General features: G+C 64.8%; 216 protein-coding genes, 6 tRNA genes and 1 pseudogene (2 of these 223 only partly in view). 97 read left to right on the top strand and 126 right to left on the bottom strand.

From position 1 onward, the window contains the following. The 7 genes in view from HSR6_RS09960 to HSR6_RS09930 are tightly spaced (at most 60 nt apart) and all read right to left on the bottom strand, a layout consistent with a single transcriptional unit that may run on beyond the window. Nucleotides 1-80: the 5' portion of a 30S ribosomal protein S27ae gene (locus HSR6_RS09960; RefSeq protein ID WP_070365731.1), read on the bottom strand. 52 nt of this gene lie to the left of the window's left edge; the window shows 80 of its 132 coding nt (coding positions 1-80); the start codon lies at nucleotides 78-80; its stop codon lies beyond the left edge, outside the window. After that, nucleotides 80-391, bottom strand: a complete 312-nt coding sequence (locus tag HSR6_RS09955; protein ID WP_070365730.1) for a 30S ribosomal protein S24e — start codon at nucleotides 389-391, stop codon at nucleotides 80-82. The genes HSR6_RS09960 and HSR6_RS09955 overlap by 1 nt, the downstream gene beginning before the upstream one ends. Nucleotides 392-451: 60 nt before the next feature. After that, on the bottom strand, nucleotides 452-985 hold the full coding sequence (locus HSR6_RS09950; RefSeq protein WP_071933510.1) for a GTP-dependent dephospho-CoA kinase family protein: 534 nt from the start codon (nucleotides 983-985) through the stop codon (nucleotides 452-454). 2 nt (nucleotides 986-987) lie between these two features. Then, on the bottom strand, nucleotides 988-1,185 hold the full coding sequence (gene spt4, locus HSR6_RS09945) for a transcription elongation factor subunit Spt4 (RefSeq protein ID WP_070365729.1): 198 nt from the start codon (nucleotides 1,183-1,185) through the stop codon (nucleotides 988-990). Then, nucleotides 1,186-1,758, bottom strand: a complete 573-nt coding sequence (locus HSR6_RS09940; protein WP_070365728.1) for a DNA-directed RNA polymerase — start codon at nucleotides 1,756-1,758, stop codon at nucleotides 1,186-1,188. Further along, complete coding sequence (locus HSR6_RS09935; RefSeq protein WP_070365727.1) at nucleotides 1,759-2,136, bottom strand: PIN domain-containing protein; 378 nt, start codon at nucleotides 2,134-2,136, stop codon at nucleotides 1,759-1,761. Continuing rightward, nucleotides 2,133-3,371, bottom strand: coding sequence for a translation initiation factor IF-2 subunit gamma (locus HSR6_RS09930; RefSeq protein ID WP_070365726.1), 1,239 nt, complete (start codon nucleotides 3,369-3,371; stop codon nucleotides 2,133-2,135). Before HSR6_RS09930 ends, HSR6_RS09935 begins: the two co-directional genes overlap by 4 nt. A 124-nt stretch (nucleotides 3,372-3,495) precedes the next feature. Here HSR6_RS09930 and HSR6_RS09925 point away from each other — a divergent pair, with 124 nt between their 5' ends. Together HSR6_RS09925 and HSR6_RS09920 are read left to right on the top strand one after the other, a co-directional pair. Next, nucleotides 3,496-3,714 carry a YgaP family membrane protein gene (locus tag HSR6_RS09925; protein ID WP_071933509.1) on the top strand — a complete coding sequence of 73 codons (219 nt, stop codon included), beginning with the start codon at nucleotides 3,496-3,498 and terminating at the stop codon, nucleotides 3,712-3,714. 42 nt (nucleotides 3,715-3,756) lie between these two features. Next, nucleotides 3,757-4,743 carry a DUF5787 family protein gene (locus tag HSR6_RS09920; protein WP_070365724.1) on the top strand — a complete coding sequence of 329 codons (987 nt, stop codon included), beginning with the start codon at nucleotides 3,757-3,759 and terminating at the stop codon, nucleotides 4,741-4,743. Between the two features lie 59 nt (nucleotides 4,744-4,802). Here the strand turns inward: HSR6_RS09920 and HSR6_RS09915 are convergent, their stop codons facing one another. The 3 genes from HSR6_RS09915 to HSR6_RS09905 form a co-directional block, all read right to left on the bottom strand. Next, nucleotides 4,803-5,621, bottom strand: coding sequence for an MBL fold metallo-hydrolase (locus tag HSR6_RS09915; protein WP_071933508.1), 819 nt, complete (start codon nucleotides 5,619-5,621; stop codon nucleotides 4,803-4,805). After that, entirely contained in the window at nucleotides 5,622-6,935 is a 1,314-nt protein-coding gene (locus tag HSR6_RS09910) for an ATP-binding protein (protein ID WP_070365722.1), read from the bottom strand. Between the two features lie 89 nt (nucleotides 6,936-7,024). Further along, nucleotides 7,025-8,671: a flippase activity-associated protein Agl23 gene (locus HSR6_RS09905; RefSeq protein ID WP_071933507.1), complete on the bottom strand. Its 1,647-nt coding sequence runs from the start codon at nucleotides 8,669-8,671 to the stop codon at nucleotides 7,025-7,027. A 212-nt stretch (nucleotides 8,672-8,883) separates the two neighbouring features. Here HSR6_RS09905 and HSR6_RS09900 point away from each other — a divergent pair, with 212 nt between their 5' ends. Beyond that, nucleotides 8,884-9,105, top strand: coding sequence for a hypothetical protein (locus HSR6_RS09900; RefSeq protein ID WP_070365720.1), 222 nt, complete (start codon nucleotides 8,884-8,886; stop codon nucleotides 9,103-9,105). 105 nt (nucleotides 9,106-9,210) lie between these two features. Next, nucleotides 9,211-9,843 (top strand): hypothetical protein, encoded by a 633-nt coding sequence (locus HSR6_RS09895; protein ID WP_071933506.1) that lies wholly within the window; start codon nucleotides 9,211-9,213, stop codon nucleotides 9,841-9,843. Here the strand turns inward: HSR6_RS09895 and HSR6_RS09890 are convergent. After that, complete coding sequence (locus HSR6_RS09890; protein WP_233488540.1) at nucleotides 9,840-11,477, bottom strand: sensor histidine kinase; 1,638 nt, start codon at nucleotides 11,475-11,477, stop codon at nucleotides 9,840-9,842. The genes HSR6_RS09895 and HSR6_RS09890 overlap by 4 nt on opposite strands. A gap of 158 nt (nucleotides 11,478-11,635) precedes the next feature. On the opposite strand from HSR6_RS09890, the gene serS reads away from it, so the two are divergent. Next, complete coding sequence (gene serS / locus HSR6_RS09885) at nucleotides 11,636-13,018, top strand: serine--tRNA ligase (RefSeq protein WP_071933505.1); 1,383 nt, start codon at nucleotides 11,636-11,638, stop codon at nucleotides 13,016-13,018. On the opposite strand, the gene HSR6_RS09880 is transcribed toward serS, so the two are convergent. Together HSR6_RS09880 and HSR6_RS09875 are read right to left on the bottom strand one after the other, a co-directional pair. Then, a complete protein-coding gene (locus tag HSR6_RS09880) occupies nucleotides 13,015-14,001 on the bottom strand; it encodes a bile acid:sodium symporter family protein (protein WP_070365717.1) in 987 nt (328 codons plus the stop codon). The genes serS and HSR6_RS09880 overlap by 4 nt on opposite strands. A 55-nt stretch (nucleotides 14,002-14,056) precedes the next feature. Further along, nucleotides 14,057-14,398 carry a nuclear transport factor 2 family protein gene (locus tag HSR6_RS09875; protein WP_070365716.1) on the bottom strand — a complete coding sequence of 114 codons (342 nt, stop codon included), beginning with the start codon at nucleotides 14,396-14,398 and terminating at the stop codon, nucleotides 14,057-14,059. Nucleotides 14,399-14,472: 74 nt separating this feature from the next. On the opposite strand from HSR6_RS09875, the gene HSR6_RS09870 reads away from it, so the two are divergent. Further along, nucleotides 14,473-14,967, top strand: a complete 495-nt coding sequence (locus HSR6_RS09870) for a DUF367 family protein (RefSeq protein ID WP_070365715.1) — start codon at nucleotides 14,473-14,475, stop codon at nucleotides 14,965-14,967. Between the two features lie 39 nt (nucleotides 14,968-15,006). Beyond that, on the top strand, nucleotides 15,007-15,156 hold the full coding sequence (locus HSR6_RS09865) for a 50S ribosomal protein L40e (protein WP_070365714.1): 150 nt from the start codon (nucleotides 15,007-15,009) through the stop codon (nucleotides 15,154-15,156). Between the two features lie 68 nt (nucleotides 15,157-15,224). Here the strand turns inward: HSR6_RS09865 and HSR6_RS09860 are convergent, their stop codons facing one another. Further along, nucleotides 15,225-15,833: an MBL fold metallo-hydrolase gene (locus tag HSR6_RS09860; protein ID WP_071933504.1), complete on the bottom strand. Its 609-nt coding sequence runs from the start codon at nucleotides 15,831-15,833 to the stop codon at nucleotides 15,225-15,227. A gap of 84 nt (nucleotides 15,834-15,917) precedes the next feature. Here HSR6_RS09860 and HSR6_RS09855 point away from each other — a divergent pair, with 84 nt between their 5' ends. The 4 genes from HSR6_RS09855 to hisH are packed head-to-tail and all read left to right on the top strand — an operon-like array spanning nucleotide 15,918 to nucleotide 17,962. After that, nucleotides 15,918-16,094 carry a DUF5786 family protein gene (locus HSR6_RS09855; protein ID WP_070365712.1) on the top strand — a complete coding sequence of 59 codons (177 nt, stop codon included), beginning with the start codon at nucleotides 15,918-15,920 and terminating at the stop codon, nucleotides 16,092-16,094. Next, nucleotides 16,091-16,675 carry an endonuclease dU gene (locus tag HSR6_RS09850; RefSeq protein WP_071933503.1) on the top strand — a complete coding sequence of 195 codons (585 nt, stop codon included), beginning with the start codon at nucleotides 16,091-16,093 and terminating at the stop codon, nucleotides 16,673-16,675. The genes HSR6_RS09855 and HSR6_RS09850 overlap by 4 nt, the downstream gene beginning before the upstream one ends. A gap of 25 nt (nucleotides 16,676-16,700) precedes the next feature. After that, complete coding sequence (locus tag HSR6_RS09845; RefSeq protein ID WP_071933502.1) at nucleotides 16,701-17,264, top strand: uracil-DNA glycosylase; 564 nt, start codon at nucleotides 16,701-16,703, stop codon at nucleotides 17,262-17,264. A 38-nt stretch (nucleotides 17,265-17,302) separates the two neighbouring features. Beyond that, a complete protein-coding gene (gene hisH / locus HSR6_RS09840; protein WP_070365709.1) occupies nucleotides 17,303-17,962 on the top strand; it encodes an imidazole glycerol phosphate synthase subunit HisH in 660 nt (219 codons plus the stop codon). Here hisH and HSR6_RS09835 read toward each other — a convergent pair. After that, nucleotides 17,959-18,315, bottom strand: coding sequence for a hypothetical protein (locus HSR6_RS09835; protein ID WP_071933501.1), 357 nt, complete (start codon nucleotides 18,313-18,315; stop codon nucleotides 17,959-17,961). The two genes, hisH and HSR6_RS09835, sit on opposite strands and share 4 nt — an antisense overlap. A gap of 70 nt (nucleotides 18,316-18,385) precedes the next feature. On the opposite strand from HSR6_RS09835, the gene HSR6_RS09830 reads away from it, so the two are divergent. The 3 genes from HSR6_RS09830 to HSR6_RS09820 are packed head-to-tail and all read left to right on the top strand — an operon-like array spanning nucleotide 18,386 to nucleotide 21,291. Then, nucleotides 18,386-19,501, top strand: a complete 1,116-nt coding sequence (locus tag HSR6_RS09830; protein WP_071933500.1) for a tRNA (guanine(26)-N(2))-dimethyltransferase — start codon at nucleotides 18,386-18,388, stop codon at nucleotides 19,499-19,501. A gap of 39 nt (nucleotides 19,502-19,540) precedes the next feature. Then, the gene (locus HSR6_RS09825) at nucleotides 19,541-20,719 is read left to right on the top strand and encodes a YihY/virulence factor BrkB family protein (RefSeq protein ID WP_071933499.1); all 1,179 of its coding nucleotides are present in this window, start codon (nucleotides 19,541-19,543) and stop codon (nucleotides 20,717-20,719) included. Further along, nucleotides 20,716-21,291 carry a phosphatase PAP2 family protein gene (locus HSR6_RS09820; RefSeq protein WP_071933498.1) on the top strand — a complete coding sequence of 192 codons (576 nt, stop codon included), beginning with the start codon at nucleotides 20,716-20,718 and terminating at the stop codon, nucleotides 21,289-21,291. Before HSR6_RS09825 ends, HSR6_RS09820 begins: the two co-directional genes overlap by 4 nt. Here the strand turns inward: HSR6_RS09820 and HSR6_RS09815 are convergent. Together HSR6_RS09815 and glnA are read right to left on the bottom strand one after the other, a co-directional pair. Then, nucleotides 21,288-21,716 (bottom strand): DUF5788 family protein, encoded by a 429-nt coding sequence (locus HSR6_RS09815; RefSeq protein WP_070365704.1) that lies wholly within the window; start codon nucleotides 21,714-21,716, stop codon nucleotides 21,288-21,290. The two genes, HSR6_RS09820 and HSR6_RS09815, sit on opposite strands and share 4 nt — an antisense overlap. 42 nt (nucleotides 21,717-21,758) lie before the next feature. Next, complete coding sequence (glnA, locus tag HSR6_RS09810; protein ID WP_071933656.1) at nucleotides 21,759-23,132, bottom strand: type I glutamate--ammonia ligase; 1,374 nt, start codon at nucleotides 23,130-23,132, stop codon at nucleotides 21,759-21,761. Between the two features lie 125 nt (nucleotides 23,133-23,257). Here glnA and lrp point away from each other — a divergent pair, with 125 nt between their 5' ends. The 3 genes from lrp (at nucleotide 23,258) to HSR6_RS09795 (ending at nucleotide 24,560) form a co-directional block, all read left to right on the top strand. Then, nucleotides 23,258-23,716, top strand: a complete 459-nt coding sequence (gene lrp / locus HSR6_RS09805; RefSeq protein ID WP_070365703.1) for an HTH-type transcriptional regulator Lrp — start codon at nucleotides 23,258-23,260, stop codon at nucleotides 23,714-23,716. Between the two features lie 279 nt (nucleotides 23,717-23,995). Beyond that, nucleotides 23,996-24,289: a ribbon-helix-helix domain-containing protein gene (locus HSR6_RS09800; protein ID WP_070365504.1), complete on the top strand. Its 294-nt coding sequence runs from the start codon at nucleotides 23,996-23,998 to the stop codon at nucleotides 24,287-24,289. Beyond that, nucleotides 24,276-24,560 carry a type II toxin-antitoxin system RelE family toxin gene (locus tag HSR6_RS09795; RefSeq protein ID WP_070365503.1) on the top strand — a complete coding sequence of 95 codons (285 nt, stop codon included), beginning with the start codon at nucleotides 24,276-24,278 and terminating at the stop codon, nucleotides 24,558-24,560. Before HSR6_RS09800 ends, HSR6_RS09795 begins: the two co-directional genes overlap by 14 nt. Before the next feature lie 352 nt (nucleotides 24,561-24,912). Here HSR6_RS09795 and thsB read toward each other — a convergent pair whose 3' ends face one another. The 6 genes from thsB to citZ form a co-directional block, all read right to left on the bottom strand. After that, nucleotides 24,913-26,589: a thermosome subunit beta gene (thsB, locus tag HSR6_RS09790; RefSeq protein ID WP_071933497.1), complete on the bottom strand. Its 1,677-nt coding sequence runs from the start codon at nucleotides 26,587-26,589 to the stop codon at nucleotides 24,913-24,915. Between the two features lie 155 nt (nucleotides 26,590-26,744). Beyond that, nucleotides 26,745-26,825: transfer RNA gene (locus tag HSR6_RS09785), tRNA-Ser, on the bottom strand. Between the two features lie 27 nt (nucleotides 26,826-26,852). Beyond that, entirely contained in the window at nucleotides 26,853-27,062 is a 210-nt protein-coding gene (locus HSR6_RS09780) for a hypothetical protein (RefSeq protein ID WP_070365701.1), read from the bottom strand. A gap of 9 nt (nucleotides 27,063-27,071) precedes the next feature. After that, on the bottom strand, nucleotides 27,072-27,449 hold the full coding sequence (locus HSR6_RS09775; protein ID WP_071933496.1) for a Rid family detoxifying hydrolase: 378 nt from the start codon (nucleotides 27,447-27,449) through the stop codon (nucleotides 27,072-27,074). A 52-nt stretch (nucleotides 27,450-27,501) separates the two neighbouring features. Then, on the bottom strand, nucleotides 27,502-28,713 hold the full coding sequence (gene ilvA, locus HSR6_RS09770) for a threonine ammonia-lyase (RefSeq protein WP_070365699.1): 1,212 nt from the start codon (nucleotides 28,711-28,713) through the stop codon (nucleotides 27,502-27,504). A 247-nt stretch (nucleotides 28,714-28,960) separates the two neighbouring features. Next, a complete protein-coding gene (citZ, locus tag HSR6_RS09765; RefSeq protein ID WP_071933495.1) occupies nucleotides 28,961-30,112 on the bottom strand; it encodes a citrate synthase in 1,152 nt (383 codons plus the stop codon). A 189-nt stretch (nucleotides 30,113-30,301) separates the two neighbouring features. On the opposite strand from citZ, the gene HSR6_RS09760 reads away from it, so the two are divergent. The 3 genes from HSR6_RS09760 to HSR6_RS09750 are packed head-to-tail and all read left to right on the top strand — an operon-like array spanning nucleotide 30,302 to nucleotide 33,575. Continuing rightward, complete coding sequence (locus tag HSR6_RS09760) at nucleotides 30,302-31,498, top strand: potassium channel family protein (protein ID WP_071933494.1); 1,197 nt, start codon at nucleotides 30,302-30,304, stop codon at nucleotides 31,496-31,498. Between the two features lie 44 nt (nucleotides 31,499-31,542). Further along, nucleotides 31,543-32,496, top strand: a complete 954-nt coding sequence (locus HSR6_RS09755; protein WP_071933493.1) for a succinylglutamate desuccinylase/aspartoacylase family protein — start codon at nucleotides 31,543-31,545, stop codon at nucleotides 32,494-32,496. Then, nucleotides 32,496-33,575, top strand: a complete 1,080-nt coding sequence (locus HSR6_RS09750; RefSeq protein WP_071933492.1) for a pyridoxal-phosphate dependent enzyme — start codon at nucleotides 32,496-32,498, stop codon at nucleotides 33,573-33,575. Before HSR6_RS09755 ends, HSR6_RS09750 begins: the two co-directional genes overlap by 1 nt. On the opposite strand, the gene HSR6_RS09745 is transcribed toward HSR6_RS09750, so the two are convergent. Both HSR6_RS09745 and HSR6_RS09740 read right to left on the bottom strand, forming a co-directional pair. Further along, on the bottom strand, nucleotides 33,576-33,761 hold the full coding sequence (locus tag HSR6_RS09745; RefSeq protein WP_070365694.1) for a DUF7511 domain-containing protein: 186 nt from the start codon (nucleotides 33,759-33,761) through the stop codon (nucleotides 33,576-33,578). Nucleotides 33,762-33,924: 163 nt separating this feature from the next. After that, complete coding sequence (locus HSR6_RS09740; RefSeq protein ID WP_071933491.1) at nucleotides 33,925-35,184, bottom strand: tRNA(Ile)(2)-agmatinylcytidine synthase; 1,260 nt, start codon at nucleotides 35,182-35,184, stop codon at nucleotides 33,925-33,927. Between the two features lie 134 nt (nucleotides 35,185-35,318). Here HSR6_RS09740 and HSR6_RS09735 point away from each other — a divergent pair, with 134 nt between their 5' ends. After that, the gene (locus HSR6_RS09735) at nucleotides 35,319-36,281 is read left to right on the top strand and encodes a transcriptional regulator (RefSeq protein WP_070365692.1); all 963 of its coding nucleotides are present in this window, start codon (nucleotides 35,319-35,321) and stop codon (nucleotides 36,279-36,281) included. A gap of 212 nt (nucleotides 36,282-36,493) precedes the next feature. Here HSR6_RS09735 and msrB read toward each other — a convergent pair whose 3' ends face one another. Together msrB and HSR6_RS09725 are read right to left on the bottom strand one after the other, a co-directional pair. Next, nucleotides 36,494-36,922 (bottom strand): peptide-methionine (R)-S-oxide reductase MsrB, encoded by a 429-nt coding sequence (gene msrB / locus HSR6_RS09730; protein ID WP_071933490.1) that lies wholly within the window; start codon nucleotides 36,920-36,922, stop codon nucleotides 36,494-36,496. A gap of 92 nt (nucleotides 36,923-37,014) precedes the next feature. Continuing rightward, nucleotides 37,015-37,353 (bottom strand): DUF5802 family protein, encoded by a 339-nt coding sequence (locus HSR6_RS09725; protein WP_071933489.1) that lies wholly within the window; start codon nucleotides 37,351-37,353, stop codon nucleotides 37,015-37,017. An 88-nt stretch (nucleotides 37,354-37,441) separates the two neighbouring features. Here HSR6_RS09725 and HSR6_RS09720 point away from each other — a divergent pair, with 88 nt between their 5' ends. Genes HSR6_RS09720 through HSR6_RS09710 form a run of 3 tightly spaced genes read left to right on the top strand, consistent with a single transcriptional unit; the run spans nucleotide 37,442 to nucleotide 40,286 of the window. Then, nucleotides 37,442-38,104, top strand: a complete 663-nt coding sequence (locus HSR6_RS09720) for an ArsR family transcriptional regulator (RefSeq protein WP_070365689.1) — start codon at nucleotides 37,442-37,444, stop codon at nucleotides 38,102-38,104. A 35-nt stretch (nucleotides 38,105-38,139) separates the two neighbouring features. Then, complete coding sequence (gatD, locus tag HSR6_RS09715) at nucleotides 38,140-39,381, top strand: Glu-tRNA(Gln) amidotransferase subunit GatD (RefSeq protein ID WP_070365688.1); 1,242 nt, start codon at nucleotides 38,140-38,142, stop codon at nucleotides 39,379-39,381. Further along, entirely contained in the window at nucleotides 39,378-40,286 is a 909-nt protein-coding gene (locus tag HSR6_RS09710; protein ID WP_071933488.1) for a GNAT family N-acetyltransferase, read from the top strand. The genes gatD and HSR6_RS09710 overlap by 4 nt, the downstream gene beginning before the upstream one ends. On the opposite strand, the gene HSR6_RS09705 is transcribed toward HSR6_RS09710, so the two are convergent. The 5 genes from HSR6_RS09705 to HSR6_RS09685 are packed head-to-tail and all read right to left on the bottom strand — an operon-like array spanning nucleotide 40,273 to nucleotide 44,134. Next, entirely contained in the window at nucleotides 40,273-40,548 is a 276-nt protein-coding gene (locus tag HSR6_RS09705; RefSeq protein WP_071933487.1) for a ubiquitin-like small modifier protein 1, read from the bottom strand. The genes HSR6_RS09710 and HSR6_RS09705 overlap by 14 nt on opposite strands. Nucleotides 40,549-40,581: 33 nt before the next feature. Continuing rightward, entirely contained in the window at nucleotides 40,582-41,310 is a 729-nt protein-coding gene (locus HSR6_RS09700; RefSeq protein ID WP_070365686.1) for a nucleoside phosphorylase, read from the bottom strand. A gap of 43 nt (nucleotides 41,311-41,353) precedes the next feature. After that, complete coding sequence (locus HSR6_RS09695) at nucleotides 41,354-42,280, bottom strand: carbohydrate kinase family protein (RefSeq protein ID WP_071933486.1); 927 nt, start codon at nucleotides 42,278-42,280, stop codon at nucleotides 41,354-41,356. A 25-nt stretch (nucleotides 42,281-42,305) separates the two neighbouring features. Beyond that, the gene (locus tag HSR6_RS09690; protein ID WP_070365684.1) at nucleotides 42,306-43,124 is read right to left on the bottom strand and encodes a DUF63 family protein; all 819 of its coding nucleotides are present in this window, start codon (nucleotides 43,122-43,124) and stop codon (nucleotides 42,306-42,308) included. Between the two features lie 53 nt (nucleotides 43,125-43,177). After that, a complete protein-coding gene (locus HSR6_RS09685; protein WP_071933485.1) occupies nucleotides 43,178-44,134 on the bottom strand; it encodes a ribose 1,5-bisphosphate isomerase in 957 nt (318 codons plus the stop codon). 72 nt (nucleotides 44,135-44,206) lie between these two features. Here HSR6_RS09685 and HSR6_RS09680 point away from each other — a divergent pair, with 72 nt between their 5' ends. The 3 genes from HSR6_RS09680 to HSR6_RS09670 are packed head-to-tail and all read left to right on the top strand — an operon-like array spanning nucleotide 44,207 to nucleotide 46,777. Continuing rightward, nucleotides 44,207-44,800 carry a hypothetical protein gene (locus tag HSR6_RS09680; RefSeq protein ID WP_071933484.1) on the top strand — a complete coding sequence of 198 codons (594 nt, stop codon included), beginning with the start codon at nucleotides 44,207-44,209 and terminating at the stop codon, nucleotides 44,798-44,800. A gap of 34 nt (nucleotides 44,801-44,834) precedes the next feature. After that, nucleotides 44,835-45,473, top strand: a complete 639-nt coding sequence (gene deoC, locus HSR6_RS09675) for a deoxyribose-phosphate aldolase (protein ID WP_071933483.1) — start codon at nucleotides 44,835-44,837, stop codon at nucleotides 45,471-45,473. A 56-nt stretch (nucleotides 45,474-45,529) separates the two neighbouring features. Then, the gene (locus HSR6_RS09670; RefSeq protein WP_070365680.1) at nucleotides 45,530-46,777 is read left to right on the top strand and encodes a tRNA (N(6)-L-threonylcarbamoyladenosine(37)-C(2))-methylthiotransferase; all 1,248 of its coding nucleotides are present in this window, start codon (nucleotides 45,530-45,532) and stop codon (nucleotides 46,775-46,777) included. A gap of 137 nt (nucleotides 46,778-46,914) precedes the next feature. Here HSR6_RS09670 and HSR6_RS09665 read toward each other — a convergent pair whose 3' ends face one another. The 5 genes from HSR6_RS09665 to HSR6_RS09645 all read right to left on the bottom strand — a co-directional run bounded on the left by HSR6_RS09665 (nucleotide 46,915) and on the right by HSR6_RS09645 (nucleotide 50,076). Then, nucleotides 46,915-47,175, bottom strand: a complete 261-nt coding sequence (locus HSR6_RS09665; protein WP_071933482.1) for a hypothetical protein — start codon at nucleotides 47,173-47,175, stop codon at nucleotides 46,915-46,917. Nucleotides 47,176-47,213: 38 nt separating this feature from the next. Beyond that, complete coding sequence (locus HSR6_RS09660) at nucleotides 47,214-47,642, bottom strand: hypothetical protein (RefSeq protein WP_071933481.1); 429 nt, start codon at nucleotides 47,640-47,642, stop codon at nucleotides 47,214-47,216. 73 nt (nucleotides 47,643-47,715) lie between these two features. Continuing rightward, nucleotides 47,716-48,255 (bottom strand): HIT family protein, encoded by a 540-nt coding sequence (locus tag HSR6_RS09655; RefSeq protein WP_070365677.1) that lies wholly within the window; start codon nucleotides 48,253-48,255, stop codon nucleotides 47,716-47,718. 36 nt (nucleotides 48,256-48,291) lie between these two features. Beyond that, nucleotides 48,292-49,185, bottom strand: a complete 894-nt coding sequence (map, locus tag HSR6_RS09650; protein ID WP_071933480.1) for a type II methionyl aminopeptidase — start codon at nucleotides 49,183-49,185, stop codon at nucleotides 48,292-48,294. 39 nt (nucleotides 49,186-49,224) lie between these two features. Then, nucleotides 49,225-50,076, bottom strand: a complete 852-nt coding sequence (locus tag HSR6_RS09645) for an isoaspartyl peptidase/L-asparaginase (RefSeq protein ID WP_070365675.1) — start codon at nucleotides 50,074-50,076, stop codon at nucleotides 49,225-49,227. Between the two features lie 85 nt (nucleotides 50,077-50,161). Here HSR6_RS09645 and icd point away from each other — a divergent pair, with 85 nt between their 5' ends. Then, nucleotides 50,162-51,418: an isocitrate dehydrogenase (NADP(+)) gene (icd, locus tag HSR6_RS09640; protein ID WP_070365674.1), complete on the top strand. Its 1,257-nt coding sequence runs from the start codon at nucleotides 50,162-50,164 to the stop codon at nucleotides 51,416-51,418. On the opposite strand, the gene HSR6_RS09635 is transcribed toward icd, so the two are convergent. The 7 genes from HSR6_RS09635 to cobN all read right to left on the bottom strand — a co-directional run bounded on the left by HSR6_RS09635 (nucleotide 51,419) and on the right by cobN (nucleotide 59,678). Next, the gene (locus HSR6_RS09635) at nucleotides 51,419-51,754 is read right to left on the bottom strand and encodes a cupin domain-containing protein (protein ID WP_071933479.1); all 336 of its coding nucleotides are present in this window, start codon (nucleotides 51,752-51,754) and stop codon (nucleotides 51,419-51,421) included. Nucleotides 51,755-51,778: 24 nt separating this feature from the next. Further along, nucleotides 51,779-52,549 (bottom strand): ABC transporter ATP-binding protein, encoded by a 771-nt coding sequence (locus HSR6_RS09630; protein WP_071933478.1) that lies wholly within the window; start codon nucleotides 52,547-52,549, stop codon nucleotides 51,779-51,781. Beyond that, complete coding sequence (locus tag HSR6_RS09625; RefSeq protein WP_070365671.1) at nucleotides 52,546-53,358, bottom strand: ABC transporter permease; 813 nt, start codon at nucleotides 53,356-53,358, stop codon at nucleotides 52,546-52,548. The genes HSR6_RS09630 and HSR6_RS09625 overlap by 4 nt, the downstream gene beginning before the upstream one ends. Nucleotide 53,359: 1 nt before the next feature. Continuing rightward, complete coding sequence (locus HSR6_RS09620) at nucleotides 53,360-54,457, bottom strand: ABC transporter substrate-binding protein (RefSeq protein WP_083258930.1); 1,098 nt, start codon at nucleotides 54,455-54,457, stop codon at nucleotides 53,360-53,362. Nucleotides 54,458-54,532: 75 nt separating this feature from the next. Continuing rightward, on the bottom strand, nucleotides 54,533-55,291 hold the full coding sequence (locus tag HSR6_RS09615) for a cobalt-precorrin-7 (C(5))-methyltransferase (protein ID WP_070365670.1): 759 nt from the start codon (nucleotides 55,289-55,291) through the stop codon (nucleotides 54,533-54,535). Beyond that, a complete protein-coding gene (locus HSR6_RS09610; RefSeq protein WP_071933477.1) occupies nucleotides 55,288-55,953 on the bottom strand; it encodes a precorrin-8X methylmutase in 666 nt (221 codons plus the stop codon). Before HSR6_RS09610 ends, HSR6_RS09615 begins: the two co-directional genes overlap by 4 nt. Further along, complete coding sequence (gene cobN / locus HSR6_RS09605; protein ID WP_071933476.1) at nucleotides 55,950-59,678, bottom strand: cobaltochelatase subunit CobN; 3,729 nt, start codon at nucleotides 59,676-59,678, stop codon at nucleotides 55,950-55,952. The genes HSR6_RS09610 and cobN overlap by 4 nt, the downstream gene beginning before the upstream one ends. Before the next feature lie 32 nt (nucleotides 59,679-59,710). Between cobN and HSR6_RS09600 the strand changes: the two genes are divergently transcribed. After that, nucleotides 59,711-61,918: a VWA domain-containing protein gene (locus HSR6_RS09600; RefSeq protein ID WP_070365667.1), complete on the top strand. Its 2,208-nt coding sequence runs from the start codon at nucleotides 59,711-59,713 to the stop codon at nucleotides 61,916-61,918. 10 nt (nucleotides 61,919-61,928) lie between these two features. On the opposite strand, the gene HSR6_RS09595 is transcribed toward HSR6_RS09600, so the two are convergent. The 11 genes from HSR6_RS09595 to HSR6_RS09545 form a co-directional block, all read right to left on the bottom strand. Beyond that, complete coding sequence (locus HSR6_RS09595) at nucleotides 61,929-63,140, bottom strand: sirohydrochlorin chelatase (RefSeq protein ID WP_071933475.1); 1,212 nt, start codon at nucleotides 63,138-63,140, stop codon at nucleotides 61,929-61,931. Between the two features lie 11 nt (nucleotides 63,141-63,151). Next, nucleotides 63,152-63,985, bottom strand: coding sequence for a precorrin-3B C(17)-methyltransferase (gene cobJ, locus HSR6_RS09590; RefSeq protein WP_071933474.1), 834 nt, complete (start codon nucleotides 63,983-63,985; stop codon nucleotides 63,152-63,154). Further along, complete coding sequence (locus HSR6_RS09585; RefSeq protein WP_095532147.1) at nucleotides 63,982-64,815, bottom strand: precorrin-3B C(17)-methyltransferase; 834 nt, start codon at nucleotides 64,813-64,815, stop codon at nucleotides 63,982-63,984. Before HSR6_RS09585 ends, cobJ begins: the two co-directional genes overlap by 4 nt. Further along, the gene (gene cbiG / locus HSR6_RS09580; RefSeq protein ID WP_071933473.1) at nucleotides 64,812-65,729 is read right to left on the bottom strand and encodes a cobalt-precorrin 5A hydrolase; all 918 of its coding nucleotides are present in this window, start codon (nucleotides 65,727-65,729) and stop codon (nucleotides 64,812-64,814) included. Before cbiG ends, HSR6_RS09585 begins: the two co-directional genes overlap by 4 nt. Further along, the gene (locus HSR6_RS09575; protein WP_071933472.1) at nucleotides 65,726-66,511 is read right to left on the bottom strand and encodes a cobalt-precorrin-4/precorrin-4 C(11)-methyltransferase; all 786 of its coding nucleotides are present in this window, start codon (nucleotides 66,509-66,511) and stop codon (nucleotides 65,726-65,728) included. The genes cbiG and HSR6_RS09575 overlap by 4 nt, the downstream gene beginning before the upstream one ends. Then, nucleotides 66,508-67,149 (bottom strand): cobalt-factor II C(20)-methyltransferase, encoded by a 642-nt coding sequence (locus HSR6_RS09570; RefSeq protein ID WP_070365662.1) that lies wholly within the window; start codon nucleotides 67,147-67,149, stop codon nucleotides 66,508-66,510. Before HSR6_RS09570 ends, HSR6_RS09575 begins: the two co-directional genes overlap by 4 nt. After that, nucleotides 67,146-67,697, bottom strand: coding sequence for a precorrin-6Y C5,15-methyltransferase (decarboxylating) subunit CbiT (gene cbiT, locus HSR6_RS09565; RefSeq protein ID WP_071933471.1), 552 nt, complete (start codon nucleotides 67,695-67,697; stop codon nucleotides 67,146-67,148). The genes HSR6_RS09570 and cbiT overlap by 4 nt, the downstream gene beginning before the upstream one ends. 64 nt (nucleotides 67,698-67,761) lie before the next feature. Continuing rightward, nucleotides 67,762-68,466, bottom strand: a complete 705-nt coding sequence (locus HSR6_RS09560; RefSeq protein WP_071933470.1) for an energy-coupling factor ABC transporter ATP-binding protein — start codon at nucleotides 68,464-68,466, stop codon at nucleotides 67,762-67,764. Next, nucleotides 68,463-69,188, bottom strand: coding sequence for an energy-coupling factor transporter transmembrane component T family protein (locus HSR6_RS09555; RefSeq protein ID WP_071933469.1), 726 nt, complete (start codon nucleotides 69,186-69,188; stop codon nucleotides 68,463-68,465). The genes HSR6_RS09560 and HSR6_RS09555 overlap by 4 nt, the downstream gene beginning before the upstream one ends. Before the next feature lies 1 nt (nucleotide 69,189). Beyond that, nucleotides 69,190-69,453, bottom strand: a complete 264-nt coding sequence (locus HSR6_RS09550) for an energy-coupling factor ABC transporter substrate-binding protein (RefSeq protein ID WP_070365658.1) — start codon at nucleotides 69,451-69,453, stop codon at nucleotides 69,190-69,192. Then, nucleotides 69,450-70,112, bottom strand: a complete 663-nt coding sequence (locus HSR6_RS09545; protein ID WP_071933468.1) for an energy-coupling factor ABC transporter permease — start codon at nucleotides 70,110-70,112, stop codon at nucleotides 69,450-69,452. Before HSR6_RS09545 ends, HSR6_RS09550 begins: the two co-directional genes overlap by 4 nt. A 96-nt stretch (nucleotides 70,113-70,208) precedes the next feature. On the opposite strand from HSR6_RS09545, the gene cobA reads away from it, so the two are divergent. Genes cobA through HSR6_RS09520 form a run of 5 tightly spaced genes read left to right on the top strand, consistent with a single transcriptional unit; the run spans nucleotide 70,209 to nucleotide 75,084 of the window. After that, the gene (cobA, locus tag HSR6_RS09540) at nucleotides 70,209-71,225 is read left to right on the top strand and encodes a uroporphyrinogen-III C-methyltransferase (protein WP_233488539.1); all 1,017 of its coding nucleotides are present in this window, start codon (nucleotides 70,209-70,211) and stop codon (nucleotides 71,223-71,225) included. Next, a complete protein-coding gene (locus tag HSR6_RS09535; RefSeq protein WP_071933467.1) occupies nucleotides 71,222-71,827 on the top strand; it encodes a precorrin-2 dehydrogenase/sirohydrochlorin ferrochelatase family protein in 606 nt (201 codons plus the stop codon). Before cobA ends, HSR6_RS09535 begins: the two co-directional genes overlap by 4 nt. Further along, the gene (locus tag HSR6_RS09530; RefSeq protein WP_071933466.1) at nucleotides 71,824-73,131 is read left to right on the top strand and encodes a cobyrinic acid a,c-diamide synthase; all 1,308 of its coding nucleotides are present in this window, start codon (nucleotides 71,824-71,826) and stop codon (nucleotides 73,129-73,131) included. Before HSR6_RS09535 ends, HSR6_RS09530 begins: the two co-directional genes overlap by 4 nt. A gap of 25 nt (nucleotides 73,132-73,156) precedes the next feature. Next, nucleotides 73,157-73,672: a DUF5817 domain-containing protein gene (locus HSR6_RS09525; RefSeq protein ID WP_070365654.1), complete on the top strand. Its 516-nt coding sequence runs from the start codon at nucleotides 73,157-73,159 to the stop codon at nucleotides 73,670-73,672. Nucleotides 73,673-73,716: 44 nt separating this feature from the next. Continuing rightward, the gene (locus tag HSR6_RS09520; RefSeq protein ID WP_071933465.1) at nucleotides 73,717-75,084 is read left to right on the top strand and encodes an amidohydrolase family protein; all 1,368 of its coding nucleotides are present in this window, start codon (nucleotides 73,717-73,719) and stop codon (nucleotides 75,082-75,084) included. Here the strand turns inward: HSR6_RS09520 and gpmI are convergent. After that, on the bottom strand, nucleotides 75,081-76,592 hold the full coding sequence (gpmI, locus tag HSR6_RS09515) for a 2,3-bisphosphoglycerate-independent phosphoglycerate mutase (protein ID WP_070365652.1): 1,512 nt from the start codon (nucleotides 76,590-76,592) through the stop codon (nucleotides 75,081-75,083). The two genes, HSR6_RS09520 and gpmI, sit on opposite strands and share 4 nt — an antisense overlap. 222 nt (nucleotides 76,593-76,814) lie before the next feature. Here gpmI and HSR6_RS09510 point away from each other — a divergent pair, with 222 nt between their 5' ends. The 5 genes and pseudogenes from HSR6_RS09510 to HSR6_RS09490 form a co-directional block, all read left to right on the top strand. Then, nucleotides 76,815-77,117, top strand: coding sequence for an AbrB/MazE/SpoVT family DNA-binding domain-containing protein (locus HSR6_RS09510; protein WP_070365651.1), 303 nt, complete (start codon nucleotides 76,815-76,817; stop codon nucleotides 77,115-77,117). Then, entirely contained in the window at nucleotides 77,110-77,754 is a 645-nt protein-coding gene (locus HSR6_RS09505; protein ID WP_070365650.1) for a hypothetical protein, read from the top strand. Before HSR6_RS09510 ends, HSR6_RS09505 begins: the two co-directional genes overlap by 8 nt. Before the next feature lie 292 nt (nucleotides 77,755-78,046). Then, nucleotides 78,047-79,084: a hypothetical protein gene (locus HSR6_RS11030; protein WP_071933464.1), complete on the top strand. Its 1,038-nt coding sequence runs from the start codon at nucleotides 78,047-78,049 to the stop codon at nucleotides 79,082-79,084. A gap of 183 nt (nucleotides 79,085-79,267) precedes the next feature. After that, nucleotides 79,268-79,546: a ribbon-helix-helix domain-containing protein gene (locus HSR6_RS09495; protein ID WP_070365648.1), complete on the top strand. Its 279-nt coding sequence runs from the start codon at nucleotides 79,268-79,270 to the stop codon at nucleotides 79,544-79,546. After that, nucleotides 79,539-79,799 (top strand): annotated as a pseudogene (locus HSR6_RS09490) (type II toxin-antitoxin system RelE family toxin); the annotation flags it as partial. The gene HSR6_RS09495 and the pseudogene HSR6_RS09490, both read left to right, overlap by 8 nt. A 320-nt stretch (nucleotides 79,800-80,119) precedes the next feature. Here HSR6_RS09490 and HSR6_RS09485 read toward each other — a convergent pair. The 4 genes from HSR6_RS09485 to HSR6_RS09470 form a co-directional block, all read right to left on the bottom strand. After that, nucleotides 80,120-80,193, bottom strand: a tRNA-Ile gene (locus tag HSR6_RS09485). A gap of 64 nt (nucleotides 80,194-80,257) precedes the next feature. After that, nucleotides 80,258-80,803 carry an FxsA family protein gene (locus tag HSR6_RS09480; protein WP_071933463.1) on the bottom strand — a complete coding sequence of 182 codons (546 nt, stop codon included), beginning with the start codon at nucleotides 80,801-80,803 and terminating at the stop codon, nucleotides 80,258-80,260. A gap of 47 nt (nucleotides 80,804-80,850) precedes the next feature. After that, nucleotides 80,851-81,783, bottom strand: a complete 933-nt coding sequence (gene mptA / locus HSR6_RS09475) for a GTP cyclohydrolase MptA (protein ID WP_070365645.1) — start codon at nucleotides 81,781-81,783, stop codon at nucleotides 80,851-80,853. Nucleotides 81,784-81,832: 49 nt separating this feature from the next. Next, a complete protein-coding gene (locus tag HSR6_RS09470; RefSeq protein WP_071933462.1) occupies nucleotides 81,833-82,654 on the bottom strand; it encodes an NAD(+)/NADH kinase in 822 nt (273 codons plus the stop codon). Between the two features lie 83 nt (nucleotides 82,655-82,737). Between HSR6_RS09470 and HSR6_RS09465 the strand changes: the two genes are divergently transcribed. Further along, nucleotides 82,738-83,835, top strand: coding sequence for a KaiC domain-containing protein (locus HSR6_RS09465; RefSeq protein WP_071933461.1), 1,098 nt, complete (start codon nucleotides 82,738-82,740; stop codon nucleotides 83,833-83,835). A gap of 49 nt (nucleotides 83,836-83,884) precedes the next feature. On the opposite strand, the gene HSR6_RS09460 is transcribed toward HSR6_RS09465, so the two are convergent. Then, nucleotides 83,885-84,877, bottom strand: coding sequence for a radical SAM protein (locus HSR6_RS09460; protein WP_070365642.1), 993 nt, complete (start codon nucleotides 84,875-84,877; stop codon nucleotides 83,885-83,887). A gap of 91 nt (nucleotides 84,878-84,968) precedes the next feature. Between HSR6_RS09460 and HSR6_RS09455 the strand changes: the two genes are divergently transcribed. Then, a complete protein-coding gene (locus HSR6_RS09455; RefSeq protein ID WP_071933460.1) occupies nucleotides 84,969-86,054 on the top strand; it encodes a DUF373 family protein in 1,086 nt (361 codons plus the stop codon). On the opposite strand, the gene HSR6_RS09450 is transcribed toward HSR6_RS09455, so the two are convergent. Genes HSR6_RS09450 through HSR6_RS09435 form a run of 4 tightly spaced genes read right to left on the bottom strand, consistent with a single transcriptional unit; the run spans nucleotide 86,051 to nucleotide 89,802 of the window. Further along, a complete protein-coding gene (locus tag HSR6_RS09450; RefSeq protein WP_070365640.1) occupies nucleotides 86,051-86,929 on the bottom strand; it encodes a polyprenyl synthetase family protein in 879 nt (292 codons plus the stop codon). The two genes, HSR6_RS09455 and HSR6_RS09450, sit on opposite strands and share 4 nt — an antisense overlap. 53 nt (nucleotides 86,930-86,982) lie before the next feature. Next, on the bottom strand, nucleotides 86,983-87,939 hold the full coding sequence (locus tag HSR6_RS09445; protein ID WP_070365639.1) for an electron transfer flavoprotein subunit alpha/FixB family protein: 957 nt from the start codon (nucleotides 87,937-87,939) through the stop codon (nucleotides 86,983-86,985). Then, nucleotides 87,936-88,730: an electron transfer flavoprotein subunit beta/FixA family protein gene (locus HSR6_RS09440; protein ID WP_071933459.1), complete on the bottom strand. Its 795-nt coding sequence runs from the start codon at nucleotides 88,728-88,730 to the stop codon at nucleotides 87,936-87,938. Before HSR6_RS09440 ends, HSR6_RS09445 begins: the two co-directional genes overlap by 4 nt. A 46-nt stretch (nucleotides 88,731-88,776) precedes the next feature. Next, a complete protein-coding gene (locus HSR6_RS09435; RefSeq protein WP_071933458.1) occupies nucleotides 88,777-89,802 on the bottom strand; it encodes a DUF7345 domain-containing protein in 1,026 nt (341 codons plus the stop codon). Nucleotides 89,803-89,924: 122 nt separating this feature from the next. Here HSR6_RS09435 and HSR6_RS09430 point away from each other — a divergent pair, with 122 nt between their 5' ends. Further along, the gene (locus tag HSR6_RS09430; RefSeq protein ID WP_070365636.1) at nucleotides 89,925-91,091 is read left to right on the top strand and encodes a DUF7094 domain-containing protein; all 1,167 of its coding nucleotides are present in this window, start codon (nucleotides 89,925-89,927) and stop codon (nucleotides 91,089-91,091) included. 37 nt (nucleotides 91,092-91,128) lie between these two features. Then, on the top strand, nucleotides 91,129-91,647 hold the full coding sequence (locus HSR6_RS09425; protein ID WP_071933457.1) for a type IV pilin: 519 nt from the start codon (nucleotides 91,129-91,131) through the stop codon (nucleotides 91,645-91,647). On the opposite strand, the gene HSR6_RS09420 is transcribed toward HSR6_RS09425, so the two are convergent. Further along, on the bottom strand, nucleotides 91,603-92,226 hold the full coding sequence (locus HSR6_RS09420) for a methyltransferase domain-containing protein (protein ID WP_070365634.1): 624 nt from the start codon (nucleotides 92,224-92,226) through the stop codon (nucleotides 91,603-91,605). The genes HSR6_RS09425 and HSR6_RS09420 overlap by 45 nt on opposite strands. Before the next feature lie 126 nt (nucleotides 92,227-92,352). On the opposite strand from HSR6_RS09420, the gene ahaH reads away from it, so the two are divergent. From ahaH to HSR6_RS09360, 12 genes are all read left to right on the top strand, one after another. After that, entirely contained in the window at nucleotides 92,353-92,685 is a 333-nt protein-coding gene (gene ahaH / locus HSR6_RS09415; protein WP_070365633.1) for an ATP synthase archaeal subunit H, read from the top strand. After that, entirely contained in the window at nucleotides 92,672-94,864 is a 2,193-nt protein-coding gene (locus HSR6_RS09410) for a V-type ATP synthase subunit I (protein WP_071933456.1), read from the top strand. The genes ahaH and HSR6_RS09410 overlap by 14 nt, the downstream gene beginning before the upstream one ends. 7 nt (nucleotides 94,865-94,871) lie before the next feature. After that, nucleotides 94,872-95,114 (top strand): F0F1 ATP synthase subunit C, encoded by a 243-nt coding sequence (locus HSR6_RS09405; RefSeq protein ID WP_070365631.1) that lies wholly within the window; start codon nucleotides 94,872-94,874, stop codon nucleotides 95,112-95,114. A 9-nt stretch (nucleotides 95,115-95,123) separates the two neighbouring features. Then, complete coding sequence (locus HSR6_RS09400; RefSeq protein WP_070365630.1) at nucleotides 95,124-95,699, top strand: V-type ATP synthase subunit E; 576 nt, start codon at nucleotides 95,124-95,126, stop codon at nucleotides 95,697-95,699. Then, nucleotides 95,696-96,742, top strand: a complete 1,047-nt coding sequence (gene ahaC / locus HSR6_RS09395) for an ATP synthase A1 subunit C (RefSeq protein ID WP_070365629.1) — start codon at nucleotides 95,696-95,698, stop codon at nucleotides 96,740-96,742. Before HSR6_RS09400 ends, ahaC begins: the two co-directional genes overlap by 4 nt. Then, nucleotides 96,739-97,074, top strand: coding sequence for a V-type ATP synthase subunit F (locus HSR6_RS09390; protein ID WP_070365628.1), 336 nt, complete (start codon nucleotides 96,739-96,741; stop codon nucleotides 97,072-97,074). Before ahaC ends, HSR6_RS09390 begins: the two co-directional genes overlap by 4 nt. Then, complete coding sequence (locus HSR6_RS09385) at nucleotides 97,071-98,816, top strand: ATP synthase subunit A (RefSeq protein WP_070365627.1); 1,746 nt, start codon at nucleotides 97,071-97,073, stop codon at nucleotides 98,814-98,816. The genes HSR6_RS09390 and HSR6_RS09385 overlap by 4 nt, the downstream gene beginning before the upstream one ends. Next, nucleotides 98,816-100,216 carry a V-type ATP synthase subunit B gene (locus tag HSR6_RS09380; RefSeq protein WP_071933455.1) on the top strand — a complete coding sequence of 467 codons (1,401 nt, stop codon included), beginning with the start codon at nucleotides 98,816-98,818 and terminating at the stop codon, nucleotides 100,214-100,216. Before HSR6_RS09385 ends, HSR6_RS09380 begins: the two co-directional genes overlap by 1 nt. Before the next feature lie 45 nt (nucleotides 100,217-100,261). Next, nucleotides 100,262-101,317, top strand: a complete 1,056-nt coding sequence (locus tag HSR6_RS09375; RefSeq protein WP_071933454.1) for a uroporphyrinogen decarboxylase/cobalamine-independent methonine synthase family protein — start codon at nucleotides 100,262-100,264, stop codon at nucleotides 101,315-101,317. A 23-nt stretch (nucleotides 101,318-101,340) separates the two neighbouring features. Beyond that, on the top strand, nucleotides 101,341-102,009 hold the full coding sequence (locus HSR6_RS09370) for a V-type ATP synthase subunit D (RefSeq protein ID WP_070365624.1): 669 nt from the start codon (nucleotides 101,341-101,343) through the stop codon (nucleotides 102,007-102,009). 37 nt (nucleotides 102,010-102,046) lie between these two features. Next, nucleotides 102,047-102,436: a DUF6276 family protein gene (locus HSR6_RS09365; protein WP_070365623.1), complete on the top strand. Its 390-nt coding sequence runs from the start codon at nucleotides 102,047-102,049 to the stop codon at nucleotides 102,434-102,436. Between the two features lie 80 nt (nucleotides 102,437-102,516). Next, nucleotides 102,517-105,204 (top strand): PAS domain S-box protein, encoded by a 2,688-nt coding sequence (locus HSR6_RS09360; RefSeq protein ID WP_071933453.1) that lies wholly within the window; start codon nucleotides 102,517-102,519, stop codon nucleotides 105,202-105,204. 12 nt (nucleotides 105,205-105,216) lie between these two features. On the opposite strand, the gene prf1 is transcribed toward HSR6_RS09360, so the two are convergent. Beyond that, on the bottom strand, nucleotides 105,217-106,470 hold the full coding sequence (gene prf1 / locus HSR6_RS09355) for a peptide chain release factor aRF-1 (RefSeq protein ID WP_070365621.1): 1,254 nt from the start codon (nucleotides 106,468-106,470) through the stop codon (nucleotides 105,217-105,219). Between the two features lie 118 nt (nucleotides 106,471-106,588). Between prf1 and HSR6_RS09350 the strand changes: the two genes are divergently transcribed. Further along, entirely contained in the window at nucleotides 106,589-107,749 is a 1,161-nt protein-coding gene (locus HSR6_RS09350) for a DHH family phosphoesterase (protein ID WP_071933452.1), read from the top strand. 99 nt (nucleotides 107,750-107,848) lie between these two features. Next, nucleotides 107,849-108,790 (top strand): MinD/ParA family ATP-binding protein, encoded by a 942-nt coding sequence (locus HSR6_RS09345; protein ID WP_070365619.1) that lies wholly within the window; start codon nucleotides 107,849-107,851, stop codon nucleotides 108,788-108,790. Here HSR6_RS09345 and argS read toward each other — a convergent pair whose 3' ends face one another. Beyond that, complete coding sequence (argS, locus tag HSR6_RS09340; RefSeq protein WP_070365618.1) at nucleotides 108,791-110,545, bottom strand: arginine--tRNA ligase; 1,755 nt, start codon at nucleotides 110,543-110,545, stop codon at nucleotides 108,791-108,793. Nucleotides 110,546-110,634: 89 nt separating this feature from the next. Here argS and twy1 point away from each other — a divergent pair, with 89 nt between their 5' ends. The 3 genes from twy1 (at nucleotide 110,635) to ribB (ending at nucleotide 112,984) form a co-directional block, all read left to right on the top strand. Next, the gene (gene twy1 / locus HSR6_RS09335) at nucleotides 110,635-111,555 is read left to right on the top strand and encodes a 4-demethylwyosine synthase TYW1 (protein ID WP_071933451.1); all 921 of its coding nucleotides are present in this window, start codon (nucleotides 110,635-110,637) and stop codon (nucleotides 111,553-111,555) included. Between the two features lie 66 nt (nucleotides 111,556-111,621). Further along, nucleotides 111,622-112,329: a DUF120 domain-containing protein gene (locus tag HSR6_RS09330; RefSeq protein ID WP_070365616.1), complete on the top strand. Its 708-nt coding sequence runs from the start codon at nucleotides 111,622-111,624 to the stop codon at nucleotides 112,327-112,329. Continuing rightward, nucleotides 112,313-112,984 (top strand): 3,4-dihydroxy-2-butanone-4-phosphate synthase, encoded by a 672-nt coding sequence (ribB, locus tag HSR6_RS09325; protein ID WP_070365615.1) that lies wholly within the window; start codon nucleotides 112,313-112,315, stop codon nucleotides 112,982-112,984. The genes HSR6_RS09330 and ribB overlap by 17 nt, the downstream gene beginning before the upstream one ends. On the opposite strand, the gene HSR6_RS09320 is transcribed toward ribB, so the two are convergent. Continuing rightward, nucleotides 112,985-114,031, bottom strand: a complete 1,047-nt coding sequence (locus HSR6_RS09320; protein ID WP_070365614.1) for a zinc-dependent alcohol dehydrogenase family protein — start codon at nucleotides 114,029-114,031, stop codon at nucleotides 112,985-112,987. A 133-nt stretch (nucleotides 114,032-114,164) separates the two neighbouring features. Here HSR6_RS09320 and HSR6_RS09315 point away from each other — a divergent pair, with 133 nt between their 5' ends. Then, nucleotides 114,165-114,737 (top strand): cyclodeaminase/cyclohydrolase family protein, encoded by a 573-nt coding sequence (locus HSR6_RS09315; RefSeq protein WP_071933450.1) that lies wholly within the window; start codon nucleotides 114,165-114,167, stop codon nucleotides 114,735-114,737. Between the two features lie 206 nt (nucleotides 114,738-114,943). Next, nucleotides 114,944-116,638, top strand: coding sequence for a hydroxylamine reductase (gene hcp, locus HSR6_RS09310; RefSeq protein WP_071933449.1), 1,695 nt, complete (start codon nucleotides 114,944-114,946; stop codon nucleotides 116,636-116,638). Here hcp and HSR6_RS09305 read toward each other — a convergent pair. After that, complete coding sequence (locus HSR6_RS09305; protein ID WP_071933448.1) at nucleotides 116,635-117,282, bottom strand: helix-turn-helix domain-containing protein; 648 nt, start codon at nucleotides 117,280-117,282, stop codon at nucleotides 116,635-116,637. The two genes, hcp and HSR6_RS09305, sit on opposite strands and share 4 nt — an antisense overlap. Nucleotides 117,283-117,393: 111 nt before the next feature. Between HSR6_RS09305 and HSR6_RS09300 the strand changes: the two genes are divergently transcribed. Continuing rightward, the gene (locus HSR6_RS09300; protein WP_071933447.1) at nucleotides 117,394-117,804 is read left to right on the top strand and encodes an SRPBCC family protein; all 411 of its coding nucleotides are present in this window, start codon (nucleotides 117,394-117,396) and stop codon (nucleotides 117,802-117,804) included. A gap of 9 nt (nucleotides 117,805-117,813) precedes the next feature. Here HSR6_RS09300 and HSR6_RS09295 read toward each other — a convergent pair whose 3' ends face one another. The 5 genes from HSR6_RS09295 to HSR6_RS09275 form a co-directional block, all read right to left on the bottom strand. Continuing rightward, nucleotides 117,814-118,605 carry a hypothetical protein gene (locus HSR6_RS09295; protein ID WP_148661825.1) on the bottom strand — a complete coding sequence of 264 codons (792 nt, stop codon included), beginning with the start codon at nucleotides 118,603-118,605 and terminating at the stop codon, nucleotides 117,814-117,816. Between the two features lie 178 nt (nucleotides 118,606-118,783). Next, nucleotides 118,784-119,281 carry a DoxX family protein gene (locus tag HSR6_RS09290; RefSeq protein WP_071933445.1) on the bottom strand — a complete coding sequence of 166 codons (498 nt, stop codon included), beginning with the start codon at nucleotides 119,279-119,281 and terminating at the stop codon, nucleotides 118,784-118,786. Between the two features lie 407 nt (nucleotides 119,282-119,688). Further along, nucleotides 119,689-119,763, bottom strand: a tRNA-Ile gene (locus HSR6_RS09285). 54 nt (nucleotides 119,764-119,817) lie between these two features. Beyond that, complete coding sequence (locus tag HSR6_RS09280; RefSeq protein WP_071933444.1) at nucleotides 119,818-120,279, bottom strand: group I intron-associated PD-(D/E)XK endonuclease; 462 nt, start codon at nucleotides 120,277-120,279, stop codon at nucleotides 119,818-119,820. A gap of 86 nt (nucleotides 120,280-120,365) precedes the next feature. After that, nucleotides 120,366-120,438 (bottom strand) — tRNA-Asn (locus HSR6_RS09275). A gap of 184 nt (nucleotides 120,439-120,622) precedes the next feature. On the opposite strand from HSR6_RS09275, the gene HSR6_RS09270 reads away from it, so the two are divergent. Both HSR6_RS09270 and cca read left to right on the top strand, forming a co-directional pair. After that, complete coding sequence (locus HSR6_RS09270; RefSeq protein ID WP_070365607.1) at nucleotides 120,623-121,420, top strand: ZIP family metal transporter; 798 nt, start codon at nucleotides 120,623-120,625, stop codon at nucleotides 121,418-121,420. Nucleotides 121,421-121,462: 42 nt separating this feature from the next. Continuing rightward, entirely contained in the window at nucleotides 121,463-122,818 is a 1,356-nt protein-coding gene (gene cca / locus HSR6_RS09265) for a CCA tRNA nucleotidyltransferase (RefSeq protein WP_071933443.1), read from the top strand. 1 nt (nucleotide 122,819) lies between these two features. Here the strand turns inward: cca and HSR6_RS11330 are convergent, their stop codons facing one another. Genes HSR6_RS11330 through HSR6_RS09245 form a run of 4 tightly spaced genes read right to left on the bottom strand, consistent with a single transcriptional unit; the run spans nucleotide 122,820 to nucleotide 125,785 of the window. Next, nucleotides 122,820-123,251, bottom strand: coding sequence for a histone family protein (locus tag HSR6_RS11330; protein WP_070365605.1), 432 nt, complete (start codon nucleotides 123,249-123,251; stop codon nucleotides 122,820-122,822). Nucleotides 123,252-123,289: 38 nt separating this feature from the next. Continuing rightward, nucleotides 123,290-124,702, bottom strand: a complete 1,413-nt coding sequence (locus HSR6_RS09255; RefSeq protein WP_070365604.1) for a single-stranded DNA binding protein — start codon at nucleotides 124,700-124,702, stop codon at nucleotides 123,290-123,292. 48 nt (nucleotides 124,703-124,750) lie between these two features. Beyond that, nucleotides 124,751-125,152, bottom strand: coding sequence for a DUF2391 family protein (locus HSR6_RS09250; protein WP_071933442.1), 402 nt, complete (start codon nucleotides 125,150-125,152; stop codon nucleotides 124,751-124,753). A 39-nt stretch (nucleotides 125,153-125,191) separates the two neighbouring features. Beyond that, nucleotides 125,192-125,785, bottom strand: a complete 594-nt coding sequence (locus HSR6_RS09245) for a DNA-3-methyladenine glycosylase family protein (protein WP_071933441.1) — start codon at nucleotides 125,783-125,785, stop codon at nucleotides 125,192-125,194. 110 nt (nucleotides 125,786-125,895) lie between these two features. Between HSR6_RS09245 and HSR6_RS09240 the strand changes: the two genes are divergently transcribed. Both HSR6_RS09240 and HSR6_RS09235 read left to right on the top strand, forming a co-directional pair. Continuing rightward, nucleotides 125,896-125,968: transfer RNA gene (locus HSR6_RS09240), tRNA-Arg, on the top strand. A 315-nt stretch (nucleotides 125,969-126,283) separates the two neighbouring features. Beyond that, entirely contained in the window at nucleotides 126,284-128,200 is a 1,917-nt protein-coding gene (locus HSR6_RS09235; protein WP_071933440.1) for a pentapeptide repeat-containing protein, read from the top strand. A 166-nt stretch (nucleotides 128,201-128,366) separates the two neighbouring features. Here HSR6_RS09235 and HSR6_RS09230 read toward each other — a convergent pair whose 3' ends face one another. From HSR6_RS09230 to HSR6_RS09215, 4 genes are read right to left on the bottom strand one after another with little or no spacing between them, the layout of a single operon-like run. Further along, nucleotides 128,367-129,110: an energy-coupling factor transporter transmembrane component T gene (locus tag HSR6_RS09230; protein WP_071933439.1), complete on the bottom strand. Its 744-nt coding sequence runs from the start codon at nucleotides 129,108-129,110 to the stop codon at nucleotides 128,367-128,369. Further along, nucleotides 129,107-129,868, bottom strand: a complete 762-nt coding sequence (locus HSR6_RS09225) for an energy-coupling factor ABC transporter ATP-binding protein (RefSeq protein WP_158514143.1) — start codon at nucleotides 129,866-129,868, stop codon at nucleotides 129,107-129,109. Before HSR6_RS09225 ends, HSR6_RS09230 begins: the two co-directional genes overlap by 4 nt. A 4-nt stretch (nucleotides 129,869-129,872) precedes the next feature. Continuing rightward, nucleotides 129,873-130,616: an energy-coupling factor ABC transporter ATP-binding protein gene (locus tag HSR6_RS09220; RefSeq protein ID WP_071933437.1), complete on the bottom strand. Its 744-nt coding sequence runs from the start codon at nucleotides 130,614-130,616 to the stop codon at nucleotides 129,873-129,875. Beyond that, nucleotides 130,613-131,116: an ECF transporter S component gene (locus tag HSR6_RS09215; protein ID WP_071933436.1), complete on the bottom strand. Its 504-nt coding sequence runs from the start codon at nucleotides 131,114-131,116 to the stop codon at nucleotides 130,613-130,615. Before HSR6_RS09215 ends, HSR6_RS09220 begins: the two co-directional genes overlap by 4 nt. Nucleotides 131,117-131,242: 126 nt before the next feature. Between HSR6_RS09215 and HSR6_RS09210 the strand changes: the two genes are divergently transcribed. Then, the gene (locus HSR6_RS09210) at nucleotides 131,243-132,625 is read left to right on the top strand and encodes a heme-binding protein (RefSeq protein WP_071933435.1); all 1,383 of its coding nucleotides are present in this window, start codon (nucleotides 131,243-131,245) and stop codon (nucleotides 132,623-132,625) included. A 1-nt stretch (nucleotide 132,626) separates the two neighbouring features. On the opposite strand, the gene azf is transcribed toward HSR6_RS09210, so the two are convergent. Then, complete coding sequence (gene azf / locus HSR6_RS09205; protein ID WP_070365597.1) at nucleotides 132,627-133,391, bottom strand: NAD-dependent glucose-6-phosphate dehydrogenase Azf; 765 nt, start codon at nucleotides 133,389-133,391, stop codon at nucleotides 132,627-132,629. 84 nt (nucleotides 133,392-133,475) lie between these two features. Between azf and HSR6_RS09200 the strand changes: the two genes are divergently transcribed. Further along, nucleotides 133,476-133,811 (top strand): dihydroneopterin aldolase family protein, encoded by a 336-nt coding sequence (locus tag HSR6_RS09200; RefSeq protein ID WP_071933434.1) that lies wholly within the window; start codon nucleotides 133,476-133,478, stop codon nucleotides 133,809-133,811. Here the strand turns inward: HSR6_RS09200 and HSR6_RS09195 are convergent, their stop codons facing one another. Genes HSR6_RS09195 through HSR6_RS09170 form a run of 6 tightly spaced genes read right to left on the bottom strand, consistent with a single transcriptional unit; the run spans nucleotide 133,812 to nucleotide 139,428 of the window. Then, a complete protein-coding gene (locus tag HSR6_RS09195; protein WP_071933433.1) occupies nucleotides 133,812-134,567 on the bottom strand; it encodes a hypothetical protein in 756 nt (251 codons plus the stop codon). A gap of 7 nt (nucleotides 134,568-134,574) precedes the next feature. Continuing rightward, entirely contained in the window at nucleotides 134,575-135,309 is a 735-nt protein-coding gene (locus HSR6_RS09190; protein ID WP_071933432.1) for a creatininase family protein, read from the bottom strand. A 42-nt stretch (nucleotides 135,310-135,351) separates the two neighbouring features. Beyond that, a complete protein-coding gene (locus tag HSR6_RS09185; protein WP_071933431.1) occupies nucleotides 135,352-137,277 on the bottom strand; it encodes an ABC transporter ATP-binding protein in 1,926 nt (641 codons plus the stop codon). Nucleotides 137,278-137,328: 51 nt separating this feature from the next. Then, the gene (locus HSR6_RS09180) at nucleotides 137,329-137,802 is read right to left on the bottom strand and encodes a DUF192 domain-containing protein (protein ID WP_070365592.1); all 474 of its coding nucleotides are present in this window, start codon (nucleotides 137,800-137,802) and stop codon (nucleotides 137,329-137,331) included. A 40-nt stretch (nucleotides 137,803-137,842) separates the two neighbouring features. Beyond that, complete coding sequence (locus HSR6_RS09175; RefSeq protein WP_070365591.1) at nucleotides 137,843-138,541, bottom strand: DUF7530 family protein; 699 nt, start codon at nucleotides 138,539-138,541, stop codon at nucleotides 137,843-137,845. Then, nucleotides 138,538-139,428, bottom strand: coding sequence for an NAD(P)H-binding protein (locus tag HSR6_RS09170; protein ID WP_070365590.1), 891 nt, complete (start codon nucleotides 139,426-139,428; stop codon nucleotides 138,538-138,540). Before HSR6_RS09170 ends, HSR6_RS09175 begins: the two co-directional genes overlap by 4 nt. Before the next feature lie 99 nt (nucleotides 139,429-139,527). On the opposite strand from HSR6_RS09170, the gene HSR6_RS09165 reads away from it, so the two are divergent. Beyond that, nucleotides 139,528-140,487 (top strand): GHMP family kinase ATP-binding protein, encoded by a 960-nt coding sequence (locus HSR6_RS09165; protein ID WP_071933430.1) that lies wholly within the window; start codon nucleotides 139,528-139,530, stop codon nucleotides 140,485-140,487. Here the strand turns inward: HSR6_RS09165 and HSR6_RS09160 are convergent. From HSR6_RS09160 to HSR6_RS09130, 7 genes are all read right to left on the bottom strand, one after another. Beyond that, nucleotides 140,484-142,022 (bottom strand): cobyric acid synthase, encoded by a 1,539-nt coding sequence (locus HSR6_RS09160; RefSeq protein ID WP_071933429.1) that lies wholly within the window; start codon nucleotides 142,020-142,022, stop codon nucleotides 140,484-140,486. The two genes, HSR6_RS09165 and HSR6_RS09160, sit on opposite strands and share 4 nt — an antisense overlap. Then, complete coding sequence (locus HSR6_RS09155) at nucleotides 142,019-142,720, bottom strand: adenosylcobinamide amidohydrolase (RefSeq protein ID WP_071933428.1); 702 nt, start codon at nucleotides 142,718-142,720, stop codon at nucleotides 142,019-142,021. The genes HSR6_RS09160 and HSR6_RS09155 overlap by 4 nt, the downstream gene beginning before the upstream one ends. Beyond that, entirely contained in the window at nucleotides 142,713-143,720 is a 1,008-nt protein-coding gene (locus HSR6_RS09150; RefSeq protein WP_071933427.1) for a threonine-phosphate decarboxylase, read from the bottom strand. The genes HSR6_RS09155 and HSR6_RS09150 overlap by 8 nt, the downstream gene beginning before the upstream one ends. Further along, nucleotides 143,707-144,267, bottom strand: coding sequence for an NTP transferase domain-containing protein (locus tag HSR6_RS09145; RefSeq protein ID WP_070365585.1), 561 nt, complete (start codon nucleotides 144,265-144,267; stop codon nucleotides 143,707-143,709). Before HSR6_RS09145 ends, HSR6_RS09150 begins: the two co-directional genes overlap by 14 nt. Further along, nucleotides 144,267-145,004, bottom strand: coding sequence for an adenosylcobinamide-GDP ribazoletransferase (gene cobS, locus HSR6_RS09140; RefSeq protein ID WP_071933426.1), 738 nt, complete (start codon nucleotides 145,002-145,004; stop codon nucleotides 144,267-144,269). Before cobS ends, HSR6_RS09145 begins: the two co-directional genes overlap by 1 nt. Continuing rightward, nucleotides 144,995-145,891 (bottom strand): adenosylcobinamide-phosphate synthase CbiB, encoded by an 897-nt coding sequence (gene cbiB, locus HSR6_RS09135; protein WP_071933425.1) that lies wholly within the window; start codon nucleotides 145,889-145,891, stop codon nucleotides 144,995-144,997. The genes cobS and cbiB overlap by 10 nt, the downstream gene beginning before the upstream one ends. Nucleotides 145,892-145,954: 63 nt before the next feature. After that, complete coding sequence (locus tag HSR6_RS09130; protein ID WP_071933424.1) at nucleotides 145,955-147,004, bottom strand: PGF-CTERM-anchored ABC transporter substrate-binding protein; 1,050 nt, start codon at nucleotides 147,002-147,004, stop codon at nucleotides 145,955-145,957. Between the two features lie 144 nt (nucleotides 147,005-147,148). On the opposite strand from HSR6_RS09130, the gene HSR6_RS09125 reads away from it, so the two are divergent. Both HSR6_RS09125 and HSR6_RS09120 read left to right on the top strand, forming a co-directional pair. Continuing rightward, nucleotides 147,149-147,442: a hypothetical protein gene (locus HSR6_RS09125; RefSeq protein WP_070365581.1), complete on the top strand. Its 294-nt coding sequence runs from the start codon at nucleotides 147,149-147,151 to the stop codon at nucleotides 147,440-147,442. Nucleotides 147,443-147,672: 230 nt separating this feature from the next. After that, nucleotides 147,673-147,966, top strand: a complete 294-nt coding sequence (locus HSR6_RS09120) for a hypothetical protein (protein ID WP_070365580.1) — start codon at nucleotides 147,673-147,675, stop codon at nucleotides 147,964-147,966. A 27-nt stretch (nucleotides 147,967-147,993) separates the two neighbouring features. Here HSR6_RS09120 and HSR6_RS09115 read toward each other — a convergent pair whose 3' ends face one another. Then, nucleotides 147,994-148,743 (bottom strand): competence/damage-inducible protein A, encoded by a 750-nt coding sequence (locus HSR6_RS09115; RefSeq protein WP_070365579.1) that lies wholly within the window; start codon nucleotides 148,741-148,743, stop codon nucleotides 147,994-147,996. An 84-nt stretch (nucleotides 148,744-148,827) separates the two neighbouring features. Between HSR6_RS09115 and folP the strand changes: the two genes are divergently transcribed. Further along, nucleotides 148,828-151,239, top strand: coding sequence for a dihydropteroate synthase (gene folP, locus HSR6_RS09110; protein WP_071933423.1), 2,412 nt, complete (start codon nucleotides 148,828-148,830; stop codon nucleotides 151,237-151,239). A gap of 45 nt (nucleotides 151,240-151,284) precedes the next feature. On the opposite strand, the gene HSR6_RS09105 is transcribed toward folP, so the two are convergent. The 3 genes from HSR6_RS09105 to HSR6_RS09095 form a co-directional block, all read right to left on the bottom strand. Then, a complete protein-coding gene (locus HSR6_RS09105; RefSeq protein ID WP_070365961.1) occupies nucleotides 151,285-152,925 on the bottom strand; it encodes a BCCT family transporter in 1,641 nt (546 codons plus the stop codon). Nucleotides 152,926-153,111: 186 nt separating this feature from the next. Then, a complete protein-coding gene (locus HSR6_RS09100) occupies nucleotides 153,112-153,786 on the bottom strand; it encodes a cobalamin B12-binding domain-containing protein (protein ID WP_070365577.1) in 675 nt (224 codons plus the stop codon). A 205-nt stretch (nucleotides 153,787-153,991) separates the two neighbouring features. Then, a complete protein-coding gene (locus HSR6_RS09095) occupies nucleotides 153,992-155,761 on the bottom strand; it encodes an aldehyde ferredoxin oxidoreductase family protein (protein ID WP_071933422.1) in 1,770 nt (589 codons plus the stop codon). A gap of 405 nt (nucleotides 155,762-156,166) precedes the next feature. Between HSR6_RS09095 and HSR6_RS09090 the strand changes: the two genes are divergently transcribed. From HSR6_RS09090 to HSR6_RS09080, 3 genes are all read left to right on the top strand, one after another. Next, complete coding sequence (locus HSR6_RS09090; RefSeq protein ID WP_071933421.1) at nucleotides 156,167-158,707, top strand: GcvT family protein; 2,541 nt, start codon at nucleotides 156,167-156,169, stop codon at nucleotides 158,705-158,707. A 70-nt stretch (nucleotides 158,708-158,777) separates the two neighbouring features. Further along, a complete protein-coding gene (locus tag HSR6_RS09085) occupies nucleotides 158,778-159,533 on the top strand; it encodes an electron transfer flavoprotein subunit beta/FixA family protein (protein WP_070365574.1) in 756 nt (251 codons plus the stop codon). Then, nucleotides 159,534-160,499 carry an electron transfer flavoprotein subunit alpha/FixB family protein gene (locus HSR6_RS09080; protein WP_071933420.1) on the top strand — a complete coding sequence of 322 codons (966 nt, stop codon included), beginning with the start codon at nucleotides 159,534-159,536 and terminating at the stop codon, nucleotides 160,497-160,499. It abuts the gene before it with no gap. 89 nt (nucleotides 160,500-160,588) lie between these two features. Here the strand turns inward: HSR6_RS09080 and HSR6_RS09075 are convergent, their stop codons facing one another. Then, nucleotides 160,589-161,464 carry a tetrahydrofolate dehydrogenase/cyclohydrolase catalytic domain-containing protein gene (locus tag HSR6_RS09075; RefSeq protein ID WP_070365572.1) on the bottom strand — a complete coding sequence of 292 codons (876 nt, stop codon included), beginning with the start codon at nucleotides 161,462-161,464 and terminating at the stop codon, nucleotides 160,589-160,591. Between the two features lie 138 nt (nucleotides 161,465-161,602). Here HSR6_RS09075 and HSR6_RS09070 point away from each other — a divergent pair, with 138 nt between their 5' ends. Both HSR6_RS09070 and HSR6_RS09065 read left to right on the top strand, forming a co-directional pair. Next, the gene (locus tag HSR6_RS09070; protein WP_070365571.1) at nucleotides 161,603-162,433 is read left to right on the top strand and encodes a methylenetetrahydrofolate reductase; all 831 of its coding nucleotides are present in this window, start codon (nucleotides 161,603-161,605) and stop codon (nucleotides 162,431-162,433) included. A gap of 105 nt (nucleotides 162,434-162,538) precedes the next feature. Next, nucleotides 162,539-163,447 carry a hypothetical protein gene (locus tag HSR6_RS09065; RefSeq protein WP_070365570.1) on the top strand — a complete coding sequence of 303 codons (909 nt, stop codon included), beginning with the start codon at nucleotides 162,539-162,541 and terminating at the stop codon, nucleotides 163,445-163,447. A 38-nt stretch (nucleotides 163,448-163,485) separates the two neighbouring features. Here the strand turns inward: HSR6_RS09065 and HSR6_RS09060 are convergent, their stop codons facing one another. Then, entirely contained in the window at nucleotides 163,486-165,438 is a 1,953-nt protein-coding gene (locus HSR6_RS09060) for an ASKHA domain-containing protein (protein WP_071933419.1), read from the bottom strand. Between the two features lie 137 nt (nucleotides 165,439-165,575). Between HSR6_RS09060 and HSR6_RS09055 the strand changes: the two genes are divergently transcribed. Together HSR6_RS09055 and yqeC are read left to right on the top strand one after the other, a co-directional pair. Next, nucleotides 165,576-166,529, top strand: coding sequence for a succinylglutamate desuccinylase/aspartoacylase family protein (locus tag HSR6_RS09055; protein WP_070365568.1), 954 nt, complete (start codon nucleotides 165,576-165,578; stop codon nucleotides 166,527-166,529). A gap of 56 nt (nucleotides 166,530-166,585) precedes the next feature. Further along, nucleotides 166,586-167,314: a selenium cofactor biosynthesis protein YqeC gene (gene yqeC / locus HSR6_RS09050; RefSeq protein WP_071933418.1), complete on the top strand. Its 729-nt coding sequence runs from the start codon at nucleotides 166,586-166,588 to the stop codon at nucleotides 167,312-167,314. On the opposite strand, the gene HSR6_RS09045 is transcribed toward yqeC, so the two are convergent. From HSR6_RS09045 to fdhF (HSR6_RS09020), 6 genes are all read right to left on the bottom strand, one after another. After that, complete coding sequence (locus HSR6_RS09045) at nucleotides 167,315-167,644, bottom strand: hypothetical protein (RefSeq protein ID WP_071933417.1); 330 nt, start codon at nucleotides 167,642-167,644, stop codon at nucleotides 167,315-167,317. Nucleotides 167,645-167,685: 41 nt separating this feature from the next. Further along, on the bottom strand, nucleotides 167,686-169,758 hold the full coding sequence (gene fdhF / locus HSR6_RS09040; protein ID WP_198400411.1) for a formate dehydrogenase subunit alpha: 2,073 nt from the start codon (nucleotides 169,756-169,758) through the stop codon (nucleotides 167,686-167,688). 156 nt (nucleotides 169,759-169,914) lie between these two features. Then, nucleotides 169,915-171,618 (bottom strand): formate--tetrahydrofolate ligase, encoded by a 1,704-nt coding sequence (locus tag HSR6_RS09035; RefSeq protein ID WP_071933416.1) that lies wholly within the window; start codon nucleotides 171,616-171,618, stop codon nucleotides 169,915-169,917. Between the two features lie 357 nt (nucleotides 171,619-171,975). Then, on the bottom strand, nucleotides 171,976-173,439 hold the full coding sequence (locus tag HSR6_RS09030; protein WP_083258917.1) for a trimethylamine methyltransferase family protein: 1,464 nt from the start codon (nucleotides 173,437-173,439) through the stop codon (nucleotides 171,976-171,978). Between the two features lie 80 nt (nucleotides 173,440-173,519). After that, nucleotides 173,520-173,921, bottom strand: a complete 402-nt coding sequence (locus HSR6_RS09025) for a cupin domain-containing protein (RefSeq protein ID WP_071933415.1) — start codon at nucleotides 173,919-173,921, stop codon at nucleotides 173,520-173,522. Nucleotides 173,922-173,970: 49 nt separating this feature from the next. Further along, entirely contained in the window at nucleotides 173,971-176,016 is a 2,046-nt protein-coding gene (fdhF, locus tag HSR6_RS09020) for a formate dehydrogenase subunit alpha (RefSeq protein ID WP_071933414.1), read from the bottom strand. A gap of 107 nt (nucleotides 176,017-176,123) precedes the next feature. Between fdhF (HSR6_RS09020) and HSR6_RS09015 the strand changes: the two genes are divergently transcribed. Next, nucleotides 176,124-176,196: transfer RNA gene (locus HSR6_RS09015), tRNA-Val, on the top strand. Nucleotides 176,197-176,748: 552 nt separating this feature from the next. Here the strand turns inward: HSR6_RS09015 and HSR6_RS09010 are convergent. Further along, nucleotides 176,749-180,150: a helicase-related protein gene (locus HSR6_RS09010; protein ID WP_071933413.1), complete on the bottom strand. Its 3,402-nt coding sequence runs from the start codon at nucleotides 180,148-180,150 to the stop codon at nucleotides 176,749-176,751. Beyond that, nucleotides 180,143-184,273 carry an Eco57I restriction-modification methylase domain-containing protein gene (locus HSR6_RS09005; RefSeq protein WP_071933412.1) on the bottom strand — a complete coding sequence of 1,377 codons (4,131 nt, stop codon included), beginning with the start codon at nucleotides 184,271-184,273 and terminating at the stop codon, nucleotides 180,143-180,145. Before HSR6_RS09005 ends, HSR6_RS09010 begins: the two co-directional genes overlap by 8 nt. A 125-nt stretch (nucleotides 184,274-184,398) precedes the next feature. Here HSR6_RS09005 and HSR6_RS09000 point away from each other — a divergent pair, with 125 nt between their 5' ends. The 5 genes from HSR6_RS09000 to HSR6_RS08980 all read left to right on the top strand — a co-directional run bounded on the left by HSR6_RS09000 (nucleotide 184,399) and on the right by HSR6_RS08980 (nucleotide 195,067). After that, the gene (locus HSR6_RS09000) at nucleotides 184,399-184,749 is read left to right on the top strand and encodes a hypothetical protein (protein ID WP_071933411.1); all 351 of its coding nucleotides are present in this window, start codon (nucleotides 184,399-184,401) and stop codon (nucleotides 184,747-184,749) included. Between the two features lie 199 nt (nucleotides 184,750-184,948). Beyond that, complete coding sequence (locus HSR6_RS08995) at nucleotides 184,949-187,843, top strand: MrcB family domain-containing protein (RefSeq protein ID WP_071933410.1); 2,895 nt, start codon at nucleotides 184,949-184,951, stop codon at nucleotides 187,841-187,843. 8 nt (nucleotides 187,844-187,851) lie between these two features. Further along, nucleotides 187,852-189,216 carry a hypothetical protein gene (locus tag HSR6_RS08990; RefSeq protein ID WP_071933409.1) on the top strand — a complete coding sequence of 455 codons (1,365 nt, stop codon included), beginning with the start codon at nucleotides 187,852-187,854 and terminating at the stop codon, nucleotides 189,214-189,216. 401 nt (nucleotides 189,217-189,617) lie between these two features. Continuing rightward, complete coding sequence (locus HSR6_RS08985) at nucleotides 189,618-192,200, top strand: PD-(D/E)XK nuclease family protein (protein WP_071933408.1); 2,583 nt, start codon at nucleotides 189,618-189,620, stop codon at nucleotides 192,198-192,200. Then, nucleotides 192,197-195,067 (top strand): UvrD-helicase domain-containing protein, encoded by a 2,871-nt coding sequence (locus tag HSR6_RS08980; RefSeq protein WP_071933407.1) that lies wholly within the window; start codon nucleotides 192,197-192,199, stop codon nucleotides 195,065-195,067. Before HSR6_RS08985 ends, HSR6_RS08980 begins: the two co-directional genes overlap by 4 nt. Before the next feature lie 33 nt (nucleotides 195,068-195,100). On the opposite strand, the gene HSR6_RS08975 is transcribed toward HSR6_RS08980, so the two are convergent. Beyond that, on the bottom strand, nucleotides 195,101-196,279 hold the full coding sequence (locus tag HSR6_RS08975; protein WP_394327139.1) for a TIGR04053 family radical SAM/SPASM domain-containing protein: 1,179 nt from the start codon (nucleotides 196,277-196,279) through the stop codon (nucleotides 195,101-195,103). 74 nt (nucleotides 196,280-196,353) lie between these two features. Beyond that, nucleotides 196,354-196,992, bottom strand: a complete 639-nt coding sequence (locus tag HSR6_RS08970) for a dienelactone hydrolase family protein (protein ID WP_071933405.1) — start codon at nucleotides 196,990-196,992, stop codon at nucleotides 196,354-196,356. Nucleotides 196,993-197,095: 103 nt separating this feature from the next. Here HSR6_RS08970 and HSR6_RS08965 point away from each other — a divergent pair, with 103 nt between their 5' ends. Further along, entirely contained in the window at nucleotides 197,096-197,728 is a 633-nt protein-coding gene (locus tag HSR6_RS08965) for a phosphoribosyltransferase (RefSeq protein WP_071933404.1), read from the top strand. On the opposite strand, the gene HSR6_RS08960 is transcribed toward HSR6_RS08965, so the two are convergent. Next, nucleotides 197,729-199,018: an ATP-grasp domain-containing protein gene (locus HSR6_RS08960; RefSeq protein ID WP_148661824.1), complete on the bottom strand. Its 1,290-nt coding sequence runs from the start codon at nucleotides 199,016-199,018 to the stop codon at nucleotides 197,729-197,731. Between the two features lie 136 nt (nucleotides 199,019-199,154). Here HSR6_RS08960 and HSR6_RS08955 point away from each other — a divergent pair, with 136 nt between their 5' ends. After that, nucleotides 199,155-200,576: an amidohydrolase gene (locus HSR6_RS08955; RefSeq protein ID WP_070365549.1), complete on the top strand. Its 1,422-nt coding sequence runs from the start codon at nucleotides 199,155-199,157 to the stop codon at nucleotides 200,574-200,576. 6 nt (nucleotides 200,577-200,582) lie between these two features. Here HSR6_RS08955 and HSR6_RS08950 read toward each other — a convergent pair whose 3' ends face one another. The 5 genes from HSR6_RS08950 to HSR6_RS08930 all read right to left on the bottom strand — a co-directional run bounded on the left by HSR6_RS08950 (nucleotide 200,583) and on the right by HSR6_RS08930 (nucleotide 205,682). Next, nucleotides 200,583-200,765 (bottom strand): hypothetical protein, encoded by a 183-nt coding sequence (locus HSR6_RS08950; RefSeq protein WP_070365548.1) that lies wholly within the window; start codon nucleotides 200,763-200,765, stop codon nucleotides 200,583-200,585. Nucleotides 200,766-201,310: 545 nt separating this feature from the next. Further along, the gene (rdfA, locus tag HSR6_RS08945; protein ID WP_071933402.1) at nucleotides 201,311-201,919 is read right to left on the bottom strand and encodes a rod-determining factor RdfA; all 609 of its coding nucleotides are present in this window, start codon (nucleotides 201,917-201,919) and stop codon (nucleotides 201,311-201,313) included. A gap of 3 nt (nucleotides 201,920-201,922) precedes the next feature. Continuing rightward, the gene (locus HSR6_RS08940) at nucleotides 201,923-203,842 is read right to left on the bottom strand and encodes an archaea-specific SMC-related protein (protein ID WP_071933652.1); all 1,920 of its coding nucleotides are present in this window, start codon (nucleotides 203,840-203,842) and stop codon (nucleotides 201,923-201,925) included. A gap of 92 nt (nucleotides 203,843-203,934) precedes the next feature. Beyond that, entirely contained in the window at nucleotides 203,935-204,732 is a 798-nt protein-coding gene (locus HSR6_RS08935; protein ID WP_071933401.1) for an IclR family transcriptional regulator, read from the bottom strand. Nucleotides 204,733-204,860: 128 nt separating this feature from the next. Continuing rightward, on the bottom strand, nucleotides 204,861-205,682 hold the full coding sequence (locus HSR6_RS08930; RefSeq protein ID WP_071933400.1) for a DUF1638 domain-containing protein: 822 nt from the start codon (nucleotides 205,680-205,682) through the stop codon (nucleotides 204,861-204,863). Nucleotides 205,683-205,817: 135 nt separating this feature from the next. Between HSR6_RS08930 and HSR6_RS08925 the strand changes: the two genes are divergently transcribed. After that, a complete protein-coding gene (locus HSR6_RS08925) occupies nucleotides 205,818-207,125 on the top strand; it encodes an MFS transporter (RefSeq protein WP_083426129.1) in 1,308 nt (435 codons plus the stop codon). A 199-nt stretch (nucleotides 207,126-207,324) separates the two neighbouring features. Then, nucleotides 207,325-208,602 carry a uroporphyrinogen decarboxylase family protein gene (locus HSR6_RS08920; protein ID WP_070365542.1) on the top strand — a complete coding sequence of 426 codons (1,278 nt, stop codon included), beginning with the start codon at nucleotides 207,325-207,327 and terminating at the stop codon, nucleotides 208,600-208,602. A 102-nt stretch (nucleotides 208,603-208,704) separates the two neighbouring features. Here HSR6_RS08920 and HSR6_RS08915 read toward each other — a convergent pair whose 3' ends face one another. Next, entirely contained in the window at nucleotides 208,705-209,361 is a 657-nt protein-coding gene (locus HSR6_RS08915) for a cobalamin B12-binding domain-containing protein (RefSeq protein WP_071933398.1), read from the bottom strand. A gap of 189 nt (nucleotides 209,362-209,550) precedes the next feature. Between HSR6_RS08915 and HSR6_RS08910 the strand changes: the two genes are divergently transcribed. Beyond that, entirely contained in the window at nucleotides 209,551-210,399 is an 849-nt protein-coding gene (locus HSR6_RS08910) for a dihydropteroate synthase (RefSeq protein WP_070365957.1), read from the top strand. A gap of 28 nt (nucleotides 210,400-210,427) precedes the next feature. Here the strand turns inward: HSR6_RS08910 and HSR6_RS08905 are convergent, their stop codons facing one another. After that, a complete protein-coding gene (locus HSR6_RS08905; protein WP_070365540.1) occupies nucleotides 210,428-211,624 on the bottom strand; it encodes an MFS transporter in 1,197 nt (398 codons plus the stop codon). A 155-nt stretch (nucleotides 211,625-211,779) separates the two neighbouring features. On the opposite strand from HSR6_RS08905, the gene HSR6_RS08900 reads away from it, so the two are divergent. Beyond that, nucleotides 211,780-212,013 (top strand): hypothetical protein, encoded by a 234-nt coding sequence (locus tag HSR6_RS08900; protein WP_070365539.1) that lies wholly within the window; start codon nucleotides 211,780-211,782, stop codon nucleotides 212,011-212,013. A 3-nt stretch (nucleotides 212,014-212,016) separates the two neighbouring features. Next, complete coding sequence (locus HSR6_RS08895) at nucleotides 212,017-213,516, top strand: sodium:solute symporter family protein (protein WP_071933397.1); 1,500 nt, start codon at nucleotides 212,017-212,019, stop codon at nucleotides 213,514-213,516. 12 nt (nucleotides 213,517-213,528) lie between these two features. Here HSR6_RS08895 and HSR6_RS08890 read toward each other — a convergent pair whose 3' ends face one another. The 5 genes from HSR6_RS08890 to HSR6_RS08870 all read right to left on the bottom strand — a co-directional run bounded on the left by HSR6_RS08890 (nucleotide 213,529) and on the right by HSR6_RS08870 (nucleotide 219,739). After that, the gene (locus HSR6_RS08890) at nucleotides 213,529-214,197 is read right to left on the bottom strand and encodes a hypothetical protein (protein WP_071933396.1); all 669 of its coding nucleotides are present in this window, start codon (nucleotides 214,195-214,197) and stop codon (nucleotides 213,529-213,531) included. A gap of 52 nt (nucleotides 214,198-214,249) precedes the next feature. Beyond that, nucleotides 214,250-215,551, bottom strand: a complete 1,302-nt coding sequence (locus tag HSR6_RS08885; RefSeq protein WP_071933395.1) for a uroporphyrinogen decarboxylase family protein — start codon at nucleotides 215,549-215,551, stop codon at nucleotides 214,250-214,252. Beyond that, nucleotides 215,548-216,216: a cobalamin B12-binding domain-containing protein gene (locus HSR6_RS08880; RefSeq protein ID WP_071933394.1), complete on the bottom strand. Its 669-nt coding sequence runs from the start codon at nucleotides 216,214-216,216 to the stop codon at nucleotides 215,548-215,550. Before HSR6_RS08880 ends, HSR6_RS08885 begins: the two co-directional genes overlap by 4 nt. Nucleotides 216,217-216,396: 180 nt before the next feature. Next, entirely contained in the window at nucleotides 216,397-217,680 is a 1,284-nt protein-coding gene (locus HSR6_RS08875; protein ID WP_148661823.1) for a uroporphyrinogen decarboxylase family protein, read from the bottom strand. Between the two features lie 136 nt (nucleotides 217,681-217,816). After that, a complete protein-coding gene (locus HSR6_RS08870; RefSeq protein WP_071933393.1) occupies nucleotides 217,817-219,739 on the bottom strand; it encodes an ASKHA domain-containing protein in 1,923 nt (640 codons plus the stop codon). Nucleotides 219,740-219,855: 116 nt separating this feature from the next. On the opposite strand from HSR6_RS08870, the gene tsaA reads away from it, so the two are divergent. The 4 genes from tsaA to HSR6_RS08850 all read left to right on the top strand — a co-directional run. Then, a complete protein-coding gene (gene tsaA, locus HSR6_RS08865; RefSeq protein WP_071933392.1) occupies nucleotides 219,856-220,293 on the top strand; it encodes a tRNA (N6-threonylcarbamoyladenosine(37)-N6)-methyltransferase TrmO in 438 nt (145 codons plus the stop codon). Nucleotides 220,294-220,386: 93 nt separating this feature from the next. Then, nucleotides 220,387-220,761 carry an iron-sulfur cluster assembly protein gene (locus tag HSR6_RS08860; protein WP_070365534.1) on the top strand — a complete coding sequence of 125 codons (375 nt, stop codon included), beginning with the start codon at nucleotides 220,387-220,389 and terminating at the stop codon, nucleotides 220,759-220,761. A gap of 54 nt (nucleotides 220,762-220,815) precedes the next feature. Next, on the top strand, nucleotides 220,816-221,415 hold the full coding sequence (locus HSR6_RS08855; protein ID WP_070365533.1) for a DUF7124 domain-containing protein: 600 nt from the start codon (nucleotides 220,816-220,818) through the stop codon (nucleotides 221,413-221,415). Nucleotides 221,416-221,716: 301 nt separating this feature from the next. Continuing rightward, nucleotides 221,717-222,559, top strand: partial view of an IclR family transcriptional regulator gene (locus tag HSR6_RS08850; protein ID WP_070365532.1) — the 5' portion only. Its footprint extends 21 nt past the window's final position; only the first 843 of its 864 coding nucleotides appear in the window; it begins with the start codon at nucleotides 221,717-221,719; the stop codon falls past the right edge of the window.

The raw sequence follows: 222,559 nt of genomic DNA, 5'->3' as shown, positions 1-222,559 counted from the left end.
TCGGCGAGGAACGCGTCCTCACAGCGAGGGCAGCGTTCCTTCGCGAGTTCGCCGTCCTCGTAGAAATCGCCGCGAGCCATCACTCGCTCACCTCGGCTTCCTCGGCGTCCTCGACGCCGATCTTGTTGCGTTCGAGCATGTGCTCGGCCTCGATCTCGGCGGCGTCCTCGGGGCTGTCATAGACCTTCGCGTAGCCGACGGTCGTTCGCATCCCGAACTTCGTGTCGAGTTTGTGGACGACGACCTGGTCGGAGTCCTGATCGAGTGTCGCAGCGAGGCTGTCGCGCACGGAGAGGCGGGAGGGCGATGCGTCGTCGTGAGTGACCTCGAAGGTCACGTCGGTCCGGTGGAGGAGCGAGTTTTTCTCCTCGTCGAGTATCTCGATGTCCATGGTCAGTTACCACCATCTCAGCCCGAAATCTGTAAAAGGATTTCGAAGAGCGGGCCGATCTCACCGGATCGACGCCCAGAACTCCGCCTCGTGGTCCAAAAGGTCGAGTCGGTCACGGCAACGTGCCCGGGTGGGGCCGTCCACGGCAGCGGCGATCATCCCCTCGCCCGGCTGGCCATAGACGACGGTCGCCCCCGTCGGAGCGAGGAGTACGGCCGGTAACACGGCCAGATCCTCCTCGCCCTCGACGACGACCCGGGTGGGTTCGCTCGTATCGAGCCCCGCCTCGATCGCGTCGACCAGCTCGGCCGTAATCGTCCCCGCAGGGTTCTCGACCGGTCGCTCGATCGCTGCTGCGGGTCGGTCCGTCTGGACCCATTCCGGGATCGGCCCCCGTTCCGTCCGGCCGTCGACGACCGAGAGAGTGGGCTGACAGCCGGCGGCCCCCAGATGTGCGGTCACCACGTCACCGATCGCGACGATCGGCTCACCGGCGGCTTCGAGCAGCGATTCCGTGTCAGTAAAGAGCGGGCCCAGCGGCTCCGTGAAGTGATGACGCTTTGCGGCCGGCAACCGGGCCACGACGGTCGGCACGGTTAGCGGACTTTCAGCGCGTATTCGCCCGGTTCGGTCACTTCCATCTTCTCGGCGATCTCGCTTTGCTCGGGGTGGGTGATGACCACGTAGCCCGCCCAGTCCTCGGTGAGGCTGGAAGAGCCACAGTGGGGGCAGGCGTTCTGGTCGGCCGAGACGATGTGGTGACACTCCCGGCACGCAAGCCGTTTCGAGGCCATCTACTCGCCCTCCGCGGCGGCCTCTTCTTGTTGTCGGGCCTCGCGGAGCCAGCCGTGCTTGCCGAGGCCGGGCTGTTTCGCGGTGAGGCCGATCTTGGACTCCCGCGGGTTGCGCTCGTCGATCGATTTGGTGACGATACGGCCCCGAACGGCGTCTCCGACCCCCAGGGTGTTGTTCGACTCCCGGGAGGCCAGCATCTGGCCCTCCTCGTCGAAGGCCAGGTATTCATCGGAGATCTGAGAGACGTGGAGCAGCCCGTCGACCGGGCCGATCCCCACGAAGGCACCGAAGGAGACGACCTCGACGACCTCGCCGTCGACGACCTCCTGCATCTCCGGATCGAAGGTCAGAGCGTCGAACTCCGCCTTGTAGTAGACACCTGGTCGGTTCGGGATGACCGCACCCTCGCCGATGTCGTGGACAGTCGTGACCGTGACGATCGACCCCACCTCCTCGTCCATCCGCCCCTCCAGTTTGTCCTGGAGCAGCCGCTTGATGAGATCCGGGGTGACGTCGTCGAGCGCCTCCGGGGGCACTTCGACCGTATCTGTGAGTCTGACTCGCTTGTACATCTATGGTTGAGTACGCGTTAGTTGATTCCGGCCCCTTAAATGGATTACCGGAACGCCCGCCTCGAGCAGACGGTTCCGGAGCGGGGCGTCGTTCGTGACGACCGAGTCGATTTGGCCGGTGGTTCCAAGCGCGACCAGGGCGTCATCGGCATACGATTCTGTCGACTGGACCGACTCGCACCGATCGGCCAGATCGAGTCCGACCTGGGCGGCCCGACCGGCGGTGCCGCCCGACTCGGCCAGGGACTCCAGTTCGGCGATTACGGCCGCGGGCACGACGGGGGTGTACTCCCCGAGCAGCCGGTCGAGTTCCTCGAAGACGCGAAGATCGACCTCGATCGGCATCATCAGTGCGTTCGTGTCCATGGCGACTCTCATCCACGCAGCGTGCCGATACCGATGAGCCGCCAGCGGGTTCCGACCCGGCGGTTGATCGCGATCGTCGCCCCTTCGGGGGCACAGACCGGGCGCTTGAGGTTCACTTCGGCCTCGCCGCCGCGAGCGCTCGTGACGGCCCCGACGGTGGTGGCCGTGCCGATGGTCAGCATGAGCGGTTCGCCCGTGTTGATCGGCTCGACGCTCTCGTCCTCCTCGGCCCCGACGAGCCGGTCGAGCAGGTCGATGTCCATCTCGAACTGCTCCCAGACCGGCGGGAGCGAGCCCGGTTCGCCGGCGACCTGGCCGGCGAGCGCGTCGCCTTTCGTCAGGCTCGGGTCCAGGCCGGTGCCGACCCCGAGCAGGCCACCCGGCGCGGCCGACTCGACCATCTCGCCGCCGGCCTGGATCGAGCGGACGGTGGAGGTCACGGGCCGCCACTCGGTCTGCCCGCCCTCCTCGACTTCGCGACCGGGCCGAATCTCCAGCTCCGTGTCCTGTTCCAGGATCCCCTGGACCAGGCTGCCGCCGATGACCCCGCCGCTGAGGTCGCCCCACTCGGTGCCGGGGCGGTTGATGTCGAAACTCCGGGCGACGTACATCCGGGCGTCGGCCTCGGGGTCCCGCTCGGGCGTGGGGATCTCGGACTGGAGGGCCTCGATGATCAGGTCGATGTTGATCTCCTGTTCGGCGCTGATCGGGACGATCGGGGCTCCTTCGGCGACCGTGCCCGCGACGAAGTCCGTGATCTGCTCGTAGTTCTCACGAGCGGTCTCGGCGTCGACCAGATCGACCTTGTTCTGGGCGATGACGATGTTCTCGATGCCGATGCTGTCCAGGGCCATCAGGTGCTCCTCGGTCTGTGGCTGTGGGACCGGTTCGGTCGCGGAGACGACCAGCACCGCCCCGTCCATGAGCGCGGCCCCCGAGAGCATCGTCGCCATCAGGGTCTCGTGGCCAGGGGCGTCCACGAAGGAGACGGTCCGGAGGACCTCGGTCTCGACGTCGTGTTCCGGGCAGGTCTCCTCGACCGTGTAGGCCTCGGGGCCCGTACACTCCGGACAGCGGCGCAGGGTCGTGTCTGCATATCCCAGCCGAATCGAGATGCCCCGCTTGAGCTCCTCGGAGTGCTGGTCGGTCCACTCGCCGGAGAGGGCCCGGACCAGGGTGGTCTTCCCGTGGTCTACGTGCCCGACGAGTCCGATGTTCACCTCCGGTTGTCGGTTGTCGGTTTCCATGGTCACGAAGTAATCTTGTCCGATTTTCGCAACGAACGACTGATAAACCTACTGTTTCGAGCGGATCACGGCCCCACTCTCCGTTCTCCCAAGCGGTAAGTCATCACGGTTCCTTGGGTGGCCTATGGAACCGAACGTCGGCGAAACGGACCGGACGCTTCGCCTCGCTGCTGGGATGCTGCTCGGGATACTGGGCGCCATCGGCGCCCTCGGCCAGGCGACATTTTCCCCACTGATCGGGGTGTTGCTCTTCATCGTGGGGCTGGTGCTGCTCGGAACGGGATTCACTCGCACCTGTCTGTTGTACCGCCCCCTGGGCATCGATACCCGCACGAAACGGTAGGCCGGACAGTAGCGTTTTGTCCGTGCACCCGGTAGCCCGGATGTGCGCGAGTACGATTTCGAACTCCGGCTCGCCGCGCTCCTCGAACGGGATGGCCTCCCGACGGGGCCCGAAGCAGGAATTCTCGCCCGGCAGCTCGGAACCAGTGTTACCGGAGCGGGCGAGCGCATTCTGGACCTGGTCGCGGTCAGCCCTGGGCCGGACTTCGACACCCGCCTCGATCTTGCAGCCGAGACCATTCCGCCGCTCGTCGTCGAGAGCGATCTGGGGGTTGGGACGGCCCGCTCGGTCACCCAGTCGATCGACGCGCCGCCAGCCGCGGCCCGCCGGGTCGCCGAACGGGCGGCCGAGGTCGGGTTTCTCGAACTCTCGCGGGAGCAGGGGCGACTGGTCGGCCGGCAGGCCGCCCGCTACCCGGACTGGTTCGACGAGCTCGTGGGGATCGAGAACAAGCCGGATCTGGGCACGCCGGGGGATCTGGCCTCCCAGCTCCGCCGGGACGTGAGCCTGCAGGTCCTCGATCGGGTGATCCTCGCGACGGCCTCCCACGTGACCCGCGCACACCGCCACCGGATACCCGATCCGGTGGGCATCTGGCGGGTCGACCCCGAAGAACCCGAAATCGAGGTCGTTCGGGAGGCCAAGTCCCTGGAACCGAATCGACCGAGCTTCGAGATTCGAGCGGAGCATCCTGGCCAGTTCGACGTGGCCTTCGCCGGAACCGCGCAGAAGGCCCGTCAGCGCCGCCGGATCGCCGAGCGAGCGTACGGCAAGGGCTGGCGGACCTACGAGTTGCCGGCCTGTGCGAACGCCCGGGCGACGTCGGTCGCGGGGACGGATGGACTGCCCGGCTGTGCCTGGGCCGACCGCCTGGTCGAGCCGGCCGCCGAGTGTGGGGTCGACTGCCCGGGGTACGAGGCGGGCGCCGCTCCCGAGGCGGATCGCACGGCTGAACGGGCCCGGCGCACGCCCTGGCGACCCGACCCGGCCGGCCCCGCCAGGCGGCAGAGCTTTCTGGACCGGTTCTGATCGGGGTCGGCGTGCTCGGCCCCCAACTGGTGCAGGCCTGGCTCCCGGCGGCGTAATCGCTAGAGGACGATCTGCTCGCCGTCCACGCCCAGTTTCGGCCCGAAGGCCTGCTCGGCGGGATAGCGATGGGAGAGATGCACGAGTCGAACCTGCTCGGCGTCGAGCCGCTCGGCCATGTCCAGGGCGCCTTCCCTGGTCATGTGTTTGGTGCCAAAGGAGCGATAGACGCCGTTTTCGTCGGGGTGACGGCCACCCAGCGGGTGTTTCTCGCACATCGCCGCCGGGACGATGGCCTCCGCGAGGAGCAGATCCGCCCCCGAGAGGACAGTCTGGGAGCGCTCCGGGATGGCGTAGCTCGTATCGCCCGTGAGCGAGAGCACCGCCTCCTCCCCCTCGACGCGGAGCCCATAGCTCAAAAGCGGCGGGTGGACGACCGGTACCAGCGTGATCTCGAAGCCGGCCGCCTCGAAGGGCTCGAAGGGGGTCTCGGGGAACACCTCGACCTGGTGCAGGTAGTTATAGCGCCGTCGCACCGTTTCCGCGACGGACTCGCCGGTCTCGGGGTCGGTCTCGTTGGCGGCATGGACCGGGAGCCGATCGAGCAGGCGGTAGACGTTCCCCAGGCCGTCGAGGTGATCGAAGTGAACGTGCGTGATGATCGCCGCGTCGGGGAGGGCCACGTCGGTGTCGAGAAACTGCTGGCGGAAATCGGGGCTGGCGTCGATCAGGAGGCGCTGGCCAGTCCGTTCGTTCTTCACGTGCACCGAGAACCGCGAGCGCCGCTGGCCGGTCTCCCGGGCCCGCTCACAAGTCGCACAGTCACACCGCGGGACCGGCGTGCCGGCGGTGTCCCCGGTCCCCAGGAGGGTGACCTGCATCTATGCCGTCGGCGGGTGGTCGTGTTCGTGCCCGCTCTCGACGTCCAGGGCCTCCTCGATGGTCTCCAGGTTGCGCATGTGGTCCCGCTCCTCGAACTCCTCGACGGCGTCGAGCAGGTCCTGTTGGGTCAGGGTCGTCCGATCCGAGACCAGCGCGGAGAGGACTGCCTCCCGAAGTACCAGCCGGAGGTCGCTGCCGGTGAGGCCCTCGGTTTCGGCGGCCAGTTCGTCCGGGTCGAAGCCCTCGATGTCGATGTCGGCGGTAACCAGTTCGAGGATTCCGCTGCGCATCGACTCGTCCGGGCGGGGGAAATGCAGGATCTCGTCGAAGCGCCGCCAGGCGGCGGCGTCGAGTTCGTCCGGGTGGTTGGTCGCGCCGATGAGCAACACGTCGTCCCGGATCAGGCTCACCTCGTCGATCGATTTCAACAGCGTGTTGACGGCCCGCTTGATGGCCGCGTGCTCGTCGCTCGTCCGGGTCTTCGCGACGAAGTCGAACTCGTCGATGAAGAGAATACAGGGCGAGAGCCGCTTTGCCACCTCGAAGACCTTCTCGACGTTCTTCGCGGTCTCCCCGAGGTACTGGCTGGTGATCATCGAGAGTTTGACCTCGACGAAGGGCAGATCGAGCTGGTGGGCCAGTCCCCGTGCGACGGAAGTCTTCCCGGTGCCGGGGGGCCCGACGAAGAGCAGTTTGCCGATCTCGCGCAGGCCGATCTCGGCGAGATAGTCCCGGTGCTCGATGGCCTTCGCGACCTTGCGGACCTCGGTCTCCTGGTCCTTGGTCAACACCAGATCCGCCAGGGTGATCTCGATCTCCGCCGGGGCCCGCACCTCCACGAGGTCGAGCATCTCCTCGTCGTCCTCGTCGAAGAAGGAGTCCAGTTGTGACTCGATGTACTGCGGATCGGCGTGCACTGGCCGGTTCGCCGCTCGCGAGGCCTCGTAATCCAGATCCAGGGCGTCCCGATCCTGGTACTCGTAGGCCAGGGTCGGGTTCGCCTGGAGGCGCTCGCGGTCGGCCCGGTCCAGGAACCATTCCTCTGCCATCCCCTCGTCGGTCACCGAGACGCTCCCGGAGAAGGTGTCCCGGTCCGTGAACATGAGCCCGGAGATCTCCGCCCAGGGGTCCTCGATGCCGGTGGCCGCCGCCAGGTCCTCCTCGTCGGGTTTCGGCGGTCGTCGCACACCGTCGCCGGACCAGAGGGCCGTCCGGATCGCGGGGGGCAGGTCGTTCTCGTCGAGTTTCGGGTTCCGGTCATAACAGATCCCGGTGAGCAACACCTCGACGACGTCTAGCTGCCGGTTTTCCATCTTACAGAACTACCCGGCCTCGACGGAAAAGAGCATCGACACTACAGAGAGCACAGGAGAGAGCCCACGACTTCAGTCGTGGGAGGGGGTCAAGAGCGGACGTAGAAGACGATCGGCCGATCGTGGAGGTACCCCTGATGGATGGTCTTCTCGTAGCCCTCGATTTCTCCCTGCAAGGTCCCGGTCTCCTCCTCCAGCGTGATGATCACCGGTGGGTCGTGTTCGGCGATTGCCGCGGGATCTTCCGTGCTCCCGACGCGGGCGTCGTACTGCTCCAGATACCAGGGGAGAGGCAACCGATCGAACCAGCCCGCGTACCCGCCGGTCTCGATGTCGAGGCTGGCTCCCTGTTCGGTCTCGTTGGGCGTGTAGAACTCCTCGCCGTAGAACATGACGTCGATTCCCTCGTTCTCGGCCGCGATCGTCTCGATCTCTTCGAGCGTGGGCTTCATGTCCCCGGCCGGCTGGGCGTACTGCACGACGGGGTTGCGGTCGTCGGCCGGGTAGACGGCGTTGATCGCCACGCCGCTGCCCGCAAGCACGGTGGCGGCTCCGAGCAACAGGACGACCGCAACGGCCGCCGTCTGTCGCTGATTCCGTCGAAGCGCCAGTTCGGCTCGATCCAACACGACCGAGAGCCCGACCGCGGCCGGGATCGTCAGGGGGATCAGGACGTGCACGGCCGTCCAGCCCGCTTTGATGTCCGACACGATGGGGTACCCGAGGAGACTCGCCAGTCCCCAGAAGAAGCCGACCGCGACCAGGTCTCTGGGATATCGATTCCCGTACCGATCCGCGAGAAAGCCGATCGCGGCAAACACCATCGTCGTGAGGCCCCCGACGGCCACGACTCCCAGCAGGTGGAGGAGGAAGGTGACATAGAAGTGTTCCTGCATGCCGGTACTGCCCCAGAGCTCGGCGAACTTCTCCCAGGTGCCAAGCGTGGCCGTCTCGAGCACGGCTGGCAACTGGCTGGGGGCCAAAAGCGCCTGATAGAACTCGGGTTTGGGCGCGTAGAACGCGACGACGATCACGAGGAGGGCGAACAGGCTCCCGGCGATCGAATACTTGGTCCGCCAGAGTGCCCGGAGGACTCGCTTGCTGATCCCCCGGAGTGTGTCCCACCAACCGCCGTCGTACCGGGAGCGAACGAGCCGGTGATCGAGGAGCAACACGAGCGTGCCGGCCCAGGTCACCGGGTAGAGCAGCGCGTTCTCCTTGGTCGTCAGGGCCAGCCCGAAGGCGATGGCCGCCCCGAAGAGATACCGGCTTCGATTGGTGTCGATCGCTCGGACCACGAAGGCGGCGGCGAGAAAGCCAAAGGCCCCGAGCAACACGTCGTTGCGCATGAACCGGGAGTAGTAGATTAAGATCGGGTTGAACGAGAGCAGCGCCCCCAGGAAGAGCACTTCGCGATCACGGAGTCGAGCCCGGAGGAGCCAGGCCGAGAGCGGGAGCAGGCCCCCGACCACGGCGACGACCAGGCGCATGGAGAAATCACTGGGGCCGAGCAGTTCGAAGACGGCGCCGTTGACGTGCGGCAGGAAGGGGCCGTGGATGATCGGCCGGTACTCCCAGGCGTCGACGGCCACGTAGTGGAGAATCCAGCTGGCCACCCGGGCCTCGTCCTGGTGGGCCACCCGGGCCCCGAGTCCGACCAGGCGGACAACGAGCCCGAGCACCGTGAGCCCGACGAGCACCACCCCTGGGGTCAGTCGGTCGAGGTGGCTGCGCATACCGGCCGGTTACCGCGACCGCTATAAAGGTTCCACGCCACGGGCCGGCCGTAGTCAGGGAGCCGACAGTCTGCCCCGTTCGAGGACCGGCGCGGTCGTTCTCCACGACCCGAGACCAGCCGCGAAATCGCCTGTCTCGGCCGAATTTTCGGCCCGACAGTTCGCCCCGGTCGCAACCTTCTTGGGGGTGGTCCCACTACTAAGAGACGCACATGAACGCAGAAGACCTGCAAGCGATGCTTGAGAAGAACGGCGAACTGATGGTCGCCGTCGCCGAGTTCGACGCGCCGCTGGAACTGCACCTCCACGACACCGAGATCGGCGAGGAGATGGTACGGCTGGAACTCACCGACGGCGTCGTCAAATTCGATATCGAGAGTGTGGCCGGCGCGTGGCAGCACACCCACTCGCTCGAAGACCTCGGGCTGGAGTAACGCCGCCCCGTCGGAACGTATTTTTTCCCGCGTGTCCCACCTCCGGTAGATGACGGTAGACACACCGCGTCGGTCCGGGACCGGGCGACGCCCCGCCCTCGAATCATGACCGAAACCGAATCCGCCTTCCGGACGGCAAAAGACGAACTCTCCTTGCTCCGGTGGGTCTGGGGGTGGCACCCAGTCGTCGGCCCGGCGATGATCGTCTTCCTGCTCGGCGGAATGGGCTATTACTTCGGGCTCGGGTCCTGGCTCACCCCCCTCGCGCTCGTCGTGGCCGTGCCGATCTGGTACCAGGGGATGCGGTACATCAACCGGAACTACGACACGGTCAAAGCGGGATATCTGTCCGACGTCGAACAATTCGGTCCGGCGGTCCTCGAAGCGGCCGGGATGGACGAGTCGGCGACGGTCTATCGCCTGGTTTCTGTCCCGGCTGACCGGCTCCCGTTCGTCGAGGCCCCGACCAAGGTCGAGGCGGCCATGGTGGGGGTGGGCGAGGACGCGGTCTGGATCTACGATCAGACGACCCTCGATCTGATGTTCCTGAAGGGGACGGTGGGAACCGAGCCGGTACTGGTGCGAACCCTCGACTACGGAACGATCGAATCGGTGGCCTACGAGGACGGCGAGTTCGTCATCGACGTGCCCGATACAGCCGAGGAAGAGACCGTGCAACTCCCGAGTTCCGACCCACCGACCGAGCTACTCGCGGATCTGCGGGCGCGGCTGGACTAGTTCACGCCGCTGAACTCGAAGCGGGCCCCACCGGCCTCGCTTGCTGTCACCTGGACCGACCAGCCGTGAGCGTCTGCAACCTCCGAGACGATCGCCAGTCCAAAGCCCGTCCCCGAGTCGGCGGTCGAGTAGCCGGACTCCAGGACCTTCGATCGCTCCTCGGGCGGGATGCCGGGCCCGTCGTCGCCGACGGCGAACCCCTCCTCGATCGGTTCGACGGTCACCGTCACGTCCGGCCCGGCGTGCTCGACGGCGTTGCGGAAGAGGTTCTCGAACAGGCTCGCCAGCCGATCCGGGTCGGCCTCGAAGGTGCGCTCGCCGGCGACCTCGAGCGTCGCCTCGCGGGTCTTGACCATCTCCCAGGCATCCCTGGCGGCCGTCGACAGCGAGACCGGCTCGGTCTCGTCGATGGGTTGGCCGTGACGGGCCAGATCGAGGAGGTCCTCGATCATGGTCTCCATGCGTTCCAGGGCCGAGAGGGCCGTCTCGACGTGTTCGGAGTCGGTCTCCTCGGCGGCGATTTCGAGTCGGCCCCGGGCGACGGTGAGCGGGTTCCGGAGGTCGTGTGAGACCGTGCTGGTGAACCGATCGAGCCGTTCGTTCTGGCGGGCCTGCTTCCGGCGGGCCCGCTCCTCCTGGGTCACGTCCGTGAACACCAGCAGGCGGCCAAGATGCGTCTGGGCGCCGGTAAAGGGTGTCGTCGCGACGCGGTAGTATTGGGGACCACTCGTGTCCGTGACTTCGACGAGTTGTTTCTCCTCGCTACTCGCGGCGAGATCCGGGAAGACCGACTCCAGGGGCTCCCCGATTGCTCCCCGAAGGCGGTCGGGGAATACCTGTTCGGCCGCCTGGTTGAACTGGTGGATCCGATCGTCGGTGTCCAGGGCGACCACCGGATCGTCGCGCTCGCCCGCGACCCGCACCGCCTGGAACTGATCCAGGAAGACGAAAAACAGGCCCGTGGCGAACACCGCCACGCCGATCGGCTCGTAGGTGACGTCGATCAGGGCCGGGCTGGTGAACCCTGCAATGTCGAGGACGATCGGCAGGCCGGTCAGGCCGACGAGCACCAGCAGTGGTGTGGTGTCGAAGCTGACCGCCTCGAACCGCTCGAAGAGCATGAAGTAGCCGATCGCCGAGAGGGCATAGGAGGCCCCCATGACTGTCCAGTGGAGCACGCCGTTCTGGATGGCGACGTGGGGAAACGGCGTCTGGACCACCTCGATGCCGTAGTAGAGCCCGTGGATCGGGTTGGTGACCTTCACGGCGACGACGAGGAGGAACACGGCCAGGGCGATCCGCCGTAACGTGGGATTTCGATGAACGCTCCGGCTGGTGTACGCCGAGGTGAAGTACAGCCAGGCCCCGACGGTGCTCAGGCCGATAACGAGTCCGATCGTGTGGAAGGCGACCGAGAGGGTGGGGCCCGGTGCCAGGAGGAAGCCGACGGTACTCGCTGCCCAGCTCCCGCTCCCGGCCAGGAGCCAGGCCAGTCCGCGCCGGGTGTCCGCGTCCTGCACGTCTCCGATCCGGGCCAGACTTCCGAACGTGAGTATCGCGGCGGCCGCGAAGGCGGCGACGTAGGCGAGCTTGACGGCCCCGAACCCGGCCGTCATGGCCGACGTCCCGGTCATCGTGGTCGCGGGCCCCCGATCGGCCCCGCCGATCGTGTCATAGTTCCGAATTTGTCACCCTCCGGCTTGAAGTATTGGTATCCCTGGCCCGTCGACGGACTCCATGGGTGGGTGGGCCACCCAATAGTGTTATCCGGTCCGCGGGAATAGCCACGCCCATGTTGAGCAGGCAGTTCGTCCGGGAGCATCCGGACGTGGTCCGGGAGGCGATCGAGAACAAGGGTGTGGAAGGTGTGGACCTGGACCACATCCTCGAAATCGACGCGGAGTGGCGGGAACTCAAGGCCCGCGGGGACGAGCTGCGCCACGAACGCAACGAGGTCAGCGACGCGGTCGCCGAGCACAAACAGGCCGGCGACGAGGCGGCCGCCGAGGAGGCGATCGAGCGCTCTACTGAACTGAAAGCGGAACTCGAGGAAGTCGAGGAACAGGCCGAGAAACTCGAAGCCGAACTCGAATCCCGCCTCCTCGAGGTGCCCATGATTCCCGACGATGACGTGCCTATCGGGGACGACGAGTCGGACAACATCGAGGCCCGTCGGGAGGGGTTTGACGACTTGCGGGACCTGCCAGGGGAGGTGATTCCCCACTACGACCTGGGCGAGGACCTGGACATCCTCGACTTCGAACGCGGCGCGAAGGTGTCTGGTGGTGGCTTTTACTTCCTCAAGGGGGACGGCGCTCGACTGGAACACGCACTCATCCAGTTCATGCGGGATATCCACCGCGAGCAGGGCTACCAGGAGGTCTTCCCGCCCATCCCGGTCAACTCCGCGTCCATGCGAGGGACCGGGCAGTTCCCGAAGTTCGTCGAGGACGCCTACCGCCTGGGTGGCTCCAACGAGGAGCCCTACGACGATGACGACCTCTGGTTGCTCCCGACGGCGGAGGTGCCGGTCACGAACATGTACGCCGATGACATCCTCCTCAAGGAGGATCTCCCGATCAAACATCAGGCCTACACGCCGAACTTCCGGCGCGAGGCCGGCGAACACGGCACCGAGACCCGTGGGATGGTCCGGGTCCACCAGTTCAACAAGGTCGAACTCGTGAACTTCGTCGAACCAGAACAGAGCGACGAGCGCCTCCACGGGCTCCTCAACGAGGCCGAGGAAGTCCTCGAACGTCTCGGGCTCCCCTACCGAGTGCTGGAGATGTGTACGGGCGATATGGGCTTCACCCAGGCCCGGAAGTACGACATCGAGGTCTGGGCCCCGGCCGATGACATGGCCGACGGCCCCGATCGTGGCGGTCGCTGGCTCGAAGTCTCCTCGGTGTCGAATTTCAAGGATTTCCAGGCCCGCCGGGCGGGGATCAGGTACCGGCCCGAGCGCCACGAGTCCGCGGAGTACGTCCACACGCTCAATGGGTCCGGCGTGGCCCTCCCACGGGTCGTCGTCGCGATCCTGGAGTACTACCAGAACGAGGACGGCACCGTCACCGTGCCGGAGGCCCTCCGACCCTACCTGGACGGCCAGGAAGTCATCGACGGCCACGATCCGGTCGGCGAGAGCGCGTTAGGCGCTGGCGACCGGGACTAGTCGGCGGTCGTCGGTGACGGCTCTTTTGTCGCCGCCTGATCGTCCTGCCAGGCGAAGAAACTCGCCAGGGCCGGCCCGCTGACGTTGTGCCAGACGCTGAAGAGCGCCGGAATCAACGCCGCTGCCGGGTCGAAGAGGCTGGTCGCGAGTGCCACCGCGAGCGCACTGTTCTGGAGTCCGACTTCGAAACTCGTCGCCCGGACTCGGTCGGTCGACATGCCGACGGCTTTGCCCACGCCGTAGCCGGCTCCCAGCCCGATCCCGTTGTGCAGGATGACGGCAGCCAGCACGAGGGCACCGGCGGTGAGGATGCTTTCGACGTTCGCGCCGACCACGCCGGCGACGATGGCGGCGATGGCCCCGACGCTGATCACGGGGAAGACGTCCATCCCGATCTCGGCCACCGCCGGGGCGGCCCGATCGAGAAGATAGCGCAGGGCGAACCCGAGCACGACCGGGATGATGACGATCTGGACGATGTTCGTGAACATCTCCATGAAGGTCACGTCGATGCCCTGGCCCAGAATCACCAGGGTCCAGGCCGGCATGACGATCGGCGCGGCCAGGGTCGTCACGGTCGTGATGGCAACCGAGAGCGCGACGTCGCCCCGGCCGAGGTAGGTCATCACGTTCGAGGCGGTTCCACCGGGGGCCGCGCCCACGAGGATGAGGCCGACGCCGATGGCCTCGGGCAGGTTGAAGGCGAGATAGAGCAGGTAGGCCGCAAGCGGCATCACCAGCCACTGGGTCACTGCACCGATGCCAACGTCGACGGGTCGCTCCACCAGCCGTTTGAAGTCCGCCGGGGTGAGTGTCAGGCCCATGCCGAGCATGATGAGCCCCAGCAGGGGGTTGACGTAGTTCAGGATCGGAACGAAGGTCGCCGGTTGCCACAGGCCCAGTGCCGCGGCAGCGACCACCCAGACGACGAAGTACTTGCTCGCGAATCTGGCGACTCGCGAGAGCTGGTCCGTGAAGCTCATAAAGAGTGGTATCGAACGGCGTGAAAGTACCCTTCGCTTGCCCGGAGAATTGCTGTCACCGGCTCGCGCTGTAGGTCACCAGGTGTGTGAGCCGGTCGGCGACCTGAAAGACATCGACGAACCGGAAGAAGGGTGTGCCGTCTCCGTGAAAGAGCCGTCCCTGGACGGCGACGCCACCCGGGCCGGTGTAAACCTGCTCGATCTCGTGTGTCGTCTCGGTCTCCGGACGTTTTTCGGCCATGAAGGTGAGAAACTCCTCGCGGCCCGCAAACGTCCGATCGCCCCGTTCGTGGGTGAACGAGGGTGCGAGCACCGCCTGCAGGGCGTCGTACTCCCCGGCGTCGATGGCCCGGTAGTACTCCCGAGCCAGCGCCGGTCCGTCCTGGGATTCGGTCATACGAACCCTGGGTGCGCCAGCCCAAAAAGCCGGCCGTTCGGGAGCCTTTTGACCGACCCCCGTCTATCCCGGGTGTGGACCTGCACGTTCGATACGAGGGCGACGACGACCCGCAGAAGTGCACGGCGAAGAAGCTCGAACGCTTCGATCTCGCCACGCTTCACTCGGTGAAACGGTCTGTTCCCTACGGACTCGTCCTCGACCCCTTCGCGGACAAGGCTCTCTCCCCGGCCGACCGCGAGTCGACGGATACGCTCGTGGCGATGGACAGTTCCTGGGAGTCGGCCTCGGCCGAGCAGTTCGAGATCGATGGCATCCACCGGGCACTGCCCTTCATGCTGGCCGGGAACCCGGTGAACTACGGGAACCCCTATCAGCTCACCACCGTCGAGGCTTTCGCCGGCGCACTCGTCATCCTCGGGGAGCGCGAGCAGGCCGAATTCTTGCTCTCGAAGTTCCGCTGGGGCCAGACCTTCCTGGACCTCAACGAGGAGCCCCTGGAGCGGTACGCCGAGTGTACGGACTCCGCGGGGGTCGTCGCGGTCCAGAACGAGTATCTGGATCGCTGAGTCGAACACCTTTTAGCCACCACCGGCGAATAGCCGGACATGACACAGCACCTCTCGATCGAGGACCGGCTTCTGGGCACCCAGGTCTGCATGCGGTGTAACGCCCGAAACCCCGAGCGTGCCGAGCGCTGTCGCAAGTGTGGCTACAAGAACTTGCGCCCGAAGGCCAAGGAACGCCGCGCGACCTAATCCGCCACCTCTCGTTTCCGAACGGGTGCCCCGACAGCGATCCGCAGGACTGACACCGCTGTCCGGAATCACTCGGGATACTTCGGCTCGCCCCGGGCGGCCCGCCCGCGAGCGCGCTCGATGACCGTTCGCACGTCACCGGCAAACGCCGGTCCGTGGCCCGGATAGAGCGATTTCACGGTGGCTGGCAACCGACCGAGCAGGCGGTCGATACTTTTCACGAGGGTCTCCCGGTCGGCCCCCGGGATGTCCGTGCGGCCGAAACTGCCGTCCTCGAAGGCCTCGTCGCTGTAGACGACGATGTCACCGGTGAAAACAGCCATGTCGCCGACGAACGCGAGGTGGTCCGGCGCGTGCCCGGGAGTCTCAACGACCTCGAAGGCCTCGCCACCGATCGAAACTTGGTCGCCATCCGCCAGCACGGTGGCCGCTTCCGGTCCGGAATCGGCCGCGTAGACGGTCGGGTCGAAGGCGGCTCGAACGGTCTCCAGGCGGTCGACGTGGTCGTCGTGTCGGTGGGTGAGAAACACCGAGTCGAGCGTGGCGACCTGTTCTTGGAGGGTATCGACCATCCCTGGCATCGCACCCACGTCCACGAGGCTGTTTCTCTCTCCCTGGATTAGATACGCGTTCGCGGTGAACACCGCGGCGTCGGCAGTCAAATTGCGAACGTCCATATCCGCCTGGAGGACGGCCCCGGTCAAGAACCTGGGTACTGTGGCGGGTCCTTTTTGTGTCGTGCGCGAATAACACAACATACGATGGGATTTGGTAGCTACGACGAATCGGAACAGGAACGACAGGAGCTCGATTCCGAGGACCTCGATGACGAGGATGGTGTATCGACCTCCGAAGCCACCCACGACGGCGAGGTCGACTTCGAGATCGGCGCGTCGAACGACGAGCTGTTGGACAAACTCGAAGACATCAAGGAGTGAAGCCCGGCGTTCGGGCCCTCGGGGTCGCCGAGTCCTACGAACGGGACCAGTCGGTCCTCGGCGGGGCCGTGGTCACCCCCTCGCGGACCGTCGACGGCTTTGCCTTCGAAACGTGTCGGGTCGGCGGACTGGACGCCACCGACGCGGTGATCGAACTGTACTCAACACTCGACCGCGAGGACGTCCAGTATCTCTTTCTCGCCGGCATCGCCCCGGCCTGGTACAACATTTTGGACCTGCGGGCGATCCATCGCGCGGTCGATCGACCCGTTCTCTCGGTCTCCTTCGAGGCGAGCCCCGGGCTCGAACCGGCCCTTCGGGCGGCCTTCGAGGGGTCCGAACTGACACGCCGGCTCGACCGCTACCGGGCCCAGCCGGAGCGAGTGGCGGTGACGGTGAACGAACAGACCCGCTATGTCAGGAGCGTCGGCCTCTCGGACGCCCCCGAGACCGTTATGACCGCGTTCACGCCCACTGGGGGCCGACCCGAACCGTTGCGGGTGGCTCGACTTGCGGCCCGGGGGGTGGACCGATTCCGCAGGGAAGAACAGCGTGGCGGGACCGACGAATCCGGGCGTTGATTGGGCCGTCGATCGAGGACTCCGTATGAGCGAACAGGGAACGATCGACGTCACCGATTGCAAACGGTGTGCGGACCTGGTCGAGTCCCGGTCCCAGATCGTCAACGGTGTCGGGCCGGGGGACGCGGACCTCCTCTTCGTTGGCGAGGCACCGGGCGAGCAGGAGGACATCGAAGGCGAGCCATTCGTCGGCCGCAGCGGCGAGATCCTCGATTCGGTCCTGGCAGAGTACGGGCTCGACCGGGAGACCGTCCGGATCACGAACGCCGTCAAGTGCCGCCCGCCGGAGAATCGGGACCCGACCGCGACCGAACTGGCGAACTGCCGGCCCCACCTGGAGCGGGAGGTAGCGGGCGTGGATCCAGCCGTGATCGTCACGCTCGGGAAAGTGCCGAGCGAACATCTCCTGGGTCGGTCGGTCGCCGTGACGAACGAGGCCGGCAGCGTCGAGTCGATCACGATCGACGGGACGGCCTACCGGGTCCTTATCGGGCTTCACCCCGCGGCGACCCTGTACGATCCCAGCACTCGGGAGACCTTCGAGGCGGTGATCGACGAGGCGACCGAACTCGTGGCGGGGTTGCGGTAATGGAAAGGGTCTAATCCGTGACCCCCGCACACACGGGTATGGATACATCCACGGGAGGCCAGGCCCCGGCGGCCGACATCGTGGTGCTCGATTACGGCCTGGGGAACCTGCGCAGCGTGACCCGCGGCCTGGAGCGAGCGGGTGCGACAGTTCGGATCGTCGATGACCCCGAGGCCATCCAGTCGGCTGATGGCGTCATCCTCCCCGGCGTCGGTGCCTTCGGCGACGGGATGGAGAACGCTGGCCCGTTCCGGGAGGCACTGCTAGAGGCAGCCGCGGCTGGACAGCCAATTTTGGGTATCTGTCTAGGGATGCAGATGTTGTTGACGACGAGCGAGGAGGCCGACCGGGCGGGACAGGGTGACGTGACGGGCCTGGATCTGGTCCCCGGCCGGAACGTGAAGTTCCGCGGCGACCTGAAGATCCCGCATATGGGCTGGAACGAACTCGACGTGAAACGATCCCACCCCGTAATCGAGGGCATCGACGGCGGGTACGCCTACTTCGTGCACTCCTACTACGGCGTTCCGGAGGATACGGATTCGATTCTCGTAACAAGCGAGTACGGCGTGGAGTTCCCGGCGGTCATCGCGAACGAGGCCGGAAACGTCATCGGGACCCAGTTCCACCCGGAGAAAAGCGGCGAGATCGGATTGCGACTCTTGAAGAACTTCGTGGCCTTCGCGGCCGACGCCTAGACGAACTCCCGGACGTCGGCGTACCACATGTCGTGGTGATCGACGGCGTCGATGCGTTCGGCGATCGCCACCGCGATGGCGTGCCAGCAGAGGGCCGCAGGATCCTCCTCGTCCAGATTGTACGTGGCGTCCTCGCAGGTACACCCGTCGTCCTCGACGATGTACTCGTCGCCGTGGCCCACCACGACCGTGAAGTCTCGGTAGGCCTTCACCCGGGACTCCGTGACCGCCTCGATGGCCCGCTTGCCGCGGTCCCCGTGGGCGTCGAGGATCGCGCTCGTGATCTCGGGGGTGAGCTCGCCGGTCTCGGCGAGGGCTGCCCGCCAGTCGGCTGGCGAATCCACACCGGTCATTCGACCCCGGGAGTGAAAGGCTGTCCGTTTGCCCCGGGCGGCTTTTCACGGTGTCGCCCGGAATCGGGGTATGAACCGAACCGAGGGCCAGGTCACCGTCGCGGTCCCCGAGCAACCCGACGCGGGCCGGTCCGACGCCGTCTTCTTCAACACCGACCAGGAGCTGAACCGGGACATCACGATTGCGGCCCTCACCGCCTACCGTGAGCGGGAGCCCCGCGTGGGCACCTACCTCGACGCGACGGCTGCCAGCGGAATCCGCGGGGTCCGGGCGGCGGCCGCCGGGTGGGACGTCTCGCTTGCGGACGTGGATCCCGACGCCGTCGATCTGGCTCGCGAGAACCTGGCCACAAACGACCTGGACGGGACTGTCTACCACCGCGACGCGAACGCGTTGCTCCACGACCAGGGAACACTCTTCGACGTGGTGGACCTGGACCCGTTTGGCTCGCCAATCCCGTTTGCTGATGCGGCCTTCGCGAACGCTCGCAACCTGGTCGCGGTAACTGCGACCGATACCGCGCCGCTCTGTGGCGCGCACTTCGAGAGCGGGGTGCGTCGCTACAGTGCGGTTCCACGGAACACCGAGTATCACGCCGAGATGGGGCTTCGCATCCTCCTTGGCGCGCTTGCCCGCACCGCCGCTCGCTACGACGTCGGTGTCACCCCGATCCTGAGCCACGTCTCGGACCACTACGTCCGGACCTACCTCGAACTGTCCCATCGGGCGACGGATGCGAACGCGGCGATCGACGAACTCGGATTCGTGCATCACTGCCGGAACTGCAACGCTCGTGAGACCGAATCGGGACTCATCTCGCACCCGCCCGAGACGTGTCCGCACTGTGGGAGCGACGCGGTCGTGACTGCGGGGCCGCTCTGGCTCGGGCCGACCCACGAGGATGACTTTGTTGGGGCCACTATCGCCGCCCTCGATGAGTCGATGGGGACGGCGACACGGGCCGAGCGCTTGCTCGACCGCCTGCAGAGCGAACTCGCCACCCCGACTCACTACGACCAGCACGGACTCTACCGCCGCTGGAACGAACCGGCGATCGGGATGGACGAGTTCCTGGAGACGCTGCGGGCGGCCGGCCACGCCGCCTCCCGGACTCACTACGGCGGGACGACGTTCAAGACCGACGCGACACTCGCCGAGATCGAGGCCGCCTTCGGGATGGCCTGATCGGTTGGGTATTTGAGACTGGCTCGCGAACGGTTGGCCATGCATCGATCCGTGCTCTGGACCGTCCCGATCGCGGTCGTTCGGGAGGTGCAGCGGAGTCAGGCGACCTTTCTCGCGGCGGCCATCGCCTATTACGGGTTCGTCTCGATCATTCCGCTGGCACTGCTGGGGCTCGCGATCGCCCAGACGCTCGGCGGACCCAGCCTCGAAACGGCCCTTCACGGGGCCGACCAGTTCCTCTCGCCGGCCGCCGTGGATGTGATCGAGGGCTCGCTCACGGACAGCCGTGGGAGCGGCGGGGCCAGTATCGCCAGCCTGTTGGTCCTGGCGTGGTCGGCCAGCAAGATTTTCCGGGGGCTCGACATCGCGTTCTCCCAGGTCGAGGGGGTATCCATCGAAAAATCGCTCCTGGCTCGACTCCTCGACGCGGTGATCGTCTTCTTCGCGATTCCCCTCGCGCTCGCCGCCTCGGCATTGCTGGGGGTCCTCATCCCCTACTTCGAGTGGCTCCCGTTTATCGGCGTGTTGAGTCAGCTCAGTCTCCCCGGCGTGCTGGTGGTCGCCTTCTTCCCGATGTTCTACCGGTTCCCCGACGTCGATCTCTCCCCTCGCCAGGCACTTCCGGGGACCGTCCTCGCAGCCGTCGGCTGGGCGGTGCTGGCGACTGGGTTCTCAGTGTATGCCACGTACGCCGGGAACTTCCAGCTCTACGGGGTTCTGGGGGCTGGACTCCTGCTTGTCTCCTGGCTGTATCTCGGCGGGATTATTATCATGGTGGGGGCAGTAGTGAACATCGTGTTGGTCGGAGGAACCCCCGGCGACCGGGACGGAGCGACAGCAGCAACGGACAGCGAGCGGACCGAACCGGCCCCGGATATCGGCGAACTCGCCCGGGAGGTCGAGGGGCTCCGGGCGGATCTCGACGAGAAGACGATGAGCCGGTCGGCGATCGAATCGGAGCTGAAAGCCTACGTCCGCAAGCGTCAGCGAGCGGGCAAGGCCACGGGTTGGGGGCCGTACCTCGTTCTGCTCTACGGGACGGCGATGACCTTGGGGGCCTTCTACTGGCTCCAGGGTGGCTGGGCCATCCTCGCGATGATCGTCGTGTGGCTCTCCACGCTGGGACTCTACGTGCAACTGGTGCTGTTCGGAATGGGTATCCAGGCCGCAAGCGTTCCCGGACGATTGCTCGAAGTCCTTCGGAACGTCCGCTCATGAGAAACCTCGGCGTAACCGAGGCGCTGGTCGCCCAGGTTCCGGAGCCGGTCGTCCCGCTGCTGGTAGTGCTCACCGCCTTCGGCGGTCCGAAACTGCTGGCTGCCGCCTCGATCGGTGGCTCGGTGGGCGGGGTCTGGAGCGGTCGGATCGCCCCGGACACGGCCCGGCGATTTCTGGTGGCCGTAGCGCTCGCTCTCTCGGCATCGATCCTGCTGAAATACGGCTTTGGGCTGGGGCGACCGCCTGATACGCTGATGCTCATTCCCGAGGACGGCTACGGGTTCCCGAGTGGGCACACGACGGCGACGGCTGGGGTCGCGACCGCACTGGTGGGCGTGGCCCGGTGGGAAGGCTATGGCCCCTACCTATTGGCCGCCCTCGCCGTTGGCATCATCGCCGCGACCCGGCTGCTGCTCGGGGTACACTATCTGCTGGACGTACTCGCGGGGATTGCGGTGGGGGTGATCGTCGCAACGGCTGGACTTCGGGCCGCACAGTTGCGCCCGCGGCGGACCCTCCTTGGAACTGCCGGCGTCGTCGCGGTCTCGCTTGCGATCTGGGCGCTCTTCTAGTCGGTGAGTTGATCGACGAAGTCGACCCAGCGGCGGGTTCCGTCCACGTACTCCTCGTGGCTCCTGGCCGCTAGATCTGTCTCGGCGAGGTTCCCCAGGGCGGTGATCGCCCGGTCCAGCCCGAGGATGTCCTGGACGAGGTTCGTCGCCTCCTGTTCGGTGAGCGATTCGGTCTCCAGGCGCTCTCGACGTGCCTCTCGCTCTTTCGTGAGGGTCTTTCGGACCGTCCGAACCGATTCGCGGCGCTCGGGCGGGATCGAGCCCTGTGATTTAGTCTCCAGAACGAAGTCCCGCAGGTCGAAGGGGTCGCCGTCGATATTGATCGTCTCGGGTATGCGCTGGCCGATGGTGGCCGTCTGCCGGGAGATCCGTCCCAAGAGCTCCTGGCGACGGTCGTCGTTTATCTCCTCCGCTGAGTCACCCATTAGGGACCCGTACGGCCCCGAGTCAGGCTAGTGTTTCGGTCCTCAGAACTTCTCGAGGTACCGGTCCAGTTCCCACTCGGAGACTGCGAGGTTGTACTCCTGGAACTCCTGGCGCTTTGCCTCGATGAACTTCTCGGTGACGTGTTCGCCCAGGGCCTCCTGGACGACCTCGTCTTCCTCCAGCGCGTCGACGGCCTGCCCGAGGTTCTCGGGGAGGGTCTCGATGCCGTACTCCTCGCGTTTCTCCTCGTCGAACTTGTAGATGTTCTCCCGGACCGGGTCCGGGGCCTCGATTTCCTTTTCCATCCCGTCGAGGCCGGCGTGGAGCATCACGGCAATGGCCAGGTAGGGGTTCGCGGCGGGGTCCGGCGACCGAAGTTCGATGCGGGAGGCCGCGGGGTGACGGGCCGCGGGGATGCGGACCAGCGCGGTGCGGTTGACACCACTCCAGGCGATGTAGACCGGGGCCTCGTAGCCCGGCACCAGGCGCTTGTACGAGTTCACGGTCGGGTTGGCGATGGCCGTGATCGCCGGGGCGTGTTCGAGGATGCCTCCGAGGAAGTGCTTTGCCCGCTCGGAGAGGCCGAACTCGTCGTCGCCGTCGTGGAAGATGTTCTCGCCGTCCTCGGTGAAAAGCGAGAGGTGGGTGTGCATGCCGCTGCCGTTGACCTTCGCGATGGGCTTTGGCATGAACGTCGCGTGGTAGTCGTGGAGTTCGGCGGTGGCCCGCACGACCGACCTGAAGGTCGCGATGTTGTCCGCGGTCGTCAGGGCATCATCGTACTTGAAGTCGATCTCGTGTTGCCCGGCGGCGACTTCGTGGTGGCTCGCTTCGGTCTCGAAGCCCATCTCCTCCAGGTTGAAGATGATCTCCCGGCGCAGATCGGAGGCCAGGTCCTTCGGTCCCAGATCGAAGTACCCGCCCGCGTCGTGGGTCGTCGTGGTCGCGCGGCCGTTCTCGTCCTTCTCGAAGACGAAGAACTCGGGCTCTGGGCCGACGTTGAGCGTATAGCCCATGTCCTCGGCGCGGGCGATAGCGCGCTTGAGGACCGTCCGCGGGTCGCCGACGAAGGGCTCGCCGGTCGTGGCGTCGATGACGTCACAGATCAGGCGGGCCGCCTCGCCGCTCTTCTCGTCCCGCCAGGGGATGACCGCGAAGGTATCTGGGTCCGGCTCCAGGCGCATGTCCGACTCCTGGATGCGGACAAAGCCCTCGATCGAGGAGCCGTCGAAGTAGATCCCCTCGGTCAGGGCCTTCTCGGCCTGGCTTGCGGGGATCGAGACGTGTTTGACTGTGCCCAGAATGTCGGTGAACTGCAGCCGCAGGAACTGAATGTTCTCCTGTTCGATCCGGTCCAGTACCGCCTGTTCGGCTTCGGTGAGCCCGCCGTCGGGGTGAGATGCGCCGGTTGTCATTTGTTTCGACATCCAAGTCCAATACGTGAGGTTTTATAGCCCTAACGGTTGACTCAATTGCGGATTTCGGGAGGATTATTGGACAAACGTAAACTCATAAGGCGCTTCAGTTCCAATCAGGGTTCATGACCTACGAAAACCTCGACGCGGAACTGATCAACGAACTGCTCGCGGACGGTCGGGCCAGCCTGCGGAGCGTCGGCGAGTCCCTGGGTGTCTCGGTGACGACGGTCTCGAATCATCTGCAGAGTCTGGAGGCGGCGGGGACGATCAAGGGGTTCGTCCCGGTGGTCGATTATGACACGCTCGGGTACGACGTGACCGCAATTCTGCAGTTGAAAGTCGAGGGCGAGGCGATTCCGGAGATCACCGACCGGCTGAAGGCCGTCGACCGGATGATCACCGTCTATGAGGTGACCGGCGAGTTCGACATCATCGCGGTCGGCAAGTTCGAGGACACCGACTCGATGGACGAGATCATCAAGGAACTGCTCGTCGAGCCGGCGATCAAGGAGAGCAACACGAGCGTGGTGCTTGCCGCACCGGTCGAGTGTGACCAGTTCGAACTTCCCGTGGAGGAGTAGCAGGCTGGCGGTACGCTGCGATCGGCTTTGCTTGGATTGACTCGCGGATCGACGGGCCGGCACAGTTGTTCAGCGCGATTATTTCGCTCGCATTCACAGGAAACGTTCCGGCCCTTCTACTTTTGGCAAAAATCTGGCATTGGATACGGTCTTTTGCTGAATATAGACGTTGTGTTCAGCACGGTATGCAAAAACCATCAGATAATCGGACAGATCCGTTACGGTAGTCAACGGAACCCAAATGCTTTTCTCTATACAAGAGTATATTATCTGTATATCATGTCCGGTGCTGGAACAGCTCCAAACGACGACGAGCCGGAGATGACTCAGGTCAATCTCCGAATCAGCAAAGCCTTCCTTGAGGACATCGACGGGACGTGGAAAGAGGAGGGATTCAACTCACGGAGCGAGTTTCTGCGATACGCCATCCGTGATGCAGTCAAACATCCTGCCTTCACTCGCGAGGGGTGGAAGCAGATTGCCGCAAGCGAACATGGCTTGCGCCTCGGCGATGAGGAACTGGTAAACCGTGACGAGGTCGTTGGAGCGATGGACGACGATGTCGACCAGTAAGGACTGGACCTGGAAGTTCGCTCCCGCTGCGCTCGATCAATTCGATGCTCTCGATTCACACGTCCAGGATCGTATCGTGTCGAAGCTGGACGACATTGTCGACTCCGAGTGGCGTGAACCTGATGACTACCTCGAACCGCTGGCAGGTGGCCCGTTCTCGAAGCTCCGTATCGGACAGTATCGACTCGGCTGTGTCCTGAATTGGAACGACCACGTACTGGAAGTGCACCGCATCGAACACCGTGGAGCCGCGTATACTGCCGACGATTGAACACGACCACCTGCTGAAATCGCGCCTTGGATTCATCACCGTCCGATTGTAGCAATCCAGATAGTAACGAAAATGTAGCGCAAAATTCAGCTCTTGCAATCACACGGGTTCGAAACCACACCAGTAGCATACCCGCGCCGAGCGGTTCGATAGAACCCGAGGCGCGGGTTTCTCCGCGTTCACGCGGTCGCGCCTGCGGACTACCGCGCGGCCTGTGGCCGCGCGACAGGAGCAGGCGCGATTTTAGTGTGCTCAAAAAGCGGAGCTTTTTGGGATCCAGCAGGAGCTGCGCTCCTGCGCGACAGGTTTTGCCGAGGGGCGCCGAAGGCGCCCCGCAGAGCAAAACGTGCGTTTACATCGCGCCGCCCATGCCACCCATACCGCCCATACCGCCCATGCCGCCGCCCATGCCACCGGCGCCTTCGTCTTCCTCGCCTTCGGTGGAGAGGTCGCCGGCGGAGATGATGTCGTCGATCTTCAGGACGAGGTTGGCGGCCTCGGAGGCGGAGCTCAGGGCCTGTTCCTTCGAGTGTGCGGGCTCGACGATGCCAGCCTCGAAGGTGTCCTCGATGTCGCCGGTGAAGACGTTCAGGCCGGCGCGCTGGTCGCCGCCCTCGTGGGCGGCTCGCATCTCGACCAGCGTGTCGATGGAGTCCAGGCCGGCGTTGCTCGCCAGCACGCGCGGGACGAGTTCCAGGGCGTCGGCGAAGGCCTCGACGGCCAGGGCCTCGCGACCCTCGACGCCGTCCGCGAAGTTCCGGACGCGGTCGGCCAGTTCGACTTCGATCGCGCCGCCGCCGGGGAGCACGCGACCGTCGGTCAGCGCCTGGGAGGCGACGTCCAGCGCGTCGGTGACGCTGCGCTCGACCTCGTCGACGACGTGGTCGGTCGCGCCGCGGAGCAGGAGCGTGACGCCGTGGGCGCCGTCACCGCTGCCCTCGACGTAGAACATCTCGTCGGTCTCGTCCCGGGTGACCGAACCCGAGCCCAGGTCGGCCGCGGTGACCGAATCCAGATCGGTCACGATCGAAGCGCCGAGGACGTCCTGCAGGAACTCGATGTCGCTCTTGCGCGTGCGACGAACCGCGAGGATGCCCTCCTTCGCGAGGAAGTGCTGGGCCATGTCGTCGATGCCCTTCTGGCAGAAGACCACGTCGGCACCGACCTCGGCGATCTGGTCGACTTTCTCCTGCAGCTGGGCCTCCTCTTTCTCCAGGAACTGCTGGAGCTGGTCGGGGTTGTCGACCGACACGGTCGTGTCGGTCTCGGTCTCCTCGACCTCGATGGCCTCGTTGAGAAGCAGGACCGACGCGTCCTCGACCTCGGTCGGCATGTTGTCGTGGACGGGGTCCTTGTCGACGACGGCCCCGGAGAGTAGTTCGCTCTCGCCGATCTGTCGCCCGGTCTGGGTCTCGATCTCGACGTCGTTCAGGTCGACGACGGTGGACCCGTCCTCGGCCTCGATGGCGACGGTCTGGAGCGCACGGTAGAGCAGATCCGAGAGAAGCTCCTTGTCGAGTTCGGTGCCCTTGCCGGTCATGGAGGTCTCGGCGACGCTGCGCACGAGATCCTCGTCGTCGGGGTCCACGGAGATCGCGACCTCATCGACCTCGGCGCGGGCCCGCTCGGCGGCCATGTTGTAGCCCTTGATGACGGCAGTCGCGTGGATGTCCTGATCGAGCAGCTCCTCGGCCTCCTTGAGGAGTTCGCCTGCGACGGCGACGGCGGTCGTGGTGCCGTCTCCGGCCTCGTCCTCCTGGGTCTCGGCGACCTCGACGATCATCTCGGCGGTGGGGTCGTCGATGTCCATCTCCTGCAGGATGGTGACGCCGTCGTTTGTCACCGTAACGTCACCCATCGAGGAGACGAGCATCTTGTCCATCCCTTTCGGCCCGAGTGTCGTGCGTACCGAGTCCGCGACGGCGCGGGCGGCCGAGATGTTGTGCTCCTGTGCGTCCTTGTCCTTCATCCGCTGGGCGTCGTCCCCCATGATGATCATGGGCTGGCCCTGCATTCGTCGCTCTGCCATAGTCACGCGGCGATTGTTTGTCCTTCTATAAAAGGGTTCGGTATCGGGGTCGCCACAATCGACTTCGGCCCGCTCGTGACGAACACATTGAACCCCGATTTTCGGGTCTCGTAGCCGTTACCGGTCGCTCCTGATTCGTGGTGGGTCCGTGAAAACGCCGGGACTGGGATTTGAACCCAGAACCCCAAAGGGGACACGCTTTCCAGGCGTGCGCTTTGCCATTCGGCCATCCCGGCCCGCTCTCCCCTAGTCGGGTCCCCGAATTAAACCTGTCTGTTTTGTGCCAGCCGTCTTTCGACCACGTACCCGAGCCAGGCACTCACTGCGAAGACCGCGAGTGCGATCGGGAGTAGCTTTGGCAGCCCCATCCCCAGCTCGATCGGGCCGAACAACCGCGTGGTCTGGGCGAGCACCAGGAACGTGAGCGCCCCGGCCGCCCCCCAGAGCAGACTCGCGCGGGTTCGAGGGTCCATCCGGTCGAGTTACTGGGCGGCGATGACTTCGATCTCGATTTTCGCGCCCTTGGGTACCTCGGCGACCTCGAAGGCGCTGCGGGCCGGGGGATTGTCCTGGAAGTACTCCGCATAGGTCGAGTTCATCGCGTCGAACTCGTCGATGTCGTCCATCAGGACGGTGACCTTGAGGACATCCTGCATCGTCAGCCCCTCCTCATCGAGGATCGCCTTGACGTTCTCCAGGGCCTGGCGGGTCTGGACCTCGATGGGCTCGTCCTCGAGCAGCTCGCCCTCGGCGGTCATGGGCAGTTGTCCGGCGGTGAAAACGAGGTCGCCGTTGGTGGTTGCCTGGCTGTACGCACCGACTGCCGCCGGCGCTTCTGCTGTCTCGATGACACGCTTCATATTCCCTTCCTCGCAGTGCGGGCCCTTAAAGCCAGGCAAAACCGGCCATCCTTCACGTCCGCACTTCGACCTGGAACCCGGCGTCCCGAAGCTTCGAGAGGATCTCTTCGACGTGTTCGTGCCCGCGGGTCTCCAGGTCCATCTCGATCTCAGTGGCGTCGATCGCGAAGGACTGGCGGGCCCGATCGTGGTTGATCTCGTAGATGTTGGCCTGGGCGTTCGTCACGATGTTGAGGAAGTCCCGGAGTGCCCCCGGCCGGTCTTTCATGACTGTCCGGAGCTTCACGAAGCGGCCGCGGTCGACCAGCCCGCGTTCGAGGACCGTCGTCAGCAGGTTCAGGTCGATGTTCCCGCCGCTGAGCACGGTCACGATCGTCTCGTCGTCCTCGATGTCGAATTTCTCGCCCAGCAGGGCCGCGATCGGCACCGCGCCGGCTCCCTCGACCAGGGTCTTCACCCGTTCGAGGAGTAGCACCATCGCGGAGGCGGTTTCGCTGTCGTCGACGGTCACGATCTCGTCGACCCGCTCGTCGATGATCGGGAGGGTGGTCTCGCCCACGGCCCCCGTCGCGATGCCGTCCGCGATCGTGTCCACGGAGTCGAGTTCCTCGGTCGCGCCCTTGTCGAGGGAATTTGCCACCGTCGCGGCCCCCTCGGCCTGCACGCCGATGACCCGGGTATCGGGCTTTCGAGCCTTGATCGCGGTCGCGATGCCGCCGATCAGTCCCCCGCCCCCGATCGGAACGACGACGGTGTCGACCTCGGGGCAGTCCTCGATAATCTCCAGGCCGATCGTGCCCTGGCCGGCCTGGACGGCCTGATCGTCGTACGCGTGCACGTAGGTGCGATCGGAGTCCTCGGCCAGTTCGTGGGCCCGCTCCTGGGCGTCCGCGTAGTCCTCGCCGTAGAGTTCGATCTCCGCGCCGTAGCTCTCGGTCGCGTTGACCTTCGAGATCGGCGCGAACTCGGGCATGACGATCAACGCGTCGACCCCGGTGTGTTTCGCAGCGAGGGCCACGCCCTGGGCGTGGTTGCCCGCGCTCGCAGTGATAACCCCGCCTTCTCGCTCTTCCTCGGTGAGGCTCCGAATTCGGTTTGTCGCACCGCGGATCTTGAACGAGCCGGTTCGCTGGGTGTTCTCCAACTTCAGCCGCACGTCAGCGCCCGTCATCCGGGAGAACGTCCGCTGGGACTCGAGACTGGTCCGCAGGGCCACGTCATCGACGCGGTCCCGGGCCGTCTCGATGTCGGATAGGCTGAGCATATCCCGCCTAAGCCACAGGGGTTGTTAACGGTTTGTGATGGGTCAGGATATGGGACGGACCGAGCGTTGGGACTCACGAGGATGAAAGAGGGGGAACGGAGGGGAGGTGTGACCCGCAACTGGATTATTGTCCCGGGATGTATTAATTCATTCCCATGCGTGGTGAAAGTGAAACAGGCAGGAATGTGGCCGTCTAAAGCGTTCTATCCCGATTGTCTGACTTCTGTCACGCGATACCGCGCTCCAACTACCGCTCCTCGATCGGGACGAACTCGCGGCGGTCCGGCCCGATGTAGCGCCCACGGGGCCGAATAAGCTTGTTGTCCGCCTGGTACTCCAGGACGTGCCCGATCCACCCGGTGCTCCGGCTCATCGCGAAGATGGCCGTGAACATGTCCAGTGGAATCCCGAGCTGGTAGTAGATCGCGCCGGAGTAGAAATCGACGTTCGGGGCGACCCCCTTCTCCGGGAGGCCGACCTCCTCGGTGAGATGGGTCTCTAGATCCTCCAGGTATTCGAGCCAGTGGCAGTCCTCGGTCCGGTTCGAGAGCCGCCGTAGTTCGGATTCGAGGATCTTCGCCCGCGGATCACGTACGTTGTAGACCCGGTGACCCCAGCCCGGGATGCGCTCGCCGGAGTCCAAAAGCTCCTTGATCCACTCCGTCGCGGTCAACGGGCCCTCGTCGATCTCCAGGAGCGCTTCCATGACGTCTTGGTTGGCTCCGCCGTGAAGTGGACCCGAGAGTGCGGCGACCGCCGCCGTGACGCTGTTGTACACGTCAGCCAGGGTGGAACCGACGACCATCGCGGTGAATGTCGAGGCGTTGAGTCCGTGGTCGGCGTGCAGTGTCAGTGCCTTGTCGAAGATCTCCGCGTCGACCGGGTCGGGTTCGGTGCCATGCAGCATGTAGAGGAAGTTCGCTGCCAGACCCAGGTCCTCGCGGGGCTCGACGGGCTCTTTGCCCCGCCGGAGCCGATCGAAGGCCGCGAGCACGGTCGGGAACTTCGCGGAGATCCGCCGGCCCATGTGCCGGGCCGCCTCCAGGTCGGTCGGGTCACTACCGGTGGCGGGGTCCTCGGCCGAGAGCATGGAGACCGAGGAGCGCAGCGCCGAGATGGGCCGCTCGCCGGAGTCGGCCAACAGCTGGAGCAGGTCGATGATTCCCGGTTTCACGGCTCGGGCCTCTCGCATTTCGGCTTCGAAATCCGCCAGTTCTGCGGCGGTCGGCAGGTCTTCGTTCCAGAGGAGGTAGAGTACTTCCTCGTATGTCGCCTCCTCGGCCAGCGCTTCGATCGGATAGCCCCGGTAGTAGAGTTCCCCTGCGTCGCCATCGATGTCGCTGAGGGCGGACTCCGCGACCAGGACTCCTTCGAGGCCCTTCTTGAGCTCGGTTGTCATGGATGTCGTTACCTTCCGGGGTATGGCACAGGATGGGGTATATCTTTCGTGATCGACTCGTTTGGGTGCAGACAAACGTCCGAATTGTAGTCGATTGGACTCAATTTTTGAACGTCCGTCCAATCGAGATGGAAGTTTTGCCGCGGATCGTCCCGTATCCTTTTTGTCCGCTGGCCTGAACTGTTGGGCATGGCCGGCCGCGTCGAGTACGAGCCCGCGAGCGTGAAAGCCCTCCTCGCGGAGATGAAAGACACCGCCGAACTCCTCATCGACCTCTCTTACTCCGCGGTCCTGCATCACAGCGACGCGATTGCCGAGGAGGTCCTGGCACTCGAAGAGCGGATGGACGTGCTCCAGATCCGCGCTCGCATGAGTCTCATGCTCGCGGCCCGGAACCCCGAAGACGCCGAGTCGCTCGCTCCCGTCCTGGGAATTACGGGGGCCGCGGAGAAGATCAGCGACGCCGCGGGCGACATCGCGAAGGTGGTCCTCGAGGATATCGGCCTCCCGGAGAACATGCGGGCCTCCCTGCCCGTCGCGATCGAGACCCTGGTCCGGACCAACGTCATCGAATCCTCGCCGTACGCGGGGCACACGCTCGGTGGTCTCAACCTGGAGACCGAAACTGGGGTCCGGGTGATCGCCATCCGACGGGGTGGCGATTGGGTGCTCAACCCCTCCCGAGAGACCCGGCTGGAAGCCGGGGACGTGCTCTTGCTTCGCGGGCCGGAAGCGGGGATCATCGAGGTCGTCGAGACGGCCGCGGGCGAGTCCTACTCGCCACCAGTCATCCCCGACGTGGAGGACGCGGACCTCGATCGGGCGGTCAACTCGCTGGTCCTGATGAAGAACATGAGCGAGTTGGCCGTCGACCTGGCCTACGGCAGCGTGCTTTATGACAGCGTGCCGCTGGCCGAGGAGGTCATCGAACTGGAGGCCGAGGTCGACGCGCTGAAGTCCCGCTTCGAGGCCTGGACGCTTCGAGCGGCCGCCCAGTCCGCCGACCCGGTGTCGCTGCGGGGCCTGGTCCACATCGCCCAGAGTACGGAGGTCATCAGCGACGCCGCCCTGGAGATCAGCGAGGGGGTCATTCGCGGGCTCGACTCCCACGTCGTCGTCCAGGAGGCTGTCGAGGAGTCCGACGAGGTCCTCACCCGCACAACGGTCGAGGCCGGGAGCAAACTGGACGGGACGACCCTCGGCGAGCGCGCGGTCAAGACCGAGACCGGGATGCGGGTAATCGCGGTGCGACGACCGACGAACGGCAGCGACGAGTGGGAGGTCCAGCCCGGGCCGGAGACGGCAGTCCGCGCGGGTGACGTGCTTCTGGCCAAAGGCACCCGCAGCGGGGCGGCCAACCTCACGGCACTCGCGACCGCGCCGTGATCGGACCGAACGCTACAAGGGCTCCCCGGACGCCGTTCGTACCAATGCAATCGCTGGGTACGGCACAGGCGGCCCCGGGGGAGATGGACACCGGCCGACTGGTCGTCGGCGAGGCCCGAGACGGATCGGAAGTCGGGCTCCCCGTCGCCGTCATCAACGGTGCCAGTTCGGGGAAGACGCTCTACCTGCAGGCTGTCAGCGACGGCGACGAACTCAACGGGCTCGGGGTGCTCACTCGCTTGCTCCCGCAACTCGATCCGGCCGAGATCGCGGGGACGATCACCGTCGTCGCCATCGCGAACGTCTATGGCTTCCAGGTGGCCGAACACCGCAACCCCATCGACGACACGAAGCTGAACCGGGCCTATCCCGGAGATCCGGACGGGAGTTCCTCGGAGCGGATCGCCCACGCCACCTTCCAGGCCGCGACCGACGCGGACCTGGTCGTCGACCTCCATCAGGGCTCGACGAGCCAGATGATCGACGAGACACGGGTGCGGTGTGGTCGACATCACCGCCAGCACGACGCCTGCCTGGAGCTCGCCCAGGTGTTCGATGCGGGCCACGTCCTCGACCAGAAAGGGCCGGAGGGGCAACTCGCCCGGGCCGCCCCGGACGCCGGTATCCCGACCATCGACCCCGAACTCGGCGGGACCGTCGGCTGGGACGAGTCGAGCATCGAGGTCGGGGTGCGCGGGGTCCGGCGGGTCCTCGAGTACTACGGCTTTCTCCCGGGAGATGCGGCTCCGAAAGACCAGAATCGCGCGACCGGCTTCGACCGCTATGGGTCACCCGTTGGGGGCCTGGTCCACCTCCAGCAGGAGCTGGGGGCGCCGGTCCAGCCCGGTGATCCGCTGTTCACAGTGACCGACCCACTCGGGACCGAGAAGGCCCGGGTCCACGCCGAGAATTCGGGGATCTTCTGGCGGGCCCGTCGCCTCCCGCAGGCGGCCACCGGCGAGTACGTCTGCTCGGTGGGCACGGGGATCGAACGCTAATGGTCCCTGGACTGGTGTGCCCGGCCTGCGGTCGCCAGTACGAGCCTGGTCCGGACGAGCCCTGGCGCTGTGCGTGTGGCGCGCCGCTGGAGATCGACGCGACGCCGGCGGTGCCGGAGACGCCGCCGGCGTTCGACCGCGATCAGGGACTCTGGGCGTTTCACTCACTCCTCCCCGTCGACCGCGAGGTGAGTCTCGGCGAGGGGTTCACGCCCCTCGTTGAGGCCCCGGAGTGGAACGCGGATTTCAAACTGGAGTATGTCTCTCCCTCGGGCAGTTTCAAGGATCGCGGCGCGACGACGACACTCTCGCGGGCGGCCGCCCTGGGCGTCGAGCGGATCGTCGAGGACTCCTCGGGGAACGCGGGGGCGGCCATCGCCCTGTACGCGGCCCGGGCCGGGATCGACGCCGAGATCTACGTCCCCGAGGGCGTGAAACCCGCAAAGCGGGCAGCCATCGCTGGCACAGGGGCAACAGTCGTGGAAGTCCCCGGGGATCGAGCGGCCGTCAGTGCGGCTGCCAGATCGGCCGTCGAGTCCGGGGCGGGCTGGTACGCGAGCCACGCCTGGAACCCGGCCTTTCTCGCCGGGACGGCCACGACGGCCTTCGAGATCGTCGCCCAGCGGGGCGGGTCGGCCCCGGACGCGGTCGTCGCCCCGATCGGACACGGCACCCTCTTTCTCGGTCTGTTTCGCGGATTCGAGGCCATGGACGCGGCTGGCTGGCTCGACCAGCGCCCCCGATTGCTGGGCGTGCAGGCTGCGGGGGTCGCCCCGATCGCGAACGACGGTTCGGGGGCCAGAAACGACTTTGCAGACGGCATCCAGATCGCCGAGCCCGCCCGAAACGCGGAGATCGAGCGGGCCATCGAGACGACTGACGGGGACGCGATCGCCGTCGGCGAAGCCGAGACCCGGGCCGCCTGGAAGGCCCTTCACCGGGCTGGCTTTCACGTGGAACCGACGAGTGCAGTGGCCGTCGCTGGGCTCGAAACGTACCGCGAACGGGACCTCGATTCGACAGCCGAGGTCGTGGTGCCACTGACCGGAAGCGGACTGAAAACGGACCCCAGCGCGTAGCTATCGCATCTCTGCGAGGTCGACGAAGGCCCCCTCCTCGGCGGTGATCCACCGCGTCAGCAGGTCGTCCTCGTCACAGATCGAGGGGAAGAGTGTACACTCCGCGCCCTGCGAGTAGTCCTCGATCCGATGGGCGAGGTCCCCACTCTCCCTGTCCCCCTCGTACGCGCCGGAGTGATGGGACATACCATAGTATACGTGGCCCGGGGATATGTAAGTACACGTTACACTATCACATAAATGCGTTTCGAGGGCGGAATCCTCGCGCCGTCATGACCGCTCTCTCCGTCGCCATCGTCGGGTTGGGTCGGGAGTCAGACGAAAGTCGGACGGCCTTTATATGGTGCCCCTAGTGCTCGGGATGTGTCGGCGCGTCGAACCCACCTCGGACGAGTGGTTTCGCGATGTGGCGGCGCGCACACGGTGGCACCTCGTACCAGCCCCGCGAGAGGTCCCGCTCGATCGGGGCGAGTTCCTTCGAGTCGGTACTGGTGTTGCAGTCTCGACACCGGTAGCCCTGGCCCGCGCCGGCACTCTCCATCCGTCGCCCGCAATCCGGACAGGTCGGTGTTACCGCCCGCTGCCTGACGAGGTCCCGGACGGCGAACTTCTCGAGTTTGAGCGTTCCGTCCGTGACCTCGCCGGCGACGGTGATCCGGTCGCCGACTCGCAGCGCCCGGACCCGGTCCCGAAACCGCTTCGTGGGCTCGAAGGCCACAATGGAGAGCCGACCGGACCCGTCCGCGATCGCGGTGAAGACGTGACCGCCGGCCCGCGTTTCGGGTGTCTCGATGACCCGGCCAGTCACGCGGTAGGCCCGGCCGTCCTGGATGTCCTCGATCGCGGCGTCCCGGAGGTGGCTGTCGGTCCCCTGGTTCGTCTCGAAGAGGGTCTGTGTGTGGACCGGCTCGCTCTCGATCCCGGCTGCGAGGGCGGCGACCGCGTTGGGTTCGTCCCCGCGGATGCCGTACAGGATCGGTCCCGGCGCGTTGGGCACACAGACTGGCTCACCCTCACCCCGGTCGACGGTGTCCCAGGCGGTCGGGTAGAACTGATCGGCCGCGTCGAAGACCGAGTCGATCTCGATCGACCGCTCGGTTCCCCAGCGCTCGGGCTCGCGGTAGGCGATGTACTCGTAGGTCCAGTCCTCGAAGGCGGCACTGACACCGATCGCGGCCAGCGCACCGATCGTGCCCCGGGCTTGCTTCCAGCCGGCATGACTGTATCCCGCGGCCTCGATACGGTCGATGGCCGTCTCCCGATCGAGCAGCTCGCGGATGGCCCGACGACCGAACTGCTGGACCGCCTGCTCGATGGGTCCCTCGGCGGCGACGACCCCCGGGTGTGTGCGCTCGTCGTCGAGTTCCGCGAGTCCGTCGATGACCTCGCGGGCCGTCGCCAGCGCGAGGTCGGGAGCCGCGTCGGTGTGGATGGCCAGCGCGGCGTTCCCCCGGGTCTTGTACTCGACCGCCGGGTTGAGCCGGACCAGCCGCAGCCGATCGATCCTGGCCCCGGCCCGGCGAAGCCGCTCGGCGACCCGCGTGGCGACGTAGGTCGTACACATCCCCCGTTCGCGGGAGTCGGTGTCGTCGAGTCCGAGGACCGTCACGCCCGGCGCTTGGGGGTCGATCGGCTTAAGCGATCCGCGACTTGCTTGTTTGTGGTCCACCCCCCGAAATCGCCCGCGTCCGGCGGTGCTGGGCCCGCAACGCATTTAGGGGACGAGTTCCCTATCTGTCCGTAATGACTCGATCGGCGCTCATCGACAACATCACCGCGATGCTATCCGACGCGGGGTTCACGGTGAGCGACCGGTGCTCGACGCGCCCGAAGAGCTTCGACCTGGCTGCGAGACGCGACGAGGACCTCCTCCTGGTGAAGATCCTGGGGAACATCGACGCCTTTGATGGACCGACCGGTCGGGAGATGCGCCGTCTGGGCACGTACCTCCGTGGAACCCCGATGGTCATCGGCCTGCGCACCCGCGACGAGGACCTCGATCCCGGGGTTGTCTACTTCAGACACGGCGTGCCGGTGCTCAATCCCGACACCGCGATGGACCTGTTCGTGCACGGGGTGCCGCCGCTGATCTACGCTGCCCCGGGCGGGCTCTACGTGAACATCGACGGGGACATTCTGGCGGACAAGCGCGAGGAGCGTGGCTGGAGTCTGGGACGGCTGGCGACCGAACTGGGCGTCTCTCGACGGACGGTCTCGAAGTACGAGGACGGCATGAACGCGAGCGTGGAGGTCGCCGCCCAGCTGGAGGAGCTCTTCGAGCAGGAGCTCACCAGCCCCGTCTCCGTGCTCGACGGCGCCGAGGACATCCGCGATGCGGAACCCACCCCGGAGGACCCGGACGTGGACCCGGCGGACCGCCCCATCGTCGCGATGCTCACCCGGGTCGGGTTCGACGTCCATCCCACCGTTCGCGCCCCGTTCAAGGCCGTGAGCGAGGACCGGGATGGCACGGCCCCGGTGCTGACCGGCCACTCGGCGTTCACCGACGCGGCGGTCAAACGCGCCCGGATCATGGGCTCGCTACGACAGGTCATCCACACCCGGTCGGTCTACTTCGTCGACGAGGCGGAGTCCGAATCGATCGAGGGCACCGCGATTATCGAGCGGGACGAAGCCGAGGAAGTCGAGGACGCGACGGAGTTCCGCGATCTGATTGCGGCCCGTGGCGGTTCGCCGGAGCCGTAGCTAGCTGGTTCGTTTCGCTCGAAAATGGGGGGTAGCCAGGGGTTGAGGGGAGAGGAAGGCCACGCCCCATACCCGGTATAGCGCCTGCCATACCAGGTATTTCGCCAGTCTATGGGCAAGAGGTATAATAGTTTCCACTTTTCGACACGCGATCGGCGGTTCCCGAGGCACCGGAAACCCAAATCCGCTCGCTCAAGCGGGTCAGAGGCCTCTCAGGGATCGGTCTCGCCGATTTCGTCCGGGTCGAATTCGAGTGCCACCGAGTTGATGCAGTACCGTTTCCCGGTCGGTTCCGGCCCGTCATCGAAAACGTGGCCCAGATGCCCGCCACAGGTCCCACAGCGGACTTCGATTCGCTCCATGCCGTGGCTGGTGTCAACCGCTGTCTCGATGTTGCCCGCGGCGGCCACGTCGTAGAAACTCGGCCATCCGGAGTTCGAGTCGAACTTGTGCTCGCTCTCGAAGAGCACGGTGTCACACCCGGCACACCGGAAGACCCCTGGCTCGTCGACATCGAGCAGGTCGCCGCTGAACTTCGGTTCGGTGCCCTGTTCCCGGAGGATCTGGTACTCGGCGTCGGTCAGGACCTCGCGCCACTCGGCTTCGGTGCGCTCTTCCGGTGGTGTCTCGGGGGTATCCATGACAGAGATGAGGGGCTGCCCGAGGAAGTACCTGGGGCTCGGGCAGTCTCTCGCCGCTTTACGTCCTCTCGAATTCAAACCCGCCGCGGCTCTCAGACCGCCCCGAAGTCGACCAACCGCCTGGCGTGGTCGGCCTTCGCGAGCAGCACTTCACGGAGCTCCGGCGGGTGCTCGACGGTCGTCGATTCGAGGATGGACTCGGGCACGGCGAGGGCCCCTTCCGGAATCGTCCGGTCCGGATGCACGGCGAAGTGGTTGTTCTCGAGTTTCATGATCAGCGGGTGGTCGAGTCGCTCGACCCCGTCCCCCGTGGCGTAGAGCTCCCGATTGACGCTCTCGTGCTGGGCTTCGTGCAGGACGGCCTCCGTGCCCGGTGCCGGCTCCACGTAGAGCCGACCGAGGTAATACCCGCTCGAGAACGGTGCGAACATGTGTGTTATAATCTGGCATACTCGGCCATAAGTCCGTCGCCGGGTGGCACAGACATGCTTTTCCCCGCCGATCCCCGAAATCGGGTATATGGACTCCGGGGCGCTCCTCGATCTGCTTGGCAACGAGAACCGCCGGCGGATCCTGCGGCTCCTCGCTCGCAAGCCCAGTTACGTCACGGAGATCAGCGATTATCTCGACGTGAGTCCGAAAGCAGTTATCGACCATCTGCGCCGCCTGGACGAGGCCGGTCTGGTCGAGAGCCACGTCGATGACCGGCGGCGGAAGTACTTCCACATCGCCCAGAACCTCCGCCTTGAGGTCCAGGTCTCGCCCTACGATTTCGGGGCCAAAAGCGCGTATCCGGCCAGCGCGGATCTGGACCTGGGCCGGTGTTCGCACCTTCAGGTTACGACCGAGTTCGACGAAGCCACGGACGTGGGCGATCTGGCCGCGAGCCTGGATGACCTGCGGGCACTCGAACGGGAACTCTCGATGGCCCAGCGGTGGGTTCAGGGCCGACTCACGGAGGTGCAGGCCGAACTCTCCCGGACGATCGACGGGGAGAACGGTGGCCATCTGAACGCGGAAGTCCTCGGCGCGCTGGCCGGGGGGACCCGTTCCACGGCCGCCCTGGCCCGTGAGGTCGAGATCCCCGAACAACTGGTCGAGACGGTACTTTCACGGCTCGTAGGGGAGGGCGTCGTCGAGCAGGTGGGTCGGAAGTGGCGGATCCGCCGCGACCGGGAGTAGGTGCTTTCAAGAGTCGAGCCCGATTACGCCCGTTCATGAACCCAGGGGATCGCGTCCGCGTCGAGCGGGCCGGACAGGAACACGAGGGTATCGTGATGCCCTCCTCGACGGGGACACATCTCGTCGTCAAGCTCGAAAGCGGGTACAACGTCGGTGTGGATCGGGCGGCAGCCACAGTCGAGGTCCTCGAAGCAGACGTCTATGATGTCGCCGAGTCGGATACCGAGGAGACCTCCACTGTCGAGTTCGACGACGACTTGCCGACAATCTCGCTTTTGACCACCGGCGGGACCATCGCCTCGACGGTCGACTATCGGACCGGGGCGGTCACCGCGCAGTTCGACGCCGAGGACGTGCTCCGGGCCGTCCCCGAACTGGCGGGCATGGCGAACTACCGCGGCCGGGTCGTGCGCAACATCCTCTCGGAGAACATGACGCCGGCGGTCTGGCAGGACCTGGCGGCCGTAATCGAGGCCGAAATCGAGGCCGGGGCCGACGGCATCGTCGTGATGCACGGCACGGACACCATGCAGTACACGGCCAGCGCGATCTCCTTCATGCTCGACAGTCCCGTGCCGATCGTCTTCACGGGGAGCCAGCGCTCGGCCGACCGGCCCTCCTCTGACAACGTGGTCAACGTCGTCGGGGCGGTTCGGGCGGCCAAGGCAGACGCCGCGGAGGTCATGATCGCGATGCACGCCACCGAGTCGGACGACCGGGTCGCGCTGCATCGGGGGACCCGCGCCCGGAAGAATCACACCTCCCGGCGGAACGCCTTCGAGACGGTGGGTGGCGAGCCACTGGGACACGTGGACTACGAGACCGGCGCGGTGACCTTCGACGGCGCGTATCGCGAGCGTGGCGAACAGGACCTCTCGGTCACAAGCGGGCTGGAGACCGAGGTCGAACTCGTGAAGTTCACCCCGGGAATGGATCAGACCTGCCTGTCCATGGTCCGCGAGAAGGAGGGCGTGGTGATCGAGGGTACCGGGCTGGGCCACGTCCACACCGACATGATCGAGCAGATCGAGGAACTGACCGACCGGGGGACGACCGTCGTCATGACCAGTCAGTGTCTCGAAGGCCGGGTCTGTGACCGGGTGTACGACACCGGTCGGGACCTCCTGGAGGCGGGGGTCATCGAGGGCGAGGACATGCTCCCGGGAACGGCCCTCGTGAAGCTCATGTGGGTCCTCGCGAACCGGGCCGACGTGGAAAGTGCGATGCAGACCTCGCTTGCGGGCGAACTGACCGACCGATCGGTCCCCTGGACATGAGGATTCGCCCCGCCCGCGAGACGGACCAGGACGCCATCGCGGCGTTCACCCAGGACACCTGGGAGCAGTACGAGGGCGGGGATTACATCAACCACATTTTCCCGAAGTGGGCCACCCAGACGGGGCCGGACCAGCAGACCTTCGTCGCCGAAGCGGATGGCACGCCGATCGGCCTGATTCGCGCGGTCCTGCTCTCCGGTCACGAGGCCTGGTTTCAGGGGCTGCGCGTCGATCCGGCCCATCGTGGCTCCGGCGTCGGCGAGGCCCTGACCGACCGGGCTTTCGAGTGGGCGCGTGAGGCCGGTGCGACCGTCGGGCGGGCGATGGTGTTCTCCTGGAACGTGATGGGCCTGGGGCTCACCCGGGCCGCGGGCTTCGATTCGGGCGTAGAGTTCCGGTGGGGCCACCCGGAACCCGACCCCGAGGCCGAGGTCGATGGGACGGTGCGTCGGGACCCGAAGGCGGCCTGGACCTATTGGCAACACGCCCGGGAGCGGGACACGCTTGATGGCCTGGGGCTGGACAGCGAGGTCCCGTGGGCGCTCTCGGAGGTGACCCTGGGCGACTTTCAGTGGGCTGGGGAGACCGAATCGGTGCTTTCGATCGACCGGGACGGGGTCGTCGCCGCGACCTACCGGGCCCGTGTCATCGAGCGTGAGGCGGGTGATCAATCAGCGACCTGGGCGGAGTACGGCCTCGCGGCCTGGGAGGACCTGCCTGCGGCTGGGGATCTCCTGGCTGCGATCTCGCGTGATGCAGCGATGGTCGGTGCTGACCGGGTTCGTGTATTGCTCCCCGAGACGCCTCGCGTGGTCGGGGACGCCGCGGCGCACCGGATCGAACTGGCCGATAATCCCGATTTCGTGGTTCGGGTCGATCTGACCGGGCGACCTACCCGCCGCTGACCGGCGGGAACAGCGCGAGTTCGTCCCCCGACTCGACCTGGGTCCCCAGTCCCGACTCGCGGTCGGTCACGGACTCGCCGTTCAGCAACAGGTTGACGTGATCGGCCACCTCGCCGTCGGCCAGCACGCGGTCCCGGAGCGCCGGATGGGACTCGAAGAGCGCCTCCAGGGCGTCCTCGACGGTCGGTTCGGGGGCCGGATCGACGGCGACCCGCTTCTCGCCGGCCGTCTCGGCGAGGTCGGCAAAGAGCTTCCACTCCATATCCGGCGTTCGGGCCGGCCGGCAAAGAGCCTTTCAGTCGGCCAGGGACGTCGCCGCGGACAGTGCCAGACCGATGGCTCGCTCGACGTTGTCCTTTGCTTTTGGCGGGAGTTCTTCCTCGCCCTCGCCCTTCTGGCTCCCGGAGACGAGATTGCCGTCGACGGTACAGATCGCGCCGGCGTCCATCCCCTTGCGCCGGGCGAGCGTGAAGATCGCCGCGGCCTCCATCTCGACGGCCAGGAGGCCGGCGGCCTCCCAGTCGGCGACGACGGCGTCGGTTTCGGCGTAAAAGGCGTCGTCGGTCGCGATCGGGCCGACGTGGACGGCCTCGTCGTTTGCCTCGGCGGCCTCGACCAGCGCCGAGACCACGTCATAATCCGGGACGGCGGGGTTCGCCACGCTCTCGTAGCGCTTCGAGGTCCCTTCGTCCTTGGTGGCCCCGGTCGCGACGACCATGTCGCCGATCTCCATGTCGGCCTGGAGGGCCCCGGTGGTGCCGACCCGGATCACCGTCTCGACGCCCACGCGTTCGAGTTCCTCGACGGCGATGGCCGCGGAGGGCGAGCCGATTCCGGTCGAGACGATGGTCAGGTCGACGCCCTCGTAGGTGGCGTTGACGACCTTGTACTCCCGATTTTGGGCCACGGTCGTCGCGTCGGTACACTGGGCGGCGATGCGATCGACGCGGCCCGGATCACCCGGGAGCAGCGCGATCTCGTTTACCTCCCCGGCAGCGACCTGGATGTGTGGCTGGTTGCCCATACCGTTCCATACCGCGGCGGGTCGAAAAGCCCGCTGGTGTGAGTTAGACGGTCCGTTCGGCGAGGAAGGCCGCGAGTGCAACCCGACTGGGTGCCGACCGGGCCCCCGCCGCCTGAACCGTGAGCGCGCCGCTTCCGTTCGCGACCGCGAGCGCCCGCTCGTAATCGGGTTCGGCGCCGCTTCCTGGCCGCCCGAAGGACTCCCCGCCGACCGTGGCCGCCAGGAATCCCGCCGCGAAGGCGTCCCCCGCTCCGGTGGTGTCCACGGCCTCGACGGCGAACCCCGGGTGATGGTGGGTCTCGTCTCCCGTGTACACACTCGCGCCGTCCGCGCCACGCTTGACGACGATGACCCGGTCGGGGCTGGCCGCCCGCTCGATCGGGGGCCCGGACGCGGCGGGAAACACGGCGGTTGCCTCCCGCTCGTTGAGGAGGAGGACGTCCACCTGGTCCAGGAGTGGCTCGAAGGCCCGTTGCTCGATCCGCCGGCCGGGATCGAAGCTTACCGTGAGCCCGGCCGCGTTCGCGACTTCGATGAGCGCCGCCGCTGTATCCGGTCGCTGGCCGGTGAGATGGACGTGATCGGCCCCCTCGACCATCGCCGGCTCGACGGCCTCGGGTCCGATGGCCTCGTTTACGCCGTCGTTTGCCAGGACCATGACCTCGCCGGCCTCGTCCACGACGATGTACTTGACCGTCGTCTCGCCCTCGACAGTGACGACGCTGTCGGTGTCTACCCCCTGGGTTCTGAGTTCGCGGGTCGCCATCCGGCCGTGTTGGTCGGTGCCAACACTCCCGATCAGGCCGGCCGCCAGGCCGAAGCCGGCGAGCGCGCTGGCGACGTTGGCCGCGCTGCCGCCCCCGGCCCGGTGCTGCTCGGTGATCTGGGCCTCTCCATCAGGGTCCGGGAGGGCCGTCACTCGCAGGGTGACATCCCAGTTGAGGTGCCCGGCGGCGATGATCCGACCCATAGCTGTCACTGGGCCCCGCTGGGTGTTAAACCCCGGCGGGCCCGGCGACGGCGAAGAGAATGAGGTTGTGTGTTGCGGGCCCCAGTCCCACGGCCGTAATCACCAGGAGTAGCCCGTTCCCCAGCGGCGGGTCGTCCCGGACCAGATCGGCAATGAACCAGACGACGGCCACGCCCAGCGCGATCTTCACCAGGGCGAACACCCAGCCAGTGCCGATGTAGGGCGCGGTCGGGAGCGCGGCCCCGAGTTCGATGAGCGCCGCCGAGAGGGGGGTCTGCTCGCCGAACTGTAACACGTCGATTCCGATCGTCGTGGAAATGCCGTCCAGGACGTGCGCGAAGACTGCCACCCCACCGGCTGGGCCGAGAATGGCTGTCGTTTCCGGCTGGTACTGACCCAGCACATACCAGATGAGAAGCGCCAGCAGGCCGGCGAGCACCGCGCCGAGGATCGACCACCCGGGGCTGAACGACTCAGCGTCCAGCGCGACGGCGATGGCAACGCCGATGGGGAAAAGCGAGAGGACCACACCGGTGCCGGCCAGCCAGCGGTCGGTGGCCTCGAACCGACTCGCGAGCGCCCAGACCAGGCCGGCGAGCACCGCCGTCGAGGCATAGACCGTGGGCGAACTGCAAAGCGGCGCGAGCGCGGCCGGGGCGGCTCCGATCTGATAGCAGACGTACAGGGCCGACCCCAGTACCATCCACGGCGCGAGCGCCAGCACGGTGCGGGTCTGCAGTGCCACGTCCCGGCGGTACAACCAGGCACTCACCACCAGCAACGCGGCCGCCAGCCCCACCAGATAGGGGAGCGGCGGCAGCGTCGACCCGGTCGGTAGCAACATACCCTCACTCGCCCGCCCGGGGCCGAAAGCGTTGTCCTTGGCCGGTCGGGGTCTCAGTTCGGCTCCGCCCAGGGCTCCTCGTCCACGTCACCGTAGAGTTCCCGCATGAGCGAGACGATGCTTTCGGGTGGGTACTGGCCCCGTTCGGTGATGATCGCGTCGACGTGCCGGGGCGGCGTGACGTCGAAGGCCGGGTTCTTTACGGTGATCTCCCCGATTTTCTCGCGGTCCGCCTTGGAGATGACCTCGCTTTCCGCACGCATCTCGATCTCGACTGTATGGCCCGTGAGCGTGCCGGGATGGAGCTTGATCGTCTGGGCTGCGACCACGATAGGCGTGCCCCGATCACGGGCGTTGACCGCCAGCCCGCTGGTGCCGATCTTGTTGATCACCGAGCCATCCGCGGCGATGCTGTCGGCTCCGACGAGGACGTGATCGACGTCGTTGAGATACCGATGGGCGGCGCTGTCGACGATCAACGTCACCGGGACGCCGAGTTCGCGGAGCCGCTGGGCCGTGATGTGCCCCTGGTTTCGTGGGCGTGTCTCCTTCACGATGGCCTCGATGTCTTTCCCGGCGTCGACGGCGTGCTCCACCGTCGCCAACGCGTCGGTGGAGTGACAGTGGGTCATGATGACGTCACCGTCCCGCAGCCGGTTCGCGCCGATCCGGCCCAGTCGCTCCTGGGCGTGTTCCAGATCCGCACGGAACTTCCGGGTCCGGGTCAGGACGGTCTCCCGAAGCTCCTCGACGGTCGCCCCCTCGAGGTCCTGGAGGACGAATCGCAGCGCGTTCGGTAGGCTCACCGCCGTCGGCCGGGTCTGATAGAGGGTCCGGGCGGCCGCCCGGAGCTCGGCCTCGAAAGCCTCGGGGTCGGTGGCCTCGCTCGCCGCGGCCTGACTCTCCAGGGCCGCTGCGGCCGCCCCGGCGATGGTGGCTGCCCCACGGATCTCCATGGTCTCGATGGCCTCGGCGGTCTCCTCGACCTCCTCGATGGGCATAGGTGCCATTGGCGGGCACGGGCCAAAAAATCGCCCCCGATCCACCGGTAACTACAGGATGGCGTGTCAAGTACGTAAGGTATGGACGCCCGTCGTATCCTCCTCGTCGCGGTTCTGCTCCTCGCCCTGGTGGGAGCCCTCTTTGCGTTCGCGGACTTCCAGGTGCTGGAGTCAGAGACGACGGCGAACGCCTCGGTCGGGACGAGCCAGCTCGGGGACGCGGCCGCGCCGGTCGAGCGCCCGGTTCAGCTCGTCGTCCTGGGCGAGGACCCACACGCCTCGATGCTGCGTGGTGACCTCGCTACCGAACTCTCGTCCACGTTCCAGTCGATCGAGCAGGCCCCCGAGCCGACTGCTGACTGGAACGGCTCGATTCTGGTCGTCGACCTTCGCGAGCGCTCGGTCCAGTACAACCCAGTTGCGCCCAGCGGTCGTGTGACCGCCAGCTTTGCCTTCGTCGGGTCGGGGAACGTGAGCCTCGCGACCGGCCTGGCGACCGAGGGCTCATCACTGGTTGTCACGAACGCCGATCCGTACGTCGTTCACGGCGAGGTGACCGTGAGCGACCGAAGCCGCGGGCTCGTCTCCCGGCCAGCCTACCGGGCGCACCTGCAGGGCGCCCTCGCCGAGGAACTCGCGACGGCACTCGGTCGGGCCCCCGGAATGGTCGAGTGAGCTCTTTTTGGCAGTCCCGCCCGTCCGGGCGAGTATGAACCAGGACGAACTCGCGGGACACATCGATCATACGGTTCTCGGCCCGGAGACGACTAAAGCCGACGTGCGCCAGGTAATCGAGGAAGCCGAAGCGTGGGGCATGAACGTCTGTATTCCGCCGTGTTACGTGGCCGAAGCCCGCGACCTGGCCGAAGCGGAGACGACCATCGCCACCGTGATCGGCTTCCCACACGGCCAGCACGACCCGGCGATCAAACGCGAGGAGGCAGTCCGAGCCGTCGAGGCGGGCGCTGACGAACTCGACGTGGTCCTCAACGTCGGGCGGCTCCAGGCGGGCGAGACCCAGGCCGTCACGGCTGAACTGGCTGCGATCGTCGAGGCGGTGGCCGTCCCGGTCAAAGTCATCGTCGAGGCGCCGCTGCTCTCCGAAGCGGAGAAACACGCCGCCGGCGAGGCCGCCGTGGCTGCCGACGTGGACTTCCTGAAGACCGCGACCGGCTTTGCGGATGGCGGGGCCACGGTCGAAGACGTCGAACTCCTGGCCGAGTACCGACCGGTTAAAGCGAGCGGCGGCATCGGGAGCTACGAGGCGGCGATGGCGATGCTCGAGGCCGGGGCCGAGCGCATCGGGGCGAGTTCGGGGGTCGAGATTCTGTCGGGCGCGCCCGAGTAGCCGTCCAATCGGCCCCAAGCGCGACGCTTTTCCGGGTTCGGGACAACCCTGAGTCGATGGCCCGGTACTACATCGAGACCTACGGGTGTACGGCCAACCGGGGCGAGAGCCGCCACATCGAGCGGCGGCTCCGTGACGGCGGGCACCGGCCGGTCGAGTCACCCGAGGCCGCCGATGTGGTGATCCTCAACACCTGTACCGTGATCGAGACCACGGAGAACAACATGCTCCGCCGGGCCGCCGAACTCGATTCTGGAACGGATCTCATCGTCACGGGCTGTATGGCACTGGCCCAGGAGACGGCCTTCGAAGAGGCCGGCGTGGACGCCCAGGTGCTGGGCTGGGACGAGGTACCCCAGGCCGTCGGCAACGGGGAGTGTCCGACTGTCACGCCCGACACTGAACCGATTCTGGATGGCGTGATCGGCATTCTGCCCCTCGCTCGTGGCTGCATGAGCGACTGTTCGTACTGCATCACCAAGGCCGCGACCGGGCGCATCGACTCGCCGCCGGTCGAGCGGAACCTCGACCGGGCCCGCGAACTGCTCGACGCGGGGGCCCGCGAGATCCGGATCACCGGCCAGGACACGGGCGTCTACGGCCTCGATCAGGGCGAGCGATGGCTCCCGGAGTTGCTCCGGGGGCTCTGTGATCTCGACGGGGACTTCCGGGTCCGGATCGGGATGGCAAACCCCTGGGGGATCTACCCGATCCGGGAGGAGATCGCCACCCTCCTCGCGGAGTGCCCCAAACTCTACAACTTCCTCCACCTGCCGGTCCAGTCGGGCTCTGATTCCGTCCTCGACGCAATGCGTCGTCAGCACTCAGTCGCGGAGTTCCGCGAGATCGTCAACACCCTCGATCGGACTCTCGATGAGTGGACGCTGGCGACGGATTTCGTCGTCGGCTTTCCCACGGAGACCGAGGCCGACCACCAAGAGAGCGTGCATCTCCTGGAAACTGTCGAACCCGAGACCATCAACGTCACCCGCTTCTCGAAGCGCCCGGGGACCGACGCGGCTGACATGAAGGGGCTCGGCGGCACGGTCAAGAAGGAGCGCTCGAAGGACCTCTCGGCACGCAAGGCGGAGATCGTCGGGGCGGTCCACGAAGACCTGCTGGGCACCCGACGTGAGGTCATGGCCGTCGAACCAGGCACGGGGGACTCGATCCAGGCCTACGACGACGCCTACCACCGGATCGTCGTCCCGGGCGAACTGACCGGGGACCGCTCACTCGGCGAGCGCTTCGAGGTCACGATCACGGATCACAACACCTTCTACGCCTTCGGCGAGCCGGTCTAGAACCACTCCTGGCCGTGGTTTCGAGGAGCCGCTCGATCAGATCGTCGCCGGGCTCGACCAGCCCGATGTCGAGTCCGTGAAACGTCAGTTCCGCATACGCTGTAGTCACGGGGCGATCGCCAGTCGGTGTGTCCCGCTCACTCGCGCACGACGCTTGCGATCGCCTCCAGTTCGGCCTTCCTGAAGGACCGATCGAACGAATCCGCCTCCAGTTCGAGTGCGTTGGCGATTCGATTCCGCATCTCGGCTTTCGGCGGGAGTCGGCTCGTGTCGACCGGCGCTCCGACGGCCGCACAGATGGCCGCGAGCGCTTCTTTGGTGAATCCCGTCGATTCGATCCGCTCGTGTCGGCCGACGGCGACTCGGATCTCGTTTCGCAGTTCGTGGACCGTGGGCATACGCCAACCAGGCCCGCCGTGGGGAAGAGTGTTCCCGACTACCGGCCGAAAACCAGTGGCGCGACGAACAGCACGATCGGGACGAGCACCCAGATCCGGCCGGCGAGCACGTCGTACTGTGCGAGCGTGGTTCCCACCGGCTCGCCGGCGAGAAAGCCGACGAGGAACTCGAAGCCGATCGTCAACAGGGTCCAGAGCCCGCCGATGAGCAGCAACTCCGCCTGGGTGTGTGCAATTTCTGTCCAGCCGAAGTACCAGGCCGCGACCAGACTAATTACGGCCACGAGCAGGAGCGTGCTGAGGACGTGGGCCGGATACGTCCCGAGTCGCGGGACGAGGACCAGTTCCCGGAATCCGCCGTTGAGTACCGCGAGTATGGCCATAACTGCCCAGACGGCGAGCGGCCAGTAGAGGACCGCTGGCCGGATCGATTGGGTGCCGGCGCTGGTGAGTGCCAGTTCGCTCATCCGGCAGTGTTCGCTCGCGAGGGAAAAACCGTTATCGGCAGTTTTCGGGCCGGTAGAACCGCGAGCTGTCCGTTCAGAGTTCGACGGCCTGATCGGGCCCGGGAACTGTCGCGTCCGGAAGCGTTCCGAAGGCCTCGTGGACGCGCTCGTAGGTGTCATCGACGGCCTCGACGATCATCTTCGTGTCAGCGATGACCGGCATGAAGTTGGTATCCCCCCGCCATCGGGGCACGACGTGGGCGTGGACGTGGTCGTTGATCGACCCGCCAGCGGCCCCGTCCCCGAGGTTGTATCCCGTGTTGAAGCCGCTGGGTGAGAGGGCCCGATCCAGCGCTTCGAGGGTCTGCTGGAGGAGGCGACTGTGTCCCAGCAGGGTGTCCTCGTCCAGATCCCGATATTCGCCGGTGTGCTCGTAGGGGACCACCATCGCGTGGCCGGGGTTGTAGGGATAGTTGTTCAAAATGACGAAGGCCTGGTCGTTGCGGGCGAGAATGCGGCTGTCCCGGTCGGTGTCCCGTTCGGGCAACACACAGAACGGACAGCCCTCGATCTCGTCTTCGGCCGGGTTCCGCTCGACCCAGTCGATCCGCCAGGGCGAGAAGATCGTGTCCATACCGGGGGATGGCCCGGGGCGGAGGTAACTGTTGGGTCAGTCGGTGGTGAGCTCGACGCCGTCCTCGGTGACGATCATCGTGTGCTCGGCCTGGCTGATCTTCGTGCCGTCCGGGCCCTTCAGCACCGGATAGCTCTCAAGGACGTTCTGCTGGGTCAGCCGGTTCAGCGTCATGTCGGTCCGGGCCCCCTCGAACCACCGGGCCGCGAAGGGCAACCGGTCGTAGCGCTCGACGATCTCCTCCAAGAGTTCGCGGGCCCGTCGGTTCCGCACCGAGCGCTCCTGTCGCAGCGAGTAGATCTCGGTCTTCTGGCCCTCCGAGACGGTCCCGCCGCCGTCGGTGGCGAAGGGCTCGATCGCGATCACGTCCCCGACTTCGAGTTCGACGCCGGTGTCGACCCCCCGGTTGGGAATGGTCGGGTTCGTGTGGGCGTCGTACTCCGCGAGCCCGTGGCCGCTCAGGTTCACGACCGGGTTGTAGCCATACGCCTCGATGACGTCCTGGATCTCGGCCCCGATCTCGCCGGTGTGCACGCCCGGCCCGGCGACCTCGATCGCCGCGTCGAGTGCCTCCTCGGCCGCCTCGATGAGGTCCGTGTGATCGCCCAGGTCGACGCTGATCGCCGCGTCGGCGATCCAGCCGTCGACGTGCACACCCACGTCCAGGCAGACCAGTTCGCCCTCGTGGAACTCCGATTCGTCGTCCCGACCCGGGGAGGCGTGTGAGGCCTCCTCGTCGATGCTGATGTTCGCCGGGAAGGCCGGCTCGGCCCCGGCGGCCTCGATCTGTGCCTCGGCGAACTCGGCGACGTCCAGGTGGCTGGCACCGGGCTCGACTTTCTCGGCGGCGGCATCGAGGGTCTCCCGGAGGATCCGTCCGGCCTCTCGATACTTCTCGAAGCGCTCGGCGGAGAGGTCCACGTCTTCCATGGCCCCGGATTCAGCCGACAGGGAGAAAGCGCTTGCGGGTCAGTCGGTTCCCCAGGCGGTCTGCATCGCGGCCGAATTGAACGCCGTCCCCCGGTCGCCCGAGGGGTCGAGCACGATCAGTCCGGCGGTCGAGCCCGTCTGCTCCTCGAACGCTGCGAGTGCGCGCTCGGCTGCTGTGGCCGGGTTGGCACCGGACTCGACCAGGTCGACGGCCAGCCGGGAGAGCGTGACCCGAGCGATGTCCTCGCCGGCCCCAGTGGCGCTCGCGGCGGCCCGTTCGCTCGCGTAGAAGCCGCTGCCGACCTGGGGCACGTCACCAACCCGCCCCGCAAGCGCGAACCAGCGGCCGCCGGTCGAGGTCCCGACCGCGATGGCCTCGCCGTCGGTGGCAACTGCCCCGATCGTGTCGTGGCCGCCGAACTGCTCGCGCACCCAGTCCAGTTGGGCACGCGGACCGCCCTCGGGTGGCGAGGCGTCGGCCCACCGCTGACGCGAGCGCTCGGTCCAGAGGTCGGCCTCGGTTTCGATGCCGAACTCGGCGGCCAGGGCGCTGGCCCGGCCGCCGGCGAGCATGACGTGTGGTGTCTCCGCGAGAACCACTCGCGCGACGCTCGCGGCGTGCTCGACTCCCGCCATCGCGGCGGCCGCGCCGATCTGCCCCTCGCCGGTCATGAGACCGGCGTCGGTCCTGATCACCCCGTCGCTCTGAACGGCGCTTCCCACGCCGGCATTGAACCGGGGATCGGCCTCCAGTCGCCGGAGCGTTGTTTCTACCGCGTCGAGTGGGGTCGGGGCTTCAGCACCGCGCTGGACGGCCGCATCGAGGGTCGCCTGGCGCGCCGCTGGTTCCTCCGGGGTGGTTCCCGCGCCCCCGTGTGCGAGGACTTGCATACCGTGTCCTCGGCCCCCGGCGGCGAAAATTGCGCGGTCCCGGGGAAGGGCAGTCCTTTTGGCCCGCCCCCCTCTCCGGTCGCCTATGAGCTACGATCACGTGGACGTGCCCGCGGACGGCGAGCGGGTGACTTACGACGCGGACGCTGACGAACTCGACGTGCCGGAGAATCCAATCGTCCCGATCCTCTACGGTGACGGCATCGGGGTCGACGTGGCCCCCGCCGCGAAGCAGGTCCTCCAGGCCGCTGCGGAGGCGACGGGTCGGCACGTCGAGTGGATGCGGGTCTATGCCGGTGAGACCGCCCGCGAGATGTACGACGAGAACCTCCCCGCGGAGACCGTCGAGGCGATCCGGGAGTTCCGGGTCGCGCTGAAGGGGCCGCTCACGACGCCGGTCGGCGCTGGCTTCCGCAGTTTGAACGTCGCGCTCCGCCAGAAACTGGACCTCTTTGCGAACGTCCGTCCGACCTACTACCTCGACGGGGTTCCCTCCCCGGTGAAAGCCCCCGAGCAGATGGACATGGTGACCTTCCGGGAGAACACCGAGGACGTCTATGCCGGCATCGAATGGGAGGCCGGCACCCCCGAGGTCGAGCAGGTCCGGACCTTCCTCGAAGAGGAGATGGACGCCGAGGGCATCCACGATGGGCCGGTCGGGATCGGCATCAAGCCCATCACCGAGTTCGGGACCAAGCGACTGGTTCGGGAGGCGATCGACTACGCCCTGGCAAACGACCGGGACTCGGTCACGCTGGTCCACAAGGGCAACATCATGAAGTACACCGAGGGGCAGTTCCGCGACTGGGGCTATGAGGTCGCCGAGGAGGAGTACGGCGAGGACGTCATCACCGAGGACACGCTCTGGGAGGAGCGGGACGGCGAACAGCCCGAGGATGCCCTCGTGGTCAACGACCGCATCGCGGACAACATGCTCCAGCAACTGCTCACCCGAACCGAGGAGTACGACGTGCTCGCGATGCCCAACCTGAACGGCGATTACCTCTCCGATGCCGCCGGGGCCCAGATCGGCGGGCTGGGCATCGCCCCGGGCGCGAACTTCGGTCAGGGGCGGGTCCTCGCGGAACCGGTCCACGGCTCCGCGCCCAAGTACGCCGGCCAGGACAAGGTCAACCCGGCCGCGATGATCCTCTCGGGACGGCTCCTCTTCGAGTACCTCGGCTGGGAGGACGCGGCATCCCTGATCGGCGAGGCCGTCGAGCAAACCATCGCCTCGAAGTACGTCACCTACGACCTCCACCGCCAGATCGAGGGCGGCGAGAAGGCAAGCACCAGCGAGTTCGCCCAGCGGGTCGCGGCGACGATCGACGAGTTGGCCTGATCAGGCCCAGTCGGGATCGGTCCGTGGCGGGCTGAACACGTCGATGCCCTCGACGACGGTGTCGCCTCGGTTTTCGACGCCGTGTGGTTCCTCGCTCGCAAGACTGTAGGAGTCTCCCTCACTCACGACGATTTCCTCGCCCTCGATCAGGAAGGTCAGCTCCCCGGCCACGAGGTAGCCGACCTGTTCGTGGGGATGGCTGTGCTCCGGGACGGTCGCGCCCGGTTCGATCTGAAAGTGCTGGACGCTCATGCGCTCGCCAGCGGCAAGCAGTGTCAGCTGAACGCCATCGACCGGTTCGGCGGTCTCGACTGTGTTGCGGGAGACGTGATCCATACCGGCCCAACGGGGGTGGCTCCCTTAGTTACCGTCGATCAGTTCGAGGATCCGCTCGCGATAGTCGGCGAGCGCGGGGTCGGTTCGGTCCCGGGGGCGGGCCACGTCGACGGTGACGGTTTCACGAATGTGGCCCGGGTCCGTCCCCATCACGACCACCCGGTCGCCCAGGTAGACCGCCTCGCCGATGTCGTGGGTGACAAAGAGGACCGTCCGCTCCGTCCGACTCCAGACTGACAACAGGTCGTCCTGGAGATCCCGGCTGGTGTGAGCGTCGACACTCCCGAACGGTTCGTCCATCAGCAGTACCGGCGGTTGCACGGCGAGCGCTCGGGCCAGCCCCACTCGCTGTTTCATCCCGCCGGAGAGTTCCGTCGGGTAGGCCCCACCGGCGTCCCCGAGGCCCACCGATTTCAGCTGTTCGGCCGCCCGCTGTCGTATCTTCGCCTCGGTGTGATCTGTCTCTCGCAGGCCGAACGCGACGTTCTCCCGGGCGGTGAGCCAGGGAAAGAGCCGGGGCTCCTGGAAGACGACGGGTCGCTCCGGGGCTGGCCCGGGGACGTCCGTGCCATCGACCTGAACGCGGCCCGCAGTCGGGGCCTCTAGCCCCGCAACCAGCCGGATCAGCGTGGTCTTGCCACAGCCGGAGGGCCCGACGACCGTCAGTAACTCTCCCGGCTCGACTGTGAGTGACACGTCAGCCACTGCAGTCGTATAGCCGCCATCTGTAGTCTGGTAGGTCTTCTCGACGCGGTCGAAGCGGATCGTTCCGGGGCTGGGGTGATTTGCGGTCATTGTCGCCACGCGAGTGCCCGCCCCTCCAGGCTTCGAACCGCCCAGTCCGAGAGGAGAAAGACCGCGCTGATGACCAGCATATAGGCGATGCTCCGCGGCATGGCGAGGTTGTTGGCGCTCGTGATGATCTCGTAGCCGACTCCCGGCGCACCGAAGAGTTCGGCGGCGATCACCATCATCCAGCTCTGCCCCACGCTCGTCCGGAGCCCGGTGAAGAGGGCGGGGGTGGCATCGGGGAGGACGACCCGCTTGAGCAGCCGCCAGTCCGAGTCCACGCCCAACGTCGTGGCGGCCTCCATCAGCTCCGTCGAGGCGTCTTCCACGCCGCTGTAGGCGTTGTAGAAGGCGATCCAGAACGCCCCGATGAAGACGATAAAGGCCGCCCCCAGATGGCCGAAGCCGAACCACATGATGGCAAAGACGATCCAGGCCAGCGGCGGGATGGGTCGCAACACCCGGATGACGGGGGCCGACGCGTCGTCGAAGACCTGGTTCCAGCCGGCAGCCACGCCCACGCCGCTCCCGGCGAGCACGCCGAGAACGACCCCCGGGACGTAATGGAGCAGGCTCTGCCCGAGATAGACGAACGCGGCCCCACTGGCGAGTTCGGTCACGAGCGCCTGGCCGACCTCGACCGGCGTCGGGAGCAGGTAGGCCGGCTGGGGCTGGGCCACGAGCCACCAGAAGCCGAGAAAGAGGACGGTCCCACCCAGGCCTCGGCGGAGCCGGGAGCTCCCGAGCCACGCGTGGCTCCCTGACCACCCGGCGTCGATCCCTTCGGTGCGGTCGAGGTCGAAGTCGACTGCCATGTCAGTTCGAAACCGCGTCGTAGACCGCCAGGTCGAAGGCCTCGGCAAAGCCCACCTCCGAGTCGAGCATCCCCTCCGAACGCATGTAGTCGGCGAAGACGCCGGTCCCGGCCTCGATCTCCCGCGGGTCGGAGACGTAGGTGGAGGCCGCGGAGTCGATGGCCTGGCGGGCGGTCGCCGTCGAGAGGGAGTCACCGATCGCCGCGCTCGCGGCGGCCGCTGCCTCGGCGGGCTGGTCGTTGATCAACTCGGTTGCCTGGACGTGGGCCCTGGTGACCCCCCGGGCCAGGCCGGGCTGTTCCTCGAGGAGTTCATCGCGGACGACCATGATACCGCCGGGCAACTCGGGCAGGAAGGACTCGGGTTCGGCGAGGTACTCGACCGCGGCGTCCTCGGTTGCGAGTCGAGTCAGCGTCGGTTCGTCGAGTGCGGTCCCGGTGGCGTTCCCCGAGAGCAGCGACCGTCGGATGGCCTTGATACCGGCCATGGTCTGGATCTCGATGACATCCCGGGAGAGTCCGAGTTCCTCGAAGAGCCAGTAGGTCGTGACGAGGTTGCCCATGCCGCCCGTGGGGCCCGTGGTGAACTGGACGGGCTCGCCCCGGTCCTCGCTACGCTTTCGGAACGCGTCTGCCCCCTCGCTTTCAAACTGCGCCGCGAAGGTGGGCTCGCCGACGAGGACGAAGCCGTTCTTGTGATTCGCGGCGACACCGGTCGCCGGGACCCCCTTCTCGATCATCTTGAGGGTCTGGGTGACCCCGAAAAAGCCGACGTCGAGGTTGCCGTCGGCGAACGCCGAGATGATCGACGCGTCCGTCCCCGCGAAGTTCGTCGGCTCGACGGTTGCATCGAGTTCCGAAAGATAGCCCGCCTCGCTCATCACGAGGTACTGCAGGGCCGCGAACTTCGGCTTGTACCCGATGGAGAGTGTGGGTTCTGTCTCCCCGCCCGAACACCCGGCCAGGCCAGCCAGCGAACCCGTCGCGAGGGCCGCGCCGGCCGTGCTCAAAAACCCTCGTCGGTCGAGTCGAGTCGACTCCCGATCCCTGACGGCTTCGGCCCGTCCCCCAGCCCCGTCGTTTTGGTCTGCTGGCTCCATTCTTGCTCGTTGCTACCGGGAGGAAAAGGTAAACAATTACGGTTGAGATACACCAATCTCAGTTGTTGTACACGACTACCGCGGGGCGCGAACCGAAAGCACCGAGAGGTCGGAGAAAGGCGTGTCCTCTGGGCCGTCACCGCCGGCATGTTTGGCCAGTTCCCCCAGCGTGAGCCGGGTCACCGTCTCGCTCTCGTGGGTGAGTTCTTCCAGGACGAGCGTGTCGAGTTCGGGATCCGCACCCGAATCGAGCAGGTCGGCAGCGATGTCGCCGGGCATCACGTCGTACGGTCTGGGAAGCACCAGGAGGTTGCGCTCGCCGACGACCGCCCGCAGGCGCTGTAGACCGGGCTCGATGTCCCCGGACTTGTGCAGCGTGACGAACCGGGTGTCCTCCATGGGCGTCCGGGCCCGACTCGCCGCCACCTGAATCGCCGAGATCCCCGGGACGACCTGGACCGGCCGGTCGACCGCGTTCTCGACCTTCCCGAGGAACTGATACCCCGAGTGGTTCGGATCGCCCATGAGCACGGCCACGCCCTTGGCTCCCTCGGCGACCCGCTCGCCGAAGGCCGCGAGGGCTTCGGCCTCGTCCTTGTATCCACAGGTCAGCAACTCCGCGTCGGTGAGTTCGGCGACCATCTCGACGACGGTGCCGAAGCCGACGACCACGTCCGCCTGCGCGATCGCGTCCCGGCCACGTTTCGTGAGGAAGTCGGTGTTACCCGGCCCGATCCCGACCGCGATCACCGGATTCTGTGCTGCTGGGTCCTCCGGCTCGGCGGCGGCCGCGTCGGCCGGATCGGGCCCCGAATCGAGGTCGTACTCGCTCATACTTCGATCACCCCGTCCCCGATATCCGATGCGACGTGAATGAGCTCGTTCGTAAGCGCTGCAGCCAGCCCACTCCCGCCGCGTCGGCCCACGTTCGTGATCGTCGGGACGCCAGTTGCCTCGCCGGCTTCCCGGAGCCGTGCCCGGCTCTCGGCGGCCTTGATGAAGCCGACCGGTGTCGCGACGACCGCTGCGGGTCGGGTTCCCGCTTCGATCCGTTCGGCGAGGGAAAGCGCCGCGGTCGGCGCGTTGCCGATCACCGCGATGGCGTCGTCATAGACGCCCTGCTCGTCGAGTGCGATCACGCCGGCTTCGGTCCGAGTGATTCCCGTCTCCTCGGCGCGGTCGTCCCCCTCGCCCAGTGCCGTGTACTTCTCGCAGTCATGTCCCCGGTCGGTGATGCCGTGACGGGGCATGTTCACGTCGGTGATGATCGGGGCGCCCGACAGCACGGCTTCGGCCCCGCTGTGGATGGGATCGTTGCCGAACCGCATGAGATACTGGAACTCGGGGTCGCCGGTCGCGTGGACGGCCTTGCGACGGAACCGGTCCGGCAGCGTGTCCCCCGGAACGAGTTTCGAGACGATGTCGAGACTCGCTTCGGCGATCGCGTCCCCGTCCTCGGTCGTCGCGCCGAGGTCCGTTTCGGAGGCGTCCGTCATCGGGCCACCTCCGGGTCCGCTTCGAGTTCGCCGTCGACCGACAACTGGAGGTCCCGAAGCCGGTCGATCGTCTCCTGGTCGGCCGCCCAGAGGTCCCGGTCGATGGCCTCCAGCAGTGTCTCGGTCACGTGCTCCAGGGCCCACGGGTTCTCGTCCATGAACCACTCCTGTCGATCCTCGTCGAAGGCATACGCGTCTGCCACCTGCTCCCACAGCGTGTCGCTGACTGCGTCGGTGGTCGCCGCCCAGCCCAGCGTGATCTCGACGGTGGTCGCGAGGTCGCCCGCGCCCTTGTAGTCGTGTGCTTCCATACTGTCGATCCAGTCGGGGTTGAGTACTCTGGTGCGCATCGTCTGTCTGAGTTTCTCCTCGTTGGTGTAGATCTGCGGTCGGTCCGGGTCGCTCGCGTCCCCCACGTAGGAGGCCGGTTCGCTGCCGCTCCGGTCGGCCACGGCCCGCTTGAGCCCGCCGTGGAAGGCATACCAGTCCGAACTGTCGAACTCGTCCTGTTCGGCGGTGTCTTCGAGTTTCACTGTCGCCTCGATCCGTTCGAGTCGGTCCTCCAGGGCGTCGTGGGCCGCTTCGACCTCGCCGTCGCCGTCCACGGCGTAGCCGCCCCAGTTCACGAACACGTCCGCGAGGTCACTCTCGTCCGTCCACTCGCCAGTGGTGATCGCCTTGTTCGTCCCGGACCCGTAGCCGCCGGGCCGGGTCGTGAAGACCCGCTTCAGGTCCAGATCACCAGCCCCGCCGGCCGTTTCCCCTGCCGCTTCGAGTGCGTGCTTGCGGACGAAGTTCTTTGCCGGCGGCTCGTCGAGACTGGCGACCGTCTCCACGGCCTCCTGGACGAGTCCGGCCACGCTGGGGAACGCGTCCCTGAACAGGCCCGAAATTCGGGTCGTCACGTCGATCCGGGGGCGGCCCAGGTCATCGAGGGGGACCGGTTCGACCGACTCGACCCGGCCGGCGTCAGTCCAGACTGGCTCGACGCCAAGCAGCGCGAGGATCTGGGCGATCGTCTCGCCCCGGGTCCGAACCGTCGGGGTCCCCCAGGCGACCACGCCGACCTCCTCGGGATACGCCCCCTCCTCGTTCAGATGGCGATCGAGGACGCCGTCGGCGACCGACTGGCCGACTTGCCAGGCTGCCTTCGAGGGCACGCGGCGCGGATCGAGGGTGTAGAAGTTCCGGCCCGTGGGCAGGAGATCTGCGTTCCCCCGGGTCGGGGCCCCACTTCCGCCCGGCGGGACGTACTGTCCGGCGAGCGCGGCGGCCGTGTTCGTGAGTTCGTCCGCTGCGGCCTCGATCCGGGGGACCAGCTCAGCCGCGATGTACCGCAGGACGGCCTGAAGATCCGCGACCGCCTCCGGATCACGTTTCTCGCCGAGCACCGGGAGATCCTCGGAAAGCGCCTCGATTTCCCCTCTCGTGACTTCGAAGTCACGCTCGGCCAGCGCTTCCACGAGTTCGAGGCTCCGCTCCGTGACCGCTTCGGCGGCGTCGGCATAGAAACAGTCGAGTGCCGGGTCGTAGGTCTCCGGCTCCTCGATCATCCGCTCGGCGTCGATTCCCATGGCTCCGGCTACCGACTCCCGCAAGCTCGGCGCACCGGGGTTCGCAAAGCGTGTGAGTGCCACGAGATACGCCACGAGTCGTTCGCCTGCGGGTGGCTCCCCGAGCGTGTGCAATCCCATCCGGATCTGACTCGTCTTCACGTCGGTCAGGTAGGCGTGCAGTTCACGGACCAGCCGGTCCGTTTCGACACGCTGCAGGTCGTCGATGCCCAGATCCGGCCCCAGGTCCTGTGCCTGGGCCTGCTCCCGGATGCGGGTCGCGAGCCCGCTGAGGTCGGCGTCGTTCGCCCCGTCCCGGGATCGGTCACGGTACTCCCTGACCATCGTTTCGAGGTCGGCGAGGTCGTCGTGGACGCCGGCGGTGTCCATCGGCGGGGTCAGGTGGTCGACGATCGTGGCATAGGAGCGTCTGGTCGCCTGGGTCCCCTCGCCCGGGTTGTTGACGATGTAGGGGTAGACGTTCGGCAGGCCGTCGAGCAGGCCGTCCGGGGCGCTTGCCCCGTCGAGCCCCACGGTCTTGCCCGGGAGCCACTCCAGGCTGCCGTGGGTGCCCAGGTGCACCACCGCGTCCGCGTCGAACTGCTCACGGAGCCAGCCGTAGGCGGCCACGTATTCGTGAGGCGGTTGCAGGGCGGAGTCGTGATACACCTTCTCGGGGTCGGCCTCGAAGCCCCGCGGGGGCTGGACGGTGACCACGACCGACCCCAGATCGACCCCGGGAATGTCGATCGGAGCCGTCGGCGGCGGGCCCCACTCCTCGCGAATGGCCGCTTCGAGGGCCGAATCCAGATCGGTGAACCACTCCCGGTAGGTCGACGGCTCGATCTGGGTGAGCCCGTTTTCGGGCTGTTCGGGGTCGGTCCACCGGGCATCCAGGGTGAGCTGTTCGACCAGTTGCTCGACGATTTGCTGGCCCGCCGCGGGCCGATCAGTGATTCGATACCCGCGATCGGCCAACTGATCCAGGAGTCGATCCAGGCTCGCCGGCGTGTCGAGGCCGAAGGCGGTCCCGATCCCGTCGTCCGAGGGGGGATAGTTGTGGAGGACCACCGCAACTTGCTTGTCACTGGGGGGTTTGCGCCCGAGCCGAGCCCAGTTCGATACCAGCCTGGCCGCGTGCCCGACCCGGTCTTCGAGTGGTTGGTGGAGGAGGGGTGCGGTCCCGTCGGCCGCCCCGTCCCACGTGCCAGCCGCCCGCTCCTTGCCGCTGATCGGGTGGGAGACGACCACGCCGTCGAGTTCGGGCAGGGCCACTGAGAGCGCCAGCTCGAAGGCTGGAAGCCCCGCGTCGTCGGCCCGATAGGCTGCCCGGGAGCGCATCGAGACCATCGCCTGCACCACGGGCACGTCCAGCGCCGCGAGGAATCCCGCCGTGGAATCTGCCGGTTCGCTCGCCGAACGCCCCCGTTCGTCCATCGTCAGCGAGTACATGAACGTCGTGAGGACCGCATCGACGACCGCACCCGATTCGTCACTGAACCAGTGCTCGGCGACCCAGCGGGCGTCTCGCTCCCCGGTCGGGTTCGTGAACACCGGGAAGGCGTTTACCCCCTCGGACTGGAGGGCCCTGACGAGGCTGTCCACGTACCGGGTGTTCTCGAAGGTCCAGTGGCTCTCGTAGAACCAGATGCCCACGGTGGGCCGATCCGGGTCGAAGGTTTCGCGGAGGTCCTCGACTGTCGCTCCCGGATGGTCGGGGTGATACACGCCCGTCGAGGGCAGATCGACCGGTTCGTCGTGGGGCCAGTCGGCCGCGTCGAACTCGTCGGCGAGGTACCTGATCATGTTCTCCATGTTGAGCACCCCGCCGCGGTCGAGATACGCCCGGACGGTGGACTGAACCCCCGGCTCGACGGTCGAATCCGTGTCCCCCGTAGCGGTGCCCGATCGAGCGACGACGACTGGAACGCCGCGTTCGACCAGGCGTTCGCGGACGGATTCGAAGTCCGGCAGCCGGGATTCGGAGCCGTGCAACCAGAAAACCGCCACGTCACAACGAGCGAGCCGATCGACGAACTCCGAAACCGCCTCCGGACCGTCCAGGGCGGCCCCCGAGCGGACCAGGAGGTCGACCCCGGACAGCCGATCGGCGGCCGCCCTGATCGCGGTGACCGGCTGGTCGGTCGCCGTGTAGAGCCCGATGGAACACATCCTTATTATACTCGGGTTGGTCTACTACAAGTATGGTTGGGTTTCAGTCCGACGTCCCGTTTCCGGCGATCGTGGGGCAGGATCGCCTCAAGCGGGCGCTGCTCGCGGTCGCGGCGAACGACGCCATCGACGGCCTGTTGATCCAGGGCGAGAAAGGGACGGCGAAGTCGACGGCGGTCCGGGGACTCGTGGACTTGCTTCCGACCCAGCGGGCGGTCGCAGACTGCCCCTACGGCTGTCCGCCCGACGACCCCGCTCGACAGTGTGACTCGTGTCGAACGCGAACCGATCCGCCGGTCGAGACCCGGCCCGTCCCGCTGGTTACGGTGCCCCTGGGGGCCACCCGCGAGCGGGTCGTCGGTTCGCTCTCCCTCTCGGATGCACTCGACGGCGAGTCGACCTTCGAGCCGGGCCTGCTCGCCCAGGCGAATCGCGGCTTTCTCTACGTGGACGAGGTGAACCTGCTCGACGACCATCTGGTGGACGTGTTGCTCGATGCCGCCGCCAGTGGCGTCAACCGGGTCGAGCGGGACGGCGTGAGCGAGACGCATCCGGCGGATTTCACGCTGATCGGGACGATGAACCCCGAGGAGGGGGACCTCCGACCACAGCTTCGGGATCGCTTTGCGCTCCAGGTCGAGGTGACCGGAAGCGAGGACCTCGACGAGCGGGTAGCGATCGTCGAATCCGCGCTTGAACGTGACCCCACGAGCGATCCGGCCGCGGCCCACCAGCAAGACATCCAGCGGCTCCGCGAGACGCTTCTCGACGCCCGGGCAGCACTCGAAACGGTCGCGCTCCCGACGGAACTCGCCGAAACCATCGCCGAGGTCTGTGTCGACGCCGGCGTTGACGGCCATCGTGGCGATATCGCCGCCGCCAGGGCGGCCCGCACCTTCGCGGCCCTGGACGGTCGCGAGACGGTTCGGGAGGCCGACGTGGAGACCGCGCTTCGCTACGCGCTTCCCCATCGGCTTCAGAGTCGTCCGTTCGAGGACCACACACCCCTGGAGGACGTGCTTGCTGATCACTTCGGCGACGATCCCACACCGCCGGAGCCAGAGAGCCAGGACGAGGAGTCGACTGCGGGTGACGCTGAACCCGAGGACGGGGCCGGTGACCAGCGCCGCGACCAGCGCCAGGGCCGAGGCGAGGGGGATGGCAATTCGACTGCCGGCGGCGGTGGGGACTCGGACACAACGGGAAGCGACGATTCGAACCCCGAGGATGGTGATTCGAACCGTTCTCGACAGCCCGAGTCCCCGCCGGACGCCCGGTCGGAAAGCGGTGGGACGGGGGGCCGCGAGACCGAAGCCGAACCCGGCGACGGGCAGGAAGCGGGCCGCGACGACGATGACAGCGAGTCCGCGGACCAAACTGGCGACGAGGACGACCCGGACGCGGAAGCGTCGCCGGACGAAGAGACGGCCCGGCCGCCACCCGGCATCGCTTCCCCGTCACCTGGGTCGAGTGCCGCCCCCGATCTCCAGATCGACCCCAGCGCCCAGTCGGAGGCCGACCCGGTCGGATCGGGCCGGGCCGAAACTGACCCGGCCGTCGACGCCGACGGCCCGCGGATCCGAACCGCACCCGCGGAATCGGCCGCGGACGTGGACGTGGCGGCGTCGGTGCGGGAGGGCGCCAAACGTGGCAGTGAGCCCCTCGAACGCCGGGACCTCCGCCAGTCGGTCCGGGCGGGATCGGCGACGGCCCTCGTGGTGTTCGCCGTCGACGCCAGCGCCTCGATGCGGCCCGCGATGCGGGCGGCCAAGGGGACGGTGCTCGAACTGCTCAAGGAGAGCTACGAGGAGCGGGACGAGGTCGCCTTCGTGGCCTTTGCCGGCGACGATGCGGAGGTCCTCCTGCCCCCGACCGACAGCGTCTCGCTTGCCGCGCGACATCTCAAGGACCTGCCAGCTGGCGATCGCACCCCGCTGCCGGCCGGCCTGGAGACTGCAAGCGAACTGATCGAGCGGGCCGACCCGGCCGTGAGCGTCGCCGTCGTGGTGACCGACGGCCGCCCCAACGTCGCCACGGGCAGTCCCACAGCGGCAACCCGCGAGGCAGCCACTACCCTCGGCGAGACGGCCGGGGAGGTGCTGGTGGTCGACGCGAGTCAACCGGGGGACCGGGCCGCCCTCATCGACGACCTGGTGACCGCCGCCGGGGCGCGAGCGATCCCACTCGAAGAGCTCTCCGAAGCCTCGGTTCAGGCCGTCAGAAAATCCGCGAACGACTAGTCAGGCCGAGCTACTCGTGGCCGCCACAGTTGCCGTGGCCGTCACAGTCCCCGTGGCCGTGTTTATGGCCATGGTCGTCGCCGTGCCCGTGGCCATCGCCGTGGTCGTGTCCGTGGCCATCGCCGTGGTCGTGTCCGTGGCCATCGCCGTGGTCGTGTCCGTGGCCATGGCCACCATCCTCGTTGTGGCCGTGTCCGTGCCCGTGGCCATCCCCGTGGCTGTGGCCATGTCCGTCTCCGTGGTCATCCTCTCCGTCTCCGTGGCTGTGGCTGTGGTCGTCTCCGTCACCGTGACTGTGGTCGTGACCGTCGCCGTGGCCGTGGTCGTGACTGTGTTCGTGGTCGTCGCTCACGTGGGCCAGGGTATGCTCCAGCGAGTGGACAAAGGCCTTCTCGCCGCCGACCTCGTCCTCGTAATCTTCGAGTGTGACCTTGTAGATACACTGGTCACAGGACATCGAGACCGTGCCCTGACGGGCCTCCATGACCCGGTGTTCCAGCGCCCGGATGAGCCGCTCGTCGACGCCTAAGACGTCGGTGTGTGCAGTTTCGATCTCCGGGTGTGCCGTGTCGTACTCCGCGACGGTATCCGCGATCCGCTGGTTGAGAACTCCATCGCCGAGCATGTAGGGCATGACGATCACCGCGTCCGGTTCGTGGCGACTCACCTCGGTCAGGGTCTGATCGAAGAGCGGTTCGGTGATGCCGATGAAGGTCGGCTCGACTCGGGTGTAGGGTCGTCCCTCCTGGACGAGTCGGGCGAGCCGGTAGGCCTCGGCGTTGGCGTCCGGATCACTCGACCCGCGGGCGACAAAGACCACGGCGACGTCGTCGGTCTCCGGGTCGGCGTCCATCGTCGCGGCGGCCTCGCTGATGCGGTCGGCGACGATTTCGATCATCTCCGGGCGGGCCCCCAGGTTCGACCCGTAGTTGAACTCGACGTCGGGGTAGGCCTGGCGGGCGTGCTGGACGAAAAGCGGGATGTCGTTTTTCACGTGGCCCGCCGCGAACAGGGAGAGCGGGACGACCGTGACCGACTCCGCCTCCGGGGCCAGCGTCTCGATCCCCTCGTCGATGAGGGGTTCGGTCAACTCGATGTAGGCGGGCATGACCCGCTCGCCCAGGCGGTCCTCCAGGGCCGCCGCGACTTCCTTGACCTGTTCGTTCGATTCCTCGCGTCGAGAGCCGTGTCCGGCGAGTAACACCGGTGTGTTCGTTGTCATGGTAAATCGACTCAGTAGTCGTACTTTCGTTCGTACCCACGGGGCGTGATCATGCGATCGCCCCAGATGCGTGTCTCCTCGGTGCCGACGACGATCGTCGCGGTCATGTCGAGGACTTCAGCGTCGCCCATCTCGGGCAGTTCCCCGAGCGTGAGCAGGCGTGTCTGTTCGTCCGCCCGCCCAGCGCCGTGGACGATCCCGACTGGCGTGTCGGGTGCCCGATGTTCCAGCAGGATCTCACAGGCCTGCTGGAAGATCGCCGCCCGGTTCGGGCTCCAGGGGTTGTAGATGGCGATGGCGAAGTCCTCGGGTGCGACGGCCCGGAGCCGCGATTCGATCTCCTCGCGGGTGGTGAGATGATCCGAGAGGCTGATCGTCACTGCGTCGTTCACGAGCGGGGCACCCAGGCGGGCCGCACTCGATTGGGCCGCTGGCACTCCCGGCACGACCTCGAAGTCCACGGTTGCGGGCGCTACACCCCGCGATTCGAGGACTTCGAGGACGAGGCCGCCGAGCGCGTAGACGTTCGGGTCGCCGCTCCCGACGAGCGCGACCGACGCCCCGTCGATGGCCCGGTCGACCGCCGATTCGGTTCGCTCGACCTCGCTACCCATGCCGGTCGCGTAGACCGACTCGGCGGCGTCGAGCAGGGCGTCCGGAAGCAGGTCGATGTAGGTCTCGTAACCCACGATCTGCTCGACGGCCTGGAGGGTCTCCCGAGCCCGAACTGTCATCCCCTCGGGATGGCCCGGGCCGATGCCGACGGCGACCAGGCGGCCGACGTCCGCTGTCGTTCGATTCGTCTCGTCTGTTCCCGTTTCGGGATCGCTCGGTCTCTCTGTCATTGGTGAAGTGGTGTCGTATCGCCCCGCGGCGTGACGAAAAACGGGCGGCCGTCTCCGGCCGGTTCGAGCACGCGGGAGGCTTCGGTCCCGATCACGACGAGCGTGCCCGGGGTCTGTGGGTCGAGTTCGGACGCGGCGTCGGCCAGCCGCGAGATCGCGACGGTCTCGCCAGCCGGATTGCGGCCACGGTCCCCTCGGCCGACGTCTTCGAGGATCGCGACCGGCACCGATCCGGGGCGGTGCTCGCTGACGATCGAGAGCGCCTCGGGGAGCGATCGCCAGCCGTTGTAGAGCACGAGCACGAAACCGGCCCTGGTCGCCGCCGCGAGTTTCTCGTCGATTTCGGCCTGCTCGCGGCGCTGACTCGACAGCGAGATCGTACAGAAGTCATTCGAGAGGGGCGCGCCCAGTAAGGCTGCTCCGCCGAGCGCAGCGGTCACCCCGGGGACGATTTCGATCGGGATCTCGCCGTCGGCTTCGGTCTCGGCCAGTGCCACGAGCAGGTCGGATTTTCCATAGACGTTCGGGTCGCCCCCTGAGACGTGGAGGACTGTCTCGCCCGACTGAACTCGGTCGAAGGTCTCCCGGGCCTGACGCTCCTTCGCGTTTCGACTCGACTCGATCACCGTCGAATCGTCGAGCAGTCCGGTTTCGTCCAGGAACTCCTGATACAGCGAGGCCGCGTAGACCGTATCCGCGGCCTGGATCGCCTCGCGGGCCGCCTGCGTCAGGTGATCGGGGCGGCCGGGACCGATTCCGACCACGAGTAGCTTGCCGTTTGCCCCGTCCATCGGGCGGGTGACGTGGCCCGCCGTTTGCCACTCGGTCATCGGCCGATCGCCACCGTAACCTGGTCCTCGAACTGCCGCTTTTCGGCCAGTAACTCGTGATCGTGACCGCCGGCGAGGGCACTGGCCTCGGCAATGCCGGGCCAGCCGGTCAGTTCCCGGGCCTTCGACGGACTGGGTCCCTCGAAGTCCTCCAGGGTCTCCCTCTCGAAAGTTACCAGTCCGAGGTCCAGATCCGCGGCAGCCTCACGTAACCCCGGCTCCTGGGCTTTCAGGTCGCCGGTCGCGACAAAAGCCACCTCCGAGAGCTCGCGATCGGCGGCTTCGAGCGCCCCACGCCAGGCCTGCTTGCAGGTTTCGGCGTCGGTTCCGGCGCGGCAGCCGGTTCCCAGGACCAGGTTGGCGTCCCCCGACTGCCGGAGGACGGTCACGTCCTCGTCCACCAGGACCGCCCGGGGCCCTTCGAGGCGCTCGACCGGCCCCAGCGCTTCGCGGAGTACGGCGAGGTTCGTCGCGACCGTGGAGTCCGGGGTCTCGATGGTCGCGTCGAGTGCCTCGGCCCGCCCTTCGACGGCCTGTTTTCCGGCGGCCTCCGTCGCCGTGGTTACGGCCGGCACGGCCCCGACGGCAGTGAGTTCCGCTGCAAGGCGGTTGGCCCCGTGATGGCCGCCCACGAGTGGCAGCGACCAGGTGTGATCTCCGTCGATTGCTACGACGGCCGGGTCGGTCCACTTGTCTTCCAGCAGCGGGGCGATCTTCCGGACGACGATGCCACTGGCCATCACGGCCACGATGGCATCCCGGTCCCACGCGGCCTCAAACACGCCGTCAGCGTACTCCACGTGCTCGACGGTCCGGCCCGGCGCTTCCAGGGCGGTGGCGATTTCGGTGGCCGCCTCCGTGTCCCGCTCGAAGGCGATCACCGCGACCGAATCGACCTCGCTCTCCCCGGTCACGAATCATCACCCGCGTCGGTCGCCCAGCCGCCGTAGAGATGTGAGCGGTCGTACCCGCCGCCGGTGACCGCCTCGCCGATCAGTACGAGCGCGCTCGCCTGGTAGCCGGCCGCTTCGACCTGGGCCGTGATGTCCGAGATCGTGCCTTTGATCACGTCCTCGTCGGGCCAGGAGGCGTGATAGACCACGGCGACCGGCGTCTCGGGATCCTCGCCGGCCTCGAGCAGCCGGTCCATCATCCCCTCGATGGCATGTGTGCCCAGGTAGACGGCCGTCGTCACGTCGCCCATGCCGACGAACTCGGTCACGTGATCCTGCTCGGCGTCGAGGGTCTTTCCGCGCGGGCGCGTGATCGCCACGTGGTTGGCGATCCCCGAAAGGGTGAGCTGGGTGCCAAGCGTGGCGCTCGCGGCGAAGGCGGCGGTGACGCCCGGGATCACGTAGGCCGGGATTTCCCGCTCGGCCAGCGCGTCGATCTGTTCGAGGGCGGCCCCGAAAATCGAGGGGTCCCCGCTGTGCAACCGGACGACCGCCTCGCCGTCCTCGTACGCCGTGGCCATGGTCTCGACCAGCGTTTCGAGATCCTTGCCGGCGCTATCGACCCAGCGAGCGTCGGGGGCGTAGGCTACTAGGACGTCGCTGTTGACGAGCGACCCGGCATGTACCACCAGGTCGGCGCCTTCGAGGGCCTCGCGGCCGGCAACCGTAATGAGTTCGGGGTTGCCCGGCCCCGCCCCGACGAAGGGGATCGCTTCGCCCTGCTGCCAGGGAACGCCGCTCATGCCGATCGCCCCCGTGTGGCGAACGCGACGGTGAAGTAGTCGTCTTCGAGACTCGTGGGCTCGGTGGTCACTGTGGCGTCGTTCATGAAGAGTCGTCGACCGTAGATCACGTCGTAGCCGGCCGCGGTCAGTTTTTGGTGTGTCGCTGTCACGTCGGTCACCTTCAGCAGGAGACACTGATCGGGACCGTCCGTGGGAACGCCGGCCCGGGCCTCCCGCACGTCGATCGGGCCGTCGTCGATCGTCACGTCCATCGCCGCGGTGAAGGCCGAAAGGACACTCACGCCCGGCACGGTCTCCACGTCGACCGCCTGGTACTCCTTCATCGCCCGCTCCAGATGCGAGAACGTGGAGTAGATCTTCGGGTCGCCGATGGTCACGAAGGCGACTGTCCCCGTCTCGGCGGCGGGGGCGACGACTTCGGCGGCCTCCTCCCAGGCGGCCCGCAGTGCGCTCTCGTCCCGGGTCATCGGGAAGGAAAGCTGCTCGATTCGCTCGTCCGGAACGAATTCGCCGGCGATTTCCGCGGCGAGATCACCCGGCGCGTACACCCGCTCGGCTCGCTCCATGAGTTCTTTCCCGCGGACCGTCACCAGCTTCGGGTCGCCGGGACCCAGGCCAACCCCGTAGAGGGTCATGCCCCACCCCCCGGCGTGCCGGCGATCATGTACACTGGTCGCTGGGGCTCGATCGCCGTCTCGCCGGCCAGTTCCTGGCCCGTTCCGATCGCAATTCGCCGGATTTCGGGATCGAAATCCCGCGCCCGGAATTCGGTGATAGCTCGAACGGCCGTCTCCAGTCGGGCCGCGTTCAGGACGACTGTCCGCGGGGCGACCTGCTCGATCCAGTCGAGCACGCCATCGAGGTTCCGCGTCCCACCGACGAAGACGGCGTCGGCGGCGTCCGGCAGTCCCTCGGGCGCAACAGCCTGTGTCACGGATACCGTGCCCTCGACGGTCGAGGCCTCCCGATTCGTTCGGATCGCCGCCACCCGGTCCGGATCCCGCTCGATCGCGGTGACCCGATCGGCGACCTGGGCGGCTTCGAGCGTTACAGCCCCGGTCCCGGCACCCACGTCGACGACGTGGTCGTCCGGTTCGAGGTCGAGTTTCCACAGGACCAGGGCCCTGACTGCCGGCTTGGTGGGGCCCGGCGCGGTCGATTCGGGGAGCGAGATCCGTCCCATCGTCGTGACCAAACGGACGCCCGACTAAAACAATATCGTTTGTAGTAGGACAAACTCACCTTCCTTAGAGGGCCCAGGTCCGGAGGCCGAACTGGACGGCCGTCTCCCGGTCGATATCCTTTCCCTCGTACTTGATTTCCCCCTCTGTGAGGACGGCGATCCGGTCCGCGACGGTCGTGGCGAAGCCGACGTGGTGCGTCGAGAGGAGGACGGTGACTCCCGCAGCGACCAGGTCTTCGATCAGGCCCACGAACTGGGCGGCTCCGTCCCCGTCGAGCCCGGCCGTCGGCTCGTCCATGACGACGTAATCCGGGTCCATCGCCAGGACGCCGGCCAGGGCGACTCGCTTTTGCTCGCCGTTGCTCATGGTGTGTGGATGTCGGTCGCCGGCGTCGGGCAGCCCCACTCGGGCGAGCAGGCTGTCTACATCCACCGCGTCGGCGACCCCGATGTTTCGCGGGCCGAAGGTCACGTCCTGGCGAACTGTGGGCGCGATGAGTTGATCCGCGGGATTCTGGAAGACAAAGCCAACCCGGGATCGAACCTCGCGCAGGATCGCCTCGTCGTCTTCGATCTCGGTGCCGTCAACCAGCACCCGTCCCGCGTCGGGCCGCAGGAGCCCGTTGAAGTGTTTGAGGAGGGTGGACTTGCCGGCCCCGTTCGGGCCGAGCAGGGCAGTTACCACGCCGGTCTCGGCCGTGAAGTCGACGCCCGTCAGCACCGGCGACCCGTGGTAGGCAAAGGCGACGCCCTCGGCGCGGAGGGTCACAGCAGGTGCACCCCCACGAGCAGCACCAGCACGCCGAGCGCGTAGCCATAGCCCTCGCTCTCCACGTGGGCCTGGGCCGGCGGTTCGCCGTCGTAGCATCGGGCCCGCAGCGATTCGTCGAGGGCCTCGACGCGGTCGATCGTGCGGACGAAAAGCGCGCTTGCCAGCAGTTTCATCGTCCGGAGCGTGGCCCGTCGATTTCCGAACCCGACCCGGGCTGTCGCCGCGGTGTGCATCCGCTCGGCCTCGGCCATAACCGTCGCGATGGCCCGGTAGACATAGAGGAACAACTCCACGAGCACGTTCGGGAGTCCGGCCTTCCGGAGGGTCAGCACGACCGTCGAGACGGGGGTCGAGGCGATCAAATACGCCAGGATCGAGAGGGTGGCAAGCGACCGAACGGTGGTGTCAAGCGCCGTTTGCAGGCCGGTGTCGGTCACCGTGAGCGGCCCCAGTTCGTACAGTACCGCACCGGGGGCCGTGACCAGAACCACCGCGAGCCCGGGTGCGAGGAAGAACACGGGCACGCCGAGCCAGCGCAGCGGTCCGACACCGACCGCATCGATCGTGAGGCCGAGAAAACAGAGCCCGGCGACTGCCTGCCCCAGTCGAGTCGGGGCGGCGAGGGTCAACCCGAGGGCAAAAACGACGACATACACCTGCAGCGGCCCCCTGATCGCGGGGGTCGCCGACTGCTGGACGCCCTCGAGTGTCGTGTGCATTTCAGTTGTCCGGGCAGCCACGAAGCAGGTAGCCGATGATGCCGCCCCCGATCGCCGCCTGGAGGCTGAACAGTACGGATTCGATCTCGCCGGACGGTGGCGTCCAGATCGACTCGAACCACGGCTCGTAGGCCGGTTCCTGGTCGGCGACCAGTGCCATCCCGGCCCCGTCTGCCCCGCCCCAGGCACCGATCCCGGGTGCCAGGACCGGAATCAGGAGGAGACCGATCACGGCGAGCCCCGCGAGCAGTGTGAGTCGGTTCACGTCGACACCCCCAGTTTCGACGTCACGGCGGGTTTGACCGCCAGAAGCTGTTTGATCATCGCGGCGGCGATCACCCCCTCCACGATTGCGATGGGGAGCTGTGTCACCGCGAAGACCGCAGCAAAGTTCCCCGCGGCTGTGAGCACCCCGGCGATTCCGCCCCCGGCCGGGAACGCCGCCCCGAGTTGCACCGACGTCACGATATAGGTCGCCCAGTTGGCCAGCACCGACGCCACGAAGGTCCCGGTGACGATGCCCGTCCGGTCACGGACGGCCCGGTAGCCCAGCCAGCCGACCGCGGGACCGATGATCCCCATCGAGGCGACGTTCGCCCCCAGGGTGGTGATCCCGCCGTGAGCGAGCAGGAGTGCCTGATAGACCAGGACGATGGTCGAGAGCACGGCGGTCACGGCCGGGCCGAAGAGCACGACCGCGATGCCCGTCCCGGTGGGATGGGACGTGCTCCCGGTGACCGAGGGGAACTTCATCGCCGAGAGCACGAACATGAAGGCCCCGGCGAGGGCCAGCATCGCCATTCGCTCCGGCGATTTCCGTACGTAGGTCGCGACCCGATAGGTCCCGTAGGCGACGAACGGGGCGGCGAACAGTGCCCAGGCCGCGGCCCAGACCGGTGGCAGAAATCCCTCTGCAATGTGCATGCTGTGGGAATAGCTTCTGGGGGCCCAATTAAAACAATTTGGATTGCGATAAACAAAATTAGATTTAATACGCCGGAGCCAAGAGCCTCGGGTACCATGGGGAATTCACGGGAGTCGGCGGGCAATGCTGGGCGGGCCCGGACAGAGACGAACCAATCGTCGGGTCGATCGAGTGAGGGGCTGGATGCCCCGCTCGGCAGCGTGACCGCGTCCACGCCGGCGCCACCAGTTGGGCGGGCGATGACGCGGTTGAACGGCGAATTCGACGACCGCCAGGCGGCCACAGCACAGTCCCCCGTCGAGATGGCCTGTGGCACCGATTCACCCGCCGACCTCTGGGTCCGGGATGGCGGGTCGGTCGCACTGGTCGGTGCGGGGCCGGGTGACCCCGGGCTGTTGACCGTCCGGGCCTGGCGACTCCTCCAGAGTGCGGATGTCGTCCTCTACGATTCGCTGACGAGTGCGGCGATCGTCGACTCCCTTGAGGGAGCGGAATGCATCGACGTGGGCAAACGCACCCAGCCCCGGACGACCCAGGACCAGATCCACGATCTCATGCTGGACCGCGCCCGGGCGGGCGAATCGGTGGTTCGGTTGAAGGGCGGCGATCCGGTCGTCTTCGGCCGCGGCGGCGAGGAGGCGGAGTTTCTCGCGGCCCGAGACGTGCCCTTCCGGGTCGTGCCCGGCGTGACGAGTGTCGTCGCGGCCCCGGAACTCGCGGGTATCCCCGTCACCCACCGGGAGATTTCCTCCAGTTTCACCGTCATCACCGGACACGAGGCCGCGGAGAAGAGCGAGGACCACGTCGACTGGGACGCGCTGGCCGAACGCGTCGAGGGCGGCGAGACGCTTATCGTCCTGATGGGTGTCAAGCGTCTCCCGGATTACGTCGGCCGCCTCCGGGACCGGGGCGTTCCGGCGGATGTCCCCACCGCCATGATCGAGAAGGTGACCTGGGACGAACAGCAGACCCTCACCGCCACGCTGGGAACCGTCGTCGACCGGGCCGCGGCGGCAGACATCGAACCCCCCGCGACGACGGTCATCGGCGAGGTCGTCTCGATGCGTGATCGGGTCCCCGACATCGACTGGGCGTCCGGCCAACCGCGATGATCCCGCTCTTTCACGATTTCACGGACCGTCGAGTCGTCATCTTCGGCGGTGGCGCGGTCGCCGCGAGGAAGGCCGCGCTGTTTGCCACCGAAGCCGAGGTCGTCGTCCCCTCACTTGCCTTCCACGAGCGCTTCTCGGAGATCGACTGTCGGCTCCACCGGACCCAGATCGATGGGGACCTCGCGGCCTGGTACGCCGACGACGCGTTTCTCGTGATCCCCGCAACCGACGACGCCGAGTTGAACGACCGGATCGCCGCTCGGGCGGCCGAACAGGGCGCGCTCGTGAACCGGGTGGACGAGGCCGGGCGGACCATCACCCCGAGTGTGATTGCGGGCGATAACCTCACGGTCGGTATCGCCACCGGCGGGGGAAGCCCGGCCGTGAGCAAATACCTCAGACAGCAACTGGAAGCCGAGTTCGAGACCCTCGATCCGATGGTCGAACTCCAGTCCGAACTCCGCGAGCGGGCCGAGGACCTCCCGTCGGCGGCCCGTCGGGAGTTCCTCTGGGACGTCCTCGAAGACGACCGGATCCACGAGACACTCGAAGCCGGGAAGTTCGAGCAGGCCAGAACGCTGGCCATGGAGCATCACCCATGAAGGGCGTCGTCCTGGGCGGCACGGCTTCCGGCGTGGGCAAAACCGTCGCCTCGCTGGTCGTCATGACGGCCCTCGAGGAGGCCGGCGTCGACGTTCAGCCCGCGAAGGCGGGCCCGGACTTCATCGACCCCAGCCATCACGCCGCGATCGCGGGTCGCCCCTCGCGCACGCTTGATGTCTGGATGGAGGGGACGGATGGCGTCCGCCGGAACTACGCCCGTGGGAGCGGGGACATGGCGGTCGTCGAAGGTGTCATGGGCCTGTATGACGGTGATGCCTCCAGCACGGCGATGGTTGCGGACGCCCTCTCACTGCCGGTCGTGCTGATCGTCGATGCCAAAGCCGGGATGGAGAGCGTGGCGGCGACCGCGCTTGGCTTCCAGCAGTACGCCACCCAGGCCGGGACCGACATCGAGGTGGCCGGGATCATCGCTCAGCGGGCCCACGGCGGCCGCCACGAGGACGGGATCCGGGCTGCGCTCCCCGACGACCTGACCTATTTCGGTCGCATCCCGCCCCGCGAGGACCTCGACATCCCGGATCGGCATCTCGGACTCTTCATGGGCGAGGAGGCCACCCTGCCACGCGAAGGGCTCTCCGCGGCCGCCGAGCACATTCGAACCGATCGATTGCTCGACGCGGCTCGTGAACCCCCGGCCGCTCCAGCGGTGCCCGATCCACCCGAGACTGATTCCTGTATCGCGCTGGCTCGCGATCAGGCCTTCTCGTTTCTCTATGCCGCCACTCGCGAGCGCCTCGAAACCGCTGGAACCGTCCGCACCTTCTCGCCCGTGGCTGGCGATCCCGTCCCAGAGTGTGACGGCATCTACCTCCCGGGCGGCTATCCGGAGCGGTTCGCCGCCGAACTCGAAGCGAGCGACACCCTGGATGCGATCCGAGAGCGCGCTGTGGCCGGCACGCCGGTCTTCGGGGAGTGTGGCGGGTTGATGGCCCTCTCGGAGACGCTTGAAACCACCGCGGGTGACAGTTACCGGATGGCTGGAGTCCTGCCAGCCGAGATCCGGATGACCGAACGGTACCAGGCGCTGGATCACGTCGAACTGGTGGCCGACCGGGACACCCTCACCGCAAACCGGGGCGACCATCGCCGGGGCCACGAATTTCACTACTCCACGGCGACCCTCGATTCGGACGCCACGCTCGCCTTCTCGATGTCACGCGGCGAGGGCATCAGTGACGGACGGGACGGGCTGACCGAGTACGCCACGCTCGGCACCTACACCCACGTCCACCCGGAGAGCGGGGCCTTCGATACCTTCCTCGACCGGGTCGATGAGGTTTAACAGGGCGGACCGACCACTGTAACCTATGTACGCCGTGGTGGGTTGCTCGAACTGTCAGGCACTCTGGATCGTCGCGGACCGGCCCGAGACGACCACGTGCCCGCGCTGTGGGACCCGCCACCAGTTCGACCGGCTCAAGAAGTTCACCACGACCGAGGACCGCGAGGCGGCCCGGGAGGTTCGCTCGGCGATGCTCGCGAGCGCCCAGGACCGGGCGGAAGCCTACGAGAAACTGGACTCCGTGAGCGAGATGGCCGCGGCGATCGAATCTGCGGGGGTCGACGATCGGGAGTATCTCGAAGGACAGGGCCTGGATCCGGATCAGGTCGCCGCGGCCGCCACCGAAGCGGACACCGGCTCGATGAGTCGTCGTGACCGTGTGCTGGCCGCCCTGGACGCCCTCGATGAACCGACCGAGTCGGCGATCGTCGAGTACGCGAGCGAGCACGGGGTGCCGGCAGACGCCGCCCGCGAGATCCTGGAGAAACTCACCCGCCAGGGGCTGGTCGTCCGGGGGGCCGCTGGCTTTCGCCGACTCTGAGTCCGAAACCCAACCGTTTTGCTCGCCGGCCCGTCCGTTGGGATATGGCTGCACCCGCCGACGCGATCTTCGTCGATGGCGAGGTCCACACGCTCTCGCACCCGGATCAGACCGCCGAGGCGTTCGCGGTCCGTGACGGTATCGTCGTCCGTGTCGCGGACACCTACGAGGTCGAGTTTCTGGAGGGAATCGAGACCACCCGAGTCGATCTCGACGGCCGGCCGGTGATCCCGGGGTTCGTGGACGCGAACGCCCACCTGCTGGGAATCGGGCTTCGACGCCGTCGCGCCGATCTCTCCGGTGTGGATGCGGAGACGGCGCGTTCCCGACTTCGGACCGACGCCCAACGGGATCGGGAGTGGGTCGTCGGTGTCGGCTCGCCGAACGCCTCGCTCGATCGGACCGATCTCGACGCCGTGAGCGAGACCCGGCCCGTCGTCGCGATCAGCGGGGACCGGAAGACAATGACGCTCAACTCGGTCGCGGTCGACACTATCGGCCACGAGCCAGTGGAGAGCGGCGTCGTCGAGTGGCCCGATTCGCGGCCGGTCTGGGAAGCACTCGCTTCCGGCCGTGACCGGGCCCGGGACCTGATCGAGGCGGGGATCGAACACGCCCATCGACACGGCGTCACTGGGGTCCAGGACGACGTGCTGACCGCCACGACGGCCCGCGCCTACCAGGCCCTCGATCGAGCGGGGGCGCTGTCGCTGCGAGTGCAGGTGGACCGCCGGCCGGCAGTCGGGGACGCCGGCGACCCCATCGCGGCGGCGAGAACTCTTGGGATACCAACCGGTGCGGGGAACGACCGATTGCGGATGGGGGCGATCCGGGTCGACGTCGACCAGCAACTGGCCGACGAATCGACGCTCCCGTCGCTCGCGGCGCTCCGCGAGGCGGCATCGGCCGCGGGCCTCACCGTCCGGCCCCTGGCAACCGACGAGCAGGCCCTCGATGAGGTGCTCTCGGAATTCGAAGCCGGTCTCGTGATCGATCGCGCCGATCGGGTGCGTGACGACCAGATACGGGCGCTCGCAGCGCGATTGGCGACGGTCGTCGTCAGTCCGGACACGCTCGACCGGGCCGAGTCAGGGCGTGATGGCCGCTACGGTCGCCTGCATGCGGCCGGCGTGTCACTCTCACTCGGGAGCGACGGGTTCTCGATGGCCCCGCTTCGGGCGATCGAGCGCCTGCGGTCCGCGCCCGGCCCCGAACAGCGACTTGCCGTGACGGAGGCGCTGCAGGCGGGGACGCGTGGCCCACTCGCCCGCGGCGGGTCTCCGGGGACGATCGAGGTCGGGGCCCCAGCGGACGTAATCGTGCTCTCTGATTCCCCCTGGGACCGGCCCGCTTCCGAGCTTTCGGTGGACCTGACGGTCGTCGACGGCGAGATCGTGTACGAGAGACCTTAATTCGTGAGCAGGGAGCGTCCCGTCATCCCCTCGGGGCGGTCGAGTCCGAGAATCGAGAGGATCGTTGGCGCGAGATCCGCGAGGGTCCCGCCCTCGCGAATGCGGCCGTTACCGTTCGCGGGATCGATCGAGATGAACGGGACTGGATTGAACGTGTGGGCCGTGTGCGGTGTCTCCGGCGTGCCCATGTCCTCGGCGTTGCCGTGGTCGGCGGTTACGAGCAGGTGGCCACCTGCCTCCCGGATGGCCGTGCCCAGGCGATCGAGTTCGGCGTCGACGGTCTCGACGGCCTCGATCGTCGCCTCGTAGTCGCCCGTGTGCCCGACCATGTCGGGGTTCGCGTAGTTGAGCACGAGTACGTCAGGGTCCTGCTCGTCGATGATCCGGACCGCGGCGTCGGTGACCCCGGCTGCGCTCATCTCCGGCTTTTGATCGTAGGTCGGCACGTCCGGGCTGGCGACGATCTCCCGGATTTCGCCCTCGAACTCGATCTCGCGGCCGCCGTTGAGGAAGTACGTGACGTGGGGGTACTTCTCGGACTCGGCGATCCGGAGCTGTGTCAACCCGGCCCGTTCGAGGACCGCACCAAGGGTGATTTCGGGCTCGTTTGGTTCGATGAGGACGGGCAGATCGAAGCGCCGATCGTACTCGGTCATCGTCGCGAGCGTGATCTCCGGTGGCTCCGTCGACTGGGGCCAGGCGGGGTCGATGTCCGCGAGCATCCGGGTGAGCTGGCGTGCCCGATCGGCCCGGAAGTTGCAGAAGACCACGCCATCACCGGATTCGAGTGGCGGCCCGTCCGCGATCAGGGTCGGTTCGATGAACTCGTCCGTGTCTCCACGGTCATACGACTGTTCGACGGCGGCCCGTGCCGATTTGGCCTCATGTGTCGCCTCACGGTTTACGATCGCGTCGTAGGCCCGTTTGGTTCGCTCCCAGTTCCCGTCCCGGTCCATCGCGTAGTAGCGGCCGGTGACGGTCGCGACCGAGCCGGTTCCGATCCGCTCGATTTCGGATTGGAGTTCGGTGATGAACGCCTCGCCGGCGGTCGGGCTCGTGTCCCGGCCGTCCATGAAGGCGTGGATCACCACCTCCAGGCCCTCCGCGGCGGCACACTCGATGAGCGCGTGTAAGTGGGCCTGATCGGCGTGAACGCCGCCGTCACTGACCAGCCCCATGAGGTGCAGCCGTCCGTCCTGTTCTCTGGTGTCGTCGAAAACGGTCCGGAGGGCCTCGTTCTCGCAGAAGGTGCCGGCTTCGATCTGTCGGTCGATGCGGAGGGCCGGTTGATCTAGTGGGCGCCCGGCTCCGATGGTGAGATGACCCACCTCGCTGTTTCCCATGCGTCCCTCCGGCAGGCCCACGGTCGGCCCGTCGGTGCGGAGGGTGCCGGTGACGCCCGTGTCCCAGTAGCGATCGAACGTGGGGGTGTGAGCGGCCTCGATCGCGTTCAATCGGTCGTGGTCGCCGAGTCCCCAGCCGTCGAGGATGACGAGCGCCACCTCCATGCGGATGGCTGGGGGTGGCGGACGTATCTAGGTGTCGTTCGCGGCCCGAGTCACGGGCCCAGTCCCCGGCCGTGCCACCCTCCGGGGTGGGGGAGGACGAACCCGCAGCATCGCAACCACACCGAACAAAACCAAAATGCACCACTATCTGGTATCAAACGGTGATTAACTCCATTTAGTGGAAACACTTATGGTCACAGGGACGAATGGTCAGGTGTCGCAATGACAGACGACGACTCCAACTCCGCCATGTTTCCCTCGGCCTTCGCGAAGGCGATGGGGCAGGCGGGCTCCGACGCGACCGAAACCTCAGCACAGATGACCGAAGCCATGCTCGATGCGGTTCCCACGCCCGAGTCGTTCCCGCTGGAGGCGGTCCAGGGGACGGCGACGTTCAAGACCCGGATCCAGAGTGGTGGCCGGATCAGCATTCCCGACGCCGAACGCGAGGTCCTCGACCTCGGCGAGGGTGATATCGTCCAGGCAGTGATCGTGCCGCTCAAGCGCAACCAGGACAATGACTGAGGATACCGATTCCACCGACGACTCGCCTTTCGGGGCGATGTTCGAGATGCAACGTGACGTGATCGAACAGGGACAGCAGTTCGCCGAGGAGTCGGCGAGTGCCCCGGCGGCGTTCGCCGCGGCCATGCGCTCGGCTGCAGTCGAGGGCACGGACGTCCACCGGCGCACCCTGGAGGTCGGCCAGCGGGCGATCGAGGACATCCTCGAGGCCATCGAGGCAACCACGCCGACCGACGAGGCGGCACTCGAAGACCTCCGTCAGGCCGTCGAGGGTGGCTTCGACGACCTGCTCGCGGCTCACGACGACATGGTCGAGTCCGCCGATGAAGCCGCCGAAGCCGGTATCGAGGAGTACGAGGCGGCGGTCGACGGGGCGCTCAGCAGCCTCGACGCGCAGCTGGACCTCATCCTGGATGCGAACGACGACTTCGAGGCCCGGACGCTGGACGCGCTGGAAGTGGTCGTCGACCAGTACGAATCCCTCCAGGCCGAGATCGAGGGCCAGTCCGGGGAGCTCTCCGAAGACATGCACGAGCAGCTCGACGCGTTCGAGGACCGGCTGGCGACCCAGATCGAACAGTATCGCTCGACGCTTGCGGACCTCGAATCGCGGTTCGAGGCGCTGCAGTCGGAGTGACTACCCAGCCGAACGACGTCCCGACACGTTTTGTCTCCGGTTTTTGAGACCGGACGGACAGTCATGTGAACCGCCTCGGGGTCAAGTAGTTCGAGAATCTCCGATTCTCATCATCACGGAAATCTTCGATTTCCGTACGACCCCGAGGCATTCGCCTTGCTTATCTGTAGAACGGGTGTAGTTTCGAATCCCGACAAGGCCGTTTAATTCGACTGAACTGGGCGGAAATCGGCTAAGCAGTCTTCCCGGTTCATAGGTCTGGATACGTTACGGAATTTACGAACCTCCCGTCATGATACCAGTAAAATTCGGAACCGTAGCTGCCCTCGTGGTTTCGGTCCTCGTGATCGCTTCTGGCGCGACCGCCGCCATGGCGACACAGGGCTCGGGGCCACTCGGGGCCATGGACAACGGCGAACAGGGACCCGCGGACGGAATCGAAACAGATGGTGCGGTCAACATCACCGTCGACGGAACCGTCACACTCGGTGAGACAGTCACGCTTACCGCCAGCCGGGACGGCGAACCGGTCCGGTTCGCCGCTGTGAGTGTCAATGGTGAAGACACGTACGAGACTGACGAGAACGGGACCATCGCCGTCACGGTCCCGGACGACGATGAATTCGAGGTCGAGGTCGAAGCCGAACGGGAAGGCGAACTCGAAATCCCACTCGCGGATGAGGACACGGAAGCGACCGAAGACGACGACATGGATGAGAGTGACGAGGACGAGTCACTCGACCTCGGCGTGGATGGGAACGCCAGTGTCGGCGAGAACGTGACCATCACTGCTACCCACGCGGAATACCCGGTTGCTGGCGCAGCCGTGTCCGTCAACGGCGAGCACGTCGGTACGACCGACTCCAGCGGGACGATCACGGTGACCGTCCCCGAGGCGGACGAGTTTGAAGTCGAAGTCGAATACGAGGCGGCGGGTGAGCTCGAAATCCCACTCGAGTCGGCCGAGGAAGACGATGACGCGGACGAGGAGGGGCAGATCGACCTGGTCGTCGAAGGCACGCTCGAACCGGGTGCGAACCTGTCCGTCACCGCGCTGGACGCCGACGGTAACGCTATCAGCAACGCCACGGTGTCCGTCAACGACGAACCCGTCGGTGAAACCGGCGAAAACGGGACGCTGACCGTGACCGTTCCTGTCGATGACGAACTGGAGATCGAAGTCACCCACGCGGATCGGGACGGGGAGCTATCCGTCGACTTCGAGGACGCGGCGGACGAACACGATCACGACGACGAAGATGACGAGTACGAGGAGGACGGTGACGAAGAAGCGGACGATGACGACGATGCTGCGGGCTCCGAGGACTAAGGAAGTCGGTCCCACGCCGTCCCAGCCTGGTTTGAAGACCGTCTATGCTCGCTTTCCCGGTTGGTTTTGGCAATGGGGAATACTGTGGGAGGGAGCTTCAACATGTCTGTAGAACCATCAATTTTGGAATTCCCGTCCGGATTCAACCGAAGCTACTTACGTGATACGCATGTATCACACTACATGAGCACCGACAGTGACGCCGCTGGCGACGGAAAGATGGAGAAGATCAACGTCAGGGTGCCACAGTCGCTGTTGACACAAATCGACGAGGTCTGGGAGGAACGCGGCTACGCGAACAAGTCCGAATTTATCCGTGAGGCCCTTCGAAGTGCCGTCAATCCCCCGACGCAACTATCGACCGAAGCGCTGGAGCACCTCGCCGAGAGCCGAAAACAACGCGAGCAGGGCGAGACCGTTTCGCAGGACGATGTGAAGGGCCGTCTGGGCATCGATGACTGAGGTCGAGTGGACGCCGAAAGCCCTTGATTTACTGGCGGGGCTCGAAAAAGATGCGCAGGAGCGACTGGTCAAGAAACTCGACGAGGCGAAAGATTGGACCTCCCATCGCCTCGAGAAACTCACTGGGTATCCGTACCATAAACTCCGAGCGGGCGACTATCGGGCGATTGTCACGTGGGATCAGGCTGACGACGTCCTCGTTGTCGAGGCGGTCGGCCATCGACGGAATATCTACGACCGTCACCTCCCTCCCTCACGTATAGCAAGCGGAAGCCTCCCACTTAATGGCGGGGAGGATGTCAAGTTCGCGTATGGCTGACAGCGTGGATGTCTCGAGGATAACTGCGGCCGTGTGAGACAGCGGGTCCAAATTTTGCAGCCACGTCTCGCTACACAGCAAGCTGGTCGCTCCACGGTGTGGGTCTTCGAGAAGTGGGCCAGTGCGGGTTTGAACCGAAATCACGTCGCTCGCAGGCTCGCTCGTGATAGGGCTCAAATCCGCACACCCAATTTCGCCTCGCCATTCGCGACGAGCGACACAAGCGTCGCTCGTCGGCGAAGTGCCGTAAAATATGGGCCAGTGCGGATTTGAACCGCAAGCCTCCACCTTATCAGAGTGGCGCTCTACCTAATTGAGCTACTGGCCCTGACAACCCCGACTTGCCCGCTGGGAAGTAAAAGGGTTTCCTTTCGCCGGCCGGCGACGGGATCTCAGCGCTCCTCGGAGACGTCGTACTCCTCGGGTCCCAGGTCGATCGTATCGCCCGTCGATCCGCCGTCATTCGAGCCCGGCCCAGTCGTCCAGGGGCCGGCCCCGTCCCCACCCGATCCATCGGACCCAGGGAAGCCGGCCGTGTAGACTCGCCCTGTCGCGAAGCCGCCCGTTCGGCTGTCGATCATCGGCGTGATGACATAGCGCTTGAGCACGATCCGGATGGGCACTCGCGAGAGCGGGAGCGCGAGGAGAAAGCCCACCGCGTCGGTCACGAGCCCCGGCGTGAGCAGGAAGGCCCCCGCAGCGATGAGCAACCCGCCGTCGACGACCTGGTCGGTCGGCAACTCGCCCTCGGCCAGCGAACGCTGCATCCGTCGGAGTGTGTGTCGTCCTTCGGCTCTGACAAAGAGCATCCCCAGGAGGGCCGTGAGCACGACCAGCGCGACGGTCGGGGCCCAGCCGATCGTCCCGGCGACCACAACCAGGAGGGCGATGTCCGCGAGGGGAATCAGGAGCAGGCCGGCCAGGAGCAACCGCAACATGACTCCGGATAGCGGCTTAAGAAGTATAACCCTTCGGCCCTGGCCGACTACTCGCCGGTGACTTCTGCTCGCAACTCGTCCATCGTCGCGATCCGCTCGGCGTGGGCGTTGTGCTGGTGGATGGACTCCTCGTTCTCCTGTTTCATCGTGATGACGGCCTCGTCGTCGATCTCGTCACACTCCTCGACGACCTGCTCGGCCATCGAGCGCACACAGTCCTCGACGAACCGGGCGTTGGCGTGAGCGGCGTAGGTCATGTGGTCCTCGTCCGGGCGCTTTGCCATGTTGTAGATGCGGGCGCTCATGGCGTCCCGCGCGATCTCGACGAGATCACGGAAGTCCACGTCCGGCTTGCCGGGGGACTCGACGGTGAGGGTCGCATGCCCCCGCTGGGAGTGCCCGGCCTGGGGGACGCGACTGAGGAACTCCGTGACCTCCTCCTCACCCACGCCGAGGTCCTCGAGTTCCTCGCGGGCGCGCTCCTCGATCATACCCTGTGAGCAGGGACAGACAGTCATCCCGTCCACGCGGGCCCCAATCTCCTCGCGGGTCTCGCTGTCCTCGCTGGCGGTGGCACTGGCGATGAAGTCCACGCGGCTCTGAGTGGTTCGCCCGCTGGCGGGGGTCTCGTCGCGAATCATGTACTCGGCCTCCATCTGCACCATCGCCTTGGTGGTGTACTCGTGTTTCTGGAGGAGCCGCTCGGCGACTTCGCCACACATCTCTTCGACCTGGTAGACCGGTTCGCTGACCGCATCCTCCAGGGTCTCGTCGATGACCTCGAGGTTGCGGGACATGTCCAGTCCCTTGCGCTTGCGCGGCAGGTCCACGTAGACCTCGAACTCCGCCATGAGAACGAGTGGCCGACCGCTGCCACGGTTGATCTCGACGAGCTTCTCGACGCCGGTGACCCCGACCCGCTCCAGTCCGACGGTGACGTCCGGCTCGGTTGCCTGCACGTCCGGGAGATCGTGACTCATACACCCTCGGTTAGGGAGTCCCCACGTTTACCCTTTCCATTGCGGCCGATCACTCCAGCTTTCCGAGCGCCTCGAAGAACGCACTCCCCGGACCCGCAACTTTCGCGGGCGCTGCCGCCGAAATCGAGACTGTGGTCGGGGGCCGAATCGTCCGGTGCTCCGAGCCGTCACTGGAGACAACCGCCTCCGCCGCGCCCGTGATTTCGATCTCGATGTCCGCTTTCTCGGGCACCACGAGCGGTGGCATCGCGCTGGCGCCGGACATGGTAGTCACGACGAAGGCGTCCGTCCGGGGATGGACCAGCGGGCCCCCCTCGCTCAGATTGTACGCGGTGCTTCCCGTCGGAGTGGCGACGAGGACGCCGTCACAGTGGGTCTCCTCGTAGTGGGACTCGTCGATGCGGATGCTGGCCTCGATCCCATCGGCGTGACCCCGCCGTCGCCCCTGGACGAGGACTTCGTTGAGCGCGGGGGAAAGTGTCCAGTCCTCGCCTTTCAGTCGAACCCGGGGGACCTCCCGGTGGCGGATCGAGCCCGTTTCGCGATACTGGGCGACCTCCGTCTCGACGGCCTCGATGGCGTTTTCGGGGGCGACCGTGTTGAGAAAGCCGACTTCGCCCAGGTTGACGCCCAGGATCGGCGTGGCGCCGGCCCCGCGGGCCGCATAGAGGAAGGTGCCGTCGCCCCCGATCGAGACCACGAGGTCACAGCGGTCCATCGCGTCGAGCGAACAGGGCTCCCGGTCGAGTTTCTCGGCGGTGGCCTGGTCGGTCCGGACGGTGATCCCCTGTGTCTCCAGCCGCTCGATGACCGCCCCGGCCAGATCGACGGCCCGCTCGTTTGCCCGTTGTGCGACGACGCCCACGATCATACCGGGGCTGGGTGCCGGGCGTACAAAAAACGCTCTCCACGGGAAAGCTACTTGGGCCGACCCGACGAACTCCAGGCAACTGGATGGCCGAGGACACCGAGGAGGACTGGTTCGAACGGGCCCTCGCCGAGGAACCCGATCAAGATGAGCCTGCGGAGGCCGATGAAAGTGGGGTGCCCGATCAAGATGAGTCTGCGGAGGCCGATGAGGGTGAGGTGCCCGATCAAGATGAGTCTGCGGAGACCGATGAGAGTGGGGTGCCCGAGCCAGATGAGTCCGATACGGCCGAATCAAACGCGTTCCCGGATCTCTCTGCCGAGTCGGGCTCCGAAGCCGGCGATTCGGCGGCTGAGACCCCCGCCGAGGATGCCTTCGGAGCCGAGGCGGACGTGATCGACATCGACGTCTCCGAGACGGAGTCCTTCGGTTTCGACCTCGATGAAGGGGCTGAGGACGGCCTCGACGAGGAGGAATACCACGCGGACATCCCCCGCATCAACGTGGGCATCGAGGGCCTGGACGCGATGATCCAGGAGGGGGTTCCCGACCGCTCGCTTATGGCCGTCATCGGCGGGGCCGGCACCGGGAAGACCACCTTCGCGCTCCAGTTCCTCCAGGAAGCACTCCGAAACGACGGCAAGGCCGTGTTCATCACGCTGGAGGAAAACCGGGAGCGGATCCTTCGCAGCGCCAGTCAGAAGGGCTGGGACTTCGAGGCGGCCGTCGCGGACGGGTCGCTCGCCGTTCTGGACCTGGATCCAGTGGATATGGCCAACAGCCTGACGAGCATCCGCAGCGAGCTCCCCCGGCTGGTCGGGGACTTCGAGGCCGACCGCCTGGTCCTGGATTCGGTCTCGCTTCTGGAGATGATGTACGACGACCAGGCGACCCGGCGCACGGAGATCTATGACTTCGCGAACGCGCTGAAACGGGCCGGGGTCACCACGCTCGTGACCAGCGAAGCGTCGGAGGAGACGGCCTATGCCTCCCGATTCGGGATCATCGAGTATCTCACCGACGCGGTGTTCGTCCTGCAGTACGTCCGCCCGGAGGACTTCCAGGAGACCCGACTTGCCGTCGAGATCCAGAAGATCCGAGACGCGAATCACGCTCGGGAGAGCAAGCCCTACGAGCTTACGAGCGGCGGGATCGAGGTCTACCGGGACGCGACGATCTTCTGAGCTACAGAGAGCACAGGAGAGAGCCCACGACTTCAGTCGTGGGAGGGGGTCAAAGCGGTGTCTTTTCGACGACCTGCTCGTCCCAGGTCGGGTACTGCTCGATGATCGTGCCGCCCTCGATATCGCCTTCCTCGACCATCTCCTCCAAGAGCCACCAGGCGATCTCCACCTGCCCGTCCACGACTTCGTAGTACTCATCCGGAACGCCAAGTTCGTCCAGTCGGGCCGGCTCGGCCTCGGTCACGCCGTAGACGAGGGTGCCGTCGTCGGTGATCTCCTCGAACGGGCGGCTGACGTTCGGAGCCGTTCGCCGGAGGCGATTGCGATGCTGGGCGGCGTCCTTGAACGTGCTCGTACAGAAGTACACCTTCGGGTGCGAGACGAGTTCGGCCATGTCGTCCTCGCTTGCGCCCTCGACGGCGCTCATGTGGTCCGTGCGCCGGTCGTAGCCCTGTTCGTGCATCCGGCGGTAGTTCCCCTGGCTCATCTCGAACTCGTTGACGTTCACGAAGTCGACCGCGCCCTCCTCGATGAACTCCAGGAACTCGGTCTCGGCCTCGATCCCCGGGATCTCGAAGGCCGGCGTGAGCCCCTCCTCGCGGGCGATGTAGAGGATCTCCTCCCAGAAGGTGCCATGGATGTTCCCCCAGAGGGCCACCGGCGGGTGGAACCGGATCTCGTCCAGGCCCGCCTCGGCGAGATCCCGCATTATCTCCCGGTCGCCCGTGATGCCCGTATAGAGGTGGATGTGGTGGTCCGCCCCGAACTCGTCTTTCAGAAGCGAGATGTAGTGGGTCGTCCGCTCCATCGACTCCAGGGGTTCCCCGCCCGTGATCGAACTCCCCATCGCGTCCATCTTCCGGGCGGCTTCCAGGACGTCCTCGTCGGACTCGACGGGACGCTCGTTCGCGAAGACCTGATCGACGTTCTTCCGATTCTCCCCGAGCGGGCAGTAAAAGCAGTCCCGGTGATCACAGTAGCCGTGGACGAAAAGCACTAGCTTCCCACCGAGCGCACACTGCTCGCAACCCCGGGATATCATCGGCTGGGTTTGGCCGTCGCGGTTCAAAAGCGGCCCGGTCGAACGAGCCGGGCCGAAGACTCTTACCCCACCCCACCCGTAATTCCGTCCGATGCTGCTGGTCCTGTGTGTGGACCTGGACGACGACCTCGGTCGGAAGACCGGGATCCCGACGCCGGTCGTGGGTCGGAACGCGATCGAGCACGCCGCGGTATCCCTGGCCGAGGCCGACCCCGAGGACAGCGACGTCAACGTCCTCTTCGAGGGGGTCCACCTCCACGACAAGCTGGCCGGGGGCGACGAGCCAGTCGAAGTGGCCGCGGTGACGGGCGAGGAGCGCGGCGAAGTGGCCGCGAACCGGGCGGTGGGCCGCGAACTCGACGAGGTACTCGCGACACTGCAGGCGGACGAGGCGGTCCGGGTGATCGTCGTGACCGACGGGGCCCAGGACGAGAGTGTGATCCCGGTCATTCGCTCCCGGGTGCAGATCGATTCCGTCCGGCGGGTCGTCGTCCGACAGGCACAGGACCTCGAATCGATGTACTACACGATCAAACAGGTCCTCGATGACCCGGAGACTCGCGGGACGATCCTCGTCCCGCTCGGCGTTCTACTCCTGATCTATCCGCTCGCGGTCCTGGCGGATATGGTCGGGCTCCCCGGCTCGGTCCTGGGGGTTGGATCGGGCGCGCTGGGCCTGTATGCCCTCGTTCGCGGACTCGGCCTCGAAGACGCCATCGACGACTGGGTCTCCCGCGCCCGCGAGAGCCTCTACACCGGCCGGGTGACACTCATTACGTACATCGTGGCCGCAGCGCTGCTCGTCATCGGCGGGGTCGAGGGCATCGCCACCCTCGATTCGGTCCGGGTCGAGGCAGCCGTGGACGTGGGGACGATGCTCGCGGCGCTGTTCTACGGGGCGATCCGGTGGGTCGCGGCCGCGGCGCTCACGACGAGTTTCGGCCAGATAACTGATGAGTTCATCGCGGGGCGCTTTCGCTATCGCTATCTCAACGCGCCGGTCTACATCCTCGCCATCGGGGCCATCCTCCATACGATGAGTGCCTTCTTCCTCGGTCGGGTCGCGCTGGCGACCCTGGCGGCAGTCCTCACGGTCGGCACGCTCCTGAGCGTGCTGAGTACGCTCGCGATGGCCGTCGTCGAATCGGTCCGGGCCCGAAACGTGGCGGAGGCCTAGCGGTCCCGGTCGACCACGAACGTCGCGAGGTCTTCGAGGTACTGGCGGGCCTCGCTGTCCTCGACTGCGACCCGGTCGAGCGCAGCGAGGGCGGCTTCCGACTCCATGCGGGCCCGTTCGGTCAGTGTCTCCGGGTCCTCGCCGGTCACTCTGACGATCGACGGGCGGTCCATGGTGTCGTCCTGTCCAGTCGGCTTCCCCAGGTCCTCGGCGTCGGCCACCGAATCCAGCACGTCGTCCCGGATCTGGAAGGCAATCCCCACTCGCTCGGCGTACTCGCCGAGGGCGTCGATCGTGGCCGCGTCGGCGTCGGCGGCGATCGCGCCGAGTTCCGCGGCCGTCCGGAAGAGCGCGCCCGTCTTTCGCCGGGCCAGTTCCATGTACTCGGATTCCGAACTCGGTTGATCGACCAGTTCGACGGCCTCGCCCTCGCCGAGTTCCACCAGAGCCCGGGAGACCGACTCCAGGGCCCGGGAGTCCGCCGAAAAGAGTGCGAACGCCTCCCCGAGCAGGCCGTCGCTCGCGACGATGGCCGGGCCGTGTCCGTAGGCCGCCCAGGCACTCTCGCTCCCGCGGCGAAGGGCCGACTGGTCGATGATGTCATCGACCACCAGCGAGGCGTTGTGCACGAGTTCCACGCCCACCGCGAAATCGAGGGCCGTCTGGCCGTTCGGACCCAGGGATTCCGAATCGCTCGACCAGACCGACCCGCCGGCGGCTTCGCAGGCGAGCAGCGTCAGCGTCGGTCGCACCCGTTTCCCACCCGCGAGTACGACGTGTGCGAGTTCGTCTTCGAGTTCAGTCGGTTCGACCGCCGCGACGACCTCGCGAAGCCGCTCCTCGATGACGTCCCGGCGCGCCTCGACGTACTCCATCTACCGTAGGGTTGGGGCTCCGGCTTTAATACCTGCCGGGAGCCCCACGCCGTTCACCGGAGCTGGTCGGTGAGTTCCGGGATCACTTCGAAGAGATCGCCCACGATGGCCTGGTCCGCGATGTCGAAGATCGGGGCGTGGGGATCGGTGTTGACGGCGATGATCGTGTTCGCGCCCTTGATCCCCGCCACGTGCTGGACGGCCCCCGAGATCCCGACGGCGAGGTACACATCGGGAGAGACGGTCTTGCCGGACTGGCCGACCTGCCGGCTGGTGTCGAACCAGCCGTTGTCCACGAGCGGCCGGGACGCGGCGATGGTGGCATCCGTCACCTCGGCGAGGTCCTCGATCACCGAGAGGTTCGCTTCCTCGCCGATGCCCCGACCCACGCCGATCAGGAAGTCCGCGGCGGTCACGTCCACGTCGCCGGCTCCCGCCTCCTCGAAGCCCTCGACGTGCGAGTCGACCGCCGACTCCTCGATCTCGAACTCGAAGGCCTCGACGGGAACCGAACTGACGCCCCCGGCCCGCGCCCACTCGCCGGGCCGCAGGGTCACCACACACGGGCGCTCCGTGACGGTGACGGTGGCTTCGATCTTGGACTCGTAGAGACCGCGGGTGGTCCGGAGCCCCGCCTCGGTGACTTCCACGTCGATCACGTCTGTCACCAGTGGCAGGTCCAGATCGACGGCGACTGCCGGCACGTAGTCGAGCGCGTTGACGGTGTGGGGTGCGAGCACCACGGCGGGTTCGAGTGTTTCATAGAGCGCTCGGACTGCCTGGACGTAGACGTCGTGATTGAACTCGGCCCCGTCAGCGATCGTGTGGATCACGTCGACGCCGTCCCGGTTGAGCCGATCCGCGATCGCCTCGACGTTCCCGCCGATCACGGCCACGTGCAACTCCCCGTCCAGTTCCGCGGCCAGGTCCGCGCCAGCCTCGATGAGTTCGAGACTGACATCCCGAAGCTCCCCACGCCGGTGTTCGACGACCGCAAGCACGTCGCTCATTCCTGGACCACCCCCGATTCGATGAGTTGCTCTGCGATCGCCGTCGCCTGTTCGGGTGGGTCCCCCTCCACGTACTCGGTGTCCCCGCGACTCGGTGGCTCTGTGAGTTCACCTCGCTCGAGCCGGGGTTCGAGCCGGTCGGCCCCGACGCCCAGCTCAGCGGGGGTCTGTACGTCGATCTCCTGTTTCTGGGCCTCCTGGAGTCCTCTCAGGCTGGCGTACCGGGGGTCGTTGATCCCGGTCTGGATGGTTAGCACCGCCGGCAGCGAGAGGGTCGTGAGCTCCTCGATGCCACCCTCGAGTTCCCGTCTGACCCGGACGGAGTCGGCCTCACGATCGAGCGTGAAGTCGTTGACGACCGCGCCCCACTGCCAGCCGAGGGTGCGGGCCAGCGAGACGCCGGTCGACCCGTAGCCGTCGTCAGCCGCCTGGACGCCCGAGAGAACGAGGGTGGGTGCTTCGGCCTCGACGACGGGGGCCATGAGAGCCGCGCGGGTCGAGACGTCCTCCAGGGGGTCGCCTTCCAGGTCATCACCCCAGATCCGGATCGCCCGGTCGGCCCCTTTCGCGAGGGCCATCCGGATGGTGTCCGCCGAGCGCTCCGGCCCGATGGTCACGGTGACGACCTCCTCGGCGATCCCCTCCTCGCGGAGGGAGACGGCCGCCTCCAGGGCGTACTCGTCCCACTCGTTGAGATCATACTCCAGGTAGCGGTCGGCGACCGCCCCGTCCTCGATCTCGAAGTTGTCCGCGACGGCTGCCACCTCGGCGAAGGTGACCAGAATCTTCATCACCTGGGACTTCTCCGCCCCTGCCGTAAATCCTTCTGAAACTGCGCTACTCTTCGGATTCCTCGGGCAGGGAGATCAGGTTCTCCCGCCCGATCCGGAGTTTCTCGACCCGGCCCGCGGCTTCCATCGCTGAGAGCAACTGGGAGACCTTGGCGTTCGACCAGCGGGTCTCCTCGACGATCCGGGCCTGTTTCATCCGGCCGTCGTTCTCCCTGAGCAGCCGCTCGACCCGCTCCTCGTCGCTCAACAGGTCAGTATCGACGGCCGCCGTGTCGGACTCGGACTGCTCGCCCGCCCCAGCAGCCGGCGGTTCGTCGGTCGGCGGGGTCGTCTCGTCGGACTCTTCCGGCGCCGCGGTCCCGATCCCCAGCCCGCCGAGATAGTCGTTTCGCCACCCCAGGAGGAGCAGACCGCCGCCGACCACGGCTGCCAGCAGGCCCAGGGCTACCATCGGATCGAGGCCGATGCCGGGGACCGTGACCGTCTCGAAGACGACTCCCGGCTCGCCCGCCTCGAACTGCTGGGGCCCGTTCCAGCACAGTGCGCCGTCCACGATGTCCGTGGAGGGGGTGGCCGTCTGGACCCGATAGCCGGAGGGCGGCTCGATAGTGAGGGTCTGGTCGGCCGCGAGGTCACCGAACCAGCCCCCGGCGAAGGCCGACTCGACTGACACCTGCTTTTCGGTGACCACGGCGAAGTTCGTCCAGGTGAACGTGAGGGTGAGCGTCCCGGTGACGTTCTCGGACTCGGTCACCGAACTCGATCGATCGACTGCCGTGATCTCCATGTCCCGGTCTGTCTGTGCGGCCACCTGGTCGGCCGCGCTCCGGAAGGTGTCCACGCTCGGGCCCGGCCCGGTGCCCGCCTCGAACTCGGACCGGAGCTGGTCGAAGGCCGCCCGGTCGGCGTCGGATTCGAGGGTGTAGCTCGTCGAGACCGTCCAGACGGCATCACCCGTCTCCTGGATCTCGACGGCGAAGGTCGTCTCCTCGTGGGTGGGAGTCGCCGCGGCTGGGGCGGCCACACCGAGCAGGAGGGCGAGGAGGACACCGACCAGGAGGGCCCGTCGCATCGTCTGGTGCTGGCCCGGGGACGGGCAAAGAACTTTCCATTGGTACGACGCCGATCGAAGTCGATCAACTCGTCGTCTGGCGCTCCGCATTGTTTTTGACGGCCGATGCCAAAGTGGGGCGTATGAATCGCCCGCTCATCGCGATCCTCGCGGGGCTTTTGCTCGTGACGAGCGTGCTTTCGGTCCCCGGCGTGGCCGCCCAGGCCACCACGAACGAGCGACTGGCCCCGGTCGAGGGTGCGGCTTCGAACACCACACGCATGCTGCACCTCGATACGGCCGATCGGCGCGGGTTCGGCACGGCCTCGACATCCGTGACAGCCGCGGTGGGGAGCGAGGCGGGCGCGGGGGCGGCGACCCTTACCCAGTACGCGGTGGCCCAGGAGTTCGAAAACTCGCCGTCGGCGGGTGAACGGGCCCTCGACGAGGCGATCGCGGTCTCGGCGGACCGAATCGTGGCCCTCGAAACCCGGGAACAACGTGCTCGTGACCGCTTTCGCGCGGGCGAAATCGAGATGGAACAGTATCTCGCGGTGCTGGGTTCGGTGAACCGCGAGGCCCACGCCATCGAGTCCTCCCTCGATCACTTCGAGACGCGTGCCCAGAACGAGAGTCTGCAGGACCGCGTCCGCGCCCTCCAGACCGACACTGCTCGATACGTCGGGCCGATCGCGGACGCGGTGGGGAGTGCAGTTGCCGGCGGGCCCGAGACCGACCGGATCTACGTCGCCGCCGCGGACCACGGGGTCGTCCTCGGCGGGCTCCGAGGCGGGCAGTACGTCCGGGAGGCCACCCGGACCGATGCCCGGGACGGGACCGTCGGCACGATCGACCTGGGGGCCGCCCAGGACCGGATCGGTGAACTCTACCCCTGGGCCTGGACGAACAAAGGCGACGTCAGCATCAACACCGTCGGTGCCGATGTCTTCCGATTCCAGCTCTCACACGACCACGGGCGACTGAACAGTCTGCTCGACACCTCCTCGGGGAACGTCTACCGCGAGGTCCAGCAGAAGTCCCTCGCAACCCTCCCCGTCGCGCCCGGGCCGTCGACGACTGCCGGGAACCTGACACTCCGGGTTTCGGCTGCCGATCCCGGATCGCCGCTGCGGGTGCAAGTGACAAACGAGTCCGGGGGCCAGGTGCCGGCATCGGTATCGATAAACGGCACCTACGCGGGCCAGACCGGGCCCGAATCGAGTGTCTGGACGCTCGCCCCACCCGAGAACTTCACAGTGACCGCCGAGGCCGACGATCAGGAACTCGAACTCGACGTGGATCCTCGCTAGCCTAGGTTTAAGTCGGGGGACCGGGCCAACCCGGCCCATGACTCGTGCCGTCTCTCCGATCCTCGGGACACTCCTGCTGACCGCGATCACCGTCGTGCTCGTCGCCGTCCTGGTCAGTACGCTCGGTGCGGCCTCGCTCGGTGGCGTCGTGGCCGGCCCGGACGCCGGCGACGCCACGAACTTCGTCCGGCTCTCCGCTACTGCGACCGCTGACGGTGAGATCACCCTCACACACGAGGGCGGTGACCCGGTCGACCTGTCCCATGCCTCGGTTCACATCACTGTGGACGGAACGCCACTGCAGGAGCAACCGCCGGTCCCCTTCTTCTCGACGGCGGGCTTCGAGCCGGGGCCGACGGGGCCGTTTAACTCCGCTGCGGACCCGACCTGGTCGATCGGCGAGCAGGCCTCGCTCACCGTCTCCGGGTCGAACGAGCCGTCGCTCGCAGTCGGTGACACTGTGCAGGTCGAACTCGTTCGGGACGGGCGCCCCCTCGGTAGTGCCAGCAGTTCAGTGCTCGGGGACGACGCCGACGGAGACGATGGCGAGGTTTGACTTGTACTTCGAGCCGACGACCTCGTGGCGGGTCTCTTCGAACCCGGCGGCCTGGAACATCTCCTCGGCTTCTGCCTCGTCGTAGAAGAGCATGATCGCGTCCACGATCCGCCGGCCGATCCAGGAGTCGGGGTAGTACGGGCCGACGACCACGACCCGTCCGCCCGGTTTGACGACCCGGCGCATCTCGGCCAGCCCCTGGACGGGGTTGGGCCAGTACTCGATCGAGCCGGAGGACCAGGCGTGATCGAAGGTGTTCGACCGGACGGGGAGGTTCTCGGCGTCGCCCATGGTGAACCCGAGTAGCTCGCGCTCGTCCAGGCGTTCCCGGGCCTTTGCCATCTGGTGGGGGCTCTGGTCGACGCCCAGGATGTTATCAGTCGTCTGCTTGAGCCCCTCGGTGCCGAAACCGGTGCCACAGCCCACGTCGATGACCCGGTCTGTCGGTTCCAGATCGAGCAGTTCCAGCGCCTCCGCGCGCATCGGTTCGGTAAAGACGAACGCGTTGACCCGGTCGTACACCTTCGAGAGGTACTTGTAGAAGTACCGCGCTCGGGTCTTGTCCTCCAGGACGCCCATTGTGCCCCGATAGGGCGGTGGCTCCCTTTAGCGCTTGCTTTCCGGACAGCCGATCCTGGCCGGGTGCGCTGTCGTGGTTCCGCAACTCCCAAATACGCGCTCTTGGTACCACTCCCTAGATATCAGATGCCGAGGCCAGAGGTTCTCGAATCGATCAAGGCGGCTGAATCGGACGCCGAGGAACGCGTCGCCGCCGCCCGGGAGGAGGCCGAGGAGATTCTCGCCCAAGCCAGGCGCGACGCCGAGGAGATCGTCTCCGAGGCGGAATCCGAGGCCCGGGCGCACCGGGAGGAAGAACTCGAGGCGGCTCGCGAGGCGGTCGAATCCGAGCGCGAGGAGATCCTCGAAGCCGGCGCCGAGGAGCGCGAACAACTGAAAGCGGACGCCGAGGCCCACATCGAGGACGCCGTGGACCTCGCACTCGAACGGTTCACGGAGGCGGTGCATGCTCAGACCTGAGCGAATGAGCAAAGTCTCGGTGGCGGGCTCGACCCAGGTCATCGAGCCGGTCATCGAAGCCATCCACGACCTCGAACTCGTCCACCTCTCGGAGTACGAAGGCCAGATCGAGGGCTTCGAGACGGGGGCCCCGCTCTCGGGGGCCGAGTCCGCGGCGGATCAACTGGTCACCGTTCGGTCCCTGCAGTCCATGCTCGACATCGAGGGGGCAGCGGTGGACCAGAAGCGGATCCTCGACCGGGAGACCGTTCCCGACCGTCTGGAGTCGATCCGGGAGACGGTGACGGACCTGGACGATCGTCGCTCGGAGATCCGATCGGAGCTTACCCGGGTCCGGGACGAGATGGACTCGGTCGACCCCTTCGTCGATCTGGGGATCGATTTCGATCTCCTCCGGGGCTACGAGAACCTCTCGGTGATGGTCGGCACGGGTGATCGCGAGGCCGTCGAAGACACGCTCGCGGACGCCGAGGAGATCGAGGCCTTCGAGGTCTTTGCCGGGACGGACGTGCTCGCGGTCTTTGCCTACCCCAGCGAGCCGTCCCTGGAGGACGCCCTGGTCGGGGTGGAGTTCACGGAGTACGAGATTCCGGACGGCGAGGGCGAACCCGAGGCCTACCTGGAGCAGCTCGAAGCACGGCAAGCGGAGCTCGAAGCCGACCTCGAATCGGTCGAAGCCGACCTCGACGCGGCTCGCGAGGAACACGCCGAGTTCCTTCTGGCCGTCGAGGAGGCCCTGAGTATCGACGTTCAGAAGGGGGAAGCGCCGCTGCGGTTCGCGACGACCGAGCACGCCTTCGTGGCCGAGGGCTGGCTCCCGGCCGAGGAGTTCGAGACCTTCGAGACCGCGGTCAGTGAGGCGGCTTCGGGACGGGTCGCGATCGACCAGATGGAGGTCGCCGAGCACGGCGAGTACGTGCCCACACACGACGACCACGAAGCTGACGGCGAAGAACCCACTGCGGAGAGCCCGGCCGAGGACGTGGCCGCGGACGGTGGCAACGTCGAACTCGAATCCGGGGACTCCCCGCCGGTGGTCCTCGATAATCCCGCCTTCGCCAAGCCCTTCGAACTGCTCGTCAAGGCGATCAACCGACCGACCTACTGGGAACTCGACCCGACGATCCCGATCCTGCTCACCTTCCCGATCATGTTCGGCTTCATGATCGGCGACCTGGGCTACGGTGCGCTCTATGCCGGTATCGGGTACCTGATCGTCTCGCGGGTCGACAGCGACGGACTCCGGAGCCTGGGCGGGATCGCCGTCTGGGCCGGCGTCTTCACGATGCTCTTTGGCGTGCTCTACGGCGAGATATTCGGGCTCCACGGGCTCGGTGACGTGGTCTGGGGTGGCCACCCGCCGCTCCATAAGGGACTCCAGCCGAACTTCCTGGCCTACGCACAGGCCTGGCTGTTCCTGAGTCTCTTCGTCGGGCTCTTCCACCTGACAGCGGGCTATGTCTTCGGGTTCGTCAACCTGCTGGGCCACGGGCTCAAGGACGCCTTCCTGGAGAAGGGCTCCTGGGTCGTCCTGATGGGCGGCATGTGGCTGTGGATCTTCAGCACTCACGCCGCCGGCGCGAAGCCCGACCTGCTCTATACGGTTTTCAACCGAGCCGGCGCGACGATCCCGTCGGGCACGACGCTCACCGCCGATCAGGTGGCCTTCGGCCTCGGATTCGGTGGGTTCCCCGAGACTGTGGGGCTGGTCGGGCTGGCGCTGGCCGGAATCGGCCTGACGCTTTTGCTCCTGGGTGAGGGCGGTATCGGCGCGCTGGAGAGTCTCAACGTGCTGGTGAACGTGCTCTCCTACACCCGGATCGCGGCCGTCCTGCTCGCGAAGGCCGGGATGGCCTTCGTGGTGAATCTGCTCTTCTTCGGGGCCTACCAGGACCCCGAGGGTCTGTTCCACTTCCTGGTGATCGGCGGGCACGCCCACGCGCCCGAGGGGGCGTCAGTCCTCTTCGAGGGCCTGGTCAATATGGGCCCGATCGGCTGGCTGGGCGGCCTCCTCGTGCTGTTCGTCGGGCACCTCCTGGTGCTCGCGCTGGGCATCACGAGCGCCGGTCTCCAGGCCGTTCGCCTGGAGTATGTTGAGTTCTTTGGGAAGTTTTATGAAGGCGGTGGGGCGAACTACAACCCGTTCGGATACACCCGCCGGTATACGACTACGGACTGAGTAACCCATGCTAGAAGCACTCACAAACGTCGCCGGTCTACTCGCACAGGAACTGATCTCCCCGACGGCTGCTGCCGCGCTGGCAGTCGGGCTTGCAACAATCGGTGCCGGGATGGCCGAGCGCAGTATCGGGGCCGCCGCGATGGGGGCCATCGCCGAGGACGAGGACCTCTTCGGGCAGGGCCTGATCCTGACGGTCATTCCCGAGACGCTGGTGATTCTGGCACTCGTCACGATCTTCGTGGTCTAAGGCCAACCAATGAGTCTTGATACGGTCGTCGCGGACATCCGGGAGGAAGCCGAGGATCAGGCCGAACAGATCCTCGCTGATGCCGAGGCGGAGGCCGAGGCCATCCGGGCCGAGGCCGAGACCGAGGCGGCGGAGATCCACGAGACGGCCGAAGCCGAAGCCGAGAACGAGATCGCTCGCCTTCGCGAGCAACGTCTCTCGAGCGCGAAACTCGAGGCCAAACAGCAGCGACTCGAGGCCAGACGGGACGTGCTGGGGACGGTTCGCGAGCGGGTCGAGGACGCGATCGAGGACCTGCCCGAGGCGGACCGTCGCGAACTCACGGAGGCGTTGCTGGCCGACGCCGTCACGGAGTTCGACGAGGCTGCTGTCTACTGCCGGGCCGAGGACGAATCGCTCGTCGAGGACCTCCTCGAGGACTACGACGGGTTCGAACTCGCCGGCGAGACTGACTGTCTCGGCGGTGTGGTGCTCGAAGGCAGCGACGGACGGATCCGGGTCGACAACACCTTCGACTCGACCCTGGAGACTGTCTGGGACGAGCACCTGAAAGAGTTGAGTGACGTGCTCTTCGAGGAGCAATGACGAACCGCTCGGCCAACTACGAGTACGTCGTCGCCCGCGTTCGGCACCGACGTGCCTCCCTGTTCGCCGAGGAGGACTATCGGAAGCTACTCGGGATGGGACTGGGCGGCATCGCCCGTTTCATGGAGGAGTCCCCCTACCAGGCCGAGATCAACGATCTCGGGGCTCGGTACAGCGGCGTCCAGTTGATCGAGTACGCCCTGAACCGGAACCTCGCCCGGGCGTTCGACGACTTGCTCCGGTTCTCGGAGGGAGAACTGTACGAACTGGTGGCCCGGTACCTGCGGAAGTTCGACGCCTGGAACCTGAAGACGGTCCTCCGGGGTCGGTTTTCCGACGCCGAGGACGAGGAGATCGAGGAGAACCTCATCGACGCCGGCGAACTCGAACCGGAGTTTCTGGACCGCCTGATCGCGGCCCCCGACATCGAGGCCATCGTCGAGATCATCGAGGAGACGACCTTCGGTGACGCGGTCGTCGAGGCCTACCCCGATTACGAGGAGACTGGGCTGCTCACACCCCTGGAAAACGCGATCGACCGGGCGTACTACGAGGGCCTGCTGGAGGACCAGATCCCGGATGAGGGGCCGATGGCGCTCTACGCCGAGTTCCTCAGGACCGAGATCGACTTCCGGAACGTGCGAAACGTCCTCCGAATCGTCCGCTCCGGCGCGGAGATCGACCCTCGCGAGTACTTCATCGAGGGTGGCCAACTTTTCGACAGCGAGGAGATCGCACAGTTGGCGACCGACCAGGACCAGTTGATCACCCACCTCCGGGAGAGCCGATACGGCAAGCATCTCGGGCCGGCGATCGACTCCCTCGATGCCGAGGCCAACCTCACCCAGTTCGAACGGGCACTCGACGAGGCGCTGCTCTCCTTTGCGGATCGTCTCTCGCATGTCTACCCGCTTTCGGTCTGTCCGGTCCTGGCCTACATCCTCGCCAAGGAGCGTGAAGTGGACAACATTCGGGCTATCGCCCACGGCAAGGAGACCGGACTTGACCGGTCGACGATCGAGAACGAACTGGTGATGCTATGAGCCAGGAGATCGCCGTCATTGGGGCCCCCGAGTTCACGACCGGCTTCCGGCTGGCCGGGGTCCGAATCTTCGAGAACGTCAGGGACGGGGAGAAAGACGATCGCCTCGACGACGCCGTCGAAGCGGTTTACGATCGGGAGGACGTCGGCATTATCATCATGCACGCCGAGGACCTCGATCACCTCTCCGCGAACACCCGGCAGATCGTCTCCGAGAGTATCGAACCGACCTTCGTCACGCTCGGAGGCGGGGCAGCGGGCGCGACGGGCCTGCGCGAACAGATCAAACGCGCGATCGGTATCGACCTGATGGACGAGGAGGATTCCCAATGAGTGACACAACGACAGCACACGGTCAAATCAACAGCGTGAGCGGTCCAGTCGTGACCGCCACGGGCCTCGACGCCCAGATGAACGACGTCGTATACGTCGGCGAGGAAGGGCTGATGGGCGAGGTCATCGAGATCGAAGGCGACGTGACGACGATCCAGGTTTACGAGGAGACCTCCGGGGTTCGACCGGGCGAACCGGTGGAGTCGACGGGGGAACCGCTCACGGTCGATCTGGGGCCGGGACTGCTCGACTCGATCTACGACGGTGTCCAGCGCCCCCTGGAGATCCTCGAAGCGGAGATGGGTGCGTTCCTCGACCGCGGGGTCGACGCCCCGGGGATCGACCTGGATGAGACCTGGGAATTCGAGCCCACCGTCGAGGAAGGCGACGAGGTCGAGCCCGGTGACGTGGTCGGGATCGTCGAGGAGACCGTCTCCATCGAGCACAAGATCATGGTGCCGCCGGACTACGAGGGCGGCGAGGTAACTGCCGTCGAGGCGGGCACCTACACCGTCGACGAGCCGGTCGTGACCCTGGACAACGGCGAGGAGGTCACGATGCACCAGGAGTGGCCGGTTCGGACCGCCCGGCCGAGTGCGGAAAAGCAGACGCCGACGACGCCGCTGATCTCCCGGCAGCGCATCCTCGACGGGCTCTTCCCGCTCGCGAAGGGCGGGACGGCGGCGATTCCGGGCCCCTTCGGTTCGGGAAAAACGGTGACACAGCACCAACTTGCGAAGTGGGCCGACGCCGACATCGTCGTCTACGTCGGCTGTGGCGAGCGCGGGAACGAGATGACCGAGGTCATCGAGGACTTCCCGGAGCTGGAGGACCCGATCTCGGGCAACCCGCTGATGGCTCGCACCACGCTGATCGCGAACACTTCCAACATGCCGGTCGCGGCCCGCGAATCCTCGGTCTACACGGGGATCACGATGGCCGAGTACTTCCGGGACATGGGCTACAACGTCGCCCTGATGGCCGACTCCACCTCCCGGTGGGCCGAGGCCATGCGCGAGATCTCCTCCCGGCTGGAGGAGATGCCGGGCGAAGAGGGCTATCCCGCCTACCTCGGTTCGCGGCTGGCCCAGTTCTACGAACGGGCCGGCTACTTCGAGAACATCAACGGGACCGAGGGCTCGGTCTCGGTCATCGGGGCGGTCTCGCCGCCCGGCGGTGACTTCTCCGAGCCGGTCACCCAGAACACCCTCCGCATCGTGAACGTCTTCTGGGCGCTCGACGCCGATCTCGCCGAGCGCCGGCACTTCCCGGCGATCAACTGGAACGAGTCCTATTCGCTGTATCGCGACCAGCTCGACCCCTGGTACGAGGAGAACGTGGCCCGGGACTTCCCGGAGCTTCGACAGTGGGCGATCGACACGCTCGACGAGGAGACCGAACTCCAGGAGATCGTGCAGCTCGTGGGCAAGGACGCTCTGCCGGAGGACCAGCAACTCACCCTGGAGATCGCCCGGTACATCCGGGAGGCCTGGCTCCAGCAGAACGCGTTCCACGACGTGGACACCTCCTGTACGCCGGAGAAGACCTACCGAATGCTACAGGCGATCAACACCTTCGACGAGGCCGCCTTCGACGCCCTGGAGGCCGGCGTGCCCGTCGAAGAGATCACCGACATCGAGTCGCTGCCTCGACTCAACCGGATGAACACGTCCGAGGACTGGGAGCCGTTCATCGAGGAGGTCGAGGAGGAAATCACCACGCAACTCGAGGAGCTGTACTGATGAAGGAATATCGTACTATCACGGACGTGAGCGGCCCGCTGGTGTTCGTCGAGACCGACGAGCCGATCGGCTACGACGAGATCGTCGAGATCGAGACGCCGGACGGGGAGGTAAAGCGGGGACAGGTACTGGAGACATCCGGCGAGGTCGTCGCCATCCAGGTCATGGAGGGCACCGAGGGGATCGGCCGGGACGCGTCGGTTCGCTTCCTGGGTGAGACACTCAAGATGCCCGTAACCGAGGGGCTTCTCGGTCGTGTGCTGGACGGTTCGGGGCGGCCGATCGACGGCGGGCCGGAGATCGTTCCGGACAAGCGCCAGGACATCGTCGGCGCGGCGATGAACCCCTACGCCCGGGAGTATCCACGCGAGTTCATCCAGACGGGAATCTCCGCGCTGGACGGCATGAACACGCTCGTTCGTGGCCAGAAGCTGCCGCTTTTCTCCGGTTCCGGGCTCCCGCACAACGATCTCGCCCTGCAGATCGCTCGCCAGGCGACGGTGCCAGAAGAGGAGGAGAGCGAGGGCGAATCGGAGTTCGCCGTCGTCTTCGGCGCGATGGGAATCACGCGCGAGGAGGCAAACGAGTTCATCAACGACTTCGAGCGCACGGGCGCCCTTGAGCGCTCGACGCTCTTCTTGAACCTCGCGGACGACCCGGCAGTCGAGCGGACGATCACGCCACGCCTGGCCCTGACCACCGCGGAGTACCTGGCCTTCGAGAAGGGCTATCACATTCTGGTCATCCTCACGGACATGACCAACTACTGTGAGGCCCTGCGGGAGATCGGCGCGGCCCGCGAGGAGGTTCCGGGTCGACGTGGCTACCCCGGGTACATGTACACCGACCTGGCCCAGCTCTACGAGCGGGCCGGCCGCATCGAGGGCCGGGAGGGGTCGATCACCCAGATCCCGATTCTCACGATGCCCGGTGACGACGACACCCACCCGATCCCGGACCTCACGGGGTACATCACCGAGGGACAGATCTACGTCGATCGCTCGCTCAACTCCCAGGGTATCGAGCCACCGGTCGACGTGCTCCCGAGTCTCTCCCGGCTGATGGACGAGGGGATCGGCGAAGGACTCACCCGCAAGGACCACGGTGACCTCTCCGATCAGCTGTATGCGGCTTATGCGGAGGGCGAGGACCTTCGTGACCTGGTGAACATCGTCGGTCGCGAAGCGCTCTCGGATCGGGACAACACCTATCTCGACTTCGCGGACCGCTTCGAGGACGAGTTCGTCGACCAGGGATTCGACACCGACCGCTCCATCGAAGAGACCCTGGATATCGGCTGGGAGCTGGTGTCGATGTTCCCGAAGGCCGAACTCAACCGGATCGACGAGGAGTTCATCGAGGAGTACTACCGCGAGGACGTCGGCGAAGTCGAGGCCTAGTCCACGCGAACCTTTTTGTGCCGGTCCTCGCGTAGCCATGGGCAGATGACACGCGAGCAGTTCCGACCGCCACATCACGATCACGATCACTTCCTCCTGAAGACCGTCGTCGGGAGTTACCCTCAGCCGGACTGGCTAGACTACGTCCGGGCGGGCGCTGAGGCCGGGGACCTGGAGCCGGCCGACCGCGAGGAGGCCGAGGACGACGCGACCCGGGCTGCGATCCTCGACCAGCAGCACGCGGGCCTGGACGTGATCACGGACGGCGAGATGCGACGGGAGGGGATGGTCGATTACTTCACGAACGTGATCACGGGCTATGACGCCCCGGACGGCGAGGGGGACGATGCAGACTGGAACGCGAGCATGCCCCGGGTCACCGCGGAAGTCTCGACGGCCGAACCCTGGCTCGTCGCGGACTTCGAGTTCGCTGACCGCGTCGCCACCCGGCCGGTGAAGGTCACGATGACCGGCCCGTTCACCCTGGCGACGTTCGCGAGCCCGGAGGTCTATGACTCGATCGAGGACCTGGCGCTTGATTTTGCGGACCTGATCGCGGTGGAAGTCCGCCGGCTGGCCGAGGCCGGCGCGGACTGGATCCAGCTCGACGAACCCGGGCTGGGGATGTCCCCGCACGGCGAACTGGCCCAGGAGTGTCTCTCGCGGGTCGCCGCGGAAGTCCCCGATGACGTCCGCTTTGGGACCCACGTCTGCTCGGGCAACTATTCGAACCTGGCCGACGAGATGGCCGCGTTCCCCGTCGACGAACTCGACCTGGAGTTTGCCAGTCCCGACGCCGACGACCCCGCCGAGGTCTTCGAGGGCCGGGACTTCGAGATGGACATCGGTTTCGGCGTGATCGACACACAGTCCCGCGAGGCCGAATCCGTCGCGGAGATCGAGGCCCGGATCGAGGAAGGGCTGCAGTACATCCCGCCCGAGCAACTGACCGTCTCCCCGGACTGCGGGCTAAAGCCCCTCGAACGTGAGCCGGCGACCACGAAGCTCGAACACATGGTCACCGCCGCCGCGAACGTCGAGGCCGCACTCGATGCCGGTGACATCGAGGCCGCTGGGACGGACCGGTCCGAAAACGGTTAACCCTTCGCGCAAGGAGAACACGTATGGCCACAGACGTCACTCCCACCCGGAAGAACTTGATGCGGATCGAGGACCGCATCGACCTCTCCGAGCGGGGCCACGACACGCTCGAACAGAAGCGTGACGGCCTCATCATGGAGTTCATGGACATCCTCGACCAGGCCCAGGACGTGCGGGCGGACATGGAAACCCAGTACCAGGACGCCCAGGGGAAAATCGACATGGCCCGGGCGATGGAGGGCGACGTCGCGGTCCGCGGGGCCGCGGCGGCGATCCGGGAACATCCCGAGATCACGATGGAATCGAAGAACATCATGGGCGTGGTCGTCCCGCAGATCGAGTCCACGAAGGTTCGCAAGGACCTGAACGAACGGGGTTACGGCCTGCTGGGCACGAGCGGTCGAATTGATGAAACCGCCGAGGCCTTCGAGGACCTCCTGGAGCAGGTCGTCCTGGCCGCGGAGGTCGAGACCGCGATGAAGAAGATGCTCACGGAGATCGAGACCACCAAGCGCCGGGTCAACGCCCTTGAGTTCACCCTGCTCCCCGACCTTTATGAGTCCAAAGATTACATCGAGTCGAAACTCGAGGAGCAGGAGCGAGAAGAGATCTTCCGGATGAAAAAGATCAAGGCGAACAAGGAGGCCGCCGAGAAGGAAGCAGAGCAGGCGGCGGCCGAAGCCGAGTCCTGAACAACGGGGTTTTCCCGCGCGGCGGTTTCCCTTTGTTATGTCCTGTCCGAACTGTGGCGGCCCGACAGTCGCCTACCCTATCCCGGATCGTGCCCGCACACACTGTCCCGACGAGCGCGCCGGGGCCGAGATCTGTGCCGACTGTTTGACGGTTACTCCACTGGCGGAGCCGCCGACCGACCCGCCCGATTTCGACGCCGTCCTCACCGATTTCCCTGCCGGCGAGGCCGGGGCGATCGCGGCGTCACTGTTGGGACTGCTCGACTCACTCGCGCTCTACCGCGGCGAGATCGAAGGGCTCGCCGCGCTGGCCGAAGAGGCGGGTGTGGACGTGTTCCTGTTGCTCGATCGGCTCGACGCGAGCGGCCGGATCCAGCCCCACTTCGACATCGATCGACGAGGCCATCAGCTCGATCAACTGCTGTAGGTGAGATACCCGGAGCCGTCGAAAGCGGTCCCGTGGGCCGCTCCCAGTCGAGTTATATAACTGGCCGCTGAACTTCTACCATGGCCGAGCCGAGTCCGGAGATCGTCGTGCTTCACGTCGACGACGACCCGAATTTCGGCTCACTGCTTCGGGAGGCACTCGAAGCCACGGACGACCGGTTCAGGATCGAAACCGCTGCCAACGGGGCTGCGGCCCTCGATAGGCTCGGGGACGGGCAGTTCGATTGTGTCGTCAGTGACTACAAACTACCCGGGATGGACGGGCTCGAACTCCTGGCGGCCGTCCGGGAGTCCGAGCCGGATCTCCCATTCCTCCTCTTTACGGGCGAGGGCTCGGAAGTCATCGCTAGCGAAGCGATCCGAGCCGGTGTCACCGACTACCTGAAAAAACGGCCCGGCGAGAACCGGTTCTCGCTTTTGGCCAATCGCATCCGAAACGCGGTCGAGCAGGTCCGGGCCGAACGCCAGGCGGCCGCGGCCCGACGGATCAACGTCGTCGTTCGGAAGGTAAACGAGGCACTCGTCCGGGCCGAAACACGGGCCGAGATCGACGAACAGGTCTGTTCGATCCTCAGCGCGGCGGATCCGTACCGGTTTGCCTGGATCGGCGACCTCGATGAGACGACCGACACCATCGAGCCGCGCTCGACGGCCGGGACTGAGTCTGCGTATCTCTCGTCGATCGATATCGCGGCCGAGGGCGGCGACCTCGCCCAGGGACCGACGGCTCGCGCCCTGCGTGAAGATGAACTGACCGTCGTCCAGGACATCAGCGAGGATCCCGACTACGAGCCCTGGCGCGAGACGGCCCTCGAACAGGGTTTTCGGTCGAGCGCGGCGATCCCGTTGACCTACGAGGACACCCAGTACGGGGTGCTGAACGTGTATGCCGACCGGCCGAACGCCTTCGACACCCGGGAGGTCACGCTGCTCTCCGACCTGGGGGAGTCGATCGCCCATGCGTACCATCGGGTGTCGATGCAGGAACGCAACGCCACCCAGATCGACCAGCTAGAGCGGCTCACGGACCTGTTCGACCAGGCCCAGTCGATCGCCGATCTGGGGGCCTGGGAGACCGATGTTTTGGCCGAGACGGGCTGGTGGACCGAGCAGGTCAGCCGCATCTACGGCCTGCCCCTCGATTACGAACCCGATCCCGGGGAGGGGATCGAGTACTTCCACCCTGAGGACCGGGAGACGATCAGGGAGGCCTACGAGCGGGCCATCGACCAGGGCGAACCGTACGACCTCGAACTCCGGGTCGTTGACGAACAGGGCGAACACAAGTGGGTCCGGGCGCGGGGCGAACCGCAGCTCGAAGATGGAACAGTCACCCGCGTTCGTGGAACCCTCCAGGACATCACTGACACCAAAGCCCGGGAGGAAGATCTCAAACGGACGAACGCGGTCCTCTCGAAGCTGGTCGAGACCCTCCCCCAGGGGATCCTCGTCGAGGACGAGTCCCGGTCGGTTCTGGTGACAAACCAGCGACTCTTCTCGCTGCTCGATATGCCGGGCTCACCGACCGAGGTCGAGGGAGCGGATTGCGAGGCGCTGATCGAGGAAGTCAAGGGACAGTTCGACACCCCCGAGACGTTTGCCGACCGGATCACCGAACTGGTCGGGAACCGAACGCCGGTCGATCACGAGGAACTCACGCTGGCCGACGGCCGAACGCTCGAACGGAGCTACCGCCCGCTCGAACTCCCGGAGGGTCGGGGCCATCTCTGGGTCTACCGGGAGATCACCGACCGGCGCGAGCGCCAGCGGGAACTCGAAACGGTGCTCGAGCGGATGAACGACGCGGTGTTCGTTCACGCCACGGACGGACCGTTCCTCTTTGTCAACCAGGCGGCCTGTGAACGCTATGGCTACACCGAGGCCGACCTCGCCGAGATGACGCCGGCAGATCTGGACGTGCCGGCGGAAGCCGAACACGTCGAGGAGCGAATCGAGACGGTCACGACCCAGGGGGAGTACGTCTTCGAGACCGAACACCGGACTGCCACTGGGGAGACGTTTCCGGTCGAGGTCAGTGCCAGCCGGATCACGTTCCGTGGCGAGCCGGCCGTCCTCTCGATCGTGCGGGACGTGACCGAGCGCAAAGCCCAGGCAGACCGGCTTCGCCGACAGAACGCCCGTCTGGAGGAGTTCGCCAGCGTGGTCTCGCATGACCTTCGCAACCCGCTGAACGTGGCCCAGGGCCGGATCGAACTCGCCCGGGAGACCGGCTCGACCGACCACCTCACCGCCGCGAAAGACGGCGTCGACCGCAGTCTGGAACTCATCGAGGACATGCTGGCACTCGCCCGGGCCGGTGAGGGGGCGAGCGAGGCGGAACCCGTCGCCCTCTCCGAGTTCGCTGCGACCTGCTGGACGCAGGTGGACACGGACCCCGCAGCGCTCACCGTCGAGGCGACTGGAACCATCCTGGCCGATCGGAGCCGGTTTCGGCAACTGCTCGAGAACCTCTTCCGGAACGCCGTCGAACACGGCGGCGAGGCGGTCACCGTGACCGTCGGGGATCTCGAGGACGGCTTTTACGTCGCGGACGACGGGGCTGGCATTCCCGAAGCGGAGCAAAACGCGGTGTTCGAGACCGGCCACACGGAATCGGCGAGTGGAAACGGCCTGGGGCTCTCGATCGTCACCCAGATCGCGGACGCCCACGGCTGGGAGCTTGCGGTAACCGAGAGCGAGGCTGGTGGGGCCCGGTTCGAATTTCGGGGCGTCTCCCGTCCGGACTGAAAGCGATCCCGATCAGACGCCGGTCTGGTAGCGCAGAATACCGGCGATCCCGCCGAAGGCGGTGAGCAACTGCTCGCCCTTCTCGAAGTCCGTCGAGATGAAGTGGGTCTCGGTGCCGCGCTGTTCGGCGATTCCCATGAGATGTTCGATGGCGTCCTCGCGTTCGGTCGACTCCGGCGGTTCGCCACACTCCGTACAGGTGTGCTCGGGCGTTTCGTGGCGCGGGTCGATCAGTTCGCGGTCGGAGTGCCCGTTCGGGCACGTATAGGTGACGACCTCCTTGCGCAGGTCCTCCGAGAGGAGCAACGTTTCGACCGACCCCATCACGAGGTTCTCGCGAGTCGGGCCGAAGCCGTAGGTCGCGAGTTCGCCGCCGTGGAGTTCCTTGAAGAACTCCTCCATGTCGTTTTTGTCCTGGGTGAGTTCGGCGTCGGCCAGGGCCTCCTGGCCCTTGTCGACCAGGTCGTAGAGCCCGGACTCGTCGGTGTAGGCCACGTCGAACTTGCCGAGGACCTTCTCCTGGAGTTCGTGGTGGAGATAGTCGCCGTCGAGGAACTCGTCTTTGGTCGGCGAGGGGCCGCCCACCAGGATGCCGTCCAGCTCGTGGCGTTTGGGGACAAAGAGCTCGTCGGCCATCTCGGCGATCTCCTGGTAGAAGTTGTCGATGGCCTCCAGGCGCAGGCGGGCGAACCGCTGGGCGGACTGCCCCCCTTTGCGCTGCTTGCCCGGGACCAGCGAGGAGGCGGACTTGACCGGCTCGACGCGCTTGCCCTTGAGCCAGCCGACGTTTGCCTCGCGGCGGTCGAGGACGATGAGCCCGTAGAGGCCCTTGTCCGCGAGCATGTGCTCCAGGGGTTCTGTGAGAAACGCCGAGTCACAGTGATAGCGGAAGGACTCGATCGGGTCCGGCGGATTCTCCAGCACTTCGGTGACCATGTCCGTCTGGCCCCCGCCCTCGTCGACGGCGCCGGAGAACAGGACCATGCCGCGTTCGGGTGGCGTGTCGTAGTACTTCAGCCGCGCCTTGATCGAGGAGAGGGCGTCCTGGACGTTCGTTCGGGTCTGCTTTGACTTGATGTTCGAGGCCTCGCTGTACTCCTGGGTGACGTGGGCGACCACGTCGGAGATCTGCATATCCGGCGGGACGTAGATACTCACGAGTTGCGTGCCGCTGCCGGTGTGGTCCTCCAGGTCCTCGATGACCTTTCGGAACTCGTATTTCCGGCGGTCGGCGTGTTCCTCGCCCCCGGTGGAGTCATCGCTCATGTGATCAGTTGCTTGAATCTCCACGACGGAGATAAATAAAGGGCCGGAATGGGCGAGCGTCCGGCCACCAACGGAATGCGTCAACCTTCATTATGGGGTAGCGTGAGACTGTACACAGATGCCTGGAGCGCTGCTACCGGGCGCGGTTCGTGCTCTCACCGACTCGGTGTTGCGGTTCGTCGAGGCGAACCCACCGGCGGCGGCCGGCCTCGCGGTCCTCGCGCTCGTCGTTTTCGGTGGTGGCGTGTATCGCTTGGTTCGCTCCCGCCGAGCGGCCGGGCTCAAATTGAAACGGGTGCTGTCGGGTCGCGATCGGGTTGCCGTGCTCATGCACCCGAACCCCGATCCGGACGCGATGGCCACCGCGATGGGGGTCGAACTCCTCGCTGCGGACCTGGGAGTCGAAACCGACCTCCGGTATCCCGGGGAGATCCGCCACCAGGAGAACCGAGCCTTTCGCACCGTCCTCGACGTGCAGGTCGATCCGATCGAGACGGCCGCCGACCTGCCCGAGGACGTGGTTCTCGTCGATCACAACACGGCCCGGGGGTTCGACGGCGCAAGCGACATCGACCCAATCGCCGTGATCGATCACCACCCCGGAGACGGTACCGGACGCCGATTCACGGACGTCCGCCCGGAGTATGGGGCCGCCGCGACGATTCTCGTCGAATACCTCCAGGCGGCGGGGTTCGAACCGGCGACCGAGGACGCCGAGCGGCCACTTCCGACCGAGGTGGCGACGGGCCTGCTCTACGGCGTGCTCTCGGACACCGACCACCTCACGCGGGGCTGTTCGGAGGCCGAATTCGACGCGAGCGCGTTTCTCTATCCCGCGATCGACGAGGACACCCTCGACCGGGTCGCCCACCCCGAGGTCGACGCGGAGGTCCTCGACGTGAAGGCCCGGGCGATCGAGAGCCGCGAGGTCCAGGGGCCGTTCGCGGTGAGCGACGTCGGCGAACTCTCGAACGTGGACGCCATCCCGCAGGCCGCAGACGAACTGCTCAACCTGGAGGGCGTGACCGCCGTCGTCGTCATGGGGCAGAAGAACGGCACGTTGCACCTCTCGGGCCGCTCGCGGGACGACCGCGTCCACATGGGGCGGGCCCTCCAGGAGGCCGTGGCGGACATTCCGATGGCGGGGGCCGGTGGCCACTCCCGGATGGGCGGGGGCCAACTCTCCATCGAGCACATGAACGGGCTCGGCCCCTCGGATGGGGTCTCGTCGGCGGAGTTCAGCGACCGACTTTTTGCAGTGCTCGGCGGCGAACAGTGACTCGACAATAGTACATACCGACAATTCAGCGGTGCTGTGGCCTGTTCAGGGGCCGATCGGCCCCATCCTTTATACGTCGAAGACGTGGAGTATTCTCCGATGACCGATGGCGACGTGTACGCCGTGGCGAGTGGCAAGGGCGGGGTGGGCAAGACCACGACCGCGATCAACCTCGGGGCGGCGTTCGTCGAGGCCGGTCAGTCGGTCGTGGTGGTCGATGTCGACCTGGGGATGGCGAATCTGGCCGACCTGCTCGACGTCCCTTCTTCGGGGCCCACGCTCCACGACGTGCTGGCCGGCGAGGCCGAAATCGAGGCCACAATCACGGACGCGGGCGAGTTCGACGTCGTCCTCGGCAGCCGTGACCTCGCGGCCTTCGGTCAGGCCGACCCCGCCGGGCTCGGCGCGGTAATCGAGACGTTACGAACTCAGTACGACGTGGTCGTGCTCGACGGGGGTGGGGGCCTGAGCCACGACGTGACCGTCCCGCTCGGGTTGGCGGACGGCGTCGTACTGGTGAGCACCCCCACCGAGGCGGCGATCACGAACGCGGTCAAGACCCGCGATCTCGTCGACCGGCTGGGCGAGATCGAGGGGGTCCTCGTGACCCGTACTGGTGGGGCGGGCGAACAGACTCCGGAGGCGGTCGCGGAGCGAATCGGTGCTCCACTGCTCGGTTCGGTGCCGGAGGACGGGGCTGTCCAGATGAGCGAGCGGGAAGGCACCCCGCTCGTGACGATCGACCGGGAGAGCCCCGCAGCCCAGGCCTACCGGGAGGTCGCCTACGGCCTGCTCGACGAGCCGTTGCCCCGCACCTGGGGCGATTCGTCGCCGGACCAGACTGTCGATTCGGAGACGAAGCAGCCTGGAAAGCCGGCCGAACACCCCCAGAGCGGCATCGCCGCAACCATCGAATCGGTCGAGGAGTCAAACGGTACCGCGTCGAACGGCGGATCGACTGCATCACAACCGGAGACTGAAGAAAACGAGGCGAACGACCGATCTATTCTCTCGCGGTTGACTGGCGGCTTGCTGGGCTGATTACATCGACTCCGGGGCGGCGATTCCCAGTGCCGAGAGCGCGTTCGCGAGTGTGTTGCGGGCCGCGACGACCAGGGCCAACCGGGCCGCTGACCGGTCCGGGTCGACGCCATCGCCCAGCACCGGACACTCCCGGTAGAAGACGTTGACAGCATCCGCCAGCTCGCGGGCGTAGGTCGCGATCGTATGTGGCTCGAGATCCTGGGCGCTCTCCTCGATCCGGGCCGGGAACGCGGCGATCCGTTCCAGGAGTTCCCGCTCCGCTTCCGTCCCCAGCAACGAGGCGTCCGGGGCTGGCGCCACTGTGTCGGCCGCCTCGTCGACGATCCCGCAGGTCCGGGCGTGGGCGTACTGCACGTAGGGGGCACTCTGGCCCTCGAAGTCCAGGGCGTCGTCCCACTTGAACGTGATCGGCTTGCTGGGCTGTTTCGAGACGATGTCATACCGGACCGCGCCGATCCCGACCTGCTCGGCGATTCTCGTTACGTCCGACTCGGTCAACTCGTCGTCCCGGATCCGATCGCCCATGCGGGATTCGACGGCCTCTCTGGCTCGATCGACGGCCTCGTCGAGTAGATCGTCCAGGTCCACGCCCGTCCCGGCCCGCGTGCTCATCTTCCCCGTGGGGAGGTTCACGTAGGAGTAGATCACGTCGGTGAGCTGGGTGGGGTCCTTGCCCAGCACGTCCAGGGCGGCCTGGAGCTGTCTGGCCTGGAGCTTGTGATCCTCGCCGAGGACGGTCACCGCCCGATCGTAGTTCTCGAATTTCCACTCGTGGTGGGCCAGATCACGGGTCGTGTACAGACTCGTCCCATCGGACCGCATGAAGACCAGGTCCTTCTCGAACCCGCGATCGGCCAGATCCAGGTGCCAGGCGCCCTCGTCCTCGTAGGCCAGCCCGCTCTCCTGCAGGCGGGTGGCGACGGACTCGGTGCTCCCGTCCTTGATGAATCGGGTCTCCTTGACGAACTCCTCGAAGGTCGCGGGGAGCCGTTCGAGACAGCGCTGCATCCCGGCGAGGACCGTGTCGACGACCTCGCTCACCCGTTCGTAGGCCGTCTCGTCCCCGCGTTCCAGCCCCTGCATGAGCGACTGGATCTCCGCCTCGGCGGCCTCGACCTCCTCCTCGGGTCCCTCCTCCAGGAACGTGTTCCCCCGGCGGTAGTACCGTACCATCTCGTATTCGGGGCTGTCTCGCTCCGGTTCGGGCAACTCCGATTCCTCGAAGGTCTCGTAGGCCCAGGTGAAGACGGCGATCTGGCGGCCGGCGTCGTTCACGTAGTAGTGGGTGTCGACGTCGTAGCCCGCCAGGTCCATGATCCGGGCGATGGCGTCCCCGAGAATCGGGTTCCGGGCGCGACCGACGTGGACCGGCCCCGTCGGGTTCGCGCTGGTGTGCTCGACCACGACCGACTCGCCCTTCTCGGGTCGGTGCCCGTAACTCGCTGACTGGGCTGTGTCCAGGGTCTCCTCGTAGTAGGCCTCGGCGGGGTGGAAGTTCACGTACGGGCCCTGGGTGTCGACCGATCCGACGTAGGTCAGATCCGTGGCGTCGATCGCCGCGGCGATGTCCTCTGCGACGGCGGGGGGTGGGCGCTCTGCCACACCGGCGAGTCGGAAGGCGACACTCGAAGCCAGAATCGCGGAGACGTCCTCGGGCGGGGTCTCGATGCCGAGGTCCTCGCCCGGCAAGTCGAGGGAATCGAGCGCGCCGGCGAGTGCGGACTCGACCTCCTCGCGGAAGTCAATCAACATACGCGTTGGGTGTCGGGCACGGCCTATAGGGGTTCTGCATGTCGGTCGGGGGCAGTACGCTTTTGCCCGCCCACGGCCAAACAGGCTCGATGACCCAGCAGGTATCCGGGCCGAACTACCACACGGTCGATCACACGGCGGTCCAGACCTGTGGCTGGACGAAAAACGCCCTCCGCGGCGAGGGCACCTGCTACAAACAGCGCTTCTACGGCATCCGCTCACACCGGTGTGTCCAGATGACCCCCGTCGTCCGCTGTAACGAACGCTGTGTCTTCTGCTGGCGGGATCACGCCGGCCACACCTACGAACTGGACGGTGTCGACTGGCAGTCCCCCGAAGCCGTCGTCGAGGCCTCGATCGACCTCCAGCGCGAACTGCTCTCGGGCTTTGGTGGCAACGACGACGTGCCCGATGAACGGCTCGAGGAAGCCCTCGATCCCCAGCACGTCGCCATCAGTCTGGACGGCGAACCGACCCTCTATCCCCATCTCCCGGAACTCATCGAGGCCTATCACGACCGGGGGTTCACCACCTTCCTGGTGAGCAACGGGACCCGACCGACCGTCCTCGAAGCGGCCGAACCGACCCAGCTGTACGTGAGTGTCGACGCCCCCGACCGGGAGACCTACGAGTCGGTCGTCCGGCCGCGTGAGGAGGCCGCCTGGGACGCCCTCGACGAATCCCTGGACGTGCTCGCGGCCCACGACTCCCGAACGACGATTCGGACCACGCTGGTCGCCGGCGAGAACATGCATGATCCGGCGGCCTACGCCGACCTGTACCGCCGGGCGGCCCCGGATTTCATCGAGATCAAGGGGTACATGCACGTCGGCACCTCCAGGGACCGGCTCGACCGCTCGGCGATGCCCGACCACGAGGAAGTCGTCGACTTCGCCCGCTCGGTCCAGGACCATCTCCCGGCCTACGACGTGTTCCGCGAAGCCCCGCCCTCGAACGTGGCCATGCTTTCGACCGACCCCGAGACGGTCGTCCCGGAACTGGCCGAGTAGCGTTCCATTTTTGGAATTCATTCCAGTTCCGGTATTCTTATGCGCCCGAGGGCCCAACTTTGGCGTATGTCAGTCGACGCCGGCACGCTTGCCGTCGGCTTTGACGAGCTAGCCGTGCTGAAACGCCTGGCCCTCGATGGGGCTCATCGCGGGGAGGTGAAAGTCTCGTGTCGGTCCCTCGGGGAGGACCTCGGGGTCTCGACACAGACTGCCTCCCGGCGGCTTCAGGCCCTTGAGGACGCCGAGTGCATCAGCCGGGAGAAGGTCGGGGACGGCCAGTTCGTCGAACTCACCGAGACGGGGATCGGGCTGCTCAAACGCGAGTACGAGGACTACCGGGCTATCTTCGAGCAGAAGGGGAGTCTGAGCCTGGCGGGGACGATCACCACCGGGATGGGCGAGGGACGGCACTACGTCACGCTTCCGGGGTACAAGGTCCAGTTCGAGGAGAAACTGGGCTACGATCCCTATCCGGGCACGCTCAACGTCACGCTCTCGGCCGCGAGCAAGCGCGAGCGCTCCGGGATGGCCTCCCTGGAGGGTGTGGACATCACCGCCTGGGAGGACGAGGAACGGACCTACGGCGGGGCGACCTGCTATCCGGCGGTCATCGAGTCCACGGACGGGCACACCTTCGAGCGGGCCCACGTCATCGAGCCAGACCGGACCCACCACGACACGGCGGAGCTAGAGATCATCGCGCCCGAGCGGGTCCGGGACGAACTGGGGCTGTTAGACGGTGACGAGGTGAGTGTCTATGTCGAGTCAGCATAAGTCCACGTCGACCGGGACGGTCGCGGCCGCCGTCGAGGCGTTTGCCGCCGGCCAGCCGGTGTTGATCCACGACTTCGACGACCGGGAGGGCGAGGTCGATATGGTCTACCCGGCGGGGGACGTGGACTCGGCGGCAGTCTCGCGGCTCCGCAACGACGCGGGTGGCCTGATCTGTGTCGCGCTCGGTCCGGAGGTGGCAGACGCCTTCGAGTTGCCGTTCCTGGCCGACGAGATCGATCACCCCGTCGCGGAGAGCGATCACCTGGGCTATGACGAGCGCTCCTCGTTCTCGCTCACGGTCAACCACCGGGACACCTACACCGGGATCACGGACGCGGATCGGGCCCTGACGATCAGCCGGCTGGGCGAGGCCGCGGCCGATCCGGAGGCGGTCGATTTCCCCAGGGAGTTTCGTGCACCGGGCCACGTCCATCTGCTTCGGGCCTCACGCTATGGCCTCTCCGACCGGAAGGGGCACACCGAGATGGGCGTCGCGCTGGCTCACGAGGCCGGCCGCCCGCCGGCCGCGGTCGTCTGTGAGATGCTCGACGACGAGACTGGCGAGGCCCTGCAGACCGAGGACGCCCGGGCCTACGCCGAGAAACACGGCATTCCCTACGTGGACGGCAAAGATCTGATCGCGGCTTTCACCTGATCAGTCCCAGGGTTTGACGAGCACTTTGATCGCCTCGCGGTCGTCCATGGCGCGATACCCCTCCGGCACACCGTCCAGATCGACGGTTTTCGTGAAGATCGGCGCGGGGTCGAGGGTCCCGCCCACGACGTCGGCCATGAGTTCTTCGGCGTAGTCCCGGACCGGTGCGACCCCGCCCTGGAGGGTCACGTTCCCACGGAAGAGCCCGTGAATGTCCAGGCCCGCTTCCTCGACGCCGTGGGGCACGCCGACGTAGCCGATCGTGCCCCCGTCACGAGCCACGTCGATGGCGGTGTCCATGGCCGATCCGGCCCCTACACACTCCATGACGTGGTTGGCCCCGCCGTAGGTCAGCTCCCTGGCCCGCTCGACGGCGGTCTCCCCGCGGGCGGCGATCGTTTCGGTCGCGCCGAAGTCCTCGGCGAGGGCCAACCGATCTTCGTGGTGTCCCATCGCGATGATGCGCTCGGCACCCAGTCGCTGGGCGGCGAGCACCCCGCTCAAGCCAACCGCCCCGTCGCCGATGACCACGACCGTATCGCCCGCGTCGACACCAGCGCTCACCGCCGCGTGGTGGCCGGTGCCCAGCACGTCGGTCAGCGGGAGGAGCGAGCGCAGGGTGTCTTCGTCGTCTGCGTGGCGGTCCGGCACGCGAACCAGATGCCCATCGGCGAACGGGGTTTTGACGTACTCGCCCTGTCCGCCGCCGTTGGCCTCGCCCCAGGAGGCCTCCTCTTCACAGGAGGTGTACAGCCCCTTCCGACAGAACTCACACTCGCCACAGCTAATCGCGAAGGGGGCGATGACCCGGTCACCAGGTTCGACCGAGGTGACTGCCTCGCCCACCTCTTCGACGATGCCCATCGGTTCGTGGCCCACTCGCGAGCCGACCTCCCGATCGCTCAGGCCGCGGTAGAACCAGAGGTCAGAGCCACAGATCGCGGTGTGGGTAACTCGGATGACGGCGTCGGTCGGGGACTCGACCTGGGGCCGTGGCACCTCCTCGATCTCGATCTCGCCCGGCCCGCGGTAGACGGCGGCGCGCATGCCTTCCCATCACGGGGCGAGGAGAAAAGTTCGGGGGAAGGCTCTTTTCGGTGGGCCGATCACGACCGGACATGGACGCCCCAGTCGATCCTGAATCGGTCCTGTTGACTCGGCCCGGCACGCTGGAGGAACGGTGACGGGGAGCGATACGTCCATCAGCACCGAGTTGGGGGCGTTTCTCGACGCCATCGCCTCGCGAGACGTGGCGCCGGCGGGCGGTTCCGGGGCCGCGACTGTCGGCGCGATCGGTGCGGCACTCGCGGAGATGGCCGCCGTCCACACGGCCGCGGCCGGACACCAGGAAGCCCAGGTCGAGGGAATCGGTGAGCGGCTGGCCGCCGATCGTGCACTCCTCCTCGCCCTCGCCGACGCGGACGCCAGACTCGTCGAATCCGCCTTTGGTGGCACGCCCGCTCTCGATCGGCACGTCCAGGAACAGCTCGTCGCGATCCCACTCGCCATCGCCGAGACGTGTCTGAACGTGCTTTCAGGGGCCAGTGAGCTCTCGTCACTTGCCATCGACAGCGTGGGACAGGACCTGCAGACGGGTCGCATGCTCCTAACGGGGGCTCTCCGGGCGGCGCTGGCCACGGCGTCGGGGAACCTCGACTTTCTGGAGGGGCCGGCCCGCGATCGACTGGCGGACCGGGTCGCGGCGGCCGAGAACGCGGCCGCATCACTTTTCGACGCTGATCGACGCGAGTGATCAGGCGGTTTTGACGTTCGGAGTCTGGAGGGCGAAAAGCGACTGGTCGACTGGGGCGAGTGAGCGGTCGCCGGGCCGAACGAACATGTTCGTCAGAACCCCTTCGCCGGTTCGTGGCGAAAATCCGGGTGCATGCATTCAGTTACGTCACGAGCGAGCCCAGTCGGGTCGTGTCGAACAATCTGTGACTCTCGACGGTGGTCGGCATGAGCATGTTCTGCTATCAGTGCCAGGAGACCGCGGCCAACGAGGCCTGTACCGACGTGGGCGTCTGTGGGAAAGACGCCGAGACGAGCAACCTCCAGGACCTCCTGGTCTGGGAGCTCAAGGGCCTGTCCGCCATCGCCGAGCGGGCACGGGCGGAAGGAATCACTGACGAAGCCCTCGATGTCTTCGTCGCCGAGAGTCTCTTCTCGACGATCACGAACGTCAACTTCGACCCCGAGTGGTTCGAAGACCGAATCGCCGAGACCCAGCGTCGACGCGCGGCATTGCGGGAGACCTACGAGCGCGAGGTCGGCGAGCTAGACGACTCTTCGTTGCCCGAGGCAGCGACCTGGACCGGCGAGGACCCCACAGACTTCCACGAGAAGGCCGACCCATCCACGGTCGGCGCGTTGCGCACCGAAGACGAGGACCTGCGCTCGCTCAGGGAACTGCTCACCTACGGGCTGAAGGGAATCGCCTCGTATGCCGATCACGCCTATGCCCTGGGCGAAACCAAAGACGAGGTCTTTGCCTTCGTCACTCGTGGGCTGGCCGCGACGGTGGACGATCGCTACGACGCGGAGGAGCTGACGAACCTCGTCCTGGAGGCGGGCGAGGTGGGTGTCGAGGTCATGGAGATCCTCGATACGGCTCACACCGACACCTACGGCCACCCCGAGCCGACCGAGGTCGACATCGGCGTGGGCGACCGGCCGGGGATCCTGATCAGCGGGCACGACATGAAGGACATGGAGGAACTCCTCGAACAGACCGAAGGCGAGGGTGTGGACGTGTACACTCACGGCGAGATGCTGCCGGCGAACGCCTACCCGGCGTTCAAGGAGTACGACCACTTCGTGGGCAACTACGGCAACGCCTGGTGGGAACAGCACCGCGAGTTCGAGGCGTTCAACGGCCCGGTCCTCCTGACGACGAACTGCCTGGTCCCGCCGTCGGACTCCTATGCCGACCGCGTGTACACCACGGGCGTCGTCGGGTTCCCGGAGGTCCCCCACATCGACGGTCGCGAGGACGGCGAACCCAAGGACTTCTCGCCACTCATTGAGGCCGCGACGGGCACGGAGCCGCCCGAACAGATCGAATCCGGCACGATTCCCAACGGCTTCGCGCACAAGTCGGTCCTCGACCGGGCCGACGAGATCATCGCGGGCATCCAGGCCGGCGACATCCGTGGCTTCGTGGTCATGGGCGGCTGTGACGGTCGGCACGCCGAGCGGAACTACTACACCGAGATGGCAAAGGAATTCCCGGAGGACGTGATCATTCTCACGGCCGGGTGTGCCAAGTATCGGTACAACAAGCTGGATCTGGGGGATATCAACGGCATCCCGCGGGTGCTGGACGCCGGCCAGTGTAACGACTCCTACTCGCTCATCCGGATCGCGACGGCGCTCCAGGACGCCCTCGACGTCGAGGACATCAACGACCTCCCGATCGCCTTCGACATCGCCTGGTACGAGCAGAAGGCCGTCACCGTGCTTCTGGCCCTCCTGAGCCAGGGTGTCGAGGACATCCGGCTGGGTCCCACACTGCCCGGCTTCCTCTCTGCGGGCGTGACCGACCTGCTCGTCGAGGAGTTCGGAATCAAACCGATCGATACCGTCGAATCCGACATCCAGGAGATCCTCGCCACGATCGACGGAGAGCCGACCCAGCCCGCGATGTCAGACTAGGAGAAATCCGCGTCCGCGCTTTGCTCGGCGAGGTATTCGCCGATGATCCGGCCTTCGGCGCGTTTGAGCGTCTCGCTGCAGGTCGATTTTGCGATGTCGGCCGCCGCCGCAACGTCAGTCAGGGTCGCGTTCCGAGGCGAATCGTAGTACCCCATCTCGTGGGCGGTCTCGACGAGCGCTCGCTGTCGGTCGGTCAGAAGGGAGCCCGTTTTCAGCCGTTCGCGGACCTCCTCGACGGTGTAGGTAATCTGGAACGCCGAGAGCTCTTCGCCCAATTGGGAGAGCCGCTCCCGTGAGGTCGTGATCTCCCAGGTCGCCGCCCCGTCCTGCAGATCGAAGGGCATCTCCAGGGGGATGCCCGACCCGACGATCGGAAAGAGCAGCGTCGGTTCGGTCGTCTCGAACTGGACCAGCCCGGTGTCACCCGCCTGGCCCAGTACCGTCAGGTCACGGGTCTCCTCGACAGTTTCGATCTCCGCGACCATCGCATCGAGGGCCGAACAGGTGATCTCGACGAGTCCGACGCCAGTGTCCGCGCCCGCGACCGCCGAGAGGACCCTGATCTCTGCCTCGGGGTAGGCCCGCGAGATCGCGCCGATCCAGAGGCTGTCCGGAATCTCGATCGAGAGGATTGCATGGACCATTCCGTTCGGATGGACTTTCTCCTCACGGCTCGAATATGTTCGGATTCCCGCGGGGGTAGCCCCGAACGTGTTCGCCGGAACCTTTTGGAACGCGCCTTGCGAGGACGATGTATGGCCACGGTGACCGCCACGCGAACCATCGCGGCGTCCCCGGACGCGGTCCGCTCGCTGATCCATGCCGACGTCCCCGCGTTCATCCGGGCCTCCGGCTTCGACGCCGTGACCGTCGAGGGCGAGGCCTACACCGTCTCCCGGACCATCGGCGTGGCGACCCTCGAGTTGACACTCACGCGAATCGAGAGCGAGCACGTCCTCGAATTCGAACAGACCGAGGGCATCTTCGAGGACATGTGGACGTGCTATCGGGTTCAAAGCGCCCCCGAGGGGGCCGAACTCGTCGCGACGACGGAGTTCACGCTGGGCGGTGTGCTCGGACCGGTGCTTGACAACTCGTTGATCAAGACCCAGCGAACGGGCGAGTTCACCGATCAGTTCGATTACGTCGAGCGGGAACTGACCTGACGGGTTCGGTCAGGGCAGTAGCCACGGTCCACCGAGTACGAACAGGACCGAGAGCAGGGCTTCGGTCTTGCCCAGTCGTTTCATCGCGGGGGTGTCACTGCTCATCGCCAGTTGTACGGTTCTGGCTGTCGAAAGCCCGAAGAGCGCTGGCCCTGCCGGGCCGATCAAACCCACCGACCAGCCGCCGAGCACGGAAAGCAACGCCCCGACGGGGACGAGCAGCCATCGAGCGGTCGCGAGCGACGGCTCGGTTTGCCTGCGGGTCACGACCAGTTTCACCCGGTAGGTGGCGAGCAGGTGGTAGCCGGCGAAGAGGGCATACAGCATCCCCAGAAGGGCGGGATCGGTGACCCCGAGGAGGTGGACGCCTGCGGGGGCGACCACCGAGAGTCCCAGCACGCCGGCGGCCACACCCCGAAGCCGACCGGCTCCGCCCTGGCCCCGGTAGCGGAGTTCTAGAAGGACGGCGGGAACGGCGAGCACCCCGAGTGCCCAGATCGGTCCCTGCAAGACCCCGAGCCCGCCGATAGCCAGGCTGACGAGCAGGGCCTCGACCGCGCCGACCACGGCGTACCGCCGCTTCTCGTGGCCCGCGGCGGCCCCGTGTCGGCGAACGGCCTCCCGGAAGAGCATAGCGCCGACGGCCAACACCCAAAAGAGGAGCACCGACACGAGCACCGTGCCCGTCGGCGATACGCCCGCTCCGAGGGCGACGCTCATGGGGGTCAGCAGACCGACGATCAGCAGCGATCGCGCTCCGTGTTCGGGTGGTAGCGGTGGGCGCAATTCGCGAAGACGCATTGTGGGATTTTTCTCCGGCTGCAGTTGTACGCCCTTGCCCGAACATATTCGTGGTTCTTCGCTGGCGGGTTCTGTCGGTTTCCGATCGAATGTGGCGGGGATCCCATTGATTCGAGCCGTGGTGGTTTACAGCGTGCATGACATCCACCGGGGGACCGGAGAAATCGATCAGGCGGGACTAGGGCCGATCCGTGTCCCGCAGGCTTCCGCCGATGATCAGTGCCGCCCCGATTATCACGAAGTTCTTGACGATGTACTGTCCCTCCAGGGTGAGGCCGTAGGGAAATGCCGTGAACACGGCCTCCGGCACGAGGACGACCGGCAGGAACGTCCCGGGCATCTGGAGGGCCAGGAGCACCAGCCCGATCCGGGTCCAGGGCCGGTAGAGAAATCCCAGTCCGATCAGCATCTCCCAGATTCCCAGCACCGGGACGAAGATCCCGGCCGGCAGGAACCACACGGCCTCGGCCACCAGCGGGGCCGCCGGGCTCACGCCGATGACTTTCAGAGCGCCGAACCAGACGAAGACGATCCCGAGAGCCAGCCGTGCGGCCTGGAGCCCGTTGTCCGCCATCCAGCCGGTCACTCGCTGGTCAAGGGTCCTGAGTTCCGCTGCGATCGACCCGGTCTGCTCACTCGGCTCGACGGCCGAGGAATCACTTGGTTGTGTACTCATACTATATGGTAGGGGTTCACCGAGTATGAGTTGGCGCCCCACGTGATTGGTAGCACTCCGCGAATCGTATCATAGTGCCCGTTGGACCCCAATCGGGCGCTCCACGATCAAACACGGTGTGTGCGTTGGACTCGGTTTCCTGGGTTGCAAATCCGCTGGCCCTCTCCGCGCTCGAACACGCTGCTGGCGGTTCGAGCGCCCTCCGGAGCAATGGGCCCTAGCGGATTTGAACCTGAGGAAGACGTCGCTCGTCCCTCGCTCGTCTTCCAGGGCTCGAATCCGCCGCCCATTTCATCTCGCTTCGCTCGAAGAAATGGGCCCTGGCGGATTCGAACCTCGGTCACTTCGCTTTGCTCGTTCCCTGATTCAAATCCGTCGCCCATTTCATCTCGCTTCGCTCGAAGAAATGGGCCCTAGCGGATTTGAACCACTGACGACGCGGTTATGAGCCGCGCGCTCTAACCAGACTGAGCTAAGGGCCCTGCCCGTGCGTACCCGTGGCTCCGCCTTGAGCGTTACCTTCCTCGTAGTCCGTTTCAGCTAAGCCTTTTCTTGAGAACGTGATCCAGCATGAAATCTTCGTGCCAATTCACTCCGGCCCACTGGTTGTTTCCGGGCTCTTCAAAGCGTAATTCCATCTTCCCTTTTGCCGCCTTCTCGATGGGCACTAGATACGTCTCTTCCAATGATGGCGCAAATACGGCGAAATAGTCTATTTCTCCGGCATAATCGTCTCTCACGTAGCCGTCGCTTCTTGCCTTTGTACTTACAGTTTCGAACTGAACTGTTCCGGTTCCAGTTTCTCGGGCCGTTTTCACCTGCACCCTAACGAATTTGTCTTCCGAATCAACGACGAAATCGTATGCTTCGTTGTCGTAAGCCGGTTCGAGCAGACTGTAGTCCCGCACGACGAATTCGGATTTCACGATGGCCTCTGTCGCCTGTCCCTTGAGTTGTGGTTCGTTGAGGGCTTCGAATCTGCCAGCGGCATCTACCATAGGGGACCGTTTTTTGTATCCTGCCAAAAAGTTCCGGAATTACGAGACCGCTGGTTCACTGGGTGTGGTAGGTAAGCAGAGAGAAGCGCCGCCGCCAGGGCTCGAACCTGGGACAACTCCGTTAACAGCGGAGTGCTCTACCAGCTGAGCTACGGCGGCTTGGGTTACCGTACTTGGCTACTTTTGATAGGGCTTTCGTTTCGGCTGGGGGTCCCGCCCCGCCGCCTCGCCCACCGTGGAACGAACTGATCCACCCCATACGCATTAGGAAAGACTAATTTAGGTTTCACAAACTTTTCTTCCGAAATTTTAACTCCCGGAAGCCCGTCGGTCCATACGACGGATGAGCCTGCTCGCCAACCTGCTCCTGGTCTTCTTCGCGGGGCTCGTGACAGCGATTGCGACCGGTGTCGGGGCCCTCCCCTTCTTCCTGGTCGATGATATCCCCCGCCGGTGGAACGTGCTGCTCTGGGGGCTCGCGTCGGGAATCATGGTCGCGGCCTCGGTTTTCGGGCTCCTCAAAGAGGGACTTGCCGCCGGGACCGTCCAGGAACTCCTCCCCGGGGTGCTGGTGGGGGTCCTGCTCGTGGTCGTGAGCCATCGTGTCATCACCCACGCGAACGTCGACCCGCGGGAGTACACCGAGGCCGACTTCAAGAAACTCGTCCTGATTCTGGGGATCCTCACCGTCCACAGCTTCCCCGAGGGCGTGGCGGTCGGGGTCTCCTTCGCGGATCTGAACCTCGGGACCGGCCCCATGTTCCTCGGGTTCACCGTTCCGGTGCTCGCGATCTTCATGACCGTCGCCATCTCGATTCACAACGTCCCGGAAGGGACCGCGATCTCGATCCCGCTGCGGGCGATGGGCGTCTCCAAGTGGCGGATGGTCTGGTGGTCGATCTTCTCCAGCCTGCCCCAGCCGATCGGCGCGGTGCTGGCCTTTGCCTTTGTCCGGTACGCCCGGGAATTCCTCCCCTTCGGCTTTGGCTTTGCCGCCGGCGCGATGGTGTACCTGGTGGTGACCGAGTTCATTCCCGAAGCCCTCGATCAGGGGGCGGACCTTGACAACCGCGGATGGCCGGAGCTACTCGCGGGAATCGTCGTCGGTGTCGGCGTGATGGTCCCGCTCGCGATGATCTGACCGATCGACATGCTTTCGGGGTGCCCCCGGTAATCACAGGGCATGACCACTTCTCGTGACCCCGAGGCGGTGATCGAGACCGTTCGCGAGCGGGTCGATCCCGATCCGGGTGAACGAGCCGCCCTCGAAGCCGCCGTCGACTCCCTGGTGGAACGGACTGAGGCGGCCCTGGCGGATCTCGACGTCGAGGCGAGTGTCCTCCAGGTCGGCTCGACGGCCCGGGGGACCTGGGTGAGCGGTGATCGGGACATCGACGTCTTCGTGCAGTTCGACCCCGAGTTGCCCCGGGCGGACTTGGAACGCCTCGGGCTCCAGGTCGGCCGGGACGTGCTCCCGGATGGCCACACCGAATTTGCCGAGCACCCCTACGTCACCGGGGAGTTCCGCGGGTTCGCGGTCGATCTGGTTCCCTGTTATGCCGTTCCGGACGCCACCCAGATCCAGTCCGCGGTCGATCGCACCCCCTTTCACAACGCCTACCTGAAAGCGCGCCTCGATGAGGAACTCGCGGGGGCGGTTCGGCTCTTCAAGCAGTTCCTCAAGGGAATCGGCTCCTACGGCAGTGACCTCCGAACCGAGGGTTACTCGGGGTACATCGCCGAACTCCTCGTCCTCGAATACGGTGGCTTTCGGGAGACCCTTCAGGCGGCGAGCGAGTGGCACCCGCCGGTCCATCTCGACCCGGCCGAACATGGCACCCGGTCCTTCGACGATCCGCTGGTCGTCGTCGATCCGACCGACCCGGAGCGAAACGTCGCCGCCGTCGTCTCGAATGCACACGTCGCCCGGCTTACCCACCACGCCAGGCAGTTCCTGACCGATCCTGGCGTGGATTTTTTCTTCCCGCCGGCGAGGTCGCCGATGGACGAAGACGCGGCTCGGAGAGCGATTCAGGAGCGGGACACGACGCCGCTAGCCGTCGTTTTCGACCCCCCGGATCTCGTGGCGGATCAGCTCTACCCCCAGCTCCGCCGATCGCTCGCGGGACTGGTCCGGGGGCTCGAAAACGCGGGTTTCGACGTGCTTCGGAGCGAAACGTGGGCGCGTGATCGGGCGGTCCTGTTCGTCGAACTCTCGGTGGCCGACCTGCCCGCGATCGAGCGTCACGAGGGGCCGCCAGTCCACGCCCAGCCCCACGCCGAGCGCTTTTACGAGACCTACGTCGACAGCGAGGCGATCGGCCCGTTCATCGACGGCGACCGGTACGTCGTCGAGCGACCCCGGGAAATTACGAGCGCCGAGCAGTTCGTCGCCGAACGGCTCACGACGGTGGCCCTCGGCGCGCAGATCGAACCGGTGCTCGAAGACGGATTCGTGCTGCACTCGGGGACTGACGTGGCGGTCTTAGCCGAGGGCTTTGGCCCGGAACTCGCGGCGTACTTCCACCCGACGCCGTGAGTCAGTCACAGAGCGAGACGAACAACTCGATGTCTTCGGCCTGAATCGTCCGCCGGCCCGCGTGCTCGGCGAGTTCTCTCGCACCGTTTGCGATCCGCTTTGCGCGGGATTCGAGCAGTCCCGCAAGTGCGAGTCTGGCGTCCTCGGCCACGCGGAACTGGTCGTCGATCTCCAGGCGCGCGATTCGATCGACGGGGGCAATGGGCAACGTCACCGTGTCTCGTTCGGGGACCGAGATGTCCCCGAAATCCGAGACCATGATCGTCTTGCGGTCAGCGGCGGCCGCCCGTTGGGCCGCCTCGGAAGCGATTGCCGCCCCGATCTGTTGGATCTCCCGGGCGAGTGCCTCGGCCGCACCGGCACTGACACGGAGGTCTCCCGCCTGGGTCCTGATCAGCGAATCGACGGGGGAGAAGGGAAGCTCGACACTCATACCCGAAATCCCGGGCGGTCACTGGCTTAACTGTTTCCTCACTCGACGGCGTCGGGATCGAGTGTTCCGTCCGCGAGTTCCCCACGAACTGTCAGTTCCTCGCCGAGTTCGGCGTCAACCTCGGTTCGCAGCGTCACGGTCCGTTCCCCGTCGTCCAGGATGACCGGGTCCCTGGCCTGCACGACCACACCCGTGAACTCGACTTCCTCCCCATCCTGAGCCTCGTTCTCGGTGGCCGACTCGGTGCTCGTGGCTGGTGAGGAGCCGTCGGCGAAGGCCGAGAGCCCGGTGTCGGTTTCGCCCGTTGGCTCGCTCTCGGTGGCCCCGTCATCGGACTCGACCCCGTCCTCCAGCAACACGATGGTGGACTGCCAGTTCGCGGAGGCCTCCAGGTCGTCCTGCCAGCCGTCCTGGATCGCCACGTCCACGAACAGCACCTCGTCGCCCGGGCCGAGGTCCAGGTCCGCCTTCTCGCCCCAGAGTGCGACCCGGATGTCGTCTGTCTCGTCCTGCACGCGGACGTTCCGGACCTGGCCCTCGGAGCCGTCGTCCCGGTCGAAGGTGCGTTTCGGGTCCGCGGAGCGCACGACCCCCGAGATGTCGACGGTGTCGTCGAGTTCGACGGCCTCGATGTCCGTCGTGTCGGGGACGTAGGACACCTCTGTGTCAGTTCGATTGATGGCGCCCCGGTCGCCCACGTGCAGTTCCAGTCGGCCGTCCCGCTCTCGGACGTAGCCGTCGATGATCTCGACGACATCGTGGGGCTCGAAGGCCTCGGCCTGGTCGGCCTGGTCGTCCCAGAGAGTGACCCGGACCCGACCCGTCTCGTCGCCGACCAGCACGTTCGAGACCTTCCCCTCCGAGCCGTCGTCCCGGTCGAAGGTCCGGACGGGCTCGGTCGCCAGGACTTCGCCCAGCAGGGTGACATCCGACGCGCCGAGCGTGAGATCCGAGACGCGGTACTCCTCGGTGAGCGTGACCTCGATCTCCGTGTCGGGTGCCGGTTCGACCTGGTCGACGGTGACCTCCACGCCGTCGTAGCCATCCTTCGGCCGGCCGTTGATGTTGAGTACTTGCCCTGCTTCGAGGTCCGATTCGGCCGCACTCGCCATCTCGTCCCAGAACGAGACCCGGAGTCGGCCCGTCTCGTCGGCCACGTCGGCGTTGATCACCTGGCCCTCGGGCTGGTCGGGATCGTCCCGCTCGAAGGTCCGCAACTCCCCGACGTTGATGACCTTCGCGGTGACCGAGACCTCGTCCATCCCGGGTTCGACGTCCGCGAGTCCCGATACCTGCCCATCTTCGAGTTCGTGGGCGATGAGCATCGCGGCCGTCTCCTCGTCCGCGAGCCCGCCCATCTGCTCGACTTTGGACTCGACGGCCGCCCGGAACTCCTCGAGGGAGACCTCCTCCGTGTCGAGATCCTCGTAGATCGTCTCGATATCGCCCATTACGTGAAACTAGGCCGCGTTCTCGCTCTTGAACCTTGCCGTTGGTGACTAGAAGAGCGAGTCCGCGGCAGCGGCCCCCACGATGGAGAACATGGAGCCGATGCTGATCGCCGTGAGTGTCCCCATGGGACTCGCCCCGAAGGTCCGCGGCGCGGCGAGCAGGAAGCTCATGACCGTGACCGCCCCGAAGGCGACGGTGAGCAGGGAGACAAAACGCAGCGGGATTCCGAGGAACTTCGCCTCGATATCGACGTCCCGGTCCTTGTCCGCCTTGTAGAGCGCGCTGTAGCCCACGACGACGACGCCCGCGATCAGGAGGCTCGTCTGCAGGGACGACATCGATTCGGCGAGGACCCAGACCTCCTCGGTGACCACGAAGGGGCCCGCCAGCAGTAGTCCGCCGACGATCTGCTGGGCGACGTCGGCAGGGCGGAAACGGGGCCGTCTCATACGCTATTCCTCCGCGGGTTCGCTCCTAAACGTTGTCCCTCAGTCCTGGGCTCGCCACAGGTACAGCGACCCGATCGATCGATACGGGGCCCACGTGGTGGTTCGCTCGGTCATTGCATCTCGCGTTTCGTCGCCGTACAGCTCGGTCATGGCCCGTCGAACGCCCAGATCCTCGACCGGGAACACGTCTTCTCTGCCCAGTCCGAATTGGAGAAACATTTTCGCGGTCCAGGGCCCGATGCCCCGGATGTCGGTCAGCGAGTCCATCACGGCACGATTGTCTAGCTTCTCGAAGCTGGACCTGGACCAGCCCCGATCCTGGAAGACCCGGGCCACGCTCCGGACGTACTCGCTTTTCGCTTCGGAGAGGCCGACAGCCTGGAGGGCCGCCGGCTCGGCTGCCAGCATCGCCGCGGGGGTCACCTCGAACGCCGCGGTCAGTCGCTCCCAGGTCGCCTCGGCCGCGGCCATCGAGACCTGCTGGCGGACGATCGATTTGAGCAGCCGTCGAAACGGGTCCGCAGCGGGCTCGACGCCGAGATAGCCGTGCTGGGACACCAGTTCGGCCATCGTTGGATCGGTCTGCAGGTGTTCGTGGGCCGCGGTCGGGTGGGCCAGTTCCTCGACGGGCATGGGTGTTGGCGTCCCTTGGGGCCCGACCCACTCCAGGGTTGTCGTTGGGGATGGGCACGACCAGCCCAGGTCCGTAACGGATATACCAGCGTGGCCCAAAGCGAAGGTGAGTCCTGATAGGGTAGTGGACTATCCTCCTGGCTTGCGGAGCCAGGGACCGGCGTTCAAATCGCCGTCAGGACGTTCACTTCGTTCGCGACCTGACGGGCCCCCGATCGCTTCGCTCTCGGGGACTCCGTCAGGACGATACTGTTCTCCCGCTATGGGGGGTGTTCTTCGTCTCCGATAAGGGCGACGCTCGATGACGAAGGCCCAGAAAACAGGTGGTGGTGATTAAATAGCTGTATTGTCCGAGACTTACTGTTTATCGAGTTACCTCGTATCGATGGCGTGGTCGACCTGACTGAGAGGACAACTGTATTCAACACAACACCTACCATCCATGTCAATGGCAGCTCGACACCCAGTTTCAAGAAGACACCCGTGCTTGGGCGGGGTATGTCAGACGGTGACGGAACCTGCGAGTACGTCCTTGACCCGGAAGACCCCGAAACGTGGGGCGGGTTGCATAGGGAGGAGTGCGACGTTGGCGAGGAAATTCTGAACGAAGATGGTGTTTGGACTTGTCCACACGAAGCTGAACCGGGCAAAAACCGCTGTCTTTTTCATCAACCTCTCGTTGAGAAAGATGATGAAAATGTCGTTGATGCGTTCCTGGATGTAGTCGGCGAAGCTAACGCCAGTGACTGTGCTGAAAGGCGACAGCTGGAGTTTGTCGGTGCGAAGTTCGGTGCGTTTGACCTGAGTGAGAACCCCGTGGATCTCACAGCTGGAGACGGCTGGCTTGTGATGGACTACGCCACTGTTGCAGGTGTATTTGACTGGTCTGAGACGATACTTGAGCTGCAGAAAATAACTTTCAACGGAATAAATTTTGGTGCCGATACCCGTTTCCAAGGCACGGAGTTCGGGGGAGTGGCCAGTTTCAAGGGCGCAGAGTTCAGGGGTGTGGCCAACTTCAGCGGTGCAGAGTTCGAACGAATCGCCGAGTTCGAGGCAGTGGAGTTCAGGGAAGAGGCAGACCTCAGGACAACAGAGTTCAAGGGACAGGCCGCCTTCGGGGGTGCGGAGTTCGGGGGGCGAGCCATCTTCAAGGCAGTAACGTTCGAGGGACTGGCTGACTTCCGGAAAACAACGTTCGAGGGATTGGCCAATTTCAACGCAGTACAGGCAGGAGATTGGGCATTCATGGGGGCAGAGTTCGAAAGACAGGCCAAGTTCGGGAATGCAGAGTTTGGCGGACGGACCAACTTCATGTTAGCAGAGTTCGGAAAACGTGCCAATTTCATGTTAGCAGAGTTCGGGGAACTGGCCGACTTCGAGAGTGCAGAGTTTGGGGGAGCGGCTGACTTCAATGAGGCAGAGTTTGGAGGCGGGGCCGATTTTGAAGGAGTAGAGTTCGAGGAAGAAGTCGGATTCAAGGGGGCAGAGTTCTGGGGCGAAGCTGACTTCAGGGGCTCATCGTTCGAGGGCAATGCTCCTGTGTTTAGAGGCGTAGCGTTTGAGGAGGGCTCTATTTTCGCAGACCTAACTCTCGACGGGACTCAATTCAATGGCGGGGACCTGACGGATGCGACTTTTACTGGCACAAGTCTTCGCAATACGAATTTCGAGTCAGCCCTGCTAAGCCGAGCAACATTCTTTGATGCAGACCTCCGAGGAGCAAAACTCAGTGGGGCAGTCCTTGGTGATGTTCGCATCGACGACAGGACGCGATTCCTCGGATCTCCCTCTGAAGACGTCGACACCTCACCACATACCTTCGCGGCTATCCGCTCACGACCAGCCTGTGTCTATGACCCTTCCTACGAGGGTGATGGTGAACAGGAAGACGCGGACAAAGCAAAAAGCGTCTATCGAGCGCTGGAGGAACTCGGCGGAAAACACGCCCGCCCTCGCTTACAGAGTCGCTCGTTCGTTCGACGTCAGGACCTCCAGAAGAAGAACTACTGGGATGATGCGACAGCTAACGAGGCCTCACTCGAAGAACGACTTATAGCGGGCGCTCGGTGGAGTCGAGCGAAGGTGGCACGAGCGACTCTCCTCTACGGTGAGAGCCCGTGGCGAGTTATCGGATACAGTCTCAGTTTCATTCTCGGATTTGCGATGCTGTTCCCACTCGGTGGATGGATGAAACCCGAAGGCGGGGACCCCATTACCTACGCGCAGATCATGTCCAACCCCGCCGAAATCCTCAACTCTGTCTACTACTCCACCCTGACGTTCACGGCGCTCGGATTCGGCGATTTCAAACCCGTTGGATTCGGACGAGCCTTGACCACTATCGAGACGGGACTTGGAGCCGTGTTGCTTGCCCTCTTCGTATTCATTCTCGGTCGAAGGGCGGCTCGATAATCACTCGGGTTGACTCTACTACACTGTGCCATTGCGCTGTCTTCTACCCCGCTATACAATCTTAGGACAGTCGGCTGAGTCCCGGGTTGGTTTCGGGATACGAGTTGGCACTTGAAGAATTCTCTCGTAGTCTATCGAGCGCATATGCCTTGCCGGACAGTGCTGCTTATAGCACCAGTCCGACCGACACCACGCCGACGGCGAGCAGGTAGAGGCCCAGATCTCGACGGGTGTGATCGACCGTCGTGATCGACGTTCGGGGCCCTGGCTCGTCGAAGCCGCGTGCTGTGAGGGCCGTCGAGAGGTCATAGCCATAGCGGATGACCGCCGCCAGGAATGGGACGAGCATCGGCAGTCGGGCCCGCGTCCTGGCGATCGGGCCGCCCGAGAGGTCGAGCCCGCGGGTGCGCTGGGACTCCTCGATCGTCCGAAAGCGCTTGCGCATCTCCGGAACCAGCCCGATCGTGAGCGAGAGCAGGAACGCAAACGACCAGGGGAGCCCGAGTTCGACGAGCGCCGCCTCGAAGCGCTCGGGTGCGGTCCCCAGCGCGAACCACGCCGCCGCGCCAGCGACTAGCACCAGCCGAGCAGCGATCAGCCCGGCTGTCTGGGCTCCGCCGGGTGTCACCGCCAATTCGACCGGCCCGATCTGGACCGCGTACCAGGCCGGCCCCGAGGCGTAGAATGGGGTGTTGAGGACCAGCAAAAGGACCACCAGCACGGCGAGGGGTTTGAGCGCCCCCAGCCAGTCACGGATCGACACCTCGCCCAGGACCAGCACGACCACTCCCAGCAGGGCGAAAAACAGCAGTTGCCCACGGATCGTCCCCGTCAGGAACCCGGCCAGGACGAACGCGAGGGCGACCGCGAGTTTTGACCGCGGGTCGAACCGTTGCTCGGCCCCGGTCATGGCTCCTCGCCCTCGATCAACTCGACGGCCGCCGCGACTGTCCGCGGTGGCTCCTCGATCCCGCGTTCGCGGGCCCAGACGACCGGTTCGGGTGTGGTCAACCCCACGCCTGCCAGGTCGTAGGTGGAGTCCGCGAGGATCTCCCGGATCGGCCCCTCTCGATCCACGCCGGAGTCAGTCAGCACGACCGCTGAGTCGGCATACCGCCACGCGAAATCGGTGTCGTGGGTCACCAGCACGACGGTCCGGTCGAGGGCCGCGAGTCGTTCCCCGAGCCGTCGCCAGCCCGACTCATCCAGCCCGCTCGTCGGTTCGTCGAGCCCGATCACGTCCGGATCGCCCGAAAGCACCGAGGCGATGGTCACCAGCCGCTTTTCGCCCTCCGAGAGTGCCTGTGGGATTCGGTCGGCGAGGTGAGTTATGCCCAGGGCTTCGAGGGCCTGAGTTACCTGCGTTTCGACGGCCAGCCCACGGTTCTCCGGGAAGAAGGCGACTTCCTCGCTGACCGTCGCGGCGAAGAGCCCGTCGGCGGGGATTTCGGGGGTCAGTCCAACGGTCGGGTCCTGGTCCCCATCGATCCGAATCTCGCCGTTCGTGGGTGTCAACAGCCCCGCGAGTAACCGGAGAAACGTCGTCTTGCCCGTGCCGTTTGCCCCCAGCACGGCGACGGTCTCGCCCTCCGGGATCGTGAGGGAAAGGTCCTCGAAGACCCGCGGACCGTCGTCGTACTCGAAGGACAGGTCGGTGACGTCGATCACGGTCTCACCCCGATAGCGGGACCCGGTCGACGGGTATCCCACGTTCCAGGGCCACTTCGGTTCCGAAGGGGAGGGTCACCCCCGCCTCCCGAAGCGATTCGAGGACGGCTCGTGGCTCGCCACTCGCGGCAATCCGCCCCGATTCCAGGACGAGCGCGCGGTCGGCCCGCTGCAGAAACGGCCCCGCGTCGTGTTCAGTTACGAGGAGGCCAGTGTCTCCCTGGAGTTCCTCGATGGCCCCGAGCACGAGGTCGCGATTGGTCGCGTCAAGCGCCGTGAGCGGTTCGTCGAGGACGATCAGATCCGGTTCGGTCACCAGCGTCCCCAGGAGCGCCACCAGGGTCGTCTCGCCGCGGGAGAGCGCGTCGATCGAGCGGTCGAGCAGGTGAGTCGCGTCGAGTCGCTCGGCCCAGGACTCGATGCGTTCGTGGATGGTCGCTGGCGGGATCCCACGATTCTCCAGCCCGAAGGCCACGTCAGAGCGCACGCCTGCTCTGACCAGCTGGGTGCTGGGGTTCTGCAGGAGCACGCCAACCGACCCGGACCTATCGACGGTCCCCGACACCGTGAGTCCGGACCGATTCTTGAGCAACCCGCCCAGGGTCATCCCGAGCAGGGACTTTCCGCTGCCGGAGGGCCCCGCCAACAGGACTGTTTCCCCGGCGTCGATCGACAGCGAGAGATCGTCGAGGAGCCGGGCCCCCTCGCGATCCTCGACACGAAGGTCCTGGGCGGTGACGACGCTCATCGCAGCTCCGGAATCCGGTCCTCCAGGACCTTCGTGAGCGGGACGGCGATGGCGAACCCGACGACGGCCTGGAGGATGTCGACCGGGAGTTCCTTTGCGAGCGCCAACGGTACTCCTTCCAGATAGGCAACAGCGAGGACGTATGCCACGATCATGAATGGCGCGCCCACGGCGACGGCGATGGCTTTGCTCTTGAGACTATCGCCCGCGAGCCGACCAACGACGTAGCCTTCGGTGCCTTTAGCGATGAGGGTTACTGGCGCAAAGAAGACATACCCCGAGACGACATCAGCAGCGGCCGCGCCGATCCCGCCCGAAAGGCCCCCGACTGTTCCGCCGAAGAGAAAGGCACCGGTGTAGATAATCACTTCTCCGAAGTTGAGATATCCAATACCGACTGGAATTCGGGTAAATAGCGTGGCGACTGCGACGGCGGCTCCGACGACCGCACTGAATGCGACGGCCGTCGCGTCGAGATCAAAGCGGCTGTCTGCTTCCATTGAGAGATTATCACGCAGTTGGGAAGTAGGCCCTTTCGATTCGGGTCAGTGTTACAGGCATCGCCGAAACCCGTGAGCCGTGCCGGTCCGCGAAGACACTTACTGGCCCACGCCAATTCACCGTCGATGGCCAATCCGCCCCCGACAGACGAAGGCTGGTTCGTGCTCCACGATTTTCGCACCGTCGACTGGGCCGCCTGGCAGGACACACCGACCCACCGCCGCGAGCGGGCGATCGAGAGCGCTGTCGACGTGTTGGCAGACGCCCCCGCGACCGGCGACGGTGACACCGCGATCTTCACGATCGCCGGGCACGAGGCCGACCTGCTGGTCCTCCATCTCCGTCCCACCCTCGACGAAATCGAGCAGGCCGAGCGACAGTTCGATCGAACCCCATTCGGGCAGTTCACCGAGCAGTCCCGCTCCTTCGTCTCGGTGACCGAGATCGGCGGCTACACCTCCCGGGACTACTTCGAGGACCCCGAGAGCGTCGACCCCGGGCTCGAGCGGTACATGAACTCGAAGCTCTACCCGTCGATCCCGGAGGATGTCTACGTCTCCTTCTACCCGATGGCCAAACGGCGCGACCCGGAGTACAACTGGTATGACACCCCGATGGACGAGCGGGCCGAGATGATGGCCGAACACGGCGAGACCGGGAAGGGGTATGCCGGCACCGTCACCCAGTATGTCACCTCCGCCTTCGGTTTCGACGACTGGGAGTGGGGCGTGACCCTCTTCAGCACCGAAGCGACCGCGCTCAAGGAGATCGTCTACGAGATGCGTTTCGACGAGGCCACCGCCAAGTACGGCGAGTTCGGCTCCTTCTTCGTGGGTCGGCGGTTCCCCGTCGGCGATCTGGCCGCCTACATGGCCGGCGAGGCGGTGCCCACCGACAAAGCGGATACCGCCGCGGACGAGGGCGAGTCGATCCGTGACTCGCTGGCCGAGGAAGACGTCTACGCCGGCCAGCCCCACGGCGAGGACGTGTTTGCCGTGGCGCTTTACTCCGTGGCCGATTCGGACGCCCTGGCCGCGGAAATCGACGGGCTGCGGGAGAACTTCGAGCATTATGACACCCACGTCTCCACGGACGTCTATCGCTCACGTGGCGAGGGGCCAAACGCAATCGTCAGCATCTGGGACACCCAGTCGGCCGCCGAGACCGCGAGTGGCTTCCTGCGTGACCTGCCGGAGATCGTGGGCCAGCCGGGTGACGCCCCCGATGGTTGGGGCACGATGGGGATGTTCTACACCGTCGAACCCGACCACCGCGAAGCGTTCCTGGATACCTTTGACGGCGTCGCGGACACGCTTGCAGACATCTCGGGCCACCGGGAGTCGGATCTCCTGGTGAACGTGGCCGACGAGAACGACATGTTCATCGCAAGCCAGTGGGACTCACGGCGCGACGCGATGGACTTCTTCGAATCCGAGGCCTTCCACGAGACGGTCGCGACGGGGCGAGAAATCCTGGCCGATCGACCGCGACACGTCTTTCTGGCCTGAGTCAGTCCGTTTTCGGCTCGCCGTCGAAGGTGTACTCCGCGGAGTTGTCCTGGGGGTCATACGCCAGAATCTCTCGGGCGCGCTCGATGGAGTAGTACTTGCGATCGTTGTCCGAGATGCCATAGACGATCTCGTAGCCGTACTCGGCCTCGATGGCCCGATCGAAGAGGTGGGCACAGTCCCGGTGGGAGAGCCACATCGCCTGCCCGCGCTCGTAGTTGCGTGGGGGGTGCTCCTTGGTGAGGTTCCCGATCCGGACGTTCAACACCGAGATGCCGTACTCGTCGTGGTAGTACCGACCCAAAATCTCGCCGGTGGCCTTGCTCACGCCGTAGAGGTTGCTCGGCCGGGGGAGTTCGGTGCCATCCAGGCGGAACTCCTCCTCAGTGCGATAGATGTCGGGTTTTCGTTCGGTTTCGTAGTGACCGACCGCGTGGTTCGAGGAGGCAAAGACCACCTTTTCCACGTCCTGTTCGACGGCGACCTCGAAGACGGTCTGGGTGCCGTCGATGTTGTTCCGGAGCACACTCTCCCAGGGGGCGTCAGTCCGGGGGTCTCCGGCCAGGTGGATGACGACGGCCACGTCTTCCATGGCGTCTTCGAGGAGCTCCCTGTCGGTGATGTCCCCGACGTAGAGTTCGTGGTCGACGGGGCCGGTGGGCGGCTCGCGATCGAGCAGCCGGAACTCGTGAGCCTCGCCGATGCCCTCCCGGATCGCGGTGCCCACCCGCCCGGCAGCTCCCGTCAACAGGACCGGTTCGTCCATTCAGCTGTGTAGTAGGGAGACCCGAATAAGTAGGATGTGGTTCGAATCCAAAACGCTTTGCGCGCCTCGGACCTCCAGACAGACATGTCAAGCGACGGGGAGCATGCGAGTTTCGAACTCGGCATCAAGTTCGGGGCGCTCTTTCACCAGTTCGTCGGCACGCCGGTCAGCGAGGAGAGCGCGGCGAGTCTGGCGACGGCGATCGAGGAATCGATCGAGAACCAGCCGTACACCGAGTCGGTCACGGTCACGGTCGATCGAGAGGCTCTTGCGGCGGACATCGGCCCCTACGGCTATACCGGCCTGGCGGGTCGCCACCTCGAGGTCGAGATCGTCGTCGAGGAGGCCGGCACGCGGGCCACCGGAACGATGGAGATGGTCGACGGCTATCCGCTAATGTGTCTCGAAACCGTGGAATAGTCACATCCGCCGCGTGACGTGTGTCGACACCGCGGCCAGTTCGCCCTCACCGAGTGCGTAGAACCCCTCCCAGCGCCGGGGGCTGATCTCGTAGGCCAAAAGCCCCAGCGCGGCGTCGGGGTAGCCAGTGGGCTCGAAGAGCACGAACCACGCTTTCTGGAAGTTTTCCCCGTTCCCGCCGTGAGTCACCACGTCGTATTCGTGGGACGGGATCCAGTCGGGCTCGCCGTAGACGTGGGTGTCCACCGAGCTTTCGCCGAGTTGCTCGTAGACGGTCTTGGTGCCCTGTTCGTCCTTGATCCGGGAGAGTCGCTGAAACGAGGCCCGAAGGGTCCCCTCGTCAGCCCGAACCGCCCGTCGCTCGATCAGTCGGGAGATCAGGATCAACAGGAGCTTCTCGGTGTCCGATTCGGGATAGCCGGTGAGAGTGAACGGCACCCCCTCGAGCCCCTCGATTACGTCGGGCACCGCCAGGTCCTCGAGCCCGCGGGTGCCCGTAACGAAGAGATCGGAGTTGACCAGCAGCACCGCGTTCTGAACGGCGTGGAGCGGGGAGGTCGCGATGACCGAGCCGTTCTTGACGAGCAGGATGGTGTCCGTCTCGTAGGACTCGTCCTCGATCTCCTCGACGGTGATTGGCTGGTCCTCGAAGAGATCGACGAGCATCTCCCGGACCGGCGCGGGGGCCGTGCTGTTCACCAGTACGAGCGAGTGGGCGGTGTCCTCCCGCTCGGGAACGAACTGGCGGAGACTCATCGGCTGGTCACTTGTGCGGGGGGTTCGTAAGCGGTCGGGTGCGCACGGCCGCGAGTAACTCGGCCAGGCGGTCGGTGGCGGAATCGAGGAGGTGCTCGCCCTCTGCCGCGGTGGCTTTGGTCGGGTCGCCGACCGTGCCGTTCTCCGTGAACTCGGCGGTGTCGTGGGCCAGGTTCTGCCCGCAGGTCCAGTCGCCCCAGCGTTCGGCACCCTGCGCCGCGCCGGCTTCGAGGCGGTCCTCGCGGACGAGTTCGGGATAGGCATGCAGCAGGAAGGAGGTCTCCAGTGGCCCGGCATGGCCCATGTCGAAGGTCGAGTCCGCGGCGTCGAACCACGTGAACGGGACGACGATCGCCTCCTCGGCGCGGGAGAGCCTGGCGGCGACCTCCCCGAGGGCCGAGACGTTCCCGCCGTGGCCGTTGACGAGGACGATCCGGTTCCAGCCGTGATGGATCAGCGACTCGGCGATCTCACGCACGTAGGACCGAAACGTGTCCGGCGAGACCCAGAGCGAGCCGGTGAACTGCCGGTGTTCCTCGGAGATCCCGACTGGCACGGGCGGGGCGACCATCACGTCCTGTTCTACCTTTTCGGCGGTCTCGCTGGCGACGGTCTCGGCCGCGAGGAAGTCCGTGCCCATCGGATCGTGGGGGCCGTGCTGTTCGGTACTCCCCACTGGGAGCAGCGCGAGATCGGTCTCGGCCTCGTCGGCCTCGGTCCAGGTGTGCTCGTGGAGATCCATATCTGTGATCCGACGGTCGAGCCCCAAAACACTCCCGTTCGGTCAGTCTTCGGCGGGCACGTCAGCGAGTCGCTCCCGAGCCCGCTCGACGAAGGTCTCGGGCAGGTCCTCGATCTCGCCGGCCTGCACGCCCCAGAGGTTGGCGTAGAGCCCGCCTTCGGCAAGCAGGTCCTCGTGGGTACCCTGCTCGACGACCCGTCCCTCATCGAGCACCACGATCGTCTCGGCGTCCTTGACCGTCGAGAGCCGGTGGGCGATCGCGAAGGTGGTCCGGTCCGCGGTGAGCGCCTGGAGGCTCCGCTGGATGAGCATCTCCGTTTCGGTGTCCACGTCCGAGGTCGCCTCATCGAGGATCAGGATCTCGGGATCGGCCAGGATCGCACGGGCGATGGCGATCCGCTGGCGCTGCCCGCCGGAGAGTTTGACCCCGCGCTCCCCGACCTTGGTGTCATAGCCTTCGGGGAGTTCCGTGATGAACTCGTGGGCGTGGGCCGCCTTCGCGGCCTCGATGACGGCTTCGTCTTCCGGGTCGGGGACGCCATAGCCGATGTTCTCCGCGACCGTCCCGAAGAAGAGGAAGGTGTCCTGACTGACGTAGCCGATCTGCTCGCGCAGGCTGGCGATGGTGACGTCCCGGATGTCCTGGCCGTCGATGCGGATCGCCCCCTCGTCCACGTCGTACATCCGGAGCAGGAGTTTGAGCGCCGTGGACTTCCCCGCGCCCGTGGGTCCGACCAGGGCCAGGGTGTCGCCGCTCTCGGCCCGGAAGGAGAGGTCCTCGACGATCGGCTCCGCTTCGTAGCCGAAGGTGACCGAGTCGAAGACGACCTCGCCCTCGGTCACCGTCAACTCCTGGGCGTCCGGGGCCTCGGCGATGCGGTTTGGTTCGTCCATGAGCCCGAAGATCCGCTCGGCCGAGGCCCGGGCGCGCTGGTACATGTTGATGATCTGGCCGAACTGGGCCATCGGCCAGATGAACTGCTGGGTCAGCAGGATGAAGGTGACGAACGCGCCCGTCTCCAGCGTGCCAGTGAACGGGCCCGGGGCCGTCCCGCGGAAGACCCAGAGGCCGCCGACGGTGAAGGTCGTCACGAATCCGATGCCGGCGAGCACGCGGAGCGCGGGGAAGAAAGTGATCCGGGTGCGGATGGCGTCCCAGTTGGCATCGAAATAGGAAAAGGAGACGTCCTCCACCCGTTCGGACTCGTAGGGTTCGGTGTTCGCGCTCTTGATCACCGAGATCCCGCCGAGGTTATTTTCGAGCCGGGAGTTGAGCGTCCCGACCGAGGACCGGACGGCAGCGTACTTGGGCTGGATGATGCCCACGAAGATGTACGTGAACCCGGCGATCAGGGGAACTGGCAGCAGCGCGACCAGGGCTAACTGCCAGTTCAGCGAGAACAGCACGCCGCCGATCGCCAGCACCATCACGCCCATCCGGAGGGCGCTGTTCATCCCCTCGTTGAGGAAGCGTTCGAGCTGATTCACGTCATTCGAGAGGATCGACATGAGCTCCCCGGTCTGCTTGTCGGCGAAAAAGCCCATGTCCAGGCGCTGCATCTCGTCGTAGGTGTCCGTCCGGACGTCGTGCTGGATCTTCTGGGCGAAGGCGTTCCAGCCCCAGTTGCGGGTCCAGTGAAAGCCGGCCGCGCCGAGGAAACTGAGTCCGATCACGCCCGCGGTGAACCAGAACTTGCCCGTCTGGGTCGCCGGGACCCAGGCCTCGGGGAGCCAGCTGAAGGGAATGCGGGCGTCGAAGGGGACGTCCTCCCGGAAGACGGAGTCGATCGCGATCCCCAGGAGGACCGGCGGCAACAGGTCGAGCACCCGGGCCACCATGCTCGTCAGCACGCCGATCAGGAAGTAGGGGACGTAGGCCCGCCCGTAGCCGACGAAGAGCCGCCGCATGGGATTCGACGCCTGGTCGCGGACGTCCTCGAACGGGTCGTCCTCCGCGGCGGGTGCCATATCTGTCCTGGGGTCGTCTCCGGGCAAAAGGGTTGCCGAATCGGTAGCGGACTACCGGGGGAGTCCCCTGACCGAGTCACCAACGTCGATTTCGTGGGCGTCTGTGTACCCGCGATTGACCTCGATGACCCAGCGAGCCTGCCCGGAGAACTCCCGGTCATCCTCGGGCGCGGCGTGGTGAACCGCCGTGATCTCCCCGTCGGCTCCGACGAAGATCATGTCGATCGGGAAGGACATGTTCCGCATCACGAAGGTTCGCTCGCCCGCTTCCGGGTAGACGAAGACCATCCCTGCATCGGGGCCGAGCCGGTCGGTCTCGCTCAGGCCAGTATAGCGCTCGAAGAAGCCCGCGGCGATCGTGGCGTCGACGGTCCCCAGTTCGGTTCCCGTCTCGTCGACGAAGGTAAGGGTCGCCCGATCCGGCGGCTCCGAGTCGGTCCCGACCTGTGGCCCGCCGCCGACGGCCGCCAGCAGGAGCAGGAGGACCGCCAGCCCCACGAGTCCGTGCCGCCACCCGAGGTTCATCGGTCCATCATTCGGCCTGCGAAACCAAAACCGCTGACGGTTAGCGAAGCAGGGCGACCGAAGCGCCGGAGACCAGCGCCACGGCGAGGACGTGACCGAGCACCGTCAGCTGGAGGAGCGGATGACCCGACAGCACGGGGACGATCGGCAGTTGCAGGGACGCGAAGGCGATCGTCGTCAGGTCCAGGCGAGCAAACCGCGCCCGAGTTGCCGGGTCGAGTTCGTCCCCGTACGTGATCGAGCGCCAGAAGCCCGTGACACAGGCCCACCAGCCGACCCCGATGCGGTAGGCCACGTCCCAGCCGATCAGGAGGAGAACGAAGCTGTACGCAAGCGGTGGCCGCTCGCCCAACAGACTGGTCACGAGCGCGGGACCGGCCTGCTGTGGGTCGTAGACGAACACGTAGACCAGCAGCAGGTTAAAGGAGACCAGCCCCAGCACGAGTTCGATCCGGGAGCCAAAGAGCAAATCGAGGTAGCGACGCGGCTCGCGGTCGGCCCTGAATCCCCGGGAGAGATGGAGCATGAACGCACTGCCGGCGACGGCCACGAGCACCCCGACTGTCCCGGCGACCGCCGCCTGGGTGAGCCCGTGATACCACCCCAGGAGCAGCACCGCCGCCTCGAAGCCGACGAACTGCACAGCGAGGGCGACGGCCCGGGAGGCATTCACGCCCGGCACGCTCCGGATGATGCTCTCGTAGACCCACGCGTCCCCGGCTGGACGATGGCCGCTCATTCGGTTTCGATGGCGCGACGGAGGGCCTCGTCGAAGGGGGTCAACTCCATCGGGATGAGTTCTTCGGCCCGGTCGTCGGTCACCACGACTGGGTTCCTGAGCCCCTCGATCAGCGGGTGGGAGATGTGTTTCGGCGTGTCGGTCACCAGGTCGATCCAGTAGACCGAGAGTTTCGGCGTGAGGACCGGCACCGGGATGACATAGAGGCGACGGCCCAGGGCTGCAGCCGTCCGCTCCATCATCTCCTGGTAGCTGAGCACCTCCGGCCCACCGATCTCCAGGGTTTCACCGGCGGTCTCGGGGATCTCGATCGCCCGCCGCAGGTACTCGATCACGTCCGCGATCGCGATGGGCTGGGAGGGGGTTCGAACCCATTTGGGCGTGATCATCACCGGAAGTCGGGAGACCATCTGTCGGACCATCTCGAAACTCGCGCTGCCGGCACCCACGATGATCGCCGCCCGGAAGCTCGTCAGGTCGTACTCCCCCTCCCGGAGCAAATTTTCGACCTCTCGCCGTGATCGGAGATGGGGGGACAGATCCGGGCCGGTTTCGCCGAGCCCGCCGAGGTAGATCACCCGGTCGACGCCGGCCTCGCTGGCCGCCGTCGCGAAGTTCTCCGCCGCCTGGTTGTCCCGTTCCTCGAACTCGCCGCCGATTCCCAGGGAGTGAACCAGGTAGTAGGCCACGTCGATGTCCTCGAAAACCCCATCGAGGGTTTCGGGGTCGAGGACGTCGCCTTCGACGACTTCGACGCGGTCGTCCAGCCGTTTTTCCCCCTTCGATCGGTCACGGGTGAGCGCTCGGACCTCGTATCCGTGTTCTAGGAGATCGGGAACGAGGTTGCTCCCGACGAAGCCAGTCGCGCCGGTGACGAGAACGTTCATAGGATAGCTTGGACTGCTGACCTGATAACAGTACGCATACTTCCAGTCGGCGAGACCGGAAGTGGTTATTGGCTGGTCGGCTTTTGCGTGGGCAAGGGAATGAAGGCCACCGCCGTCGCGCACCCGATCCAGGGCCTGTTGAAGTACCACGGCTTTCGCGATCGGGAGCGAAACGTCCCGGCCCACGACTCGATTTCGGTCTGTACGGCCCCCTCGCGGACCACGACGACCGTGGCGTTCGGCCACGAGATAGATCAGGTCACGGTCGACGACGAACCGATCGACGAGGAGGGGGCCGACCGGGCGCGGGAGGTGCTGGATCTGGTGCGTGAGCGGGCGGGGATCGAATCCGGGGCCAGGGTGGTCTCGGAGAATACCTTCGAGTCGAACGTCGGCCTGGGGGCCTCTGCCTCGGCCTACGCGGCCCTGGCGAAAGCCGCCGTGGACGCCGCCGGGCTGGATCTCTCCCGGGACGAACTCTCCCGGCTCGCCCGCCGGGGTGCGGCCTCGGCCGCCCGGAGTGTCGTCGGTGGCTTCGCACACTTGCACACGGCGACGGCTCCGGCTGCTGCCGTCGCCTCGCCGATTCCGTCCGGGTTCGACCAGGACCTGCGGATCGTGATCGCCTCGCTGCCCGAGCGAAAGTACACCTCTCGCGCGCACACCACCACCCCCGAGTCGCCGTACTTCGAGGGGCGGCTGGCTGGCGTGCCCGAGACGACTGCGGACCTGCGGACGGCGATCCGGTCCGGGGACTTTCAGACCACCTTCGGGATCGCCGAGCGGGAGTCGATCGAACTCCTCGGGGTGACGATGACGGGCCCGGACGGCTGGCTGTACTGGCGGCCCGAAACCCTCACCGTGCTCGACATCGCCCGCTCACTTCGAGAGGAAGGCGTCCCGGTGTACTTCTCGGCGGACACCGGCGCGACGGCCTATCTGAACACGACAGCCGAACACGTCGAGACCGTTCGGAAAGCGATCGAAGCTAAATCCATCCCGACCCGGACCTGGCGGGTCGGTGGTGGTGTGCGGGCCGCGACGACCCACCTGTTCTAGTCGAAAAACGGCGCGAGCCCGTCGACGGCTCCGAGATCGAGATTGGTCTCCAACAGCGTGGCGGCCCGCTCGTAGGGGGAGGCGGCCCGCTCGCCACCCGCGGGGCGATCCAGCCCGGCCCGCTCGAAGAGTAACTCGACGAACGCCTCACGTACTGATTCGTTCTCGAAGAGCCCGTGGAGGTACGTGCCGAGCACGTCGCCTTGCTGGGCACTCGTGGGTTCGAGTGGGTGGGAAAGCGCTTCGCGAAACGCCGTCGCCCCCATGTGGATCTCGTAGCCCGCGGCCGAGCCGGCCGCACCGGCGATCGGGCCCTGCCCCTCGACCTGGCAGGTCGTGCGGGTGACTTCCTTCTCGGCGGAGAAGGTCGTCACCACGGGGAGCACGCCAAGCGCGTCGATGGTCCCCTCGACGGCCGTGCTCTCGATGCCGGCGTCCTCGATCCGGTCGCCCAGCATCTGGTACCCCCCACAGATGCCCACGACCGGCCCCGAAAACGCCCGGAGTTCACTGTCGAACCCGGCCTCCTGGAGTGCGAGCAAATCATCGACGGTGTTCTTCGAGCCGGGGAGGACCACCGCGTCGAACTCGGCCAAATTCACGTCCAACGGGACGTACTCCACCCGCACGCCCGGCTCCATCGCGAGCGGTTCGAGGTCCGTGAAGTTCGAGATGAAGGGGATGCGTGGCACCGCGACGGTGACCGACGCCGCCTCCGGAACGCCGTCTTCGGCGCCGAAGACGGTGTGCTCGCCCACACTCGGCAGCGAGACGCTGTCCTCCGCTGGCAGGCCCGGATCGTCGGCGGGCAGCACTCCCAGCACCGGCACGCCGGTCAGTTCCTCGAACTGTTCGATCCCGGGTTCGAGGACCGACAGCGTGCCCCGGAACTTGTTGATGACCATCCCTTCGACCTGCTCGCGGACGTCTTCGGGCATCAGTTCCAGGGTGCCATAGAGGCTGGCGAAGACCCCGCCGCGCTCGATGTCCCCGACCAGGACCACGTCGGCGTCGGCAAAGCGAGCGGTCTCGACGTTGGCGAGGTCCCGGTCCTGGAGGTTGATCTCGGCGACGCTGCCCGCGCCTTCCGCGACCAGCACGTCGTACTCGGTCGCGAGTCGCCGATGTGAGGCGATCGCGGCCTCTCGGGCGGTCTCCCAGTGGTCGTCGTAGTACGCCCCAGGATCGAGATGCTCGTCGGCTTGCCCATGAATCACGAGTTGGCTCTCCCCGTCGCCACGTGGCTTCAGAAGGACCGGATTCATGTCCGTCGTCGGGGTCACGTTTGCCGCCCGGGCCTGGACGTACTGGGAGACCCCGATCTCGCCGTACTCCGCGCCCGTGCCGTCTGCCTCCGGTGATACGACGACCCGGGCGTTGTTGCTCATGTTCTGTGCCTTGTAGGGGGCGACGGCGACCCCGCGATTCGCGAGCAGGCGGGCCAGGCCCGCGGTCACGACGGATTTGCCGACGTGGCTCGCGGTGCCCGCCACGAGGATGGTCGCCGCGTCGTCCGAGTGTGGGTGGTCTGTCATGGGTCGAATGGGTCCGCGTCCTGGCTGGTGACGATGCCTGCCTCGGCCGCCTCGACGGTCTCCGGAGGTGGGGACTCGGCCATCCGCGAGGCGAGGCTGTCCGTGACCGCCCGGCGAACCGCCGACCGGGCCGCATCACCCACCGCAGTCGCGCTGCCTGCGAACGCACTCGGGTCCCCCGTGGGATCGGTGGCGACAGCCACCGCGTCCGAGGTCGTCCCGGTGAAGCCCGTGTGGGCCTGGACGGTCGCGGTCTTGGCCTCGACCACCGCGGCCAGCAAGGTGGCCAGCGCGCCGTCTTCGAGTGCCCGGTCGGTGCCGACCAGGAGGTTGATCGTCCCCGGTTCCCCAGCGGCCTCGGCGAGCCCGGCTGGCTCGCTGCCGTCCGGGTGCAGCGGGAGCGACGCGGGATTCGAGAGTCCGACCGTCGCGACCGCTCGCACTCCATCCCGTGCGGCCCCGGCGGCGTGTTGTAACTCGACGCCAGTCAGCAGCCCCGGACCGGTCGTCTCGAAGCCGGCCGCCTGGCGACGCTCCTCGACGTAGGTATCTAGGTCCGTCCGCTCCCAGCCCTCCGGAACGGAGACGTTGTAGACGGCGTCGCTGTTGGTGTACCCCCCGCTCCAGCCCGTGAGCAGCCAGCGAGCGCCAGGGTAGTTCGCCTGGAGGACGCCATCCCGGATCGTCGTCTCAAACATCCAGGAGCACCTCCTCCAGCCGCCGGTTCTCGCTGGGGAGTCGGACCGCTGCCCTGACGTGTGCATCCAGGCCGCGGAAGGTCCGGGCGTCCCGGAGGACGATTCCGCGCTCGCGGGCCGCCGCGAGGAGGTCGGCCACCGAACCATCGACTTCCAGCAGGAGGAACGGGGCGTCGGAGGGCGCGATCTCGTAGTGATCCTCCAGGGTGGCGACGAGCTGTGCTCGCTCCTGTCGCACTCGCTTGCGGGTCCGGTCGATGAACTCGGTGGCCCGCATGGCCTGGGTCCCGACCTGCATCGCCGGGACGCCGAGGTTCCAGGTCAGGCGTGCCCGTTCGAGTCGGTCCCGAAGCGAGCCCGTCGACACGGCAAAGCCAGCCCGGAGTCCCGGCAGCCCGAAGAGCTTGGTCAACGAGCGGGCCACGATCACACCCGGAGTCCCAGCGAGCGTGGGCTGATCGGTGAAGCCGAGGAACGCCTCGTCCACGAGCACGGGCGTGTCTGCGGCCCGGCTTTCGGCCACGAACTCCCGGAGTCGATCCGGGTCGGCGGCCTCGCCGGTCGGGTTGTTCGGGTTGCAGACGATCGCCAGGGCGTGCCCGCTCGGATCGGTATCGAGCAACTCGTCGTGGGGAACGAATTCGGGTGTTCCGCCCTGAAGTCGCACCTCGCGGGCGTACTCGCCGAAACTCGGGTATGGCACGAGCACCGAGTCCCCGGGCGAGACCGTGACCGAGAGCGCGAGCCGAATCGCGGCCAGGCCGCCCGGTGTCGGGACCACCTGGCCCGGGTCCACGTCGACGTAGTCCGCGGCGGCCCGCCGGTAAGCCGGGGCGGTGTCGTCCGGATAGGTTCTTGCGTCCGCGAAACTCCCCTGAAAGGCGGCTTCGATCCCGGGTGGAGTCTCCGGGTTCACGTTGGCGCTAAAGTCGATGCCCGCCGCTTCGGGCTCGCTGCCGTGGGGCACCCGCTCCACGCTCGGGACACTATCGCGGTCCATCGTCCCTCCGGTCGTCGAGGACCGTCGCGACCCAGGCGTCTCGCAGTCGGTTCACGTTCACGGCGAATCGAGTGTCTGTCGTCATGAGTGTCTGTTCGGGTTCCGGTGGGCCAACCACGTTGACCCCGGTCGGGGCCACTTCCTGGCCCGCGGCCTCGATCGTGGCGTCGATCGACACGCCGAGGGAGCGTTTCAACTCGACCGGGACCGCGACCATGGCCGAGCCGGCGTCGTACTCGTCGAGGACCCAGTCGACCGCCTCGCCGGCGAGCAGCGGGAGGTCCGCGCCCACGGTCAGCACCGGCGTGTCGACCCGGTCGAGGGCCCGTTCCAGATCGGCGACGTAGCCCTCGCCGGGCCCCTCGATCACGGGGACGTCGACGTGGGCAGCCGTCCGGGGCGTGTCCGGCGAGACGACGGCGAACACCTGCTCGATTCGGCTGGCTACAAGCGCGTCGATGACCCGGTCGATCATGGGCACGCCGCCGATCTCGAAACACGGTTTCTCCCCGTCGAAGTCGAGCCGTGTTCCCTGGCCGCCACACATCACCAGAGCGTCCACACGATCACCCCCGCGAGCAGCGCGGCCAGCCGGCCGACTTCGTTCGTCGCGCCGAGCACGTCGCCGTTGATCCCTCCCAGGCGGGACCCAGCCCACCGCTCGCCCAGGATGCCGGTTGTGCCCCCGACGAGGACCGCGACTGCCGCGGCGGGGTGGCCCACTGTCAACAGGACTGCCGGTAGCGCCCCGGCCATGGCGATGGGACCGGTCCATCGGTCGACGTTCCCAGCGAGTGCCGAGCCGAGGCCCTCGTGTGAGGGGGTGCCCCGAATCAGGACTTCGACCATGCCGAGTTTCGCCCCGACCTCGGCAGCGATCACCAGGCCAACGAGGTCGGTCCCAGCGAGGGTCTGGCCGACGGCGAACAGGCCCAGGAGTAGAACACCCAGCGCCAGGACGGCCCCGACGCCGATCGAACTGTCCTTCATCGCGGCCCTGGCCTCGGCCGGGTCGCCGTGGGTTGCCACGCCGTCGGCCACGTCGAGCAGGCCGTCGGCGTGGTTGATGCCGCCGAAGACTCCAACGCCAAGGACAAAGGCAAAGCCCACGATCGAATCGGGTAGCGGAAGGAGCAGTGGGAGGGCGACGAGCGCCCCCAGAACGTAGCCCACGCCGATCATCGCGGCTGGACGGTCGGCGAAGGCCTCCCAGTCAGCGGCGGTCTGGCCGACCGGGAGGGTCGTCAGGAAGCCGACTGCCCCCCGGAGCGCGCTCAGAACCATGCGATCACCCCCGCCAGCGCGAAGGCGAGCAGGCCGGCCCGTCGGACGATTCGAACGCCCTGCCTGGCCTCGCCGAGTGACGGCAGTTCGGCCGCGGGGTTGAGATCGTAGGTCTCGGGCTTCAAGAGCCGGACGTCGAGGACGGCCGCCAGGGTCGCCATCGGCCAGCCCGAGTTCGGGGAGGGTGGGTCACGCGCCCAGGCCCGGGCTGTTTGGAGCGCTCCCGGCTTCCCGGCCGCGAGCGCGATGAGCAGGGCGCTCAGTCGGGCCGGCACCCACTCGACGAGGTCGTCCAGGCGGGCACTCGCCGTGCCGACCTGTCGATCACGGTACCCCACCATCGAGTCGAGGGTGTTCACCGCCTTGACCCAGGCGGCCGCGCCCACGGCCACCGGCAGCGAGACGAGACTCCCCAGCACGAAAGCCAGGAGTGGGGCAAGCAGCCCGTCCGCGAGGTTCTCCGCGAGGCTCTCGACCGCGCCGCTGCGCAACGCGGCCGGGCCGAGCGTGTCGGTATCCCGGCCCACGAGCCCGATGATACGCTCCCGGGCGCGGTCGAGGTCGGTCTCGGTCGCTTCGATCACGGTCGTCGTGAGGTCACAGAGCATATCGAGGCTGACGGTGGTAAAGAGCAGGCCGCCTGCGAGAATCCCTGCCAGCCAGTGGCCATCGAGCAGCCAGATGGGGAGGGCTGTGGCGAGTGCCGCACCGAGCGGGAGCCAGAGCGCAAGCAGCAACCCGGCGAAGCGTGGGTGATCGGTCGGTCGGTCGAGCCAGCCGATCGCCCGGCCCAGCCACGCGACGGGATGGATCGACTCGGGTGGCTCGCCCACGACCGCGTCGAGAAGAAGTGCCACGCCGACCGCCAGGGTCGCTATCGGGGGCATTGACGGTGGCTTGCCCCCCAGGGGATATCAGTCGGGCGATCCGTCAGTCGCGTGCGGGACACGTCAGTCCCGACGCAGGAACGCGGCCCCGCCGAGTGCGAGGAGCGCGACGATCGGGCCGAACCCGGGCGCTTCGGTCTCGGTGGTCACGGCCGTGGTATCCTCGTTCTGTGTGTCTGCAGTCGTGGTCGCCTGGGCGGACTCGTACGCGTCGGGATGGAGTTCACTCGCGATGTGTTCGACCACGTCGACGGTCCGCGGCGCGGCCTGACTGATGGAGTGGGCGTTCACGGTGATGATCTGGTCGTTCTGCACGGCTGGCGTCCCGTTGTAGGCTTCCTTGTCCGGAATGCCCGGGGCCTCGTCGTTGACGACGATCCATTCGGGGCTCTGGTTGGCGACGACCTCGTCGCTCACCATCTGGAAGCCCGAAATCCCGGCCTCGCTGGCCACGTTCGTGGCGCCGGCGGTGGTGAGGATCTCGTCGATGAACGTGCCCTCGCCGGAGGTGTAGCCCGCGAACACGTAGAGCACGGGGGGCGAGTCCTCGCCGTCGACGGCCTCGGCGACGGTATCGAGGGTCTGTTCCATCTCCGTGGCCTTCGCGTCTGCGGCCTCACATTCGCCGGTCAACTGGCCGATCAGGCGGGTCTTCTCGACCACGTCGTCCATGGTCTCGGAGGCACCGAAGTGATAGACCGTGAGGCCCGCATCACGCAGTTGCTCGACTTTCTCCTCGCTAATGATGTTCGGCGCGAGCACGATGTCGGGGTCCTGAGCGATGACCCGCTCGGTGTTCACGAAGCCCTCGTCACCGGAGACGATCTCCTTTTCCTCGTCCCAGTCGAGGTAGGTGCCTCGATCGGAGATGCCGATGACCTTCTCCTGAGCGCCGATCTCGTACATCGTCTGGGCGGCGCTCGGCGCGAGGGTCACGACCGTCTCGGGTTCCTCCTCGATCGTGATCTCGGTGCCGGTCGAGTCAGTCACGGTGAGCGGGTACGAACAGTCACTGCCACTCTGGGCGGCAACACCCCCCAGCCCGCCGGCGACGCCGGCGGTCAGGAGCAGGGCCGTCAATCCGACCGCGAGCAATCCACGTGGAACGTGCATAGTTGTGAATGGTGGCTGTGAATGTTAAATTTGTCTACCTCAAATTCAGTTGTGCAACTGGACGCCTCTCCAGGGATGAGTACACATAACGATTTTGTTAATATTGGGGATTTAATATTGGTGCACCGGAATGTACGGACGGATATGGTCGTACAAAACGAATTGCGAACGGCGATGGAAACCAGCCGTGAGGATCTCATCGAGGTTCTCGCCCAGTACCAGGCCGTCCCCGTGGTGGACGACGGACAGGAAGTTTCGAGTCTGCTCGGTGGCCGGACGAACACCGAGTTCAAACTGGAAGAACCGGGGGGCGTGGAGACGACCGACCGACAGACCCGACAGGAGGTCCTCGAACACCTCGGGGTCGAAGACGAACAAGACCTCGAACCGGTCCAGGAGGAGATCAAGAACCATCAGGCGTGGGGCGAGAAGGTCTGAGTGGCCGGGCACCCACAGGGACGTGTCCCGACTGACTGTCTCCGCCCACCCAGAGTCCTTCTTCGATCGGCTCTCGCTCCAGTATCAACTATCTGTCACAGTAATCACACAGAAAATACCGACTACGCCACCGTTTTTCTCCACGCCTGGGGTTTGGTCCCATGCCACTGGTCATATATCAGAAAGGAGGTGAAAATTAATATCGATGAGCCGGTAGGTTATGATGGACTATGGTCGTTCAAAGCGAACTCCGTGAAGCGATGGAATCGGGCCGCGAGGAGACGATCGAACTGCTGGCCCGCAACGAGACCGTGCCGGTCATCGACGAGGAGGCCGAGGTTTCTGACCTGCTGGGTGGCCGCAAACAACCATCCTTCAAGCTGGAGGAAGCGGACGGCGTCGAGACTGTCGACCGCCAGACCCGACAGGACGTGCTGAACTTCCTCGACATCGAGGACGAGGCGGACCTTGAACCGGTTCAAGAGGAGATCAAAAACCACGAAGACTGGGGCGCTGACGTCTAAACGGCCGAATCGGGAGTACCGCGCCGATCACTCGACGGCGTCGGGAGTGCTGGCGAGCGTGACCCGTTCTGCGAGCCAGTCCAGGGCCCTTCGGATCTCCTGTTCGCTCTCGCCGGTCACGCGCACCCGGTTCCGGTCGGCCCGCTCACCGGGGTAGCTCCCGGCCCGGACCGCGAACTGCGATTCGAGTTCCCCGAGGTGACCCGCGAGGACGCCCTCCGGGGCGTCCGTATAGCGGGTCTCCATCACCACGTCACCACCGAACGCGTCGCTGACCTGCTGGAAGGTCCCTTTGAGCTCGCTTGGCACCCCGGGCAGGACATAGACGTTTTCCACTGCACACCCCCTGGCGAGTCCCGCTGGATTCTCGATCGGTCGGCCACCCGCGACGGTCTCGGCCACCCGGTCGACGTCCAGTCCCAGGTCGTACTTCGCTGCGAGGTCGGGGTGGGCCGCGACGAAGGCCTCGGATGACTCTTTGGCTGCCGCCCGTGTTTCGGGATCGACCACCAGGTCCCGGTCCAGCGCATCTGCAACCGCCGCCATGGTCAGATCGTCCGGGGTCCCGCCCAGGCCGCCGGTGACGATGACCCGGTCGTGACGTGCAGCCCGGGTGGCGACCCGTTCGGCGATGAGTTCCCGGTCGTCACCGATGGTGAGGATCTCGACGACGCGGCTGCCCCGCTCGGTGAGCTCCCGGGCGAGCCAGGTCGCGTTCGTGTTCTCGGTCTCGCCGGTCAGGAGTTCGTCCCCGACCGTGATGATCGCCACGTCCATGCCGGAATCGTGTGGCCCCGCGGCCAAAGCGTGTCCGGTTCCTGGTCCGGTAGCTTGAAGCGAGCCGTTCTCTAACGCCCGACCATGGATTACAGCGAGGCGGCGAACTACCTCCTCGGTCTTCGTCGATTCCGGACCCAACTCGGCATCGAAGACATCGCCCGATTTCTGGAGACGGCTGGCAACCCACAGGCTGGCACGGATTTCGTGCAGGTCGCGGGCTCGAACGGCAAGGGCAGCACGGCCCGGATGCTTGCCTCGATCCTCCGGGAGGCGGGCCTGGACGTGGGGCTCTACACCTCGCCGGACCTTGGGGACGTACGCGAGCGAGTGCAGGTGAACGGCCGGAAGATCCCCAGGTCGGCGATCACCGAATTCGTCTCGACCTACCGCGAACGCCTGGACAGCGGGGCCGCCCGCTCGGAACCGCTGACCCACTTCGAGGCCCTCACGGCCCTGGCGATCTGGTATTTCGGGGAGCGTGACGTGGACGTCGCCATCCTCGAGGTCGGGATCGGCGGGCGGTACGACGCGACAAGCGTCGTCTCCCCGATCGCGAGTGCGGTGACCAACGTCTCGCTCGAACACACCGACGTGCTCGGGGATACCCGCGAGGAAATCGCCCGCGACAAAGTTCATGTCGCCCCCGAGGACGGCCCGCTGGTCACGGCCGCGGATTCGGTCTTTGACACCCTCCGCGAGCACACCGCCCTCACCACGGTCGGGTGGGCGGACACGGACGTCGTCGTCGAGTCGCTCGGTCGGGACGGCTACGAGGCCCAGGAGATCACCGTTCGGATGGACGGCCTGGATCTCACGGCCCGGATTCCCCACCTCGGCCGCCACCAGGCCGAGAACGCGGGCGTGGCGGTCGCGCTGGCGAGACAGGTCACCGAGATTGATCCCGACACGATCGCCAGAGGGCTCAGAAAGGCCGCGTGGCCGGGCCGATTCGAGGTGATGGAGCAGGACCCGCTCGTCCTCCTGGACGGCGCGCACAACCCTGGTGCAAGCGAACAACTCGGGTCCGTGCTCGCGGACCTGGCCTACGAGGATCTCTATCTGGTTTTCGGGGCGATGCACGACAAGGACCTCGGGGCCATGATCGAGGCCCTGCCACGCCCCACCCAGGTCTTCACCTGTCGCCCGGACAAGAAGCGGGCCGAAGACGAGCGGGTGCTGGCGAAGGCCTGGGAGGCCGCCGGTGTCGAGGCCGTCGAGGCAGTCGGCTCCGTTCTGGGGGGTGTCGATCGGGCCATCAGCCAGGCCGGCCCCGAGGACGCCGTGGTGATCGCGGGTTCCCTGTACACCGTCGCCGAGGCCCGCCAGCGCTGGGCCCGGACCGTGATCCCGGTCGACGCCAAATTCGCGAGCGAGGCCGACGGGACCGAACCGCTCGCGGCACTCGACCGCGCGGAACGACCGATCGAGGCGGCCGATCGCCGCTTCGGGACGGTTCGAACGCGGCTCCCACGGGCTGGGGCCCGAACGGTCCAGGCAGAGATGTTGCGGGCGGGCGGGGAGTGTGAGATCTCGGCGCTCATCGAGGAGGCCCGCTTCGTCGATGTCATCCTTTCCGGGACGCGAACCCAGTTCCGGACACTCTTCGAGGCCCTCGAAGACCGGGACTGCTGTCCGACCCTCCCCGCGGACATCGAGGCCGCACTCGGTCCCACGCCCACCGATCTCCCGGGGCTCGACTCAGCCCACCAGCCCGCTTTGATGGGCATTCTGAATATCACGCCGGACTCCTTCCACGACGGTGGGGAGTACAACGCCGTCCCACAGGCCGTCGAGCGGGCCGAGAAGCTAATCGAAGCCGGTGCCGACATCCTCGACGTGGGCGGGGAGAGTACCCGGCCCGGCGCGGATCCCGTCGAGATTCAGGCGGAGATCGATCGGATCGTCCCGGTCATCGAGGCCCTGCAGGACCTGGACGCGATGATCTCGGTGGACACACGGAAGGCCGAGGTCGCGACGGCGGCCATCGAGGCCGGTGCGGACATCATCAACGATCAGGATGGCCTGGAAGACCCGGCGCTCCGGGCCGTCGTCGCCGAACACGACGTGCCGGTGATCCTGATGCACAGTATCAACACCCCGGTCCAGCCCGACGCCGAGGTGCCCTACGACGACGTGGTCACGGACGTCATCGCCGAACTCAAAGAGCGGGTGCTCCTGGCTCGTCGGGCGGGCATCGACCGGGACCGGATCGTCCTCGACCCCGGCATCGGCTTCGGCAAGACCGCAGCCGAGAACTTCGAACTGCTGGATCGGCTCCACGAGTTGACGGGGTTGGGGCTGCCCGTGCTCTTTGCCCACTCACACAAGTCCCTCTTCGCGGACCTCGGCTATGCGGACGGGGATCGACTCCTGCCGACGGTCGTCGCCTCGGCGATGGCGGCCGAACGTGGGGCCGCTGCCTTGCGGGTTCACGACGTCGCCGAGAACCTGGCGGCGGTCAAGACGACCGGCGCGACCGACCGGACGGAGTAGTCACTCGTCGTTTTTGCGCGAAAAAGAAACCCGCCAGTTGCGGGGTTAGTCGTCGTCCGTGCCGATGCCTTCACTCGGGTCGATACCGGACCCGCGCTGGTCGACTTCCTTCTGCGTGAGGAAGACTGGCTCGACGTGACGGAAGGTCCGGATCGTCGCCCAGACGGCGATCAGGAGGACGATCGCGAACGGTCCGCCGGTGAGCACGGAGGCGGTCTGCAGCGCGTTCGCCCCACCGAAGACCAGGAGCAGCGCGGCGAGCAGCCCCATCGTCACACCCCAGATGGTGCGGTTGATGGTCGAGGGCTTCTCCTTCCCGCCCGTGGTGAGCATGCCCAGCGCGAGCGTGGAGGAGTCAGCCGAGGTGACGAAGAACGTCGTCACGAGCAGCAGGAACGTGAGCATGAGGAACACGCCCAGCGCCCCCGGGAGCATCGCTTCGAACAGCGGGTATCCCAGTCCGTCGTACCCGATGTTGTTGTAGGTCTCGACGATCGGGGCCACGCCGTTGTTCTCCATCCAGATGGAGGAGCCACCGAGCGCGGCGAACCACGGGATGGTCGCGCCCGTGGAGGCGATCACGCCGGTGCCGACCATCTGTCGGACCGTCCGGCCACGCGAAATGCGGGCGATGAACAGGCCGACGAACGGGGCCCACGCGAACCACCAGGCCCAGTAGAAGACGGTCCAGGCACCCACGAACCCGGCCGGATCGAAGCCGGCGGAGTTCGTGTACATGCTGACCGAGATGAAGTTGTTGACGTACTGGCCGATGGACTCGACGCCCAGGTCGAGGATGTACGCGGTCGGGCCGAAGACGAAGGCCACGACCATCAGGAAGAAGAACACCACCATGTTGAAGTTCGAGACCCGCTTGATGCCCTTCTCGACCCCCAAGGCAGCGGAGAGGGTGAAGGCCACCGTCAGGCCCGTGATCATCAGGATGGTGAGCATGTCCGTCGTCTGGATGCCGAAGATGTAGTTCAGGCCACCCAGGAACTGGCCACCGACGAAGCCGAGCGAGGTCGCGATGCCACCGATGGTGGCGAACACGCCCGTGATGTCGATGAGCTTCGGCAGCCAGCCGTCGAGGTTGTCAGTGCCGAGGAACGGCGCGAGCACCGTCGAAATACGGAGCGGTGCGCCGTATCGGTAGGCGAAGAAGGCGATTGGCAGCGCCAGCAGCACGTAGAAGGACCACGCCGAGATCCCCCAGTGGAAGAACGTGTACGCGACCGCGTCCACGGCGGCTGCAGGCGTGCCGGGATCTGCAGCACCGGCGAGCGGGCTGTTCGACGGCGGCGCGTAGAGCGTGTAGTGGGAGACGGCCTCTGCGGGTCCCCAGAACACGATACCCGCGGCGATGCCGGCCGAGTAAAGCATCGCGAAGTAGGACTTGAAGGAGTGCTCCGGGTCCTCGTCGGGCTTGCCGATCCGAATATTGCCCCACGGGCCCAAGAGCAGGAAGAGCCCGAAGACCACCAGGAAAAAGCCCACCATCAGGTAAGCCCATCCTAACGACGTGGTCATCCAGGTGAACGCGTTATTAATGAAGTTTCTCGAAGCCTCCGGGGACAGTACCAACGCGATAATCGCGAGGACTGACACCCCGAGACCGATTCCATACACCACCGGGTCGAGTTCGTCGAAGAACGTACCGATTGCACCCTTGTTTCCTGTACTCATATGTGTGTTATCGTTACCCATCCGTTGGTTGTGGGTCCGATACGCACTAACGATACGGACGAGGGGTTATGAAATTATTTATTCCTTTTTCGTCATTATCGAACGCAGAAAGCCACCCCTACCCGTATTCGGGAAGTTTTGCCACTGACATGATATTAAAGGCTGCCGGTAAAACCAAGAACTGCGCTATTCCGCGAGTAGCTCAATCGCTTCCTGGACGGCCGCGTCGGCGTTGTCCGCATAGCCGTCAGCGCCGATCTCGTCCCGCCACTCCTCGGAGGTCGGCGCCCCGCCGACCATTACCTTCACGTCGTCGCGAAGGCCCTCCTCTTCGAGCAGTTCGACGACCTCTTCCTGGTGGTCCATGGTCATCGTCATCAGCGCGGACATGCCCAGGATGTCCGGATCCTCCTCCCGGACGGCCTCGACGAAGTCCTCGTTCGGGATCTCGACGCCCAGGTCGATGACGTCGAACCCGTTTGCCTTCAGCATCGTGATCAGAATGTTCTTCCCGATGTTGTGGATGTCCTCGTCGACGGTTCCGATGACGACCTTGCCGGCCGTGTCCTCGTCGCCGAGGTCCATCTCGTCCAGCAGCGGCTCGACGAGTTCGACGCCGGCTTTCATGCAGTCCGCGGACATGGCGAGTTCGGGCAGGAAAACCTCCCCGCGGCCGAACTTGTCACCGACGGTCCGAACACCCTCGGTCAGGCCCTCCTGAAGGATGACGAGCGGATTGAGGTCCTTGTCGATGGCCTCCTGGGTGAGTTCTGCTGTCTTGTCCTCCTCGAGGTCGATGATCGCCTGCTGGATGTCCTCGATGATGGGGTCGAGATCGTCGGCTGAGTCCTCGTCTGTCATGTGAATCCCTAACTGAATAGCTCGCTGTTGTGAGAATAAAGGTTATGGAAATCTCCCCCAATCATTTCGAAACTGATGCTTCGAAAACCGGCAGTACCTCTATTTTCAGGCCATTTCCGTGTTGAATTCGGGGAGTCAAATCAGAAATTAACTAGATCAATTCAGGTTGTAAAATGAACTTTCATTAGGAAAAATGGGATTTCAATTAGGCCCGGTTCACGGACGGGAACAGTGCCCCGAGATCGAGTGCGTCAAGCGTCTCCCGGGTTGGGACGCCTCGCTCGTCCCAGCCCCGCTGCTCGTAGTAGGCACTTCGCATCGCTTCGAACTCCGACTGGGAGATCTGGTCTCCGGCCCCCGGGCCGTCGGTGATGGGCTCTTCGAGTACCGGCGGGAGCGTGTCGTCGTCCCGATCGAAGCCCTCCCGGACGTTGAACAGGCGAGTCAGCGTCCAGATGCGGGTCCCGGCCCGTCTGAGCGCTGTGGGGGTGAGCTCTAGCCCGACAGCCGCGAGCCACTCGGCGCCGAAGTCCCTGGTGTACAGGGTCTCGGTGAAGTCATCGGCGATCAGGCTCCAGAGGAGTGAGCGATAGTCCTGTTCGGCGATGACTTCCCGGGCCCGCCGAGTCGGCTCATCGAGGTCCGGCTCGAAGACGGCCGTTTCGATGGGTCGAGCCCGCCGGTGGCAGGCTCCCCGGTCACTGGTTGCGTAGGCCAGCGCCATGCTCGGTGCCCGCCGGGGGTCATAGGACGGGAGTTCCATCCCCTTGACCGTCGGGATCAGGTCTTCGCCGCCGTAGGCCTCGGCGGCGGCGTCGATGCCGTCTGCCAGGGTGGCACCAAGCTCCGTCTCCCGGGCCGCGATCGCCTCGGCGAGTTCGATGGCGGATTCGATATCTCCGAACTCGCCCGCGTAGTCGATCACGCCTTCCTCGCCGGCCCGGATGGCCCAGGCGATGGCGTTTCCTACGCCGATGATGTCCACCCCGAGGCGGTCACAGGTCAGTCCGAGCGTCGCCACGTCCTCGAAATCGTCGATTCCGAGCCCCGCGCCCAATGTCATCTGCGTGCCCCCGCGTGGGGTACTTTCGCTCTCTTCGAACGAAACCCTGAACCCGCCGGGAATCGCTTCGCCCTCGTGCTCTCGCTCGTAGTCCGTCGCCTCCACGGCCTCGATGCCGATTTCGTCTGTCCCCTCGAAGGTGCTCTCCTGCCAGCCGCGGGTCGAGAGGGCCCCGATCTCGTCGGCGAAGTCCACGGACTCCACCGTCTCGCTGGCCCGGTGCCAGTCGTCGGTCGACCCGTCGCCGAACCGTTCCTCGTACTCGGTCCGGAGTTCGTCCAGTCCGGAGACTGGCTCGTCGACCGCGATCACGGCCTTGAGCCGTTTCGATCCCATGACGGCCCCTGCACCGCCCCGGCCGGCGTGGTGGTCGCCGCCGTCGGAGGCGATCGTCGCGTAAACCACTTCGTTCTCTCCGGCGGGGCCCGTGCAGGCGACCGCCGCATCGGGATGTGCCTCACAGGCGGCTTCCACGCCCTCGCCCCACGCCGTGGCCGGTTCGATCGAGACGTCCCCGTCGGAGACGACCAGGGAGACTGGCTCCGGCGCCTGGCCAGTCACGATGAGTCCCATCGTCTCGCCGAGGCTGCCGGCCAGTCTGGCGGCGAAGTCACCGCCGCTGTAGGAGTCCAGAAAGGTCCCGGTCAGCGGCGACTTGGTGATCGCCGCGTAGCGTGGTTCCCCCGGGATCAGTCCCGAGAGGGGGCCGACCATGAACAGAAGCGCGTTCCCCGGGGCGAGCGGGTCGACACCAGGTTCGGTTACTTCATGGAGGTACCTCGCGCCCAGGCCCTTCCCGCCGATGTACTGACGGAGCCATTGCTCGGGGATCGGCTCTCGCTTTACGGTCCCGTCGGTCAGGTCCACTCGAAGGACGGCGGTTCGACGGGGCGGGGCTCTCTCCGTCGTCACGCGTGTCGATAACAGAGTCGGGTTCAGAAGTCCACCGGTTTCGGCCAGTCCCGCGACATCGCCGGTCGCTGGAACCGATAGTTTTTTGCTTGTGGCCTTTTCTCGTCTTTTGATATGTTGGGGCGATTTTGCGTTCCCAGGTCGGCCGGTGGCCCGAACCCGAATCGGCTCGCTGGCACGATTGCCCCGGACCTGTCGTACTGACAATATATTCGCCCCGCTGCAGTCATGCGGTTTTCCATAACGTGAAACGCCGGCCGCCATTTGATGGCATCGATATTTTATACATGGTTTTTCATCGACTTCGTTAGTTATATGTGCTAAGTCTGCTAGAAGAATTGTTGTGGGGCCGGTTCACACCCTAGCGAAGCGCGGATCGAACGTGGACACCCCGAGGTACAATAAATGAGTTCGAACAACCTACCCGACAGCGCCGGTACGGTAATTATCGGCGCCGGTATTGTGGGGAACAGTCTCGCATACCATCTCGCAGACCAGGGCGTTGAAGATATCCTCCTCGTCGACAAGGGACCCCTCCCGGACCCCGGCGGATCGACGGGTCACGCGTCGAACTTCCTGATGCCGGTCGAGCACTCCAAGGAGATGACCGAACTCTCCTATGACTCGATCGAGCAGTACAAGGAAGCCGGCGTGTTCACCCGCTCCGGTGGGCTCGAGGTCGCTCGCTCCGAGGAGCAGATGGAGGAGAACAAGCGACGAGTCCAGTCCGCGAAGGCCTACGGCGCGTCCGCCGAGGTCATCGACGCTGAGGAAGTCAAGGAGATGGTGCCCTACATCAACGAGGACATCATCAAGGGCGCCATGTACTGTGAGGACGCTGGTGTGTGTGACTCCCTCCAGTTCGGCGAGATCTGCCGCGAGCGCGCCAAGGACATGGGCGCACTTACGGTCTCCCCGAACACGGAGGTCACGGACATCTTCACAGAGGCCGACACCGTCACCGGGATCGAGACCGACCGCGGCGACGTCGAAGTCGAGGATACCCTCATCATCGCCGCCGGTCTCTGGAGCCCGAAGCTGGCCGAGATGGCCGGCACGCGCATCCCGCTGAAGCCGGCCGTCCACCAGATGATCTCCGTCGGCCCCATCAAGCAGTTCGAGGAGCGGGGCGTCGAGGGCATCGAGGACCCGATCGTTCGGGACATGGACCACCGCGAATACGAGCGCCAGCACGGCAGCGAGATCGAGGTCGGTTCCTACTCCCACCGCCCGATGCTGTGGGACATCGAAGACGTGCCCTCCATCGACGAGGCACCGCTCTCCCCGACTCAGCCGCCGCTGACTGACGAAGCCTTCGAGGCGTCCATGGAGCACGCCCTCGAGCTTATGCCCGAGATCCTGGACGACCCCGACGCGGGGATCCGTCACTCGATCGACGGCCTGCTCTCGATGACCGCCGACGGTGGCCCCGTCGTCGGTCCGGTCAAGGACCTCGACAACCTGTGGTCCGTGGCCGCCATCTGGATCAAGGAGGCCCCCGCCATCGCGAAGGAAGTCGCCCGCTGGATGACCGAAGGCTACGGTGCCATCGACACGGACCTCGAAGGCATCAACATCGCCCGCTACGACGAGTACGGGCGCGCCGAGCGCTACGTCGAAGAGCGCTCCAAGGAAGGCTTCCGCAAGATCTACGGCAGGGTTCACCCCAAAGAGCAGTGGATGTCCTCCCGTCCGCTCCGGACGACGGGCTTCCACGACCGCCTGGAGGAGCACGAGGCCGAGTTCTGGGAATCCGCCGGCTGGGAACGGCCGCGCTGGTTCCGTGAGAACGCGGACCTCCTGCAGGAGTACCAGGAAACCATCAGCGAGTTCCAGCGTCCCAACGAGTGGGACCGGCGCTGGTGGTCCCCGATCATCCTGGCCGAGCACCTGCACATGCGGGACAACGTCGGCCTGATCGGCGACATGGGCTTCGGTATCTACGAGCTGCAGGGCCCCGACGCCCTGGAGATGGCCGAAAAGCTCACCGTCGGCCGCATGGACGTCGACGTGGGCAGCCTGGTCTACACCCCGGTGCTGGACGAGGACGCCGGCTTCCGTGCTGACCTCACCGTCGTGCGTCTCGGCGAGAACAAGTTCCGCTTTGTCACTGGTGGCGGCGACGCCGGCCACGACAAGCAGTGGATCCGCCAGCACATGGAGGATGACATGGACGTCGAGCTCGTCAGCAAGAGCTCCGCCCTGGGCACGATGGGTGTCTGGGGTCCGAACGCCCGGAAGGTCATGCAGGAAGTCACCGAGGAGGACATGTCCGACGAGGCCTTCCCGGCCTACACGGCCCAGGAAGTCCACATCGGTGACGTCGAGGCCTTCGCGATGCGTATCTCCTATGTCGGGGAACTCGGCTGGGAGATCTACGCCCCGATGGAGCAGACCGGTCGCCTCTGGGACACCATCTACGAGGCCGGTCAGGAGTACGACCTCCGTCCGGTTGGGACGGGTGTCTACGGCTCCACCGGTCGCATGGAGAAGGGCTACCGCCTGATCGGTGCCGAACTCGAGCACGATTACAACCCGGTCGAGGCTGGCCTCGACTTCCACGGTGTCAAGGACGCCGACTTCATCGGCAAGGACGCCTACGTGGAAGCCATGGAGAGCGAGCCCGCCGCGAAGCTCTGCACCCTGGCCGTGACCGACCACGCGCCGAACGGTGGCGAGGAGCGCTACCCGCTCGGCGGCGAGCCGGTCAAGGACCTCGACGGCAACGTGCTTATCGACGACGAGGGCCGCCGCTCGTACACCACGAGCGCCGCGACGGGCCCCTCGGTCGGCAAGCACATCATGCTGGCATACATCCCGACGGACATCGCAGAGGAAGGCAAGGAGCTGCAGGTCGAGTACTTCGGCGAGGACTACCCGGTCGAGATCGTCCGCGTCGGCAGCAAGCCGCTCTTTGACCCGAGCAACGAACGGATCCTGAGCTAAACGGACTGGGACCGGTCAGTCCGCTCGGGGTCTGGGACTTCGCCGGTCAAATTACAAACTTATCATAATCATGGAAACATTAGCCTGTATCAAACGCGTCGCTGACACCGGGGCGGAGATCGTACTGACGGATGACAAGCAGTCGGTGGACGCCTCCGCCGTGGGGTACACGATGGGTCCCCACGAGGAGTGTGCCATCGAAGCGGCAGTCCAGGTCGTCGAGGAGGAAGGTGGCGAATCCACCGTCCTGAGTCTCGGCCCCGAGGACACGGAAGACCAGCTTTACGAAGGAATCGGTCGCGGTGCCGACAACGGCGTCCTCCTGGAGACGGCGGGCGGCGACTGGGGGCCGGAGTCCACGGCGACGGCTATCGCCGACGCCATCGAGGGTGACCTCGCGGACTTCGACCTCCTCTTCTTCGGCAACGAATCGGGCGACAACGCGAACTACCAGGTCGGTATTCGCGTGGCCCACGAACTCGATCTGCCGGTCGTCACCGGTGCGAAGGACCTCGAGATCGACGGTGACACGGCGATCGTCAAGCGTGACGTCCCCGGCGGCTCGGAGGTCTTCGAGGTCGAGACTCCGGCCGTCGTGACCGTCAAGGAGGGCCTGAACACGCCGCGCTACCCGTCGATGCGGAGCCGGATGCAGGCCAAAAAGCAGGAGATCCAGACGATCGACCCCACGGAGACCGACGACCGGCTCCAGATGGTCGAACTGGAGACTCCGGAAGCCGAGGACAGCGAGGCAGAAGTCCTCGGCGAGGGCCCGGAAGCGGTCGACGAAGCGGTCGAAGTCATGGAAGAACTGGAGGTGCTCTAAATGGTACTGACACTCATCGAACACGCCGACGGCGAGATCGACGAGACGTCCCTGGAGATGCTTACCCTCGCCCGGGACCTGGCCGAGCAGGTCGGCGAGGACGTGACTGCGGCGATGTTCGGCGGCGAGGATCTGGCTGCCGATCTCGGCGAGTACGGCGTCGACACCGCCTACGTCTGTACGGGCGATCTCGCGGAGACCTACGCCCCCGAGGCCCGCGCCGAAGCCCTCGGTGCGCTCTGTGACGATCTCGAACCCGCCGCCGTCTTCGGCGGCGGCACGGACACCGCAAACGAGGTCCTGGCCCACCTCGGCGCCAAGCGGGACCTCCCGATGTCCGCCAACACGACGGAGATCGAGACGGACGGCGAGACCTGCGAGATCGAGCGCCACCGCTGGGGTGGCAGCCTCATCGAGCACGCCACGATGGAAGGCGAGACGAAGCTGTTCACCACGCCCGACCACGAACTCCCGATCGAGGCCGTCGGCGACGGCGAGGCCGCCGTCGAGACCCTCGAGCCCGAACTCAGCGAGGGTGCCTGGGAGGTCCAGGTCGACCGCTTCGAGGAGTCGGACCTGGAGGGTGTTCCGCTCCCCGAGGCCCGCATCGTCGTCGGTGGCGGTCGCGGTGTCGGTGGCGAGGAGGACTTCGAACAGCTCGAAGAACTGGCTGACCTGTTCGACAACGCCACGGTCGGCGCGACCCGGATCGCCGTCGACGAAGGGTGGCGGCCGCACAACGACCAGATCGGCCAGACCGGGCAGAAGATCGCGCCCGAACTGTACATCGCCGCCGGCATCAGTGGGGCCGTCCAGCACTGGGTCGGCGCCAAAGGGTCGGAGAACGTCCTCGCGATCAACACCGATCCCGAGGCCGCGATCATGTACAAGGGCGATTACGCGATCGTCGGCGACCTCCACGAGGTCGTCCCCGAGCTGATCGACGCCGTCGAAGCCGCGAAGTAACGTCGCCGCTCGAATTTTGTTTTTTTTTTTGATTCGGTAGCGATCGCTATCGCTTCTTCGGGGCGAAAAAACGGAGAAAACAACCCCGTCTACGGCAGTTCGACTTCGACGTCGTTCTGGAGGCCCGCGGCCTTGACCGTGTTGTAGAGCAACATCGTGATCGTCATCGGGCCCACACCGCCCGGCACGGGGCTGATGGCGTCGACGACGTCTTTGGCGGACTCGAACTCGACGTCACCGACCAGTTCACCGTCCACGCGGTTGGTCCCGACGTCGATGACCGTCTGGCCCTCCGAGAGCATCGAGCCGTCGATCATCTCCGGGACGCCGGCGGCCGCGATGACGATGTCGGCGTTCTTGGTCTTCTCCTCGAGGTTCTGGGTCCGGGAGTGACAGACCGTGACCGTGGCGTTGCCGTTGTCGGTCTTCTGCATGAGCAGGTTCGCGACCGGCTTGCCGACGATGTTCGAGCGGCCGACGACGGTGACGTCCTTGCCCTCGGTGTCCACGCCGGCGTCCTCGATCATCTTGATGACGCCGTGGGGCGTACAGGGCTTGAAGCGGGCGTTGCCCGTGACCATCCGACCGACGTTCTCCGGGTGGAACCCGTCGACGTCCTTCATCGGGTCGATCTCGTTGAGGACCCGCTCCTCGTCGACGTGATCGGGGACCGGCAGCTGGACGAGGATGCCGTGTACTTCGGGGTCCTCGTTCAGGTCCTCGATCGTGTCGTAGAGCTCCTCGGCCGGCGCTTCGGGATCGATCTCGACGTGGAAACTCTCCATCCCGATCTCCTCACAGGCCTTCTGTTTCATCGAGACGTAGGTCTCACTCGCCGGGTCGTCGCTCATCAGGACCGTCGCGAGGCCGGGTGTGATGTCCTCGTCCGTGAGTGTTTCGACGCTGTCTTCCAGATCAGCGCGAATCGAGTCCGCGAGTTCGTTACCGTCAATAATGTATGTCATAGTTCGACCGTGCGTTCGATAGGTTCCCTCGAAAGCACCTTGAGGTTTTCTAGAACGACTCGCCAGCCGCACATGAATACCCCCTAAACTTCGGCAGTGCAAAGAGTGAAAGCCGTGTGCCGGCTATCATGAGTACACATGACACAGGATCCAGTTCGCGATCTCCTGGCCGATCCGCACTTCGAGTTACTCCCCTTCGCCGGGCTCTTCGACCAGGCGGCAAAGCTTCCCGAGGGCTCGACCGTCGCGCTCACTGCCTCGCCGGACAAGGGCGTCGACGAGACCGTGGAACTCTCGACCGAACTCGCGGATCGCGGCTTCGAGGTTTCGGCCCACATCGCGGCCCGGGCGGTCCGGAGCGACGAGCACCTGGAGACGATCGCCGAGACGCTTCTGGACGCCGGGGTCGAGGACATCTTCGTTCCCGGTGGAGACAACGAGACGCCCGAGGGCCCCTACGACTCCGCCTATGCCCTGCTCTCGGACCTCGAGGAGATGGAGTACGAGTTCGAGCGCGTGGGCATTACCGGCTACCCGGAGGGCCACCAGTTCATCGACGACGACACGCTGCGTGAGCACCTCCTGAAAAAGGAGGAGTACGCGGACTACATCGTCACCCAGATGACCTTCGACCCGGACGCTGTGGCCGACTGGGCGCTGGAGATCCGTGAGGACGACGTCGAACTCCCGATCATCGTCGGGGTTCCGGGCGTGATGAAATACCAGCGCCTCCTGAGCATCTCTCGGGAGATCGGGGTCGGGGATTCACTCTCCTATCTCCGCAAGACCACGGGCGTGTTCGACTTCATCAAGCAGTTCCTGGGGTCCCGCGGGCAGTACGCGCCCGATGATTTCATCCAGGGGATCGGGGAGTACTACGCGGATGACAGCTACGGCATCGAGGGCGTGCACCTGTACACGTTCAACCAGGTCGGGGACGCCGAAGATTGGCGCCAGCAGTACGTCTAATCGATTCCCCGCTGCGCCGCCAACCGGTAAGATTTGCAGATAGAGCGCCTGAAACCCGGACGAACATGGGAAGAATTAACTTTCCCGCTCCTGCAATTTTAGTTGATGTTCACCTTCGAGGCCGAGCAAGAGGTCTATGACGTTAACGGGACGAAGATGGGCGGTCAACCCGGCGAGACGCCCACGCTGATGGTCGGCAGCATCTTCTACAAGGGAGACAAGGTCCAGGAGAACCCCGAGACCGGTGAGTTCGACGAAGAGGCTGCCCGCGAGGCGGTCCGCAACGTCGAGGAACTCTCCGAGAAGACGGGCAACCCGGCCGCCTTCGACACGATCGGTGACTCCCCCGAGGCCCTGAAAAAGCACATCGAGTTCATGGCCGACGTCACCGACGCGCCGATCTTCATGGACGGTCCGACCCCGTCGATCCGCGCCGAGGCCGCGAAGTTCGCCGGCGAGATCGGTATCGAGGACCAGATTATCTACAACTCCATCGAGTCCTCCACCAAGCAAGTCGACGAGGAGATCGAGGCCATCCAGGAGTCCGGTATCAACAGTGCGGTCCTGCTCTCGATCGACACGACGGACATGTCCATCGACGGTCGCCGGAACGCGCTGGACGAGAACCTGGAGGTCGCCGAGGAGGCCGGTATCGACCAGCCGATCGTCGACCCCGGCATCATCGACATTCCGGACTCGGGCTACGTCGCGAAGATCATTCACGAGCTCAAAAACGAGTACGGCATCCCGATGGGCTGTGCGCCCCACAACGAGGTCATCCAGTGGGAGATGAACGACCCGCTCGTGGAGAACTCCCGACAGCTCCGGCAGGCGGTTGCCAACTCGGTCATCGTCCACCTCGGCGCTGACTTCAACATCTACGGCCCGGTCCACGGAGCCGCCGAGATGTACGAGGTCATGTCCACCGCCGACGCCTACGTCGCCTACGGCGCGCAGATGGGTGAGGGTCGCCGCGCGGACACCGACCACCCGCTGTTCAAGATCTTCCGGTAAACCCGGTCTCGTTTTTTTTTTTCGACTCGAAAAACCGCTCAGTCCTCTGTCTCCGCCGCTTCGAGCCTGGCGGCTTCGAGTTCGCGACGTCGCATGACCTTCTCCTTGACGTGTGGGTACAGGTCGAAGTCCTGGTGGGGGAGATACATCGACTCCATGAAGTTCTCCTGGAAGACATCTGTCCCGGCGATCTCGAAGTACTCGACCTCATCGACGATGCGCTCGGCCTCGGCCCGTCGCTCCTTGTCGAGGAGTGCCAGCTTCGCCCCCACGCCGGCGGCGTTGCCAAGTGAGACCACGTCGTCCGGGTCGATGTCGGGATACATCCCGATGGTCATCGCGGAGTGTTTGTCGATGTAGTTCCCGAAGGCCCCGGCCATCAGCACCCGGTCGGGGTTCTCGATGTCCAGTTCGTCCATCAGGACCCGCGTTCCGGCCTGGATCGCGGCCTTTGCCATCTGGATCGAACGGATGTCGTTCTGGGTCAGGACGATGTCCTCGGCCAGGGCGGCTTCCTTCTCGTAGGCGACGACGTACTCGAGTTCCCCGTCGTCGTTCTCTCTCACTCGCGGGTGATCCAGCACCTCGTCCCGGAACTTCCCGCGCTGATCCACGAGGCCGACCTCGAAGAGCTGGGCGAGTGCGTCGATCACGCCCGAGCCGGTGATCCCGTTTGGCGGCTCGTCGTCGATGGTCTCATATTCCGGATCCAGCGTTTCGGGGTCGATTCGCAGGGTCTCGATCGCGCCGGACTGGGCGCGAACCCCATACCGCAGTTCCGCCCCTTCGAGGGCGGGCCCGGCCGGGGCGGAGGTCACGAGCATCTCCTCGTCGTTGCCGACCGAGATCTCCCCGTTGGTGCCGATGTCGATGCAGACGGTGGTTGGGGACTCCTTGTAGTGTCCCGAGACGAGGAGGACCGAAACCTTGTCCGGGCCGACCCACCCACCACTCACGGGCAGCCAGTAGACATAGCCCGCGTCGTTGATGTCGATACCCAGTTCCCGGGCCTTCACGGCGATCGGGGCCTCGCGGGCGGCGACGTACGGCGAGCCGGCCACGTAGGTCGGGTCGATGCCCAAAAAGAGGTGATGCATCGCCGTGTTGCCCACGAAGACACTCTCGTAGATGTCCTCGCGATCGATCCCGGCCTCCTGGATCACTTCCTCGATGGTCTCGTTGATCCCGGCCCGGATCTCTTCCTTGAGCGTCTCCCGCCCGTCGTCGTTTCGGCGGGTGTACCGCATCCGGGTCATGATGTCCCCGCCCTGCTTGGTCTGGGGGTTGAGCTGTGAGCTGATCGCCTCGGTCTCCCCGTTTTTCAGGTTCACCAGGTAGGTCGCGACCGTGGTGGTCCCGATGTCGATCGCCAGGCCGTAGGCGGTCTCGGAAAGCCCCGGCTCGACGTCGATGATTTCCTGGTCGTCATACACCGTCGCGGTGACTTCCAGTCGATCCTCGGTCTCTTCGGTCCGCATCTGGCCGGGCAACTCCCGCTGGACCTCGTAGTCGACGTCCTCGATGTCGATCTCGTAGGTGTCTTCCAGGGCTTCTCCGATCCGTTCGAAGTCCGCGACGTTGTCGGAGAGTGAGGGTACTGGCAGGTCGACGTGGTATTTCTTGACCAGCGGGTCGATGGCATATTCCAGTTCCTGGCCCTCCGTGAGGACGATCCCGGCGGTCTTCTGTGAGTCCGGTGGCACCGTCACGGAGACTTCGCCCGGTTCGCTGACCTTGGCCCGGCAGGTGAGCCGATAGCCGTTCCCCAGTTGCTCCGAGGAGAGGGTCTGTTCCTCGGCGGTGGTGATCGGCGTGAGGTGCGCTTCGCCCTCGCCGATGATCGCCTTGCAAGTCCCACACCGACCGTTGCCGGCACAGAGCCCTTCGATGCTCACGCCGGCGTCTTCGGCCGCATTGAGCAAGGTGGTGTCCGGTTCCACGTCGATCGTCTTCTTCCAGGGATAGAACGTGACCCGCGCCTCCTCGGACATGTCTTGTCTATGGTACACGATGCCGATACAAAAGGGAATTGAAGGGAGTCCTTTTGGCCCGTAGTCGTGGGCAGATCGTGGTGTTGGACCGACTCGAAATGTGAACTCTCAAGGCCGCTCCGGGCAGAGCCCCCACGATGACCGATCGGGACGTGACTCACACGGTCGAGACGGTGCCACTGGCCCGCCTTCCGTCCGGACGGACGGTCGAGACGGTGCTTCACCGATACCTGGGGGACCCCGACGGGCCGACGGTCTACCTCCAGGCCCTTCAGCACGGCGGGGAAGTCAACGGCGCGGCCGTGCTTCGTCGTCTGCACGACCGACTGACCGAGAGCGCCCTCGCGGGGGAGGTGCTTGCGGTGCCGGTCGCCAACCCCTTCGCCTTCGACCACCGGGTCTACATGGCGCCAACCCGCCTGGACGCGATCAACTCGAACATGAACCGGCTCTGGCCCGGGGACCCCGACGGAACGCTGATGGAGCGACTCGTGGACAGCCTCTGGCAGCGGGCCGCCGGGGCCGACGCCATCGTGGACCTGCACACGGGTGGCCCCTACATGCGTTCACACACTCGCTTTACCCCGGACGATTCCCGTTCGCGGGACCTCGCCAGGGCCTTCGGCCTCGATCTGATTGTGGCGGACGGCTCGCCCATCGAGAACCCCGATACTGGTGGCCAGGGCAAACTCCGGGAGATGGCCGCCGCGGCCGGGATTCCGGCTATCACGCCGGAACTCGCTCACAGCCGTGAGATCGTCGACGCCTCCGTCGATCGAGGTGTCGCGGGCATCGAGAACGTGCTGGTCGAACTCGGGGTCATCGACGGCCTGCTCCAGACGGGCGAGCCGACGGTGGGGACCGAGAAGACCCCGCTTTTCACCGAGGAGTCGGGGCTCTTCCGGTCGAATGACCTCTCGGTCGGCGACCGAATCGATGCGGGAACCGAGATCGGCGAGGTCTTCGATCCGACCAGCTACGAGTCCCTGCAGACCATCGTCGCCGACCGGGCCGGGATGTTGCTCTCGCTCAACCGCGGCTCCACAGTCATGGAGGGGGAATCGATCGGGAGCCTGATCACAATCGAGTAACCGGCACCACGGCCGGGTGACGGTTGGCTTTTTACCACGGCCCCGATAGGACGGGCATGGACTTCGTGACGGACCTCGGTCTGGACGACGGTCTTACGGCCGTGGTCGGGGCCGGCGGGAAGAAGAGCACGATCTACACGGTCGCCGACGAACTCGACCGGGCAGTCGTCACGACCACCGTGCGAATCCCGTTCTTCGACGAGCACGTCGCCACGGTACTGGAGACCGATCGGCCCCGGGACGCCCTGGAATCGGTCACGGACTGGCCGGTGGGGCTGGTCCCGGGCTACGAGGAGAACCGCTATCTGGGCTATGAACCCCACGTCGTCGACACCATCACCGAGAGCCAGGCCCCCGAGGCCATTCTCGTGAAGGCCGACGGCGCTCGAAATCGGGACTTCAAAGCCCCGGGCGAGAACGAGCCACGGATTCCGGAGACCGCCGATCGCGTGCTCGGCATCGCGAGCGTGGCGGCCGTCGGGAAGCCCCTCGACGAGGAGTGGGTGCACCGACCGGAGCGTGTGGCTGCACTGACGGGGCTCGAACCGGGGGATCCGATCGGCGTCGAGGACATGGCCACGGTCCTGTCCAGTCCCCGGGGAACCGAGAAAGGGGTCCCCGAATCGGCCACTTTCCTCCCGGTCCTCAACAAGGTCGATGACGATACGGATCTGGAAACCGCCCGCGAAATCGCCGATCGCGTGCTCGAATCGGGGCGGGCCACCCAGGTGGCGCTCACACACCTGCTCGGACCCGGTGAACCACTGCTCGAACTCCGGAGCTAACTACTCGCTTTCGGGCGGATCGAGGTCCACTCCCGAGAGGTTGACCGCCCGTCTGTAGGCATAGAAGAAGTAGCCGAGGAACCCGGCCGCACCCACGAGGACGAGGACCAGATAGCGGGTCCAGCCCCAGTCGAGGCCCGCCTCCCGCAGCAGGACCATGTCCCGGGTCGCGTAGTAAGCCGCCACCACGCCGATCAGGCGGAAGACGATGAAGGGCGAGCCCCCGAAGATGATGAGGGCGTCGACGATCGCATACAGGATGGCGACGACCATCCCCCGCCGGAAGAAGGTGTTGTCGATTTCCTCGACCGAATCCAGATACTCGCTCATGGGTCCCGATTGGGGAACCCCGATAGTAAACCTGTGGGGGCTCAGTCGGCGCCGGACTCGGCGACGTCGACGGAGATCGTCGCTGCGGCGACCTTGAACTCGGGGATCTTCGCCACCGGGTCCACGGCGTCGTTGGTGACCCGATTCGTCTGGGAGTCAGCAAAGTGCGGCGTGGTCCAGACGACCCCCTGTTTGGTCTCCTCGGTGACGACGGCGGTCACGTCGATCTCGCCACGTCGGGTGCGGAGTTCGACCACGTCGCCGTCCTCGATTCCGCGGGCCTCCGCGTCGGCGGGATGGACGTGGATGAAGTTGTGGTCGGTCTTCCGCATGAGGTTCTCCGACCGACGGCTCATCTCGCCCGTGTTGTAGTGTTCCTCGATGCGGCCGGTCGTCAACACGAGTGGGTACTCCTCGTCCTCGACCTCGGCGGGCGGCTGGTGGCTCACGCCGCGGATCTTCCCCAGGCCGTCCTCGGTCGGGAACTCCTCCTTGTGGAGGTACTGGGTCCCCTCCTCCTCGGTCGTCTCACAGGGCCACTGGATGCCCTCGTCGCCGATCCGGTCGTAGGTGATGCCGCCGTAGATCGAGGCGACCTCCCGGAGCTCCTCGAAGACTGCCTCGGGCCCGTCATAATCAAAGCCCTCGCCGAACATCCGGGTCCCGATCTCACTGACGATGTCGAAGTCGTGGCGGGTGTTCCCCGGCACGTCGACTGCGGGCCGCATGCGCTGGACCCGGCGGTCGGTGTTCGTGACCGTCCCGCCGCGCTCGACCCAGGAGGTGGCCGGCAGGACCACGTCCGCGAGTTTGGCGGTCTCGGTCATGAAGATGTCCTGGGCGACCATGAACTGCAGTTCCTTGAGGTTGGCCTCGACCTCGTTGGAGTTGGGTTCGCTCAACACCGGGTTCTCGCCCATGACGTACAGCCCCTGGACCTCCTCACCGGCCGCGTCGGTGACTTCCAGGCTCGTCAGGCCGTTCTCCGGGGGCACCTCGAAGCCCCAGACGTCCTCGACCTGGGCCCGGTCCTCGGGATCCTCGACCTCCAGATACCCCGGGAGGACGTTCGGGAGCGCCCCGACGTCACTGGTCCCCTGGACGTTGTTCTGGCCGCGGAGCGGGTTGACCCCCGTCCCGGGCTTCCCGATGTTCCCGGTCACCAGCGCGAGGTTGATGAGGTTCTGGACGTTGTCGGTGCCACAGGTCTTCTGGCTCATTCCCATGCCGGTGAAGATGGCGCCGTTCCCGGCCTCCGCGAACGCTCGGGCCGCCTCGCGGATCTTCTCCAGGTCCACGCCGGCGGTTTCGGCGGCTTCCTCGGCGTCGAAGTCAGCCAGTTCGGCCTCCAGGGATTCAAAGCCCTTCGTGCGCTCGGCGATGAATTCCTCGTCGTAGAGTTCTTCCTCCAGGATCGTCTCCAGGACGACGTTCAGAATCGGGATGTCCGTCCCCGGTTTCACCTGGAGGTGGATGTCCGCGACCTCCGAGGTCTTGTTCTCGTGTGGGTCGACCTGGACGACGGTGGTGCCGTCGTTTGCGGCCTGCTTGAAGTATTTCGAGTGACCGATGACGTGCTGTTCGGCCGGGTTCGCGCCCTGGATCCAGTAGGCGTCCGCCGAATCCCGCAGGTCGGCCATGCTGTTTGTCATCGCGCCAGCGCCCAGGCTGTCCCGGAGCGCGGCGACGGTCGAGGCGTGACAGAGCCGTGTGCAGTTGTCGACGTTGTTGGTCCCATAGCGACGGGCCAACTTCTGCATCAGGTAGTTCTCCTCGTTCATCACCTGCGAGGAGGCGAAAAAGCCGGTGGCGTCCGGGCCGTACTCCTCTCGTACCTCCATGAGGCCCTCGACCACGCGGTCGAGGGCTTCCTCCCAGGTCGCCTCGCGGAACTCCCCGTCCTCCTTGATCAGCGGTTCGGTGAGTCGGTCCTCGTGGTCGACGTGCTGGACCGCCGAACTACCTTTGATGCACAGCGCCCCCTCGTTCACCGGCGCATCGAACCACGGCTTGAAGTTCACCGAGCCGGGTTCCTCGCCCGGTTCGAGTTTGAGACCACACCCCACGCCACAGTACGGACAGATCGTCTTGACTGGTTCGTCCTCGGAGCTCATGATGATCGTGTTCCCGGGTGTCCGGGTTCGGTGTCCATACTCACGGAACGAATAATAAGCTTCGCCAGCGGGGGCTCCTCGCCGGCTCTCCGTAGACGGACGTCTGTTCGTCTCGGAACCAAAGAAAAAATTCGACTCAGCCGATGGCGCGACGGCCTAGAACAGGCCGGAGATCGTGCCGTCCGCGTCGATGTCCATGTCGGCGGCCGCCGGGCGGGCGGGCAGACCGGGCATGGTCATGACGTCGCCGGTGAGTGCGACCACGAAGCCAGCCCCGGCGGAGGGGTACAGCTCGCGGACGTCGAGGGTCCAGCCCTCGGGGGCGCCCTTCTTGGCCGGGTCGTCACTGAGCGAGTGGAAGGTCTTCGAGAGCACGACCGGGACATCGTCCATGCCCATCTCCTCGAGCTGGGCGATGTCGTCCTCGGCGGAGCCGACGTAGTTCACGCCGTCCGCGCCGTAGATCTGGGTCGCGACGGTCTCGATCTTCTCCTTGAGGGAGGCGTCGAGATCGTAGAGCGGCTCGAAGCCGCCGTCGTAGTTCTCGACGGCGTCGGTGACCTTCTCGGCGAGTTCGACACCGCCCTCGCCACCTTCGCCGAAGACCGTGGACTCGGCGACCTGCACGCCGTCCATGTCCTGGTAGTGTTCCCGAACTGCCTCGATCTCCGCGTCAGTGTCCGAGGGGAACCGGTTGATGGAGATCGTGACCGGCAGGCCGAACTGCCGGAGGTTCGAGACGTGCTTGTCGAGGTTCTCGAAGCCGGCCTCGACGGCGTCGACGTCTTCCTCCTGCAGGACTTCCTCGCCCTCGAAGGGCCACATGTCCAGCCCGTGGTACTTCAGGGCGCGGACGGAGGCGACCAGGACGATCGCGCTCGGCTCGATGTCGCCAAGCTGGCTGACGACGTCCATGAACTTCTCGCCGCCGAGGGCCGAGCCGAAGCCGGCCTCGGTGACGAGGTAGTCGCCCATCTTCTTGCCGACGTAGTCGGCGAGCAGGGAGTTCGTCCCGTGTGCGATGTTCGCGAAGGGACCGCCGTGAACCAGGGCGGGGGTCCCCTCGATGGTCTGCACGATGTTCGGCCGGAGGGCGTCCCGCAGCAGGATGGCCGTGGCGCCGGCAGCCTCGATGTCACCGGCCGTCACGGGTTCGCCGTCCTCGTCGTAGGCGACGATGATGCGGCTGATGCGCTCTTTGAGGTCCTCGATATCCTCGGCGAGACAGAGGATGGCCATCAGCTCGGAGGCGGCCGTGAGCACGTGTTCGTCCATCCGGGTGACACCGGCGGAGTCGCCGGCACCCACGATGGTCTGGCGCAGGGCGCGGTCGTTGTGGTCGACCGCTCGCGGCCACGCGACGCTCCGGGAGTCGATGTTGAGCTCGTTGCCCTTCGAGATGTGGGCGTCGAGCATCGCGGAGATCAGGTTGTGTGCGGCCGTGAGCGCGTGAATGTCGCCCGTGAAGTGGAGGTTGATGTCCTCCATCGGCAGGACCTGGGACCAGCCGCCGCCGGCGGCACCGCCCTTGATCCCGAAGACCGGGCCGAGCGAGGGCTCGCGGATCGCGATCATCGCGTCCTCGCCGATCTGGTTCAGCGCCTGACCCAGACCGACGGTGGTCACCGTCTTGCCCTCGCCCATCGGGGTGGGGGTCATGCCGGTGACGAGGATGACGTCACCGTCCTCCGTGTCGCCCTCCAGGAGCTCGTCGATGGCGTCCTGGCTGATCTTGGCCTTGTAGTCGCCGTACAGCTCGAGGTCGTCCTTGTCGAGCCCGAAGGGCTCTGTGACTTCCCAGATCGGCTGTTCCTCTACTGATTTTGCAATCTCGTAGTCTGTCTCTGGTTCCGAGGACATATCACTACGTTTGTTCGGCACATCCCCTCATTAATCTACTCATCTTGCCTGATAGGACCGCCGGACTGCCCGAACGGCGAACTCGGACTGGAAAGTCGAACCCGGCGATCACCTGGCACGGGAACGCCTCACGAAATTCGGTGCGTTCGCTCATCTCCCGGCGTCTCGAAGGCGTTTTGCCAGCAGGTGGTCCCCACTCAAAACATGTTACAGACACACTTGGCATTTGGTACCATGGCCGATCGAACCCGTGTCCGATCACTGATAGCTATGGCCCAGCGGGTCGATCGATCCGGGTCATTTCCCAGCCGCAAAAAGAGTCGTGCCGACCGAAACTGTTGGAGCGACCGATCGCCGTTAGGCGTTCTCCCAGACCTCTGCTTTGGCCGATTCGTAGAGCTCGTCGAGTTCCGCCTGGGTCTCCTCGTCGAGTTCCGGCTTCGAGTAGGAGTCGAGCAGCTCCTGGACGCGGTCGTGGCCCATCTCGAAGGCGGACTTCTCGCCGTCGCCCTTCCAGTCACCGTGCGAGCGCTTGTCGACGACTTCCGGGATGAGGAACTCCTTCCCGGCGTACTTGAGCGTGTGGGACTCGCCGAGGAAGTGATCGTCCGGATCGATCGACTCGACGATGTCCAGGGCCAGCATCTCCTCGTTGATCTCGTAGCCGTCCTGGAACCGGTCGAGGAAACGCAGTGCCTCGGCGTCGAGGACGAACTTCTCGGGAGAGATGGTGGAGTAGGACTCGATGATACCCGCGGAGTGCAGGATGAAGTCCACGCCGGAGAGTTCCGCCACGCCGTTGACCAGCATCGATTCGAAGCCGGCCTGGTAGTCCACGGTCTTCGAGTCGGTCAGTCCGCCGCCACCGCGGGACGGGACGCCGTAGAACCGACCCATCGTCCCGGCGACGTTGGCGAACAGCGCGGACTCGGCGCTGCCAATGGAGAGCGAGCCATAGCGCATGTCCAGGTTCGAGGCCGGCACCCCGTAGACCACGGGGTTGCCGGGGTTGATGAGCTGGGTCAGCGTGATGCCCATCAGGTTCTCGGCGTTCGCGAGGGCGACTGCCCCGGCCATGGTGCCCGGGCCGGAGGCCCCGGCCTGGATGAACGACGAGACGACCGGCGCCTGCCCCTCCTTGGCCAGCCCGACCAGCCCGCCGGTCATGGCCTTATCGAGGGTCCGCGGCGGCACGGTGTTGACCAGGCCGGCCGCGTAGGTCTTCGAGAGGTCGCGATCGCCGACGGCGATGCCGACCATCTCGAGGGTGGGGTCCGTGCGGTCCTGGCCGTAGGTCGAGACCATCACGGGCAGGTCCGTGTACTCCAGGGACCGCTTGACCATCTCCAGGTGCTTGACTTCCTGATCGACGTTTGTGGGCTCGGCCACGTTGTAGCCCGTGGAGTTGATGACGTCTTCCTCCTGGGCCAGCTTCATGAACATCTCGTAGTCTTCGATGGTCGAACTGCGTCGACCGTCCTCGAAGGTCCGGATGTTCGGCGCGCCATAGCCCGGGGCTCGGAAGGTGTCCCCGCCGCCGATCTCCAGGTTGTTCTCGGGGTTGCGCGCGTGGAGGGTAAAGGACTCCGGCGCCTCCTCGACTTTCTCCTCGATCAGCGAGCGGTCGGCCTTGACCAGATAGTCGTCCTCGATGGTCGCCCCGGCCTCCTCGAAGTACTCGATGGCCTCGTCGTGCTTGACCTGAATCCCCAGTTCTTCGATGATGTACATCGACGCCTCGTGGATGGCCTCTTTGCCTTCCTCGTCGAGGCGATCGATGAACGGCGTGTCCTGTGTTTCGAGATCGAAGTCCATACTCATAGTCCAACACGACCTTCAACGTATCGCCAGTTAAGTATACCTGAAACCGTCTCGGTTTCGCCGGTACCGACAGTCGGCGGCTACGCCTCGTCGTAGCCGCCCTCGGCGACCTCGTACTCCCCGAAGTCCTGGACGGTTCCGATCGGCGGGGCCCCGAACATGATCCAGACTGTCGGCTCCTCACCAGTATTTAACACCTGTCGGGGGACATCACAGCCGATCCGCACGATTCCACCCTCCGGCACCTCGTAGTGCTCGCCGTCGATGTAGACCTCGCCCGGCCCCCTGTGACAGACGTAGATCTCTTCCTGGCGGGTGTGGCTGTGATAGCCGACGACCTCACCTGGGTCGACGGTGACCTGATTGATCCGCATCTCCTGGGCCCGCAACTCGCCGCTGAGTTTGGTGTGAGTCACGCCCGACTCCGGGAACGGCGTCTCCGGGACCGAATCCGGATCGACGATCTTGAAGTTCTCCGCCATCACCGGCCGTTCGTCCGCCTCGTATAAAAAGATCGACCGCCGGGGCTGCCTACTCGGTCTTCGAGACCGAGACGGCGCTGTGCTTGTACTCGGGGATCTTCGCGACCGGATCGAGGTAGTCGCCGGTCAGGCGGTTGACGAGCGGGTCGGCGTAGTGGAAGGTCATGAAGACCGTCCCCTCGGCGATGGCGGGGGTGACGGCGACCTCGACCTCGACCTCGCCGCGCTCGTTCTCGACTCGCACCCAGTCGCCGTCCTCGATGCCACGTTCCTCGGCGTCCGTGGGGTGCATCTCCAGGACGTCCTCGCCGCGCATGCGCATCAGGGTCTCGGTGCGACGGGAGAGCGCCCCGCTGTTGAAGTGCTGCATGACCCGCCCGGTGGTCAGCACGAGTTCGCCCTCCTCGACCTCGTCGCCCGGGTCGATATGCTCGACGAGCGCGAACGGGGCGGTCTTCTCGCCGCCGTAGAACTCGTCCTCGTGCAGGATGTCCACGCCGGATTCGGCCCCCTCGTAGAACGGCCAGCGCTGGTAGCTCTCGCCGATACCGTCGTAGGTGATGCCCGCGTAGATCGGGCTCACGCTCGCGAGTTCATCGAAGACCGCCTCGGCACCGTCATAGTCGATCTCCAGGTCGGTCATCCGACGACCGAACTCGGCGATGATCTCCAGGTCGGACTTGGCGTCCCCGGGCGGGGAGCGCATCTGTCGGACCCGCTGCAGGCGACGGTCCGTGTTGGTGTAGGTCCCCTCCTTCTCCGCCCAGGCGCTCCCGGGCAGGATGACGTCGGCGTATTCGGCCGTCTCGGTCATGAAGAGGTCCTGGACGACCAGGAAGGCCTCCTGGAGGTCCTCGTGAATCCGGTCGGAGTGGGGTTCGGTGATCGCGGGGTTCTCGGCGAACACGTACAGGCCCTGGATCTCGTCGCCCGCCGCGTGACTGGCCTCGACCTCGGTCAGGCCGGGTTCGGCCGGCGGCTCGAAGCCCCAGGCTTCCTCGAAGTCGGCCCGGACCTCGGGGTCCTCGACGGACTGATAGCCCGGCAGGGAGCTCGGGCTCGCGCCCACGTCGGCCGCGCCCTGGACGTTGTTCTGGCCGCGGAGCGGGTTCACACCCGTCCCGGGCTTGCCGATGTTGCCCGTGAGCAGGACGAGGTTGATGAGCGCGTGGACGTTGTCCGTCCCGTACTTGTGCTGGCTCATGCCCATGCCGGTGAAGGAGGCCACGCGGTCGGCTTCGGCGACCTTGTGTGCGGCCTCGCGGATGTTCTCCTCGGGCACGCCCGCGAGTTCGGCGTTCTCGGCGACGTCGACGTCGGCGAGATGCTCCTCGAAAGCCTCGAAGCCCTCGGTGCGCTCCGCGACGAACTCCTCGTCGTGGAGTTCCTCCTCGATGATGACCTTCGCCATCGCGTTCAGCACCGGGATGTCATAGCCCGGGGTGACACCCACGTGCATGTCGGCCTGCTGGGTGGTCTGGTTCTCCCGCGGGTCGATGTGGACCATCTCGGTGCCATCCCGCAGGGCGGCCCCGAGATAGGAGTTGAAGATGACCGGGTGCTGCTCGGCGGGGTTGGCCCCGCAGACGAGGAAGACGTCGGCCTCGCCCAGGTCGTCGGTGGTGTTGGTCATCGCGCCGACGTTGAGCTGTTTGCCCATCGCGGCGACCGTGGAGGCATGGCAGAGTCGCGCGCAGTTGTCGATCGTGTTCGTGCCGATCTTGCGAGCGATCTTCTGGAGGAGGTAGTTCTCCTCGTTGGTGCAGTTCGAGGAGGCGAAAAAGCCCAGGGCCTCGGGGCCGTGTTCCTCGACGATCTCCCCGAAGTTCTCGGCCACGCGGTCCATGGCCTCCTCCCAGGAGGCGGTGACCAGATGGCCGTTCTCCCGGACCATCGGCTGGGTGATGCGGTCGTCCGCATCGAGCATCTCGAAGGCGGCCGCCCCCTTGGGGCAGAGCTCGCCGCGGGTGTTGACCGGCCCCTCCCAGCCGGTGCCCTTGCCGTTGTCTTCGTTGTAGGTCAGTCCACATCCGACCCCACAGAAGGGACAGATGGACTTCTTCGGCTCCAGTTCACCGTCGCTGGATGTTGCCATTCTACTTTCGTGGTTCGGCGTGCTCCAATATAAGCGAGGCGAAATTCGTCCGGGTTCTCGCCGCGAGCAAGAAGCTTTAAAAGCCAGGACGGGCTTTCTCCGGTACTGGGTTCGTGGTCTAGTGGTTATGACGCGTCCCTTACAAGGACGAGATCGGCGGTTCGAATCCGCCCGAACCCATGCACCTTTTGCTGCGCTTCGCTCGCTAGCGCTCGCTCCGCTTGCAAAAGCTGCACCAAAAGCCGTCGTCACCCCCTCCGGGGGTTCCTCGGCCCGAGCGCTTCGCGCTCGGTGAACCGGCGACCTTCCGGGTCCTTCGGACCACTCGGTCGCCGGATGCTATTATGCTCTTATTTTATGCAGTATTTTTGGTGGTTAGGGGCGGCACCGTGTGAGAATGGGTTCAGACGGATTCGAAGCAGGGGACGACCGAAGCGACTCTGGTTCGAATCCGCTCAAAGCCATGGCAATTTGGTGCGTTCGGTATTTTTCGGTTTCGGTCGTTTGAAGTTCTGAAATTTTCGAAACGAAGGGCCTGAAAGACGGTATTGGCTGTAGATTCCAGGCGACCCATGATTGGACACAGTTTGCGACATCGTGTGATCCGCAGGGAATAATGGGCGAAGCGCTGATTTGGGTGTGTTTCGGAAAAATCGATTCTATTCTCAAATCATTAGGTGAGAAAATTAGCAAATGCCAATATTTTCTATTACAAGATTGGCTAATTCGGTACTATGATTCGAATGTCATCTGGGACATGAGTTTAGGTTTATCTTGTTCCGTTGTTCCGTTCTCCTCCGGCGCGACGACCATCCAAGTCACGAGCTTTACTTCCTCTTTTTCTTCGAGTTGTGGAAGTGGGTCCGGCGCTTCGTACGGTTGTAGTCCCAAGTCGTCCACTTTCTCTACGAGTTTTCGTGACTTCTCGACTGGTCCGAGGGCGTCATTCTTGAAGATTTCACGGAGTTCGCGCTCGTATCGACGAGGCCACGGGGCTTCAACGGCAGAAACCGTCGTTTGGAGCTTCTTACCCGTCATTTCGCTGGGCCAATGGTCCCGGAGATGTTGGCCGACTTCCCTGAACAGCTTACGGATGTCCGGCTGTACGTTCAACGGATCGGTTTGCTCTTGCCACTGTTGGAAGATGTCGCCCCTGGCGACCTCCCAGGCGTCGTAGACTCGCTCACGCATCCGGCCGGGGAGGGTGCGGTCCGTTTCGGCTGTACACTCGATTCGTTTGAGGCAGGTGAGTGTGTCCTGGATCAAGACATCTTTGTCGTCACTCCGCTCAATCTCGTCCCACCCCTTCGGAACGAATCGCATGAACACCTCGTCGCCGATCCTGGCGCAGAAAAAGTAACCCGGGTTCTCGCCTTTAAATCCCGACCCTGCCGCCCACGGGAGTGACGTAATCTGATCCTCTCGGGTTTGCAGCCCCTTTCGGAGTTCCTGCCTGTACTCCTCGCCTGAATAGGCTGCTGCCTCTGTCCCACCCTGCTCGTAGAGTTCCTCCTCCTCATTGTGGATGGACCCAATCTCTTCGAGCTTGTCCGAGAAGTTTTGCTCTAACGTCTCCATGTCTGGAATCACTTCACTGTCGACGCCGATCGACCGAGCCGCTTGTGTAAGCTTCCGTCGGACCCGATGTTCGAGTTCGAGCAGTTCATCCAGTCGATCCTCCGGGAAGAACGAGATCGGGTAGATATCGGAGTGCGGCGAGTTCACGCGGTCGATACGACCGTTCCGCTGTACCACACGCATCGGATTCCAGGGCAAATCGTAGTTGATGACTGTGCGGGCTTCCTGGAGATTAACCCCTTGACCGAGGACGTCCGTGGTCACGAGAATATCGAAGTCGTCCGTTGCATCCGGCGGTGCGTCAGAGATGTTCGGAGCAAACCCGTAGACTGCGTCTTCTCTTGAGACACCGCACTTGGAATCATCACCTGACACCCCGGCGATACGTCCCTCGTAGCACGAGAGTTCATCGTCCTCGGCGACGATGTCTTCTAGGTAATCGAGGATCCAGTCGACCGTGTCCTCGTAGTAGGAGAACAACAAGACCTTCCGGTTCTGTCGGAACGCAGCCTCCACGGTATCGTCTGCAGCCCCCTCTGTCTCAGCATCTTTTCGGGCCAGTTCTACGACATCATGAAGCGTGTCGCGGAGGGCGTGGAGCTTTTCGTCCTGTTCACGAGTCACAGCGCGCGCACCGTCGTGCCATCGTTCCAGAATCTCGATATCGTGTTCGAGGTCCGCACGGAGCTGATTCGGGTCTGTTTCAGCAGCAGCAAGCGGGATATGATGGCCCTCAGCCTCCTCGAGGAGTTCGTCCCAGGCCTCATCGCTGTCAGTCTCCATCCACTCGTCGATCGCATCGGTGTCCGGGAAGTACCCCTCGTCCATGAGCTGGAGCGCGGCCCGGTTTTGCCCGATCATTCGGTTCAGCGTGTTCGCAAACGCGTGGCTTGATGATTCGAATCTCTTGAGTAGTCCTGTCCGGAGCAGCCCCACCAACGACAGCTCAGAGCTATCCTCTTCGCCTTCCAAGTAGTACGATGGACGATAGCGAGCTAGTGTCAGTTCAGCTTCCTCGTGGTCGGCCGCTGCGAGTCCACGAGCGATATCCCCGAAGTACTCGTCGCCGAACGTCTCGGAGAACTCGTAATCCACACGCTGTGGATGCTGGTCAGGGAAACTAATCCGAATAGAGCCACCCTCGCCATCCGGCATCGTGGCGTTCTCGTAGTGACTTTTGATGAACTGACGAGTCCGACGGACGGTCGTCTCGTCAAGCACGTCGAACAGCATATCGGGACTCAGATCCGACGGGTCCTCTGCCTGCGCTTGTTTGAACCGCTCACGAAGCGATCGGATGCCCTCGTGGGCGAACTCGGCGTCGTTTTTGATGAAGTAATTGAGTTCGTAGTAGAGATCCCACAGTGAGTTGTTGACCGGGGTTGCCGTGAGCATCACCACGTCCTTTGGAGGGTCGCCACGGAGGAGGCGACGGAGAGCGTCCGCTTGCTGGGTCCCTGGATTGCGGAACGCGTGTGCCTCGTCGATGACGACCAGCTGGTATTCGTCAACCTCAAGATCCAGGTTGTTGGCGTCGCCACCGAGTTGGCTGTCGTTTCGGAGTTCGGCGTAGGAGATCGTCTCGAATTGGATGCCCCACTCGCTGGGTTTGCGGTTCCACATCCCGTCCCGGAGATACGCTGGGGCGACAACAAGCGCCCGCTGGCGGTTTTCGTGGACGTACTGATGGAGCAATTCGCCAGCGATGTATGTCTTCCCGAGGCCGACCTCGTCTGCGACTATGACGCCACCGTGTTCGTCGAGGAACCGATTCGCTCGGCGGACACCATCCTCCTGGAAGGTCGTGAGGCCGATGCCACCCTCTTCGTCGCGTTCCTCCTCAAGCTCTTCACCGTATCGCTCGTAGAGCACGCGCAGGTAGACGAGATACGGGTCGTACGGCTCGAACCGTTCCTCGTATAGTCCGGCGAGATCGAACGGTTCGCTCTCGTTCCAGAGGTCGTCGAACCAGTCCTGGACCTTCCCCGTGACGTGCGGGTCGTACGTGCCGAGGTTGAGTTCGAGGTTCGAGTTCAGGCCGGCACCGGTGAAGTTCGACGAACCAGCGATGACGCCCTCGTGGTCGGAAAACAGGTAGGCCTTCCCGTGGATGAATCGGTCCTCGTGCCGACGAATCTCCACGCGGTCGCTATTAAGGAACTCCACGAGGTCCTGTAGATTCTCGTCCATTTCGCGTGAGAACCCCAGCAGATTCCGGTCCTGTTCGAGATTCTCATCGAGTCGCTGGAGCGCATCGTTGATCCGCTTCTGGTCGTATTCCTCGTCCAGCGGATCGCCTGGTTGCCGCCACCGTTCGGTCCCCTCGTACTCCGGTTGGGCACCGATGAGGAGTCGGACTTGATCGACGTGCCCCAGTCCTTCGTCGACCGAGAAGTAGCCCCGCGGGTTGAAGTAGCCGGTCACGACGTCCAAATCTGGATCGTCGGCGAGGCGGTCGTCGATCTCCTCGAGGTAGCCGTTGATCGCCGTAGCGAGCGTGTTCCCGCTCCGGTTATCGACGAACTGTGGGCGCTCGAAGCGACTGCGTTCAGTCATCGTTGCGTGTACCAGCCGCTCGTTCCGCCTCGCGGTCGGCGTGGTCGAGATCGAGTCGGTCCGCCCATTCCTCGTAATAGTCGAGCACGCGTTCGAGACGCTCCTCGTAGTCCCAGCCGTCGTGGAACGTCTCGAAGACTACCTTGACGTGCTCACGGGAGAGACCGTAGAGATGCGCGACGACGGCGTCGAGTTCGTAGATCTTCTCCTGTTTGGTGTCCTCGTCGAGGGGACCGTAGTCAACGCCGACCGCGTCGGCCCAATCGGCATAGCGGTCGTCGACAGCAGCGAGGCGGCCGGAGAGTTCGACGACACGCTGGCGTAGGCGATCCTCGCGCCCCGGACGGGGCAGAGGGAGAGTGTTGAAAATCCCGAACGTAACATGTGCCTCAACGAAGCGACGCGCATACCAATCGAGGGGGATCGAACTGAGGACTCCCAAAAGATATGCCTCATCTTCCTGATTTCCTTGCGGAAAGATCAGGGTGGGTGAATTATGCACCATAACGGTTTTTGGTGGAATAAGCGAGGAGAGTACAGTTCTACTATCTGTTCGCCGAGCTATGTCTCGGAATGCGATTCTTGGCGAGAAACATGGTAATGTCTCTTCGTCGTATACCCATTCCTCACTCATGTCAGAGAATGGTGAGCGACTGCCAGCATACCGATAGGATCCTTCTCTTTTATCCTGCATATAATCAACCAGGACATCTGGATCTGCCCAGGCATATACACTACCTGCGCGAGGGGTCCAGATATTGAAGGATTCCCCCTTATACACCGGCCAGTAGCTGTCCGGGGGGTCCTCAATCATATGCATTATTCTGGTCCCGTCGTCGGCTTTCTTATCTTGAGTTGCATTCAGCTCCTGATAGGGAACTGGATACCACTCAGCCGAATCATCGCCGATGAATGTATGACCCTCAAGGGTGTCAAATACATCTACAGATCTCAAGTCATCCGGAAGGAGGGGAATTGTTGCAGTACCTCCCCATTTTTTCGCCCGTTCAGCAGGGAATCTGTAGGGACTCTGTTCCATGGCCTTCTCATAGCTTGGGGCATCGTCATATGGTCCCCTGATAGGTAGTTCAGGATCTGTACTGGACCGTGTTCGATGGAACGAAAAAAGCGCAATAGTGTACCGAGGTTCAACTCCATCGAACACCCAGCCCGCCTTATTTTTGAGAAAGGTCAAATCAAGGACTTCTCCCTCATCCAGAACTCGACGGCGGAATTGTTCCATCCCTGGACCGATGAAACAACTGCGTGGGAGGACAACACCTACATCTCCGTCCCTATTCACGAGATTCCAAAACCGCCACGAGAACGCCTTGTACAGGTCGGGATGTGACTTTCCGATGCCTGGATAGGGGCCGTTCGTAAGTATCTTCCCGCGTTTCTCCTCCGCATCTTTTAGACGCTCAAACTCGGCAGCAAGGTCGGGTCGCTCTGTCTCCAGATCATCCATAATACTTTCACGCTCTCGTTGAGAGACGCCCCGGAGCCCGGGATGGTAGCGCCCCCAGAACTCATGACGCTCAATTTGTGTTTTCTCCCATGGTGGATTCCCAACGATAACGTCGAAACCAGAACTCTCACCGTCGAACACCTCAGGGAACGCTGCCGGGAAGTGTAACGGATTAGTTGATTCCAGTATCTCCTGTGCCCGCTCGTAACTCGGTAGTTCGGTTACGTCCTCGATACTCGTATCCGAAACGGCGTCCGTATCAATCTCATCGTCAATACGTGATGCCGCGAGAATGTCGAACCTCGCTCGGACTTGTTCGAGACTGTCTTCGATTTCCCCGCGGGTTTCCCGGGCCTCCTGTACCTGTTCGGCGCTCGCGTCAGCGAAGTCGCCGAGTCGAGAGATGTCCTCACGCACCTCATTCATTACACTCTGTCCGCCGGCGAACATCCCCAGCGACGTTTGATCCACGTCAAGGATGTCCGTTACCTCGTCTAGTGTCCCGATTCCCGCGAGCGAGTCGCCGGTCACGAGGTTGTAGTCGAGGAACGTCAGCGGAAGGCCCGGAACGAACGTGTGGACCCAGATCGACAGTCGAGCGAGTTCCGTCGCCAGGGGATTTAGATCAGCGCCGAAAATGCACCGTCGCGCGACCTGCCGCCGGAGTAGTTGCCCACGTTCGACCGGTGGCGCGTACTCTTCGTCGTCGAAGGCGTCCAGGGCGGCGTCTTCGAGATTGTCCAGTTCGTCCTCGACAGGCGGCAGCGGATTCTCGGTGAGGTACGAGTAGAGCCGTGACTCGATTCGGTCAACGGCACCCACGAGGAAGTGTCCCGAACCCATCGCGATGTCGGCCACTCGGATGTCAAAGAACGCGTCCGCGGCGGCGTTCTCACCCTCTTCTTCTCGGAGTCGGTCAATGCGTTCTATGTGGTCGTCGAGCGCGGGTTCCAACGAGTAGTCCAGCAGATGCTCGACGAACCGAGTCTTGGTGTAGTACGTTCCGGTCGCCTTACGTTCGCCGGACTGCCCGTGGAGATACACCTCCCCCTCCTGGACGACCACACCGTCGTCCTCACCCAGCGTTTGCTGTCCGTCAGTACTGACGGGCTCGTAGCGTCCGTCGTCTACGGTGAGCGGCTGATCGGCCTGTGAGAGTTCGGATTCGAGGAGTCCCTCGTAGATAACTCCGAACTCGCGCACGCCGATATTTCGGAAGTCGACGGGCCCCTGGTAGCCGTCCTCGGTCTCGTCGATGAGGAGGTTCACAAGTACCGGTCCGAATTCGGAGTTGTCGAGCCGGATGTCAGCGAGTCTTGCGCCGGCTTCGGAGATTTCTGGGTCCTCAGAGAGAAGCCGCCCATCGTACGCAGGAAGGCCGAGCTCGTCGTGACCGTGATGGATGGCACGGGAGAGGTGCATCACGTCGTCCCAGTGGTCGTAGAAGTTCTCGTCGAACTCGCCGTCGTCCTGTACGAACTCGTGGAGGTCGCGGGCTTTGCGCTTGAGCGATTCCTGGTCGTACCGGGCGTTGCGCCGCCGCGGGAGGAACTCCTCGTCTTCGGTGTAGGAGATGAAGAGAAGTCGGTATAGCAGGATAAGTGCCATCTCGTAGGTCTGGTCGAGATCCTCTTTCGTCGGGTCCTCAAGATCACGAGCCCGAGCGATGGCTTCCGCGAGATCAGGGACGACATCGTCGTAGATGCGCTCTCGAAGACGAGCCCCGAGGTCGGCGGCGTAATCCTTCGACCGCTCCATGATGTCGTGGAGCGTCCCGTCGTCACGGAGCGCGTTCGCGGAGAATAGTAGCCAAAGGTACGCGGCTTTGTCGTCCGCGAGCAGGTTCGTGTTCACCTCGACGTAGGTGTCCGTACGACCGCGCGACCCGAAACCTTCGTCGGGGTTCGTCGTGTACAGCCGGAGCGTGTCACCGCTACTTCCGATGACGTAATCCAGGTTCCGCTTGTCCGCTTCATTGAGCGCGTAGGCCACCGGCGACTGACCCACGAACCGATCCTGTGCGTGGTCGAACGATTCGTCCTCTTGGAGGAACATGGCGACCGCCCGCTCGTGACCGTCGCTGGTATCCCTGAGGACGTAACTCTGGTCGGTGAGCTGATCGATCTCGTAGTTCAGCCCCTTGACCATCTCTCGCGGGTCATCGTCATCTAGGGCGTGTCGGGCCTGTTTCGTCGCATCTACCCAATCATCACGCTCGGGTACTCCAACGCGAAGCTCGTGGGTCGAGAGGAGGCCTTGGTTACGGAGTCCCGTGAGCTCCTCGTCGAGTTGAGGAAGCATTTCGCTAAGGAACTGCTGAGCGGTGAAGCGGTCTGGTTTGTCTAGCGCGGCCTCACACACGCGCTCAGCCTGTCCGCGGTCAACATCGCGGTAGATCGGCGGCTCTTCACCGCTCGGCCCACACAGGCCAACCTTGTCATCGTAGATCGCGACGATCAAAATCGGGTTCGCACGGTTCCCTCGTCGGTCAGTGTACGTCTTCCGGAGGAACTCTTTCGTCGGTCGTTCGCCGTGATCGGCAACTGCAATTTCGAGTTGACTTGCGCCACTTCCTTGATAATATTCGAACTCATCGCCGCCCCGGTCGTAGTCCCACCGGCGGCCAGTTCTTGAATCGAGAAACGAAGATGGCATACTACCATCCGATTCGTCCAGGTTTCATATAGTTTGGTGGACCCATTGTCTGTCCTTGTCGTTCGGTTCGTTTCTCAAACGAACCCTGCGGAAGTTCAAATAGGAAAACGGAACAATGGGTAAATATGAACGAATTGGAAGACCTACCCACGACGGATTCAGGCCACATTACCAAGCGCCATTCGATGAAATGGCTTGACGGGTTAGATGAACAATCTGGAAAGGAACTGAATGATACCGTTGTCCCGAAACCCAACGGATTCACGGGAAGCAAGTATGCGACTGAGGTGTCTGATATTCGGGTAACAGGGACAGCTGATTTCGTTGAAGCGGCAGCGAGCAAATTCAAAGCTCTCCTCGAATTCGAGGACGATGGCACAAGAGTAGAAATCAATCTACAGCGAACTGAAGACAGGGATACCGGCGAATTGACTGATAATTATGCACTTTACCTTTCAGTTGCTGAGCGAGGATAACCCCCCACATCTTTAACCAACCGACAGGCGATCGCCTTTGCTGTGTGGGGGTCCTCCCGAATATAATTGACCCATGTGCGGATACCATACAATTACATAAATCGCGGGAGAGTCGGGACACAATATGTCTCAATGGCGAACAGTAGTGAGAAACGAATTACAACGATGGGTTTCCGAAACTGGGCGCCGGGAAGTAACGTTGGGCGAGCTGGAAGCGGAACTGAAACCCATATTATCTGAAGAATTTCCCAATAACGATAATATTGAGGCCGGCTTACGTCGAACGCTTCAGGAACTCCGGGATGAAGGGGAAGTGAAGTTTCATGGAGATGGGGAATACCGGCTGTTACTCGATGCAGGGGAGGATATCGCGGATCTATTTGAAATCGCTATTCGGGATTACCCAGAAGCCAGAGAGAAAGATGATTTCAGCCACGAGGCGGCCAAAATAATCAAAGATGAGATACCCGAAATACTTGACCAATCGCTTTCCTATGATCATCTCTCAATCCGTGGATCAGTCGGATATGGTGGACTGGCAAACATTCCTTGGATCGGGATTTTTGATGAGCGAGTAACATCGGACCCCAAAAACGGTCTCTATATTGTCTATTTGTTTGACACTGGGAATGATTCGGTTTTTCTAACACTCAATCAGGGAATGACGAATCTGCAAGAAGAATACGGACGGACAAAAGCCAGGAAAATCCTTGCAACCCGAGCCGAATTGCTACGTACGGTTGTAGATGTTGATGGATTTGAGGAACGCAATATCCCACTCACTAGCGATTTACTGACGTCAAAAAACAATCTCTATGGCACTTCGTCGATTTGCCACAAAGAATATTCAGTAGACGATAATCCGTCTTCAAGAACCTGGATCAATGAAGTAGCCCGATTAGTGGGCGAGTTTCAAAGGATAATCGACGACGGCCATTATGAGAACCTGCTGGACGCATTCGATGAGGATTCGGGTGAACAAACGGATCCCTTTGGCCCCATTCAGAGTGGTGAATACGAAGGTGTTGAAGAAGCCACGGCCGATGTATTGGACCGAATATCAGATTCCGATGAAGACATCCAAAAGTTCCATTCTGAACTCTCAAAGGCGATCGTTTCCGATTGGACAGAACCGTTGAAGAACATCGCTGTCCAAACTGCCTCGGAAATTTCCAAAGAAGAGCAGGTGCTTATTGAGCAAATCCAACGCGTGTACGACGAGAATGAAGAATGGTTGTCTGACCGGGCTGAGGATCTTGGCGTTGGCTCTTTGTTTGCCTTGGATCCCTCCCAGGTACTCTATATGGCTCTCCTTAGAGATATCCAGTCGGAGATTCCGGAGATTTCTAGGTTAAATATCAATCATGTAAAGTTGAAGACGATATTTAACGAGGAATATTCGGTGGTATCAGAAGGACAGGGCGCGGATGAGGTACAGCATCCGCTGATAGACTACCTGAATGCCAATACCGACGAGATATCTGTTCACACCTTTACAGCTCCTCCAGATTATTGGCTCACCTCATTCCGTCGTCGGGCCATTTCATTTGGTGAAGAACACAGAAATCGTTGGAACAAGGTTTCTGAAGGAGATCTAGCACTCTTCCATTCCCGAGCCGAACCGGGAAACCCGGCACTCGAATCCCAACCTGCGGGTTTCATAGGTGCAGGTATTGTCGGACAAAGTTACACAGTGGAGGACGATTGGTGGTGGGACGAGATTTATGAGGGCAAATCGTTCCCGTATATTTTGAGCTTCGACCGGCTGTTCCTCACTAGTGACATTACTTCAATCGACCAATCAATCACTATCCTCGAGGAGAGTGATGAGGAAATCGAGGATCAAATTGAGACACTAACTGAGGGGCTCCTCACATTCAGCAGGGTCAATGATCGCTGTGAAGAAGAGGTAGGAAAGGGTATTGGCGCGCAGGGCTCCTTCCAAACCTTCCGATCAGAAAACGGGAAATTAGACTATGAGCGTCCTCGGATTATCCTCCAGGAACTGGCTCAATCTCTTTCTGAAAGCTCACCAGTCAATATACACTATTCTGCAAACCCCAATCTCTCAACAGAAATATTAGATGGGTTGTATTTCCCCGGCAATCAAGGCGAGGAGATAATTAACGAGATTGAAGCAGCAATACGATCGGGGAAGCACGTCATTCTGACTGGTCCTCCCGGAACAGGGAAAACTGAAATCGCTGAACGAGTAGCCCAAGACCTCGCTGAATCGCATCCCCACCTCTACACCGGATCCCAAGTTACGACTGCTACCGCTGATTGGTCCACGTTTGATACTGTCGGCGGATATATGCCTAGTGAGAGTCAGGACACCAATTCTGGCGAGTCCCTGTCCTTCACTCCCGGGACCGTCCTCAATCGGCTACGCCATACGCACCATGATGTTCCGATTAACGAGCCACTCGTTATCGACGAACTGAATCGAGCTGACATCGACAAGGCGTTCGGACAACTGTTTACCGTTCTTTCCGGACAGCCAGTTACGCTCCCGTATACCCGAAACGGAGACGAAGTTGAAATTCTACCTGTGAATGATCTCGAAGGGAGTCCACGACAAAATCAATATCCGATCCCAAATTCGTGGCGTCTGTTGGCGACGATGAATACCTATGATAAGACTTCACTGTACGAGATGAGCTACGCCTTCATGCGGCGTTTCGCATTCATACGGGTTGGTGTTCCTGATCTCGACGGTAATCTCGACACCCTGATGGAGGAGTATATCTCAGCATGGGAAGATGGCGATGAAGCCCTTGAAATCAATCTCAGTGATCGGGAATTACGCGCTGTTGGTCAAGTTTGGCAAAGAACAAATTCAGCTGTAGAAGGCCGATCAATCGGCCCGGCGATCGTGAGGGACCTTGTCCTCTTTGTGGAGAATCACGACGATCGGAAGCTAAAGCCTCGGCTGACGAGAGCGGTCATTGCATATGTATTCCCGCAATTGGAGGGAGTGCCGAAACGACAAGAGATCGTCGAGAGTATCGCGAAACTCCAAGATGTCGTCGATTCGGAGACTCTCAAAGATGCAGCTAGTGAGATGCTTCAGATTACTTTCGAGGAGGACTAATATCGAAGATGAACCGACAGGAATTGCTAGATTCGTTGACTCAGGATATTCTCGCTTACGTGATGGCGGGAGACTTTCCAGAGAGGGAAGTAGCCCAGACGATCAAACCAATGGAGTTGGACAAACGGTTCGATGAGTATGAACTGCTGTTAGATCTTCACTTTATTCTCCGAAAAGACGTCGTTACTTTTGTTGAGAAACTACCTGAGCGGCTACGTCGGATACGGACTGAAACAGAGCGATCAGCGAGAACATCCCGCGGAGGTGTTGATGGACGGATCAATTGGAACGCTACTTATAAGCAAAGATATTCACGGAATCCCCGTGACACCTCAGTGTTCGTCGTGGAGAATCGGACGGTTGACTTCGATATTCCGGAAAATATCGTTTTAGTTGATCTTCTCCAAACGATCTATAGCACCCTAAATGAGGCAGATGAGTACATCCGGCGTGATTATGATTGGATACAAGATCGGTGGCACGAAAATGGAGAGCTCATCGATAGACTAACCTCGATTATGGAAAGGAATGTCAATATTAAAAGAATACGTTCTCCTGAGGAGTATGAGCCTTCGGAGCGAATGTTAACAACGGCAGAAAACGCACGACAGGAGCTTTATCGAGAAGCAGCTGGTTTACTTCGCAGTCGGAACCGGCTATTTCGTGGCGAAGAAAATGAAATCCGCCAATTGCTCAAATCTACGTCGATCGCCCCAGATAACCAAGACACGCTTTTTGAATTGTATGTCCTCTTCCGATTTATCGCTGTTTTAGACGATCTGCGCGATGAAAGTATTTCTTTCCAAACGATCAGCCAGGGCCGGCAGGAAATCGCCAGATTACCCGGATCGCCAGAGATGGTGATCTATCACGATCAGGCCGCACGGGATCGCGATATTTCGTTTCGGACCGAACGCGAGAGCACACTTGAGGATCCGATTCCACGGGCCCAAAAAGTTCAAACTATGGCCCACGAAGTCGCGGAATCGTACTTTAAAAGAGACTTTGAAGATCATACTGGCCGACCGGATGTTATTGTTCTCGAAATCCGTGACGAAGAGAATGACGAGTACGAATACTTGATTACAGAAGTGAAGAATAGCAAGCGAAGGAAGACAGTACGACAAGGAATTAAAGAGACACTCGAATACCTTGCGTTCCTTCGAGTGAACGAAGATTTCGTCTTCGGACGGGAGGACAATGACGACTACTTCGGCTCCGGCTGGAACGGGTTGCTAGTCGTTCAAGATCTTTCGGAAGAGACGATTTCTTTTGAGGACCAAACGGAAAGGTCACAACCGATACGAATTCTACAGGCACGCGAAGTGGAGGAGGGAATCCGGGAAACCCTGTCACGGCTCAACCTCAAGTAAGAATAAGTATAGTCGGTTGAGGCCATCATGAAATTGCTAAAAAGCGCCTACTCCGTTGGTAATGTCATAATTCATTGGTTAGAAACACCCGTTTTCATAGCTATTTCCTGAACGTGGCGGGACTCCGAAAGGGGCCGACCGCTCGGGGAAGGCGCGGGACGGAAGCACCGCAACGAGCAGCGCGAGTGAGGAGCGCCACGACCGCACCGACCCGAGCGGGAGGGGGCTTTCGAGGGCGGTGGCGTTACTGCAAGCACTCCCCACCCAAACTCAAACAACCACAAAATCTAACCAGAGCGAACTTTCAAAAATTCCACCCCACTCTCCCATCCCAATCTCATAACATCCGACCCCCAAGCCTAGCCCCCACCTTTAACCAACAGACCAACCCAGTCCACCACGTGCCCATCCAACGCCGTCGCCCGCTCCAAGCCATCTACGACGACGTTCGAGACCACGACCTCGTCATCGTCCCCAACAACCCGCTCGCGGACGCCCTCAATCGACGCCTCGACGAACCACACTTCGGCACCTTCGCCACCGCGCCCCGCCGACTCGCCACCGGCCGCCGCGAATCGGCCGAGGATCGTACCGCGTTCCTCGAACTCGTCGACCGAACCGACCACCCCTGGAAAGCGATCGCCTACGCGGTGGGGAACGTCCTCCAGTGCTGGGAACACCAGGGGACCGCCACCGCGATCGAGGACTACCCGGCCTTCGTCGACGAGACGACCGAGTCGGTGCTCGACGTCTTGGACGACCTCCAGACCACCTCCAGCCAACTCCAGGCCTACGAAACCCCCGCAGACCAGTCGGTCGCCGTCGTCGGCTTCGAGCAACTGACCCAACTCGAACGATCGATCCTCCCACCGGACGCCGACCGCGTCGACCTCTTCACCGAAGCGGAATTCTCACTCCCGCCGGTCCACGTCTTCGACGGGTCAAGTGACATCATCGATGCCCTCCTGGATACCGTGACCCCGGAGAACGCTGCCGACGTGGGGGTCGTCCTCGACGGATCGAGTCGCTACTCCGCGCTCGTGGAATCGGCCCTCGAAGCCGCCGATATCCCCTTCTACGGCGGCCCGGGCTTTGCCGACGACCCGTTCCACCGCACTTTCCTCCGACTGCTCCGCCTGGCCCACCGGGGCTCGGACACCACGGTCGGGGAGGTCACACCGATCTGCACCCAACTGGGGATCGACGTCCCGATCGAGCACGCCGAAAAGCGCCTCAGCGAAGTCGATCATCCCGGGCTCGACTGGTGTGCATCAGTCACCGACGGCCCGGCCGCGGCGAGCTTCGACGCGGCGCTCCAGGCCGTCGAACGACAGGCCGACCGGGAGCTCGATGCGCTGCGAACAGAGCTCGAAACCCTCGGGCTCCTGGACGAGGAACCCACCAACGAGCGCGTGCAGGATCTCGCGTACTATCTCCAGACCTACGACGTTCCGATCGATCGCGAGAACGAGGGTGTGCTCCTCGCGGATGCGACGTCGGCGGGATACGTCGATCGACCCGTCGTGTTCTTCCTCGGGATGGACGAGGGCTGGACCCACTCGGCACCGAACCGCCCCTGGGTCGACGCCGAGGCCCAGTACGAGCGGTACAGCCGCCAGTTCCAGCTGCTCGTCCAGAGCGGCAGCGAGCAGTACTATCTCGTGCAGGATACCGCCGGCGGAGAGCCGGTGACCCCACCGCTCTATCTCGACGAATTCCTCGATGCGGAGTTCGAGCGCTTCAGCGACCTCGACTCGGTGACCCACTCCAGAATGGAGCCGACAACTGGGACGGGGTTCGACCGGTCGCCAGTCGATGTCGACCCGACGACCATCGAGACGATCAGCCAGTCGAGTTTGAACAGCTACGTGAACAGCCCGCGTGACTATCTCTTCAGCCGCGTGCTCGACACCCCCGAGAAGGAGCATTTTCGGGAGGGAAATCTGTTCCACGACTTCGCCGAGTTCTACGCGAATCACCCCGAGCGTATCGAATCCGCCGAGATCGAGGAACTCGTCGACGTGATGATCGACACCGTCCGGCCCTTCTTCAGCGACAGCGAGGAACCGCTCCGGCGCAGCGAGTACGAAATCGGACTCGAAACGATCGTCGAGTACCTCGACGAATACGGCCCCGAGGATCACGAGTTCCTCACCCCGGTTTCCGGGTGGGGCTCGAACGTCTTCGCGGAATACTTCGACGAACCCGTCGACTCCCCACTCACTGAGCGCTGGTTCGAAGCACTCGACATCGGCGTGAAGGGGAAAATCGACCTCGTCCGCGCCCCGACCCACCTCGTCGATTACAAGAGCGGGTCGAAGAAGTCGGCCTACCAGGTCAAAAAGCGGGCCGCGACCGACCCGCCGGCCGACACCCCCAACTTCCAGGCGGCGCTGTATCTCGCGTACGTCCGCTCACAGCAACCGGACGAGCGCATCCAGTTCACCTTCGTCCACTTCCTCGAAACCCTGGCTGAGGCCGTCACGGGGGAGCCAACCCTGGACGACGCGATGACGACGATCACCTACTACCCCCAGCCCTTCGACGAGTTCGTCGGGTCCCGAGAGGCCTACGACACCCTGCTCGATGGCTACAACGACTGTGTCGAGACGTTCTCGGACCTGGGGTTCGAGCAGTATCGCGAGATACTGTCCGACCTCCCATTCCCCGAGACGACGGAAAAAGACGAACTCCGGGCCTCGGAATTCGCCGAGACGTTCACCGCTGCAGTCGATGCGCGCACGAGTGACGACGTCGACGCCGAGAAGGGCGCCGACCAGGCCATCAGGGCGCTGAACGGGATCCGGAAGCGGGCGTTCTTCGAGGAAGATCTGGATGCCGTCGAGGCGTTCGTCAGGGAGCGAATCGAAGAGATCAACGACTATCGAGCCGGATCGGGGCGATTCCCCATCGACGGGCCCGGCGGAGAGCCCAATTACCGGCGGATCGAGCACCGGGACCTGTTACTGGAGGGCGACCGATGAGCGACCTCGAACCCAACGCACAGCAACAGCGGCTCATCGACGAAACGGAGGGGACCTACCTCGTCGATGCGGGGGCGGGAACCGGGAAGACCCTCGCCGTCACTCGGCGGTACGCGAACATCATCGATCAGCCCGGTGTCGAACCGGACGACGTCCTCCTGGCCACGTTCACCACCAGTGCGGCCACCGAGATGCGCGAGCGAATCGTCGAGCACTCCGGATATGGCCTCCAGCAACTCGCTGACGCACCGATCCGGACCTTCCACTCCCACGCACACCACATCCTCGACGAACACGGGTATGCCGCCCCACGCCATCTCGGCATCGACGACCGCATCACCGGGTCGACCCGGCTCATCGAAGACGAACTCGTCGAGACCGAACTGTTCCGGGAATTCATCGGGCAATTCCAGGACGCCCACCCGGAGTACGCCGATCAGTTTCGTGCAATCGAGGACCACCTCGAACTGCTGGATCTCGTCACACAACTCGCCGCGAAAGGGATCATCCCGACGCGAGAAGGCTGGTATCGCGATTCCCGGGAGCAGTTGGCGGGGGCATTCGAGACCTTCAAGCGCCAGTTCGACGCCATGAACCAGCCCCGAAACGGGGGGCGCAAGCAATCCCCACTCCGCGAAAAGCTAGGCCGCTACGGGAAGAACAAGACCTACCTCCCGGACGCCCCCACCAAAGCAGACCTCCGGGGCGGGCGCGGGACGAAGCAACTCGACCCCGCCGTCGCGAAGCGAGTGTTCGACGGGAATCGATCGTCACTCACTGATTTTGTCCACGACGTCTACCTCGAATACCTGGAATTCGCACTCGGCCGAAATTACCTGAATTTCGGCTTCCTGCAGGTGTTGGCGTACGTGTTGCTCCTGGAAGATCACGACCTTCGAGCGCGACTGGAGTTCGAGTACGTGATGGTCGACGAGTTCCAGGACACCAGCGAGATCCAGTTCAAACTCGCGTTGTTGCTCGCCGGCACCGAAAATTTCGCCGTCGTCGGGGACTGGAAGCAGAGCATCTATGCCTTCCAGTACGCCGACGTCGACAACATCCGTCAGTTCGAGAAGCGTTTACAGCGGTTCAGCGCTTCTTTGAACGACGACAGCACGCGAGTGAACTTCGAGACCCCCGAGGTCACCGCTATCAGGCTGTCCGAGAACTACCGCTCCACCCAGTCCATTCTCGACTTCTCGAAACACGCGCTCACGGTTCCTGCAACTGACACCGAAGCCGTCGAAAACGTGGCGCTCGGGGATGCGGACGCCCTGTCGAGTAACGCGCCGTTCGACCAGACTCACATCGAAGCGATTCAGCACGAAGCCGAACACGAGGCGGTCCTCGCGAAGATCCAGGATATCGTCGGCAACGACGCCTATTCGGTCGCAGATGGGGATGGAAACCCCCGGGAACCCGAATACGGGGACATCGCGGTCCTGACCAGAACCCGGGAGTACGGCCGCGAATTGCTCCGGACGGCCGAGCAGTACGACTTCCCGATGGCCTACGACGGCGGCGTGGAACTGTTCCGCACCGACCCGGCCAAGGTGCTGCTCGCCTGGCTCCGAATCCTCGAATCCAACGCCGACAGAGGCTGGGCGGTCGTCCTCGAAGCAGCCGGGTACACCCTGGACGAAATCGATCACGTGCTCTCGACGGGGGACTACCCGGCTGCCATGACGGGGTTCCGGTCGAAGCTGGCGGCGATGGACACGGTGGCGTCGGTCGCTCGCCGGGTCTTCGATCGGTACGGGTTCCACGGGGAGTACGCGGACGTAATTCTTGACACGATCGAATCCGTTCACCAGGCGACGACGGTGACCCGTGGGGATCTGATCCGCTTTATCACCCGGGCAATCGACACCGGGGCGACCCACGAGGTGGCCACCAGTGCCGGCGAGGACTCCGTCACCGTCCAGACCATCCACGCGGCGAAGGGACTGGAATATCCCATCGTCGTCATGGCAAACATGAACGACGGCCGGTTCCCGCCCTCGACTCGTGACTCGCCTGCCATCCGGTACGAGGAGTCCGTGGGACTCAGGCAGCGACAAATCTACGCCGCGGTCGGCGAGTACCCCCACGTCTATGACAACTGGCGGGACGACGTGCTCCGGCACTGTCTGCCGGATGGGTACGACGAGGAGCGCCGGCTCCTCTACGTCGCTATCACCCGGGCGAAACAGCATCTCGTCTTCGCCGGCGGCGAGGACCCGAATCGCTTTCTCGAATCCCTTCCCGTGGATCTTGAGGAAGGACACACCGACGTCGCCGAGGTGACCGAGGAAACGACGACACAGGCCCAACTCCCCTTCACCGTCTCGCCCCCGGACGGCCCCGTCGGTCTGAATGCCCACGACCTGATGGACGAATCGGTGTTCGAAGAAGCAGGTGCCGGCGAGACGTCCAGTGGCAGTGGGGGTGTCGATTTCGGAACGCGTGTCCACGAGTTCGCCGAGCAATACGCCCGCGACGGATCCGGCGAACCGGAAACAGAAGACGAAAAGCGAATCGCGGACTTCATCGACTCGCTGGACGGGGAACTGTCCGTCGAAGCGCCCGTGACGTTACCTCTCACGATCGATGACCAGCGAGTAACGATTGCTGGCATCGTCGACCTCGTTCACGTGACTTCGAATCGCGTGGCGATCATCGATTACAAGACCGATCGAAGCCGGCGTGGGGTCCCCGAGTACGCGGTCCAGTTGAGCGTCTACTATCACGTGCTCGGGTCTGTGTATCCGGATCGATCTGTCGACGCGAGTCTGTATTTCACGGCAGACGGAGAGCGGGTCCCAGTCGAGCCGACAGCCATCTCCCAGCTTCGAAGGCGGGCCCGAGACCTCATTTCGAACTCCTGAACGCCCGTCCGAGCCGTTCAGGACAGCCGACAGTCAATTTCCGTGGCCGTCCACAGCCGGTCCCGAGCGGTCGTAGGCAACGGCTTGCTCGGGGCGGTCGCCCTCATAGTCAGGTGGGACATACGGGCAGAGCGGGTCACTCTCGAAGGGATCGCCCGTGTCGGCGTACGCCCGTGACCGGCTCCCGCCACAGACGGTCCGGTACGAACAGGCCCCACACTTCCCGCGAAACCGGTCCTCGTCACGAAGTGCCTGGAAGAGTTCGCTGTTCCGGTAGATATCGACCAGCGAGGACTCCCGCACGGACCCGGCCGCAAGCGGGAGGAACCCGGAGGGGTACACCGCGCCGGTGTGGCTGACGAAGGCGAATCCGTCCCCCGCTCTGACGCCGCCCCGGCGACCGATCGCATCGTCCGGCCCAGGTGTGCCGGCTGCGGACCGTTCGGCCTCGATCGCGACGCGGCGATAGTGTGGTGCTTCCGTCGTCTTCACCCCGAAGGAGCGCTCGGCAGCCTGATCGAGCAGCCACTCCATGACGGATTCCGCTCGTTCCGGCGAAACAGGTTCAAGGAGCCGCCCGCGGCCGATCGGCACGAGGAAGAAGACCGACCACAGGACCGCACCCAGGTCCTCGACCAGGTCGGCGATGGCCGGAAGGTCATCGACGGTGGACTGCGAGACCGTGGTGTTCACCTGGAGCGGGATGCCCTGTTCGCCGGCGTATTCAGCTGCTGTTACTGTTTGTTCGAAGGTGCCCGGCTCGCCTCTGAAGGTGTCGTGATTCGCCGGCGAGGAGCCGTCCAGACTCACGGCGAGTCGTTTCAGGCCCGCTGCGTCCAGGTCATCGATGACGGCTGGGTCGAGGGATGACGTGCCACTGGGGGTCAAGGTCATTCGCAACCCCAGGTCCGTGCCGTACTCGATTAGTTCCGGAATATCCGGCCGTGCTAGCGGGTCGCCGCCGGAGAGAACGACCAGCTGATTCTCGTCGAATCGGGCTGCCTCCCTGAGCAGTGCCTTTCCCGCAGCAGTACTGAGTTCCTGTGGGTGACGCTCCGGTTGGGCGTCGGCCCGGCAGTGCTCGCATTCGAGATCACAGGCCTGGGTGACCTCCCAGATGAGGACGAAGGGCCGTTCGTTCGTGTCGACGGTGTTCGGTGGACCCATTGGGTTCGTTTTGGGACTCTCCGGGAAGAGCCCATACCCGAACATATTCCGGCTTCGACCGGACAAGGGGGGGGGGGGAGGAATCCGGTAGTCATCGTTATCTGGGGCCCGAGCCAGAATCAGCGTAACGTCCGGGCGAACCAATCTGCTGCCACGTCGGCCACCTCCTCGAGTTCGTGTTCCGCCTCGAAGAGGTGATTAGCTCCCTCCACGATGTGCAACGATTTCTCGCAGGTGAGTTTTTCGAGGGCCTGGCGGTTGTATTCGAGCACCTGCGTGTCTTCCCCACCGACGATGAATAGCGTGGGGACGGTGATCTCTCCAAGCACGTCACTCGCCATGTCCACCCGGCCACCACGGGAGACGACCGCGTCGATGTCGTCCCGTCTGGCCGCCCCTCGCAGCGCCGCGGCGGCGCCGGTGCTGGAACCGAAGTAGCCCACGTGGAGGCCCTGCGTGGCTGGCCGATCTCGCAGCCATTCGGTCACCGCGACCAGCCGATCGGTCAAAAGCGGGATGTCAAAGCGGTTCTCCCGGATGCGATCCTCTTCCTCGGTGAGCAGATCGAAGAGAAGCGTCCCCAACCCTGCCTCGCGGATGACGTCCGCGACGAAGTTGTTCCGCGGGCTGAGTCGGCTCGATCCACTCCCGTGGGCGAATACGACCAGCCCGGGCGCGTCCGCCGGAATCGATAGCGCTCCCGGTAGTTCGACCGCCCCGGCCGGGATCTGGACCGAATCGCCCGTCGGTTGAGTCATAGTAGGATTGACACTTCCGAACCGGTTCAGTCCACCTGCTCGTTCCCGAACTGTGGGAAGTGCCCCCAACCTACAGGGCCGCCGCGGACGAACATACCGCCCGATGGCAACGTCTCGATTCAGGGACCGGGCTGACGCGGGCGAACAGCTCGGCGAGGCCCTCCTGGAACGGGGGGTCGAGGCGGACCTCGTGCTCGCGATCCCACGTGGGGGGTTGCCGCTCGGTCGAGCCGTCGCCGACGCGCTCGACGCCCCACTCGACATCGCCGTGGCGTCGAAAATCGGCGCCCCGGGGAACCCCGAGTACGCGATTGGAGCCGTCGCCAGTGACGGGACAGTCTGGCGGAACGAGAGTGCGATTCGCGGGACGAGCGCCGACGAAGCATACTTCGAGCGCGAGCGGCAGGCGGAGATGGCAGTCGCTCGCGAGAAGGCCAAAACCTATCGTGCCGGTCGGCCGGAGCCCCAGCTGGCAGGCAAGACTGTCGTGCTGGTCGACGACGGGGTGGCGACCGGGTCAACCATCCGGGCGTGTCTGGCGATGCTGGACGAGGCAGACACGGACCGGATCATCCTGGCAGTCCCAGTCGGGCCGCCGGACACGATTCGCGAACTGCGTTCGGCGGCCGACGAGGTGATCTGTCTGCAGGAGCCCACGAGTTTCATGGGCGTCGGCCAGTTCTACGAGCGGTTCGATCAGGTGACCGACGAGGAAGCGATGGCGTATCTCTCCTGATCAGGTGTACCGCTCCGGCTCGGGTGACAGTTCCGGCTGTTCGAGCATGTTCGTCCGGATCTCGTCCGCACGGTCGAGCATCTCCTGGTAGTCCTCCCCGAAGAGGTGGAAGCGGGCCAACCAGAACCCACTCGATCGGGTCTGTTCGATCTCGTCCTCGGGGTCGACGAAGATCTCCACGTCGGTGTCCGGGACGGATCGAGCGTACTCGAAGTCCAGGAACTCATCGGCCCGCCCCTCGCCGAAGGTGATCACGTGGAACTGGGTCCCCATCGTCTCGTAGTCGGAACCCGGCTCCCAGTCCGGCGCAACCGCCTGGGTCTGTTCGGGGTTGTCGGCGTGGAGATGCATGATCCCCTCGTACACCGAGGTATCGAAGGCTCCCTCGTAGAGCGGTTCCCACACCGACGCCGTCCGGCCGTTGACCTCGGTGATGACGTGCCGATCGGCGAGTCTGAAGATCTCGACGTTCCAGAAACTCTCCTCGAAGCCGTGCTGGACGATGGCCTCCCTCGCGATGTCGATCAACTCCTCCTGGGCCTCGGTGGGCAACGTCGAGGGCGTGGAGTAGTTGTCGATGGCCAGCGAGCCGTCGTCGTAGTAGTTGTGATCGGAGATGGCCCAGACGTGCAACTCGCCGTCGGAATCGACCCACCCCTCGACACAGTGCTGAGTCCAGTCCTCCAGGGGCTCCTCGACCAGCATCATGTCCCTGGTCGCAAGGGGATAGCGCTCCGTGTCGACGTAGGTGTCGAAGAAGTCCATGAACGGCTCGGTGTACTTCGGCAGCTCCTTTCGAACCGTCTCCATGGCTCGCTCGTATTCCTCGCGGTCCTCGACCCGGTACTGCAGCAGGGTCATCGTGAGGAAGGGCGGTTTGATGTAGGCCGGGAACCGGGGCTCGTCCCCCCACTCATCGGTCTCTAGGTCGATGTAGTCGAACCACGGGACGTTGGGCTGGTGCATCCGGGAGTAGTACTTGTGATCCGCCAGAAAGACCGGCTCGAGTTCGGGACCCGGGAGGTCGTGGCGGTCGACCAGGGCGCCGGCGACCAGGTTCGCCACGTCATGAGAGAAGAGCACGCCGTCGATATCCGCCTGTTCGACGTACTCGGAGGCCCGTTCGGTGTACTCGACCATGTCGAAGTCCGACCCCGGCTGTGGATAGTCGAAGTCCTCGTCCTCGAACCAGTGGAGGTTGTAGGGCGCATCGACCTTCCCCATGTTCTCGTGGTCGCGGTCGGTCGGGAGCAGCACCAGCAGGTCGGTACCATCGTCATTGTCAGACATGCCCATGCTATAACATAGCATTGACCTGGAATAAAGGAGTTATGGTTGCCGGTTTTCACGCGAGGTGTCCGGGTTCGACGGAAATCGACTGACCCTTCCGAAATGTTCATCCGGCGTTCTCTCCTCATTCTATTAAATGGGAAAATCTCGGGTTTACGACGCGGTCGAGTCGGAATACGACCGTCTATTGACGCTCGCGCGGGACATCTGGGAGCAGCCCGAACTCGGACTCGAGGAGGAACACGCGGCCTACCGCCTCCGCACGACGCTCGCGGAGGCCGGTTTCGAGGTCGAGCGTGGTGTCGGCGGGATGCCGACGGCGTTCGTCGCGTCCTACGGGACGGGCGACCCCACGATCGGCATCCTGGGGGAGTACGACGCGCTGCCGGAGCTCTCACAGACGGTTTCGACCTGTCGTGAACCCGTCGAGGTCGGTGAGCCAGGCCACGGCTGCGGACACAACCTGTTTGGGGTGGCCGGCGTGGGCGCCGCGCTCGCGCTCAAAGAGGCACTCGATCGGGGCGAAATCGAGGGGACGATCCGATTCTACGGAACGCCCGCGGAGGAGACCATCGTCGGGAAGGTCTACATGGCCCGGGCCGGCGTGTTCGACGACCTCGACGCGGCGCTCACCTGGCATCCCTGTGACGTGACCGGTCCCCAGCGGACCAGTTCGCTCGCCGTCGATTCGGTGAAGTACTCGTTCGAAGGGACTCCGGCCCACGCCGCACAGTCACCGACAGCCGGCCGAAGCGCCCTCGACGCCGTCCAGCTGATGAATACCGGTGTCGAGTACCTGCGCGAACATATCCCCGACAAGGCCCGCATTCATTACACGATCACGGAAGGCGGCGGGGCCCCAAACGTGGTACCGGCGGAGGCCACCGCGTGGTACTTCGTGCGCGCACCGACCCGTCCGCAGGTCGATCGACTCTCGCAACGCGTCCAGCAGATCGCCGAGGGAGCGGCGCTGATGACGGACACGACAGTCACGCGCAACTACATCACGGGCGCCTACGAGCTACTCACGAACGACACGCTCGCTGATCTCCTGTGGGAGACCTTCGAGGAACTCGGCCCGATCGACTATTCGGCGGCCGATCGAGAGTTCGCCGCCGAACTGCACGACACGATCGACGAGGCAGCCCTCGATGCCCGGCTCAAGGACCTGCCCGCAGACGCGGCGCGAGCGGTCGAAGGGGAGTCGCTGTATTCGACGCCGCTGGAACGAACTGATGACGCGCCGCTCATGCTCGGCTCGACGGACGTGAGCGACGTCAGCTGGATCACGCCGACGGCCCAGTTTCGCGCCGCGTCATGGCCGGTCGGGACCCGGCCCCACACCTGGCAGGCTGTCGCCGCGAGTGGTGGATTTGGTCGGAAGAGTGCCCCGTACGCCGCCAAGGTTCTCGCCGGGACGGCGTATGATCTGTTCACCGATCCAAAGCGGCTGGAGGCGGCCTGGGCGGAGTTCGAGAACGCGACCGGGGATCGGTCCTACGAGTCGCCGCTCCCCGACGACGCCGAACCGCCCTTCGGTGTGGGTTTCAGTCCGTAGGTTCAGTCACCCCCAGCCGACGAATTTCTCGTATGCAGCGACGACGACGATGGCGATGATCGCCATCGCAGCGACTCGCTGTGTCGTCCCGAGATTTGCGATCGAGACGAGATAGATACCGAGGAGCCCCAGGAGTGAGACGATGAGGAATGGCCCCCAGCCACCGCCGAGCGTGTCACGAGCAGTCATACGAGAGGCTACCCGGGGAACGGTAATAGGTTCTTGCGTGACGGGTTGCACCGACGTGAAACCGGGCAGACACCAGCCATTTCTCCGGGGCCAACTATTATAATTAATCTGGTACGTAGTGTATATGATTGTTTATAATGTTGAACAAACGGTTTGGCACTTCGATCTGGCCCAATTTTCTACAACTGCCGATAAACGTCGTTATAGTGGCTCTAATGCTGGTTGAGGAATTAGAAGACGTACAATTTGCGATTTGTGGCGCCATTCCGCTTTGGCTGTCCGGATCGATTCGTGGGGAGTCCGAAAACGGCTTATAGATGGCTAATCAGCTGAAATTAGCCGTATTTTTTACTCCAATTTTCGCTGCCTGTGGCGTGGTATCGCAAACCTTTGTTTAGTATTAGTAAACGATATAAAAATAATTGGATATCTGGTAATTCGGGGATACAAATCGTCGTGACTTCCCCGATTGGTGGGTATGGATGGCCTGGTGCCTGCGTGAATGTCTCCGTTACCTTACCAACTGCATGGCTGTTAGGAAATTCTCAGTCGCAGTTACAGCCGCCCCGGTCGAGCAGTTCCTCGATATCGAACTGCCGACCACAGTCCTCACAGTAGACCTGGACCTGGACGAGCACCCGCGAGTCGTCCATCGTGATCTCGCCGCTTTCGGCGAGGGAGTCGAGTTGGCTACTGGCCACGGCCCGCAAACGCCCGCGGAGGCCCTGGATTCGGTCTCGGGTGCGCTGGACGGGATCAGCAACAGCAGGCTCGTACTCGGCCCCACGAACGTTCTGCAGGTAGGTTCGGACTGCCTGGTAGGAGACCAGGTCGTCCTCGAGCTGGTCGACGTTCACGCCGCGTTCTTCAAGACGGGTTCTGACGTCTCGTTCGGTCGCGCTGTCAGTGTCCCCGGCCAGTGCCGCGGACACCGTTTGGATTTCACCTTCCAGGGGCCGCTCGCCCCCTCGTGTTAGCGCCGCTTCGACAATTTGCCGGTTGACGTGATCGGCCAGCTCTCGAAGGCTCCGGCGTTCGCTTTCCGGAGCCGTCCAGGCAGCTTCCAGCTCCGCACCCAGCCCCGAGAGCTGGTACTCCTCGATCACCCGCGCTACCTTGCTCGACCGCCCGCGTGAGGGTTCGTCCTCGCTCATCGATCAGATCTCCGTGATCCGGGGGTACTGATTGTCGACCGCCCGTGCGTCCTCGGGCAGCAGCGCGATCACGAGATACGGGGCGTGTGTCTCGAAGTACGAGACCAGTCTGGCGATCCGGTCACTGTCGAGTGCCTCGACGGAATCCAGCAGCATGAACGGGACCGTTTCGCCCACGTCGTGAACGAGGTACCCGGCCAGGGCAAAGACCAGTCCAGTCACCTCCCGCTCGCTCTCGCTCAGGTGACCCACTGCGTCCTCGAAAGCCCGGCCCTGCTGATCGCTCCGAACGACGTGGAGGTCGAACTCGGCCGTGTCGCCGCTTTCGGGCTCCCGACGTTCGATCCAGATCCTGGCGATGTTCGAATAGTCCATGAGCTCCAGGATCTCGTCCATCCGCTCGTTGAACTCTTCGACGGCTTCGGTTTCGATCCGTTCGACACGGGTGCGTAACTCGGTGAGTTCCTCGGCGATTGTTTCACGCTCGGCTTCGAGTTCTTCCTGCCGTTCCAGTTCCGTTTCGATCTCTGCCAGTTCCGTCTCGATGTCGTCCCGTTTCCCGTGGAGCTGTTCGATCTCCAGCTCGAGTCGGTTCGCGCGCTGGTGCAGATCCAGCAGCTCCTCGTGGTTCTGTGCGAACTCTAGCTCCTCGATCTCGGCTTCGGTGGCTTCGATCTCGGCTTCGAGTTCGTCCCGGCGTGTCTCCAGGTCCTCGATCGAACGGGTCCTCGTCTCGATCTCCGACGTGAGCGAGTCGAGTTCTCGCTTCAGGTTTTGCCGGCGGTCGGCTCGCGATTCGAGTTCCGCGATCTCGGACGAGAGGGTGTCGATCTCGTCTTCGAGGTCGGTGACCTGATCGAGCTTTTCGGCCCGGAGCTCCCGGAGCCGCTCGATGGTCTCCGTGATCTGGGCTCGCTCGACCTGTGAGCCACAGGTCCAGCAGGTAACCGTTCCGTCCTCGACGAGTCGGTCCGTGACGGTGCCCGACTCGACCTGGAACTCGCCCAGCGTGCCCTCTTCGTCGAGGCGGTCCTCGTTGAACTGAATCAAGTTCTGGAGTTCGCTCACCTCCGTTTCCAGCGTCGATTTCTGGGCCCGGAGCGAGGAGCGTCGGGACTCGAGCTCCTCGCGCTCGGCGCGGACCGATTCCGGGACGGATTCCAGTTCGGCCTCGATCTCGGCCTGCTCCTCGCGGGCGGCCGAGCGACTCTCCCGCTCCGCGGCGAGGCGGTCGGTGACCGAACTGAGTTCCGACCGAAGCGACTGCACCTCTTCGAAGGCCGATTCCAGGGCCGCTTTCGTCTCCTTTGTCTCCGAGAGGTCGGCTTCGGTCCCGGCGATCTCGTCTCTGACCCCGGCGAGTGTGTCCCGCTTCTCCTCGATGTCGGCCTCCAGTTGCGTGACCTGCTCGGTGAGTTCGGGCCGACGGTTTCGGAGCCGGTCGAGTTCCGCGAGTTGCTCGTCGAGCTGGGACCGGCGGGCCGTCTTCCGTGTGATCTCGGCCTGGATGGCGGTCGTGTCGATGGGCTCCATGATGACCGGCCGCAGGTCCTCGCCGCTGGCGACCGCCCGGCGGGCCGGATTCGTCTCCAGGAGGAAGGCAAAATGCTCTGCAACGGTTGGATCGTCCAGATACGGGTCCCCGGTCCGACGGATGCCCCGCTTCGTCCGCTCGAACCGGCGAGTGTAGGTCTCCCCGTCGATCGAAAGCTCGACGAAGCCCTCGTCCGCGTCGGCTTTGAGCGCGTTGCGGTCACTCCCTAGTGCCGCCATGATCGACCGCAGGAGCGAGGTTCGGTTCGTCGCGTTTTCCCCCTTGAGAACGGTGACTCCCGGTGTCAGGCTGAGGGCAGTCTCGTCGATCCCCCCAACGTTCTCCACGTGAACCTCAACGTGCCCCGTGCTGGGTCTTGTATTACTCATTACCAGCACGTACACGCCTGTGTTCAAGTAGTTGCTGGTCGATGCCGGCCACATTCCATAACAAACGTAGGCTTGTGAGGGAATTGCCGATTCTACTGACTCGGTCGGGCGGTTCGAACCTGGTTCTCGGTGACCGGTCGGGTTCCCTCGTAACTCAGGTCGATGTTGAGTTTCCCGATCTTGTAGCGGAGGGTCTCGGTCACGTTTTCGAGGCGCTCTTCGGTGAACCTGAGGGAGGGCCCGGCGACGACGACCGTCCCGTAGAACCGGTCCTGGTTGTCGATCACTGGGGCCGCGATCGTCGTGACGTTTTTGATGATGGTCTCGTTCCCGTGGGTGAATCCCTGCTCCCTGATCGCTTCGAGTTCGGCGGTGAAGGCGGCCCGACCGACCGAGTTGTCGATGGGAAACTCGATCTGATCGATGATCGCCGCACGCCGGGTCTCGGGAAGGTGCGCGAGGGTCAACTTGCCTTCCGGGGTGGTGTGCAGGTCCGTCGTGAATCCGATGTCGACCTCGGTCCGGATCCCGTCCTTGCCCGAGACCGAACCCACGAACACGAGTTTTCCCTGTGACTCGACGACGTAATTCACGCTCTCGCCGGTCTCTTCGGCGAGTTCAGCGAGTAGCGGTTCGACGTGTCCGTAGATCGTTCGCTGCTGGCGAACGGCTCCGCCGAGGGTCAGAAACTGGAGACTGAGATGATAGTCGTTGGTCTCGTCCTGTTCCAGATAGCCACGGTCCCTGAGGGTAGCGAGATGGCCATGAATGGTGCTTTTCGGCATATCGAGTGCGTCGGCCAGTTCCGAGACACCGGCGCCGTTCCGGACTTGGATGGCTTCGACGATGTCGAACAAGCGGTCGACCGCCCGGATCGGTGCGTGTGCCATAGTGGAAGTGGGGTTCCAGCAGTTGAAAAGGGTTATCGTCCGGGTTCTGTCCCTCGATATTGGCGAATACGGGTTCGAGAAGCCGGGAGAACGGTGAAACTCTGTTCGAGTCTAGCGAACTGTTGCGGTCAGGGATGCTGTGGCCCGGTCCGGAAACCGGGTTCGGCCGGGACCGGCGTTCCCGGCTCGACGGTAAGGACCTCCGAAACCGACGTTGGCGCCGTGAGGATCGCTTCGAGCGGCTCCGTCGTTCCCGCTTCGACGGTCAGGGAAACCGCAACCGGGTCGCCGTCTGGGATATCGTTCGCGAGAAAGTCCCGGAAACGCTCCGCGTACTCGTGGTGGAACGGGCGGAGCAGTCCCGTGTCGATCAACACGACGTGCCGGTAGGTCCCGATTACTTGTCGCAGGAGCTTCGCTGGGTCCGTGCCCATCCCCTCACTCCGTGCGGCGGCCCGTTCGATCTTCTCGCTTTCCGTCCAGGAGACTCGCATGTCCGGATCCGCCCGTTCGGCTTCCTCGAACCGTTCGACGAGATCGTTCAGTTTGCCCGCGTACGCGTTGAAGACTTTGTAGGAGTCGACGGCCACGTCGATCCAGCCCCGTGTGAGATAGTAGGTCCCTCCGTTCTTTCGTTCGCCGCCGGGCCCACTGGGCTTCCGGTCCAGGTGCAACTCGATGCAGTCCCGGCCCCGATAGACGGAAAGTGGCACGGACTCGGTCTGAAGTCCCTCCAGGGCCGCTGGATCGTGGTAGACAACCGTTACCGACTCGACGCCTTGCGATTCGAGTTCGTCGATCCGCTCCTGAAGCAGCTCGTGGGCCGTCTCCGATTCGGGTGCGTGGATCGGGAACTCGTGGTACCACTGGGGGACGTAGGCCACGACAGCATCCGGCGCGATTCGGCGGATTTCGGGGTACAGCGTTTCGCAGGCGACGATTCCGTGCATAACTCATTTACTGCGTTCGTTTCCTTAAACCCGTTTCCCTTCTTGACATTGGTTGTCGATTTCCAATCCGACGTTCTAAAAGAGGCAAAACTATCCAGTAACTATAAGTCGTCGTGATTGGAACCCAGAACTGGTATGCCAGCGAATAGCCTGAAAAACAGAGGTATAGGACTAGACAAACGTCGATTGTATCCCGGGTCGGCGCTGATCATCGGACTCATTGCGTTCCAATACACGTGGACGATCTTCTTCCCGTACGTTCAGAACCAGTTCGCTCTGGAGTCCACAGCGGCTATCGCACTGGGAAGTTCGTTGGCCGGGCTCGGTGCGATGGTGGTATTTCCGCCGATCATCGGGACGATCCTGGATCGGACGGATTCCGCCGTTATCCCCTCGCTCGTGGCTGCCGTGCTTATCGCCTTAGGTGGGGTCTCGTTCTCGCTGATGACAACGGCGGAGTCCTGGGTGATGGGAAAGTGGTTCTGGTACGCGGCAAGCTTCTTGCTTGGTGGCGGCGCAACAGCGCTCGCGACAGGGTTGCTCCCGCCGCTGGTGTCACAATGGTTTAGCGACGACGAACAGGGCAGCGCCCAGGGGCTGATGATGGGTGCCAGGTATCTCGCGCTGGCTGCTGCCTCTCCGATTATCGGGGGCCTGTTGAGCCTGCTTGGGTTCTCCTTTGGCTTCGCGATGGTCGTTACGCTCTTCGGTGTCGCGATCACGATCGTCCTTGGTACGGTCGTGTGGCGGTTCCCGACGGCTGATGAACAGCGCGAGTTGTTTGACCAGGAATCCGAAACGGACACCGAATCCTCGGGTGAGGCCATGACGTTCGCCGCTGCATTCAAGGACGCCCGATTTTGGATCCTTCTCGTCGCCATGACGGGTGCCGCGTTCTCGTACATGGGTTTCATGCAGAACTTCTCGCTCATCCTGGTGGAAGGGCTGGTCGAAAACGCCGGCTACTCGGAGGCGTTCGTGACCGGAACTGTGGTCCCGACGTTCCTCTCGGTCAACTACCTGTTCATGGGTGCGGGCGCGATTTTCTGGGGTCGCGTAATGGACTATCTTGGCGGCCCGTTCCGTGCGCTGATCCTCATTTACGGGATTCCCGCGACCCTCTATGCGCTCTTCTTCCTGAGCTACACCATGCTGATTCCAGTCTTGGTCATTGGAGCGCTGATCTTCTTCGGACTGGGTGGTGAGCCCCCGGTTCACTACGCTGCGGTCCCGAACTTCTTCGGCCGGGAGAACGTGGGCAAGATCCTTACCTACATGAACGCTGTCTCGGTCGGCTCGGGTGTCTTTCTGGGACCGATCGTCTTTGCCTACATTAATGACCTGACCGGTGTCTATCTGGCATCCTTTGCGGTTGCAATCGCCATCCGGTTCATCTCCGCTGGCGCGGCCGCTGTCGGAACGCGCTACTCGACCGCTTCCTAACTCGCAGCTTCGAGATTTCGATTTTGCTTTCGACAACAGCGTTCGAGTGACTTGCTTCAGCCCAGCGAACTCGAACCTCTCATCGAGCCAGTGTGCGGTGCAAACGGCACGTTCGTCGGTGCCTGCCCCGCGACCGACTGATTTCTTCGACTATTTATTGAAAAAAGCTAAGAGGGTTCCATCTCTCGAAATAAGTGGTATGGTCAGCCTTGACTCCTGGGCGAATGGAGAGCACGTCGATTTTGAAAGTGCCGAAGCGGCGGAAAAATACAAGCGAAAGGCAACCCGGCTCAAAGACGCTGTCGTCGGGAACACGCCCGATCGAGTGCCGGTACGGGTTCGGAGTGGGTATCTCGCCGGCCACCAGGCCGACGTGACCTTCGAGGAGATGATGTACGACGCCGAGAAGGCCGCGGCCGCCTATCGGGAGTTCCTCGAGGAGTTCGACCCGGACAACAACCACGTCACGATCGAGCCGCCCGGAAAACCGGCGGATATCCTCGACTACAACCTTTACAACTGGCCCGGAAACGGCGTCGACGAGAATTCGGGGTTCCAGGCACTCGAAGGCGAGTACATGACGGCGGCGGACTACGATGAGTTCATCGCCAATCCGGAGTCCTGGTTCCTGAAACAGTACATGACCCGGGTCTTCGGAGAACTCGAGGGACTCGGCAAACTGCCGAACTTCTCCCTGAGCCAGGAACTCCCGATGATCAAGCCACTGACCCTCCCCTTCGGAGATTCGGAGGTCCAACACGCACTCGAGTCGCTGATGGACGCGGGTGATGCGATGGCCGAGTGGCAAGAGAAAGTGGGCGTGGTTGCCTCCGAGGCCGAGGCGAAGGGGTATCCCTCGTTCTCGGGCGGGTACTCGAAGGCACCATTCGATACGATTGCCGACATGCTTCGTGGCACGCGCAACGCGATGATCGACATGCGAAAGCGCCCCGAGAAGATCAAGGCGGCCACCAGGGCGGTCACGCCGATGATGAAAGATCTCGGAACGTCCGGGCCGGAAGCGACTGGGTCCCCCTTCGTCCTCTTTGTCCTCCACAAGGGAGCGGATAACTTCATGTCCCAGGACGACTTCGAGGAGTTCTACTGGCCGACGCTGAAGGAGACGATGGAGGCCGTGATCGACGAGGGCTACGTGCCGCTCATGTTCGCCGAAGGCACGTACGACGCCCGACTCGAGTTCCTCGCGGAGAACCACCCCGAGGGGCCCACGGTGTGGATTTTCGACCGCACCGACGTTCGTGAGGCCCACGAGATTCTGGGCGATACCGTCACGGTCGCTGGTGGCGTTTCGACCTCGCTCATGAAGACCGCCGAACCCGAGGCCATTCAGGCCCACTGCAAAGAACTCGCCGAGGACATCGGTCGGGAGCGGTTCATCCTGACGACGAGCGCTCGAATCTACCGAACGCCGAAGGAGAACATCCACGCGATGATCAACTCGGTCAAAGAGAACTAACGACGTTCTGCCCCACGACGTGTTTCGTTCGACACCGCTTCACTCGGCGAAAATCGTCAATCTTCCCCGCGCAGAATTTCACTGGATGGAACGCCGCCTCACTTACGCCTCGCCGAGCCACTCCTTGGCCAGGCGAACCCCGCTGGGAGCGTCCGTTTCGTAGCCGTCAGCCCGGACGTAGTTTCGCACGTCGTCGGTGATCTGGCCACCGCCGATCATGATCTTGGTGCCATCACGAAGTCCGTCCTCGTCAAACTCCTCGACCAGGCCGGCCTCTTCGAGCGCTTCGACGGTCTCCTTCATAGAGTCGAAGGCAGCGGTGAGGAAGCCACTGAGCGCGATGATATCGGGGTCGTTCTCCTCGACGGCCTCGACGAAATTCTCGATCGGCACGTCGACGCCGAGATCGATGACCTCGAAGCCGTTGAGGTCGAACATGAAGAAGACCAGGTCCTTGCCGATGTCGTGGATGTCGTCCTTGACGGTTCCGAGGACGATCGTTCCGAGTGTCTCACTCTCGTCCGCGTCCATCTCGTCGACGAGCAGATCGGAGATCTGATCGATGATGTCCCCGGCGTACATCAGGTCCGGGATGAAATACTCCTCCGCGTCGTAGCGGTCGCCGACGATGGCCATTCCTTTTTTCAGGTCGTCGAGAACGTCCATTGGATCCTCGCCAGCGTCCAACCGGTCGTTGGCCATCTCAATTGCTCGTTCCTCCTCTAGATCCGCCAGTGCTTGTACGAATTCCTCGGACATCGGTAACCCGCTTGAAAAGTGGTCGGGTCGTTCCTTAAAGATTGCGGGGTAGCGCCCCTGTAATCTGGGAATTGCACATATTCAGTTGTGCTATCCCAACTCAGTTTTTCTCCCAGCGAGTTCCAGTCGACAACGCGTCACCTAACACAATCCTTTTAGAGACTGGCTGAGTGGTTTCAGATGGACAGCATGTCACTACAAACGACAGTCGAGGGAGCAGATTCGTCGCTCACGATCGACCGGACCGACCAGGTCCGGATCATCGGCGAGCGGATCAACCCGCGACCGGAATCCGACCTGGCGGAAGCACTCGCAAACGAGGATATGGAACCGGTCCGGGAACTCGCGATCGAACAGGTCGAGAACGGGGCCGATCTGATCGACGTGAACGTCGACGTCGACGGCGTGGACAAGGAGACCGTCCTGCCGATGGCCGTCGAGGCCGTGGCCGATGCGGTGGACGTACCGATCGTCATCGACACGAACTACGACGACGCCGAGGCCCTCGAGGCGGCCCTGCAGGTCGCCCCCGGCAAACCCGTCATCAACTCGGTAAGCATGGAGGAGGCCTCGCGTGAGGCAATTTTCCCGCTGGTCGCCGAGTACGAAACTGCGGTCGTGGGCCTCACGATGGACGAGTCCGGCCCGCCGGACGACGCCGAGACCCGGGTCGAACTGGCCGAAGCGCTCCTCGAAGAAGCCGAATCCTACGACGTCCCCCGCGAGGATGTCATCATCGACCCGATCGCGCTGCCCCTCTCCTCGAACTCGGACATCGGGTTCGAGATCCTCAAAGCGATGGAACGGATCCGGGACGAACTCGGGAACAACATCACGCTGGGGCTGAGCAACATCTCCTTCGAGATGCCCGAGCGGGAGAAGATCAACGATCTCTATCTCGCGATGGCGATCCAGTCCGGTCTGAGCGTCCCGATCGTCAACGCCGGTGAGACTCGCGAGGCGATCCTCCTTGCCGACCTGATGATGGGCCGGGACAACTTCGCGAAGCGCTTTTTGGGTTTCTACCGCTCGAAGTAACGCCCCGCAGCGAATTTTTCCTGCCGACTCACGTGGCCACGTCCGGCATCGAGAGGAACACGCCGAGCCCCTGGAACGCGAAGATGAACATGGCGACGCCAAAGCCGACGGTGTAGCCGTAGGCTCCGATCGTCGGGCCGATGATGAGCGGGAGGCCAACGAACCCGCCGATGTTCATCATCGCCGTCATGAGTCCCGAGGCGCCACCGACGTGCTGGGTCTCGACGGGATCGTTCGCTACTCTGGGAAGCCAGGCTGGTACCTCCATGATGATCGGCAGGGCCCCGCCGGCCAGGTAGCCCGCGACGGCCGTCCCGACGAACAACACGCTGGTGTTACCGGTCAACCAGACGGGGAACTCGACGACCCCGAACCCGACCGCGGCGATGACAAGCGCCGCCTTCCGTCGATCGAGTCGATTCGCGATGGTCGGAATCGAGAGCGAACCGAAGACCCCGGCGTAGGTAATCATCGAGGCGATCTGGCCGCCGGTCGCCTGTTCGATGCCGTACACCTCGTTGAGCGCCACCGGAAACTCTCCCTGGATCGCGACCATTCCGCTGAAGCCCGCGAAGACCGCGATGGCAGCGATCCAGGCGTTTTTACTTCTGACTGCCCGCTGAATGCCCTCGAAGAGGTTCGCCGGCGGGAGCGATTTCCCGGGCGGGGCGTCCTCGACGATCAGGTAGAAGGCAAGCGCCAGCGCCAGGACGACCCCGGCGAAGACCAGGTTGCCGGTCCGCCAGGACGGAAGGGAGGGGGCGATGACGAGTCCGGTCGAGAGCCCGGCCATCATCCCGGTGTTGTAGATGCCGGTCGCGAGCCCGGTCTCCTCGGGCGGGAACCAGACGTTGACCAGTTTCGGCAGGTTCGGCATCACCATCCCGAGGCCGACGCCGATGGTGATCATCGCAACGAGCAGGAGTCCGAACCCGCCGCCCAGCGATCGGAGCAGAAAGCCCACGGCCGCAATCGCGATCCCCATCGAGGCCGCCCGCTTGATCCCCAACCGGTCCGCGAGCATCCCACCGGGAATCGACAGGAGCCCGGCCACGAGAAACGGAATGGTGAGTGCGGTCCGGAACTGCTGTGGACTCAGGCCGTAGCTCTCCAGGAGCTGGGGCTGAAGGGTCGGCATCGTATACCAGCTCATCGCGATGCTGAAGAAGGCGGCCCAGGCGATAGCCAGGACTGCCCACCGTCTCTGAGATGGGGCGTCTGTCATCGTCGTCGGAACATGGCACGGCCCCGTTTAAGGAGTTTTGCACTCCACTCGGCGGCGACAGTTGCCTGGACTCGGGCTCGGTCACGTGGGAATCGGTACCAACAATTAAGATGGGTGGTTTCAAACTGGTACCCAGGAGGTTTGCCAATCACGTCATGGTCAACACCAAAAGCACGAATGGGTCACTGGCGTTCGTTTTCGTCCTGGTGATCATTGTCACGATACTCCACTATGACTTCTGGAACTGGGGGGCCGAACAGTTCACGTATCTGGCCTGGACACAGGAGTTCCTCTACCGGTTCGCGTTCGTCACCTTCCTGTTCCCGGTCCTGAACTACCTGATCGGCCGGTTCGCCTGGCCGATGCCGAAGTCGGGAGGTGAGGATTGAGGAATGGTCGAATCCGACACCGTCCTGATTCTCGCCATCATCGCGGCCTACCTGGCCGGGACGCTTCTCATCGGGTATCTCGCCTGGCGAGTCCTCGAATCGGACGTCGGTGACCTGTTCACCGCCTCGCGAAGTCTGGGGCTCGTGGCCACGGCGATGGGGATTTTCGGGACCCAGGTAACCGCTTTCGGGATGATGGGGGCTCCGGGAGCCGCCTACGGACTCGGGTACTCCGCGTACGGGTACATCGTTGGAATGGCCCAGTTCATGGCCGCGGCGGCCTTCTTCGTGATCGGCTATCGCGTCTGGCTGCTCGCCGAAGCGTTCGATCACGTCACGCCGGTGCACTTCTTCGGTGACCGATTCGAGTCCTACATGCCGCGTTTTGTCATCTCGATCGCCCAGATCATCTACGAGATCCAGTACATCGTGATCGGTGGCATCGGGGCCGGGATCATCTTCGAAGTCGTGACCGACGGGTTCATCCCCTACTGGCTCGGCGCGTTGATCATCCTGTTCATCACGACTTGGGTGGCTTACGCCGGCGGGCAGCGGGGCAGCGCCTGGACGAACATCTTCCAGGGGGCGCTCATGCTCGCGGTGCTGGTCCCGATGATGTATATCGTCTACAACGCACTCGGTGGTGGCCAGGCCATCCTCGATCAGCTCTCCCCACAGATGATCTCGCTCGGCGGCGCGGCGGTCCAGGACCCCAAGGTCTGGATCCCGTTCAGCCTGATCGCGACGGGGATGTCTAACGGCGTCATCGCTCACGTGCTGGTCAAGAACATGTCCGCGGACAGCCCGAAGACGATCAAGCGCAACACCTACATCTACCCCGTGCTGGTCGGCGTCCTCTTCTTCATGACCATCTCGCTTGGGGTCTGGGGCAGTATCGCACTCCCCGGACTGGAGGGCACCGCCGTGGACCGGATTCTGCCGGCACTGGCGGAGATGTACGCCCCGACCTGGATGGTCGGCCTGATCGCCGCTGGGATCTTCGCCGCGATCATGACCTCCTGGGACGGCATGCTCCTGGCGACGTCCTCGATGTTCTCCGATGACATCATCAAGCCGATCGCCAAGATGCAGGGCTATGAGCTCTCCACGCAGTGGGAGAACCGCTTCAGCAAGTTCTTCATCCTGGTGGTGGCCCTGGTCACGTACCTGCTCGTGCTCGCCCGTCCGGACACGATCCTGGCGGTCGGCGTGTTCGCGTTCACCGGCTTTGCGACGCTGGTGCCATCCTACTTCGCCGCTCTCTACTGGAAGGGGACGACGAGCACGGGTGTGGTGGCTTCCGTCGTGATCACGACCCCGATCGTCGCGCTCTGGGCCTTCGAGGTCCTCCCGGCCTGGACGACCTTCGGCTTCCACTACTCCGCGCCGTCGCTGCTGCTCGCGAGTGCACTCGTGGTTGTCGTCTCACTGCTGACCAGCCCACCCTCGAAGGAGATCGTCGACCAGAACTTCGACGTCTTCGACCGGGTCTTCCACGACTAGACTCCTTCTTTCTCAGGCCATCGTCTTCGCCCCGGCGTAGGGGCATTCGGCCAGAATCTCACAGTCCGCACAGGAGAGCAGAAACTCCGCCTGCTCGATGTCGGGGCCGACGCCGATGGTGAACGTCAGGGTCTTTCGCGGTTCGGTGTAGGTCCCCTGGAGCGTACAGTCGATCTCCTCGGTCGGGAGGGCCTCGAAGACGTACTCCCGGCGCTCCAGCGGCCAGCCGTCGTCTTTCGTGCCCGGGGCGTACACCCGAGTCGTGTTCCAGCCCCGCTCGTCGGTCTCGGCCCGGATCGCTTCGAGCATCGCCTCCCTGACATCCTGGAGCGCGGCGTTTTCCAGTGCGTCCCAGAGGAGCGCGTCGAACCGGGACAGTTCGTTCGTCGCCACGGGATCCTCGCCGAGGGTCACCACGCCGGTTACGAGGTGACTGCCCGAAACGAGTTCCGCCGGCGGGTCGTATCGCTCGATCACCGATTCCTGGGTCGGCTCGATCAGGTACAATCCTCGTGGGTCGATCGAGGCGACGACCTCCTCGCGCAACGTCTCGATTCGCGTTCGAGTGGCGGCGCCCGATTTCGCGGCGAGCCACTGGGCGAAGGGCGGCTGTGTCTCGAGCTGTTCGAGGTCGAGTTCGACGGAGATGTCCCGCAACACGACGGGCTCGCCGATTGACATACACCACCTACGCGTTCGGGCAGCTAAAAAGGATTCCCCAGTTCGAAACGGCCTACCGGTTCTTCGGCGCGTCCATCATCGCCTTGACGTTTGCCGGCTTTGCCTCGTCGAGCCCCACGCCCGGTGAGAGGACGAATCGGTTTCGGCCCATTCGCTCGATCAGGTCCTGGCTGTACTCGGTGACTGCTTCGGGCTCCCTGGTGTTCAGGAGGCCCGTCGAGACGTCGCCCGCGATGGTGACGGACTCGGGGAGTGTCTCTCGGACCAGTTCGAGGTCCGTGTCCTGGAAGTGCCAGATCATCTCGCCCTCGGGGAGGTCACTGATCGTCTCCAGCCGGGACGTGTATCGCCCCTCGGCGAACAGCCAGGGCACGAGATCCGCCTCGGTCAGTGCCTCGATCACCTGACGGAGCTGTGGCCAGTAGAACGTCTCGAACTCCTCGCCGGACATGAACCCGTCCGCGCCCTTGTGCAGCGGGATGAAGACGAAGGGGTTGTTGTTCACGTGCGCGGAGGTGATTCCCATCTCGATGGCGATGGGTACCAGCCGGTCGACAGCCTCCAGGAGCGTCTCCGGTCGGCGCTTGAGGTCCATCATGATCGCGTGGGTTCCCCGCACCATGTCACCGAGCATGTCGTAGGGCGCGAGGGTGATCCCGCCGACGGACTGGGGGTAGCCCGCGCCGACGATCTCCTCGACGGTCCCGCCGATGAGCTGTTGCCACCGCATCGCTTCCTCGCCAGCGTCGAGGAGGTTCTGCAGCGTTTCTCGCATGGGCGGCATGCCGAAGGGCAGCAGGTACGGATGGACCCCGGCGATCCCGGCGGTCAGATTCGAGAACTGTGGGAAGTGAGCCATGCCGTCCAACTCGCCGAAGACTTCGGGCAGGTACTGTCGGATGAAGAAGTCACTCGGATCCGTGAAAAAGGCCTCGTAGTCCTCGACGCCCATGTACTCCCGCTCGCGCGCCTGGTAGACCGTCTCCGGCGAGGAACCGTCCCCCGGCCAGTCAAAGCCCTGGTAATCGACGATCTCCAGGGCCGTCGCTGATGGGATCAGCGAGGCGGCCCAGGGAAACAGGTCCGGCTCCAGGTCGTCGACGAACGTCAGGAGCGAATCGCGCAATTTTTCGCCCTCGTACATCGCCTCCTCGGGCGTGTACCCGGCGTGGAAGACCGGGTAGAACGTCGAGAGCAGGTTGACCGGGACCCGGTCCGGATCAGCGCCGCGGAGCGCATCGACCATGCGCTTCGCTCGCCGCTGGTAGTCCGCCTTCGCGTCCTCGTCGGCAAAGTCGATTCCATCCCCTCGCTGCCACGTCTCCAGGGTCGGCCCTGCCGGCTCGTCGCTCATTGTGCGGCCTCCACCGTCTTGAGCCACTCCTTGGCCAGGCGAACTCCGCTGGGAGCGTCAGTTTCGAAGCCATCTGCACGAACGTAGTTTCGCACGTCGGCCGTGATCTGCCCGCCACCGATCATGATCTTGGTGCCGTCACGAAGTCCGTCCTCGTTGAACGGCTCGACCAGCCCGGCTTCCTCCAGCGCCTCGACGGTCTCCTTCATGGAGTCGAAGGCGGCCGTGAGAAAGCCACTGAGTGCGATGATATCGGGATCGTTCTCCTCGACGGCCTCGACGAATTTCTCGGGCGGCACGTCCACGCCGAGATCGACCACGTCGAAGCCGTTGAGGTCGAACATGAAGAAGACCAGATCCTTGCCGATGTCGTGGATGTCGTCCTTGACGGTACCCAGAACGATGGTCCCGAGCTTTTCACCTTCCTCCATCTCCATCTCTTCCTGGAGCAGATCGGAGATCTGATCGATAATGTCCCCGGCATACATCAGGTCGGGGATGAAATACTCCTCGGCGTCGTATCGATCGCCGACGATGGCCATCCCCTTCTTCAGGTCGTCCAGAACGGCCATCGGATCCTCGCCAGCATCCAACCGCTCTTTGGCCATCTCGATTGCTCGTTCCTCTTCGAGGTCCGCCAGTGCTTGTACGAATTCGTCTGACATTAGTAATGCAAGTGAAATAATCAACTGCATTGGATTTATAGTTTTGGGGGTTTGAGGCGCGCACACTCCCAAAAACAGCAGTTTCACTTGTACAAACACAATTGCACCGAACTGGCACAGCGGCCGACACCCGTCACCGGCACATTCCGAAAGCTCGACCGCAAAAAGGAACGTCGGTTCTTACCGGTTCTTCGGCGCGTCGATCATCGCCTTGACGTTCGCCGGTTCGGCCTCGTCGAGGGCGACCCCCGGGGCGAGGATGAATCCGTCCGGGCCCACGTCATCGATGAGCTGCTCACAGTACTCCGTGACCTCTTCCGGGGTCTGGGTGTTCAAAAGGGAGCTGTGAACGTTGCCGGCGATGGTGACCTGATCGCCGAGTGTCTCTTTGGCGTCGACCATGTCGGTCTGGTCGAACTGCCAGACGATATTGCCCTCGGGCTGGTCGGCGATCACGTCGAGCCGGGAGTTGTAGCCACCCTCGGCGAACAGCCACGGGACGAGTCCGGCGTCGAGGAGTCCCTCCATGACTTCCCGGAGCGGGCCCCAGTAGAACTCCTCGAACTCCTCGGCGGACATGAACCCGTCAGCGCCCTTGTGCAGGGGCATGAAAACCAGCGGGTTGGCCGAAGCCTGTGCCGACCGAATGCCCATGTCGATCATCTTCGGGATGAGCGATTCGGTCGCTTCGAGCAGTTCGTCCGGATTTCGCTTGAGGTCCATGGACGCGCCGTGGGTCCCACGGAGCGTGTCAGCGATCACGTCGTATGGGGCCTTGGCGAACCCGCCGAAGGATCGGGGATATCCCTGCTCGACCAGACCCATGGCCCGCCCCTCGACGGTCTCGTGCCAGCGGAGCGCCTCCTCGCCGGCCTCCATCAGGGTCTCCAGGGACTCCTGGACCTCCGGGAGCCCGAAGGACAGCGCCATGAGGTGGATGTTCGGGATCTCGACGAGGTCGGTGAACTTCGGGAGCTGGCGGAACCCCTCCAGCTCGCCGACGATCTCCGGGATGTACTCCCGGAGCCAGAAGTCAGTCGGGTCCTGAATGAAGTGCTCGTACTGGTCCGGCCCCATGTAGTCGTCTTCCAGGGCCTGGTACCCCGTCGTGGGTGAGGCGCCGTCGCCCGGCCAGGCGTAGAGCTTGTAATCGAGCATGTCCAGCATCTTCGCCGAGGGCAGCAGGGTCGCGGTGGTCTGCTGGCCGTCAGGTTCGAGGTCCGTGATCGTCTGCTCGAAGGCGTCACCCAGCGCTTCCGCGTCGTTCATCGCGGTCTCGGGGGTGATACCGGCGTGGAAGACGGGGTAAAAGGTCGCGCTCAGCACGGTCGGGATCTGATCGGGGGTGCCGCCACGAATCGCGGTTGCGATCCGTCCGGCCCGCTTCTGATAGGCCTCGCGTGCCTCCTCGTCCACGAAGTCGATGCCAACGCCCTGTTCCCAGTTCTCGAGGGATACGTCCATTTCGTCTGTCATGTATTGGTTTTGGTGGGTGGTTCGTCGTTCGGTCAGTGGCCAATCGCCGGCAATGACTGGGCGATTGGGTCCATTCTCCCACGAAGATGTTCGATTGAAACGTACTTATAATTTTGTAGTGATCTCACAACTCGTCGTCGGCCCCACGGGTGGCCTCGACCCGTTCTTTGACCCATGGATACCGATCGAAGTCCCGGTGTGGGAGATACATCGACTGGGCGAAGGCGTCGTGGAAGCCGTCCCAGGCCGCCAGTTCGACGTAGGAAACTTCCTCGACGATTCGCTCGGCTTCGGCCTTCGCGTCGTCGTTGAGCAGTGCGTACATCGCGCCGTATCCCGCCGCGTTGCCCAGGAACTCCACGTCCTCGGCCCCGACTTCGGGGTACAGCCCCAGCAGCTTCGCGGACTCCGGATCGATGTAGTTCCCGAACCCGCCGGCCATGATCAGTTTGTCGACCGTCTCGAAGCCCGCCTCCGAGAGCAGGACCGAGATGCCGGTCTGGATCGCGGCCTTCGCGTTCTGGATGTCTCGAATGTCCGACTGGGAGACCACGATGGCCTCCTCGATGTCCGCTTCGTCGGTGTCAACGAGGACAAACTCTCGACTCCCGTCCTCGGTGTCCCGGACCCGACCGTGTCCGTCTTCGGGGTCAACCAGTCGCCCGCGGCGATTGATCGCCCCGACGAGGAACAGCTGGGCGACGATGTCGATGATTCCCGACCCACAGATCCCGATCGGGGTCTTGTCCTCGATGATATCGAGTTCGGGCTCCCAGGTATCGGGATCCAGCGTGATTGCCTGGATGGCTCCCGGTTTCGCCCGCACGCCGTGGGCGATCTCGGCTCCTTCGAGTGCCGGGCCCGCCGGTGCGGACGCCACGTAGGTCTCTTCGGGCCCCGAGACGGCGATCTCGCCGTTCGTCCCGATGTCGATCACGATGGCGGTCTCGTCGCTGTCGAGCACGCCGGAGACCAGGAGGTCCGCGACGAAGTCCGGCCCGACCCAGCCACCGATGATGGGCAGCCAGGACACCATTGCAGCGGGGTTCGTGTCGAGCTTTAGTTCCCGGGCTTTCGTTCGAAGGATGGCCTGGTTGGCCGGGACGTAGGGATTGGCCGCGACGGGGCCCGCGTCGATGCCCAGGAAGAGGTGATGCATCGCCGTGTTGCCCACGAAGACGGCCTCGTAGATCTCGGCCGGTTCGATCCCCGCCTCGGCGACGACCTCCTCGACGCTGTCGTTGATCCCGGCGACGATCTCGTCCTGGAGCTCGGTCTTTCCTTCCGGCGATCGCGTGCTGTGTTGCACCCGGCTGATGATGTCGCCGCCATGGCTGCTCTGGGGGTTGATCTTGGAGCTGACGGCGGCTACCTCCCCGGTCTGCAGGTTCAGGAGGTAGATCGCCAGCGTGGTCGTTCCGATGTCGATCGCGAGGCCGTACGCGGGTCCGACCCGACCGGGGTCGATCCCCAGCACCTCGGACTCCTCGAAGACCGTCGCGGTCGTCCGCAGGTCGCCGTCGTCGGTCTCTCCCTCGCGGATTGCCGTCGGGAGTGTCGTCAGTGCGAGCCGGTCGATCGAGTCGGCCCTGACTCCGTACTCGGATTCCAGGGCCCCAAGCACTCGCTCGCGGTCCGGGAGCGTATCCTCCAGGGTTGGGGCCGGGAATTCGAGCTGATAGCGACGGATCGCCGGCGCGTGCTCGAAGTCGATCTCCCGTCCTTCGGTCATCACGATCTCCCCTTCACTGCGCGAGGACGCGGGGACGAACACCGAGACGTCCTCGGTCACCTCGGCCCGACACCCCAGCCGATAGCCGGCCTCTAGCTGGTCGGCGTCGAGCAGGTTCCGCTCGTCGGCATCGACTGGCGAGACGGCAGTCGTGTCTTCGACCTGGACCATGCAGGTGCCACAGAGGCCGTTGCCGCCACAGAGTGCCTCGATACCGACGTTCCCTCGTTCCGCCGCGTCCAGAATCGTCTCGCCGGTCGCGGCCTCAACATCGACGTCCCAGGGGCCAAACGAGACCGTTAGATCACGCTCCATCAGGTCCAATTTGGGCGAAACCGCTAATAGGTATTGTGATGGTTTTGCTAGACGGACAATACTGGTGACCGCCGGCGGCTGCCAACCGTTATCTTCCCGGGGCACGAGCGTCCGGTATGCAACCGGTCACGTACCAGCCGATCGGCGTCGTCGAGTCGCCGTTCGAGGCCCCCGAAGACGTGCCCCGCCCCGGGGCCGAGCCGGTCGAGGCCTCCGGACGCGTCCTTCTGGAGGAGTCGTACGAACCTGGCCTTCAGGGTCTCGCCGAGTTCTCTCACATCGTGGTTCTCTCCCACCTCCACGAGGTGACTGACACGCGACTCACGGTCCGCCCCATGGGTGGTGATCCGGTGGGTATCTTCGCGACGTCGGGCCCGCCGCGACCGAATCCCATCGGCCAGTCGGTTCTCCGGCTGGACGGGATCGAGGGGACCCGGCTCTCGGTCTCGAACCTCGATCTGATCGACGGGACGCCGGTGTTGGACATCAAGCCCTACGCCCCGAAAGGGCCCAACAGCGACGAGATCGAGATCGGCTGGATGGCCGATCTCTGACTGACCGTCGGGATTTGCGTGACCCGCCCAACACTGTAATAACACCCAGCCCGAACCAGCATCTATTCACCCGATGCGCGGCTATCGGGGGCTATGGCCGAAGACCCAACGAAAGCGGCGGTCGAAGCGGCGGTCGATGAGGTTACGCACCCGGAGATCGACGCCACGCTGACCCAGCTCGGGATGATCAACGGGATCGAGATGGACGGCGACACGGCGACAGTGACCCTCGCACTCCCGATGCTCAACATCCCCGATCAGGTCAAGAACATTCTGGTGGGACGGCTTCGCGAGGCCGTCGAGGAGGTCGGTGCGGAGTTCGAGTCCGAGATCGCGGTAATGTCAGACACGCAGCGCGAGCAGTTCTTCCAGTTGGAGCAGCAGAACTGGTCCGGCGGCATCGACGGCGTCGACGGGCCCGAGGGCGAGGCTGGGGACGATGACGATACCGCCGATCCGCCGTTCTGAACGGCCGGCCGACCATCAAGGTAATAGGCACCAATCACGTTCATCAGGGTGAACATGAACGCGGATCCACACGGTGGCGACGGGGCGGACGAGGCCAGACTCCGCACCGACGGCGGCTCGAAGATGCCGGGCGTTCCGAGCGGCGAGGAGGAGAGCCAGCCCGAGCCAGACTCGACATCGACGTCGAGTTCGGGCGCCCAGATGCCCGGGGTTCCAGACAGCAAGGGCCCGGAGCCGGCCGCCAAGGCGAACGAGGGCAACACCTGTGGGGCGCCAACCGAGGACGCCGAGGACGACGTGACTCACGGCCTCACGACGGCTTTTACGCTCAACGCGCTCGCCAGCACTGCCGATCCAGCAGCGGTCGTCGACGACGCCCGGAACTGGTCGGACTGGGTCGGGGTCGTCGGGACGGTCGACTCGCCGACGATGAACACCTTCCTCCGGCGCAACGGCGTCGACATCGACTTCTTCAACGGGGCCAACGGACCGGCCGAGCGCCTGGCACGGGTCGCCCAGTCCGGCTCGACGTTCCACTCCGATCGACTGGTGCTCGTCGGGGTGCCCGGTGAGGAGGGCTTTGCCCCCGAGGATGGCTGGGAGTTCGAACCGCTGGAACCGACCGCCGAAGAGGCCGGCTGGGAGCTCAAGTAGCTCGCACACGCCTCGACAGGGCGGTCTACTTCTGAGGGCACGTTCCAGACCCACTCCCGGCGGCAAGATTCTGTTTGGGTAGCCCAAAATCGTTTCCATTTGGACTTCGCAATCACACTGGCCGGTGGCTAATCTAGTGGCCGACGGGGTCCAATAACTGACATATGCCGCAACCAGTTTTGCAGACTAAAACGATCGCCTTACTAATCATTCCTGGTGCTGCCACGTCAGTGGGTTTGGGCGCCCCGCTTGATCGGGCCGAGAGACAATTTCTTTACGTGCGGACCTCCATTGTTTTAGTATGTCCAAACCCATCCCGCCCCGGTCGGCCGATCCGGAATCGGGCTATCGGGTCCCCGATCGGACCCCGCCCGAAGAGCCGACGAACCCGGTGCAGTCCGCCAGTCGGACGATGGAGCTGATCGAGGTGCTCAAGGAGTCCGGTGGAGCCACGATCGGCGAGATCGCGACGGAACTGGATGTTTCGAAGGGGACCGCCTCGAACTACGTGAGCACGCTTCGGGAGGAGGGGTTCGTGACGAAACTGGAGACCGGCGAGTTCGATATCGGGCTCCGGGTGCTTGACGTCTGTAACAAGTCCATCCACGAGCGAGAGCTGTTTACCGAAGGGAAACCCAAGATCGACGCCCTCGCCGAGGAGTTCGAGGGCGTCTTCACCGTAATGGTCCCCGAACACGGCTATGGCTACTGTCTGTACTCCCGGACGACCTCGGATCTCATCTCGAAGAACCGGCTCGCCCAGGGGACACGGCGATACCTCCACTGTAACGGCCCCGGACTCTCGATTCTCTCCGGCATGGAAACCGAGACCGTCGAGGACATCGTCGACCGCTACGGGCTGCTCTCCTGTGATACTGGCTGTGAGTTCGATTGCCCGCTCGCGAAGTACGCCCGGGAGCTACCGGTCGAACGGGAGAGTCTCTACGACCGGCTGGCGGCTATCGACGAGCAGGGATACGCCGTGACTGACCACGGGCAGATCGCGTGTCTCGGGGTGCCAATCCTCGGCAGCGGCGATACCGTCGTCGGGTCGGTCGGCGTGCTGGCCCCGCGACGGACGATCTACACGGACGAGGCCGCCGACCCCGACCTCATCGCGGCCATGAAGGACGCGGCGACGGCC

This window comes from Halodesulfurarchaeum formicicum, assembly GCF_001886955.1.
GTDB classification, from domain to species: Archaea; Halobacteriota; Halobacteria; order Halobacteriales; family Halobacteriaceae; genus Halodesulfurarchaeum; species Halodesulfurarchaeum formicicum.
This window is presented reverse-complemented; position numbering and strand designations above follow the sequence as displayed.

Coding starts and splice junctions, on each gene's coding strand:
- HSR6_RS09125 (WP_070365581.1), top strand. CDS start 147,149: ATGGTCGTACAAAACGAATTGCGAACGGCGATGGAAACCAGCCGTGAG.
- HSR6_RS09535 (WP_071933467.1), top strand. CDS start 71,222: ATGATCCCGCTCTTTCACGATTTCACGGACCGTCGAGTCGTCATCTTC.
- HSR6_RS09035 (WP_071933416.1), bottom strand. CDS start 171,618: ATGTCCTCGGAACCAGAGACAGACTACGAGATTGCAAAATCAGTAGAG.
- HSR6_RS09635 (WP_071933479.1), bottom strand. CDS start 51,754: ATGGATCACGTCTCCCGCAACACAGTCGAGACCGCCGAACCGGTCGAT.
- HSR6_RS08895 (WP_071933397.1), top strand. CDS start 212,017: ATGGTCGAATCCGACACCGTCCTGATTCTCGCCATCATCGCGGCCTAC.
- HSR6_RS09235 (WP_071933440.1), top strand. CDS start 126,284: ATGTCAGACGGTGACGGAACCTGCGAGTACGTCCTTGACCCGGAAGAC.
- HSR6_RS08960 (WP_148661824.1), bottom strand. CDS start 199,018: ATGTCTGACAATGACGATGGTACCGACCTGCTGGTGCTGCTCCCGACC.
- HSR6_RS08885 (WP_071933395.1), bottom strand. CDS start 215,551: ATGAGCGACGAGCCGGCAGGGCCGACCCTGGAGACGTGGCAGCGAGGG.
- HSR6_RS09595 (WP_071933475.1), bottom strand. CDS start 63,140: ATGACAACGAACACACCGGTGTTACTCGCCGGACACGGCTCTCGACGC.
- HSR6_RS09120 (WP_070365580.1), top strand. CDS start 147,673: ATGGTCGTTCAAAGCGAACTCCGTGAAGCGATGGAATCGGGCCGCGAG.
- HSR6_RS09725 (WP_071933489.1), bottom strand. CDS start 37,353: ATGTTCGCACCGTTCTCGAGCGGGTATTACCTCGGTCGGCTCTACGTG.
- ahaH (WP_070365633.1), top strand. CDS start 92,353: ATGCCGAGGCCAGAGGTTCTCGAATCGATCAAGGCGGCTGAATCGGAC.
- azf (WP_070365597.1), bottom strand. CDS start 133,391: ATGGACGAACCGGTCCTGTTGACGGGAGCTGCCGGGCGGGTGGGCACC.
- HSR6_RS08970 (WP_071933405.1), bottom strand. CDS start 196,992: ATGACTCAACCGACGGGCGATTCGGTCCAGATCCCGGCCGGGGCGGTC.
- HSR6_RS09720 (WP_070365689.1), top strand. CDS start 37,442: ATGGACTCCGGGGCGCTCCTCGATCTGCTTGGCAACGAGAACCGCCGG.
- HSR6_RS09330 (WP_070365616.1), top strand. CDS start 111,622: ATGTCAGTCGACGCCGGCACGCTTGCCGTCGGCTTTGACGAGCTAGCC.
- rdfA (WP_071933402.1), bottom strand. CDS start 201,919: ATGAGCGAGGACGAACCCTCACGCGGGCGGTCGAGCAAGGTAGCGCGG.
- HSR6_RS09210 (WP_071933435.1), top strand. CDS start 131,243: ATGGCCAATCCGCCCCCGACAGACGAAGGCTGGTTCGTGCTCCACGAT.
- HSR6_RS08880 (WP_071933394.1), bottom strand. CDS start 216,216: ATGTCAGACGAATTCGTACAAGCACTGGCGGACCTCGAAGAGGAACGA.
- HSR6_RS09145 (WP_070365585.1), bottom strand. CDS start 144,267: ATGTGTGGCGGCCAGGGAACACGGCTCGACTTCGACGGGGAGAAACCG.
- gatD (WP_070365688.1), top strand. CDS start 38,140: ATGAACCCAGGGGATCGCGTCCGCGTCGAGCGGGCCGGACAGGAACAC.
- glnA (WP_071933656.1), bottom strand. CDS start 23,132: ATGACAACCGGCGCATCTCACCCCGACGGCGGGCTCACCGAAGCCGAA.
- HSR6_RS09545 (WP_071933468.1), bottom strand. CDS start 70,112: ATGCACATTGCAGAGGGATTTCTGCCACCGGTCTGGGCCGCGGCCTGG.
- HSR6_RS09290 (WP_071933445.1), bottom strand. CDS start 119,281: ATGAGTACACAACCAAGTGATTCCTCGGCCGTCGAGCCGAGTGAGCAG.
- HSR6_RS09780 (WP_070365701.1), bottom strand. CDS start 27,062: ATGGACCCTCGAACCCGCGCGAGTCTGCTCTGGGGGGCGGCCGGGGCG.
- HSR6_RS09380 (WP_071933455.1), top strand. CDS start 98,816: ATGAAGGAATATCGTACTATCACGGACGTGAGCGGCCCGCTGGTGTTC.
- citZ (WP_071933495.1), bottom strand. CDS start 30,112: ATGACAACCGAGCTCAAGAAGGGCCTCGAAGGAGTCCTGGTCGCGGAG.
- HSR6_RS08990 (WP_071933409.1), top strand. CDS start 187,852: ATGAACCGACAGGAATTGCTAGATTCGTTGACTCAGGATATTCTCGCT.
- HSR6_RS09800 (WP_070365504.1), top strand. CDS start 23,996: ATGTCCGGTGCTGGAACAGCTCCAAACGACGACGAGCCGGAGATGACT.
- HSR6_RS09835 (WP_071933501.1), bottom strand. CDS start 18,315: ATGACCGGTGTGGATTCGCCAGCCGACTGGCGGGCAGCCCTCGCCGAG.
- fdhF (WP_198400411.1), bottom strand. CDS start 169,758: ATGAGCTCCGAGGACGAACCAGTCAAGACGATCTGTCCGTACTGTGGC.
- lrp (WP_070365703.1), top strand. CDS start 23,258: ATGACCTACGAAAACCTCGACGCGGAACTGATCAACGAACTGCTCGCG.
- twy1 (WP_071933451.1), top strand. CDS start 110,635: ATGACCCAGCAGGTATCCGGGCCGAACTACCACACGGTCGATCACACG.
- HSR6_RS09045 (WP_071933417.1), bottom strand. CDS start 167,644: ATGAGCGAGTATCTGGATTCGGTCGAGGAAATCGACAACACCTTCTTC.
- tsaA (WP_071933392.1), top strand. CDS start 219,856: ATGCAACCGGTCACGTACCAGCCGATCGGCGTCGTCGAGTCGCCGTTC.
- HSR6_RS09030 (WP_083258917.1), bottom strand. CDS start 173,439: ATGAGTATGGACTTCGATCTCGAAACACAGGACACGCCGTTCATCGAT.
- HSR6_RS09000 (WP_071933411.1), top strand. CDS start 184,399: ATGAACGAATTGGAAGACCTACCCACGACGGATTCAGGCCACATTACC.
- HSR6_RS09615 (WP_070365670.1), bottom strand. CDS start 55,291: ATGAGCGAGTACGACCTCGATTCGGGGCCCGATCCGGCCGACGCGGCC.
- prf1 (WP_070365621.1), bottom strand. CDS start 106,470: ATGAGCGATGACTCCACCGGGGGCGAGGAACACGCCGACCGCCGGAAA.
- HSR6_RS08955 (WP_070365549.1), top strand. CDS start 199,155: ATGGGAAAATCTCGGGTTTACGACGCGGTCGAGTCGGAATACGACCGT.
- HSR6_RS08975 (WP_394327139.1), bottom strand. CDS start 196,279: ATGTTCGGGTATGGGCTCTTCCCGGAGAGTCCCAAAACGAACCCAATG.
- HSR6_RS09115 (WP_070365579.1), bottom strand. CDS start 148,743: ATGGACGTGGCGATCATCACGGTCGGGGACGAACTCCTGACCGGCGAG.
- spt4 (WP_070365729.1), bottom strand. CDS start 1,185: ATGGCCTCGAAACGGCTTGCGTGCCGGGAGTGTCACCACATCGTCTCG.
- HSR6_RS09510 (WP_070365651.1), top strand. CDS start 76,815: ATGACAGACGACGACTCCAACTCCGCCATGTTTCCCTCGGCCTTCGCG.
- HSR6_RS09820 (WP_071933498.1), top strand. CDS start 20,716: ATGAGAAACCTCGGCGTAACCGAGGCGCTGGTCGCCCAGGTTCCGGAG.
- HSR6_RS09600 (WP_070365667.1), top strand. CDS start 59,711: ATGGTTGGGTTTCAGTCCGACGTCCCGTTTCCGGCGATCGTGGGGCAG.
- HSR6_RS09450 (WP_070365640.1), bottom strand. CDS start 86,929: ATGGAGTACGTCGAGGCGCGCCGGGACGTCATCGAGGAGCGGCTTCGC.
- HSR6_RS09900 (WP_070365720.1), top strand. CDS start 8,884: ATGAACGCAGAAGACCTGCAAGCGATGCTTGAGAAGAACGGCGAACTG.
- HSR6_RS09530 (WP_071933466.1), top strand. CDS start 71,824: ATGAAGGGCGTCGTCCTGGGCGGCACGGCTTCCGGCGTGGGCAAAACC.
- HSR6_RS08935 (WP_071933401.1), bottom strand. CDS start 204,732: ATGGCACACGCACCGATCCGGGCGGTCGACCGCTTGTTCGACATCGTC.
- HSR6_RS09610 (WP_071933477.1), bottom strand. CDS start 55,953: ATGACGGACGCCTCCGAAACGGACCTCGGCGCGACGACCGAGGACGGG.
- HSR6_RS09195 (WP_071933433.1), bottom strand. CDS start 134,567: ATGAGTCTCCGCCAGTTCGTTCCCGAGCGGGAGGACACCGCCCACTCG.
- HSR6_RS09430 (WP_070365636.1), top strand. CDS start 89,925: ATGAATCGCCCGCTCATCGCGATCCTCGCGGGGCTTTTGCTCGTGACG.
- HSR6_RS09455 (WP_071933460.1), top strand. CDS start 84,969: ATGCTGCTGGTCCTGTGTGTGGACCTGGACGACGACCTCGGTCGGAAG.
- HSR6_RS09190 (WP_071933432.1), bottom strand. CDS start 135,309: ATGGATCTCCACGAGCACACCTGGACCGAGGCCGACGAGGCCGAGACC.
- thsB (WP_071933497.1), bottom strand. CDS start 26,589: ATGGCAGAGCGACGAATGCAGGGCCAGCCCATGATCATCATGGGGGAC.
- HSR6_RS09375 (WP_071933454.1), top strand. CDS start 100,262: ATGACACGCGAGCAGTTCCGACCGCCACATCACGATCACGATCACTTC.
- HSR6_RS09060 (WP_071933419.1), bottom strand. CDS start 165,438: ATGTCCGAGGAGGCGCGGGTCACGTTCTATCCCTGGAAGAAGACGATC.
- HSR6_RS09480 (WP_071933463.1), bottom strand. CDS start 80,803: ATGTTGCGGTTGCTCCTGGCCGGCCTGCTCCTGATTCCCCTCGCGGAC.
- HSR6_RS09585 (WP_095532147.1), bottom strand. CDS start 64,815: ATGACCGAGTGGCAAACGGCGGGCCACGTCACCCGCCCGATGGACGGG.
- cca (WP_071933443.1), top strand. CDS start 121,463: ATGACCACTTCTCGTGACCCCGAGGCGGTGATCGAGACCGTTCGCGAG.
- folP (WP_071933423.1), top strand. CDS start 148,828: ATGGATTACAGCGAGGCGGCGAACTACCTCCTCGGTCTTCGTCGATTC.
- HSR6_RS09645 (WP_070365675.1), bottom strand. CDS start 50,076: ATGCAAGTCCTCGCACACGGGGGCGCGGGAACCACCCCGGAGGAACCA.
- HSR6_RS09070 (WP_070365571.1), top strand. CDS start 161,603: ATGACACAGGATCCAGTTCGCGATCTCCTGGCCGATCCGCACTTCGAG.
- HSR6_RS09470 (WP_071933462.1), bottom strand. CDS start 82,654: ATGATCGTGGGCGTCGTCGCACAACGGGCAAACGAGCGGGCCGTCGAT.
- HSR6_RS09620 (WP_083258930.1), bottom strand. CDS start 54,457: ATGGAGCCAGCAGACCAAAACGACGGGGCTGGGGGACGGGCCGAAGCC.
- HSR6_RS09305 (WP_071933448.1), bottom strand. CDS start 117,282: ATGGTCCATGCAATCCTCTCGATCGAGATTCCGGACAGCCTCTGGATC.
- HSR6_RS09910 (WP_070365722.1), bottom strand. CDS start 6,935: ATGGAAAACCGGCAGCTAGACGTCGTCGAGGTGTTGCTCACCGGGATC.
- HSR6_RS09905 (WP_071933507.1), bottom strand. CDS start 8,671: ATGCGCAGCCACCTCGACCGACTGACCCCAGGGGTGGTGCTCGTCGGG.
- HSR6_RS09735 (WP_070365692.1), top strand. CDS start 35,319: ATGACTCGATCGGCGCTCATCGACAACATCACCGCGATGCTATCCGAC.
- HSR6_RS09795 (WP_070365503.1), top strand. CDS start 24,276: ATGTCGACCAGTAAGGACTGGACCTGGAAGTTCGCTCCCGCTGCGCTC.
- icd (WP_070365674.1), top strand. CDS start 50,162: ATGAGCTACGATCACGTGGACGTGCCCGCGGACGGCGAGCGGGTGACT.
- HSR6_RS08950 (WP_070365548.1), bottom strand. CDS start 200,765: ATGACTGCTCGTGACACGCTCGGCGGTGGCTGGGGGCCATTCCTCATC.
- cbiT (WP_071933471.1), bottom strand. CDS start 67,697: ATGGGACGGATCTCGCTCCCCGAATCGACCGCGCCGGGCCCCACCAAG.
- HSR6_RS09700 (WP_070365686.1), bottom strand. CDS start 41,310: ATGGGCAACCAGCCACACATCCAGGTCGCTGCCGGGGAGGTAAACGAG.
- HSR6_RS09815 (WP_070365704.1), bottom strand. CDS start 21,716: ATGGGTGACTCAGCGGAGGAGATAAACGACGACCGTCGCCAGGAGCTC.
- HSR6_RS09495 (WP_070365648.1), top strand. CDS start 79,268: ATGAGCACCGACAGTGACGCCGCTGGCGACGGAAAGATGGAGAAGATC.
- cobA (WP_233488539.1), top strand. CDS start 70,209: ATGGGGAATTCACGGGAGTCGGCGGGCAATGCTGGGCGGGCCCGGACA.
- HSR6_RS09930 (WP_070365726.1), bottom strand. CDS start 3,371: ATGGAAACCGACAACCGACAACCGGAGGTGAACATCGGACTCGTCGGG.
- HSR6_RS09185 (WP_071933431.1), bottom strand. CDS start 137,277: ATGGCACCCGCCGCGGAGGACGACCCGTTCGAGGACGTCCGCGACCAG.
- cobN (WP_071933476.1), bottom strand. CDS start 59,678: ATGTGTTCCATCGGGCTCTACACGGCGACCGACCAGCCGGTCACCGCG.
- HSR6_RS09025 (WP_071933415.1), bottom strand. CDS start 173,921: ATGGCGGAGAACTTCAAGATCGTCGATCCGGATTCGGTCCCGGAGACG.
- HSR6_RS09320 (WP_070365614.1), bottom strand. CDS start 114,031: ATGCGCGCCGCCGTCTACCGCGGGCCGGGCGAGATCGAGATCGAGGAG.
- ahaC (WP_070365629.1), top strand. CDS start 95,696: ATGACGAACCGCTCGGCCAACTACGAGTACGTCGTCGCCCGCGTTCGG.
- HSR6_RS09955 (WP_070365730.1), bottom strand. CDS start 391: ATGGACATCGAGATACTCGACGAGGAGAAAAACTCGCTCCTCCACCGG.
- HSR6_RS09010 (WP_071933413.1), bottom strand. CDS start 180,150: ATGACTGAACGCAGTCGCTTCGAGCGCCCACAGTTCGTCGATAACCGG.
- HSR6_RS08925 (WP_083426129.1), top strand. CDS start 205,818: ATGCCAGCGAATAGCCTGAAAAACAGAGGTATAGGACTAGACAAACGT.
- HSR6_RS09665 (WP_071933482.1), bottom strand. CDS start 47,175: ATGCCCACGGTCCACGAACTGCGAAACGAGATCCGAGTCGCCGTCGGC.
- ribB (WP_070365615.1), top strand. CDS start 112,313: ATGTCGAGTCAGCATAAGTCCACGTCGACCGGGACGGTCGCGGCCGCC.
- HSR6_RS09055 (WP_070365568.1), top strand. CDS start 165,576: ATGACCGATCGGGACGTGACTCACACGGTCGAGACGGTGCCACTGGCC.
- HSR6_RS09460 (WP_070365642.1), bottom strand. CDS start 84,877: ATGATATCCCGGGGTTGCGAGCAGTGTGCGCTCGGTGGGAAGCTAGTG.
- HSR6_RS08905 (WP_070365540.1), bottom strand. CDS start 211,624: ATGACAGACGCCCCATCTCAGAGACGGTGGGCAGTCCTGGCTATCGCC.
- HSR6_RS09895 (WP_071933506.1), top strand. CDS start 9,211: ATGACCGAAACCGAATCCGCCTTCCGGACGGCAAAAGACGAACTCTCC.
- HSR6_RS09130 (WP_071933424.1), bottom strand. CDS start 147,004: ATGCACGTTCCACGTGGATTGCTCGCGGTCGGATTGACGGCCCTGCTC.
- HSR6_RS08915 (WP_071933398.1), bottom strand. CDS start 209,361: ATGTCCGAGGAATTCGTACAAGCACTGGCGGATCTAGAGGAGGAACGA.
- cobJ (WP_071933474.1), bottom strand. CDS start 63,985: ATGACAGAGAGACCGAGCGATCCCGAAACGGGAACAGACGAGACGAAT.
- HSR6_RS09625 (WP_070365671.1), bottom strand. CDS start 53,358: ATGGCAGTCGACTTCGACCTCGACCGCACCGAAGGGATCGACGCCGGG.
- HSR6_RS09630 (WP_071933478.1), bottom strand. CDS start 52,549: ATGACCGCAAATCACCCCAGCCCCGGAACGATCCGCTTCGACCGCGTC.
- HSR6_RS09250 (WP_071933442.1), bottom strand. CDS start 125,152: ATGAGACGGCCCCGTTTCCGCCCTGCCGACGTCGCCCAGCAGATCGTC.
- HSR6_RS09165 (WP_071933430.1), top strand. CDS start 139,528: ATGAAGGCCACCGCCGTCGCGCACCCGATCCAGGGCCTGTTGAAGTAC.
- HSR6_RS09090 (WP_071933421.1), top strand. CDS start 156,167: ATGAGTTCGAACAACCTACCCGACAGCGCCGGTACGGTAATTATCGGC.
- deoC (WP_071933483.1), top strand. CDS start 44,835: ATGAACCAGGACGAACTCGCGGGACACATCGATCATACGGTTCTCGGC.
- map (WP_071933480.1), bottom strand. CDS start 49,185: ATGGAAGACGTGGACCTCTCCGCCGAGCGCTTCGAGAAGTATCGAGAG.
- HSR6_RS09690 (WP_070365684.1), bottom strand. CDS start 43,124: ATGTTGCTACCGACCGGGTCGACGCTGCCGCCGCTCCCCTATCTGGTG.
- HSR6_RS11030 (WP_071933464.1), top strand. CDS start 78,047: ATGATACCAGTAAAATTCGGAACCGTAGCTGCCCTCGTGGTTTCGGTC.
- HSR6_RS09890 (WP_233488540.1), bottom strand. CDS start 11,477: ATGACCGGGACGTCGGCCATGACGGCCGGGTTCGGGGCCGTCAAGCTC.
- HSR6_RS09660 (WP_071933481.1), bottom strand. CDS start 47,642: ATGAGCGAACTGGCACTCACCAGCGCCGGCACCCAATCGATCCGGCCA.
- HSR6_RS09295 (WP_148661825.1), bottom strand. CDS start 118,605: ATGCGTCTTCGCGAATTGCGCCCACCGCTACCACCCGAACACGGAGCG.
- HSR6_RS09200 (WP_071933434.1), top strand. CDS start 133,476: ATGTCAAGCGACGGGGAGCATGCGAGTTTCGAACTCGGCATCAAGTTC.
- HSR6_RS08875 (WP_148661823.1), bottom strand. CDS start 217,680: ATGGACGTATCCCTCGAGAACTGGGAACAGGGCGTTGGCATCGACTTC.
- mptA (WP_070365645.1), bottom strand. CDS start 81,783: ATGAGTCACGATCTCCCGGACGTGCAGGCAACCGAGCCGGACGTCACC.
- HSR6_RS08860 (WP_070365534.1), top strand. CDS start 220,387: ATGGCCGAAGACCCAACGAAAGCGGCGGTCGAAGCGGCGGTCGATGAG.
- HSR6_RS09685 (WP_071933485.1), bottom strand. CDS start 44,134: ATGGCACCTATGCCCATCGAGGAGGTCGAGGAGACCGCCGAGGCCATC.
- HSR6_RS09440 (WP_071933459.1), bottom strand. CDS start 88,730: ATGAAGATTCTGGTCACCTTCGCCGAGGTGGCAGCCGTCGCGGACAAC.
- HSR6_RS08890 (WP_071933396.1), bottom strand. CDS start 214,197: ATGTCAATCGGCGAGCCCGTCGTGTTGCGGGACATCTCCGTCGAACTC.
- HSR6_RS09230 (WP_071933439.1), bottom strand. CDS start 129,110: ATGACCGGGGCCGAGCAACGGTTCGACCCGCGGTCAAAACTCGCGGTC.
- hisH (WP_070365709.1), top strand. CDS start 17,303: ATGGATACATCCACGGGAGGCCAGGCCCCGGCGGCCGACATCGTGGTG.
- ilvA (WP_070365699.1), bottom strand. CDS start 28,713: ATGCTCAGCCTATCCGACATCGAGACGGCCCGGGACCGCGTCGATGAC.
- HSR6_RS08980 (WP_071933407.1), top strand. CDS start 192,197: ATGAGCGACCTCGAACCCAACGCACAGCAACAGCGGCTCATCGACGAA.
- HSR6_RS09865 (WP_070365714.1), top strand. CDS start 15,007: ATGACACAGCACCTCTCGATCGAGGACCGGCTTCTGGGCACCCAGGTC.
- yqeC (WP_071933418.1), top strand. CDS start 166,586: ATGGACTTCGTGACGGACCTCGGTCTGGACGACGGTCTTACGGCCGTG.
- HSR6_RS09670 (WP_070365680.1), top strand. CDS start 45,530: ATGGCCCGGTACTACATCGAGACCTACGGGTGTACGGCCAACCGGGGC.
- HSR6_RS09825 (WP_071933499.1), top strand. CDS start 19,541: ATGCATCGATCCGTGCTCTGGACCGTCCCGATCGCGGTCGTTCGGGAG.
- HSR6_RS09445 (WP_070365639.1), bottom strand. CDS start 87,939: ATGAGCGACGTGCTTGCGGTCGTCGAACACCGGCGTGGGGAGCTTCGG.
- HSR6_RS09005 (WP_071933412.1), bottom strand. CDS start 184,273: ATGCCATCTTCGTTTCTCGATTCAAGAACTGGCCGCCGGTGGGACTAC.
- HSR6_RS09245 (WP_071933441.1), bottom strand. CDS start 125,785: ATGCCCGTCGAGGAACTGGCCCACCCGACCGCGGCCCACGAACACCTG.
- HSR6_RS08910 (WP_070365957.1), top strand. CDS start 209,551: ATGTCACTACAAACGACAGTCGAGGGAGCAGATTCGTCGCTCACGATC.
- HSR6_RS09215 (WP_071933436.1), bottom strand. CDS start 131,116: ATGGAAGCAGACAGCCGCTTTGATCTCGACGCGACGGCCGTCGCATTC.
- HSR6_RS08900 (WP_070365539.1), top strand. CDS start 211,780: ATGGTCAACACCAAAAGCACGAATGGGTCACTGGCGTTCGTTTTCGTC.
- HSR6_RS09875 (WP_070365716.1), bottom strand. CDS start 14,398: ATGACCGAATCCCAGGACGGACCGGCGCTGGCTCGGGAGTACTACCGG.
- HSR6_RS08920 (WP_070365542.1), top strand. CDS start 207,325: ATGGTCAGCCTTGACTCCTGGGCGAATGGAGAGCACGTCGATTTTGAA.
- HSR6_RS09940 (WP_070365728.1), bottom strand. CDS start 1,758: ATGTACAAGCGAGTCAGACTCACAGATACGGTCGAAGTGCCCCCGGAG.
- HSR6_RS09425 (WP_071933457.1), top strand. CDS start 91,129: ATGACTCGTGCCGTCTCTCCGATCCTCGGGACACTCCTGCTGACCGCG.
- HSR6_RS09755 (WP_071933493.1), top strand. CDS start 31,543: ATGCAATCGCTGGGTACGGCACAGGCGGCCCCGGGGGAGATGGACACC.
- HSR6_RS09655 (WP_070365677.1), bottom strand. CDS start 48,255: ATGGACACGATCTTCTCGCCCTGGCGGATCGACTGGGTCGAGCGGAAC.
- HSR6_RS09150 (WP_071933427.1), bottom strand. CDS start 143,720: ATGGACCGCGATAGTGTCCCGAGCGTGGAGCGGGTGCCCCACGGCAGC.
- HSR6_RS09385 (WP_070365627.1), top strand. CDS start 97,071: ATGAGTGACACAACGACAGCACACGGTCAAATCAACAGCGTGAGCGGT.
- HSR6_RS09105 (WP_070365961.1), bottom strand. CDS start 152,925: ATGAGTACAGGAAACAAGGGTGCAATCGGTACGTTCTTCGACGAACTC.
- HSR6_RS09775 (WP_071933496.1), bottom strand. CDS start 27,449: ATGAAGCGTGTCATCGAGACAGCAGAAGCGCCGGCGGCAGTCGGTGCG.
- msrB (WP_071933490.1), bottom strand. CDS start 36,922: ATGGATACCCCCGAGACACCACCGGAAGAGCGCACCGAAGCCGAGTGG.
- HSR6_RS09400 (WP_070365630.1), top strand. CDS start 95,124: ATGAGTCTTGATACGGTCGTCGCGGACATCCGGGAGGAAGCCGAGGAT.
- HSR6_RS09705 (WP_071933487.1), bottom strand. CDS start 40,548: ATGGAGTGGAAGCTCTTTGCCGACCTCGCCGAGACGGCCGGCGAGAAG.
- HSR6_RS09750 (WP_071933492.1), top strand. CDS start 32,496: ATGGTCCCTGGACTGGTGTGCCCGGCCTGCGGTCGCCAGTACGAGCCT.
- HSR6_RS09915 (WP_071933508.1), bottom strand. CDS start 5,621: ATGCAGGTCACCCTCCTGGGGACCGGGGACACCGCCGGCACGCCGGTC.
- serS (WP_071933505.1), top strand. CDS start 11,636: ATGTTGAGCAGGCAGTTCGTCCGGGAGCATCCGGACGTGGTCCGGGAG.
- hcp (WP_071933449.1), top strand. CDS start 114,944: ATGAGCATGTTCTGCTATCAGTGCCAGGAGACCGCGGCCAACGAGGCC.
- HSR6_RS09345 (WP_070365619.1), top strand. CDS start 107,849: ATGACCGATGGCGACGTGTACGCCGTGGCGAGTGGCAAGGGCGGGGTG.
- HSR6_RS09925 (WP_071933509.1), top strand. CDS start 3,496: ATGGAACCGAACGTCGGCGAAACGGACCGGACGCTTCGCCTCGCTGCT.
- HSR6_RS09520 (WP_071933465.1), top strand. CDS start 73,717: ATGGCTGCACCCGCCGACGCGATCTTCGTCGATGGCGAGGTCCACACG.
- HSR6_RS11330 (WP_070365605.1), bottom strand. CDS start 123,251: ATGAGTGTCGAGCTTCCCTTCTCCCCCGTCGATTCGCTGATCAGGACC.
- HSR6_RS09390 (WP_070365628.1), top strand. CDS start 96,739: ATGAGCCAGGAGATCGCCGTCATTGGGGCCCCCGAGTTCACGACCGGC.
- HSR6_RS09860 (WP_071933504.1), bottom strand. CDS start 15,833: ATGGACGTTCGCAATTTGACTGCCGACGCCGCGGTGTTCACCGCGAAC.
- HSR6_RS08870 (WP_071933393.1), bottom strand. CDS start 219,739: ATGGAGCGTGATCTAACGGTCTCGTTTGGCCCCTGGGACGTCGATGTT.
- HSR6_RS09270 (WP_070365607.1), top strand. CDS start 120,623: ATGAGCCTGCTCGCCAACCTGCTCCTGGTCTTCTTCGCGGGGCTCGTG.
- HSR6_RS09830 (WP_071933500.1), top strand. CDS start 18,386: ATGAACCGAACCGAGGGCCAGGTCACCGTCGCGGTCCCCGAGCAACCC.
- HSR6_RS09100 (WP_070365577.1), bottom strand. CDS start 153,786: ATGACAGACGAGGACTCAGCCGACGATCTCGACCCCATCATCGAGGAC.
- HSR6_RS09280 (WP_071933444.1), bottom strand. CDS start 120,279: ATGGTAGATGCCGCTGGCAGATTCGAAGCCCTCAACGAACCACAACTC.
- HSR6_RS09575 (WP_071933472.1), bottom strand. CDS start 66,511: ATGAGCGGCGTTCCCTGGCAGCAGGGCGAAGCGATCCCCTTCGTCGGG.
- HSR6_RS09300 (WP_071933447.1), top strand. CDS start 117,394: ATGGCCACGGTGACCGCCACGCGAACCATCGCGGCGTCCCCGGACGCG.
- HSR6_RS09350 (WP_071933452.1), top strand. CDS start 106,589: ATGCCTGGAGCGCTGCTACCGGGCGCGGTTCGTGCTCTCACCGACTCG.
- cbiB (WP_071933425.1), bottom strand. CDS start 145,891: ATGCCCCCGATAGCGACCCTGGCGGTCGGCGTGGCACTTCTTCTCGAC.
- cobS (WP_071933426.1), bottom strand. CDS start 145,004: ATGGTTCTGAGCGCGCTCCGGGGGGCAGTCGGCTTCCTGACGACCCTC.
- HSR6_RS09760 (WP_071933494.1), top strand. CDS start 30,302: ATGGCCGGCCGCGTCGAGTACGAGCCCGCGAGCGTGAAAGCCCTCCTC.
- HSR6_RS09845 (WP_071933502.1), top strand. CDS start 16,701: ATGAGCGAACAGGGAACGATCGACGTCACCGATTGCAAACGGTGTGCG.
- HSR6_RS09085 (WP_070365574.1), top strand. CDS start 158,778: ATGGAAACATTAGCCTGTATCAAACGCGTCGCTGACACCGGGGCGGAG.
- HSR6_RS09570 (WP_070365662.1), bottom strand. CDS start 67,149: ATGACCCTCTACGGGGTTGGCCTGGGTCCCGGCGACCCGAAGCTGGTG.
- fdhF (WP_071933414.1), bottom strand. CDS start 176,016: ATGGCAACATCCAGCGACGGTGAACTGGAGCCGAAGAAGTCCATCTGT.
- HSR6_RS09935 (WP_070365727.1), bottom strand. CDS start 2,136: ATGAGAGTCGCCATGGACACGAACGCACTGATGATGCCGATCGAGGTC.
- HSR6_RS09155 (WP_071933428.1), bottom strand. CDS start 142,720: ATGTTTGAGACGACGATCCGGGATGGCGTCCTCCAGGCGAACTACCCT.
- HSR6_RS08965 (WP_071933404.1), top strand. CDS start 197,096: ATGGCAACGTCTCGATTCAGGGACCGGGCTGACGCGGGCGAACAGCTC.
- gpmI (WP_070365652.1), bottom strand. CDS start 76,592: ATGGAGGTGGCGCTCGTCATCCTCGACGGCTGGGGACTCGGCGACCAC.
- HSR6_RS09410 (WP_071933456.1), top strand. CDS start 92,672: ATGCTCAGACCTGAGCGAATGAGCAAAGTCTCGGTGGCGGGCTCGACC.
- HSR6_RS09465 (WP_071933461.1), top strand. CDS start 82,738: ATGGCCGAGGACACCGAGGAGGACTGGTTCGAACGGGCCCTCGCCGAG.
- HSR6_RS09745 (WP_070365694.1), bottom strand. CDS start 33,761: ATGTCCCATCACTCCGGCGCGTACGAGGGGGACAGGGAGAGTGGGGAC.
- HSR6_RS09360 (WP_071933453.1), top strand. CDS start 102,517: ATGGCCGAGCCGAGTCCGGAGATCGTCGTGCTTCACGTCGACGACGAC.
- HSR6_RS09405 (WP_070365631.1), top strand. CDS start 94,872: ATGCTAGAAGCACTCACAAACGTCGCCGGTCTACTCGCACAGGAACTG.
- HSR6_RS09435 (WP_071933458.1), bottom strand. CDS start 89,802: ATGCGACGGGCCCTCCTGGTCGGTGTCCTCCTCGCCCTCCTGCTCGGT.
- HSR6_RS09370 (WP_070365624.1), top strand. CDS start 101,341: ATGGCCACAGACGTCACTCCCACCCGGAAGAACTTGATGCGGATCGAG.
- HSR6_RS09065 (WP_070365570.1), top strand. CDS start 162,539: ATGTTCACCTTCGAGGCCGAGCAAGAGGTCTATGACGTTAACGGGACG.
- HSR6_RS09880 (WP_070365717.1), bottom strand. CDS start 14,001: ATGAGCTTCACGGACCAGCTCTCGCGAGTCGCCAGATTCGCGAGCAAG.
- HSR6_RS09680 (WP_071933484.1), top strand. CDS start 44,207: ATGGACGCCCGTCGTATCCTCCTCGTCGCGGTTCTGCTCCTCGCCCTG.
- HSR6_RS09525 (WP_070365654.1), top strand. CDS start 73,157: ATGTACGCCGTGGTGGGTTGCTCGAACTGTCAGGCACTCTGGATCGTC.
- HSR6_RS09160 (WP_071933429.1), bottom strand. CDS start 142,022: ATGACAGACCACCCACACTCGGACGACGCGGCGACCATCCTCGTGGCG.
- HSR6_RS09420 (WP_070365634.1), bottom strand. CDS start 92,226: ATGGGCGTCCTGGAGGACAAGACCCGAGCGCGGTACTTCTACAAGTAC.
- HSR6_RS09220 (WP_071933437.1), bottom strand. CDS start 130,616: ATGAGCGTCGTCACCGCCCAGGACCTTCGTGTCGAGGATCGCGAGGGG.
- HSR6_RS09855 (WP_070365712.1), top strand. CDS start 15,918: ATGGGATTTGGTAGCTACGACGAATCGGAACAGGAACGACAGGAGCTC.
- HSR6_RS09555 (WP_071933469.1), bottom strand. CDS start 69,188: ATGCACACGACACTCGAGGGCGTCCAGCAGTCGGCGACCCCCGCGATC.
- HSR6_RS08930 (WP_071933400.1), bottom strand. CDS start 205,682: ATGCACGGAATCGTCGCCTGCGAAACGCTGTACCCCGAAATCCGCCGA.
- HSR6_RS09255 (WP_070365604.1), bottom strand. CDS start 124,702: ATGGGCGATATCGAGACGATCTACGAGGATCTCGACACGGAGGAGGTC.
- HSR6_RS09365 (WP_070365623.1), top strand. CDS start 102,047: ATGTCCTGTCCGAACTGTGGCGGCCCGACAGTCGCCTACCCTATCCCG.
- HSR6_RS09180 (WP_070365592.1), bottom strand. CDS start 137,802: ATGAACCTCGGGTGGCGGCACGGACTCGTGGGGCTGGCGGTCCTCCTG.
- HSR6_RS09710 (WP_071933488.1), top strand. CDS start 39,378: ATGAGGATTCGCCCCGCCCGCGAGACGGACCAGGACGCCATCGCGGCG.
- argS (WP_070365618.1), bottom strand. CDS start 110,545: ATGTTGATTGACTTCCGCGAGGAGGTCGAGTCCGCACTCGCCGGCGCG.
- HSR6_RS09170 (WP_070365590.1), bottom strand. CDS start 139,428: ATGAACGTTCTCGTCACCGGCGCGACTGGCTTCGTCGGGAGCAACCTC.
- HSR6_RS08940 (WP_071933652.1), bottom strand. CDS start 203,842: ATGAGTAATACAAGACCCAGCACGGGGCACGTTGAGGTTCACGTGGAG.
- HSR6_RS09075 (WP_070365572.1), bottom strand. CDS start 161,464: ATGACATACATTATTGACGGTAACGAACTCGCGGACTCGATTCGCGCT.
- HSR6_RS09175 (WP_070365591.1), bottom strand. CDS start 138,541: ATGAGCGGCCATCGTCCAGCCGGGGACGCGTGGGTCTACGAGAGCATC.
- HSR6_RS09080 (WP_071933420.1), top strand. CDS start 159,534: ATGGTACTGACACTCATCGAACACGCCGACGGCGAGATCGACGAGACG.
- HSR6_RS09695 (WP_071933486.1), bottom strand. CDS start 42,280: ATGGGTCGGATCATCGCCGCCGGGCACCTCAACTGGGATGTCACCCTG.
- HSR6_RS09505 (WP_070365650.1), top strand. CDS start 77,110: ATGACTGAGGATACCGATTCCACCGACGACTCGCCTTTCGGGGCGATG.
- HSR6_RS08855 (WP_070365533.1), top strand. CDS start 220,816: ATGAACGCGGATCCACACGGTGGCGACGGGGCGGACGAGGCCAGACTC.